At 59.8% G+C, this 164,705-nt stretch carries 158 protein-coding genes and 12 pseudogenes; 79 read left to right on the forward strand and 91 right to left on the reverse strand.

Annotated features, from left to right (window positions below):
* Nucleotides 1-157: 157 nt before the first annotated feature.
* The 4 genes and pseudogenes from ACX82Z_RS21930 to ACX82Z_RS21945 all read left to right on the forward strand — a co-directional run.
* Nucleotides 158-1,771 carry a transposase gene (locus ACX82Z_RS21930; protein ID WP_459911986.1) on the forward strand — a complete coding sequence of 538 codons (1,614 nt, stop codon included), beginning with the start codon at nt 158-160 and terminating at the stop codon, nt 1,769-1,771.
* A 12-nt stretch (nt 1,772-1,783) separates the two neighbouring features.
* Nucleotides 1,784-2,665 (forward strand): TniB family NTP-binding protein, encoded by an 882-nt coding sequence (locus tag ACX82Z_RS21935; protein ID WP_459911988.1) that lies wholly within the window; start codon nt 1,784-1,786, stop codon nt 2,663-2,665.
* Nucleotides 2,662-3,528: a TniQ family protein gene (locus ACX82Z_RS21940; protein WP_459911989.1), complete on the forward strand. Its 867-nt coding sequence runs from the start codon at nt 2,662-2,664 to the stop codon at nt 3,526-3,528. Before ACX82Z_RS21935 ends, ACX82Z_RS21940 begins: the two co-directional genes overlap by 4 nt.
* 85 nt (nt 3,529-3,613) lie before the next feature.
* Nucleotides 3,614-3,793: pseudogene (locus ACX82Z_RS21945) on the forward strand (transposase); the annotation flags it as partial.
* A gap of 613 nt (nt 3,794-4,406) precedes the next feature.
* Here ACX82Z_RS21945 and ACX82Z_RS21950 read toward each other — a convergent pair.
* From ACX82Z_RS21950 to ACX82Z_RS21965, 4 genes are all read right to left on the reverse strand, one after another.
* Complete coding sequence (locus ACX82Z_RS21950) at nt 4,407-5,522, reverse strand: RHE_PE00001 family protein (protein WP_459911991.1); 1,116 nt, start codon at nt 5,520-5,522, stop codon at nt 4,407-4,409.
* 318 nt (nt 5,523-5,840) lie between these two features.
* On the reverse strand, nt 5,841-7,004 hold the full coding sequence (locus ACX82Z_RS21955) for a TniQ family protein (RefSeq protein WP_459911992.1): 1,164 nt from the start codon (nt 7,002-7,004) through the stop codon (nt 5,841-5,843).
* Between the two features lie 2 nt (nt 7,005-7,006).
* On the reverse strand, nt 7,007-7,909 hold the full coding sequence (locus ACX82Z_RS21960) for a TniB family NTP-binding protein (protein WP_459911994.1): 903 nt from the start codon (nt 7,907-7,909) through the stop codon (nt 7,007-7,009).
* Nucleotides 7,909-8,964: a Mu transposase C-terminal domain-containing protein gene (locus tag ACX82Z_RS21965; protein WP_459911995.1), complete on the reverse strand. Its 1,056-nt coding sequence runs from the start codon at nt 8,962-8,964 to the stop codon at nt 7,909-7,911. The genes ACX82Z_RS21960 and ACX82Z_RS21965 overlap by 1 nt, the downstream gene beginning before the upstream one ends.
* An 815-nt stretch (nt 8,965-9,779) precedes the next feature.
* Between ACX82Z_RS21965 and ACX82Z_RS21970 the strand changes: the two genes are divergently transcribed.
* Nucleotides 9,780-10,724 carry a recombinase family protein gene (locus ACX82Z_RS21970; protein WP_040457499.1) on the forward strand — a complete coding sequence of 315 codons (945 nt, stop codon included), beginning with the start codon at nt 9,780-9,782 and terminating at the stop codon, nt 10,722-10,724.
* Nucleotides 10,725-10,764: 40 nt separating this feature from the next.
* Here ACX82Z_RS21970 and repC (ACX82Z_RS21975) read toward each other — a convergent pair whose 3' ends face one another.
* From repC (ACX82Z_RS21975) to ACX82Z_RS22000, 6 genes are all read right to left on the reverse strand, one after another.
* Entirely contained in the window at nt 10,765-12,075 is a 1,311-nt protein-coding gene (repC, locus tag ACX82Z_RS21975; RefSeq protein ID WP_459911998.1) for a plasmid replication protein RepC, read from the reverse strand.
* Between the two features lie 179 nt (nt 12,076-12,254).
* Nucleotides 12,255-13,271, reverse strand: a complete 1,017-nt coding sequence (gene repB, locus ACX82Z_RS21980) for a plasmid partitioning protein RepB (RefSeq protein ID WP_198292932.1) — start codon at nt 13,269-13,271, stop codon at nt 12,255-12,257.
* A complete protein-coding gene (repA, locus tag ACX82Z_RS21985) occupies nt 13,268-14,431 on the reverse strand; it encodes a plasmid partitioning protein RepA (RefSeq protein WP_157632963.1) in 1,164 nt (387 codons plus the stop codon). The genes repB and repA overlap by 4 nt, the downstream gene beginning before the upstream one ends.
* Nucleotides 14,432-14,973: 542 nt before the next feature.
* Nucleotides 14,974-15,567, reverse strand: coding sequence for a hypothetical protein (locus ACX82Z_RS21990; protein ID WP_040457498.1), 594 nt, complete (start codon nt 15,565-15,567; stop codon nt 14,974-14,976).
* Nucleotides 15,567-17,099, reverse strand: a complete 1,533-nt coding sequence (gene repC, locus ACX82Z_RS21995) for a plasmid replication protein RepC (RefSeq protein ID WP_459912000.1) — start codon at nt 17,097-17,099, stop codon at nt 15,567-15,569. The genes ACX82Z_RS21990 and repC (ACX82Z_RS21995) overlap by 1 nt, the downstream gene beginning before the upstream one ends.
* Nucleotides 17,100-17,474: 375 nt before the next feature.
* Nucleotides 17,475-17,762: a MarR family transcriptional regulator gene (locus ACX82Z_RS22000; protein WP_245262446.1), complete on the reverse strand. Its 288-nt coding sequence runs from the start codon at nt 17,760-17,762 to the stop codon at nt 17,475-17,477.
* Between the two features lie 155 nt (nt 17,763-17,917).
* Here ACX82Z_RS22000 and ACX82Z_RS22005 point away from each other — a divergent pair, with 155 nt between their 5' ends.
* The 13 genes from ACX82Z_RS22005 to virB11 are packed head-to-tail and all read left to right on the forward strand — an operon-like array spanning nt 17,918 to nt 28,023.
* Nucleotides 17,918-18,436 carry a hypothetical protein gene (locus ACX82Z_RS22005; protein ID WP_459912002.1) on the forward strand — a complete coding sequence of 173 codons (519 nt, stop codon included), beginning with the start codon at nt 17,918-17,920 and terminating at the stop codon, nt 18,434-18,436.
* Nucleotides 18,437-18,439: 3 nt separating this feature from the next.
* A complete protein-coding gene (locus ACX82Z_RS22010; RefSeq protein WP_429098163.1) occupies nt 18,440-19,114 on the forward strand; it encodes a lytic transglycosylase domain-containing protein in 675 nt (224 codons plus the stop codon).
* A 7-nt stretch (nt 19,115-19,121) separates the two neighbouring features.
* On the forward strand, nt 19,122-19,421 hold the full coding sequence (locus ACX82Z_RS22015) for a TrbC/VirB2 family protein (RefSeq protein WP_429098165.1): 300 nt from the start codon (nt 19,122-19,124) through the stop codon (nt 19,419-19,421).
* Between the two features lie 3 nt (nt 19,422-19,424).
* A complete protein-coding gene (locus tag ACX82Z_RS22020; protein ID WP_094538721.1) occupies nt 19,425-19,763 on the forward strand; it encodes a VirB3 family type IV secretion system protein in 339 nt (112 codons plus the stop codon).
* Nucleotides 19,756-22,137, forward strand: a complete 2,382-nt coding sequence (locus tag ACX82Z_RS22025; RefSeq protein WP_459912005.1) for a VirB4 family type IV secretion/conjugal transfer ATPase — start codon at nt 19,756-19,758, stop codon at nt 22,135-22,137. The genes ACX82Z_RS22020 and ACX82Z_RS22025 overlap by 8 nt, the downstream gene beginning before the upstream one ends.
* Complete coding sequence (gene virB5, locus ACX82Z_RS22030) at nt 22,137-22,835, forward strand: P-type DNA transfer protein VirB5 (protein ID WP_442843453.1); 699 nt, start codon at nt 22,137-22,139, stop codon at nt 22,833-22,835. Before ACX82Z_RS22025 ends, virB5 begins: the two co-directional genes overlap by 1 nt.
* Entirely contained in the window at nt 22,832-23,068 is a 237-nt protein-coding gene (locus tag ACX82Z_RS22035) for an EexN family lipoprotein (protein WP_442843454.1), read from the forward strand. The genes virB5 and ACX82Z_RS22035 overlap by 4 nt, the downstream gene beginning before the upstream one ends.
* Before the next feature lie 4 nt (nt 23,069-23,072).
* The gene (locus ACX82Z_RS22040; RefSeq protein WP_459912008.1) at nt 23,073-23,969 is read left to right on the forward strand and encodes a TrbL/VirB6 family protein; all 897 of its coding nucleotides are present in this window, start codon (nt 23,073-23,075) and stop codon (nt 23,967-23,969) included.
* Nucleotides 23,970-24,020: 51 nt separating this feature from the next.
* Nucleotides 24,021-24,287 carry a type IV secretion system protein VirB7 gene (locus tag ACX82Z_RS22045; protein ID WP_442843456.1) on the forward strand — a complete coding sequence of 89 codons (267 nt, stop codon included), beginning with the start codon at nt 24,021-24,023 and terminating at the stop codon, nt 24,285-24,287.
* Nucleotides 24,288-24,292: 5 nt separating this feature from the next.
* Nucleotides 24,293-24,964, forward strand: a complete 672-nt coding sequence (locus tag ACX82Z_RS22050) for a VirB8 family type IV secretion system protein (protein WP_459912010.1) — start codon at nt 24,293-24,295, stop codon at nt 24,962-24,964.
* A 20-nt stretch (nt 24,965-24,984) separates the two neighbouring features.
* Entirely contained in the window at nt 24,985-25,818 is an 834-nt protein-coding gene (gene virB9 / locus ACX82Z_RS22055; protein WP_374818693.1) for a P-type conjugative transfer protein VirB9, read from the forward strand.
* Between the two features lie 10 nt (nt 25,819-25,828).
* Nucleotides 25,829-27,001 (forward strand): type IV secretion system protein VirB10, encoded by a 1,173-nt coding sequence (gene virB10, locus ACX82Z_RS22060; protein ID WP_442843459.1) that lies wholly within the window; start codon nt 25,829-25,831, stop codon nt 26,999-27,001.
* A gap of 8 nt (nt 27,002-27,009) precedes the next feature.
* Entirely contained in the window at nt 27,010-28,023 is a 1,014-nt protein-coding gene (gene virB11 / locus ACX82Z_RS22065) for a P-type DNA transfer ATPase VirB11 (protein ID WP_442843460.1), read from the forward strand.
* 315 nt (nt 28,024-28,338) lie between these two features.
* Here the strand turns inward: virB11 and ACX82Z_RS22070 are convergent, their stop codons facing one another.
* Both ACX82Z_RS22070 and ACX82Z_RS22075 read right to left on the reverse strand, forming a co-directional pair.
* Entirely contained in the window at nt 28,339-28,830 is a 492-nt protein-coding gene (locus tag ACX82Z_RS22070; protein ID WP_442843461.1) for a type II toxin-antitoxin system YhaV family toxin, read from the reverse strand.
* 2 nt (nt 28,831-28,832) lie between these two features.
* Complete coding sequence (locus ACX82Z_RS22075; protein ID WP_374818536.1) at nt 28,833-29,165, reverse strand: type II toxin-antitoxin system PrlF family antitoxin; 333 nt, start codon at nt 29,163-29,165, stop codon at nt 28,833-28,835.
* Nucleotides 29,166-29,731: 566 nt separating this feature from the next.
* On the opposite strand from ACX82Z_RS22075, the gene ACX82Z_RS22080 reads away from it, so the two are divergent.
* Nucleotides 29,732-30,478 (forward strand): helix-turn-helix transcriptional regulator, encoded by a 747-nt coding sequence (locus tag ACX82Z_RS22080; RefSeq protein ID WP_442843462.1) that lies wholly within the window; start codon nt 29,732-29,734, stop codon nt 30,476-30,478.
* A 615-nt stretch (nt 30,479-31,093) separates the two neighbouring features.
* Here ACX82Z_RS22080 and ACX82Z_RS22085 read toward each other — a convergent pair.
* Genes ACX82Z_RS22085 through traA form a run of 3 tightly spaced genes read right to left on the reverse strand, consistent with a single transcriptional unit; the run spans nt 31,094 to nt 37,775 of the window.
* Entirely contained in the window at nt 31,094-32,854 is a 1,761-nt protein-coding gene (locus ACX82Z_RS22085) for a zeta toxin family protein (RefSeq protein ID WP_459912013.1), read from the reverse strand.
* 3 nt (nt 32,855-32,857) lie between these two features.
* On the reverse strand, nt 32,858-33,127 hold the full coding sequence (locus ACX82Z_RS22090) for a hypothetical protein (RefSeq protein WP_442843464.1): 270 nt from the start codon (nt 33,125-33,127) through the stop codon (nt 32,858-32,860).
* Between the two features lie 16 nt (nt 33,128-33,143).
* Nucleotides 33,144-37,775: a Ti-type conjugative transfer relaxase TraA gene (gene traA / locus ACX82Z_RS22095; RefSeq protein ID WP_442843465.1), complete on the reverse strand. Its 4,632-nt coding sequence runs from the start codon at nt 37,773-37,775 to the stop codon at nt 33,144-33,146.
* Between the two features lie 220 nt (nt 37,776-37,995).
* Between traA and ACX82Z_RS22100 the strand changes: the two genes are divergently transcribed.
* The 3 genes from ACX82Z_RS22100 to traG are packed head-to-tail and all read left to right on the forward strand — an operon-like array spanning nt 37,996 to nt 40,473.
* On the forward strand, nt 37,996-38,220 hold the full coding sequence (locus ACX82Z_RS22100; protein WP_442843466.1) for a TraC family protein: 225 nt from the start codon (nt 37,996-37,998) through the stop codon (nt 38,218-38,220).
* A gap of 49 nt (nt 38,221-38,269) precedes the next feature.
* Nucleotides 38,270-38,533, forward strand: coding sequence for a conjugal transfer protein TraD (locus ACX82Z_RS22105; protein ID WP_442843513.1), 264 nt, complete (start codon nt 38,270-38,272; stop codon nt 38,531-38,533).
* 23 nt (nt 38,534-38,556) lie between these two features.
* A complete protein-coding gene (gene traG / locus ACX82Z_RS22110; RefSeq protein WP_442843467.1) occupies nt 38,557-40,473 on the forward strand; it encodes a Ti-type conjugative transfer system protein TraG in 1,917 nt (638 codons plus the stop codon).
* Here the strand turns inward: traG and ACX82Z_RS22115 are convergent.
* Together ACX82Z_RS22115 and ACX82Z_RS22120 are read right to left on the reverse strand one after the other, a co-directional pair.
* Entirely contained in the window at nt 40,460-40,729 is a 270-nt protein-coding gene (locus ACX82Z_RS22115) for a hypothetical protein (protein WP_018431379.1), read from the reverse strand. The two genes, traG and ACX82Z_RS22115, sit on opposite strands and share 14 nt — an antisense overlap.
* A gap of 54 nt (nt 40,730-40,783) precedes the next feature.
* Nucleotides 40,784-41,185: a hypothetical protein gene (locus tag ACX82Z_RS22120; RefSeq protein ID WP_018431378.1), complete on the reverse strand. Its 402-nt coding sequence runs from the start codon at nt 41,183-41,185 to the stop codon at nt 40,784-40,786.
* A gap of 185 nt (nt 41,186-41,370) precedes the next feature.
* On the opposite strand from ACX82Z_RS22120, the gene ACX82Z_RS22125 reads away from it, so the two are divergent.
* On the forward strand, nt 41,371-42,570 hold the full coding sequence (locus ACX82Z_RS22125; RefSeq protein WP_459912017.1) for a DUF1173 domain-containing protein: 1,200 nt from the start codon (nt 41,371-41,373) through the stop codon (nt 42,568-42,570).
* Nucleotides 42,571-43,032: 462 nt separating this feature from the next.
* A complete protein-coding gene (locus ACX82Z_RS22130; protein WP_018431457.1) occupies nt 43,033-43,317 on the forward strand; it encodes a WGR domain-containing protein in 285 nt (94 codons plus the stop codon).
* Nucleotides 43,318-43,363: 46 nt separating this feature from the next.
* Here the strand turns inward: ACX82Z_RS22130 and ACX82Z_RS22135 are convergent, their stop codons facing one another.
* From ACX82Z_RS22135 to ACX82Z_RS22210, 16 genes are all read right to left on the reverse strand, one after another.
* Complete coding sequence (locus tag ACX82Z_RS22135) at nt 43,364-43,528, reverse strand: hypothetical protein (RefSeq protein ID WP_198292933.1); 165 nt, start codon at nt 43,526-43,528, stop codon at nt 43,364-43,366.
* 301 nt (nt 43,529-43,829) lie between these two features.
* Entirely contained in the window at nt 43,830-44,138 is a 309-nt protein-coding gene (locus ACX82Z_RS22140; protein ID WP_018431455.1) for a DUF736 domain-containing protein, read from the reverse strand.
* Between the two features lie 678 nt (nt 44,139-44,816).
* Nucleotides 44,817-45,221, reverse strand: a complete 405-nt coding sequence (locus ACX82Z_RS22145; protein WP_018431454.1) for a type II toxin-antitoxin system VapC family toxin — start codon at nt 45,219-45,221, stop codon at nt 44,817-44,819.
* Nucleotides 45,221-45,466 carry a type II toxin-antitoxin system VapB family antitoxin gene (locus tag ACX82Z_RS22150; RefSeq protein ID WP_026227915.1) on the reverse strand — a complete coding sequence of 82 codons (246 nt, stop codon included), beginning with the start codon at nt 45,464-45,466 and terminating at the stop codon, nt 45,221-45,223. Before ACX82Z_RS22150 ends, ACX82Z_RS22145 begins: the two co-directional genes overlap by 1 nt.
* A 646-nt stretch (nt 45,467-46,112) precedes the next feature.
* Complete coding sequence (locus ACX82Z_RS22155) at nt 46,113-47,054, reverse strand: hypothetical protein (protein WP_459912020.1); 942 nt, start codon at nt 47,052-47,054, stop codon at nt 46,113-46,115.
* A complete protein-coding gene (locus ACX82Z_RS22160) occupies nt 47,054-47,980 on the reverse strand; it encodes an ArdC family protein (protein WP_011578770.1) in 927 nt (308 codons plus the stop codon). Before ACX82Z_RS22160 ends, ACX82Z_RS22155 begins: the two co-directional genes overlap by 1 nt.
* A 334-nt stretch (nt 47,981-48,314) precedes the next feature.
* Nucleotides 48,315-48,902, reverse strand: a complete 588-nt coding sequence (locus tag ACX82Z_RS22165) for a hypothetical protein (protein ID WP_026227914.1) — start codon at nt 48,900-48,902, stop codon at nt 48,315-48,317.
* A 482-nt stretch (nt 48,903-49,384) separates the two neighbouring features.
* On the reverse strand, nt 49,385-49,708 hold the full coding sequence (locus ACX82Z_RS22170) for a hypothetical protein (protein ID WP_011578768.1): 324 nt from the start codon (nt 49,706-49,708) through the stop codon (nt 49,385-49,387).
* Complete coding sequence (locus tag ACX82Z_RS22175; protein WP_011578767.1) at nt 49,708-50,592, reverse strand: DUF7007 domain-containing protein; 885 nt, start codon at nt 50,590-50,592, stop codon at nt 49,708-49,710. Before ACX82Z_RS22175 ends, ACX82Z_RS22170 begins: the two co-directional genes overlap by 1 nt.
* Nucleotides 50,589-51,065, reverse strand: coding sequence for a hypothetical protein (locus ACX82Z_RS22180; RefSeq protein ID WP_011578766.1), 477 nt, complete (start codon nt 51,063-51,065; stop codon nt 50,589-50,591). Before ACX82Z_RS22180 ends, ACX82Z_RS22175 begins: the two co-directional genes overlap by 4 nt.
* A gap of 89 nt (nt 51,066-51,154) precedes the next feature.
* A complete protein-coding gene (locus ACX82Z_RS22185) occupies nt 51,155-52,894 on the reverse strand; it encodes a ParB N-terminal domain-containing protein (protein ID WP_011578765.1) in 1,740 nt (579 codons plus the stop codon).
* Between the two features lie 356 nt (nt 52,895-53,250).
* A complete protein-coding gene (locus ACX82Z_RS22190; protein ID WP_459912023.1) occupies nt 53,251-58,344 on the reverse strand; it encodes a lactate dehydrogenase in 5,094 nt (1,697 codons plus the stop codon).
* A gap of 84 nt (nt 58,345-58,428) precedes the next feature.
* A complete protein-coding gene (locus ACX82Z_RS22195) occupies nt 58,429-58,827 on the reverse strand; it encodes a DUF3085 domain-containing protein (RefSeq protein ID WP_011578761.1) in 399 nt (132 codons plus the stop codon).
* Nucleotides 58,828-58,837: 10 nt separating this feature from the next.
* Nucleotides 58,838-59,443: a DUF1419 domain-containing protein gene (locus ACX82Z_RS22200; RefSeq protein WP_011578760.1), complete on the reverse strand. Its 606-nt coding sequence runs from the start codon at nt 59,441-59,443 to the stop codon at nt 58,838-58,840.
* Between the two features lie 462 nt (nt 59,444-59,905).
* Nucleotides 59,906-60,805, reverse strand: coding sequence for a DUF3991 and toprim domain-containing protein (locus ACX82Z_RS22205; protein WP_041544184.1), 900 nt, complete (start codon nt 60,803-60,805; stop codon nt 59,906-59,908).
* Between the two features lie 178 nt (nt 60,806-60,983).
* On the reverse strand, nt 60,984-61,172 hold the full coding sequence (locus ACX82Z_RS22210) for a hypothetical protein (RefSeq protein ID WP_011578758.1): 189 nt from the start codon (nt 61,170-61,172) through the stop codon (nt 60,984-60,986).
* 191 nt (nt 61,173-61,363) lie between these two features.
* On the opposite strand from ACX82Z_RS22210, the gene ACX82Z_RS22215 reads away from it, so the two are divergent.
* Nucleotides 61,364-61,624, forward strand: coding sequence for a Ros/MucR family transcriptional regulator (locus ACX82Z_RS22215; protein ID WP_041544183.1), 261 nt, complete (start codon nt 61,364-61,366; stop codon nt 61,622-61,624).
* 436 nt (nt 61,625-62,060) lie between these two features.
* A complete protein-coding gene (locus ACX82Z_RS22220; RefSeq protein WP_459912027.1) occupies nt 62,061-62,435 on the forward strand; it encodes a MarR family transcriptional regulator in 375 nt (124 codons plus the stop codon).
* A gap of 218 nt (nt 62,436-62,653) precedes the next feature.
* Here the strand turns inward: ACX82Z_RS22220 and ACX82Z_RS22225 are convergent, their stop codons facing one another.
* The 6 genes from ACX82Z_RS22225 to ACX82Z_RS22250 form a co-directional block, all read right to left on the reverse strand.
* Entirely contained in the window at nt 62,654-63,226 is a 573-nt protein-coding gene (locus ACX82Z_RS22225; RefSeq protein WP_018431443.1) for a dihydrofolate reductase family protein, read from the reverse strand.
* Nucleotides 63,226-63,741, reverse strand: a complete 516-nt coding sequence (locus tag ACX82Z_RS22230) for an SRPBCC family protein (RefSeq protein WP_018431442.1) — start codon at nt 63,739-63,741, stop codon at nt 63,226-63,228. Before ACX82Z_RS22230 ends, ACX82Z_RS22225 begins: the two co-directional genes overlap by 1 nt.
* Nucleotides 63,741-64,055: an ArsR/SmtB family transcription factor gene (locus ACX82Z_RS22235; protein ID WP_459912030.1), complete on the reverse strand. Its 315-nt coding sequence runs from the start codon at nt 64,053-64,055 to the stop codon at nt 63,741-63,743. Before ACX82Z_RS22235 ends, ACX82Z_RS22230 begins: the two co-directional genes overlap by 1 nt.
* Nucleotides 64,056-64,364: 309 nt before the next feature.
* Nucleotides 64,365-67,625 (reverse strand): error-prone DNA polymerase, encoded by a 3,261-nt coding sequence (locus ACX82Z_RS22240; protein ID WP_459912031.1) that lies wholly within the window; start codon nt 67,623-67,625, stop codon nt 64,365-64,367.
* Nucleotides 67,622-69,145, reverse strand: coding sequence for a Y-family DNA polymerase (locus ACX82Z_RS22245; protein WP_429096712.1), 1,524 nt, complete (start codon nt 69,143-69,145; stop codon nt 67,622-67,624). The genes ACX82Z_RS22240 and ACX82Z_RS22245 overlap by 4 nt, the downstream gene beginning before the upstream one ends.
* On the reverse strand, nt 69,060-69,821 hold the full coding sequence (locus ACX82Z_RS22250) for an ImuA family protein (protein WP_459912033.1): 762 nt from the start codon (nt 69,819-69,821) through the stop codon (nt 69,060-69,062). Before ACX82Z_RS22250 ends, ACX82Z_RS22245 begins: the two co-directional genes overlap by 86 nt.
* Before the next feature lie 220 nt (nt 69,822-70,041).
* On the opposite strand from ACX82Z_RS22250, the gene istA (ACX82Z_RS22255) reads away from it, so the two are divergent.
* From istA (ACX82Z_RS22255) to ACX82Z_RS22265, 3 genes and pseudogenes are all read left to right on the forward strand, one after another.
* Complete coding sequence (gene istA, locus ACX82Z_RS22255; protein ID WP_459912187.1) at nt 70,042-71,571, forward strand: IS21 family transposase; 1,530 nt, start codon at nt 70,042-70,044, stop codon at nt 71,569-71,571.
* Nucleotides 71,561-72,355 carry an IS21-like element helper ATPase IstB gene (gene istB, locus ACX82Z_RS22260; protein ID WP_442843476.1) on the forward strand — a complete coding sequence of 265 codons (795 nt, stop codon included), beginning with the start codon at nt 71,561-71,563 and terminating at the stop codon, nt 72,353-72,355. The genes istA (ACX82Z_RS22255) and istB (ACX82Z_RS22260) overlap by 11 nt, the downstream gene beginning before the upstream one ends.
* Before the next feature lie 72 nt (nt 72,356-72,427).
* Nucleotides 72,428-72,919, forward strand: a pseudogene (locus ACX82Z_RS22265) (transposase); the annotation flags it as partial.
* Between the two features lie 150 nt (nt 72,920-73,069).
* On the opposite strand, the gene ACX82Z_RS22270 reads toward ACX82Z_RS22265, so the two are convergent.
* A complete protein-coding gene (locus ACX82Z_RS22270; RefSeq protein WP_459912035.1) occupies nt 73,070-73,297 on the reverse strand; it encodes a hypothetical protein in 228 nt (75 codons plus the stop codon).
* Between the two features lie 468 nt (nt 73,298-73,765).
* Between ACX82Z_RS22270 and ACX82Z_RS22275 the strand changes: the two genes are divergently transcribed.
* The 6 genes and pseudogenes from ACX82Z_RS22275 (at nt 73,766) to ACX82Z_RS22300 (ending at nt 78,596) form a co-directional block, all read left to right on the forward strand.
* Nucleotides 73,766-74,539, forward strand: coding sequence for a DUF6088 family protein (locus ACX82Z_RS22275; RefSeq protein ID WP_459912036.1), 774 nt, complete (start codon nt 73,766-73,768; stop codon nt 74,537-74,539).
* Nucleotides 74,536-75,597, forward strand: coding sequence for a nucleotidyl transferase AbiEii/AbiGii toxin family protein (locus ACX82Z_RS22280; RefSeq protein ID WP_459912038.1), 1,062 nt, complete (start codon nt 74,536-74,538; stop codon nt 75,595-75,597). Before ACX82Z_RS22275 ends, ACX82Z_RS22280 begins: the two co-directional genes overlap by 4 nt.
* Nucleotides 75,590-76,594: an ABC-three component system protein gene (locus tag ACX82Z_RS22285; protein WP_459912040.1), complete on the forward strand. Its 1,005-nt coding sequence runs from the start codon at nt 75,590-75,592 to the stop codon at nt 76,592-76,594. Before ACX82Z_RS22280 ends, ACX82Z_RS22285 begins: the two co-directional genes overlap by 8 nt.
* A pseudogene (locus tag ACX82Z_RS22290) lies at nt 76,582-77,225 on the forward strand (ABC-three component system middle component 2). The gene ACX82Z_RS22285 and the pseudogene ACX82Z_RS22290 overlap by 13 nt, the downstream one beginning before the upstream one ends.
* A gap of 14 nt (nt 77,226-77,239) precedes the next feature.
* The gene (locus tag ACX82Z_RS22295; RefSeq protein ID WP_459912042.1) at nt 77,240-77,593 is read left to right on the forward strand and encodes a hypothetical protein; all 354 of its coding nucleotides are present in this window, start codon (nt 77,240-77,242) and stop codon (nt 77,591-77,593) included.
* A 127-nt stretch (nt 77,594-77,720) separates the two neighbouring features.
* Nucleotides 77,721-78,596, forward strand: a complete 876-nt coding sequence (locus ACX82Z_RS22300) for a hypothetical protein (RefSeq protein ID WP_459912044.1) — start codon at nt 77,721-77,723, stop codon at nt 78,594-78,596.
* Between the two features lie 153 nt (nt 78,597-78,749).
* Here the strand turns inward: ACX82Z_RS22300 and ACX82Z_RS22305 are convergent, their stop codons facing one another.
* Nucleotides 78,750-79,157: a putative quinol monooxygenase gene (locus tag ACX82Z_RS22305; RefSeq protein ID WP_459912046.1), complete on the reverse strand. Its 408-nt coding sequence runs from the start codon at nt 79,155-79,157 to the stop codon at nt 78,750-78,752.
* Nucleotides 79,158-79,277: 120 nt separating this feature from the next.
* On the opposite strand from ACX82Z_RS22305, the gene ACX82Z_RS22310 reads away from it, so the two are divergent.
* Nucleotides 79,278-80,297 (forward strand): GlxA family transcriptional regulator, encoded by a 1,020-nt coding sequence (locus ACX82Z_RS22310; protein WP_459912048.1) that lies wholly within the window; start codon nt 79,278-79,280, stop codon nt 80,295-80,297.
* A gap of 283 nt (nt 80,298-80,580) precedes the next feature.
* Here ACX82Z_RS22310 and ACX82Z_RS22315 read toward each other — a convergent pair whose 3' ends face one another.
* Entirely contained in the window at nt 80,581-81,366 is a 786-nt protein-coding gene (locus ACX82Z_RS22315) for a mechanosensitive ion channel family protein (protein ID WP_459912050.1), read from the reverse strand.
* A gap of 100 nt (nt 81,367-81,466) precedes the next feature.
* Between ACX82Z_RS22315 and ACX82Z_RS22320 the strand changes: the two genes are divergently transcribed.
* Nucleotides 81,467-81,829 (forward strand): site-specific integrase, encoded by a 363-nt coding sequence (locus ACX82Z_RS22320; protein WP_459912189.1) that lies wholly within the window; start codon nt 81,467-81,469, stop codon nt 81,827-81,829.
* Here the strand turns inward: ACX82Z_RS22320 and ACX82Z_RS22325 are convergent.
* A pseudogene (locus tag ACX82Z_RS22325) lies at nt 81,812-82,108 on the reverse strand (Tn3 family transposase); the annotation flags it as partial. The gene ACX82Z_RS22320 and the pseudogene ACX82Z_RS22325 sit on opposite strands and share 18 nt — an antisense overlap.
* Between ACX82Z_RS22325 and ACX82Z_RS22330 the strand changes: the two are divergent.
* Nucleotides 82,108-82,347, forward strand: a pseudogene (locus ACX82Z_RS22330) (glutamate dehydrogenase); the annotation flags it as partial. The pseudogenes ACX82Z_RS22325 and ACX82Z_RS22330 overlap by 1 nt on opposite strands.
* A gap of 242 nt (nt 82,348-82,589) precedes the next feature.
* Here the strand turns inward: ACX82Z_RS22330 and ACX82Z_RS22335 are convergent.
* Both ACX82Z_RS22335 and ACX82Z_RS22340 read right to left on the reverse strand, forming a co-directional pair.
* Nucleotides 82,590-83,462, reverse strand: coding sequence for a YsnF/AvaK domain-containing protein (locus tag ACX82Z_RS22335; RefSeq protein ID WP_459912052.1), 873 nt, complete (start codon nt 83,460-83,462; stop codon nt 82,590-82,592).
* Nucleotides 83,455-83,862 (reverse strand): DUF2382 domain-containing protein, encoded by a 408-nt coding sequence (locus tag ACX82Z_RS22340; RefSeq protein WP_459912054.1) that lies wholly within the window; start codon nt 83,860-83,862, stop codon nt 83,455-83,457. Before ACX82Z_RS22340 ends, ACX82Z_RS22335 begins: the two co-directional genes overlap by 8 nt.
* Nucleotides 83,863-84,005: 143 nt before the next feature.
* On the opposite strand from ACX82Z_RS22340, the gene ACX82Z_RS22345 reads away from it, so the two are divergent.
* A complete protein-coding gene (locus ACX82Z_RS22345; protein WP_459912056.1) occupies nt 84,006-84,344 on the forward strand; it encodes a hypothetical protein in 339 nt (112 codons plus the stop codon).
* 60 nt (nt 84,345-84,404) lie between these two features.
* On the opposite strand, the gene ACX82Z_RS22350 is transcribed toward ACX82Z_RS22345, so the two are convergent.
* On the reverse strand, nt 84,405-85,463 hold the full coding sequence (locus tag ACX82Z_RS22350) for a L,D-transpeptidase family protein (protein WP_459912057.1): 1,059 nt from the start codon (nt 85,461-85,463) through the stop codon (nt 84,405-84,407).
* 272 nt (nt 85,464-85,735) lie between these two features.
* On the opposite strand from ACX82Z_RS22350, the gene ACX82Z_RS22355 reads away from it, so the two are divergent.
* A complete protein-coding gene (locus tag ACX82Z_RS22355) occupies nt 85,736-86,644 on the forward strand; it encodes a PhnA-like protein (RefSeq protein ID WP_459912059.1) in 909 nt (302 codons plus the stop codon).
* 600 nt (nt 86,645-87,244) lie between these two features.
* Here ACX82Z_RS22355 and ACX82Z_RS22360 read toward each other — a convergent pair.
* On the reverse strand, nt 87,245-87,733 hold the full coding sequence (locus ACX82Z_RS22360) for an Hsp20 family protein (protein ID WP_459912060.1): 489 nt from the start codon (nt 87,731-87,733) through the stop codon (nt 87,245-87,247).
* A 281-nt stretch (nt 87,734-88,014) separates the two neighbouring features.
* Between ACX82Z_RS22360 and ACX82Z_RS22365 the strand changes: the two genes are divergently transcribed.
* The 4 genes from ACX82Z_RS22365 (at nt 88,015) to nadE (ending at nt 90,422) form a co-directional block, all read left to right on the forward strand.
* A complete protein-coding gene (locus ACX82Z_RS22365) occupies nt 88,015-88,197 on the forward strand; it encodes a DUF3606 domain-containing protein (RefSeq protein WP_459912062.1) in 183 nt (60 codons plus the stop codon).
* A 169-nt stretch (nt 88,198-88,366) separates the two neighbouring features.
* A complete protein-coding gene (locus tag ACX82Z_RS22370) occupies nt 88,367-88,948 on the forward strand; it encodes an inorganic diphosphatase (protein ID WP_459912064.1) in 582 nt (193 codons plus the stop codon).
* Nucleotides 88,945-89,568, forward strand: a complete 624-nt coding sequence (locus ACX82Z_RS22375; RefSeq protein ID WP_459912066.1) for a cysteine hydrolase family protein — start codon at nt 88,945-88,947, stop codon at nt 89,566-89,568. Before ACX82Z_RS22370 ends, ACX82Z_RS22375 begins: the two co-directional genes overlap by 4 nt.
* Complete coding sequence (gene nadE / locus ACX82Z_RS22380) at nt 89,565-90,422, forward strand: ammonia-dependent NAD(+) synthetase (RefSeq protein ID WP_459912068.1); 858 nt, start codon at nt 89,565-89,567, stop codon at nt 90,420-90,422. Before ACX82Z_RS22375 ends, nadE begins: the two co-directional genes overlap by 4 nt.
* Nucleotides 90,423-90,432: 10 nt before the next feature.
* Here the strand turns inward: nadE and ACX82Z_RS22385 are convergent, their stop codons facing one another.
* Nucleotides 90,433-90,672, reverse strand: coding sequence for a hypothetical protein (locus tag ACX82Z_RS22385; protein ID WP_459912070.1), 240 nt, complete (start codon nt 90,670-90,672; stop codon nt 90,433-90,435).
* Between the two features lie 75 nt (nt 90,673-90,747).
* Here ACX82Z_RS22385 and ACX82Z_RS22390 point away from each other — a divergent pair, with 75 nt between their 5' ends.
* Nucleotides 90,748-92,340, forward strand: coding sequence for a PAS domain S-box protein (locus tag ACX82Z_RS22390; RefSeq protein WP_459912072.1), 1,593 nt, complete (start codon nt 90,748-90,750; stop codon nt 92,338-92,340).
* Between the two features lie 68 nt (nt 92,341-92,408).
* Here the strand turns inward: ACX82Z_RS22390 and ACX82Z_RS22395 are convergent, their stop codons facing one another.
* Genes ACX82Z_RS22395 through ACX82Z_RS22410 form a run of 4 tightly spaced genes read right to left on the reverse strand, consistent with a single transcriptional unit; the run spans nt 92,409 to nt 98,306 of the window.
* The gene (locus tag ACX82Z_RS22395; RefSeq protein ID WP_459912073.1) at nt 92,409-93,467 is read right to left on the reverse strand and encodes a sensor histidine kinase; all 1,059 of its coding nucleotides are present in this window, start codon (nt 93,465-93,467) and stop codon (nt 92,409-92,411) included.
* 8 nt (nt 93,468-93,475) lie between these two features.
* Nucleotides 93,476-94,039, reverse strand: coding sequence for a chemotaxis protein CheB (locus tag ACX82Z_RS22400; RefSeq protein WP_459912075.1), 564 nt, complete (start codon nt 94,037-94,039; stop codon nt 93,476-93,478).
* A complete protein-coding gene (locus tag ACX82Z_RS22405) occupies nt 94,039-94,875 on the reverse strand; it encodes a CheR family methyltransferase (RefSeq protein ID WP_459912076.1) in 837 nt (278 codons plus the stop codon). Before ACX82Z_RS22405 ends, ACX82Z_RS22400 begins: the two co-directional genes overlap by 1 nt.
* Entirely contained in the window at nt 94,875-98,306 is a 3,432-nt protein-coding gene (locus ACX82Z_RS22410) for a response regulator (protein ID WP_459912078.1), read from the reverse strand. Before ACX82Z_RS22410 ends, ACX82Z_RS22405 begins: the two co-directional genes overlap by 1 nt.
* A 236-nt stretch (nt 98,307-98,542) precedes the next feature.
* Here ACX82Z_RS22410 and ACX82Z_RS22415 point away from each other — a divergent pair, with 236 nt between their 5' ends.
* From ACX82Z_RS22415 to ACX82Z_RS22455, 9 genes are all read left to right on the forward strand, one after another.
* Nucleotides 98,543-99,046: a (2Fe-2S)-binding protein gene (locus ACX82Z_RS22415; RefSeq protein ID WP_459912080.1), complete on the forward strand. Its 504-nt coding sequence runs from the start codon at nt 98,543-98,545 to the stop codon at nt 99,044-99,046.
* A gap of 127 nt (nt 99,047-99,173) precedes the next feature.
* Nucleotides 99,174-100,525, forward strand: a protein-coding gene (locus ACX82Z_RS22420; RefSeq protein WP_459912082.1) for an IS3 family transposase whose coding sequence is annotated in 2 segments (ribosomal slippage) — nt 99,174-99,510 and nt 99,510-100,525 — 1,353 coding nt in all. Because the reading frame shifts where the segments join, the coding sequence is not laid out codon by codon here.
* Between the two features lie 163 nt (nt 100,526-100,688).
* Nucleotides 100,689-100,868: a DUF3606 domain-containing protein gene (locus ACX82Z_RS22425; RefSeq protein ID WP_459912084.1), complete on the forward strand. Its 180-nt coding sequence runs from the start codon at nt 100,689-100,691 to the stop codon at nt 100,866-100,868.
* Between the two features lie 213 nt (nt 100,869-101,081).
* A complete protein-coding gene (locus tag ACX82Z_RS22430) occupies nt 101,082-101,600 on the forward strand; it encodes a nutrient deprivation-induced protein (RefSeq protein WP_459912086.1) in 519 nt (172 codons plus the stop codon).
* Nucleotides 101,593-102,009 (forward strand): phage holin family protein, encoded by a 417-nt coding sequence (locus tag ACX82Z_RS22435; protein ID WP_459912087.1) that lies wholly within the window; start codon nt 101,593-101,595, stop codon nt 102,007-102,009. The genes ACX82Z_RS22430 and ACX82Z_RS22435 overlap by 8 nt, the downstream gene beginning before the upstream one ends.
* Nucleotides 102,009-103,004 carry a DUF3618 domain-containing protein gene (locus ACX82Z_RS22440; protein ID WP_459912089.1) on the forward strand — a complete coding sequence of 332 codons (996 nt, stop codon included), beginning with the start codon at nt 102,009-102,011 and terminating at the stop codon, nt 103,002-103,004. The genes ACX82Z_RS22435 and ACX82Z_RS22440 overlap by 1 nt, the downstream gene beginning before the upstream one ends.
* 286 nt (nt 103,005-103,290) lie before the next feature.
* Nucleotides 103,291-104,418, forward strand: coding sequence for an extracellular catalytic domain type 1 short-chain-length polyhydroxyalkanoate depolymerase (locus ACX82Z_RS22445; RefSeq protein WP_459912091.1), 1,128 nt, complete (start codon nt 103,291-103,293; stop codon nt 104,416-104,418).
* Nucleotides 104,419-104,526: 108 nt separating this feature from the next.
* A complete protein-coding gene (locus ACX82Z_RS22450) occupies nt 104,527-104,832 on the forward strand; it encodes a hypothetical protein (RefSeq protein ID WP_459912092.1) in 306 nt (101 codons plus the stop codon).
* Between the two features lie 4 nt (nt 104,833-104,836).
* On the forward strand, nt 104,837-105,043 hold the full coding sequence (locus ACX82Z_RS22455; protein WP_459912094.1) for a KTSC domain-containing protein: 207 nt from the start codon (nt 104,837-104,839) through the stop codon (nt 105,041-105,043).
* A 16-nt stretch (nt 105,044-105,059) separates the two neighbouring features.
* Here the strand turns inward: ACX82Z_RS22455 and ACX82Z_RS22460 are convergent, their stop codons facing one another.
* The 4 genes from ACX82Z_RS22460 to istA (ACX82Z_RS22475) all read right to left on the reverse strand — a co-directional run bounded on the left by ACX82Z_RS22460 (nt 105,060) and on the right by istA (ACX82Z_RS22475) (nt 108,822).
* A complete protein-coding gene (locus ACX82Z_RS22460) occupies nt 105,060-105,734 on the reverse strand; it encodes a DUF6766 family protein (RefSeq protein WP_459912095.1) in 675 nt (224 codons plus the stop codon).
* A gap of 71 nt (nt 105,735-105,805) precedes the next feature.
* Nucleotides 105,806-106,153, reverse strand: a complete 348-nt coding sequence (locus tag ACX82Z_RS22465) for a hypothetical protein (RefSeq protein WP_459912097.1) — start codon at nt 106,151-106,153, stop codon at nt 105,806-105,808.
* A gap of 321 nt (nt 106,154-106,474) precedes the next feature.
* The gene (istB, locus tag ACX82Z_RS22470; RefSeq protein ID WP_459912190.1) at nt 106,475-107,299 is read right to left on the reverse strand and encodes an IS21-like element helper ATPase IstB; all 825 of its coding nucleotides are present in this window, start codon (nt 107,297-107,299) and stop codon (nt 106,475-106,477) included.
* A 23-nt stretch (nt 107,300-107,322) separates the two neighbouring features.
* Nucleotides 107,323-108,822: an IS21 family transposase gene (istA, locus tag ACX82Z_RS22475; RefSeq protein ID WP_459912099.1), complete on the reverse strand. Its 1,500-nt coding sequence runs from the start codon at nt 108,820-108,822 to the stop codon at nt 107,323-107,325.
* Nucleotides 108,823-109,323: 501 nt separating this feature from the next.
* Between istA (ACX82Z_RS22475) and rnk the strand changes: the two genes are divergently transcribed.
* Both rnk and ACX82Z_RS22485 read left to right on the forward strand, forming a co-directional pair.
* On the forward strand, nt 109,324-109,755 hold the full coding sequence (rnk, locus tag ACX82Z_RS22480) for a nucleoside diphosphate kinase regulator (protein ID WP_459912101.1): 432 nt from the start codon (nt 109,324-109,326) through the stop codon (nt 109,753-109,755).
* A gap of 138 nt (nt 109,756-109,893) precedes the next feature.
* Nucleotides 109,894-110,442: a nucleoside-diphosphate kinase gene (locus tag ACX82Z_RS22485; protein ID WP_459912103.1), complete on the forward strand. Its 549-nt coding sequence runs from the start codon at nt 109,894-109,896 to the stop codon at nt 110,440-110,442.
* 103 nt (nt 110,443-110,545) lie between these two features.
* On the opposite strand, the pseudogene ACX82Z_RS22490 reads toward ACX82Z_RS22485, so the two are convergent.
* Both ACX82Z_RS22490 and ACX82Z_RS22495 read right to left on the reverse strand, forming a co-directional pair.
* Nucleotides 110,546-111,608: pseudogene (locus ACX82Z_RS22490) on the reverse strand (ATP-dependent DNA ligase).
* Entirely contained in the window at nt 111,559-112,167 is a 609-nt protein-coding gene (locus ACX82Z_RS22495) for a cupin (RefSeq protein WP_459912105.1), read from the reverse strand. Before ACX82Z_RS22495 ends, ACX82Z_RS22490 begins: the two are co-directional and overlap by 50 nt.
* 132 nt (nt 112,168-112,299) lie before the next feature.
* Between ACX82Z_RS22495 and ACX82Z_RS22500 the strand changes: the two genes are divergently transcribed.
* Nucleotides 112,300-113,571 (forward strand): DUF763 domain-containing protein, encoded by a 1,272-nt coding sequence (locus tag ACX82Z_RS22500; protein WP_459912107.1) that lies wholly within the window; start codon nt 112,300-112,302, stop codon nt 113,569-113,571.
* A gap of 13 nt (nt 113,572-113,584) precedes the next feature.
* Here the strand turns inward: ACX82Z_RS22500 and ACX82Z_RS22505 are convergent, their stop codons facing one another.
* Nucleotides 113,585-113,887, reverse strand: a complete 303-nt coding sequence (locus tag ACX82Z_RS22505) for a DUF1905 domain-containing protein (protein ID WP_459912191.1) — start codon at nt 113,885-113,887, stop codon at nt 113,585-113,587.
* A 117-nt stretch (nt 113,888-114,004) separates the two neighbouring features.
* Between ACX82Z_RS22505 and ACX82Z_RS22510 the strand changes: the two genes are divergently transcribed.
* Nucleotides 114,005-114,454, forward strand: a complete 450-nt coding sequence (locus ACX82Z_RS22510) for an MgtC/SapB family protein (RefSeq protein ID WP_459912109.1) — start codon at nt 114,005-114,007, stop codon at nt 114,452-114,454.
* Between the two features lie 147 nt (nt 114,455-114,601).
* On the opposite strand, the gene ACX82Z_RS22515 is transcribed toward ACX82Z_RS22510, so the two are convergent.
* The 4 genes from ACX82Z_RS22515 to ACX82Z_RS22530 all read right to left on the reverse strand — a co-directional run bounded on the left by ACX82Z_RS22515 (nt 114,602) and on the right by ACX82Z_RS22530 (nt 119,237).
* Nucleotides 114,602-114,787, reverse strand: a complete 186-nt coding sequence (locus ACX82Z_RS22515) for a hypothetical protein (protein WP_459912112.1) — start codon at nt 114,785-114,787, stop codon at nt 114,602-114,604.
* 81 nt (nt 114,788-114,868) lie between these two features.
* Nucleotides 114,869-116,149, reverse strand: coding sequence for an App1 family protein (locus tag ACX82Z_RS22520; protein ID WP_459912114.1), 1,281 nt, complete (start codon nt 116,147-116,149; stop codon nt 114,869-114,871).
* Nucleotides 116,150-116,473: 324 nt separating this feature from the next.
* Nucleotides 116,474-117,517: a YihY/virulence factor BrkB family protein gene (locus ACX82Z_RS22525; protein ID WP_459912116.1), complete on the reverse strand. Its 1,044-nt coding sequence runs from the start codon at nt 117,515-117,517 to the stop codon at nt 116,474-116,476.
* 256 nt (nt 117,518-117,773) lie between these two features.
* The gene (locus ACX82Z_RS22530; protein WP_459912117.1) at nt 117,774-119,237 is read right to left on the reverse strand and encodes a sensor histidine kinase; all 1,464 of its coding nucleotides are present in this window, start codon (nt 119,235-119,237) and stop codon (nt 117,774-117,776) included.
* 189 nt (nt 119,238-119,426) lie between these two features.
* Here ACX82Z_RS22530 and ACX82Z_RS22535 point away from each other — a divergent pair, with 189 nt between their 5' ends.
* The 4 genes and pseudogenes from ACX82Z_RS22535 to ACX82Z_RS22550 all read left to right on the forward strand — a co-directional run.
* Complete coding sequence (locus ACX82Z_RS22535) at nt 119,427-121,040, forward strand: transposase (RefSeq protein WP_459912119.1); 1,614 nt, start codon at nt 119,427-119,429, stop codon at nt 121,038-121,040.
* Complete coding sequence (locus ACX82Z_RS22540) at nt 121,037-121,621, forward strand: TniB family NTP-binding protein (RefSeq protein WP_459912121.1); 585 nt, start codon at nt 121,037-121,039, stop codon at nt 121,619-121,621. Before ACX82Z_RS22535 ends, ACX82Z_RS22540 begins: the two co-directional genes overlap by 4 nt.
* Nucleotides 121,615-121,839, forward strand: coding sequence for a hypothetical protein (locus ACX82Z_RS22545; protein ID WP_459912122.1), 225 nt, complete (start codon nt 121,615-121,617; stop codon nt 121,837-121,839). Before ACX82Z_RS22540 ends, ACX82Z_RS22545 begins: the two co-directional genes overlap by 7 nt.
* A gap of 101 nt (nt 121,840-121,940) precedes the next feature.
* A pseudogene (locus tag ACX82Z_RS22550) lies at nt 121,941-122,579 on the forward strand (M23 family metallopeptidase); the annotation flags it as partial.
* A gap of 211 nt (nt 122,580-122,790) precedes the next feature.
* Here ACX82Z_RS22550 and arsB read toward each other — a convergent pair.
* The 9 genes from arsB to ACX82Z_RS22595 form a co-directional block, all read right to left on the reverse strand.
* The gene (gene arsB, locus ACX82Z_RS22555; protein WP_459912123.1) at nt 122,791-123,891 is read right to left on the reverse strand and encodes an ACR3 family arsenite efflux transporter; all 1,101 of its coding nucleotides are present in this window, start codon (nt 123,889-123,891) and stop codon (nt 122,791-122,793) included.
* 31 nt (nt 123,892-123,922) lie between these two features.
* On the reverse strand, nt 123,923-124,348 hold the full coding sequence (gene arsC, locus ACX82Z_RS22560) for an arsenate reductase (glutaredoxin) (RefSeq protein ID WP_459912125.1): 426 nt from the start codon (nt 124,346-124,348) through the stop codon (nt 123,923-123,925).
* A gap of 8 nt (nt 124,349-124,356) precedes the next feature.
* Nucleotides 124,357-124,881, reverse strand: a complete 525-nt coding sequence (locus ACX82Z_RS22565) for an arsenate reductase ArsC (protein WP_459912127.1) — start codon at nt 124,879-124,881, stop codon at nt 124,357-124,359.
* Nucleotides 124,874-125,230, reverse strand: a complete 357-nt coding sequence (locus ACX82Z_RS22570) for an ArsR/SmtB family transcription factor (protein WP_459912129.1) — start codon at nt 125,228-125,230, stop codon at nt 124,874-124,876. Before ACX82Z_RS22570 ends, ACX82Z_RS22565 begins: the two co-directional genes overlap by 8 nt.
* A gap of 117 nt (nt 125,231-125,347) precedes the next feature.
* Nucleotides 125,348-126,295 carry a bile acid:sodium symporter family protein gene (locus tag ACX82Z_RS22575; RefSeq protein WP_459912130.1) on the reverse strand — a complete coding sequence of 316 codons (948 nt, stop codon included), beginning with the start codon at nt 126,293-126,295 and terminating at the stop codon, nt 125,348-125,350.
* An 8-nt stretch (nt 126,296-126,303) separates the two neighbouring features.
* Nucleotides 126,304-126,669: an ArsR/SmtB family transcription factor gene (locus tag ACX82Z_RS22580; RefSeq protein ID WP_459912132.1), complete on the reverse strand. Its 366-nt coding sequence runs from the start codon at nt 126,667-126,669 to the stop codon at nt 126,304-126,306.
* Between the two features lie 86 nt (nt 126,670-126,755).
* The gene (locus ACX82Z_RS22585; RefSeq protein WP_459912134.1) at nt 126,756-127,160 is read right to left on the reverse strand and encodes a MerR family transcriptional regulator; all 405 of its coding nucleotides are present in this window, start codon (nt 127,158-127,160) and stop codon (nt 126,756-126,758) included.
* A 72-nt stretch (nt 127,161-127,232) separates the two neighbouring features.
* Complete coding sequence (locus tag ACX82Z_RS22590) at nt 127,233-127,718, reverse strand: DsbA family protein (RefSeq protein WP_459912136.1); 486 nt, start codon at nt 127,716-127,718, stop codon at nt 127,233-127,235.
* On the reverse strand, nt 127,696-128,382 hold the full coding sequence (locus tag ACX82Z_RS22595) for a disulfide bond formation protein B (protein WP_459912138.1): 687 nt from the start codon (nt 128,380-128,382) through the stop codon (nt 127,696-127,698). The genes ACX82Z_RS22590 and ACX82Z_RS22595 overlap by 23 nt, the downstream gene beginning before the upstream one ends.
* A gap of 165 nt (nt 128,383-128,547) precedes the next feature.
* Here ACX82Z_RS22595 and ACX82Z_RS22600 point away from each other — a divergent pair, with 165 nt between their 5' ends.
* The 6 genes from ACX82Z_RS22600 to lspA all read left to right on the forward strand — a co-directional run bounded on the left by ACX82Z_RS22600 (nt 128,548) and on the right by lspA (nt 133,716).
* Nucleotides 128,548-130,680 carry a heavy metal translocating P-type ATPase gene (locus tag ACX82Z_RS22600; protein WP_459912140.1) on the forward strand — a complete coding sequence of 711 codons (2,133 nt, stop codon included), beginning with the start codon at nt 128,548-128,550 and terminating at the stop codon, nt 130,678-130,680.
* 66 nt (nt 130,681-130,746) lie between these two features.
* Nucleotides 130,747-131,355 carry a cation transporter gene (locus tag ACX82Z_RS22605; RefSeq protein WP_459912142.1) on the forward strand — a complete coding sequence of 203 codons (609 nt, stop codon included), beginning with the start codon at nt 130,747-130,749 and terminating at the stop codon, nt 131,353-131,355.
* A 1-nt stretch (nt 131,356) separates the two neighbouring features.
* On the forward strand, nt 131,357-131,866 hold the full coding sequence (locus ACX82Z_RS22610) for a copper chaperone PCu(A)C (RefSeq protein ID WP_459912143.1): 510 nt from the start codon (nt 131,357-131,359) through the stop codon (nt 131,864-131,866).
* A complete protein-coding gene (locus tag ACX82Z_RS22615; RefSeq protein WP_459912145.1) occupies nt 131,863-132,483 on the forward strand; it encodes an SCO family protein in 621 nt (206 codons plus the stop codon). The genes ACX82Z_RS22610 and ACX82Z_RS22615 overlap by 4 nt, the downstream gene beginning before the upstream one ends.
* Nucleotides 132,483-133,226 (forward strand): cytochrome c biogenesis CcdA family protein, encoded by a 744-nt coding sequence (locus ACX82Z_RS22620; protein WP_459912147.1) that lies wholly within the window; start codon nt 132,483-132,485, stop codon nt 133,224-133,226. The genes ACX82Z_RS22615 and ACX82Z_RS22620 overlap by 1 nt, the downstream gene beginning before the upstream one ends.
* A 25-nt stretch (nt 133,227-133,251) precedes the next feature.
* Nucleotides 133,252-133,716 carry a signal peptidase II gene (lspA, locus tag ACX82Z_RS22625; RefSeq protein ID WP_459912149.1) on the forward strand — a complete coding sequence of 155 codons (465 nt, stop codon included), beginning with the start codon at nt 133,252-133,254 and terminating at the stop codon, nt 133,714-133,716.
* A gap of 205 nt (nt 133,717-133,921) precedes the next feature.
* On the opposite strand, the gene ACX82Z_RS22630 is transcribed toward lspA, so the two are convergent.
* From ACX82Z_RS22630 to ACX82Z_RS22655, 6 genes and pseudogenes are all read right to left on the reverse strand, one after another.
* Nucleotides 133,922-135,730, reverse strand: a complete 1,809-nt coding sequence (locus ACX82Z_RS22630; RefSeq protein WP_459912151.1) for a DUF2326 domain-containing protein — start codon at nt 135,728-135,730, stop codon at nt 133,922-133,924.
* Between the two features lies 1 nt (nt 135,731).
* Nucleotides 135,732-135,971, reverse strand: coding sequence for an ABC-three component system middle component 8 (locus ACX82Z_RS22635; protein WP_459912153.1), 240 nt, complete (start codon nt 135,969-135,971; stop codon nt 135,732-135,734).
* Nucleotides 135,958-136,929 carry an ABC-three component system protein gene (locus ACX82Z_RS22640; protein ID WP_459912154.1) on the reverse strand — a complete coding sequence of 324 codons (972 nt, stop codon included), beginning with the start codon at nt 136,927-136,929 and terminating at the stop codon, nt 135,958-135,960. The genes ACX82Z_RS22635 and ACX82Z_RS22640 overlap by 14 nt, the downstream gene beginning before the upstream one ends.
* A gap of 24 nt (nt 136,930-136,953) precedes the next feature.
* The gene (locus tag ACX82Z_RS22645) at nt 136,954-137,259 is read right to left on the reverse strand and encodes a helix-turn-helix domain-containing protein (RefSeq protein ID WP_459912156.1); all 306 of its coding nucleotides are present in this window, start codon (nt 137,257-137,259) and stop codon (nt 136,954-136,956) included.
* An 11-nt stretch (nt 137,260-137,270) separates the two neighbouring features.
* Complete coding sequence (locus tag ACX82Z_RS22650) at nt 137,271-137,507, reverse strand: type II toxin-antitoxin system RelE/ParE family toxin (RefSeq protein ID WP_459912157.1); 237 nt, start codon at nt 137,505-137,507, stop codon at nt 137,271-137,273.
* A 191-nt stretch (nt 137,508-137,698) separates the two neighbouring features.
* Nucleotides 137,699-138,265: pseudogene (locus ACX82Z_RS22655) on the reverse strand (RHE_PE00001 family protein); the annotation flags it as partial.
* Nucleotides 138,266-138,479: 214 nt separating this feature from the next.
* Here ACX82Z_RS22655 and ACX82Z_RS22660 point away from each other — a divergent pair.
* From ACX82Z_RS22660 to ACX82Z_RS22680, 5 genes and pseudogenes are all read left to right on the forward strand, one after another.
* Nucleotides 138,480-140,093 (forward strand): transposase, encoded by a 1,614-nt coding sequence (locus tag ACX82Z_RS22660; RefSeq protein WP_459911986.1) that lies wholly within the window; start codon nt 138,480-138,482, stop codon nt 140,091-140,093.
* 12 nt (nt 140,094-140,105) lie between these two features.
* Nucleotides 140,106-140,987 carry a TniB family NTP-binding protein gene (locus ACX82Z_RS22665; protein WP_459911988.1) on the forward strand — a complete coding sequence of 294 codons (882 nt, stop codon included), beginning with the start codon at nt 140,106-140,108 and terminating at the stop codon, nt 140,985-140,987.
* Entirely contained in the window at nt 140,984-141,850 is an 867-nt protein-coding gene (locus ACX82Z_RS22670; protein WP_459911989.1) for a TniQ family protein, read from the forward strand. Before ACX82Z_RS22665 ends, ACX82Z_RS22670 begins: the two co-directional genes overlap by 4 nt.
* Nucleotides 141,851-142,006: 156 nt before the next feature.
* A pseudogene (locus tag ACX82Z_RS22675) lies at nt 142,007-142,480 on the forward strand (IS6 family transposase); the annotation flags it as partial.
* A 75-nt stretch (nt 142,481-142,555) separates the two neighbouring features.
* Nucleotides 142,556-142,656 (forward strand): annotated as a pseudogene (locus ACX82Z_RS22680) (IS6 family transposase); the annotation flags it as partial.
* Between the two features lie 23 nt (nt 142,657-142,679).
* On the opposite strand, the gene ACX82Z_RS22685 reads toward ACX82Z_RS22680, so the two are convergent.
* A complete protein-coding gene (locus ACX82Z_RS22685) occupies nt 142,680-143,453 on the reverse strand; it encodes an SDR family NAD(P)-dependent oxidoreductase (RefSeq protein WP_459912159.1) in 774 nt (257 codons plus the stop codon).
* A gap of 141 nt (nt 143,454-143,594) precedes the next feature.
* The gene (locus tag ACX82Z_RS22690) at nt 143,595-144,833 is read right to left on the reverse strand and encodes a thiolase family protein (RefSeq protein ID WP_459912160.1); all 1,239 of its coding nucleotides are present in this window, start codon (nt 144,831-144,833) and stop codon (nt 143,595-143,597) included.
* A 337-nt stretch (nt 144,834-145,170) separates the two neighbouring features.
* Here ACX82Z_RS22690 and ACX82Z_RS22695 point away from each other — a divergent pair, with 337 nt between their 5' ends.
* Together ACX82Z_RS22695 and ACX82Z_RS22700 are read left to right on the forward strand one after the other, a co-directional pair.
* Nucleotides 145,171-145,965: an enoyl-CoA hydratase/isomerase family protein gene (locus tag ACX82Z_RS22695; protein WP_459912162.1), complete on the forward strand. Its 795-nt coding sequence runs from the start codon at nt 145,171-145,173 to the stop codon at nt 145,963-145,965.
* A 13-nt stretch (nt 145,966-145,978) separates the two neighbouring features.
* Nucleotides 145,979-147,193, forward strand: a complete 1,215-nt coding sequence (locus ACX82Z_RS22700; protein WP_459912164.1) for a phenylacetate--CoA ligase family protein — start codon at nt 145,979-145,981, stop codon at nt 147,191-147,193.
* A 394-nt stretch (nt 147,194-147,587) separates the two neighbouring features.
* Here ACX82Z_RS22700 and ACX82Z_RS22705 read toward each other — a convergent pair.
* The 7 genes and pseudogenes from ACX82Z_RS22705 to ACX82Z_RS22735 form a co-directional block, all read right to left on the reverse strand.
* Nucleotides 147,588-147,691, reverse strand: a pseudogene (locus tag ACX82Z_RS22705) (IS5/IS1182 family transposase); the annotation flags it as partial.
* An 81-nt stretch (nt 147,692-147,772) separates the two neighbouring features.
* Nucleotides 147,773-148,564, reverse strand: coding sequence for an ABC transporter ATP-binding protein (locus ACX82Z_RS22710; protein ID WP_459912166.1), 792 nt, complete (start codon nt 148,562-148,564; stop codon nt 147,773-147,775).
* Nucleotides 148,565-148,620: 56 nt separating this feature from the next.
* Nucleotides 148,621-149,841 carry an ABC transporter substrate-binding protein gene (locus ACX82Z_RS22715; protein ID WP_459912168.1) on the reverse strand — a complete coding sequence of 407 codons (1,221 nt, stop codon included), beginning with the start codon at nt 149,839-149,841 and terminating at the stop codon, nt 148,621-148,623.
* Between the two features lie 54 nt (nt 149,842-149,895).
* A complete protein-coding gene (locus ACX82Z_RS22720) occupies nt 149,896-150,948 on the reverse strand; it encodes a branched-chain amino acid ABC transporter permease (protein ID WP_459912169.1) in 1,053 nt (350 codons plus the stop codon).
* 4 nt (nt 150,949-150,952) lie between these two features.
* Entirely contained in the window at nt 150,953-151,837 is an 885-nt protein-coding gene (locus ACX82Z_RS22725) for a branched-chain amino acid ABC transporter permease (RefSeq protein WP_459912170.1), read from the reverse strand.
* Complete coding sequence (locus ACX82Z_RS22730) at nt 151,834-153,798, reverse strand: AMP-dependent synthetase/ligase (RefSeq protein ID WP_459912172.1); 1,965 nt, start codon at nt 153,796-153,798, stop codon at nt 151,834-151,836. The genes ACX82Z_RS22725 and ACX82Z_RS22730 overlap by 4 nt, the downstream gene beginning before the upstream one ends.
* Complete coding sequence (locus tag ACX82Z_RS22735; protein ID WP_459912174.1) at nt 153,798-154,586, reverse strand: ABC transporter ATP-binding protein; 789 nt, start codon at nt 154,584-154,586, stop codon at nt 153,798-153,800. Before ACX82Z_RS22735 ends, ACX82Z_RS22730 begins: the two co-directional genes overlap by 1 nt.
* A gap of 151 nt (nt 154,587-154,737) precedes the next feature.
* On the opposite strand from ACX82Z_RS22735, the gene ACX82Z_RS22740 reads away from it, so the two are divergent.
* Nucleotides 154,738-155,688 carry an NAD(P)H-dependent flavin oxidoreductase gene (locus tag ACX82Z_RS22740; protein WP_459912176.1) on the forward strand — a complete coding sequence of 317 codons (951 nt, stop codon included), beginning with the start codon at nt 154,738-154,740 and terminating at the stop codon, nt 155,686-155,688.
* A 104-nt stretch (nt 155,689-155,792) separates the two neighbouring features.
* Here the strand turns inward: ACX82Z_RS22740 and ACX82Z_RS22745 are convergent, their stop codons facing one another.
* A complete protein-coding gene (locus ACX82Z_RS22745; RefSeq protein WP_459912178.1) occupies nt 155,793-156,944 on the reverse strand; it encodes a CaiB/BaiF CoA transferase family protein in 1,152 nt (383 codons plus the stop codon).
* Nucleotides 156,945-157,493: 549 nt separating this feature from the next.
* Between ACX82Z_RS22745 and ACX82Z_RS22750 the strand changes: the two genes are divergently transcribed.
* Nucleotides 157,494-158,849, forward strand: coding sequence for an IS1380-like element IS1247 family transposase (locus ACX82Z_RS22750; protein ID WP_006473457.1), 1,356 nt, complete (start codon nt 157,494-157,496; stop codon nt 158,847-158,849).
* A 407-nt stretch (nt 158,850-159,256) separates the two neighbouring features.
* Nucleotides 159,257-160,234 (forward strand): MBL fold metallo-hydrolase, encoded by a 978-nt coding sequence (locus tag ACX82Z_RS22755; RefSeq protein ID WP_459912179.1) that lies wholly within the window; start codon nt 159,257-159,259, stop codon nt 160,232-160,234.
* Nucleotides 160,235-160,261: 27 nt separating this feature from the next.
* Here the strand turns inward: ACX82Z_RS22755 and ACX82Z_RS22760 are convergent, their stop codons facing one another.
* A complete protein-coding gene (locus tag ACX82Z_RS22760) occupies nt 160,262-161,698 on the reverse strand; it encodes a TetR/AcrR family transcriptional regulator (RefSeq protein ID WP_459912181.1) in 1,437 nt (478 codons plus the stop codon).
* A 160-nt stretch (nt 161,699-161,858) separates the two neighbouring features.
* Between ACX82Z_RS22760 and ACX82Z_RS22765 the strand changes: the two genes are divergently transcribed.
* Entirely contained in the window at nt 161,859-162,992 is a 1,134-nt protein-coding gene (locus ACX82Z_RS22765) for an acyl-CoA dehydrogenase family protein (protein WP_459912182.1), read from the forward strand.
* A 251-nt stretch (nt 162,993-163,243) separates the two neighbouring features.
* On the opposite strand, the gene ACX82Z_RS22770 is transcribed toward ACX82Z_RS22765, so the two are convergent.
* Both ACX82Z_RS22770 and ACX82Z_RS22775 read right to left on the reverse strand, forming a co-directional pair.
* Complete coding sequence (locus ACX82Z_RS22770) at nt 163,244-163,894, reverse strand: TetR/AcrR family transcriptional regulator (RefSeq protein WP_459912184.1); 651 nt, start codon at nt 163,892-163,894, stop codon at nt 163,244-163,246.
* 255 nt (nt 163,895-164,149) lie between these two features.
* A pseudogene (locus ACX82Z_RS22775) lies at nt 164,150-164,705 on the reverse strand (IS6 family transposase); the annotation flags it as partial.

Raw genomic sequence — 164,705 nt, forward strand, 5'->3', positions numbered from 1 at the left:
TCACTTAGCACTTAATTATGAGAATCCGATGCCAATGATTTCAACTGCATGCGCCGGCACTTAATTTGATAATTAGCACTTAATTTGAGAATACTGCTTGGAATTTGTCACTTAATGTGAGAATGGAGCTCGTGATGTGTTTCCTCGCGAGCCTGCCATGAGCGCCCAATTCCCCGATGAGATTGACGATGCACTGTGGGATGAGGCGTGCCGTCGGGCGGACGCGATCCGTGAATTCCTGAAGTGCGATCCTGACGGCACTACGGCAGCAGGCGTTTCCGGACTCGCTGCCGAGATGAATGTCAGCCAGGCGACAGCCTATCGCCTGATCAAGCTGTTCCGCGCCGGTGGGACTGTCCTGTCGCTTGTGGGCCGCAAACGTGGGCGGCCGGAGGGTCATCGTGCTCTGGATGAGCAGCGAGAGGAAATCGTCCGTGCGACGATCAAATCATCGTACCTCAAGCAGACACGGCCGACGGTTTCGCAGTTGGTCCGGGACGTGCAGACGAACTGTGCTTCTGTTGGGCTGAAGCCGCCGCATCGCCGGACGATCGTCACTCGCCTTGTGGACATAGACCTTCAGAACCGTGCCAAGCGACGCGGCGAACAGAAGATCGTCAAGGCGACAACGGCGGTTCCCGGATCGTTCAGTGCCGCCCGCCCCCTCGAAGTTGTCCAGATTGATCATACGAAAGCCGATGTCTTTGTCGTTGACGAGGAAACACGGCAGCCGATCGGCAGGCCGTGGCTGACGTTGGCAATGGATGTGTGCACCCGTATGGTGACTGGGTTCTACCTCACCATGGAGGCGCCTTCACGGCTGTCGACCAGCCTGTGTCTGTTGCATTCCGTCTTCGACAAGTCGACCTGGCTGCGAGAACGCGAGATCACGGATCCGTGGCCCGTGGCTGGCCTGCCCCACACTGTTCATGTCGACAACGGCGCCGACTTCCGCAGCCGGGCATTCAAAAGAGGTTGCGAGGATGCCGGCGTGGTGATCGAGTGGCGGCCGCCGGGCGAACCCCGCTTCGGCGGCCACATCGAGCGCTTGATCGGCACACAGATGGGGAGGCTGCACCTGCTGCCGGGGACAACATTCAGCAACGAACAGGAACTGGGAGAGTACGACTCGAAGCGGCACGCGGCACTGACGCTGCGTGAGCTCGAGCGGTACATCGCACTCGACATCGTCGGCTCCTATCATCAATCAATCCATGGTACCCTGGGTCGCCCGCCGATTGCTGTCTGGCGGGAGCACGAGGGCGAGATTCCGCTTCGGCTACCACAGGATCGGCTGCGCTTCTGGCTCACCTTCCTGCCTGAGCAAGAGCGCACTCTACGGCCGACTGGCATTCATTTGTTCGGTCTGCGTTATTGGTCGGCAGCGCTCAGCGCCGACGTCGGACGTTCAGACCGGCGACTACTCGTCAAATATGATCCACGCGATATGGCGCGCATCTTCATTCGGCGGCCATCGGGAAACTTCGTGGAAGCTCGCTATGCCGATGTGACGCTGCCTTCTATCACCCTACACGAGGCGGGGACCGCCCGACGCGCGCTTCTAGCGAAAGGCCGCCGCGAAGTCGACACCCGCGCTATCGTCCGCACCGCTATCGCACAGCGAGAGCTGGTTGAGACGGCAACTAGGAAAACGGCAGCCGCTCGACGCGGGAAAGCGTCTTCGAAATCGAAGGTGAATGATCGGGAATGGGGCTCGCTCCGCGGTGTCGATTCCAGCAAACCTGTACCCTTTGTTGAGGATACAGATTGAGCTGGAATGAATATGAACGATAAAATCTCACACCTGACTGCCAGCGCCGCCGCGCTGCTTGCCGAAACGGACGAGCGGCGCATTCGCGCGATACGATCGCGTCGCTGGGTGCTTTATCCAAGAGCCAAGCAGGCGCTCGACCGGCTGAGCGCGCTCCTCGACCACCCGCGAGGCACGCGCATGCCTTCGGTCGCGATCTACGGCGACAGCGGTATGGGCAAGACTATGATCATGAAGCGGTTCCGGGACCAGAACCCTCCAAGCTTCAATCCGCTGACGGGGACGTTGACGACGCCGGTCCTAGCCATGGAAATGACCAGCCGCCCGGGCGAACGACGGTTCTACGCTGAACTCCTCACCCTTCTCGGCGCGCCACAGCGCCCGCGTGCTGACATTGCCCAGATGGAGCAGGCCGCATTGCGGATCATGGAGGCCATCGGTGTGCAGGTGCTGGTTATTGACGAGGTGCACAACATCCTCGCCGGAACCTATCGCGAGCAGCGCATCGTTCTGAACACTCTTCGTTTCCTCAGCAATCGTCTGCAGATCTCGCTCGTTTGCTTCGGCGTCAACGAAGCACGCGAAGCCATCAGCGGGGACGTCCAACTTGCGCGGCGGTTCGAGCAGTTCACGTTGAGCCGGTGGGCTGCGAACGAACAGTTTGAAACCTTGGTAGTATCGATCCTGCGCAATACGCCGTTGCGTCGACCCTCGGTACTTACACCGAAATCACTGCGACGGATCCTGCAGATCACCGAGGGTATCACCGCCAACATCTTCCACATGATCAACAGCCTCGCCGTCGACGCCATCGAAAGCGGTCGCGAACTAACCACCGACGAAGCGGTCGAGTGCTGGGAGCCGGAGTTCGATGCCGAGGCGGCATTCGCGTGATTGAGAACACGCCGCTACGGCAATTGCCGGTGCGCTTGCCGCCCCACTGCAACGAACTTCTGTCCTCCTGGATCGGCCGGCATGCAGCTTTCTACGCAGTTCCACCGCTCGTGATGCTTCGGCATTGCCTGCCGGAAGCGTCATCATTGCGGGCGGTAGATCTCCAGCTGAGCAGCGATCAGGAAATCCGACTGGCCGACATGTTTGTCACGGAGTCGGCCTCCTTACGTCAAAAGACCTTCGCAAATATCGCGAAATCATCGCGTCGACTGATCGCTTCACAGCCGGCGCAGGTCTGCACAAACTGCCACCCGGGACATGCGGAACCGGCACCAATCCTGCGAAGCCAGCTGCTGGGATGGCGCATCACGTGCCCTCTGTGTGGAAGCCACCTCCGGCATACCGGCGGGGGCGAACTCCCCTCCCCTTTCCAGCAGTATCGTGTTGCCGCTCTTCGTGGCGAAAAGCTGCTCGACGATGAAGCCGAGCGCGGTATCAGAACGTGGGCATCGCCAGCTGGAATTGTACGTCTGCTACTGATGCGGCGAGCAGTACTTCCGTTTCCGGGCGAAGAAGAAATGTGGCGGTTCAGGGTACTGGGAAAAATCATCCCGGAACTCGACGAACTCCTTCCCGAAATATGCACTAGCTTTCCAACGCCACAAAACCCGATTCTGCCGTTGCATCTCCGCCCTGCCCTCCTGGCAGGCGTCGCGATGGTGCATTCCGGTGGAGCAGAAATGCTTTACATGTTGCGCCGATCCACGTTCGGATTGCACCGGCATCGCTTCGACCGAGAAGCAATGCCCTTTTTCGTCAACGCAGCCCGTAAAAGACACTCGACACAGATGCAGTTAATCTGAGAATCTGAACGCAGACATTCTCACAATTAACTGCCTATCTTCGACGAAACCGCCGCATTCTTGCGTTTAACTGCCAAGCGACAGGATTGCCGAGAGCCTTTATTACAACTGGTCGAAGGAATTCCTGGAAGCCGGCAAGAAGCGGCTTGCCGGCGATACGGCCCGTGCCGCCACCAGTGACGAAGTAAAGGTGCTGCGCAAAGAGGCACGCGATCTCAAGGAAGTCGTCGCCGAGCAGGCGCTGGAACTGCGGCTGTTTAAAAAAAGCATGATCGCGGATGTCCGTTCGGGGATCGTCCGCGACGTTTTCAGCGGGTCGCTCAACAAGGTCTGGCGCGACCTGTTCGTCCGGCTTGCTCCGAACGAGCAATTCGTTCCGCAATTCCGGCTTCCCGATCGGGGGGATGGCAAGGTGGAGGCTGTGCTGGAGACGTTTCATAGGTCAGGGCAGTCCTCCGGTCCTCCCGGCGCCATGCTCAGCCAGGGCAATTTGAACACCGCGGCCCTGACCCTATTCCTTGCGCTTAACCTGTCGGTACCGTCGCAGCTGCCATGGTTGGTGCTTGACGACCCCGTGCAGTCGATGGATGACGTTCACATCGCCCAGTTTGCCGCTCTGTTGCGAACGTTTTCAAAGGGTCTCAGCAAGCAAGTCGTGATCGCGGTGCACGAGCGTGCGCTGTTCGAGTATCTGACGCTTGAGCTAAGCCCAGCCTTTGCTGGCGACAGTTTGATCACCGTGGAGATCAGTCGCAATTTCGCCGGCGACGCCGTTGCGGATCCATACTTCTATGCGTTTGAGGACGATAACGCTGTCGCTGCCTGAGATAACTCGGCCTATCTGCGCAGGTCTCCGTTCACTTCTGCAATTCAAGGAATCACAGAACTCCCCAGGCACGATATCGTCCCCTTCCGGTCAGTTCCCGTATGCCGAGTTCCGATATCAGGTTGAGCGCACCTCGCGGCGTCACCTTGACGACTTTTGCCACCATCGCAGCGGAGACCATCGGCCGCGACAGGACAAGATCGATAGCCGATGGCAGTCTGCTGGATGCACGACGGCCTATCAATCTTCTTTCCATCAGGGCTTGCGCCTGCTGTAAACGCACAAGTTCTCGCATGCCAGCGTCTGCCGCTGCTGCCATCGCATCCAGAAACGCAATTAGGCGGACAGTCCGGTCCTTTGCCTGGCGTCGTTCTCTGGAAATCGCCTTCAACCCGACATTGAATGCTGGCAGATGGGAGCCGACCTTGTCTCGTGAGCGCAAATACGCACCGATCAGGAGGCCACCAAGCCAATGCTGTCGTTGCGCTGGTTCGAGCGTTTCCCACGCATCAAACAGCAATGCCGCTGCGATTGTCGGCGGCATATCCTGAACCGACATCTCGACTGACCGCCATTGCAACAGGCGATCGGCCTCGTCCCAGTCCGGATCACGGATCATCAGATCGCCCACCACGAGGCCACGGCTTGCAGATGCGGAACGACCGTCTCCTTTCGTCATGTTGCTGATCAGTCGCTCTGACCGTTCCAACACAGCATCAATCAGCGCGAACTCATCGGCGAGGAGGTCCGGCTCATCAACCTCATTGCCCTCCCCTCCTCTCTCCTCGACAACAAGGTTGACCGTCTCGCCTTCCTCCTGAACCTGAGTTCCACTCAGGGCAGCGAGCCCGCGGTCGCTCAACGCCCAATCGGGTTTGGCAGTTGCGGTACGCCGGCGCGCACGAAGAATCCTGTGGGAGATTGTCAGTTCGTGGCTAGGAGCCCGGATATCCATATGAGCATCGTGAAGAACGAGATCTTCCACATGGACAAGCTCCCCCGCGACCCACATGCTGGCAGCAGAATCGAAGAAATGCGAGCGCTCGATGAAGCCTTCGCCCACCGGACTCCGTCGCACTGCTTCATCCAAACGGGCAAGCTGATCTTCCGCACGCACTATGGCTGGAAGCAGGGTCTCCAGAGGGATTTTGCCGATCTTATAAGCCATTGTAATATCGTATGTTAATTCTCGATACGGTAACTATCTGATATCTTGCTTCTGTCATAGCGACTATTTTTCACGCGCGCGTACCATCTATTGCGCTCAGGCCTTTCAGATTGAACAGAAGGCTGCTTGGCAGCGCTCAGATCGATGAGAAAGGCCGTTTTTCAAGGGATTAGAGAGCTCAGCAGACACAATTCAGGCGACAAGAGACGTTTACAACCGTTCGGTTAGGCGTATCTTCTGTATTTGGAAAACTACCCTCCCGTATTCTCTCAGGTGTCATTTGTCACAGTCGACTGCACTGGCGGGACAAAGCTGACTTCAGTAGTGGCCATCGGCGAGATCAGGCGTCCGGGCGACGAGAAGCGGCGCCAACACCGGAATTCCCAAGCTCTTGAGGGTTTCGTCAGTCTGAGCCACGAACCGTGCACTGCGCGGCTGATGATTGAGCATTCGGCGCAGATCGATTGCAACGTCGTCGTTTTCACGGGCCAGCATGGTGATGTTCTCGATCTCGGTCGGCATTAGCTGGAAATCCCGCAGGAGAACGGCAGACGAGACGGCCCGTGACGCTTCCCCCTCCAATGGGCGCGTAGATGCCTTCAAAGGCTGGAAGCCCGCCCTGATCAGCGGCCGAATGGCCAAGGCGGCGACTTTCAGCACATTCGTCCGCTCCAACCGACCCTGCTTCTCGTAAATGCCCCAGCGCCCCAGGGCATAGCGATAGGGCAGACCCGCAGCCGCCCACGCCGCCTCAACTATCGGACGTGCAGGATCCTTCATGCGTCGCGGACGGCAGATCTCATCGATTACGCCACGTAGAACACGAAGCCAAAGGCCTCCGTGAACAATGCGGCCGCCGGGCAACTGTACCCTGCCCTTCGTAACGGCCTGCAGGGTCAACCCGTCGAGCCCAGCGAGCTCTGCGGCGGCCTCCCGGGCAACTGGATAATCGGATTGCGCGGATAGACTGGCTGCGTGCAGCAGGACGCCGTGCTTCGGGCAGCTCGCCATCCAGCTGGCCCGCCAATATAATCGTCCAAAGCCCTGCCGATCGCTCCGCAGGCAATCAATACACCCGATCATCTTGCCGTCGGCGAGATCATCGGAAATCCAGGGGAGCCACCAAGCCGCGCGCACCGGCCTCACCCGCAACGTCGGGTCCTCAAAGACACCAAACTGACAGCAATAGGCTGGAAAGATGTTGCCTCGGGGCGCCAGACCGTCCACCAGATAGGGCACATAGGCCGCCATCGTCATGGCCCGGATCCGACCAGCAGCAACCCCCGTGCGTTCCGCCAGCTTCTGGATCAAAGCAGCCGATGGCCAGAAATCCACCAATTCGATGTCCGGCCTGTTGATCCCCAAAGCTGCTTCAGCAAATTCGCCGACGCCCATGTCATAAGTATCGGCGAGCCGCCATAGCCACGAAGACAAGGCTTCTTGCGGCAATGGCTGAGGATGAATCGGCAGCCTTGTCGCCATCGTCAGACCAGAAGCTGCTCAGTGAGACGCCGCCTTTCGGCCGGGCCATGGTATTTCATCTGGCGGAGTGACCGCTGATTGATCGCCTCCTCCCCGCCTTCGACCGCAGCAACCGCAGCCGAACGCAACAGAGCAGCTATTTCGCCTATGGTTCCGCCTGTGCGAGCCAAAATCCAGCGCTGCAGCTCGGCCGAGCTGAGAAATGACGGCTTACGAAGCGGGAACGTCGCCACAAAGCTCTGGATCAGCCGGTTGAGTTCGTCTCCCTCCTCCCACGGCGGCAGGATGATCGGATGAAACCGGTTCTCAAGCTGCGGATCGGTGCGGATGGCGAGATAGGCGTCCCTCGTCCCTGCCCCGACAATCGGAATTCTCAGTTCGTTGCCGAGAAACCGCAACAAGTTGAGGAATTCGCGCTGTGCCGGTGCGGTACCGGCCAGAAGATTGTGCAGTTCGTCGATGATCAGGATTCGTACGCCAACCCTCCTGAGGATCGACAACGCCAGCGCTTCAAGATCATGCTTGCGGGCCGTCCTTCGTACCGGCGCTCCCAAAACCTCCAGAAGATGCTGGTAGAAACGTGCAACGCCGGGATCCGTAAGCATCTGCACCACGACAACAGGGACGTTTTCCTCATCACGGTCGGGCAAGGCAGGTGGCGTATGATCGCGTCGGAATTTCTCGATGATCATCGATTTGCCGTTGTTTGTCGGCCCGAGCACGAGAAAACATTGCGGCCGCACACGGCATGGCTCGTTCTCAATCGCGGCGCCGAGCAGATCGAGCGACGCCTGTGCCTGTGGGTAGCCGATCCACCACTGGCCACGGATGAAGGCTATTCGTTGCGCGTTGTCCGTGGCAGCGATCTCTCGCAGATCGAGGGGCAGGTGGCTGAGATCACTCATCACCATCTTTCCATCGGAAATGGCGGCGAAACGGGAGGCTGATCAGTGGCATGCTCATTTTCGATCGTCGGCATGACAGCCACGCGATCCGCCGGCGTTTCAGGGGCCGGGGTCTGTCGCGCCAACTGGCGCCGGGCCGCTCTGGATTTCTTTGCTGCGGACTTGACCAGCCCACGCTGCTGTTCGACCGTCCTGAAGATGATCTCTTCGTCGACCAGCGCCCTACCGCCTGCTCTGATGGTTCGAACAGCCTGCCGATGCTCAAAAAGCGAGATTCCTGGCCGTTCCAGACGCCGGCAAGGCACCGCCACATAGCTGCGGCCGTCCGGCTCGAGCACAAATATCTGCGACAGATCACGAGGATCACGACGGATCAGGAAGGACCGGCAACGATCTCTATTCGCTATCCACGGACGCAAAACATCTGAATAGTAGGTGATGTGGTCGAGCGTAAAGCCATCGCGCTGAATCGTCCGGCGCATGACAGGCAGGAAATCGACCAGATATTCGCGGCTATTGGCGACTGGCCGCGGGTCTCCATGCTCGGCAATTCCGCGCTTCCACCGAGCGAGCGGCGGCTCCATGATCCCTTCGTGGACCGCGTGATGGTAGCGTCCGCTGATCGCCAGAGCCAGCCAATGCTCCAGCTCGGACAACGTAAGAACCGCAGTTGCATCGCTGTCATAGGTTCCCCGTTCGGTCGGATTTGAGAACGTTGTGCCGGGCAGATCATGGATAAGGCCCATCAATGTGCCGATCAGACGCTCGATCACCCCGCCGAAATGAGGTTGGCCCTTCGGGCGATATTCGAGGCCGATCCCATGCTGCTGACAGCCACGAGCGAGAGCTTCGCCATGAAATTCCGCAGCATTATCAAGATGCAGGAGACGCGGGACACCTGCGATCGGCCACTCTGTATCGAGACCGAGCTCGTCGAGATAGGCCTTCTTCTCAACTCCAGAGTGGGCGAGGCATAAACCGACACTCGTTGCGGACGGCGCCTCAAACGACACGAGAAAGCCGGTGATGCAACGGCTATAGACGTCGATCGCCACGGTCAGCCACGGCCGACCGACCGGGAGGCGGCTGATTTCGTCCACCAGAATGATATCGACCGGCGTATGGTCGATCTGGACGATGTCGAGTGGCGCTTTCGATATCGGCCCATGGCCAGCAGCCGATGTCAGCCGTCTTGCTGAGCTGCTGCGCGGGCCTTCACGACGACGCGCTACCTCTTCAGCCCGGATTGTCTCAAGGCGACGGCGGATCGTTTTCGCCGAAGGAGCCGGCAATCCGGCTTTCTTGCATCGGAGTTGGACCTCCTCGACGAGACGGACAATCCGACGCTTCTGCCGCGTCAGGTAGGTATCGTAGATTGCGGCGGTGACAATGTCGTCCACCCGCGCCGGCATTCTGGATCGGCCTCGGCCGCCGGATGGTTTTCCGGGAGCCAGCGAACTCATCAATCCACCTGATGCCCGAAACCGGGCGACAAGTGTGTAGACCGATCGGGTGCTCATCCCCAGAAGAGCGGCCGCACCCCGCGCGTCAACGGCCGAGACCAGTTCCTGAGCGGCCAAAGGCGCTATTACCGGATAGCGGCGCTGCGCCTCTTGCCGCGCTTCTTCAGAGAGCCCAAGCGTGCCGCGTTCGGCAATCTGATCAGCGTGCTCATCCACCTCTCGACGTCCCTTCCTACTGAAAACCGAATCGGCGACATTGAAGGGAAGTATGGGCAGTTTATGCGACATAGTGAAGCCAACTATGGGGAATCAGGAGCCGATTGCAGTGACCATGACCTTCGCTAAGATATTGATCTTCCATGCTCCGCATTGAAACCAACTTTGACAACTGACAGGAGGCGCTCCAAATGGCTTTTGAGACGCAAAAACAAGCTTCTCGTCGACCACAGGGCCGCCTGATCGGCTATGCGCGCGTGTCTACGGATGAACAAGCGACGGAAGCGCAGGAAATCGAACTGCGCGCCGCCGGCTGCGATGTGATCGTTCAGGAGCATGGCTCGGGGGTATCGCGGGTCCGGCCGGCTCTCAGCAAGCTGCTGCGCGACGTGAGCGCTGGCGACACCCTCCTTGTCGTCCGGATCGACCGGCTGGCGCGCTCCGTCAGCCATTTGCTCGAGGTAATCGAGGGCCTGACGGAAAGAGGGGTGCATTTTCGCTCCCTGCGAGATCCGATCGACACCACGACGCCGCAGGGCATGTTTTCTCTCCAAGTGCTCGGCGCCGTGGCGCAGCTGGAGCGCTCCTTGATTTCCGAACGCACGAGGGCCGGCATAAGGGCGGCGAAGGCGAGGGGAAAGCTCTCCGGCAATCCCGGAATCCGCGAACGCCGGCCGGAGACGCTCGCCATGATGACAGCCGCCCAGAAGGCAGCTTACGGCGCACGCATCCAGGCAACTGCCAACCAGTGGCTTCCGACTGTGAAGCGCATGCGACCGGACCATACTTGGGATGACATTGCACGTGTACTGAAGCAAAGAGGGCACGACTGGACCCCCGAGCGGCTTCGTCGTGCCGTGAGATGGCTGGTTACCGAGCACATGGCAGATCCCGCCCTGCTTCGGAAATCGCCGCCTCGCCTCCCGGAGGACCGGCTGATGACGCTGGTCACAGGTATCCACGCCTCGAACCCGGCTTTGACGCTCCGGGACATTGGTGCGCAGCTCGAGAAACTTCACGAGCGCACACCACGCGGCGGAGCAAAGTGGTCTCCATCGTCGGTGAAAAACCTGCTCGACCGCGCCCGGCGCTCTGGACTGCTGACGAGCGAGCTCCTTGACCTGCCTGGTCGGTGACGGCCATTGCCCTGATCGTGAGAAACACCAAACGAGCGCGTCATGGCAGCGGCTTTAACTTCTGCAGACTTTTCACGAGCGATTCCGAGACCTCAAGTCGCGGTGCTACGCCGGCGTTGGCCTCGGCTTCTGACTGCCGCCGCTTGCTCTCATCCAGCTTGGCCCGGAGCAGCGCCATGATCATCGGCCAGGTGGAAAACTTCCCTTCCCTCGCCTTGTCTGTCAGGCTGCGCAGGTATCCGCCCGCGCTGTTGATCTGATCCGACCGCTGGTAAATCGCAGCCAATGCGATCGCGGCCTGAACCTCACCCATGACGCCTTGGGCATCCTGCCAGGCGCTCCGACTGATACCGAGCATCGTTCGCCCGAGTTCCGCGGCGGCAAGCAAGTCGCGCCAGTGGCGGATCTCGCCGGATTGAACGATTTCCAGCAGGTTAGGGCAGGCATCCAGCACAATACTCAACGGCAAATCACGCTTCGGCAAGCTCCGCACGTTGTCGGTTTCCGCAGCGTTGCCGCTCGCTTCATTCTTTTCTCGAAAGCCCTGTTCAGATTCAAATTTGGATTCGGGATTTGAATTCTGTATGTGGCGCTCAGAATGAGACTCATTGGCGTTCGAATTTTGTGTTTTTGTGAAGGATTCCAATACGTCACTGATCTCGGCGTGAAGTTCCGCGAGTTGCCCGCAGATGTCCTCGAAAAGTTGCCTTGGTGCGGTGCGCGGAAGCGTTGCGATGATCGTTTGATAGGCTTGAAGCACCCTGCCCCAATTACCTGGCACGCCCTCTTCGATCCCGGTGTCAATCATCTTGACGATATCGCGCCGCAGCAGCGTCAGACGCTCCCTGGCAACGCGAAACGCCTTTTTTTCCTTCTGCACAGTCTCAGCGAGATCACGAAACTCCTCGGCACGGGCGATGATCGGCGACAGGTCGAAGCCATAAGCCTGCTCCACTTCCCCTGCCCTGCTCCTGCGGGCGAAGCGCTTGCCGTTCGGACTGTCGCGCCGAATGATCAATCCGCATTCCACCAGCACAGCCAGATGGCGGCGAAGCGTTGCCGGCGAGATGCCATTGGCCCTGGCCATGAGCTGCTCGTTCGAGGGCCAGACGATGAGTTCCCCCTCGGCCGAGAGCTCCGTTTCCCGGTGGAATGAAAGCAGCGCGTTGAGGATCGCCAGAGAGCGATCGGTCGCTCCGAGCAGCTCGCGCGCTTCACGGATATGCTGGAAGACCAGCCACTTATTGGCGGCTGCCTCCTTGGGCATTGCCTTTGCGGTTGCCTGGCTGGCGATCTGGCCAAGCGTCAGCGCTCGCCGCCCAAAGGGCGTCGTTGAAATATGTGTCTGCATTGTCCTTTACCTATTGCTAGGCAAAAGAAATCTGCTCGCCGAAACGGCGCTATCCCAAAAGGGACTCTTGACTGCGATTCTCGGAAATGCGATTCTCTGTTTGCTTATGACTGAGAAGGGCTTCCGGACGCGGTTTCGGGGGCCTTTTTCTTTTGCGGCCTATACGTTTTACGTTCTGCTTAGTCGGTCTTCTCCTTTTCGCTTTCGAATTGTTGGTAAAGGTCGAGCAGGCGGGCTGCCACGAACTCCCCGAATTCCATTGAGCCCTCGATACCGACCACAACGGCAACCGATTTAGGCGTCCGTTCAACGGTCGCAATCTTTTGGCCGCTCGCCGCAGTCACAACCGATCTCTTGGAGGGGCCAGCTGTCTTCTTCGGGGCGAGAGCGTTGAAAACCCGTACAAAGCGCTGATCCGTGTCCGCCTCCAGAAACTTCGGATCGTTCACCGCAGCATCTATACGGCTTTGATTTTTCTGAGCGGCAAGCCGCTCGGCGAGAGCGTTCCACCGCGGCCGCCCTGCCTTCGGCGCCGGACCGATTGCGGTGATCACACTCCTGGGAATCGACTTGGTGAGCGAGAGAAGTCGCGATAGTTGCGTTTTCTCCATGCTCAAAGCCGACATAATCACGCTTCTGTCAAAACCTTGCTCCTCGAGCGTCAGCGCGAAGAGCCCACGCTCGATGTAGCTGAGATCCTTTCGGGCAGAGTTTTCCTGCCCCTGGATAACGACGAGTTCTTCGTTTGTGAGATTTTGAACCACGGCGCGGACCGGCCGACCGAGCTTTGCGAGAATCTTCGCTCGCCGGTGGCCATACGCGATCTGGTATGTGTCGGGGTTGTCTGGATGAGGCCGAACCAGGATGGGGCTTTTCTGCCCCGACTCCTTTATCGCCTGATAGAGCACCATAAAGTCCGCGCCCTCATCGTCTAGGCGATCTGGGGCGAACGAACCAGCGAGCTTATCAGCCGGTATTTCAACGACAGCGGCACCGGAAGCGACTAACGCTTTCGCGCGCTCTGCCGCAGATGCTATTTGGCCAAGCGACCTTCCCATCGCACCAACCGCGCCCGACTGGACATGCGGAACGGGATGCGGCGGCTGTGGCGTGAGTGGAGTTGGCTCCGAGTTGCCATGTGGCAACTCCTCCGATCGGCGTGTCAGCATCGCCTTGAGGGTGTCCTTCCGGCTCACGTCGCCCTCCCCCATGCCTGTTGCATCAACCGGTCGATTTCGTCATTCACGGAATCGAGAGACTCCATCGCCCGATCATAGGTTTGCTTGGCAAAGTTCTCTTTTCCAACTTCATAGAGGGTCTGCTTCGAAAGGCCCGCGTCGGAAATAGCGGTGGATTTGACCATCGTGCTATTCAACACTCGCTCTCGAAAAAGTGACCTCATGAATGCCACCATCTGAGTCTGCGGCGCATCCGCCGGCTCGAAGCGCGTCACTATGTAGCGTATGAAGTCGTACTCGAGATCACCGCCCGAACCCTGCACCACACGGAGTATGTCGGCTGCCATCAAGAGAAACTGGCACATCGACATTACATCCAGCATTTGCGGATGGACCGTGATGAGAAGTCCGGTCGCGGCGCAGAGGGCGCCAAGTGTGAGAAAACCCAACTGCGGAGGGCAATCAAGGATCATGACGTCGTAGTCATCAGCGACAGTGCCCAAAGCCGTAGCCACCCGTCCGAAAAAGGGCTCGGCATCGCGCTCCGCAAGAGCGCGCGGCGTGTCGTGCTCGTACTCCATGAGCTCGAGATTTCCGGGGATTATATCAAGCCCTGGAATGTAGGTCTTGCGAATGACTTCCCTGAGAGGGCGGCGTTCGTCATCATATCGCACGGCTGCGTACATCGTCTCGTTCGGCTGAATATCGTATTCGGGTTGATAGCCATGCAGCGCCGTGAACGAGGCTTGCGGATCAAGGTCGACCGCGAGTACCCGGTACCCTTGTAATGCGAGATATTGAGCAAGGTGCGCGGCCGTTGTCGTCTTCCCGGATCCGCCCTTAAAATTTACCACTGCCATTACCTGGCAGTGCTCTTCACCCTTTCGGTGCGGTACATACCGCTTTCCCTTTGAGCCCTCCTCAAGGACCGCTCGCAGTTCATTGATCTGGTCAAGGGTATACGACCGGCGACCGCCTGCGCCGATCGACGGCTGCGGGCCCTTTCCGCCAATCGAAAGTTGACGCAAATATGCATCAGCGATGCCAATGAGCTTCGCGGTCTCTACGGACGAAAAAGAGCGAAGCGTCTTCTTCGATACTGGTGGAAAGAGAGCCTCACGCATCGCCAGCAACTCGGCTGACAATGCGGCGCCATCGCCGGCAATGACGTCCGTCATCAGCGGCTTTGTTCCCTGAGCGAGGGTTTTTGTGCTACGAGCTTTTTCCATAACTACGGGGTCTGTTCCAACTACGCCGATTTTTCGTAGGTAGAATTGCCCCGAGTCGGGTAAATATGCAAGGAGTTTAAGGTTAATGGAAATTTACGTCTATGACATCGCCTGCCGTTGCCACATGGCAATTCGGATTGCGACCTGTCCTACGACCTGCTCACGCTAATCAGTGCGGAGCTAGAGGTTGGCACGGTCATTCGCTCGGTGCCGGACAATTCTTTCAACCGTCTTCCCGCTCGCGGCCTTCTCCGTCGCCTCAATTTCAAGCAGCCCGGCGGCGACTCCTTTGCTCTTGTCTGCCACCAGATGGACTGCAGCCCAGGCTAAGCTCCGACAAGCGTTCCATCGAGAAGCCCGGCGCACGATAGCTTAACCCGAGAGAAAACGCACCGGTCGGCTTCAACCTCCTTGACCAACGTGAAGGATGCAAATCACGCAGTTGCCACATGGCAACTCTGCCACTCACCATCCGCTCCGTCGGCTCGCGGTCATCGTTGCGGAGCCAAGGGATTGTAGGTGCCATAGGCGCGACGCCAGTCGGCAGGTTTCATGAATTCGCTTGACCAAATACCCACACCTGCGGCCTTCGCCCTCGCTTCCAACTCCGGGTAGCCCGCAGGTGGCTGCTCGCCTTGTGGCACCGCCACGACGTACATCCCCTCCTCCAGGCCCAAAGCTGCTATATCCAATCCATTGACGTAGCACTGGGCATGGTACCCTCCTCCTCGAATAACACGGGTTGGCCGGCACTCGACATCCTTGGCCAATGTCCGGGATGCGAGCCACGCGGTTCCCACTGCGCCACATGGCCAGTCCACATTTCCAAGGCGCGCTTTCTGCCGGAGCTCGCAGGAATCGACCGCTTCCAGGCGGATTCGGGTTGCCATGCGATACCGCCCACCGTCCTGAATTAAGTCGAATGTGACGCCGTCGTAGATTTGCACTTTGCCTGTAAGCGTCTCCGGCAGCCCATGCGCAACACCCACACCGGCGGCTAACAAGCGCAAAGCAAAGCCAATGGCATAGATCGCCGGGGGAGAGCGGCGGGCTCGGCTCTCCACGTATCTCGTCGGCGCCTTCATCAGCGCCTCCGCCACTTCTTGCAGAATCCGATAAATGCCTTCTCGATGCTCGGTTGGGCGAGATCGATATTTCCCTTGCGGCACCAGGACCGGAAGGCATCCGCCACGCTCTCGACATCAGGCGTCGGTTTAGGCGCATGCTCACGCACCAAGTCCGCCCAGCCGGACCAGTTGATGCGTTCCAAAGGAAAGCCGCGATAGGGAGCTACAGGACCCGAGGAATGATTTGGAACGCCGCCGCCCCTGGCGCCGGCAAGCGCAAACAAAGACCTGCTAATTCGTAACTGCCCGCTTCTGCCTCGCTGAATGAGTCTCCGGAGGTACGCGCCGGGGTTGGCGACCTGACCATCGTCTGCACGCTGCACAGTGACAGCAAGCGCGGCGATCGCCGCGTCCGGTCCGAGATAGTTTTCCGCCTCGGTCCATACCTGCGTATTGATTGTGGCCGCGGCACACAGTCGGCGGCCCGACGATCGCAGCGCTGTCCAACTGTCGAAGATCTCGGGGACATGCTTTTGAAGGGAAGGGCAGGCGGTTTGCACCAGTCCGAGCGATACATTTCCGATGTCGTCAGCCGGACTCAACGCCGGCCTGCCATCTCTTCCGGCGGCCGGTGGCGCTTCTTCCATTCTTCTTCCGGAAGTCCGTTGGGTGGGGCGGGGTGGGACGCTGGCAATGATTTTGTCCGTTTCGGCAGGGGGCGATGCTCTACTATCTTCTACAAAGGGAAGATCCGCTGTAGCTTGTACCTGACGAAAACTCGCCACCGCGGTGTCGAAATTTGAGCGTTGGGACGCTCTTTCGTAGGCCTCTTCAACGTCCTCTCGGAGAATGGTCAATGCTTCGACTAACCCGCGAAATTGCCCCACGTCACTCGGATCACATTCCCGCAGCCTATCCAGCTGCGCGTGGAAGTGTTGCCAGTTGCCCACGAGCCTATCGCGTTGGGCCGCCACCAGGACAGCCTCAATCTCTCTGCGGATCTGTGTACGCTGATACGAGAGCGTTCGGCGCTCGCGTCCTTCCTGCTCATAGGCAAGGGCTATTTCGAGGAGTTCGTCATAACGCATGATGATCGGCGATAGGTCGATCCCAAATGCCTCTACGATCTTGCCTTGGTCGTCCCGAACACCACGACGCTGGTAGGTGGGGTGCGATGCATGGGCGATAAGTCCTGCCGCGGCGAGCCCGCGCAAATGATGCCGGGCAGTAGAGATGGATAACCCGAGTTGCCGCGCGAGGGCCTCGTTGGAAGGCCAAACGATCGGGCTGGAGTCCTTGCTGGTCCAGTCCGCCGCAGGCGAATAGCCGAACAGTTTGTCTATCATCGCAATCTTCGCCGCCTTCAGTCCCAACGCGGCGGCTGCGCGCTTGGCCAACTGCAGTGCCTCGATCCGCTTCACGGCAAGTGTCCGATCGCCAGCATAGTCCCGAGCTGCCCGGTGCGCTGCCAGGCCGGCAGGCGTGATCCGACGAACACCGGGCACTGGTTTCAATCCTTCGGCCGATGCAAATTCTTCAGTAGTGCTCATTTCGGTACCTCCCGAAACGGCAAGCAGGATCGTTCGCCGAAGTGGCGTTTTGCCTTGACACAAATTTGGGCTTTTGCGATTATTCGTCCCGTCACAGGTTGCGGTTCTCGCCAAAGAGCCCCAGCAAAGAATTTCGATCTTCAGTGAACCGGCCTTGGAAGCGTCAACTTCCGGGGCCGTTCCTTTTTTGCCGTATAGCTTCTCCATCACACGGTTTGTCTACGCGAAACGAATCAGTCTGCCCGTGAGAGCAGGTGAGTCGCTGCGCGAAGTATGCTTGCGCGCTTTAGCGCAAGCAATACTGTGCGTTTTCATCATGTAATGGAAGTCTTTTTAAGACGACTTTTCAAACGACTGAGGATCACGTAGCGCGGTTTAGGAGCCGTAAACGCCCTGAAGCCTCTCGAAGATTTCCGGCGCGATCTCGTACTGCCGGGCCTTGCCACGCCCGATTGACGTGCGCCCCCAGGACTCTTTCAAAAGCCCTCGCACGACCAGCGGATCAATGGCTTCCTGCGCTGCTTTCCTTGTCATTCCAGTGACTTCCGTCACGTTCGTTATGGTCAGCGCCGTATCTGCCTTTTGCAGCGTGTACAGGAGATTCATCATGCCGAGCTGGCGCAGACGCGAATTCGGCGTCTCGTCGGGCAGGGGCTTTGACATGATCTCGTGCGTAGCCAAGGTCGCAAAAACCGTGTTGTGCCAGCGTTGGTTTAATGGGCTTGGCATCTTCTTATCTATTCGTTAACGTGCAGTATGACAAGGTGGTGAAGCCTCACGGACGGCGGGCCAATGGAGAGAAAAACGGGAGTTTGGGCATGAAAAATGCGGTCATTCGGGCACTTTCTGCCGTTTTACTCTGCGTTCCATTGTACACGTTTTCGTCCTCCATTGCGCGAGCAGATGATTGGGGCTGCCAGGTTCTCCTATGCCTTTCGAACCCCGGTGGCGCAACGCAGTACACCGAGTGCCGCCCGCCGATCGAACGGCTTTGGTCGCATCTCGCGAAGGGGCGATCGTTCCCGATTTGCAGCGGCGTTGGCTTCACAGCGACGAAGCCGCGTTATGAGCCGTACTATTGTGACGCCGGGTTCCGGCTGGTCACACGTTCGGGAGATCGCAGAAATGACGTCGGCTGCGTCTCCACCGAACCCAAGGTCGTCGACAGCGCCATGTGCAGCGATCGCGACAATGGCGGCGCCTCGGGACGCTGGCATTTCGAAGACGGCAAGCGGGTCTGCAAGGCACTGGTCACCCAACGTCCTCATGTGCGCGAGCAGCCGAGGTATGTCGACTTTACTATCGATGGCGCCGGCCGCCAGCGCGTGTGGTTCTAGCCCATGCCGGTTGCCTTCCTCGCTCTCGCTCAAAACTGCGCTCCGCAGGTCGCCTCGGAAACAATTGCGGCTGTCGTGAGCGTCGAAAGCGGGTTCCAGCCCTTTGCAATCCGTATCAACACAGATCATCCGCTCGCCGAGCAACCCAAGACCCGAGCCGAGGCAATCGAGACGGCGACGATCCTGATCGCCGAGGGTCACGATATCGACCTCGGACTTGCCGGGATCAATTCCGGTAATCTCGGTCGGCTTGGCCTTTCCGTCAGCGACACATTCGACTTCTGCCTCAACATCAAGGCCAGCGCGTCGCTACTTGACGGTTACTACCAAATAGCTCTCCAAGGTGGCGCGACGACGGCACAAGCCGAAGCCGTCATGCTGCGGAGCTATTTCGGCAATGGTGACGCCTCGGTCGGCGAAATGGTCGGCTACGACAGCCGGGTTCTGGCCGAGCGCGCGCGGCTGTCCGACCGTCTCGACAGCATCGAGATTATCGAGGCGCAAGCGGAGGCGTTGCCGGCGCGCGAAAGGGCAGGGGAGTCGTCTGCCGCCACGGTCGACAGCGGTCCGGCCGGGAAGAGCCAGCAGCAATCCCAGGCTTCAGTGCCGCGATGGGATGTCTACAGTTCGGGGCGGCAATCCTCCGTCCTCGTCTTTTCCAACGAGCAAAAGGAGTAATGCGCCTATGAACCTATCGGCTCGCATAAGGCCGTACGCGGCGACCGCAGCGATAGCGGCGGTATTTTCCCTGACCTTGGTCGAGCCTAGCTTCGCCCAGGCGGGCGGGATCGAAAGTGTGCTGCAGAATATCGTCAACATGCTTACCGGCAATGTCGCGAGACTGCTGGCTATCATCGCCGTGATCATTGTCGGCATCGCATGGATGTTCGGCTACCTCGATCTACGCAAGGCGGCCTTTGTCGTGCTTGGCATCGGAATCATCTTCGGTGCGACCGAGATCGTCAACATGATCTCAGGAGGCTAGTGCGTGACCGAGCGGATTGCCCTTGAGGAAGACACGCTGTTTCTCGCCTGCACCAGGCCGGCGATGATCGGCGGCGTGACGATGGAGGCGATGGGGATCAATATGATCTTCACGACGATCCTCTTCATCGTCGCGGGATCGGTGGCCTACGCGCTCGTCGGCCTGGTGTTCCACGTCATCTTCAAGGCGATCGTCAAGCACGACCACAATATGTTCCGCGTGCTGCTCGGCTGGGTGGAGACGCGGGGCAGAACTCGCAACAGCGGGTTCTGGGGCGGATCGAGTCTCACCCCGATGAAGCTCGTTCGGCGCTATGACGAAAGGGACCTCGGCCTTGCCTAGTACCGCTACCGTCAGAAGCCGTGAGCTCGAACCCGAGACCTTCATCCCCTACGTCCGCCACATCGACGAACGGATGCTCGCACTCGACTCCCGTGCCCTCATGGTGGTTATCGCGCTCGAAGGCGTGTCTTTCGAGACGGCTGACACGCTCGACCTTAACGCCCTGCACCGGGACCTCAACACGCTCTACCGCAACATCGCGGATGAGCGGCTGGCGCTGTGGACGCATGTCGTTCGGCGACGCGACAATGAGTATCCTGACGGCGAATTCTCAAACGCCTTCTCGCGCGCGCTGAACGACAAGTACCGAAACCGCATGATCGGCGAGGACTTGTTCCGCAACGATCTCTATCTCAGCCTGGTATGGCACCCAGGCAAGGACGCAGCCGAGCGGGTGGCAGCGTTCCTGTCGAAATTGCGCAAGGCGCGGCGCGGCGGGGTCGAGCTTGATGAGGATGCCCTCAAACACCTCGATGACGTGATCGTCGACGTTACAGCCGGCCTGAAGCGTTTCGGCCCGCGCGTCCTCACCCTTCAGGAACGCGAGGGTCTGATCTTCTCTGAGCCGAGCGAAGTGCTGCATCAGCTGGTGGGTGGGCGCCGTGAAGCTGTCCCTCTGACCGCAGGCCGCGTTTCATCCGCGATTTATTCCGATCGGGTCATTGTCGGTCGCGAGACGGTCGAGATCCGTCACGAAGGATCGAGCCGTTATGCCGGCATGTTCGGTTTCAAGGAATATCCGGCCCGCACGCGACCTGGCATGTTCGACGGCTTGCTCACCGTTCCCTATGAACTGATCCTGACCCAAAGCTTCTCCTTCCTGTCGAAGTCGGACGCGAAGACGGTGATGGGTCGCAAGCAAAACCAGATGGTCAGCGCCGGCGACAAAGCCGGATCACAGCTCGAGGAGCTCGACGATGCGCTGGACGATCTGGAATCGAACCGCTTCGTGCTGGGCGACCATCATTTGACGCTTACAGTCTTCGCCGACTCGGTAAGGGAATTGACGGACAATCTGGCCAAGAGTCGGACGCATCTGACCAATGGCGGCGCCGTCGTCGCCCGCGAGGACCTCGGGCTTGAAGCGGCCTGGTGGGCGCAGCTTCCCGGCAATTTCCGCTACCGTGTCCGGTCCGGCGCGATCACCTCGAAAAATTTCGCAGCCTTTTCACCTTTCCATTCCTATCCGGTCGGTCAGCGCGACGGCAATGAATGGGGTCCGGCGGTGGCCATGCTGAAGACGGCCTCGGGGTCGCCGCTCTACTTCAATCTGCACTACGGCGATCTCGGCAACACCTTCATCGGCGGGCCATCCGGCTCGGGCAAAACCGTACTCCTCAATTTCCTCCTGTCGCAGGGCGAGAAGTTCGACGCCAATATTGTGTTCTTCGACAAGGACCGCGGCGCCGATCTCTTCGTGCGTGCGGCCGGCGGAACCTATCTGCCGCTCAAGAATGGCCGGCCGACTGGTTGCGCCCCGCTTAAGGGCATGGAACTGACGCCGGAAAACAAGGTGTTCCTGGCGCAATGGGTGACCAAACTCGTTGGGTCGAAAACGCGCGAACTCTCCGTCGCGGAGACACGTGATATCGCAAATGCCATTGATGGGCTCGCCGATCTGCCGGCGGAACGGCGCACGATCGGCGCGCTGCGCACGTTTCTCAATAACACCGATCCAGAAGGCATCGCGTCGCGGTTGCGACGCTGGGAGAGGGGAGGGCCGTTGGGCTGGGTGTTCGACAACGTCGTCGAGGACATTGGCCTCGGCGACTTCGGAGTGGGTGGCAAGTTCGTAGGCTACGACATGACCGATTTTCTCGACAACGAGGAGATCCGTGCGCCGCTGATGGCCTATCTGTTCCACCGGGTCGAGCAGTTGATCGATGGGCGCCGCATCATCATCGTCATCGATGAGTTCTGGAAGGCGCTTGCCGACGAGGGCTTTCGCGACCTGGCCCAGAACAAGCTCAAGACCATTCGCAAACAGAACGGGCTCATGCTGTTTGCCACGCAAAGCCCGCGCGATGCGATCAATTCGCCTATCGCGCACACCATCATCGAGCAGTGCCCAACGCAGGTATTCATGCCGAACTCTCGCGGCAGTCGCGTCGACTATGTCGACGGATTCAAACTTACCGAACGGGAATACGAGCTGATCGCGCGCGAGCTTTCAAACGAGAGCCGGCGGTTCATTGTCAAGCAGGGCCACAACAGCGTCGTCGCCGAGCTCAATCTCAGCGGCTTCGAGGACGAACTCGCGGTGCTCTCCGGCCGCACTGCCAATGTCGAGCTTGCAGACACAATCCGAGCGCAGGCCGGCGATGACCCGGAAGCCTGGCTTCCTCTCTTCCAGCAGCAAAGGAGTGCAGGCTGATGTGTATGCGCAGTTCGATGATGGCCGCCGTCGCCATCCTTGCCCTGTCGACCGGAGGCGCCGGCGCACAAGGGATCCCCGTGATCGATCAGACCGCGATCCTGAAGCACATCGAGAGCATCACGCAGCTCAAGTCACAGCTCGATGCGCTCAATCAACAGATCACGCAAGCCGAGCAATTGTTCGGATCGCTGAACAAGCTGACAAATATGGCCGATGTTGCTTCGCTTCTGAACCGGCCTGAAATACGCAAGGCCTTACCGCAAGACTTTGCGGCGATCGAAAGCCTGCTCAGCGGCAACGGCTCGGGTGCGTTCGGCGAAGCCGCCTCGAAATTCCTCGGTGATAATTCGACCTACCAGACCTCCGCGAACGATTTCTATGCCCAGGAGCTGGCGCGCGTCCAAAACCGCAATGCCGGTCAGATGAGCCTTGGGCAGCAGATTTACGATGCCGCCACCAAGCGCATCGATGGGATCGATCAGTTGCGCCAGCAGATATCCTCGGCGAGCGATGCCAAGGATATCGCCGATCTTCAGGCGCGCATTCAGGCCGAAAGTGCCTTCCTGCAGACCGATCTCCTGCGCATGCAGGGTCTCCAGATGGTCCAGCAGGCGCAGGCCCAGGTCGAGGATCAGCGCAAGGCAGAAGACTGGCGCAAGCGCATCGACACGATGAACACGGCGCTGTCGCAATGAAGCGTGTCGCGGCTCTCGTCATGATGGCATTGCTGGCAGCGTGTTCGGAACCCCCGCCGGCCACGGTCATCACCGTCAGCGAGTTTCTCGCCGATGAGAGCCTGCGCGCTGATCAAATCGGAGAATGCCATGAGAACCCCGGTGAGCTCGGGCAGACGCCCAATTGCCGCAATGCCGAAGAGGCTGAGGGCAAAGCCCGACTCCAGCGCATGAACAGGGCGCTGGGGGGATAGCGACATGTACACCGTCTTCGACTTCCTCGATCGCCAGTTCACGACGCCGCTCCAGAACTTCATCAGTTCCGGTACGAGCGGGATCAGCGCGTGGGTGACGGGGCCGTTGACGGCGGCGCTGACCCTCTACGTGGTCCTTTACGGTTTCCTGATCCTGCGCGGATCGGTGCAGGAACCGATCATGGAATTTGCCTTCCGGGCGATAAAGCTCGCCATCATTCTGATGCTGGTCAGAAATGCCGGCGAATACCAGACCTATGTGACCAATGTTTTTTTCGAGATTCTGCCCAGGGAAGTTTCGGAAGCCCTGAACACCGGCGGCGCACCAAGCGCCACAACCTTCGACAGCCTGCTCGACAAGGGTCAGAAGTCCGCCAACGATATCTGGGCGCAGGCGTCCTGGCCGGTGGACCCGCTAACCGGCTTTGCCGGTCTCGTGGTGATCGTGGTGACGTTCATTGTTGCCTCGATCGGCTATGTCGTGTCGCTCTACGCGCGGGTTGCACTTGCAATCATTCTCGCGATCGGGCCGATCTTCATCGCACTGGCCATGTTCCAGTCGACCCGCCGCTTCACCGAGGCATGGATCGGACAGCTCGCCAACTTTGTCATCTTGCAGGTTCTCGTGGTCGCGGTCGGCTCGCTGCTGGTCACCAGCTTCGCAACCATGTTCACCACCGTCGAGGCCTACAGTGACGTCCTGATGCGGCCGATCGCCGTCGGGGCCATCGGCCTTGCTTCCCTCTATGTCTTTTATCAGCTGCCGGGCATCGCGTCGGCGCTCGCGAGCGGAGGGGCCTCACTCACCTATGGCTTTGCTGCGGGTCGAGATGCCCATCAAAGCACTATCACGAGAACGATCGGTTGGGGTTGGCGCAGGCTGACCGGCAGAGGAGCCTGACGCCATCACCATGAGGGGTATTCCAGCGTGCATATAGTTCGAGTTGTAACAATGATGGGGCTGCTGGCCGCCCTCTCCGGCTGCGCGACGCTAAGTTACCCGCTGCCCAAATGCGACGGTTATGCGAAGCGGCCGCTTAATCGTTCGATGTGGGACTGGCGAGCCGGAAAAGCACAGGACGATCCGCGCCAGCAATCTTCGCTCGCCAGCGGCAACGGAACCGCCTTGGCCTTCGCCGAGCATGAACCAACCGTCGAGACTGTAGCCTTCGCCGACTTCGACGAAGCCGGCTCTCACGCCGCTTGCCGGGCAGGGTAGGGGGCATGGTGACGACAGACAGTCTCAAGGAATATTTCGAAAAGGCGCGCCGCTTCGATCAGGACCGGATGGTCTCGGCCGAGCGCTCTAAGCGGCTCGCCTGGTTCATCGCCATCGTCGCCAGCGTGCTGGCCTGCGTCTCGGTTGCCGCCGTGGTCGCCCTGACGCCGCTCAAAACGGTGGAACCCTTCGTCATCCGCGTCGACAATTCCACCGGCATCGTCGACGTGGTGTCGGCCATGGCGTCGGCGGCCGGCAGCTATGACGAGGAAGTGACCAAATATTTCTCTGCCCGGTACGTCCGGGCACGCGAAGGCTATGTCTGGTCAGAAGCAGAGGAGAATTTCCGGACCGCCTCGCTGATGTCGAATGCGGCTGAGCAGCAGCGCTTCGCCGCCGCATATCGCGGCGGCAATCCGGAATCGCCGCAGAACGTCTATGGGCGCTCCGCAACCTCCCGCATCGGGATCAAGTCGATCTCGCTCATCAACAGCAATGTCGTTTCCGTCCGCTACATCAGGACAATCACACGCGGCGAAGACGTCCGCACAACCCATTGGGTGGCAACGATCACCTATTCCTATGCCAATGCCCCAATATCCTCCAGCGACCGGTTGGTGAACCCGCTTGGGTTCGTGGTGAGCGAGTACCGGGCCGATCCGGAGGCCTTGAATTGAGAAATCAATCGTTCCTTGCCATGGCCGTCATCGCGGCACTGGCTGCATTTCCTGTTCAGGCCCTGGAGATCCCGGCCAGCGCGCAGCAGGACAACCGCGTGCGCTTCGTCAGCTACCAGCCCTACAATATCACCCGGATTGTCGGCACGATCCGTTCTTCGGTCCAGGTGGAGTTCGCGCCAGACGAGGAAATCGCTCATGTGGCACTCGGCAATACCGTTGCCTGGGAAGTCGCGCCGGCCGGCCACATCTTGTTCCTCAAACCACGTGAGAACCAGCCGGCCACCAACATCTCGGTTGTGACGACGCGGCGGGACGGCTCCAAGCGCAGCTATCAGATGGAATTGGTGGTGCGCGACGGTTCGGTCGATGCCGGGCAGAACACATATTTCTATGTGAAGTACCGCTATCCGGCCGATGAAGCCGAGCGACGCCGCCTCGAGGATGAGGCGAAGAAGCGTGCGGCCGAGGCTGGTTATGCCGATCAGGTCCTCGGCATCCATGAACAATACGGCCCCCGCAACTGGCGTTATTCGGCGCAAGGCTCCGCCGCAATCGAACCGCAGGCGGTCTACGATAATGGCAAGGTGACGACCTTTGCCTTCAGCGGCAATCAGGAGATGCCCGCGATCTACATCGAGAATTCGGATGGAACGGAAAGCCTGGTGCCGAAGACGGTTCAGGGCGATCTCGTTCTCGTCCACGCTATCAGCCGAAAGTTCATCCTGCGGCGTGGATCGGACACGCTCTGCATCTTCAACGAGGCCTATTCGCCGGTCGGCGTCGACCCGGGAACCAATACGACCTCGCCTTCGGTCGAACGTGTGGTCAAGGTTCCGGCAGCGGGACAATAAGGGAGCCGCCATGACAGATACGCCAGAAACAACGATTCCCGGCGAACGCGGTCAGACCTTGGCGGCGCGCAAGGTTGACAGCAATCCCTTGCTCAAGCGAGGCGCCGTCGTACTGGCGGTCGTCGCCTTCTTGGGTTTCGCCATGTGGTCAATGCGCCAGGGGCCGAAGGAGGACGTCGAGCAGCCGGGATCGGGGGTGATCCGTCAGACGACGGAGTTCGAACCGGCCCGGGTCGAACCCGAGCCCGTGGCCCTGCCAGTTCCGGAGATCAAACTACCGACGCCGGCCGTCGAGACGGCGGAGACGCCCCCGGTCGATGAGCTACTCGATGCGGCAAGACGGGCGCCGGTGATGGCGTTTGGCGGCGGTCAATCCGGAAACAATGCCAGGCCTACGAACAACGCCGGCGCGACGACAGATTCGAACTTCGTCCCAGTCGACGGCCTCCTGGGGGGAGGGGGGCAGGGAGAGAACGAGGATCAGCGCTTCAACCGGATGCTGAAGCCAACTGTCCTGGAAGGGTCGAAGGCCGGACATCTCGGCAACCGCAACTTCATCGTCGCGATGGGGACCTCGATTCCCTGTGCGCTTGAAACCGCGCTGTCATCGGATCGGCCGGGATTCACCAGCTGCGTGATTACCCGCGACGTTCTCTCGGACAACGGCCGGGTCGTGCTGATGGAGAAAGGCACTCAGGTCGTCGGCGAGTATCGCGGCGGTCTGCGCCGCGGCCAAAGCCGGCTGTTCGTGCTCTGGAACCGAGCCAAGACGCCCACGGGCGTCATCATCACATTGGCCTCGCCGGCAACCGATGCGATCGGCCGCGCCGGATTCGATGGCTATGTCGACACCCACTGGTGGGAGCGCTTCGGCAGCGCGCTGCTTCTGTCTGTGGTTGGCGATATTGCTACTTATGCCGGTCAGGAACTACAGCGCAGCGACGTGCAAGCGCAGGGCACGACAAGCGCCGGCAAGGATGCCGCCGCGATCGCCGTCGAACAGTCGATCAATATTCCGCCGACCCTGACGAAGCACCAAGGGTCGCTCGTTTCGATCTTTGTGGCGCGAGATCTCGATTTCTCAAGCATCTATGGCCTGCGGGTTACCGAACCCCGCAATACGATTTACGACCGTGCCGTGATGGGCGACTTCTACCCAAAATCCGATCTGATCACGAAATAGGGCAGGGGATGGCGGAAAACTCCGATGCCGGCGTCGTCCGCCAACTGCTTCTGCCGCTCGATCGTTTCCTGAAAGACGAGAGCCTCTACGAGGTCGTCATCAATCGACCCGGCGAAGTGCTGACGGAAGGAACGGCTGGCTGGCAAAGCCACGATCTGCCGGACCTGTCGTTTGACAAGCTGATGCGGCTGGCGCGGGCGGTGGCAAGTTACTCCAATCAGGGCATCGACGAGACGCGACCGCTTCTCTCCGCCACCCTTCCGGACGACGAACGCATCCAGATCGTAATCCCGCCAGCGACGACACGAGACACCGTCTCCATCACCATCCGCAAACCCTCATCCGTTGCGCTGTCCACAGCCGACCTGGAGGAGGGCGGCTTGTTCGAGAATGTCGTTGCGAGCGCCGATCAGACCTCTCGTGAAGATCCGTTGTTGGCGAGCTACCGCAGCGGACAGTATCGCGTCTTTCTCGAAGGTGCGGTTCTTGCGCGCAAGAACATCATCATCTCCGGCGCCACGGGATCCGGCAAGACCACGATCTCGAAGGCGCTGATCCAGCACATTCCAGACGACGAACGGCTCATCAGCATTGAAGATACACCGGAGTTGACGATCCCGCAGCCGAACCATGTCCGGCTGTTCTACTCCAAGGGCGGGCAGGGGCTGGCAAAGCTCGGCGCGAAGGATTTGCTTGAATCGTGCCTGCGCATGCGTCCAGATCGGGTCCTGCTGCAGGAGCTACGTGACGGCACTGCATTCTACTACATCCGAAACATCAATTCCGGGCACCCCGGCTCGATCACCACCGTTCACGCGGATTCACCAAGCCTGGCGTTCGAGCAACTGACGCTCCTGGTCAAGGAATCCGACGGGGGGCAAGACCTCGACCGGGACGATATCCGCAATCTGCTCAAGATTTCCATAGACGTGATCGTCCAGTGCAAGAGGGTCGGTGGCCGTTTCCGTGTGACCGAGATCTATTTCGCAGACCATGAGCGATCGGCAACCATCAGGCCGTGATCAGCTCGCACATTCCGATCGGAGAGGACGAACTGGCCCCGGCATTCGCTGGATCGGGTTGCAAATGACCCAATTCGCTTCGGTGCGGGCAATAAACTTGCGAGAACGACTAGCAGCAGATGATGACCGGTGCTCATCACGATCAGTCGCGCTCGACTTTGTGGGCAGCCATCTAGCGAGGAGATCACAATCCTCATGGCGATCCGGTAGCCGATCCCGGTGACGGCACTGACTGCCATCGCCTCGGCGGCCATCCTTGGTTCGGTGATAGCGTGACGATATGGTCCGAAGCACCAACGCGCTCCTGCCTCATCGTCAGAGGTCAGGGGGCGAGTTTTTTTCCAGCCGCTCAACGGCCGGCTTCTCTGACGCCTCCTTTTTGAGCGAGGCCCAATCGTCTGGCGGGTTCCCATCGCTCAGCATTGCTTTGAAGACCTTATAGGCGTCGGTTTTCGCGCCGTAGGTCCGCAAGGTCTTTTCGTCATTCACCCAAGCGAAGATGATGACTTTCGCGGCCGAGTCATAGCGGAAGAACAGGCGGAATCGACCATTGCCGAACTTCGCCCGAAACCAGTGCTTATGTGCATCGCCGAGCGTTAGGCCCTGTCGATAGACAGTTGCCGTGGGGTCGGCAGGGATCGTCTGGAACACGAGCTTGTTCAACGCTGCCAGGAGCTTCGTGTTCGCATTTTTCTGGTACTCGTCAGGCTTTTTCGCCTTCAACGACTCGACAGCCTCGGTCAGCTTCTCCAACTGATCGAGAAAGAGGGTATGCGCGAGGATGCTCCAGCCATTGATCGTGAGCATGGCTAGAGCGCGACATCCCCGTCGATCTCGGCATCAAGGTCAACGTCCATGGTCCCGACAAGGGAGATCATGCGATCACGCAGGCTTGGGGGCAGCGGGACAATGGACCTGCCGGGGTGCTTGGCCATGTCGTGCGCCAGAAATTCAAGGAAGCGATCGACAACCGGATCACTGGTCTCTTCGGTCGCCTTCTCGACATAGACCCGGTGCTGGTCGTCGACAAAAAAGGCGATGCGCCCGCCATAGTCTACACCCAAAGCCTTGCGGACAGCCTTTGGGACGGTCGTCTGGCCCTTGGCGGTGATGGTGCTTTCCTCTTTCAACAGCGCGCCCATGATTGGCTCCAAACTTAAACTTCAGCAAAGGTAAGGAATTTTCCTTACTTCGTCAAGCTCGGCGATCGCGGTTCGCGGTTCGGCGGTTACCGCCTGCACTCATTTCGCAGTCGCCATGCAGCGTCCCGCAATCAGGTCGTGGCCAGATGATCTACGAAATTGGCGATACCGCCAAGCGTGTCATTAAGCGGGTCCGCACGGCGAGACAGCTGAGTGTGTTGAGACTGAATCGCATAAGTTTCATTATGGAACTAAATAATTGATATTTCTATATATTTTGCTTTACTAGCGCGCGGCGCCTCGCATTACCGGGAAGTGGCAACGTGGTAATCTAGGCCAAACCCAGCTTCTCACGATCTGCGCATAGAGACCCGCCAACGTTCACCGGCATGTTTTCAGATGAAGAAGGGTCGCCGAATAGCTGTTCTGTCGCGTTTGCGACGGTTCGCCATTAAAGGTAGCGCTATGGCAAACGGCGATCGATAGGTGCAGGCGCCCGCCATCATCTGCACCGGATCGAACATGAAGCTGAAATGATGACAGAGGCATCATGTCAGGAGGTCATAATGAGCGGTGATGTGCACGAGAAGAGCATGACAATGCTCAGCGAAATCCATGCTGCCGAGACATCGCAGTCGCTGTTCTCTGCGCTTGACAGGGCCTGCGGCGTGCTCGGTTTCGATGCATTCATGCTGTCATGTCATCGGCAATCGAAGGCAGAGCTGGTGATGAACCCCATTTTCACCACCTATACCGAGCAATTCATGAACGACTATGAGCGGCTGAACTGGCTCGATGACGACGTGCTTATCGCGCGCACCATCGGGAGCAGCCGCCCCTTTGTTTGGGATGGATCTTCGGAACGCTATAGTGACGTTCGCAGTCAAAGCTTCCTGGAATTTCTTCACGAGAACCGCCTGGCGACCGGCATTATGGTGCCGCTCGCGCACGGTCCGGGATATGCGAGCCTGATGTCCCTCGATGCCTATCGACCGATGCAACTCCCACCCGACCTTGTCAGATCTGCTCAATGCGTCGCCCAAGCGGCGCAGGCCAAAGCAGAGATGCTGGGACTTTGCGCAAACGTCTCGGCCGACGAGGCAATTGGGCTGCGAGCGCTCAGTGGACGTCAACTGGAAATCCTCAAATGGATCTCTGACGGAAAGTCGAACACCGACATTGCGACGATCATGAACCTGAGAACTCGAGCGGTCCATTATCACGTGAGTCGCATCCTTCTCAAATTACGCGTCGCTACCCGTCTCCAAGCCGCTCAAGTCTTCTTTGCCTGGAGCGATCATCAGACACTGTAAAGCCCGCCCCGAAAGGCGTTCAGCGGCTTCGCTTCACTGCAGCAGGGGTCGCACTATCGGATTTTTCTCCGTTAAACGAGTGTCAAGGTGGACACTTGAGCCGAGCCGACAGGAAGATCATGCTCGGCGATCCGCAGGGATTATATAGAAGTGTCTTGATATGCGTACCTCGAATGAAGCATGTCTAAGGTTTACTGATCAGGAAAATCTCGCTGAAACAATCAATGCTGCGCTTGCGTCGCACTGCAAGGATCAGAGGTGGGAGGGCGATGACCTTGTTCTGGAGCTCGAATCCTCTCGAGCTGTCATACGACCCGTGCCAGGAATGCTGTGGCTGCGCGTTGACGCTGTGGATCTACTGACCTGCATAGGAACGAAAATGTTGCTCGAGTCCGCCTTGAGGACGCACCGAGACGATGCGCCGAGGTGTGTTCTGTGGATGCAGGCGGACGAAGAGCCATTTGCGGCCGTCCGGGCCATCGTCAAATCCGGTCAGATAACCTCCTGCTAGACTAGAGCTCGAGCCCGCCGCCGTACCGAGGGGCGGGAGCGCCCCCAGAGGACAATCCTGTTTCATGATCCCGGTGGATCCTTCTGCCGGCGGGACCCAACTGCCTATCGCTTGAGCGCGATTGCAGCGTTGCGACCGCGTTCCAATTGCTGTCGCTGCAGCTGGGTCTGTCCATGCACCGCCTGCACCTGAGACTGCACGCGTGCAAGCGTGGCGACACGGTCATGGGGGACAGCGAGGTTTCTCGACAGTCGATTGAGATCCCCTGATTTCAAGGCGCTTCGATCCGCGGGCGTCAACCGCCGATTAATTGACGATTCGATGCCGTCCAGTTCCCGTCGCAACTGCGGGGCGGCGTGCAGCCTCGCAGCCTGCTCGTGCGCCGGCGCCCGCAGGATCGCCGTCAAACCTTCGGATGGCGCTCGGATTTCCTGCCGCTGACGATGCTGTTCCTCACGATGTCCGGTTTCGATCTGATGCCGCTCGAAATCGACCGTGCGGCCATAGTCTTCCATAGCGGCGGCGAGCTGCGGCAGATGTGCTTTCGCAGTCTGGCGCTCGGGGCTCTCGGCACGCAGGAACCGACCGCCCTCGCCCGCCATGGGTCCAAGCTTTCCCGACCGGATATCCTGCCCCGCGACCGAGCCAGCCATGGCCCCATCAACGCCTTCGACCGTTGCGGATGTGGCAGCGGCACTTCCATAGACCAGTTGCGACAACCGTTCGATTTCAGAACGCTTTTGCTCCAACCGTGTGGATTGCCGCAGCTTGGTGCCGATCTCTGCGTCGCTCAGATCGGGCACGTCCCTTCCGGGAATCAAAACCTCTCCTGGTCGAACCTGCCACTCCGGTTTCTCTTCCTCACGATCCCGTGCGTGAGGACGTGCCAGGGGTTCTTCGCCGCCTGGAATGATGGGGCTTCGATCGATGGCGATCCGCTGCTTGACCTCCCTCGCCGTCTTCATGGCATCGTCCTCATCCGCACGGCGCCGCTCCGACAGGAACCATGCTAGATCATCGCGTGAGTGGGCCTTGACTTCATCAAGCAGGGTTGCCGGCGCGCTGCGAGCCTCCATCCGAGCGACGACCTTGGCCCAGACAAGCGCGAAGCCGTCGATTTCCTCGCGGGATAATGGACGGCTTCGCGTTTCCTCAAGCACCTGTCGCGCCCTGGCTGCCGCCAGCCACTGTCCGTTGGATAGAACATTGTCATAGACCGCCTCGCCATCGGTCCGTTGAATCAGGAGACGATCTGCGAGCTTGCGGCGCTCGATGCGCTCCAGGCTTTCTGCGAGGCCGGTGACGGCGGCATCATGGACGGCGCGCGGCGGGATCCGCGCTGCAGCGCCGGCGTGATGCAATTCCTCAAAGCGGTAGTGGCAACCTTGCCAACTGACCCGCGGACTGATGGCCAGCACGCGCGCCTCGATGCGATAGCCGGCCGATCGTCCGGTCGTCATGACCTTCTCGACATTGTCGGGGGTCCTCATCGTGGTTTCGAACACGACGTGGACACCGCGTTCGGTGGCAGCCGTCAGCAACTTCTCGCTCCAGATGCCGGCATCGGCCTGCGTGAAGCGTGACGCCGTCATCGGATCGGCATTCTGGTGTGCGACAAATCCCGGATGGTAGGACCGCAGATCGTCTCCGACGACGCGGATGGCGGGACCGGATTGCTCCAGCTCCGTGAGGCTCGTTGTCAGCAGAGCTGTTTTGCCCGAACCGGGCTGGCCACCGAGCACGATCAGCGTCGGCCGATCCGCCTTGCCGATATCGCCGGGGAGATAGTCGGGCAGGATCTCCGTGCGAAAGATGTGTTCGTTCTGGGCCTCCGACAGCCGGCCGAGTTTAGCTTCGACCGCCATGGATCAAAGCTCCCGCCAGAAGGAGGCCGCGTCTTTGACCCGCGGCCCCCATTCCGCGATCACGGCTTCGATGTGCTCACGATCGCCGACGCGGATGCGATTCTGCACCGCAAGCAACTGACGCCGCTTCGCGCGTAGCGCCTCGGCGCCGGCCGGATCATTCGCCTCGATGGCGGCAACGCGTTCCGATACCAGCCCGCGCGCCTGGTTCATGATCTCGATGGCGAGCTCGGCCCGCACGATCGCGTCGAACGTTGTTGTCAGTTCGGTCATTGTCTTATCCCTTCCGCTATCTCGTGATGCCCTTGGTCTGGTTGAGCGCCCGCATCTGGCGCTCGGCGATGATGTCCTGGGCCTTGTCAGCGCGAACAGCATTCTGCAGCACCTTGAGGCCGGGCTTCATGGCCTCGAAGACCTTGCGCTGCGCCGCCGGCACCCGATCGATGACGTTGGCCTGTCCACGGCCGACTGCGTTCGGCCCGAACCTCTTGTCGAGCGCTTTGCTGACGGATGCGAACTCCGCTCTGACCGTTGCGTCCAGAGAACGCACCAGACGGGTAATATCCTTGGGTGACTTTTCGGCAGCGTCGGTCAGGCGGGCCAGCTCGGATACCGCCCGTGGCGACAGTCCGGGCACCGGTACGCTCATCCGCTCCCGATCCGCGGCAATGGTCGCCTTCTCGGCGTCGAACGCGCCCTGCCAGACCTTGCCCGTCGCAACGACGCTGGCGGTGACACTCCCCACGGCTTCGACCGCCGCCTTGCGTTCCCTCCCGGTGGCCATGAGCCGATCCACAACACGGTCGGAACCGCGCAATGCGCCATAGGCGGCAGGGTCGTTCCCGACGGCACGAGCGATGCGCTCGGGCTCGACGCCCTTGACGACCAGATCCTCAATCGTGGCGAGTGCCGCGACGGGATCGCGCCAGACGCGCTGCACGGCCTCGGCAAGTGCGGCGCGCTGCTGTCTGTAACGGGGAACCTCCAGCGCACGCTGCTTGGCTTCTTCATCGACAGTTGATGCGAACTCGGTGACCGGCGCGAGCATCGGCAAGGCAGGCGGTTTGGACATCTCTGGAGCCTGTGCCGGATCGTAGGCCGCTGGCGCCACGATCCGCGACGGATCGCGCCTCTCGGCCAGATGCTGCAGTTCGTTGAAGCGGCGCACGGCCGCAAACAACGTCGTCAGCTCTTGCCGTTTTGCCTCGGACACTCCCTCAGGCATGCGCGCGACCATCTGCTTTTCGGCATATTGGTCGGCCTTTTCGGTAAAGGCGCTCCAGCCGAAGCGGGCGGTCAGCGCTTCGCCGACGGCCTTCATCTCCTGCACCAGCGAACGCTCTTCGGCTGCATAGGCGAAGGCGGTCTTGTAGGCGCCCTCGCCGCCCTTCTCGCGCACCGCTTCGATTTCATCGAGCCGCGCCACCGCATGCGGGGAAAGTGCCGGAACCGAAAGTGCCATGGCGGCGCGACGCGCATGCTCATGGTTCTCATACGTGGCCCGGTCACGCTTGAAGTTGTCGGCGTGACTGCGGGCCAGAGGCTCGAGATCCGAAACAGCGGCGACGGCCTCAGCCCGTTCTTTCCGCGCGATCTGGCCATCGACCAGGCTGTCGCTGCCACGCATGGCGCCGAGCATCGAGGGACTGCGCGCAAGATCTTCACCAAGCCGCCGCGGCTCGCCATCGAAGTCCGAAGCTCGCGCATTCAGCCGATCGAGGGCGGCAGCAGGATCGCGATAGATGCGCGCGAGCACGGGCAGCAGGATCGCCTCTCGCTCTTTCCACCGTGCCGAGGCCAGATGCTCGATCCGCGCGTCTTCTTCGAGCGACCGGACAAAACGCGCCTGTAGCGCGAGCAGATATCGCGCCTCTTCGACTGATGCCGGTGCGACCGTTTGCGTCCGAACCGCCCGATCGTCATAGGAGACGCTGCGCTCCTTCTCGATCGCAAAGCCGAGCGCGACGCTGGCGCGCTCCCAAAGCCGCGCCACGCGATCACGCTGTGCGCCGATCCACGACAGATGCCGCTCCACCCCCTGCTCCATTCCGGCAGCAAGCTCGATGGCATGATCCATGTTGCGGCGGCGGGCGAAGTCGACAATCTGTGCCTGGTAGCCCGCTTCGGATTCGTAATCGAGCGTAGTCGACTTGGCGCCGGAGCGGGACAGCCGCTCGACCAACTGCCTGAACAGTTCCGGGCGATGGCTTTCCTGAGCGATACGCGCCTGCCGGACTTCCGCAGTCTCGGCCCGCTCTGCGGTCCAGACATTGCGTTCGACCTCCCGGTCCTCGAAGGTCTTTTTGCCGGTTTCGGGATCCACGATGGGTATCTTCACCGTCACCTGCTCGACACCGTCCTTGCGCAAGGTGACGGTGTCACCGAGCTCGACGCTGCCTTTCTCAATAGCCTTCGGAAGGCTGACACCCCAGACGCGATGGACCACGCCGTCGTCGGTTTTGACGTCGGCATATGGGCTCTCTTTTGCATCTTCGTCGTTTGGACGGAATTTCGCTTCGCCGGTTTCGACCAGTTGACCGGTGACGCCGGCGGCGTGATCGACGCGCTGCGCCCTGCCCCATTTCTCGCGCGGCGCAAAATCCTCGTGCGCCATATAGAGATCGGCCCGATCGCGATGTCGCGACATCGCAACATAGGCGAGATGCTGATCCATCATGCCGGTGGCCAGAACCAACGTCCTGTCCACGGTCGCGCCTTGAGATTTGTGCACGGTGGCCGCATAGCCGTGGTCGACATTGCGATAGGTGTCCTGGCCGAAGGTTACCTCCCGCCCCGCATCAAGCTTTACCGTGAGCAGCGTCTCGCCGCGCTCGTTCGTGGTGCGTACCACGGTGCCGAGCATACCGTTCTTCACATGCTGTACGGAAAGATGCTCGGCGCGCTTTTCAAAGAAGCGGGCGTTTTCGAGGAAGATCAGACGGTCACCAACGGCGAACTGTCGTACACCGCGTTCGGTCTGGTAGGCGCGGTCCTCGCCAAGCGCTTCCTGGCGACGCATCACGGAGCGGATCGCATTGTTGAGCTTTCCGACATCATCATTGGTTTGCGCCAGAACCAGCAGTTCCGAACCGCTGAGGACTCGGCTTTCCGATTCCGCCTTGTTCCGGTAGTCCTCCCTCGCCTGCCCCCAATCCTCGACGATCCGCTCGATCGCCGCATCGCGGGTTTCAAGCTGGACGATGCGATCATGCTGCGCATACGCATCGAGCGCCTCCTCGACCTTTCCGCGCGCGAACAGGCGGGACGCGTCGCGCGCCCACTGTTCACGCTGGCGGCGCACCCCGGTCAGTTCGGCAAAGCCGATGCGCTCCACAATCGCCCGAAACGCGGCGCCTGCCTGGATCGGCTGAAGCTGCATCGGATCACCGACCAGCACCGCCTTTGCGCCCGCATCCTCGACAATCTTCAAGACTCGCGCCAACTGTTCGGATGACACCATGCCGGCCTCGTCGACGACGAAGACGTCACCCCTTTGCAGCGTATCGCGCCCGTCCGCCCAGCCCAGTTCCCATGACGCGAGCGTGCGCGATTTGATCCCGGAACTTTCTTCAAGACCCTCGGCGGCCTTACCGGCAAGGGCCGCTCCGACGACGCGACGGCCGTCCGCCTCCCAGGCAATGCGCGCCGCATCGAGCAGGGTCGATTTGCCCGCACCGGCCAATCCGATCACGGTGGCGATGGCGCCATCGGCAGTGACATGCCGGACCGCATCGACCTGTTCCGCGTCGAGCCTGAACGGTCTTTCCGGATCGCGGCTCTCCACCACGCGAATGGCGTCATCGACCCTTTCGGACGTCACCTTGAAAGCGGATCGGCGCGACAGCTCCCGCGCCGACTGCGCCATATCGTATTCGGTGCGCAGCATGGCGCGTGTGGTGAACACGGCGACGTCGGCAACCTTTCCTGTGTCCGGATCAATCTGCTGCGGCTTCAGCGTCACCAGATCCGACGACGCCATCAGTTGCGCACGGATATTGGCGAAGACGCTGGGATCATCGACATAACGATGCAGCGCCTTGGCGATTTCCCGCTCATCGAAGGTCGAGCGTTCACGGCTCAGATGCTTCAGCAAAAGGCCGGGTTCGTCGGCGAGCCGGTCGGCCATTTCCTGCCGCTTCGCCAGGGCGGCCGGTGCGAAATACATCTCCCTGCCCTTCCGGGCGAGCGCCGCCTTTGCCGGGCCGAGATGGCTTTGGGCGATGCCGTCGAGGCCCTGTTCGGCATAGGCGCGACCGTCCAGGCGGATATCGTGACCGGCAAGCGCCAGATGCTTGGTGGCCGTCTCCGCCCAGCCGATTTTCCATGCCTTCATCGTGTCCTTGTCACCGGCCCACAGCCGATAGACGATCTTGCCGTTCGGCCGATCAGGGGTGACGACACGCAGCGGCTTCCCGTCATCGCCTAGAACCGCGACCTTCTTGTTGCCGAAGCCGTCGTCGGTCAAAGGCCGCAAGGTGGTCATCAGGTGGATGTGCGGATTGCCGTCCTTATCGTGATAGACCCAATCCGCAACCATCCCCTTTGAGGTGAGGTGGTCGCGCACGAATTCGCGCACCAGGGCAATGCTCTCCGCCTTCGACAGCTCCTCCGGCAGCGCGAAGATCATCTCGCGCGCAAGCTGCGCGTCCACCCGCTTCTCAAAGGTATCGACGGCATTCCACAACACCTCGCTGGCGCCGGCGATCGTCCTCCCGTCGATCATGGTGCGGAGCCACGCCGGCGTCTGGTCCGGCAGCGCCAGCTCTTCATGCACGAGCTCGGCCTTGCCACCCTCATAGCGGAAGCTCATCCCCGTCTGCTCTTCCGCCATCCTCGTACGGTGGCGATAGGCGGCAGCCGAGACGACGCTGCGTCCCGCACCCCGACTGATCACCTGTGCCCGTACGAACATGATCGCCATGCGATCAGACCCTCTCCCAAGCATGTCGCGTCAGCGACGTATATTGCGCCCTCGAACAGATCGGGCCGCAGGACCGATGCCGCTTCTCGGGATGCGCCCTTGCGGGCGCAGACCAAAATTGAGCCTCACGGCGCGACGCAAACTAGCATCTTTTACTATGCGTTTCTACACGGTATAATCGCCGTGCAAAGGAAGGCTTCCGGAAAGGATAAAGTAGAAAATGCGCGCTAAATCATCGATTTCAGAGATTGACGCCCAGATAGAGAAACTACGCGAAAAACGCCGTGGAATTCTCGCCAAAGCCAATGAACGCTTCGCGCGCGCGGCGGCCAAGGCAGGGCTGGCCGAGATGGATATTCCCGACAATGAGCTCGACGCCGTCTTCGAGGAGATCGCCGCGCGATTTCGCAAGGGGGCCAAGGGGCCTTCAGGCGCATCTGCTTAAGCGCCTCGATCGGCGGATTGTGGCCCTGGAACGAAGGCGGCGGCAGACGATGACAGAGGATCGCAAGAAAGACGCGCGCGAAAAAATCACGCTCGGCGGATTGGTGGTGAAGGCCGGGCTGCGACAGGCCGATCGGGCGTTCCTGCTCGGTGTCCTGCTGGAAGCCGCGACCGTGCGCGTCGGATCGCCGGAGCATCATCGGCTGAAGGCAAAAGGCGGCATGGCCTTCCAACGTGATCGGATGAAGGGCGCCGAAGCGGCGGATACGGGATCGCCCGTCTCCGACGATTCCGAACAGGCCAACGGCGACTAAGCGCCAGCAAGAGGAAGCCGGTCATGGCGGGAAAGACGAAACTGAAGCCGGCGCTGTTATGGGCAATCGTGCCTGCCGTCGTGACAGCGGTGACCCTGGCGATCACATCGTACAGATGGCAGGCAATGGCGGGCGGGTTCTCGCCTGCCAATGCCTATTGGTTCTTACGCTCAGCACCCGTTCCCAATCTGCTCTTCGGTCCGATCGCGGGATTGATTACTGTCTTCGCGCTGACGATGCACCGCCGCCGGCCGGTGGCGATGGTCAGCCTGATCTGCTTTCTCGGGGTCGCCGGCTTTTACGCTTTGCGCGAATATGCGCGGCTGTCCCCATCCGTCGAGAGCGGCGCGGTGACCTGGGACGAGGTGCTGTCCTATCTCGACTTCTTCGCCGTCATTGCTGCGGCCGTCGGTTTCGTCATCGTCGCGATATCGGCGCGGATATCGGTCGTCGTGTCCGATCCGGTGAAGCGCGCCAAGCGCGGAACCTTCGGTGATGCCGATTGGCTCACCATGTCGGCCGCCGCAAAGCTGTTTCCGCCAGATGGCGAGATCGTCGTCGGCGAACGCTACCGCGTCGACAAGGAGACCATCCGCGACGTGCCGTTCGATCCGGCCGACCGCGAGACATGGGGGAGCGGCGGCACTGCGCCGCTGCTCACCTATAAGCAGGATTTCGATTCCACCCATATGCTGTTCTTCGCCGGCTCAGGCGGATTCAAGACCACCAGCAATGTGGTGCCGACGGCGTTGCGCTATACCGGCCCCCTGATCTGCCTCGATCCCTCGACCGAGGTCGCACCGATGGTTGTCGAGCACCGCACCCAAAAGCTCGGGCGCGAATGCATGGTTCTCGATCCGACAAATCCGGTGACGGGTTTCAACGTGCTCGACTGGATCGAAACGTCAAAACACAAGGAGGAGGATATCGTCGCGGTAGCCCACATGCTGCTGTCGGAAAGCGCGCGCTTCGAATCCTCGACCGGTAGCTATTTCCAGAACCAGGCGCACAACCTTCTGACGGGGTTGCTGGCCCATGTGGTGCTCTCTCCGGAATATGCCGGCCGACGGAACCTGCGCAGTTTGCGCCAGATCGTCTCCGAGCCGGAACCCTCGGTGCTCGCCATGCTGCGCGATATTCAGGAGACATCGGCGTCTGCGTTCATCCGCGAAACGCTCGGCGTCTTCACCAACATGACCGAGCAGACATTCTCCGGCGTGTACTCCACGGCGTCGAAGGATACGCAGTGGCTGTCGCTCGACGATTACGCCGCACTGGTCTGCGGGCGAACGTTCAAATCGAGCGATATCGTCTCAGGCAAAAAGGACGTGTTCCTGAACATCCCGGCGGCGATCCTGCGGTCTTATCCCGGCATCGGCAGGGTGATCATCGGCTCACTGATCAATGCCATGACGCAAGCCGACGGCGCGTTCGAACGCCGCGCCCTCTTCATGTTGGATGAGGTGGACTTGCTCGGCTATATGCGCGTTCTCGAAGAGGCGCGTGATCGCGGCCGCAAATATGGCATCACCCTGATGCTCATGTACCAATCGGTTGGTCAGCTCGAACGGCATTTCGGGAAAGATGGCGCGACGTCATGGATTGATGGCTGCGCCTTCGCCTCCTATGCCGCGATCAAAGCACTCGACACGGCGCGCAACGTCTCCGCCCAATGCGGTGAGATGACCGTTGAGGTTCAGGGGAAATCTCGCAATGTCGGGTGGAGCAATTCGAACGGCGGAATGCGGAAGTCGGAAAGCCTGAACCTGCAACGCCGACCGCTGATCATGCCCCACGAAATCACGCAACAGATGCGCAAGGACGAGCAGATCATCATCGTGCAGGGCCATGATCCGATCCGCTGCGGGCGGGCGATCTACTTCCGGAGAAAGGACATGGATGCGCAGGCTGGTCCAAACAGGTTCGTCAAGGCGAGTTGACCGACTCTTCGCTGCCCTGATCAAGCGCGTCGTATTCCGCGTTGCTCGGCCAGTCGGTGCTTCGCATGACAGACAACGCCGCCTCAATGGCTTTCTGCGCTTCGACCAAATCCGAGCGACGCATGGAGGGGTCGGAATAGATGCCGTATCCGTTGACAATCCGGCCGTTGAACCCGTGCTGAAGTCGATCAATTGCGACGCTGACGTGGTCCTGAATCTGGTCCGTGGCGTTTGCCGCTTTGGTGATACTCGACATGCGGCCATCTCCTTGAATGGTGTTTCTTTGAAGTCTGCCGGTTCTGTCTTCGCGCTATCGGCGCTTGCAGGCCGTTGGCGATGGCCGATACCGGTCGAACGGATCTTCTGCGCCGGGCGGCGCGAACCAGCCGATGAACAGATTGTAGGCGAGCGCGAATACGAACATGCCCACAGCCGCAGACAAGAAGAACCACCACGGCATCGGCGCGGCATCGGGATTGACGAAGACCCCGAGCGATACAGGAAGCATGACGATGCCGGCGAGAACGAGAAAGCCAGTGAAGGCCCGAAACGCGCAGGCGACGAAATAGAGCAGATACCAGGCGGTGTAGAAACCAGCGCGCCCAATGGCCTCGAGCACATTGAAGGGCAATGCGATGAGAACGGACATCGGGGCAGCAGCGCCGGAGGCACCGTTGAGGGGGTTGTGATCGCCGTCTGCGGGATTTCGCATGCGTTGTCCTTTCGCGGTGAGCGTCATTGTACCTGAAACTGGGAGAATGAGAATCGGCAGAGTTCGATTGATGCAAGAAGAACCCCGACGAACAGCAAGTCGGTGAAAACCGCAGGAGCAACCTAACGCAGCCTTACGCGTGAAGAGGAGACTATGCCCATGATGACCGCAGGAACCGAAAAACCATGAGCCGGCATATCCGCATGGGTGGGATTGATGTCGATGTCGCAGATACTGTGTTCGACGACCGGTTGGCGGATGCCTATTCGAATCGGGAACACCCCCTTTGCCTCTGTCAGGCGGGCGGCGTGCCGATGTATATCGCGCGGTTTGAAGACCGCCATATCCTGAAACGGATGCCGGGCACCGGAGCGCAGCACGCGCCCGACTGCGAATCCTACGAGCCGCCATCCGACCTTTCGGGCCTCAGCGCAGTCGAGGGCGAGGCAATCATCGAGAATGTGCAAGACGGCACGACGGCGCTGAAACTCGGGTTTAGCCTGTCGAAGCTCGGCGGCCGGACCGCGCCTGCAATCGGTGACAGCGCTGATCCGGGCGACGTCAGGACCGACGGTGCCCGTTTGTCGTTGAAGGCGATGCTGCATTTTCTATGGGACCGGGCACAGTTCAATCGCTGGCGTCCGGCGATGGCAGGCAGGCGCAATTGGGCGGTGGTCCGCAAATTCCTGATCGAGGCGGCGTCAAGTTCGAGCGCGAAGGGAAAGCCGCTTTCGGCGGTGCTTTACATGCCGGAGATGTTTGACGCGGCGCGCGTGGATGGAATCGTCCAGCGTCGCCAGGAGTTTCTGAGCAGAGCGGTCCAGTCGCAGGGCAATCGCCGTTCGCTCGCGATCCTGATCGGAGAGGTGAAGGAGATACAGCCAGCCCGGTCTGGCTCACGATTGATCATCAAACACGCCCCGCGCTATCCGTTCATGCTGGCCGAGGACGTCGACCGTCGCATGAATAAGGTCTTTGCTCGCGAACTGGCGCTTTGGGATGCGAGCCCGGACTCGCATCTCATCGCCGCGGCCACATTCGGCGTCGGGGTTTCCGGTATTGCCGTGATCGAGGCGATCGCGCTGATGTTGGTCAGCGAACGGTGGATCCCATTCGAAAGCCAATACGAAGGCATGCTGCTCGAGGCGCTCGCGGAGCGCGGTGTCATATTCGCGAAGGGGCTGCGTTACAATTTGCCGCCGACACAACCGATGGCGAGCGTCGTGCTGAGCCGTGACGGGGGCGAACCCATCGCAATGTACATCGTTCCCGATGACGCGGATGGCGAGTATCGCGGGACCCTCGAACTGCTTGTCTCCGAGAGCGAAATGCCTTCGTGGATTTGGGAGATTGCCGACGGGCCTATGCCTGATATTCCCCTATGAAAGGAGGGGGCGGTTCATCGTCCAGGGGATCTCAAAGCCGCGTGCGCTTGCCGAGCGCAGCCGGCCCTGCTCCGCTCCCGCTGTCCCGGCGGCAATCAGGTTCTCACGGCAGCGCCGCACCGCGAGAGGATCGCCGCCCCCATGGGGCGAAACCGCGAAGCGGGTTCGATGAGCGCAGCGAGCAAAGCCGTGCCCGTAGGGCCTCGCCCAGCATCTTTCTGCGAGCAGCCTTGCGTCCGTCAACCGGAAAGGCACCTCTCCCACTTTCTTGATACACCCCGATATGGGCGTACCGCGCGCATCGCCACGAGGCGAGCCGTCGATCGAGGAAGAGCTTACTGAGCCATGGCGTAGATCACGACAGAACGCTTGGGCTGATCCATCACCAGAATGAATCGGCAACCAGCAACCGATTCATAGAAGTCGTTGGACCTTGAAATGGTAAAGCGCGATTCTGTCCCTATGATCGCGCAACCCTACCAGCTCTACGTCGAGCGGATGGATCCCGCCAAGAACATGGCCCGGTTTTACGCCATGTCGATCGAGGTGACGCTGTTCGGAGACGTCTGCCTGACCCGTAGATGGGGGCGCATCGGCGCGCGCGGGCAGGTCATGCAACATCATTTCAACAAAGAGGAAGAGGCAGTGCAGCTCTTCCTGGAATTGCTGCGTAGCAAACGCACGCGTGGTTACGGCCCGCAAACGGGCGGCCGGCCGCATGATCGCCGGGCTCGGCGAACCTCATAGGCCGGTCGATCCGGCCTATGAGATTAGGTATCAGGGCGAAAGCCTCCTAGAAAGGAGGCTCGGCGCTCATCAGCGCCTCCTGCTCGGTCCAGATGGCTTCGCGCTCGGCAAGCGCGAGCTCCAAAGCGGCTTCGGTTTCGCGGCGCTCGTCGCGGTAGACAGCGTTCCGCAGCTCGGCGCGCAGTTCCTCGATGTGTTGATCGATCGACATGTTCATCTCCTTGAAGTTGGTGAAAGACGACACCGCCGGTCATGGTGGGCCGGAGGGGTCAAGGAGCGCGGCACGCGACCGGCGGAGCCGGCGAGTGGGGGAGCCGAAATGCGTCAGCATTTTGGGGGTACCACGAAGTCCTTGGGGCCTTCGGAACGCCGTGACACCCTCGGACGATCTGTGCAGACCTCCCCCCAACCGGATGGCAGCAAAAAAGTCGGGCCAGGCTCGATGCCTGGTTCCGGCTTCTCCATAGCTGAGAGGAACCCCGCCTGTGCGGCGGGGTCCTCTGTCGGGGCGATCAGTCCCGGTTGGGGCGGGACCAGATCAGCTGCAGGCCTTCCTCGCCTTCCACCTCGATCAGGGTGGCGTAGATCGGAGCGGGGAAGCTCGGGTCGTCCAGCTTGACCGAGAGGTAGTCGCGACCTTCAGCGGAGACCTTCTGCCAGGCGGCGCCGAGTTCGACATTGCCGGAGAAGATGCGGAAGTGCGGTCCCTTGTCGGAGGGGTTGTCGATGCGGACCAGCTTGGCCTTGACGTTGAGGTTGAGGGTCTTGATCGAGCCGCTGAAGCCGTTGCCCGTGGAAGCGAAGGTGCCGATGGTAGCCATGTGTCTCATTCCTTTGTTGCTCGGGCCGCGCCCATCGCGACCTCGATGACGGTCGGTGGACCGGAGGCGATCGACTGGCACCTGAAAGGCTGGAACGAAGTGGAAGGCGGCCGGGAGCGACTTTCTTGGTCCGCGAGGAATGGCGGCGCAGCCGTCAGGGGAAGAAAGTCGCGAAGGCCGTTGCCGGGACAAGATCGAGAGACCGCTCGCGGGATCCTCCTTCGGTCAGACCAGTCACATCGAGAACGCAGATGGGCGTGGCCTTGTGGAAACCGGAATGAAGATCGGCATTTCCGTCGACGGCGTCATACCCAAGAGCCCGCGACTTTTCGGTCGAGAGCCCATCGCGGCCGCAGTCAGGCCACGCAGCGCCTCAGATCCAAAGGCGGGACCGCAGCCACATTGTCTCGCACCGGCTTCGACACGGTGACGCACTGGGAGATCACCGAGAGAAGCGCCCGACACGACGCGTCAGGCTGACCCACGGATTGAAACGACGCTGCGTCTATGGTGCGCGATAGGGAGAAGCGACCGGCAATCTGCCTATCCGGCTCTCGTTTCAAGCTGAATGGCTAACCGCTAGGGGCGACCGTACAGGCGGGGTCCCGATCGCGGACCGACAAACTACAGCCGGCTAAGGCGCGCCGCCTCCTGGCCTCGGGACCGAGGTGGCATTCGTTACGGAACGGTGGCAACGTCGGTTTGGCGAAACTCGTCGGCCGTGGCCAAAATGGGCACCGCGAAATATTTCGCACAGGCGTAATGCAGGCAATCGCCGAGATTGAGGCCATGGCGGCCGGAGCGATACCGGTGAGCCGCCGACAGTGCCAGCCTGGTGGTCTCGGCTGCAGGCGGCAGATCCCGGACCTCGATCCCACGCTCGTCGAGGAACTCGGCAACGATCGGCTCCACCTCCGATACCGAAAGACCAAACTTGTCGGGACGCGCAAGACCGAGCACCGCCTCAAGCACGGCGACCGGCGAGGTGAAGGCATTCTTCCCGGAAGCGATGGCATCGGAGACGCGGCCCGCTTCCGGTTCATCGGACAGCACGGCGATGATCGCGCACGCGTCGACGAACATCACTCCGATTCCCACATCTTGTCGAAAGCTTCGCGCGGGAGCGGCTTCTTCGCCGCCTTGCGCAGCGACACGCCATGCTTTTCACGAAGCCGTGCAGCCGTCTGAAGCGGGCTCTCGGCATCACGCCGGCGCTCGATCGCCTCCTTCATCGCGATGACGATCGCATCGGTGATGCTGACGCCGGCCATATGGGCGAACCTGCGCGTCAGCGCATCAGCCTCCGGGTTATTGACATTGATTGGCATGGGGCCTCCATGTAGATAGTTCTTGCCAGTAATGTAGATATTCTCGTCTACATTGACAAGATCGCCGATCTGGAAGGGAACAGCCGCGACGCCATCCTCGGCGTTGAAGGTAATCGGTCCGCTCTTTCGCTCCGTCGGCGTCGTCGCCAGACCGACGGCCCGGCTCCGCCTGATTTGCGGATCGTCGCACCAGCCCCAGATGACCTTTCTTCGGCCCCGGCGTCCGGACCGGGAGTCGGTCCCGCTCCGCGATCGACCGAGTGTAACCCACCCGTCGAACCGAAAGAGATTGCCGCTGTGGAGGGCGGCATCCTGATAGCTGACCGCCCAGCGGCAGCCGCGTGCGACAGCAATTGCCGGGAAGGCGAAGGATCGCCAGAGGCGCAGCGCCACGCGGCAGAGATCCGGTTTTGCTGCGCACAGGCGCGAAAGCTCGACTGCATCGTGCCGCGTCAAGCCGGCGACACGCTCACGTATGAGCGTGTCGGTCGCGACGACGGCAAGCAGCCGGCCCTCGTGGCGCAGGCCGTAGGACCAGCCGCGCGTCGGGCGGTGGATCTCGCCCATCCTGTGACCCTATAGAACGAGATGGGCGTTAAGCTCCTCGCGTGTGATGGGCCCGAACGTTACGGGGGCAAAGCCGGCCTCATACACCGCACATGCCCTCGCACTCATTCGGCCAGAGATCGAGCTGCCCGCGGTCAGCGGCGGTCGATAGATCGACGTCCTCGAGCGGCACGCAGGATCGATGCAGGTATACCTCGCCGCGAATGCCCCTGAGTCCTGTCCGCAGCGCCCGGTCGACCTCGACGGCGTCCTGCCATGCAACGGCATCCTGTTCGCGCATCGATCGCCATACGGCGTTGCTGTGAAACGGGCAGCCGATGCACGCGCTTTTCGGAGGATCGGGATAGTCGTGCCGACGCAGCCAGGCGAGGCAATCCCGCCTGCTCAAGCGCTTTTCGATCAGCGGGAAGCGCTTGACCTGCCACGCCTCGAAACTCGGCTTTGCCCGAACAATCTCGTCCGTCGAGATGCCTATCCAGCATTCGACGACCGGAAACGAGGGAGAGCGCTTGCGCGTCAGGCCCGCCAGCTCACGCACCTTCCGACGGATTGGAACAATCTTATAGTCCGTAGTGCACTGGCGACGGATCATGCCGATCGAGACGGTCTCCGTCGTCGTCTGGCGCGTGGCGACTTCGATGAGCTCGCCCTCGTCGTCCTCGTCAAAAACCGGGACCACCACGCCTGCCGGCGTGACGGTCCTGGCGAAGGCGGGGATCGAGGCCCAGCGGTTGCCCTGCCCGGCCGCGATCAGCTGCTCGCGAATATTGCCGTCCGAGACAATATGGACCGGGAACGGCAAGACGTTCGGCGACATCAGCCATGCGAGATGATCGTAGACGGCCTGAGGCTCCCAGCCGGTATCAGCGAAAATAGCGCAGTCGGGCATGGGGCCGATCTCGCCATGGGCCGCCATCAGAGCGAGTGTGGTGGATTGCACGCCAGCGCCAAGCGATAGCGCGCGCAAGCGGAGCGGGGAAGGCTCAGCGCCCTCCCCCATGATGTTCGGAGAATGCAGCATCACGCCGCCTCCGCGACCTGCGTCGCACCCGGCTGGAGATCGTGCAGATAGTTGACGGCGCGCTGGGCATGCGCCGCCGCGGCGAAAATGAAGCGCTTCTCGTTCTTGAGAATTTCAAGCCAGCTGGCCAAATAGCTCGCGTGATCCGGCCTCGGCTCCAGTTCAGGGACGATGCCGAGGTCGGCCGCCAGGAAGCAGCCGCCCAAATCCGCGACCAATTCTTCGTGCGCCCTGAAGGAGCGATCCTTGTGATAGCGGGAGAGATTGCGATCAAGCCGCTTTTCCGAGCCGACCCAATGGGTCATCTCGTGCCCGAGCGTGGCGTAATAACTCGGAGCATCGCGAAAGCTCTCGAAGGGCGGCATCTGCACGATGTCGAGCGCCGGATTGAAAAACGCCTTGTCGCCGCTGTGACGGATGACAGCGCCGGTATTGGTGAAGAAGGCATCGGCATGCTCGATGCGCTCGACCGGATCGGCCACCGGCGCGGGATTGCCGTAGTACTGCGCCGGCAGATCGTCGATCTGATCGGCGCAGAACACGGTATAGGCCTTGAGGAAGGGAATGCCGCGTTCGACTTCCTCGCCTTTCGCGTCGGTTTCTGTGCGGGTGAAGCGGCTGGCGTAGACGACCATCGATCCGGTCTCGCCCTTGCGGACATGACCGCCCAGTTCAACGCTCTGCTTGAACGTCATCCATGTGGGCGAGACGAACCCCCGCGCCACCGCCTCCGACCAGAGAAGCAGCGTGTTGATGCCCTGATACGGCAGTCCGTTGTGGCGCAGCGGCCGCGTGATGCGACCCGTCGTATTCCCAGCATTCCATGGCTGAACCCACGGACGCACGCCCTTTTCCAGCTCTGCGACGATGCGGTCGGTGATCTTCGCGTAGATATCGACGCGGGGCTTGCTCTCTTTCCTGCTCATTTTCCAAAACCTCCATTCAAGGCCGCGCCAGTCGCGGCCGTCACGAGGTCCGCAGGCGCAGGACCGCAGGTTCGCGAACCCGCTCGAGAGCAATCGGAAAAAGGATAGATGTCGGTTGCGGGCCGCAACGTCAGTGAAGGACGGCGCAGCCGTTTCGCGGGCCGAGGACCGAAGCAGGACCAACATTCGTGACGGCCGCGACTGGCGCGGCCTGCAGGATCGTTTTCATTTGTCGGGTTTCCTTGGCGACGCACATGCGAAAAGGCCGGTGTCCGCAAGGACACCAGCCTCGATGGGAAGATGAGGGCGGAGCCGAAGCTCCGCCCGGGATTGGCTAGCCGAGCGCCGCCATCTGGAGGTCGGCCGCCTGCCGGCTGACGGTCTGGCCGGGATTTTCGACCTGACGCTCGTAGGGCTTCCAGGTCTCGCCGACGATATGCTCGTAAGCGGCGACGGCACCCTCGGCGGCCATGCGCAGGGCGTGGGACTGAAGCCCCATGTCGGCCGCGAATTCGCGCTTGCGCTGGGCGTTGCTGTCGAAACCGACCGGTCCGTCCAGATCCTCGTCGCGGATGTCGTTGGCGAGCTTGGCCGTGGCGTCTTTCGCCTCGGTGACGGCCTTGGAGTAGAACTGACCTGCCCCGTAGGCGGAGCCGACATAGGAGCCGACGATCCGCTGCAGGTGAATCTGCATCGCCTTGTCGGAAAGCCCCTCGGAGAGGGTATCGGCGCCTTCGATCAGGCTGCGCTGGTGGAAGTCGCGGATGCCGTCGCTGTCGAGGACCGGAAGGCCGAAACTTTCGGAGATGAGCGCGGCCTGGTTGCCGTCAGGGCAGCAAAGCCGGACCATTTCGAGGGTCGTGCCCTTGCGGAGCGGGACGATGCGGGCCTTGGACTTGGGGGAGCGGGTTGAACTGGACATTGAGCTTACCTTTCTAGCGATGCCCTTCAGGTGATCCGGCCCTCGGCCGGTCTTTCCTGCGGGTGCGGTCGAAAGGAACCAGCGGAAGCTGGACGCTTCAGGGTCCGGACCCTGCCAGGCGAGCGAGGCCGGCTTGCGGACAAGCCGGGGCCAGTTCTTCACTGGTCCCTGCGCGGGACGCGGGCCGGCCTTGCCGAGATCGGCGGGGTTCCGGCCGCTCCGCGGCGCGATAGCGGCCTTGAAGGGGCCAGCCGCTGGTTCAGACCGCAACAAACCCGCCGGGAAGAGCGGCGAGGGATGGTCTGTGACACCGGCATGCAGACCGGTAAGCGCCCGGTCGACCCGCACCGCCATGGTGTTTCATGGCCAGCCGCGCTGCCGAAGGTCATCCACGATTTGCCGGGAGCGATCTGGTCACCATGGTTGTAACCAGCATCATCGCCACGAATGAATGTCGTACCGCGGCGAGAACGACATCCGCGTCACGCACACAGTTCTTCCGGGTCGAGCTGCGCCCGCAATGCCGTGATAGTGCTTTCCTGGCGTGCCAGTTTACGGGTCAAGGCATCGATTTCCGGCTGACGTTCCGCCGTGATCGCAGCCAGATTGGCACGATACCGTTCGAGGAATGCGCCAGGGTCTGGTGACTTCCCGCGCCGATACGTGGTCTGGCGCGGATGCAGTTGCGGGATCAGCGCTGCCATGCGCCGCGTGATCTGCCGGTCGATCATGTCCAGCTGACGCTGGATTTGCCGGCGAGCTTCCTCCATGCGAAAGAGCCGCGCTCGGCGACCTCGCGCGACCATTACGCTGGTCTCCCCTGCCAGCCGACAAAGCTCGAAGGCCCGCCATAGACGGCGTGTCGCTCCGGATCGATGACGAAGCCGAAGCGGCCGACACGATATTCAACCGAAGGAACGAGGAACCGGCGTTCCTCGCTACCCGGCCCGCGTTTACCGCCGGGGGTGGCGATTACTTCGGTGAAGCCGGGTTGGTGGTCGCAGATGATCGCCCAGATGACGATCCAGTCGTCGCGGTGCTGCGCGAAGAATGCACGTTCGTCCTTCGTCCAGGATTCACCCGCACCAAGCACATTGCCGGTGATCGCCTCCCACGCATCCGGGAAGCTGTCCTTCATCGTCTTTTCCGCAGCCCGGCGCTCGAAAGCGGTGAACAAATGCGGAAAGCTGAAGGCGACGATCGCCCAGGCCTCATCCTCCTCATAGGCCCCGCCGGCGACGCGGATCGACGGATGAACCTTGCGGTTGCGGTCGGGCGAAAGAAGGAAGCCGCCATGGCCAGCCGTCGAGTGGAAGACAATGCCGTCAGCATACACGGTCGCCCCCTGTGACGGACCCCATGGTGTACTCGCCGTGGATCGCTCCTCGCGTCGGCCGAGGGCGATCTTCTCGCGCTGGTGTTCGGCGTTTTCCAGAACCTTTGTCCGGAAGGCGTTCTCATCGGCAAGGTCGCCGCCATGACCGTAGAAGTCGCTCCGCGTCCAGTCGGCCATGGGCCGCCGGATACGCCACCCGGTTACAAGGAAATGGCGCCCGTCTCGGGCGGGGGCCATGGCGAAGGCGTGCTCGTCGACGAGTGCAACGGGCAGGCCATCTGCACTTTTGCCAAAAGAAACCCACGGAAAACCGGGGGCTTCGATGACATCGGTTTCGAAAGCAGGTGCGCTCATGCCGCTGCCCTCCCCTCGACACTGTCCGCCGCTTCCGTATCGGCCGTGATTTCCTGCAGCACGGCATTTGGATAACCGTGGCGGGTCAGCCATTCCGCGGCGGCGGTGCGATCGGCGGCAAGATGGACAAGCTCGGCATCGTCGCCGGCCCGATCGAGGACGAGAACCGAGCCGATCGCGGGCCGTTCCTTGACCGCGAACTTGAGGTCGCTGTTCACCGAAAACGTCCGGTGGACGCGCAGGACAATCGTCCCCTGGCTGCCATAGTCCCCCTCGTGGAGGGTGATGGAGGCAGGGATCGTAATGTTGCCGACACGTACTCCGGCCTGTTTGCGGATCAGGCGACCGCCCGAGTTGCGGGTCTCCCAGGCGGCAAGCTTCTTGCGGTGGCGTTCCGGCGGGCGCGGGGAGCGGTCGGAATATGTCAGGGTCGAGCCCAGGGGCACGAGGTCGTAGATCAACTGAGCGGACATGGTTTCTCCGTGGTGTTGAGTGGAAAACAGAACCGCCGCCGGTGATGCACCGGCGGCGGGATGGTCGTTCGGAAGAGAGGGTGTGACGCTTACTCGGCGGCCACCTTGTAGGCCTCGCGCTGCTCGTCGGTGAGGTCCTGGTCGGCCGCAGCCTGATCTTCATCGACATAGTCATGCGCCGGCTCGACGACCGCATCGCCGTCGAGCTCGTCCTCGCCTTCCGGCGTGCCGTCATCTTCAGGCTGCTCGACGCGCTCGTTTTTCTTCAGCCACGACGCGAGCTTGGTCTGGTCGGGACCGAACAGCGCCGACGGATGGACGAAGCGACCTTCCTTGAAGTGCTCGACCAGGGCCGCGCGGGTGTCCTTGATCTTCTGCCGGGGAAGAACCGACGTGTCGGCGCACGACGCCTCCAGCGCCGGTCGCGACAGGCAGGAGAGGAACTCCTCCGTGCCCATGTTCGGCAGGAAGCCGTCGGCGCCGATCACATCGCCAGCAACGCGGGAAACGATGCCACTGTCCGAACGGTTTTCCCTGCACGACAAGACGTCGATCAGCAGCGAGCGCACGGCAACCCGAAGCGTTTCCATGTCGAAGTCGAGCTTGCCCTCCTCGTCGAACAGGCGCGCGGCATGTTCGCCAAGGCCGGCCGCCCCGTAGTAGGAGATGTCGCGCGTGCCGGACGCCACCGTCACGTTCTGTCCCGCGAACGCCAGGACCAACAACGCCATCAACGTGTCGTCCTCGATCGGAGCCCGCGACAGCGCTTCATGCAGAGCATCGGTGCGCAGATCACCGATCATTTCGATGCCCTTGCGGGTGACATCGGGGCGGGTCTTCACGACGATCGCAGTATCGTCACCCTCGCCCGCCGGCTGTTCGCCCTTCTTCGGCTTCTTCGCCTCCGCCATGCGGAAGTGCACCGTCTGAACCTTCCCCTCGCGGTCTAGGTACAGGGCCGTATGGTCGGACTTGCCCGGCTTGCCATAGACGCGCTCCGCCTTCTTCGGCAGTTCCGGCTGGCCCCAGTTGTTGGTCTCGGTGATGACCCCCTTCTTGGGCAGGTTCTGCGTCATCCACTCCTGCTGCGCGCCCAGGAATGCCTCGACGTCGGTCGTGTAGCGGCTGTCCTGATCGGCCGGTGCAAACAGGTCCTCGACCCAGGCAATGCCGTAGGCCTGGGCGAGATCCTCGCCGAAGCTCGCATCGCGGGCATACATGCGGGTCTTCTGTAGGCCTTGCGCGACACTCCACCAGGAGACCTGCGGGTCGGCCTTCGAGGGCTTATGCTTCTTCCAGACCTCCTTCTGGTCGTCGAGCGAGGCCGACGCGATGGTGCGCAGCTGGCTCTCATTGGGCATGTCGCCTTTGGCCATCTGGTCGAGCATCGCCGGTAGGACATTGGCGAGCAGACGCAGCTTGCGGATCTGGCGAACCGGCAAGGCCAAGGCGACAGCGATCGCTTCCTCGGTCCAGCCGAGCGCGACCAGGCGCTCGATCGCCCGCCACTGATCGACGGGATTGAGCTGCTCATGCGCCAGCGTTTCTGCGAGCGAGCGCATTGCGCCGCCATCCTCGGCACGCTCGATCACCAGCACGGCGATCTCTTCAAGGCCTGCGGCGATGGCCTGCTTGACGCGGCGATGGCCGGCATCGATGACGAAGCCGTTGCCACCATCGGATTCCGGTGCAACGACAGGCGGCTGCACGATACCGACGGCGCGGATCGTCGCCAGCAGCAATGCGTCAGCCTGCGGACTGGACTTGGAACGACGCGCCTTGTCGGGGTTTCCCTTCAGCGCGCGCGGATCGACAAACTTCAGTTCCATGGAAATGCTCCTCACGGGGTTGCCGGACACAGCCAATCGCTGCGTCCTTCTTCGTCTTCTTCCCGAAGACACCCCCTGGCCCGCGGAGCGGACGGACCGGTGCAACTGCGGCCGAGCATCCCTGCCCGGCAGGACAAGCGGGGCTAACAGCCTTGCGAAGGCCGACGCGGCCGGGATCGCGAGCCGGCGCGGTTGAGCGCAAGCGTCAGCGGTCCGACCGATCTGCGAGCGGATTCCTCATCCTCCTTTTTCTTTTTCCCTCCTCCTCCTCTCAAAGAACATCCCCGCTGCGACATGCGAGAGCCGGATATCTGCCACTCGGCCATTTCACGGAGGGACTGAGGGGGGTGAATCGACTATGCGGCATCCTGCAAAGGTTCAGCAGATGTTTCCACATCCGCCGACAGGGCCGCCTCTATCTTGCCAAGCTGCCGCCGCTTGTCGGCCAGTTCGCCGGCGAAGGCAAACTCGGCACCATTGTCCCTCGACTGGTACGATGCGAGCCTGCGGCGGGCATCAGCGAGACGCTGGCGATACCGCTCGCGTTCGCCCTCGAAATCGTCGAGCGAGTGTTCGAGTCGCGAAATCGCTCCGAGCGGCGTGACCGTCATGGCAAGTTCGATTTCGGAATCGGCGCCCGTGCGCGTCAGCATGGTGGTATAACGGTAGCCTTCCTTGCCGAAGCGCTGGCCGTCATATTCGAGATCGAACCCCCCGACAGAGCCGATGATGCTCTCGCCCTCCTGCTGAAGCTGCACCAAGGTCAGAATCTCCTTCATGAGCGCGCGGCCTGCCTCCTTGCGCTCAGTGTAGACCTTACCGGCCACGGTCATGGTGAATGCCTCGCCGGTGGTCGGAACGAGCATCCCGATATCCTGGCCGATCTCCCCAATCCGCCGCGTGCAGAACTCGATATCGCGCTCGGCGTCGCGAAGTTGCCAGCGAACGGCGTGCTGATCATCGATATGCGCCGCGCGCAGACGCTCCAGCCGGGCGATATCGGCTTCAAGCCCAGCCTTCTGCATCAAGCGCTGATCGCCGGACGCGATGGCCTTGGCTATGGCGAACTGGTTGGCCTGGCCCTCACCGAGATCTTCGAGACGCCGCACGGAGGTATCACCGGAGAGCGCCGCGGCGATGAAGCGGGCCTTGCGCTCGTTGTTCTGCCACATGGTGGCGTCGAGCGAACCTTCGGTAGCGTAAGCGAAGATATCGACCTCGTCGTGCTGGTTGCCCTGACGGACGATGCGACCCTCGCGTTGCTCGATCTGCGACGGGAGCCAGGGCACGTCGAGATGGTGGAGCGCCTTGAGCCTCAGTTGCGCATTGACGCCGGTGCCCATCGTCTCGGAACTGCCGATCAGGAAGCGGACCTTGCCGGCGCGCACGTCGCCGAACAGACGCTGCTTGGCCTCCGACTTTTTATAGTCCTGCATGAAAGCAATCTCGCCGGCTGGCACGCCCATGCGGATGAGTTCGTCACGGATCCAGCGATAGGCGGAAAAGCCCCTGCTCTTCTCAACACTGATCGTTCCGAGATCGCTGAAGATCATCTGGGCGGCGCCCGGGAGTTCGAAAGGCTTACCGTCATGTCGAACATAGGGGTGCCCGGCTGTCGCCCTCCAGATAGCGAAGGCATTCGAGATGAGTGCGTTGAGCTTGTTGTCCGCCTCATTGTCATTGTCGGCGTCGACCAGGCGCAGGTCGATTGCAGCATGGCGACCATCGGTGATCACCGAGAGCAGGATGTCATCGCCGGGCTCAGGCGGCCGGTCGCGCTTCTCGATTTCCGCGATGCGCGCAGCCAGGACCATCTGGTAGTGTTTGAAGGCCTGCGTCGGCTTCGATGTGATGATCTGGCGCTTGCCGGTGGAGATCGCCGGCACCTTGACGAATTGGCGCAGGTCTTCCGGCATCACGACGTCGGCGAAGGAGCGGAACATCGCGATCAGTTCGGGGACGTTGACGAAGCTGGCAAACCTGGAAACAGGCTTGTATTTGCCGGAAGGCTGAAGCTCCAGCTCGGTCGTCGTGTCGCCGAAGGTCGACGCCCAGGCGTCGAATTCGTGCAAACCGCGTTCCATCAGCGCCGCGTGGTCCATCAGCCGCTGGACGGTGAACATCTCGCCGAGCGTGTTTGTGATCGGGGTTCCGGAGGCGAGCACGAGCGCCCGTCCCGGGTTCTTCGTCTCGATGAAGCGGGATTTGACGTATAGATCCCAGGCGCGCTGCGAGCCGTTGGGGTCGACGCCCTTGAGCGTCGACATGTTGGTGGCGAAGGAGAGCTTGCGGAACTCCTGTGCCTCGTCGACGATGATCTGGTCGACGCCAATTTCAGCAATGGTGAGAAGATCGTCCTTGCGACTGGAGAGTGCTTCGAGCCGCTCCTGCAGGCCCTCCTTCAGCCGCTCGAGCCGCTTGCGCGAGACGCGGTCATCGCCTTCGACCTTGGTGAGAAGCGTCTCGTAGAGCTCCAGCTCGTCATGTATCATCTGTTGTTCGAAGGCAGACGGGACGCCGATGAACTTGAAGGCGGAATGCGTGATGATAATCGCGTCCCAGGTCGCGGTTGCCGCCCGCGACAGGAACCGCACGCGCTTATCCTTGGTGAAGTTGGTCTCGTCGGCGACGAGGATGCGGGCGGTCGGATAGAGCGCCAGGAACTCACGGGCCACCTGCGCCAGGCAATGGCCGGGGACGGTGAGCATCGCTTTGGCGATCAGGCCTAGACGGCGTTGCTCCATGATGGCGGCTGCCATGGTCATCGTCTTACCGGCGCCGACGGCGTGGGCAAGATAGGTTGAACCGGCCGAAATGATGCGCCAGGTTCCACGCATCTGATGTCCATAAAGAACAAAGGCGCCCGAGGCGCCTGGAAGTTTCAGATGGGAGCCGCCGAACGCTCGTGGCGCGATATTGTTGAAGCGGTCATTGTAAATGCGGGCCAACCGGTCGGTTCGATCCGGGTCAGACCAGATCCACCGCTGGAAGGCCTCCTTGATCTTGTGAAGCTTCTCCTTGGCCGCCTCGGTATCGACGACGTTGAGGACGCGACGCTCGCTGTCGCCGTCCTTGATCGTATCGAAGATCTGTGGCACGCGGCTGTTGAGCGCATCTGTCAGCAGTTCGCCCGCATGCCTGCGTTCGGTCCCCCATTCCGATGTACCGACGGCGAGATAGCCAAGCTGGCGCGCATCGACAGTCCAGGAAGCAAGTTCCGGCATGTGGTGGATCCTGATGTCGACATTCATCGTCTCCTTGACGAATGCCGCGATATCGAGAGCGGGAATCCACGGCGCGCCGAGACGCGCGGTGATGTCGGAGGGGCGAAGGTCGACCGGCTGCACGCCCTGCAGGGCCGTGACATTGCGCTCATAGGCCGGATCGAGGGCAGCAGCAGCTTCCGCGGCCTTCAGCTTGTCGCGGACATGACCCGAGAGATAGGCGTCAGCCATCTGCCAGGAACCGTCGGCGGGGTCCTGAAAGATCGCGCTGCCAAGTTCGGCGACGACGTCCTGGGGGTCGCGGTGGAGCAGCTCGGCGATATGGTCGAGATCGACACGGCCGCGTTCATTGAGAACCACGGCAAGGGCGTCGGCCGCGCTGGAGATCACCGGCGGCGCCGGCGGTGAGATCACGCGCTCGGTGAAGATCGGGCCGGGCCGGGCGGTGTCGTTTTCAAGGTCGTAGTCCTCGATCGAAGCGACCAGCCAGCAGTCGGGATCGTCGAGGAAAGGCTGAAGGTTTGGACGCCGATGACTTTCGCGGGTCTCGCCGGTCTCCGTGTCCTCGCTGATCGAGACCGTGGTGTGATTGATCGGACCGAAGTCGCGAACGAAGCTCGACCAGGCGATGCGCAGCCTGACCTGACGGTCTTTCCAGGGCTGGTCCACTTCCTGGGCTTTCAGCACCTCGCGCACCGCGTCACGGACCGGGATCAGCTTGCGGATGATACGGACATGCTTTTCAGGGATGCCGTCGGCACTACGGCCCTTGCGCACCTTCACAGCGACCGGCTCGCCGTCAATGATTTGCATCAGGCCGCGGGCGTTGTCGAAGAAGAAGCTCCCTTCGCGCACATGCCGGCCATTGGGCAGATCGACAACGGTCTGATCGTCAGCCACATCCAAATTAGGGTCGATGTCGCTGGGTTCGCCGTCATAGCGATCTTCCGGAAGGAGACTGACGGCAGCGGACAACGCCGCGTCGAGGTCCTCGCCGTCGCGGGGCCGGCATGTGTAGGTCTCGCCGAAGGGACCAGAGGTCAGTGCGTGCGTTCCGAGCACGAAGTCCGGGTGGCGCGCGAACCAGCGATTGACGCGGATCGCGCCTTCATCGTCTGTGACCGGCCGGACGTTTTCGGTGTCGAGCCAGGACTGCTCGCCTTCAGGCTCCCCAGCTTTCCTCTTCCGGAAAAAGAGGATGTCGACGACGACATTTGTTCCGGCGTCCGCGCGGAAGCTTCCTTCGGGCAGCCGGATCGCAGCGATGAGGTCCGCCGACTTCGCGATATGCTCACGCGCGCAGACATCGGCCTTGTCCATCGTGCCGGAACTGGTGACGAACGCCGCGAAGGCGCCTGGCTTCAACAGGTCGATCGACCGCGCGATGAAGTAGTCATGCAGGCGCAAGGACAGCGAGCGATAGGCCCGGTCGGAACGCACGGTCCGGTCGGAGAAGGGCGGGTTGCCTATGGCAAGGTCGAAGCTCGCCGGCAGCTCCGTGCGGGCGAAGTCGCCTGTAATGATACGCGCCTGTGGTTGTAGCAACCGGGCGATGCGTGCCGTCACCGGGTCGAGCTCGATGCCGGTGACATGGGAGACGTCGCGCAGGCCTTCCGGCATGAGGGCGGGAAACAGCCCCGTGCCAATCCCTGGCTCCAGCACGCGCCCGCCGCGCCATCCCATGCGTTCAAGGCCCGACCAGATCGCCCGGACGATGAACTCCGGCGTAAAATGGGCGTATTGGGTGCAGCGGGCGAGCGAAGTATAGTCGCCCTCGCCGACGGCATCCTCCAGATCGGTGCCGATTTCGTCCCAGCCCTTGCGGAAATCGACCTCGCCAGGCCGTCGGAAGACACCATTGGCAAGATCGGACGCACCGAAACCGGTGAAGCGGATCAGCTGCTCCTGCTCTTCGGCGGTGGCCGGCCGCTCATCGGCCTCGATTTCGACCGCGAGCCGGATCGCAGCGACGTTATCGCGGGCACGCTCCTTCCAGCCCCGAGCCAGACCCCGGTCGTCGGCGAGATAGAAGTTCGAGCCACGTTCCCGGTCGGGCTTGGAGGGTGCTGCGGCCGCCGCGATCGGCATCGCCGGCGCCGGGGACGATGGATCAGGATCGTCGTCGGGTTCAAATCTGTCGGCAAAGGCCGTCACGCCGAGGCCGAGACCGGACGAAAGGGCCGTGTTTCCGAAAAGATCGATGGTGAAGGGGTCGTCATTCGACATGATAAATCTCCTTGGATTGCGGGCGAGCGCGTTTCACGCGGACGACAGCGTCGGCCACGTGGAAAGGCTCGCGGTTTGAAAGAGTCAGCGAACGATCAGGGAGAGCGTGACCTGGTGCTCGGTGAGCTGCACATTGAGATGCGTGCAGCGCAGATTCCGATCGAACATCGGGAGCAACTGCCCGGCGTCGATGAATTCGATGCCGTCATCGCCCCCAAAATGGCGATGCTTGTAGTCAAACCAGTCGGGATTGCCGACCGGATGGCACTCCTCGGAATAGACGACGAGCGGGCGCCCGCCATCAGGGAGTTTTCCGTTCGACATGATGTAGACGCCCTGGTCTCCAACGAGCCAGAGCCCTGGAATCTCGCCCTCGCCGGGCTTCATGCCATAATAGGGATTGCGAAATCCGCCATTGATGGCGGAATCCGCCGTGCCGCGATCGATGACCTTGCGAACGGCAACAATGGGAAATGTGAACATCGCCGCCCCCTCACGCTGCAACGGCAAAAGGAAGGTGGCGGAGATGAACCGGCAGCTTGGTTGCGATTTCCGCCTCGGTGAGTTCGTCGAGCAGCTTGACGTCGCGGCTTCGGTCGGGACCGAAGAACAGGACCGTCCGCCGGCCGCGCTGCGCGTGCGGGAAACGCCAATCGGCGTAACCGCGGTATTCGTCGTGGCTTGAACTCCAGATATGCTCGACCCGCTCTTCGCGGGTCATTGCACGGACTGGACGGCTTTCCCGCTCGACAATGGCGGCGCGCATGTGTGCGGGCGAACCCTTGTCGGCAAGGTCGCAATAGGCGTGGAAGAACCGCATCCGGTCGTCGATCTTCAGGGTGAAGAAGACGCTGGTGATGCAGCCCGTCAGGAATTCGCGCATGGCGAACATCTCGCCGTTCATGAAGAGCGGCGGCAGGATGTTGAACATGTAATCATGCTCGATCTCGGTAAGCTCGAACCACTCCCCGCGATAGAGGCCGGCATCGGCATCCTCGAAACGATTGGGGCGCTGCGTGTGGCGATCGAACATGCGGAACATCTGCCGGCGGTCGGCAATACCCTGGTAGACTTTGCGGATAGGAGAAGAGGGGTTCATTGGCGGGCTCCTTCAGCCTCGTCGGACTGGAGCGCGACGCATCCTCGGGGATCACCATCATCTTCAGCCCTTCCTGACCCCTCCCCAGCGGCCGCCTCTCCGTCCGGCCGGGTCAAGTGCCGGCGGAGCCGGGCGAAGCTTCACACTTGACGCGGCTGGCGGGTATGCGGCAGCCGGGTTTCATTCGTTTTATTTCCTTCTTCTTCCTCCCCAATTCGGCCGCATGCCCGGGCTGATCCGCCGATGAGCCGCGCACTCGTCTTCGCCCCAATCCTCGTCGCTACCGGCGAGATCATCTTGGAGATCTACACGCCAGAGCTAAGTCGGCCGATGTGGAAGCTGCGAAGCTGGAGGCCGCGTCAAGACTTGGCGCGCCATTGCGGATCGAGATGACGACGGCGAAGGTCGGGCCAGCGATCCTCGATCGCGCATCATGAGCGCTGGAGGTGCCGGTCTGCCCGATCAGGCGATTGCCCCCTCCTTCAGCATCGCATTCCAGTCCTCCGCACGCGGCTTCAGACGTTCGAAGTCGCAGGAGAGTTCACCGGCAAGCTCACGCAACCGCGCCACGAACGCTTCGCCCTGCGTGTTCGCATCGGTCGCGGCGACGAAGCGGACATCGGGCCGTTCCCCCAACATGCGAATGGCGCCGTCGGTGGCCGGCGACCAGCCGCCGCCAGTGCTGACATAAAGCGTATCGCGCCGGGCCTTCTCGATCGCGCCAAGGCTCATGGCATCGATGGCGGCTTCGGTTACGCAGATGCGAGCGGCGCCCTTGAACCCGAAGCGGAACAAGACCTTGCTGCCGCCGGTTGCAAAGCCGCGCCATTCGGGACCACGTTCCTCCCAACCGGTGACCACGCCATCGGCACCCTGATGAGCGGCCCACATGCTCCCACGCGGCCCTTCCCGCAGAAGGTCCTGGGCGATGGCTGCCCGGAGGACCTGTTCGGGAATGTGCCGGTCGTCGCGCAGATATCGCCAGGTTGCCGACCCGCGCCAGGGCTTGCGCCGGGCACCCCAACGATCCGGTATGGATTGGTCAGGTTCCGCCTCGCGCGACTGTCGTTTCCATTCTGGCTCGCGGGGCTCGAAGGCGACCAGGGACGCGACTTGCACAAACGCTTCCAGAAAATCGCCGCCGTCCAGATGCTGAACGAGCGAATAGACATCACCCTTGGCGTCGGAGAGCGGATCAAACCAGCCCTTGCCATCGTGGATAACGATGATGATGTCATCGCCACGGCGATACTTCACCGCCTTGCGCGTGCTTTCCTTCAAGTCGATCGCGAACCCTCCGGTCTCCAGCACGGCCGCACAACCCACCCTGCCTCGCAGCTCTTCGATATCCGCTTTTTCCATTCTTTTCTCCCAGCGGCCTTTCGGCCGACCTTTCATTCAGTTTATCTTCTCCGCACACTTCGCGGAACACCTTAGCGACCGGCGCGAAGAGCAAAGGGGGCAAGGGCGCGGCTCCTGCCGCGGCGCAGCTTCCCTTGCGGCCTGCCGCTCGCAAGCGGCACGCCGGGCAAGAGACGGTTCAATGAACCGGCTGGCCACCCGTGTAGGGGTCGTAAAAGTAGAGGGCGTTGACCTCGTCGTCATCGAGGTCGTCGGCAGGAAGAACGCCGTATGCGTCTTCATCGACCTTGAAGAGGATGACCGGCGTCATCAGGGTGCGCGCGAGGTTCCAGGCGTGGTTCTGAGCGAGGCTGAGTTCTTGCGACATGGTGTGACTCCCGTAGCTGCGGGGACCATTCCCCGCTCGACAGGCGCCCGTCGGTTCCGGCCTGGACCGCGATCACCGCGTTGGCGAAGCCATAAGCGGCGGCACGCTTGCGTAGTCCGACCCCTCGCGGGTTGATCGACAAGGTCCGGGCTGGAACAAGGGAAATAAGCCGATAAGAGTGGGGGTGGTCTTTGCGCCTGAGCCGCATTTCCAGCACGAACCGTCGCGGATTCATGCCGCAGACAGCGCCGGCTGATGCATGCCGCTATCATCAAGGTCTTTGCGAGGACCGGTTCTTCCTGTACCGACGATGTCGCCACCATCAAAAGCCGACAGCCAATTTGATCGGCCTGACCACGGAGATCGTTGCCGCTTACGTCAGCAACAGTTCCGTACCCAGGGCTGAGCTTCTGCGGCTCATTGCCGAAGGCCGTCCTGCTGCCGGCGACTGAGGCGCGGTCGCGCGAACGCGACTGCCCCAGGCAAAAAGCGGACGAAAGCGCCCGCAGCAAACACGGTCGAGCCTGCCGCGCCGCCTCGACCTCGCCTCTGGCCACCCAGCATCGACCTTTCTCCGGTCCGGACGCCTTCCTTCGTCTAAAACGCGAAGAGACCGCGACAAATCCGTTCGTTTTCGGTATGGATTCAGTTGAGGCAGCGACGCACTGCCTCAAGGGCGTCGAAACCCTTACCAGCGGTATGGAATCAACCGGGATGATTCCAACCTCCTTGACCTTATGGTCGGGGAGCCTGTGGCGTATACAACAGGCTCACCGAGCTAAAGGCCATGGGGCCGTCTGGTACGGTTTCGAACTCCCCGATCACCAAGGGGTCAATGAGCATCGCAGAGCGGGGGCGCACCGCGAGCGATGGCTTCGAAACCGGATAATGACAACGGGTAGTTCCGAGGCAAGGGCGAAGCTTGGCTTCCAGCTTATTCACGATGTGATGCTGCATCAGGTCGTTGGATTCCCGCTGGCCGGCGAGACGCCAGGCGCACGACTACGGCAATACGCGATGGTAACGGTTATCCTAGACCTGCACTGCAAGGGCGAGCCGATAACGATTTCCAATATTGTCGCTGTCACCGGGATGACGCGCGGTGCTGCCGATGAGGTTCTTGGCGCCCTTGGAAGAAGGGGACTCATCGAAGGATCCTGGACAAAAAACTCAATGGGCCGAGGTCAAGCAAGGGAGTACCGGATCGCTGGAAGGCTTAATGTCGATATTGCCGGCCTACTCGATAACCTTCGCCCCTCATGAGCGTCGGGATCAATCTGACAATCGGCAGGGGTCATTCGCTGCCGGTTTGCATCTGGCAATCATTCCCCTGAAACAACCATCTAGCCTCGGGCAATTCAGAGGATGCCGAGCAAGGCCCAACGTCGCGCCTACCAGTTCGGGACGCGGCGCAAAGCGCGGCACGCTATCTACTAGGACAACTGGGATCAGGCCGGCCATGTAGGGGGCGGGCTCACGCGTTACCTTCTCGGCTCGTAGCGCAGCGCTACAGCGCCTGAGCTGAGCTCTTGCCGGTCGACGAGCTTCAACTCGATATATTTGGAGAGCCCGGCGAACAAGGTGGGCCCATGACCGGCAAGCCTGGGCTGTACCACGAATTCATACTCGTCGATCAGGCCCAGCTCCGCCAGCGCCATCGGCAGCTTTACGCCGCCCGTGAACAGCGCCCTGCCCGGCTGCTGCTTGAGCTTCCGGACCGCCTCGCCGAGGTTACCGCTAACCCGTTCCGCGTTCCAATCGACCCGCTCGAGTGTGTTTGAAACGACGTATTTCTTCATTGCGTCGATGGTGCGCGCGAAAGGCTCGGTCCAGTCAGGCGGCGTGATGGTCCGCGTCTCATGCCTCCACGCCTCTTCCATCATCTGGTAGGTGACGCGGCCAAAGAGCAGAGCATCGGCCCGGCCGATACTCTCGGTGGCGTGCTGATGTGTTGCACGCAGTTGTTCTTGCTGCAGCGCCTCGTCCGTGGGTATGGCCCTGTGGTCGACGCAGCCATCGAGCGTGACGTTGATGGAATAGAGAAGAGGTCGCATTACGGTCGTTGCTCCTTTGCTACTCGTGCTTTTATGGCTAAGTCAAACCGTTGCAGCTGGCTGGTCAGTCCGGCGATTGCGCCGCGTGTCATCTCGGGGTCCGGGTGGCGATCGGCCGTCAGCACCATCCGGACTCGCCCGGCCTCGGGGTGAAGCTCGACCATCATGTCGTAGGGATAGGCCTGGACGCCCGGGACGAAGTCGATGTCGAAGCGGATTCGCAGGCGCCGGTGAGGCACGATCTCGACGAACCGACCGCTCACCCGCGCCGTTGACGATCTGTTCCGGTTCGCAAAATAGGCGACCTGCTCGGCGCCCACCGCCGTCATCACGTGTTCGAAGGCACCACCGACTCGCAGATCGAGAGTCAATAACTCGAAGCGCATGCCCTCGGGCGCGAACCACGCCTCGAGCCCTTCCCTGGTGGCCCATAGCGCCCAGACCTCGTCCACCGATGCGTCGTAAACCCGCTCCAGCCTGATCGTAGCTGCGCCCGGCTCGCTGGCCTCTATCATCACTTTCCCCCCTCGCGTTGCAGCGCGCCACGCCGTCGCGCCAAGGCGGCGTCAAACCGATCGAGCCGGCCCTCCCAAAGCTCGCGATAGCTCCGAACCCATTCGTCGATCGCCTGGAACGGCTCGGGCCGGAGCGAATAAAGGCGCCTCGCCCCGTCAGGCCTCATCGTGACGAAGCCGGCTTCGTCGAGGATCCGCAGGTGCCGCGAAACGCCGGACTGATCGATGTCGACGGCCTGAACCAGGTCGCCCACGGCCCGCTCGCCGCCAGCCAAAGCCTCGACGATACGAAACCGCGTAGGGTCAGCCAACATCTGAAATATGCTTTGTTGCATCATCATGCATATGTATTGCTGCGCATATTCGGAGTCAAGCCGCTTCGACCAATGGCGTGCCGCGTGCGACGCAGGCAACGACGCTCCGCTGCCGACATTGGGTGTCAGCAACGGCCCAGTCTCGTTTACCTGAATTTCCGCCTGGCCATTCGCGGGGTCGGGAATTCAACTTTTTCGACGTGGCTGCGCGTTGCCCGAAAACGTCAACCTTGCTCGCAACATTTGCGTTCCCCATCAGAGCGGGCTTTATGCTGAAGCATATTTTTCTTTTACGAAATCGTGCTTTGCCTACCGAAAATCCCGCGTCTTCACCTGGATTTGGTCGGTATGCCCGTAGCCGTGCGCGAGATCCCACGCTTTCTGCAGACCTCTCGAATCCGGGGCTGGCGATCCATGGTGGAACTCGTCGCCCCTCCCGTGCGGAAAAGGGAACCTCGTGTCGCGCGAGCCGACACTGGCGAGTTCCGCGGAGAGATCAACGAGTTGGTGGGCGACGATATGGACCACCTCGCCTTCGCGCTGCACCCTGCCCTTGATCCCGATCATGCCGGCACCAAGGACGGTCCGGCGAAACTGCTTGAAGACCTTCTCCCAGATGACGATGTTGGCGACAGTGGTTTCGTCCTCGATGGTCATGAACATGACACCCTTCGCCGAACCCGGCCGCTGCCGGACGAGGACCAGGCCGGCGACATCGACCCAACGCCGGTCACGCGAAGCGACAGCGTCGGCGCTGGTCAGGAATCGCCGGGCCGCGAGGTCCTTCCGCAGAAAGGAAACGGGATGCTGGCGCAGCGTCAGCCCGACATGACCGTAATCCTCGACGACTTCGCTGCCGGCAGTCATCGGCCGCAACGAGACGGTTGGCTCCGTCTGCTCGGCGACCGGCAAGGCTTCCCGGACTGCCGCCGCGGCGAATAGCGGTAACGGTTCGTCGCGTAGCGCCTTGATCGACCAAAGTGCCTCCCGCCGGGCAAGGCCGATGGAGGGCCGGAACGCATCGGCCTCGGCAAGCTCACTGAGGGCCGCGGCGCGAATGGCGGCGCGCCGCCAAAGATCATCGACCGAGCGGAATGGCTGCTCGGCACGGCAGGAGACGAGGCGCGCGGCTTCCGCATTTCCCAGTCCCTTGACCAGACGCAAGCCGAGGCGAACGGCGAACCGGCCATCATCGGCGTCCCGGGGTTCGAGCGTGCAATCCCAACGGCTTGAATTGACACAGACGGGGCGGATTTCGACGCCATGCTCAACCGCGTCGCGCACGATTTGCGCCGGCGCATAGAAGCCCATGGGCTGGGCGTTCAAAAGTGCCGCACAGAACACGTCCGGGTGCCAGCATTTGAGCCAGGAGCTCGCATAGGCGATGAGAGCGAAACTGGCTGCATGGCTTTCGGGAAAGCCATAGGAGCCAAAGCCCTCCAACTGCTTGAAAGTCCGCTCGGCAAATTCCCGATCATAGCCGTTATCGACCATGCCCTGGACGAGCTTTTCACCGAATTTCGAGACGCCGCCCGTGTGCTTAAAAGTTGCCATGGCGCGGCGGAGCTGGTCGGCCTCGCCGGCGGTAAACCCGGCGCATTCGATCGCCACCCGCATCGCCTGCTCCTGAAACAACGGCACGCCGAGCGTCTTGCCGAGCACGGCCTCAAGCTCGGGCTTGGGATAGATGACATCCTCCTTGCCCTCTCGTCGCCTGAGATAGGGGTGGACCATGTCACCCTGGATCGGTCCCGGCCGCACGATCGCGACCTCGATGACCAGATCGTAGAAGGTCCGCGGTTTGATGCGCGGCAGCATCGCCATCTGGGCGCGGCTCTCGATCTGGAAGGTGCCGAGCGTATCGGCCTTGCGGATCATGGCGTAGGTGCGCGGATCCTCGGCCGGAATCGTCGCGAGGTCGAGCCGGATGTCCTTGTGTTCGGCGAGAAGATCGAAGCCGCGGCGCATGCACGACAGCATGCCGAGCGCCAGCACGTCGACCTTCATCATCTTCAAGGCATCAACGTCGTCTTTGTCCCATTCCACGACCTGGCGATCGGCCATGGCCGCAGGCTCGATCGGTACGAGCTCATTGAGCCGATCGCGGGTCAAAACGAATCCGCCCGGATGCTGGGATAGGTGACGGGGTGTTCCGACGAGTTGATGCGCAAGCTCCAGCGCCAGCCTCAGACGGCGATCGCCCATGTTGAGGTTCAGCCCTTCGGCATGCTTCTGCTCGACGCCTTCGGACCAGCCCCAGACCTGCGAGGACAATGTCTTGGTCAGGTCCTCCGGCAGGCCGAGCGCTTTACCGACGTCGCGAACGGCCCCTTTGGAGCGATACCGGATGACCGTCGAACAAAGCGCGGCGCGGTCGCGTCCATAGGTCTCGTAGACCCACTGGATGACTTCCTCGCGCCTTTCGTGTTCAAAGTCGACGTCGATGTCGGGCGGTTCTCGGCGTTCTTCCGAAACAAAGCGTTCGAACAGCAGGTCATTGCGATCCGGATCGATCGAGGTGATGCCGAGCACGTAGCAGACCGCTGAGTTGGCGGCCGAGCCGCGTCCCTGGCACAGGATTTCCTTTGAGCGCGCAAAACGCACGATCGAGTTCACCGTGAGGAAGTAGGGTGCATATTCGAGCTTCTCGATCAGGCGTAATTCGTGCTCGAGGTTGCGCCGGACCTTGGAAGGCAGTCCTTCCGGATAGCGGTCGACGGCCCCTTCCCAGGTCAACTTTTCGAGCGCCTGCTGAGGGGTAAGGTCGGGATAGAGCTTCTCTTCGGGATACTGATAGGCAAGCTCGTCGAGCTTGAACGGGCAGCGCTCCATGATCTCGATCGTGCGGGCGAGCGCTTCCGGGTAGCGGCCGAACAGCCGGTGCATTTCTTCGGGCGGTTTCAGGTAGCGATCGGCGAAACGCTCGCGCCGATGTCCGAGCTCGTCGATGGTGACGTTGTGGCGGATCGCGGTGACGACATCCTGCAGGACCTGGCGGCCCGGCTCGTGAAAGAGCGCGTCATTGGTCACGACCGTGGGGACACGCACGGCGGTCGCCATGTCGGACAGCTCCCAAAGGCGAAGCTGATCGTTGGGGCGCCGGCGTAGTGTCAGCGCTATATAGGCGCGATTGCCAAAGGACTCCCGCAGCCGGCGCAGCTGCATGGCGCAGGTCTCATCGGCAACGTCCGGCACCAGCACTGCAATCAGTCCTTCGCCGTAGGCAACGACATCGGACCATTCCAAATGGCATTTCGCCTTGCCCGCCCTGCCCTTTCCAAGGGACAGCAGCCGACAGAGGCGCGCATAGGCTGAGCGGTCCGTCGGATAGACGAGCACCGACATGCCGTCAGCAAGATCAAGTCGGCATCCGACGACGAGACGGAGTCCGGTGGCCTTGGCAGCCTCATGCGCGCGCACGACGCCGGCGAGGCTGTTTCGATCAACGACGGCAAGTGCCTCGACGCCCATCGTGGCGGCCGTCGCGAACAGTTCCTCGCAACTGCTCGCACCGCGCAGGAACGAAAAATGGCTCGTCACCTGAAGCTCGGCGTAGCGCGGCCCGCTCATCCGAAGATCCCGTGCAGGAACCAGCGCTGGCTGCCGCTCTCCGGACGCTCGCCATCGCCGGACCGGAACAGCCAGTAGCGCTCGCCGGTGTCATCCTCGACCCGGAAATAATCCCGCACCGTCGCGGTTTCCGCGTCGCGCTTCCACCATTCTCCCCGAATGCGTTCCGGTCCGTCGGCGCGGCGAACCCGCCGGCGAACGCCGCGCCATGTAAACCACACCGGCGGATTGTCGGGCAGAAGCGCCATGGTCTCGATCGGTTCCGGCCGGGACAGCAGGCGCGGCGGCCGCGGCCAGTCACCGTCCCAGGTCGCGCCCGTTTCAGGGGCGAGTGGCGGGACACAGGCGACGGAGCGCTCGGGGACATCGCTTTGGACGGGCGTGAAACGGCAAAGGCGATTTTCTCCGACACGGTTCGCAAGGACATCGATCAGGTCCGAAATATCCGCCTGCGGTTCCTCGACCAGCGAGGATATGGTCTGCCGATCCCGCAATGGCTCGACGAGGATCGCTGCCAGTTCCATCGTCTCAATTCCGAATCCCGGATCGATGGTGTCGATCTTCTCGCAAAGCAGCCGCGTCAGACGTTTTGCGTCTCGAACCGGCTGCGCTGTGCCGACACGGATGGCTTGCCTCGTGTTGTCGACGAGATGGAACAGCAGATCGAGCCGGCGCGCGCCAAGGCCTTTGGTTTCCAGGATCTGACACAAAGCCTCGACAAGCCTGGCGGTATAGCGGGCAATCGTCTCTGCCGCCCCGATCGGCTCAGCGAAGACGCGCCGGACCTCGACGATTTCGGCTTCGCGGAACGGCTCGATCGGCTCGCCGACATTGCCAAGCGCCTGATCAAGGCGGCGGCCGATTTCAGGACCGAAGCGCAGCGCCAGCGGCGCGCGCGGTTGATCCAGGAGATCGCCGATACGATCGAAGCCGAGCGTGCGCAGGCCTGTGACAATATCGGGTTGCAGCCGCAGCGCCGCGATCGGCAGACGCCGCAGAAGAGGCGCAGTTTCGCCCCGAGGAATGACCAGGGTGGAGCGTGCGGCAAAGCGCGCGCCGGCATGCGCCGCGCCCCATGTGTCGGCGATCGCGGCGCGCGCCTCGACACCGGATGCAGCAAAGCGCTGGACGATCGTGCTCAGCATGACGTCCTCGCCGCCATGGAGATGATCGGCGCCCGTGGTGTCGATCACCAGACCATCCGGCGGATCGGCCATGACGACGGGCGAGATGCGTTGCAGGGCCCAGAGCGCCAGCTTCTCCAGTCCTTCCGCATCCGCGCGTGGATCGGCATCGATGACGACCAGCCCCGGCGCGAGTGCCTGTGCCTTCGCCACCGGCATGCCGGTGCGAAGCCCAAGTGCTTCGGCGTTCGCGTCAAGGGCGGTGACGACGCGCCGATTGCCAACCCGGCTTATAAGGACGAGCGCTGCCTCACGCGGAGGCGATGCGTCGCCCGATTTCCTTCGAAGACGGTCCACCGGCCATCGCGGAAGGAAGAGCGATACGACCCTTGCCATCGCAAGCTTCCACTTCAATGTCTGCGCTGTCGCCGGCGCGACAGCGGATGAGTTCAAGGAGCCAGCGCGCCCGGCCCATGCCCGGGACGGGGAGCTGGGCAGAGGGGAGAACCGACACCCGCCAGCGCGTGACGCTTGCGGTCGGCTGCCCGAAATCGCCGGCCTCGGTCTGGCGGCGCCAGCGCCGCACAGCGATGCCGATTGTGCCGGAGGCTTCAGCGGCGAGCTGGAGCCGCCGCGAAGCCGTCATCGAAAGTCGGGCAGTCTCGGCGACGACAGCACCGAGACCGCCATGGCGAAGCCCTTCCTCAAAGCAGGCGAGCAACGCCTTTTCATCGCCTGCCTCGACATGGATCAGCCGGTCTGGGTGAAGTCCGGCCTGCGCGATCGCCGGCATAAAGAGATCACGCCGCGTCACCACCCAGAGAACCTTGCCCTTGGTGCGCGCCGCGATGCCGGCCGTGAATAGCGCAGCGGCAGCGCCATCCACCGCGCCGTTACCGCCCCCCCCCACCTCATGCAGGCACCCCAGCGCCAACCCGCCTCCCGGAAGCCTCCGATCGAGTTCCGCTACGCCGAACGGCAGCACCTTGCGGGCACGGCCTGTCCCGCCTTCGAGGCGCGCGATGCGCTCTCGAAGTTCGGTGATGACGGGACTGGCGACGGAATCCGACATATCGAAAAAGGCTGCTCCTTGAGGCTTTGCAAAGGGTCTCTCCGCTGGTATGTTCTTTATTTGTTCTCTATTGCCTAATGAGTCAATCGGACTCGCAAAAGAGTCTTTGTTGATTTCCGCCGAGAACTGACCCGGGATTGAGGGATTTTTCCATCGAGAAGTGACCCATGTTTGAACCCACCCCTGCTTGATGAGCGCAGGGGACATTGGAGTGATAGACATGGCGTTACTGAGCGTTATCCGGCGCTGGCATCTGCGGGATGGACTTTCGATCCGGGAGATTGCGCGGCGCACGGGGTTATCGCGGAACACGATCCGCAAATACCTGCGATCGGGCGAGGTCGAGCCGCGCTTTCGGGTGCCGGAGCGGCCGAGCAAGCTTGATGCCTATGCCGAGCGGCTGTCGGCCTGGCTGAGGACAGAAGCGAACAGGCCGCGCAAGCAGAAGCGCACGATCAAGCAGTTGCACGCCGACCTGATGAGCCTCGGCTATGAGGGCTCTTACGGCCGTGTCGCCGCCTTTGCGCGTGACTGGAAAGAAGAGCGTCAGCGTCAGATGCAAACGAGCGGGCGCGGCACCTTCGTGCCGTTGGCGTTCGAACCCGGTGAGGCGTTCCAGTTCGACTGGTCGGAAGACTGGGCGGTTCTCGGCGGCGAGCGCACCAAGCTGCAGGTGGCCCACTTCAAGCTCAGCTACAGCCGTGCCTTCATCGTGCGGGCCTATCCGCTGCAAACGCACGAGATGCTGTTCGATGCTCACAACCACGCCTTCCGGGTTCTGGGCGGCGTTCCCCGGCGCGGGATCTATGACAACATGCGCACGGCGGTCGACAGGATCGGCCGCGGCAAGGAACGACAGGTCAATGCCCGCTTCTCGGCCATGGCCAGCCACTATCTGTTCGAGGCCGAGTTCTGCAATCCGGCTTCGGGCTGGGAGAAGGGACAGGTCGAGAAGAACGTCCAGGACGCCCGCCACCGGCTATGGCAGCCGATGCCGCGCTTTCAATCGCTGGAGGCGCTGAACGACTGGCTGGAGCGGCGATGCCGGGAGCTGTGGCAACAGATCCCCCATGGCCTCAGACCCGGAACGGTCGAGGACATCCGGGCCGAGGAGGCTCAGTTCCTGATGCCGATGCCTCGGCTCTTCGACGGCTTCGTCGAATACACCAAGCGGGCCTCTCCGACCTGCCTGGTCCATCTGGAGCGCAACCGCTACAGCGTGCCGGCATCCTTCGCCAACCGCCCTGTCAGCCTCCGGGTCTATCCGGAACGGATCGTGGTTGCCGCCGAAGGGCAGCTCATCTGCGAGCACCGCCGCATCATCGAGCGGTCGCACGACCGTCTTGGCCAGACCGTCTACGATTGGCGGCACTATCTGGCGGTCATCCAGCGCAAGCCGGGAGCCTTGCGCAACGGCGCGCCCTTCACCGAACTGCCCGAAGCCTTCAAGCAGGTGCAGCAGCACCTGCTCAGGAAGCCCGGCGGCGACCGGGAGATGGTCGAGATCCTGTCGCTTGTCCTGCAACATGACGAGCAGGTCGTGCTGACGGCAGTGGAGATGGCCCTGCAGGCTGGCGTGCCGACCAAGGTCCATATCCTCAATCTCCTGCACAGGTTGGTCGATGGCAGGCCGCTCTCGACACCAGTCGTGGATGCACCGCAGGCGCTGAGCCTGGCCAAGGAGCCGCAGGCCAATGTCGAGCGCTACGATGCGCTGCGCCAGGCCAGGGAGGTGCGCCATGCGTCATGATCCCGCCAGCGGCGCCATCGTCATCATGCTCAGAAGCCTGAAGATGCACGGCATGGCGCAGGCCGTCGCCGAGCTCACCGAACAGGCCGCTCCCGCCTTCGAGGCCGCCATCCCGATCCTGTCGCAACTGCTCAAGGCCGAGATGGCAGAACGGGAGGTCAGATCCACCGCCTATCAGCTCAAGGCAGCCCGCTTCCCCGTCTATCGCGACCTGGCCGGCTTCGACTTCGCCAGCAGCGAGATCAACGAGGCCCTCGTGCGCCAGCTCCATCGCTGTGCGTTCATGGCGGATGCCAACAACGTCGTGCTTGTCGGAGGTCCAGGCACCGGAAAGACCCACATCGCCACCGCTCTCGGCGTGCAGGCGGTCGAGCATCATCGCAAGCGTGTCCGCTTCTTCTCCACCGTCGAACTCGTCAACGTGCTCGAACAGGAGAAGGCCCAAGGCAGAGCAGGTCAGATCGCCAATCGGCTCGCTCATTCCGATCTCGTCATCCTCGACGAACTCGGATACCTGCCCTTCAGTGCATCAGGCGGAGCGCTGCTGTTCCATCTGCTGAGCACCCTCTACGAGCGCACCAGCGTCGTCATCACCACCAATCTCAGCTTCAGCGAGTGGGCTACCGTCTTTGGTGACGCCAAGATGACAACCGCGCTGCTCGATCGGCTGACCCATCACTGCCACATCCTGGAGACCGGAAACGACAGCTTCCGCTTCAAAAACAGTTCCGCCCAGGCCCCAGCCAAAAAGAAGGAGAAAGCCGCGCCCTTGACCAAAACCTGAGACCCAAACCATACATGAAGGCGGGTCACTTCTCGGCGAAAATCCCGGGTCAGCTCTCAGCGGAAATCAACATTCTCCCGCTACATCATTGCCTGGAAGCTGTGCGCGACCATGAAGGCCGAGGACGTCACCGACACGCTGAACCTGGCTCTTGTCGCATCAGGCTGCGATCGGGCAACGGTGCATCAACGGCCACGTCTGCTTTCCGACAATGGCCCGTGCTACATCGCCGGCGAGTTGGCCGACTGGCTTCAGGATCGAGACATCGATCACACCCGCGGCGCGCCGTGCCATCCTCAGACCCAAGGCAAGATCGAGCGCTGGCACCAGACGCTGAAGAACCGCATCCTGCTGGAGAACTACTTCCTGCCGGGTGATCTCGAAGCCCAGATCGCCGCCTTCGTCGACAACTACAATCATCGGCGCTACCACGAGAGCCTCGACAATCTCACCCCAGCCGACGTCTACCTCGGGCGCGGCCAGACCATCCTGTTGCAACGAGAAAGGATCAAGCGAAGGACCATCGAACTGCGGCGCTTGCAGCATCGCAAAGCCGCCGCTTAAAATGACAACCCAGATGAGCCAGAGCCTCCACTAAATCAGGCCGCCCAAAGTCTCAATTTGTCTGATGACGGACATTCACGCCCACCAAGCGGCCACGGTCGGTGTAGAAATTCTTCAGGTGAACCTGTGAAACGAAATGATCGAGTGGCATCAACCGCCGCCTGTGTTGCGCGCGATCTGAATCGCCGCGTCCCGCGAACCCCAGTTGCCCTGGAAATAGGAATCAAGTGTTTCGCCATCAGCGAATAGCGGCTCACCGCCAAGGGCGTTCCAATCTCCCTGCACCATATCGCCGACCCTGACGGTTCCTTCATCTCCAAGGAGTTCGACAACGGCATATCCGTCGTCGTGATGCACGACGACCATGCCGCCGTTCATGGATACAAAGATTACTTGACCATTGCTGCGCAGGTCCGCCCTCTAGGAAGGAATCTCGTCGCCGATCGCCATCGCCGTGACGATATAGAACAAACATCGAACAGCAACAACCTTGGAAGCGGTTAACCGCGGCGCGAATGCACATCTCGCGTTCATCCGCTGCGTAGGCAACACGACGTGCGTTCGAGCTAAAAGCGATCTGACAAGCACGACGCATCCCGACATGCGGCAGTTCTGTCGGGAGGAACGACAAGGGCCGCTCTCGCGTAGAGGTCCGCCCTGCTTGTCTCATATCGCGATAGGGATTTCCAGCCTTTCCAGCGATACCGGGTGCGAAAGGGCGGCGCGCCCCGTCGGATTGTCCGAAACATGTATACGAATTCCGGTCACCATCGTTGTCAAACGTCCGAAAAAGAGGTACAAATTTCGGACATGAGCAGCAGTACCTCACCCGACCTGAAGACAACCATGCTTGAGCGCATCCGTACGGGCGCGCCGCGCAAGGTGTGGACGCCCAGCGATTTCGTTGATCTCGCCTCGCGGGATGCGATCGACAAGGCATTGCAGCGGCTAACGAAGGCCGAAACTCTCAGGCGGATTGATCGCGGGCTGTACGATCAGCCTGGCTTCAACAAACTCACCCAGAAACCTAACCCGCCTGATCCGCGCTCAGTCATCGACGCTGTTGGGCGGCGTGACCAAACCCGGATGCTCGTCGACGGCATGACCGCAGCAAACGATCTGGGTCTGACCGACGCAGTTCCGGCGAAAATCGTGGTTCATACTGACGCGCGGCGACGCGCGATCAAGCTCGGCAACGTGACGATCATCTTCCGTCCGACAGCGGCCAGCAAATTGTTTTGGGCCGGACGGCCAGCAATGCGCGTCGTCCAGGCGCTTCACTGGCTGCGCGACCTCCTGGTTCGTGAAGGGGAGAGCGACCAGGTGAGGCGCAAGCTCGCCAAGCTTTTTGAGGACCCGATGATGGGACCTCCTCTAAGAGCGGATCTCGTTGCCGGTATGACAGCGCTTCCGACATGGATGTGGGTGTTCCTCAAGCCACTCATTGATGACAACGCAGGCGCTCATCATCGGCATGCGGATCGTGTTCATCATCGGCAAACACAGACTGATGGCTATGATGATCAGCCTCGCACTTCCCTCTCGCCCAAGCGGAAGCCCCTCTCTACCCAGAAGACACAAACCGCCAAGCGCGGCGCAACCGCAGCGGCGAAGACATGAATCCGGCATTCGACGAAGTTCTCGCGGCAGGGTCGGACGCAATGCTGAGCGCCTTCGATACGACGGCGCAACGCCTCGGCACATCGGCCCAGAACATCGAGAAGGATTTCTGGGTCTGTTGGACGCTGGATGCTTTGTTTAATGAACTGAAAGAAGACGGTCCCCGCCTTCTTTTCAAGGGTGGCACTTCCCTGTCCAAAGGGTTTGGTCTGATCGAGCGTTTCTCTGAAGACATTGATGTCACAGTGTTTCGTGACGATATCGGCGAGCCGGCGACCATCGAGGAGCTAGAAGGGCTCAGCGGCAAAAAACGCAAGGCACGTCTAGATTCGATCAAGGGCGCTTGCAGAGCCTACATCAACGGCCCCCTTCGCGATGAATTGATGTCGATTCTGCAGACCAGATTAAAGGCCGCCGGGATGACGGCTGGCACCGCGCGCGTGGAAGCCGATGATGCCGATCCCGACGGTCAGACCCTGCTGCTCTGGTATCCTTCTGCGACGCCGCAATCGGAGTATGTCCGTGCCGCGATCAAGATCGAGTCCGGCGCGAAATCCGCGCTCGACCCGAACAGTGACGTCTCAATCAAGCCCTATGTCGATGAGGATCTGCCAGGGCTCGACCTGACCGTGCCGGCCGTTCGCACGGTCGATCCCGAACGCACCTTCTGGGACAAGGTCGTCATCCTCCACGGGTTGCGGCGTTGGTTCGACAAGCGTGGCGGACTGCGCGGGGGCGGACAACGCGTGTCGCGTCACTATTATGATCTGCACCGGCTCGCCGCGGCGCCGGTCGGCGCGGCCGCGATCGCCGAGACTGCGCTCGGCGCGGACTGCGTCGCGCACGCGCGAATGTTCTTCGATCGTCCGGATTTCGACCTAGTAAGCGCCGCGCCCGGTTCGTTCGCGCTTGCCCCGCATCAGGCTATGATCGAGCAACTGCGTGTCGACTATAGGGCCATGCAGGGCATGATCTTTGGCAATCCTCCGCATTTTGGGGCTGTGCTCGAAAGCATCAGCTCGCTGGAGACGCGTCTGAACGGAGGCCGGCATGACTAGCCTCGCTGTTCGGTTGATGGAGATCGACGACACGCAGCTAGAAGAATTCATCGAGGTGTGGGTGGAGCGTCGTTCCCAGCAATACGATCGGATCGAACGAACTGGCGCCGCAAACGACAAGGGCCGCGACGTGATCGGCTTCTTGACCCGCGCTCGGCACGAAGGGCCTTGGCATCTCTTTCAGTCCAAACGCAAGACTCGAGGTGGCAAACTTGGAAAGTCCGAGGGGCTCGCCGAACTAGGCAAGGTGTTTTTCCATCATTGTCAGGGGGCATACAAAACCCTGCCCGAAAAATATGTGTTCGTCGCACCGCGCGGCATCGTCGGCTCGTTGATGGATCTGATCAACAACCCTTCGACTCTGGGAACCGCGTTGATCGATGGCTGGGACGAGCACTGCTCCAAGAGCATTACGCGGCGCGAGACGGTAGCGCTAACTCCGGAAATCAGAGCAGCGATCGAGGGCTTCGATTTTTCGCGCGTCGAGCACCTGACCGCCCCGATGCTGGTGAAGGACCAGGCCGCGGGACCAGCCTTGTCCAAGGTGCTTGGTTTGGTGCCGGACGAAGCCCCTGTTGGCGAAGCGCCGCAGGCCATTCAGCCGGAGGAGGCGCACTATGTCGACCAGCTCCGGCACGTCTATGGAGAAGCCAGCGGCGGCGCCTTCATATCGGCCGACGATGTCCTCGCGCATGCGGATCTCGGCGAGCACTTCCGCGATCAACGCACACGCTTTTTCGAAGCCGCCTCGTTCAAGCGGTTTCACCGGGACAATACGACTCCAGGCGCGATTGGGACGTTCGAGGACGACGTGTATCACGGCGTCATCGAGGTGCACCGCGATCGGCACGAGACGCTTCTCCGGCGTGTCGACGCGGTCATGAAGCACGCATCGATCCTGCCGGCAAGTTTGATCGGCCGCACGGTTCGCGTCCCCGTAAAGCAGGGGATTTGCCATCACCTCGCGAATGAAGGGAGGCTGAAATGGGCGCCGTGAGCGGGAGCGATTTCGGCGGATTATTCAACTCTCGTCTCGAGGCGGGCATCAGGGCCGTCGTAGTGCTGGAATATTTGCGGCCGGAGACGCTGGACCTCGCCGAGATGGTCCTGTTCGATCATGTCGTGGTACACACCGCTGATCTTGGCGGCCCCCCCCTAGCCTGCATCCCGAGGTCCCCGGCCGGAAAGGTGAGCTTCTCGTCCGGCGGAGATTGATCGAGGCGAGCTTGCAGCTCATGCAACGATGCCATCTCGTTGACCAGGAGAGCGCCGAGGAAGGCATCGTTTATCGCGCCTCCGAGGAGGCCGCGGCCTATGTCGAACTGCTCGAAACGGACTACTCCGTGCAGATGAAGGCCTGTGCTCGTTGGCTCGCCGAGCAGGTGAAGAAGTGCGCCAATGAAAGATCCAGGTCGCGAGCCGGATCGGTGTTGGTGATCATCTCCGCACACACATCCCATTCCTGTTCGGAGTTGCGGGCAATCATGCGCCACAGCGTGACGAGTTCACGAGAGAAGCGCTGCAGCCAGAAATGGGTGGTCTCGGTGGTTCCGAGTGAGGCGTTGAGAAATCCCATAAGCTGCGCGGACAGGTTCTGTTCCTCACGCTCGCTGGCGTGGCGCCCATAGACCAACGTTATCGCTTGCGACAGAAGCCGCGCATATGGCGGCTCGGCCGGCGCAAATCTCAGGCGCGCATCGATGTCATGCGCCTTTCCCGACAAATGGGCGATTCCTGCGCGCAGTTCATCTTCCAGCGTCTTGATGGTCGGAAAGGCCTCAAGCGTCTTGCTCGCCTTGAAAAGTTCGCGCAGCAGGCCGAGCGGCAGGCCTACGCGGCCGAGAAGCGCCAGCAGGCGGCAGAGACACCGCCGGCCGAGAAATCGCCCGTGGCGGTCCTGAAAGCCCTTGGCGCGGCACAGCGGACCAGCACCGGCAGGAGTGGAAAGACCTGTCAGCCGGCAATAAGGCCACCGGGATCGAATTTTCGCGGATAGCGGCAAGGCAATCCGCGAAGCGACCGAGCGACATAAGGCCGAATGCCGGCCGATCTGGGCGAAGTTCTTCCGCGAGACTAGGCAGGCGGAAAGCGCCTACCTGGCTCGCGAGCAGAGCCTTACCGGCATGATCCGAAACGCACTGGACGCGACGACGCATCAGCGCGTCAGCGGCCAGCTCGGCAACCGTGGCACCCTCGCCGCCACGTTCGGCAACGTGCTGTCGTCGCAGGCCCGCGCCGCGGCATTTGCCGAGGTTCAGGACATGAGCCGCCAGCAGATGGCCGCGCGGCTGAAATCCATTTTGGATTCCGAGATTGCCGGGATCAAAAAACAGCGGTCGCGCGACTTGGACGGGCAACGGGTTGTCTTCGACCAGGCGCGCGCGGCGCTCATCACCCGGCAGGATGTGGAGCGCGGCAAAGTCCGCGAAGCGTGGAAACTGATTTATGCCGACCGGGACCGCGCTCGATCGCCGTATCAGCAGCGATCGCAGCAGCCCGCGCCGATCGAGCGCAAGGAGCGCCCGCACCGTGGCATGAATGCGGAAGCCTACCGCGACAGATACCAGCGGCCAGAGCCGCGCCAGCGCGCGCAGGCCGTGGACAAGAAGCCGTGGCAGGACGCCCCGGCAAAACCGGAGCAGAAGCCCATGACGACCGTAAAAGTTACGTTCGGGAATTTTGCCGAGCAGCAGCCCGCACAGATCGCGCAGACCATACCCGCCTTCGTTCCGCAGGCGCAGCCCGCGCCCTCACCTTCTGGTGATGTTCCTAAGCCTGCCCCCACGCGATTGCAGGAGGTTCCAAAACAGGAGCCAGCCGCGCCGGCGTTCAAACGGTTGGCAGATGCCAAGCGAGACTTTGTGCCGGCGACGGCGAAGCCGGCAGCCATCGAGAAGCGCAAGGATTGGGGTCAGAACCGCGATACGATCCAGCAACCGCAACAATTCAAGCGACTCCCCAAGCGCGACCGGGACCGCGATCCAGAACCGGAGCGGTAACCCCATCCGCAAAGCGCGTTTGGGCGCAAAAGTCCATTATAAAGCTTGGAGGCAACTCACTATTAGCGCGACATCGCTTACGTGGAAGAAGAAACTCTCCACGACGATGGCGGCAGAGCGGTCGCAGCGACGCCACATACCGCTCTGTCTAGCTTACTTGACCGCGAGAACATCCCAGCGCTCGATGACCGGCGGCGCGGCCAGAAGCTCATCGGCGTTCTGCATGAGTGCTGCCGCGATCGGACCGTTGAGATGTGCGGTTCTGTCGCCATCATTCTGAAAGGCGTCAAAGATCGCGAAACTGCTTGGTCCGAACTTTACAGCGTACCAGACCGGAGTACCCGTTTCGGCTTGTGCCAACGGCAGCGCGTCCTTCAGAAACTTTTCCAAAGCCGCTTCTTTGCCAGGCTTGGCGTCGAGCCGCACGAATAAGCCCATATGTGTCATCTTCATCGTCTCCATCTTTGGGTGTGGTTGGGTTGACTTCGAGCTGCCTGTCGTATCCGCCATTGCGCTTGTCGCGCCGGTGGCGACAACGAGAGCCGCCGTGAGCAGGAACACTTTAATGGTCCTCATTTTCTTCCCTATTTGATCGCGCCATCGTCGGCCGCGTCTCTAGACTATCATTGCAGCGGAGCGTTAGCGCTTGGCAGAATTGACAAACATGATACCATTCTCGCCATGAGCACAGCTACGACAATTTTAGCGCTTGATGGGGTGTTCGATACTGGGCTTGCGGCGTTTCAGGACACCTTAGCGACGGGGCGCGACCTGGCGCCGCCCGCCTTGCGTGAAACTTTGAACTCGTCGGTTTCCAGCATTCGTCGCGCAACACGTACAGCGCACGGCCTCGCAATCCCTACGGTTCGGGCCGACGCCCTCCCAACTCCTGGCTTTGTCTTCGTGCCGGCATTGGGAGCGAAGACGGAGGAAGGCATTGCCGACGCCCTTGCTCATCCCGATGTAAAGCGAGCTGTCGAACTATTGCGAACCTGGCAGGCAAATGGTGCGACTATCGCTGCTGCTTGTACGGGGACATTCGTCCTGGCCGAGACGGGATTGTTAGACAAACAAGAGGCCACGACCAGTTGGTGGCTCGCACCTTTCTTTAGAGCCCGGTATCCCAGCGTTGCACTCGATGACAGCCGTGCGCTCGTGGGTAACGACAGGGTCGTTACCGCAGGCGCGGTGCTCGCACATTTCGATTTGGCGCTCTGGTTCGTACGTCAGCGGAGCCCCGAACTGGCCGACACCGTCGCTCGCTACCTAATGCTCGATCCTCGCTCGCCTCAAGCCACCTATGCCATCCCGGATCATTTGCACCACGCCGACCACCTGGTGATGCTCTTCGAGAAGTGGGCGCGTGAAAACCTCGATACGGGCTTTTCCTTGGAGCAGGCCGCGGCCTTTGTCGGGACAAGTGAACGAACTCTGTCCCGCAGAATCAATATGGTGCTGGGCCGCTCTCCATTGTCTTATTTCCAGAGCCTGCGCGTTGAACGAGCGGCTTATCTCCTGAGGACGACCAAATTGGGAATAGATGAGATCGCAGCCCGCACCGGCTATGAGAATGCAGCCACTCTCCGCACTCTGCTACGTCGTAAGACTGGCCGCACCGCCTCAGAAATTCGCCGGACGAACCATTTAGGAGTGCAGGATTATAGATCATCAGCAAGTTGCAGGCCTAAAACGCCTGGTTAGCCTTCGAAATCCTCTCTCTCACTTTCGGAGTCCCGACGACCCAGCAAACCTGATGAGGGGTTCGATGACATCATTGAGATCATCTCCAAGGATGCACATTTTGCGATAACGACGATCATTAAGCTGATAGCTGCTCCGCCATTTCGAGTAGGGTCATAAGCGCATAAACTCCAATGGGACTGCGATTTGAAACAGAATTGCTAATTCTGTTTCAAATTAGTCGATCAAAAGCCCCACTCTAGCTGGGCTAGGGCGGGGCTAAGGAATCGTAAGGCTTAGCCTATCAGCGGATGGGTCTAGGGCCCGGCTTAGGTTCGTTTACCGGAGACGAAACCGATTTAGTCCCCGAAGTTGCCGCTTGCTCGATCTTATCCTTGTTGGCCTGAGCTTGGCGATACCAGTTCTGAACGACTTCGGAAGCAGTGTCCCGACCGCCCAGCCCGAAGGCTAGGCCCAATGCCAGCGCGGTCGCCCCGACGACTGCCATGAACAGCGTATTGACAAGCTCCTGAGCGACCCCGATCTGGTTCACGGCAATCACGATGGCAAAGAACCACACAGCCGTGCGAGCAACCGTCGCAAGAAGGTCCGGATTGTCAAAGCCAGCCTGCGAAGTCGCTCCCCGAACGATCCCGGCAAAGGTGTTTGCGACCAGTCCGCCGATCACCAGTACGACGATGCCAACAGCTAGGTTGGGGATCCACAGCAGGAGCTGACGCAGGACGTCTGACACAGCGGGTAGCCCCAATGCATCAAAAGCGACGACCAGAGCGATCAGCCGGACGAACCATTTTGTGGTTAGTGCTATGAAACCGGCGGGGTCTGTGGAGACCCCCATATTTCGAACGAATGCGCCGAAGCCAGAACGGTCGGCAAGTTCATTGAATTTCACGCTCCTCAACACGGTTGCGATGATCTTCGCCAAAATGGCGGCAACGATCCAGCCGAGGATCAAAATGACGATGAAACCGATGATCTTCGGCACAGCTGCTGCGAAAACCGCGAGCGCAGCGGCAATTGAGGCAAGGGTTGCGTCACCCCAAGTCTGGATTCCCGATAGTGTATTCACGTAAGTTCCCTCTCAAATTTCTGTGAACGCCTAAACGTTCAATGTCTGGGAATGTTCCGCCTGCTGCGCGGGGACAACCTCGCAGGGCCATCGCCTCTACCTGACCGCCGCCGAGCGGTCCGCCTTCCTCACAGCCGCCGCCAAAGCCCCGCGCGAGGTGCGCTCGTTTTGCGAGGTGCTGCACTTTACGGGGTGCAGGATTTCCGAGGCTCTGGCCTTAACCGCGAAACGCATCGACCTCGATGGACAGGCACTCGTTTTCGAGACGCTCAAAAAGCGGCGTAGCGGCGTCTATAGGGCTGTTCCCGTGCCCCCTCGCCTGCTCGACACGCTCGACCTCGTGCATGGCGTTAGGGAGGCCCGCAAGGGCCGGGGCGACCCTGCTCTATGGGGTCAGAACAAGAGCAGTGCGAAATCGTACGCTAAGATCGAACAGAGTGAGAACTCATGCGGCTCGCCGTAGCCCAGCCGGGAGTCTCAGCGACCGGAAACCTTCCGGCAGATGCGGATCGCTATCCCAGGTGTAGATGCCTGTCAGATTGATGTGCTCCCAGCTCAGCGGCGAGATGTGCTTGAGCAGATGATCCGGAATCTCGCGACGCATTTTGCGCAAGTGGGTAACGGCCCGTTCGATATAGACCGTGTTCCAATGGACGATGGCGCTGACGACGAGGTTGAGGCCGGAGGCGCGGAACGCCTGGCTTTCGAACGACCGATCACGGATTTCGCCACGCTCGTGGAAATGCGGGCGGGGTCACCGTCTCCTACTTCGAATGGGTCCAGAACCGTCAGGGGTATTACTGGACCGTCGATGACATCCACGAAAAGCTCCGCGCCATGATGGAACAGGAGGGCCGCGCCGTGTGGGAGGTGGCAAAAGATAAGCAGGTCACGATGCGGACGGCCGCATACGTGCATGCGCTCGGCCGCCTTGCCGAGGCGATCGAAGCCCACGGGACGCAGAGCTTTTTCACCAGCTGAGTTTGCCAACCCGGCACCTGCAAATGCGGGCGCCGGGTGCTGTGTCCCGAATCGGAGTTTTACTTGCTCGACTAGGCCGGCGCTCTCAGCCTGCACCACTGCGGTAAATTCTCTCTCACGAATAAATTAAGAGCGCATTCACGCCTGGTACTCGTTGGCGAGTTTTACTAAGGAAACAGCGTACGTCGGATACGCCGAGAGAAAGTGGCGCCGACTGGCGTCGGCGCCACTTTGAACAAACCTTAGATCTTGCGGCCGGTAGTTCTGGACGAAATCCGGTTGCCTTCGCGCTCATCCTCCACCTCAACCTCGGTGTGACGAACGGTGTCCGATACAGTCTCGGTGCGCTCCTCACTCTGGCGGCGCAGCGCGATCTCTTCCTTGACGCGCGCCTCTTTGGAGATCACCGCCTCTTCGACGTGTTCCTCAGCCTCGATGGTGCGATCGGTGAAGGCCTGCTCGTTTCCGCTCAAAGCGCGGTCGACGGGTCGGCGCTCGATCTCCACGCGATCCTCGCGCAGGTTAACCTGTTCGGAAACCGGTTCCTCGACCACATACGAACGGACGCGTACGCGCCCAAGGTTCACGTCGCGCTTGCCGACCCGGAGCTGCTCCTCGACGACGGGAATGACCTCCTCGTCACCAATGGACCCGGATCGGCGCGCCGTGGCCGCATCGGAAGTGTCGGCATACCCGGCCTCGCGAACACCGGAATAGCTGGAATCGGTCGCATCCACGGTAGAAGCGCCGGTCCAGCCTTCGGACCGCCAGGAGGCCGAGCGCTCATCGACGTCTATCGAGCCCTCGTCGTCGAGGATAGCGAGCGCCTGATCGTAGTATTCGGATGGGATCGCGCTCACCGTGACGAGATAGCCGCCGCGCCGCAGCCCTTCGGCGTAGGTTGCGCGGTCCTCGTCGGGGAAGAAGAAGTCTGAGATACTTTCCCAGAACCCTTTGTCGTCATCATGGGCGCGACTGGCATATTCATCGCCGCCGATCAGCCGGACGGAGGCGTCCGTCAGCCCCAGGCTGCGCAGCTTGTCGACGGCTTCTTCGGCATCGTCGCGCTCATCGAAAAAGGCGGTAAGGTTTCTGTTGCTATAGGCCTCAGGCATTGTCGTAATCCTCTCGGGTTGGTTTGGCCGCATCTCCCGCCTCCCGGGAAATCACGGCTCTCTGCTTCTTTACGGAGACGGGGATTTCTACAGTTTCGGTCGTCGCCCGACGTCTGATGTGAAGTTCCTCCTTGAGGACCAGCCGCTTTTCCACGACCAGAACCTCTTCCAGCACGGGGACGATCGTGACATCGCCCTCTGTGCGGATTTCTGGAGGCCGGTCGACCTCACGGCCAATCGGAACGCGCTCCACATCTATTTCGGTTGAGGTGAGGTCGGCGCCGACCAATTCATCGACCTGTTCGGTGCGCGTCTCCACACGGACACGAGCGACCCGGCTCTTGCGTTTGGAGACGCTGATTTCCTCCTCGACCAGGGGGATCGTTTCAGTTTCTGTCACGTGGGATCGTCCCTTGGGTGATTGCTTCCCAGAACGTTCGATTGTGTGTTTCGTTCCGGCGGGAGTCGATCAATCGACCGCAGGGACCCAATACCCTTCCTTAACCATGACGCATCAATCTTCAGCGGGTCGGAGGACGCCCGATGCGCAAGGTAATCATCGAAGACGGATTGACGGTTCGGTTTCCGACGAGGGATGAATCATTCGCTGACGGCGTTGAGCTCGGGATGCTTGCCACCTTGATGTCTTTTCACCTAGCCTCGTTCTCGCGCACGATCGCAACGACCAATGTGGACCAGGCCCGTTCGTTGGCGCAGAAACTCGGCTACCCGTCGGTTATCGCGGAGGCAGAACATGGCGGATCGACCAAGCTAACCATCAGCCGCACCCGCAAAGTTCAGCTGCGCCTGGTGTCGTTAAGTGGCGAGGCAATGGGTGTGCCTGACCAGCCCACCGTCGCGTTGAGGCCAGTTCGTGCATAGAGGCGCAGATTTCGTGATACCGCGATAAGCTCGGCCGGACCCCAACTTCCTGAACGGCACTTATTCCAGGAAGGTGACCGGCACGCCCTTCTTCAGCATTTTACCCAGTTCACGGGCATCCCAGTTGGTTAGGCGCACGCAGCCATGCGAGCCTGTCTTATCGATCCGATTGGGTTCGGGCGTGCCGTGGATTCCGTACGTCGGCTCGGAAAGATCAATCCAGGCCGATCCGACCGGATTGTTTGGCCCAGGCTGCAGCGTCAAGACCTTGTCATTGTTGCCCTGCTGGAAGTTGAGGTTCGGATTGTAGGTATAGGTGGGATCCTCGACCACAACCTTGACGATGTGGGTTCCAGACGGCGAAGGGTTGGAGTCGCTGCCGATAGTGGCGGGATAGGCCGCAATCAGGGCTCCACCTGCGGCATAGGCCCGAACCTGACCCGCAGCCTTATCGACCTCAACCTTGGCGACTTGTCCTTCCAGGTCCGAGCCGAGATTGGCAACGAAGATTTTTTCGCCTGGGGCGAAGCCCGCGCCCGGGTTCAACTGGCGCAGGAAATCGACGTCCATGTGGAAGCGCTCGGCCAGCCCCTCCTCGACCGTTTGGTAGCCCAGGTGGTCGAGCTTAGCCAGTTCACTGTAATCTTCTGGCAGGTTTCCAACCACTGCAGCGCCGTCATCGCCCGTGATGACATAGGAACCAATCACCTGGTTGGGGGACTCCAGCGCTGAGGCCACACCCTCGTTGACTTTGCCGTCGACCGGAAGGCCGCGCAGCAATTGGAAGCCTTTGATGGCCTTGCGAAGGTTGCCGCCATCCAAGCCGTCGATGACGCCGGGCGAGGCGCCGGCCCGGTCCAGCAGAATCTGCAGGCGCACGATTGAAGCAAACGGCGTCACGACCTTCTGCCCCTCCTCGCCGCTTCCTGATGGGGTGGCAGGTGTGCCGCCAGTAACGATGGTATCGACTTCGATCAAAGGAGCGCTGTTGATCGCTTCCGGAGTCAAGGGGGCAGTCGCCGCGATCACACTTTCCACGGTTTCTGCGGCCGCAGACAGGGAGTAGACCGCGCTCCCGACGATGAGGGAGATAACCAAGAAACGTGCTGTTGAGCGCATGACGATCGTCCAGAGTTGTTGGACCCCTGCAATGCGGAACCGAGGCGCGAAGTTGCCGTCGGCGCATGCTCATCAACGCGACATGGTTAGCATTTTCATAAAATCGTAGGTTTATGCACGGGGGCGGCTGCAATTGGCTCCACATAAGATCGTCTCAGGCTTATCCCGCGCGGAACTTTCACGCGTTCGTGAACGTTGCTGCTCAAATCCAACTCATTTGGTCGGATTGCGTGCCGCTACACACCCAAACAAGCCCTTCAAGGATTACAACCATGAGCACCACCCACCCCCTCAGCCCTCCATATGCGGCGCCGGGAACCTATCCCGTCGACACCGTGGATCAGACGATCCTTCTAAACAAAGTGAGCTGGGGCGCGATCTTCGCCGGCGTCGTCGTCGCCCTCGTCGTGCAGGTACTTTTGACCATGCTCGGCGTTGGTATCGGCATTGCGACGCTCGATCCCGGCACTTCAGACAATCCCGCCGCGTCCACGTTCTCAATCGTCGCGGGCATCTGGTATGTCGTTTCAGGCATCATCGCTGCCTTTGCCGGCGGCTACATCGCGGCTCGCATGTCCGGGAAGATCGTGCCGACGACCGGTGCGCTCCATGGGCTCACGACCTGGGCGTTCACCACGCTGCTGGTCCTTTATTTCCTGACGAGCACGGTCGGTGCTCTGGTCGGGGGCGCGTTCAGCGGCATTGCCAGTGCAGTCGGTGGTGCCGGTCAAGTGGTTGCTCAGACTGCCGCGCCAATCATCGCCAACTCCAATCCACTCGATGCACTGGATTCACAGATCAGAGCGACCGGCACCGATCCGGAGGCACTGAATGCCGCTGCGGTGAACGCGATGCGCAATCTGGTAACGGGCAATGCTGCCGATGCGGAGGCGGCACGTACGCAAGCCGCCCAGGCGTTGGCCACGGCCCGCGGCATCCCGCTCGAACAAGCGACACAGCAGGTGGCGGAAATGGAAAGGCAGTACAACGCCGCCGTCGAATCGGCGAAGCAACAAGCGATCGAAGCGGCCGATGCGACCGCGTCTGTTGTTTCGACCGGTGCAATCCTGGCGTTCGTCGCGCTGATCCTGGGTGCGATCGCCGGCTGGCTTGGCGGGCGGTCCGGTGTCGTTCACCCGGTCTACGCAGACCGCATTGTGCCAAGCAGGCGAGTAGCCTGACACGCGAACCAGCCGCGTTTCAACTTGCACAGGGAAGCGAGGAGGCCACGCCTCCTCGCTTTCTTTTAGGCTGCTACGGGTTCCGGAAAAACGAACGCTCCACCCCCGCCCTGTCTAGGCGGAATGCCTGAATGCGCTGGGCAAGGAGGCGGATCGTCGTCGTCATCGCGTGAACGGCGGCGCAGAATCCGGCCCCAGTCGCGCGCGATGGGCCGACGACGACGCTCCGCAAGTCGCGACAGCGTCAATTGGGTCCTTGAGGACGGGACCACTCCTTCAGGGTCCAACGCCTGCAACGCGCTCAGGATATCGTCTATTGCGACGTGAGAACCACCCTCCAATTGCCGCAGCGCCGGAACCCCTCGAACCGCACGGGCATCTGATGCCCAGGATGCGAGCAGAGCGCGCTTTTCGGCCGGGCTCATATGTGAATCTGCGACCACGTCGTCAGGCCGCTGGAACAGCCCTCGCGCCTCGCGACCAGCCAGTTCAAGACCTGCATCCAGGAAACGCGTATTCTCGATCATCTCCGTTTCTCCGCAATCGGTGCCTCCCGGCAATCCGGGAGGCAAGGTCGCAGTTTCTATTAGCTTCAGGCGCTCAGGCAGCTTTGCGCTGTGGCTCGGTGTCCTGGCTGATCCGCTTCTTGCTGTCGTTGCCGCCCAGCCGGGCGGCCTCAGATGCGGTTCCGATGGCAATCCGGCGCGGCTTCAGCTCTTCCGGAATCTCGCGCACCAGATCGACTGCGAGCAGGCCGTTTTCCAGCGTGGCGTTGGCGACCTTGACGTGGTCGGCAAGCTTGAAGACTTGGCTGAAGTTGCCGACGGCAAGCCCGCGGTGAAGGATCTGGCGGTCATCGGAGTCAGGCTTCTTCTGCCCGGTGACGATCAGCTCCGGTCCGTGCTGCGTGAGCTCCACTTCGTCCGGGCTGAAACCGGCGACTGCCATGGTTATGCGGTAGTCGTTCTCGCCGTTTCGCTCGATGTTGTAGGGCGGCCAGTCCGAACGGCCGCTGTTATCGAGCATGTCGAAGAGACGATCGAAGCCGACCGTCGTACGGTAAAGGGGGGAATAGTCGAAGTTTCTCATGGCCATATCCTCCGAAAAGCAACATGGGTGCTGAGCGTCGCAGCGCCTCTGCGACGCCGATTTTGTCGGGCCTCATGGCCCCGACGGCAGACGATTTGGGAGTACCAAAAATCCGGTTCAAGAGGGCGCGTCGAAAAATTTTCGGAGCAATTTTCTTGCTGCGTCCGCACGCCACAAGAGCGGATTGAAATCCGGCGGTCTTGCACTCGTTGCCCAGGCGGTTGAACCGCAAGAGTCTTGGCGCGTTGTGTGTGACCGAAACAGCAAACAGGGAGACTGACATGCCTAACAGTGGAACAACGCGCGGCCGCAGCCAGGATCGTACCAAGGTTGCCGGCGGGCAGGATCACGAAGTCAAGTATGAGGCCGGGAAGACAGGCGCCAGCAAGGATGCCGTGAAATCGGCGGTGAAATCCGTGGGCAACAGCCGTAAGAAGGTCGAGGACAAGCTGGGCAAGAAGTAACGGCCTATGGCCACAATCGTCGTAACCCAATTGCCACGTTCAATATGAACGGCGTCAACGGTCGGCTGTGGCTAATGGTTGGCTGAGAGCGCTTGCGACATAGTCTGTCTGTCGGCCAGTTGACAGATGCTGGCGTGGATCAGACAGGCATGGGAAAGACGGAGCGACCATGCCCCGCTTGGATCGAGATAGGGCCAAAGGAACACGGGTCGCTGATGCGGGTTATCTGCCGATGACCCCCGCAATCGACAAAATTCCGCTAGAGGCATCAGAGGGCTACAACGTCATCGTCGAGACGCCGAAGGGGAACCGCACAAAATTCGCATACGATCCCGAGACCGGTTTGTTCCTGGCAAAGAAGTTGCTGGCCATGGGTTTCGCGTTTCCATTTCCATTCGGCTTCTTTCCTTCGACTGAGGCGGAGGACGGCGATCCGCTTGACGTATTGCTGATAACGGACGCCGATCTTGCCACGGGTTCGCTTGTGCGGTGCAGGCTGCTTGGCGGTATCGCGATGGAAGAGACGACAGACGGCAATTCCTTCCGAAATGACCGCCTGTTGGCAGTGCCACTTCTTCTGCACCAAGATCGTCCGCCCTTTGAATTGTCGGATATGCCCGCGGCCGAGCTCGAGGAGATTGAGGACTTCCTCGTCGCCTATCAAGCCGCCGACGGCAAGAAAGCACGAATCGTCGGCCGCTTGGACAAAGCTGCCGCCGAGGCCGTTGTCGCGAAGGCAGCCCGACCTTGAGGAAACTGGACGACGGCCTGCGTTTCGGACCACTGCGCAAGAACTGGGTCCATCTCTCAATCGACATGCAGGGCATGTTCGCCGAACCGACCGAGTGGCATACGCCCTGGATGGAGCGCGTGATTCCTAATGTCGTTGCCCTGACGGAACTTGACCCTGCACGGACAGTATTCACTCGATTTATCCCTCCCATATCTTCCGATGATGTTGGAGGCTCCTGGCGGCGATACTACTCAAAATGGGTGTCGATGACCCGCGAACGTCTTGATCCAGCATTGCTCGAGCTTGTGCCCGAACTGGCGAGCTTCGTTCCGCCGGCTTCGCTCGAGGACAAGCCCGTGATGTCCGCATGGCACGGTTCGTTGCATTCCCGACTGCGTTCGGCCGGCGTCGAAGCTCTTGTCGTGTCTGGCGCCGAAACGGAGGTGTGCGTGCTGGCGACCATCATGGGCGCGATCGACCTCGGCTATCGCGTTGTGATCGTCGCCGATGCGATCTGTTCAGGCGCGGATTCCACCCATGATGCAATGCTGGGGATCTATGAAAGTCGCTTCGGCACTCAGGTCGAGATGGTGACGACGGCCACTCTGGTGGCGGCGCGAATGGAGAGAATGTTGTGAAGGAAGGACCGCTGCCGGTGACAGAGCAAGCTGCGATCATCAACGCTTTGGGTGTTGCACCGGATTTTGACGCCGCCCAGGAAGCACGCCGACGCATTGACTTTCTGGCTACTTATCTGCGCACGTCGGGGCTGAGCGCTTATATTCTCGGTATCAGCGGCGGGGTTGATTCGCTTGCGGCAGCTCTATTGGCCCAACGCGCGGTCGAGGAATTGCGGAGCACCGGATACGAGGCCAGGTTCCTGGCGGTCCGTCTTCCCTACGGCACCCAGGCGGACGAAGCGGATGCGCAGAGAGCTCTGGACGCGATCAGGGCGGATGAAGTCCGGCGAATCGACATCAAGTCGGCAACCGATGCCATGCTGACGTCCATCAAACTGGCCGGCGTCGACCTGGGCGATGCCGGACGGGAAGATTTCTTGCTGGGCAACATCAAGGCGCGACAGCGCATGATTGCGCAGTTCGCGCTTGCGGGTGCTAACAGAGGCCTGGTCATCGGCACCGACCATGCCGCCGAGGCGCTGATGGGCTTTTTCACCAAATATGGCGACGGCGCCGCTGACATTCTTCCTTTATCGGGCCTGAACAAACGCAGGGTCCGGGCATTGGCCGCGCAGCTTGGGGCTCCAGCTGATCTCGTCGCCAAAGTTCCCACGGCAGACCTGGAAAACCTCGTTCCGTTGCGTCCAGACGAAGATGCCTATGGGGTCACCTACGACCAAATCGATGATTTCTTAGAGGGTCGAATCATCGACGAACCTGCCCGCGTGCGAATCCTTCACATCCACGCCAGCAGCGCTCATAAGCGGGCTCTGCCGATCGCACCCCGCGAGGTCGCTGAAGTTAGCAGTTGAGCTTTCCGGCTCATTCGTGATCGAGAGAGTTGAGAAACGCCTGTCTGTCGAGCGTCCCCGACTGATGGGTTGCTACCAGTCGCTGCGCGATGTTTTCTGCCTCCGCCGATTTTGGGTCGAGGTCGAGGCGTGCACAAGCTAGATCGAATATCTCCTGCAGAAGCGCAATCTGCTCGGGGTCGAGAATTCCCAGACGTCCTACAGCTCGAATGACGGGCATCGATCCCTCTTCACGGCGTCGGAATGACATGTCCCCTTCCCTATCGTCGGGCACGGTGACCGCGTTAGTTTCCAGACCTTTCAAAAGACGGCTTCAATTGCGTTCTTGATCGGAACCGGCAGAAAACTCAAGAGTTTGAGTGAATCCAGCGCTCACAGGTTTGTAATGGTGTCAGACGAAGCAGCACGACTGGAGGCGGTCCGCCGATACGCAATCGCTGATTCCGCAGTTGAATCGGCTTTCGACAAGATCGTGGCGCTTGCTGCGGAATTGCTCTCCGCCCCCGTGGCGCTTTTCAGTGTCATCGACGACAGCCGCATCTGGTTCAAGTCGAGGCACGGCCTCGATCTCGAATATATGGATCGAGAGCCGGGGTTTTGCGCCACTGCGCTGTCCCAGGGAAGCGCGTGGCTGGTGGCGAACGCCGCCGAGATCAGTGAGGCTCGCGGCAATAGATTGGCCCGGGAATTCGGGCTGAACGCCTATGCCGGTGTGCCGCTTGCAGTGCAGGATGGATCGCGCCTGGGCACGCTTTGTGTGATGGACCGCGACCCACGCGACTTCCCGACCCGCGATGTCGGGGTCCTGCAAAGCCTCGCCTCCTTGATCGTGGACCGACTTGAGTTGCGGCTCTCTTCCAAAGAAGCAGCCCAGATCGCGTCAGAGGCGGCACGGGAACGCGAAGCAGCGCTTCATCGCGCCAACGGACTAGTGAGCGACGGCAGGCTCCTGGCAGCCATTGTCCAGTCTTCCCAGGATGCAATCGTCAGCAAGGATCTGAACGGCATTGTCACGTCCTGGAACCCCGCAGCGGAAGAGATCTTCGGCTACCCCGCCGTCGAGATGATCGGCCAATCGATCACCCGGATCATCCCGCCGGATCGACTGGACGAGGAGACCTATGTTCTGGACAACATCAGGCGAGGGCAGCGGATCGAACATTACGAAACGTTGCGACGTCGGAATGACGGCAGCCTGATCCCCATCTCGCTGACAATCTCTCCAATCAAGGGGGAAGGCGACACCATCCTTGGTGCTTCAAAAATCGCCCGTAACATCTCGGATCGTGTCGAGAGCCAGAATCGGATCCACGCGCTGCTCCGCGAGGTCAACCATCGAGTTAAGAACCAATTCGCCGTCATTCTGTCCATGATCCGGCAATCAGCCAACCAGACGCGAAACGCCCAGGAATTCGAAGCGCGAATCCGCGACCGGATTATGGCGCTCGCCCGTTCCCATGATCTACTGGTCAGTCACGACTGGCATGGCGCTCCGATCCAAGACGTTCTGACGGCACAGAGCGAAGGTTTTGAGCCTCAAACGAGGATGACAGCATCAGGCCCTGCTGTTCTGCTTACCCCGATGGCCGTCCAGTACCTTGGGATGGCCTTCCACGAGCTCGGCACGAAGGCGCTAGGTCGGGGAGTTCAGGTACAAGGCGGCGCGCAAATCGCGGTGAGCTGGGATCTTGTGGATAGGAAGGGCGGCGTTCAATGGCTGGAGTTGCGGTGGAGTGAGACGGGTGGGCAAACGGTGACGGAAACCACCCCTGACGGCTTTGCCACGACACTCCTGGAGAAAATTACACCGGCGGCGCTTGGGGGGACGGGCGAGCTCCAGCGAACACGTGACGGCTTTTCCTGGGACTTGCGAGCACCCCTTCATCTGCTCGTGCACGAACCCCTCAAGATCGAATAGGGCATCCACTTTTTCGGTACGCGCTAGACGTTATGGCTGGATCTGGCCCCGCCTCCACTCGACGACCGCTAGGAGGCGAGCTTAGTCAGTGGAAGGCTGAGTCTCAGCGAGAGGCCGTCGTCGGTCCACTCGCGAGATATAGTGCCGTCGAGACCCGTTAACGTGGCTCTTTCGAGCGTCGAGCCGAACCCCTCGCGCGTAGTATTTTCGGTTTGGGGCTTGACCCCTCTCTCCTCCCAAAGCAGCTGGAGTTCTTGGTCGGCGACCGAAATCCCGATCGCCAATCTGCCTGCAGATGCTGACAGAGCACCGTATTTTGCCGCATTGGTCACCAGTTCGTGGAGCAGCAGTGCGAACGAAGTGAGCGCCTTGCCCGACAGCGGCGCGTCCGCGCCCGTGATGACGATGCGTGAGCTATCCGAGGTCCTGTGCGGTTTGAGAATTGCTTCCATTAAAGCTGTCACCGTTGTGGAAGGCGACGCAGCGTCAATGCTGTCGCTCAAGTCGGGCAGGGTCAGTTCATGCGCACGTGCAAGCGCCAGCAATCGAGCCTTCAGGTCTGCTTCAAGCTCATCGACTCTCGTGGCGGCACGAGCGCTCAAAGATATCAAACCCGCCGTCAGGCTGAAGAGGTTCTTGATTCTGTGGTTGATCTCGCGCAGCAGCAGGTCCTTGTCTCGTGCCGCCTGCTTGAGCGCCTCGGCCTGCGCGGCCAGTTCGTCGCGTTGCGCGGTGATCTGCTGCCGCTGGCGGTGGAGTTCGAAGAACACCTCGGCCTTGCTGCGCAGAATGTCGGGCTCTATCGGCTTCTGGATGAAATCCACCGCGCCAGTCTCGTAACCCTGGAAACGGCGCTGGCTGTCCGCGGTACCCGCTGTCACGAAAATGATCGGGATGCGTCGCGTCCGCTCATTGCCGCGCATGAGTTCGGCAAGTTCAAACCCGTTGAGGCCGGGCATCTGCACGTCGACAAGGGCCAGTCCCACGTCATTCTCGAGGAGAAGCTCGAGCGCCTCGTCGCCGGAGCGGGCCTTGAGCAGAACAAGGCCGTCGCGACGCAGCAAGGCTTCGAGCGAGAGAAGGTTCTCCTCGAGATCGTCGACCAAAAGGAATTTGACTGAGGTCATGGTCGATCTCAAACTTCTTGCAGGTAGGTCGCGATCTGCTCCAGCGAGCTGACGCGGGATTCCGGGCAGAGTCGAATGGCAGCCTCCGGCATCGCTGAGGCAAAGGCGCCCTCGGGATCTTGAACAAGGGCAGTGCCACCAGCGTCGATCACGGCTCTCAGACCCTTGGCGCCATCATGATTGGCGCCGGTGAGGATGATCGCGATCAAGCCTGCTCCGTAGGAGTCCGCGGCGGTTTCAAATAGGACATCGATTGAGGGTCGTGAGAACAGTTCGGGCTCGTCGCTGGATAGCGCCAGACATTTGTTCGACTCGATGAGCAGATGGTAGTCCGGCGGGGCAAAATAGATCGTGCCGGGCACGATCGGTTCTTTGTCCTCGGCCTCCGCAACAGGAATCCGGCACTTCGCACGGAAAAGATCGGCCAGGATGCTACTCCTGTCCGGCGGAATGTGAACCACGACCATGACCGGTAGCGTGAAAGTCGCGGGCAGCTGGGGCAGGATGGCCGATAGAGCCTCCAGCGCCCCCGCCGACGCGCCGATCACAACGGCCTCCGCCTGAACTTCCATCAACCAGCCCGCCTTTGATAGATTTTCTCTTCTCGGACGAACTCTTCGAAGGCGCCGGAGTGACGTGACAATCGCATGCTTTCCTTGGCGCCGAGGCCCAGAAAACCCTTTCGCGCAAGCGAGTCCTTGAAGAGCCCGAGCGCACGATCCTGCAGATCCCGATCGAAATAAATCAGTACATTGCGACAGGAGATCAGGTGCATTTCACCGAACACAGCGTCGGTGACCAGGCTATGGTCGGAGAACACCACGTTCCGGCGCAGAGACTTGTTAAACGAGGCGCGGCCGTAGGCAGCCTGGTAGTAGTCGGACAGGGAGGATCTCCCGCCCGACTTTCGGTGGTTCTCGGTGAAGAGTTGCAGGCGATCGACAGCGTAAACGCCGGCCTCGGCAGCGTGGAGGGCTTCCTGGTTGATATCGGTCGCGTAAAAAATGGTGCGATCAGCGAGGCCTTCCTCGCGAAAGAGGATCGCCAGGGAATAGAGCTCCTCGCCCTCGCTGCATCCGGCGACCCAGACCTTCAGCGACGGATAGGTTCTCAGGTGGGGAATGACCTTTTCGCGAATGGCCCGGAAATAGCCGGGATCGCGAAACATCTCACTGACCTGGACGGTCAGATATCGCATCAGCCGAGGCAGCATGGTGGGCTCATGCAGAACCCGTTCCTGCAACGCCGAGAAGTTGCTAAATCCGAGCTGGTCCCGCGCTTGCCGTAGCCGGCGCTTGATCGAGGCCATCGAGTAGTTGCGAAAATCGTAGTGATAACGCGTGTAGAGCGCTTCCAGCAGCAGCCGGATCTCAATGTCCTCGACCTTCTCTTGTGCTGCAAGCTCCATCACTTCGGCATCCAGACGCGCACGAGTGACAGGAGCTTTTCGACGTCGAGCGGCTTCGCCATATAGTCGTTGGCGCCCGCGTCGATACAGCACTGCTGATCGTCCGGCATGGCCTTCGCCGTCAGCGTGATGACCGGCAGCTTCTTCCAATCCGAATTCTTGCGGATTTCGCGCGTCGCCGTCAGGCCGTCCATCACCGGCATCATCACGTCCATGAGGACGAGGTCTATCGGCGCTCCTTGCTCGCCACCTGTCTTAAGCGCTTCCAGTGCTTCTTTCCCATTGCGGGCGATCTGAACGGTCGCGCCACGTGGCTCCAGGATGTTGGTGACCGCATAGACGTTGCGGACATCGTCCTCGACAACCAGGATACGGCGCCCTTCGAGAAGCGCATCCCTGTTGCGCGCCTTGCGGATCATCTTCTGCTGTTCGTCCGGAAGCTCGGATATCACCTGGTGAAGGAACAAGCTCACCTCGTCGAGGAGACGCTCCGGCGACTTCGCGCCCTTGATGATGATCGACTTCGAGTACCGGCGTAGACGCTGTTCGTCGTCTGCTGAGAGCTCGCGTCCGGTATAGACGATCACGGGCGGGAAGGAATGAGCGCTGTCCTGGCTGAGCGTTTCCAGAAGCGTATAGCCCGATGCATCCGGCAGCGACAGGTCCAGCACCATGCAGTCGAACGTCTGTTGCTTCAGGAGCTTGAGACACTCAGCCGCGGTGCCCGCCGTCATGGTTTCGACATCGCCAGAGGTCAGCAATCTTGAAACGGCATCGCGTTGCACTGGATCGTCCTCGACAATGAGGACCCGGTGCACGCGCTGCGACAGCCGGGCCTCGAGCTTCTGAAGGACCTCGACCAATTGCTCCCGCTTGACCGGCTTCAGCTCATAGCCGACTGCGCCCAGCGAAAGTGCCGTCTCGGCATGATCTCCGGCCGAGACGACATGGATAGGGATGTGACGTGTGCGCACGTCCTGCTTCAGCCTGTCGAGAACCGCTAGGCCGGACTGGTCTGGCAGGCCGACATCGAGGACGATCGCGCTAGGCATATGTTCTTTCGCCAGGCTGAGCGCATCTTCGGCCGTGCCAGCGACCAGGGATCGGAAGCCCATTTCGCGTGAGAGATCACGCAGGATCGCGGCGAATGTTTCGTCGTCCTCGATGACGAGAAGAACACGCCTATCGCCCGGGAGTGCGTCGCGATCATCCTCGAGCTGGCGCGCCACAGTCAGCGGAGTTGAGCGGGTGGCCTCCAAGACCGAGGCCGCTGGTACGATGGACTTTACCGATGGCGCTTCCCGCGGTGCGACTTTCGCGGGATCGTAAGCCTCGGGAACGGCCAGTGTGAATGTGCTGCCCTTCCCCGGCTGGCTCTTGAGATCGATGGTGCCCCCCAACAGGCGTGCGAGCTCGCGCGAGATCGACAGGCCGAGGCCAGTGCCGCCATATTTCCGACTGATCGTCCCGTCGGCCTGATGGAATGCCTCGAATATGCGTCGCTGCTGATCCAGGCCGATGCCGATGCCCGTGTCCGAAACCGCAAACGTGACAGTTCCATCGGCCGTCTTTTCGATCGACAACCCGACCTGCCCCGTTTCTGTAAATTTGAGGGCATTGGACAGCAGGTTCTTGAGGATCTGTTCAAGCCGCTGCGAATCGGTCTCGATCGTCGATGGGACGTCGTCTGCGATATTGACGGTGAACTCCAGCTGTTTCTCCGCCGCCACGGGTTCGAAGACCTGTTTCAGGCTGGTGGCCATTCGCTCGACAGCGACTGTCTCCGGGCGGATTTCCACGTGCCCGGCTTCGATCTTGGACAGGTCGAGAATGTCGTTGATCAGATTTAGGAGGTCATTGCCGGAGGACTGGATCGTCTGGGCATATTTCACCTGCTCGGCCGTCAGGTTGTCCTCCGGATTGTCCGCGAGCAGCTTTGCCAGGATGAGTGACGAGTTAAGTGGCGTACGCAGCTCGTGCGACATGTTGGCGAGAAAGTCCGACTTGTAGCGGCTCGCCTGTTCGAGTTCGCCCGCCTTGAGCTCAACCGCCGCGTTGACGCGCTCCAGATCGTCGCGCTGCGTCTCCAGCTGCTGCGCCTGTTCTTCCAGCTGGGAGTTGGTCTGTTCCAGTTCGGCCTGTTGCTGCTCGAGCCGTCCCTGCGATTCCTTCAGCGCCCTGCCCTGTTCCTCCAACTCTTCGTTCGAGACGCGCAGCTCCTCGCTCTGGGTCTGCAGTTCTTCGGCCTGCCGCTGGGTCTCCTCAAGCAGGTTTTGCAGCTCCTCTCGGTATTTTGCCGACCGGACGGCGATAGCGATCGCGCTGGCGGCTTCCTCCAAGAGCGCGACGACCCGTTCGTCGACGGGACGCAGAAAGCCGAGCTCGAGAACGGCGTTGACCGCGTCGTCAACGCTGGCTGGCAGGATAGCGAGGTGTTTCGGCTTGTCCCGCCCAAGTGCCGAACCGAAGGCCAAATAGCCTTCCGGAACCTCTCCGACCAGCATCGAGCGGCGTTCCGCAGCTGCCTGGCCTAGCAGTCCTTCTCGCAGCTTGAACTCCTCAGGCACGTTCGCATCTTCGGGAACGCCGTAAGTGGCCGTCCGCCGATAGACCTCGCTGCTGCCGACGAATAGCGCTCCAGCCACTGCCCCAGCGTATCGCGCCAGGAATTCCAGGACGCTGTTGCCAAGCCGATCCATGGGCTGGTCGCCCATCATCGCTGATGCCAACCCGACCTGGCCGGATTGCAACCATTCTTCGCGACGACGCGCGAGCGTCGCGCGACGCATCAAGACGGCGATCGTCGCGGTCAGGAGGAGACCAAGCGCGCCGGAAAGCAGGCTGGTGACGAGCGCGGTCCTCTGGGCGCTCTCCATTTGAGCCAGACGTTGGACGCGAATCTGCGTTTCTGCCTCGGCCATAGCAGCGATCTGGCCGCGGATTGCATCCATTTCTGCCTTGCCGCGATCGGAGTTGACCACCGCAAGCGCCGCGTCCAGTCCTTCGCTGCGACGAAGCTCGATCGTCTCCCTGAGCTCGGCCAACTTTGCCTCAACATGTTGTCGAAGCGCTGCAACGCGGGGCCTCTGCGCGGCGGTTCCGCCGGAAAGCTCCTCGATTTCGTCGAGCTTCAGGGGGATCGCTCGCAAGGCCGCGTTGTAGGGTTCGAGGTATCGCTGGTCGTTTGTGAGCAGGAAACCGCGTTGACCCGTTTCTGCGTCCTGCACACTGGAAAGCATCTGATCCAGAGCAACGATGGTTTGATGGGTCTGCACAATCCGCTGATTGCCTTCCCGCAGCGCTTGCAGATTGAAAAACGCGACGGCGCCGCTGACCAGAAAGAAGACGATCGCCGCGGCAAGGCCGAGCGCGACGGCGGGATCGAGACCCAGACTTCTCCTGGACGTGGCGGGGTCAGTCGTCGACTGCATGACATTCTCTCAAATACTGGTGCCCCGCCGGCTTCAGGGTAGCGGCTGTGGCGTGTGGAAGTCCCCTATCAACCAGTGGAGACTGTGGCGATCGCGGGTCGTGAGCTAAGCGGTAGATCGTATAGCGGCAGGGTTTTCGCCCGTCGAGCCCCTTAGGTAAACAACGCCACGACGATTCCGATGGAACTGTTCCTCGACCTGCCTGTTGAAGTTGTTCAGCCAACGCGACGGATGTCATGCGCCAGCCAACCAAACATCCTGTTGACGTTACGATAAACGGCCACCGCCATTCTCTTCAACTCTTACCGGAAACCACTCTTCTCGACCTTCTTCGCGAGCGGCTTCATCTGACCGGGGCGAAGAAGGGCTGCGATCATGGGCAATGCGGCGCCTGCACGGTTTTGGTTGACGGCCGTCGTATCAATTCCTGTCTCAAGCTTGCCGTGACATTGCATGGCGCCGCAATCACCACGATCGAAGGGCTTGCCACCGAATCCACCCTGCATCCGTTGCAGGCAGCTTTCATTGAACGCGACGCCTTTCAATGCGGATACTGCACGCCGGGGCAGATCTGCTCCGCCCAGGGTTTGATCAACGAAGGCCATGCCAGGACGCGGGAGGATATTCGCGAGTTGATGAGCGGCAATCTCTGCCGCTGCGGTGCCTACACCAACATCGCCGATGCCATCGAGGACGTGCTGCGCGCGGACCGTGGAGCGGTCAGGGAGGCGGCAGAATGATCCCGTTCGACTACGTTCGCGCGGGCTCGGTCGACGAGGCTGTCCGGCGTCAGCGCCAATGAGACAGAATTGGGCTAATTGAGAGAGGAGGTTTTCTGGTTCATCGTATCCTTACAAAGGAACGACGATGAGACAGAAAACGGAAGTGACGAAGCCTTCTGCTGAGAAGGTGATCAAGGACATTTGGCGTATCACGCGCAAGCAATATGGCGCCGAGGAGAAGATCCGCATTGTGCTGGATGGTCTGCGTGGCGAGGAGTCGATCGCAGCGTTGTGCCTGCGCGAGGGAATCGCCGAGAGCCTCTATTACAATTGGTCGAAGGAGTTTCTCGAAGCCGGCAAGAAGCGGCTCGCAGGTGACACGGCGCGTGCCGCCACCAGCGACGAGGTGAAGGTGCTTCGCAAGGAAGCCCGTGATCTGAAGGAGGTCGTCGCCGAACAGGCGCTGGAACTGCGGCTGCTCAAAAAAAGCATGATCGCGGGTGGGGGCGACGACGAATGAGATACGCCGCCTCAGAGAAGCTCGAGATCATACAGATCGTAAAGCGATCCCATTTGCCGGCGCGTCGCACGCTGGAACGGCTCGGTATCCCGCGTGCCACCTTCCACCGCTGGTATGATCGATTCCTGACTGGCGGCGTCGAATCGCTCGAGGATCGCAGCCCAAGGCCTGGCCGGGTGTGGAACCGCATTCCCGAGCCCGTGCGGGATCGGATCGTCGAACTTGCCCTGGACAAGCCGGAGTTGTCGCCGCGCGAGCTGGCGGTGACGTTCACCGACACGGAAAGCTATTTTGTCTCGGAAGCTTCCGTCTATCGCCTGCTCAAGGCGCATGACCTGATCACCAGCCCGGCCTTCATCGTGATCAAGGCTGCCAACGAGTTCAAGGACAAGACGACGGCGCCCAACCAACTCTGGCAGACCGACTTCACCTATCTGAAGGTCATCGGCTGGGGCTGGTTTTACCTCTCCACCATCCTGGACGACTTCTCCCGCTACATCATTGCCTGGAAGCTGTGCGCGACCATGAAGGCCGAGGACGTCACCGACACGCTGAACCTGGCTCTTGTCGCATCAGGCTGCGATCGGGCAACGGTGCATCAACGGCCACGTCTGCTTTCCGACAATGGCCCGTGCTACATCGCCGGCGAGTTGGCCGACTGGCTTCAGGATCGAGACATCGATCACACCCGCGGCGCGCCGTGCCATCCTCAGACCCAAGGCAAGATCGAGCGCTGGCACCAGACGCTGAAGAACCGCATCCTGCTGGAGAACTACTTCCTGCCGGGTGATCTCGAAGCCCAGATCGCCGCCTTCGTCGACAACTACAATCATCGGCGCTACCACGAGAGCCTCGACAATCTCACCCCAGCCGACGTCTACCTCGGGCGCGGCCAGACCATCCTGTTGCAACGAGAAAGGATCAAGCGAAGGACCATCGAAATGCGGCGCTTGCAGCATCGCAAAGCCGCCGCTTAAAATGACAACCCAGATGAGCCAGAGCCTCCACTAAATCAGGCCGCCCAAAGTCTCAATTTATCTGATGACGAACACTCAGATAGGGGACCGCTCGACCAAGAGCGGTCCCCCGTAGTTTGCGCCGATGTAGCCGGCAGGCCTCATGATCAGCAGGAGACGTGTGATGGCTGCCAGGAAACCCTCTGACGACAGCCGCATCAAGAAGGGCGCGGAACTCGAGGTGATGCATCTGGCTCAGACCACCGACCTCTCGCCAAACCAGGCGCGGGACCTGTTGAAAAAGCATGGCAACGACTTTGCAAAGATCAAGGAAATCGCCGAGACCTATAAGGCTGAAAGCTAAAATTGGTCGGTTGAGCTTGCTGCCACCGACAAGGAGTTGATCGTACGAACAGTGCCGCCTTGAGTTGGCCGGGCCACGACCGATGCTGTCAGGGGCCACGATCCAGAAATGTTTTAAACTTATCGGGCATTTGGCAGGAACAAAGCCGACCTCTCCACATTTATAGAAATCTGGCGAGATCAGCGCCGTTTTCACCGCGAGGGGGAGAACCCAATGACATCAGACCGATCATCTCAGGGAGAGCCCTCCCCATCTGAAGCAGCCAGCGCAGGCTTAGGCGAGTTGAAGTCCAAGGTCGCCGGCGATCTCGCGTCCGCCAAGGACACGATCAAAGAGGAGGCAACCCACGCAGTCGAAAAGGTAAAGGACATCGCCGCTGAAAAGACGAACGTGATCGCGCGTCAAGTCGGTGGCATCGGAAGCGCTTTGGAGAAAGTCGCAATCGAACTCGAGAACTCGGACCAGCCGCAAGTCGGGCAATATGCCAAACAGATCGGCGCGACCGTCAAGAATTTTGCTCAACAGATGGAAGGCAAAGACCTTGGCGGCATCGCTTCCATGGCGGAGGATTTTGGACGAAAACAGCCGGTGGCGTTCCTCGGCGTAGCGGCGTTGGCGGGATTTGCCGCAAGCCGCTTTCTGACCGCTTCGGCCAATCGTCAATCCACTGCGTCCCCGCAGGGGCGCCCGCAAAGTGCCGAGGCTTCGGTGGAGGGTAGGTCCAATGGCTAATCCCGCGGACAACAAGCCGCTTTCGGAACTGGTCGGCGGTCTCGTCTCCGACGTTACCGGACTTCTCCGCAAGGAAATCGATCTCGCCAAGACGGAAGCCTCGGAGAAGGTTTCAAAGGCGTTGACCGGTATAGAGGTCGGTATCGTTGGTCTCGTCCTGGCGATCGGTGCTGTCGGCGTTCTGCTGAGCGCCCTCGTCGGCGGTCTTGCGACCGTGTTCGTTAATCAAGGCTTTACTGCCACGGGCGCCAACGCGCTCTCCGCGCTGATCGTCGGAGTGGTCATTGCCGTCATCGCCTGGCTGCTTATTTCCAGGTGCCTCGCCACCCTGCGCGGCAGCAATCTCAAGCTCGATCGTACCGCAACATCGCTCAAGCGCGATGTCGATGCTGTGAAGGAAAAATTCTGATGGCCACTACAGCGGAAAAGTCGTCTGCCGAGATCCAGCGCGAAATCGACGCTGATCGGCAACGGATTGGCGAGCGCATCGGTGCGATCCAGGAGCGGATGTCGCCGGGCCAGTTGATCGATGAGGTCCTCGCCTACACGAAGAATAGCGGAGGCGGGGAATATATCAGCAATCTCGGTCAGGCACTCAAGGCCAATCCTTTGCCGGTGGCTCTGATGGGCGTGAGCATGGCCTGGCTGATGGCCGCGCAGGGCTCTTCGACCGGCAAGGCAAGATCACCGTCCTCGAAGCCCGATGATTATCCGCTTTTCCCAGTCGAGGGACAGGTGCGCCGCCTTGGTCCACCCGAGAACGAAGGAAGCCATAGGTACAGCCGTTTTGAAGACGGAAGCGGGCGGCGGTTCAAGGCCCTGACCGACGATGCTGGCCGCCGGGCCGGGCATTTCGTCGATGAAGCCGGCAAGACCTACCGCGGCTTCTCCAATGCGGCCGGCAAGCAGATCGACCAGATCGTCGACGAGACAGGAGCGATGTTGGATACTGCATCGGGCTGGGCCTCCGATACCTGGTCGCTCGTAAAGGACACAGCAAGCCGAGTGGCTGGATACGCTTCGGACGCATCAAGCTCTCTATCCGAGAGATCGGCAAGCGCTGGATCCAACATGAACGAGCAGGTCGGCAAGCTCAATCAAGCCATCCTCACCCAGTTTCGCGACCAACCCCTCGTCGGCGGCGCGTTAGCATTCGCACTGGGAGCTGCGATCGGAGCCACCCTGCCGCATACCGAGAAAGAGGATGAGACCTTGGGGGAAGCCGCAGATGCTGCGAAAGACGCAGTTGCCAAACAGGCGTCTGCCGTTGTCGATCAGGGGAAGGAGATTGCCTCCGAAGTGTATGATAAAGCCGTGTCTGTCGCTTCGGATGTGCACGATGCCGCAAGGGAGCGCATCGGCGACGAGGTGGAGAGCTTTAAAAAGGGCGTAACCGACAATTAGGCGCCGACATACTGTGACCAACACGACCCCGTAACCGATAACCCCATTTGTGTATGATTTGCACGCGGAGTGCTTTCCTTTCGAAAGGCGCGTAGCTCCACTTCATCCTTATTGGTCGCCCCAGCGAGGAAGCGGGCCTGTAGCGTCTGCTTTCTCGCTTTGTCATCAAAGACTCGCAACTCGCTGACACAACTGATTGCCATTGTGCAGCGCAGCAACGATTTTGCTGCGAGTGCGTTGTTCGCACTGCCGTCCAGTTCGGGCGTCGTGGATCAGGGATGCCCTCATGCGCAAGATTTCGGACACCATTGGCCGTCTCGCAAGAATGCGGTCGCAGCGAAAGCTCTTTGTTCCAGACGCCGACAATTTATCGCGTCTGGGCGATCTGGATGCATTTGGATCAAATCCCGGTAACTTGGCCGCGCGCTGCTTTGCACCGGTGGACTTACCGCGGGGCGCTCCGCTGGTCGTTGTGTTGCATGGCTGTACCCAGAATGCCGCGGTTTATGACCGTGGCTCTGGATGGTCTCGGTTGGCCGACCAAGCGGGGTTCGCGGTGCTCTATCCGGAGCAACAGAGGGCAAATAACCCCAACGTGTGCTTCAACTGGTTTAAGCCTGATGACACGCGGCGAGGATCTGGCGAAGTTCTCTCCATTCGCCAGACGATTGAGACTATGGTCGCTTCCCACGGTATCGACCGGCAACGCATATTCATCACGGGTCTCTCCGCGGGGGGCGCCATGGCAACCGCCATGCTCGCAACCTACCCAGAAGTGTTTGCTGGCGGGGGCATCATAGCGGGGATTGCCTACGGCAGCGCGCTGACCGTCCCCGAGGCATTCGACAGGATGCGCGGGCATGGCGGGCCGTCACCAAAGCGTTTGCAACAGCTTCTCGCTGGCGCCTCGTCGCATGAAGGATCATGGCCACGAGTTTCGATCTGGCAGGGATCAGCCGATCAGACCGTCTCGGCTTCGAACGCCGATGCAATCGTTGCGCAATGGCGCGTTGTTCATGGCCTCGAGAAGGCGCCAACCGTTTCGGAATGGGACGGCGTCCGTACTCGCCTCGCTTGGTGCGACAAAGTCGGGCAGGTGAAGATCGAAATGAACACCATAGCCGGCATGGGCCATGGAGCGCCGATCGGGAGCGATGGACTGGGTCATGCCCAGCCCTTCATGCTGGATGTTGGTATCTCATCGACCTTGGAGATTGCGCGATTTTGGGGGATTGCAGAAGGCGCTGATCGGCAAAGCGCTGCTGTGTCGGGCCATCCGAAGCTTGAAGGTCCGCCGTCATCGATGGCCGCCACCATGGGGAGGAGACCTGGAGTGGGAGATCACCAGGCCAAACGGCCTAAGGTCCAGCAAGTCATCGAAGACGCACTTCGAGCCGCGGGTTTGATGCGCTAGCCAATCCTATCTGGCTTGCGGCCCGGCATTGCCACCCTTCGCCGCACCCAACATCCCGGGAACGCGGATACCAGTGGGACCGTTGAGAGTTTTTCGCGGTTCTTAGCCATGCATCTTGTTCAAATCCTTCTTCCTTGCGCCGACAACGAAGGTCAGCCCTTTCCGAGGGAAGATTTCGAACGGGTAAAGATGGAATTGGCAAGCCACTTTGACGGCGTCACTGCCTATCTCCAGGCGCCGGCGGAGGGGCTTTGGAGCGACGGCCCATCGACCGACCGAGATGACATCGTCATCTTCGAAGTCATGGCCGACGAGATAGATTTGGAGGATTGGCAAAGGCGGCGGGCGGACCTAGAGCGACAGTTCCGCCAGGACAAGGTCATTATCCGCTACATGCAAGTGGCATTGGTATAATCGGGTGCCGTCCATCTCCATCTCCCGGAGTAGCTACGACCCTCAGACAAAGATCCTGTCGGTCTGGTTCGTAACGAGCGGCAAACGTTACGACTACGAAGCGGTCCCGCCCGAGGTCTATCAGGCGTTCCGGCAAGCCTTCGCGAAAGGGCACTTCTTCAACGATCATATCCGCAATCGCTATCGCTACCGCCTGATCGCGTCAGAGTAGCCGGCGAGATCAAACTTCAGGCACCTGTGTCCGCGTTCGCCGTACCGGCGGGTTTCGATTCCGGCGATCCCTTGTGACGCAGGAAGATCGACAGCACCACCAGGACCGCGGTTGACATAAATTCGGACTGCCCGTTCTGGAAGGATTCGAACCAAAGCTTGGAATCCATAAGATAGCTCGCCAATGACTGGACCTTGCCTCCGTGGCGGACCGCTTCCTCGTTGGCAGCCGCCAGACTGGCCCACCGATGCAAGCCGAACGAAATGACAAACAGCCCCGCAAGCACAATTCCCAGCGAATAGGAGTAGAGCCAGGCAATCGCCGCGCCGTACTTTCGGGCAATCGGCGAAACCTCGTCATCAGGTCGGTCGGGATTGTCGGGATCGCGCGATTCCGCCGAGCCGCGCTGGAACAGCACGGCGGTGAGAACGACGTATGCCGACATCTGCAGGAACTCGCTTTCCCAGTTTTCAAAAAGCGCCGATAGGAAGTCCCCGCTTTTCATGTAGGCAAGCAGACCTACCGCTTCAGAGCCGTGTTGTTGAAGCTCCTCGTTGTGGACTTCATATCCTGACCAGACCATTCCCACCGCGCTGAAGGCGAACAGCCCGACCAGCGCAATTGTCAGTCCATTGTCACGGATAATCGATGCAAGCGGCTTGGCCGAAGACTGTCGGGGGGTTTTTGACATCCTGGAATTCCTCAAGAGAAATTGCAGAGTTCAATGTCATTGCCGACATGCAAGTTCCTAAACTCGGACGGTCAGAGGAATGAGGAACCGGATCCGCGGCGGCCGGAACCGCTTTCCTTGCAAACAGTTCTGGCTGAAAGCCACGATCCTGGACCTTTGATATCATGAACTCGACTACTGAACGTGATCTGGTAGCCGGTCTTGCGCGCGAGCATGGCATTTCCGCGGACGCGGTGAAGGTCGTCCTGGAGGCCCTGCGTCGTGGCGGCGGGACGATGGCGCAATTCAGCCATGCCGAGTTCGGCGGCATGTCGCAATGGTCGTCGGGAATGACCATGGTCGGCGACATGTTCAACGACAGCCTCAAAGCCAAACTCAGCGCCGTTGCCGGCAGCCTCGCCGATTGCCTTCGCGATCATCCTGCTGAGCGGAAGCAAGAGGAGACGTCAGTCAGCTACCGATCCACTGGGAAACCCTCTTCGGCATCATGGTGGCCCGACGAATTTGGTACCCCTTCTTCCGTCGGATCCCAGAACGACATGCGCTATGCAGTTTTTCCCGATGTCAACGGCGGAGCAATTCCAGGCCACTGGGGCGGAGTAAAACCAGGCCAGTCTGGGATCGACGGTGGCCGCTCGCGAAGCGCGCCTTTCAATTGCGCCGTAGCGAGCGAGCGGCCGTCAGGATACGGCGTGGTGGTTAGAGTCAGACGGGTTCCGGGCCGACCTGTAGGGCTTCGGCTAATCGCCCGTTTCAGCGGTGGCCTGGTTTTGCTCCGCCGCGTCGGCCGCGGTGGCGGCCCGACGCCGCCCGGCAGATTGCTTGAGGCGATAGCTGTCGCCATTCATGGTGAGGATATGGACGTGATGGGTCAGCCGGTCGAGCAGCGCGCCGGTGAGCCGCTCGGACCCCAGCACTGACGTCCAGTCCTCGAAGGGCAGGTTTGAAGTGACGATGGTCGAGCCGCGCTCGTAGCGCTGGGAGAACACCTCGAACAGGAGCTCCGCTCCGGTCGGCGACAGCGGCACATAGCCGAGTTCGTCGACGACGAGCAGCTTGACCGCCTGCAATTCGCGCTGCAGCTTCAGAAGCCGCTTCTCGTCGCGGGCTTCCATGAGCTGGTGCACCAGGGCCGCCGCGGTGGTGAAGATGACGGGGAACCCTTTCTGGCAGGCGGCAAGTCCGAGGGCGAGGGCGACATGGGTCTTGCCGGTGCCGGAGTTGCCGAGCGCGATGACGTTCTCCCGGCGCAGGATGAACTCGCAGCGGGCGAGTTCCAGCACCAGCATCTTGTTGAGGCCGGGAATGGCGGCGAAGTCGAACGTGTCGAGGCTCTTCACGGCCGGGAACCTAGCCTGCCTGATGCGCCGCTCGACCACACGGCGTTCCCGGTCGATCAGTTCCAGTTCCACCAGGCGCAGCAGATAGCGGGGATGATCGACGCCGTCGCGGGCGCATTCGCGGGCGACCTTGTCATACTCCCGCAGGACGGTCGGCAGCTTCAGCTGCTTGAGGTGATGGCCGAGCAGCACCTGCGGCGTTCCGCTCGTCGTTCCCGCTGGCATCGCATCGGCGCTCGCTTTGACGGTCATGCTGCTCTCCCTGGAATGAGCACCGCATAGTCGGCCGCCGACGTCGTCTTCACGCTGGTCTTTGGCAGATGGGGATAGGCGGTCAGATCGAGCCGCGCGGGACGACGCTCGATCCGGGCCAGCGCGATCTGCTTGACCGCGTCGAAGCTGATCGCCCCGAGCCGGATCGCTTCGGTAACGGCGTAGGTCACGACCTCTTTCGGGATTGCCTCCATCAGCCGCAGCACCTGGATGAACTCGCGTTTGCCGCGATTGCCCATTCGAGCTTCGAGGAGATGGCGCAGATGCTGGAATGTCTCGGGCAGGCCCCAATCCTTCAACGGCGCCGCCTGATCGAGCGCGTTCGGCTTGGTCTCGATCAGAGCCAGGTAATGCAGCGGATCGAAGACGAAGGTGCCCGATCCATACGACCGCTGATGCCGCGCGATCTCCTCGCCGCCGCACAGGATGACCACCTGGTCGACGAAGCCTTTCACCATCACCTCCAGGAAGCCATAGGCCGTCGGCACCGAGTAGTCGTTGCCACGGTAGCGCACCAGCGCTGTCGAAGAGACCCGGGCGGCCCGCTTCTCGCAGGGCTCCAGCGGCACGACCGGCAGATTCCTGAAGGCCTCAAGATCGGCGGCAAGCCGTTCCCCGATGGTCCGAGCATGGCGGCCGGCACGTTCGTTCTGTCGCGACCGGCATCGCACAGCCAGCATGTCGTTGAGATCATCGAAGCTGGCTGCCACCGGGATCGGCGTCAGGAAGTTCGAGCGGGCATACTTCACAAGCCCCTCGACCTTGCCTTTGTCATTGCCCTTGCCGGGCCGCCCGAACCTGTCGCTGAAGAGATAATGGCTCACCAGTTCCGTGAACGCCCGCGTCCGCTCGCGCTTGCTGTCGCCGCAGATCTTCGCCACCGCGATCTTCAGATTGTCGTAGAGAACCGACAGCGGCACGCCGCCGAAGAAGGCGAAGGCCGACACATGGCCATCCAGGAACGCTTCCGTCGTCTCGGCTGGATAGGCCTTCACGAACGGCGCATCCGACTGCGGCAGGTCCATGCAGAAGAAGTGGATCTTGCAGCGAACCCCGCCGATCACGCCGACTGCCTCGCCAAAATCCACCTGCGCATGGCCTGGCGGATGCGACAAGGGCACGAACGTCTCCCGGCCCCGTGCCCGAGCGATCCGGACATAGTCCTTCACCACCGTATAGCCGCCGGTGAACCCATGCTCGTCGCGCAGCCGCTCGAAGATCCGCTTCGCCGTATGCCGCTGCTTCACAGGCCCAGTCCGGTCCACATCCAGGATCGCATCGATCACCGGTAGCAGAGCACCCAGCTTCGGCTTCGTCACAGGCTTCGTGCGCGTGTAGCCCGGCGGCAGCGAGAACCGGCACATCTTCAATACCGTCTCGCGGCTCAGCCCAAATATGCGGGCGGCCTCACGACGGCTGTTCCCCTCAACGAAAACGAAGTGCCGGACGGCGGCATAGACTTCCACGGCAGACATTCCCGGCCGACCCCCAAAGGGGCCAGCCTAGCCACTGGACGGCTTTTACTCCGCCCGCACCGCCAACACGCCGGCGCTCCAATGGCCTAGTTTGTCACCGCCCTATCCAGACATGCTCCGCCACCACGGTGAAGGTATGATTGGGGCCACTCCCTTGCCGGTGATCAAGGGTAGAAATTCAGAACTGTCCGCCTCCGTCGCATAGCTGGTCGATTGCTTTTCGGTCTACCGATTGCCGTTAAACCAGGCCGTTTTGCTCGCCTAACATTGACTTTGCCCCCAGCAACGACCAAGTTCATTGTATGCGCACCGCCTGCTGCCATTTTCAGCTGCTGAACAGGGCGTGCCCCATCGCGGGCACCTGACCCCCGGCCTGGCGCGTCGCGATCCGGCCGAGGGGCGGATCGTTATCCCGGTCACAATGCCGGCCAATCGCGACAATCAATATTTCAACTGTGATGCGGCCTGCTCGTTGATGCGAGCGGCGTCTAAGAGGTCAACATGTCAGGTTCCAACACAAGGCGGCGCAAGCCTCCGATCACAATCCGGCAATCAGACCATGGTGCGCTGACGCGTCTGGCAGAATCGATTGCCGACAGGAACCCGGCCGTGTCGGAAGAACTGCTGACCGAACTCGACCGTGCCAAGATTGTCGATGACGCACGGCTGCGAGACGATGTCGTGCGCATGGGCTCCCGGCTGCGTTACACCACCGATACCGGCGAGGATCGCTCTGTCACCCTCGTCTTTCCCGGCGAGGCAGATATCGCTGAAGGGCGCATCTCGGTGCTCACACCAATCGGGGCTGCCCTCATAGGACTCTCGCAAGGGCAATCGATCGACTGGACCGCACGTGACGGTCGCGTTCACCGACTGACGGTCGAGCGTGTCGACCCTCCGGTGGAACAGACGGATATCCGGCAGGCATCATGACGAACCCCTCGCGGCTTGCCCTTTTCGGAGGCTGTCTCATCGCAGGATCGTGACCCCTGTGCCGCTTCGCGGCCAGGGGCTTCTCCACCTTCGTTTCGAAACCGATCCGCTCCGCAAGCGGAGCGCTGGAGATCTGCGATGCCGCACGAAACCTGCATTCTCACCACCAAGGACTTCACGATCCTGGAAGTCATGTTCGACCGCAGTCCTGACCCGTCTGCGGCGATGCCAGTGCTTCTGCGTCGTAAGCTGGATACCGCCAGAGTTGTGTTCCGTGACGACGTTGCGTCGGACGTGGCAACGCTTAGCAGCCGCATCTCCTTTTCAGTTGACGGTCGCGGCCCGGACAGCCGCGTTCTCTCACATGACCGGATGAATTCGCCCACTGGGCTGTTTCTGCCAATTACGACCCTGCGCGGTTTGGCTTTGCTTGGATTGGCCGAGGAACAGGCAATCACCATTGCGGACAATGACGGCGTCGAGACATGCATTCGGCTAGAACGGGTGCTTTATCAACCCGAAGCTGCAAGACGGGAGACGGCGGCTATGGCGCATGCTGCCACGCCAGAGATGCGGCGTTCATCCCTACGGGTCATCTCGGGTGCTCTCGCGACGGACCAGCGGAAAGCCTTTGCTTGTCTGGCGGTCGCTGATGACAGCGACGCTCCGGGGCCTACGGCGGCCTAGCAAGTCACTCAGACGAGCGCGGCCACTCACGCTGGCCTCAACAGACCCGTCGCGCCCGGCTAGGTGCTTTGCAAACCGCGGAATCGAATACCGTTCCGCACCGTCAGGCGATTTGGTCGAACGTGCATTGCCGCGGGTTCTTGTCCGGCCGCCACCGCTGGAGTTTGGTGCCGTGCCGGAACCGATCGCCGGTGACATGGTCGAAACGCACCTCGACCACGAGCTCAGGCCGCAGCGGCTCCCACTTTCCGCTGCGTTCCGTGCTCCACCGGCTTGGCCCGCCGGGCGCCTTCCCGGTGAAGCCCGGTTCTCCTCGAAATGTCTCCAGGCGCCGGGTAAGATCGGGTCGCTCCTTATTGCTGATGGTAGATGTAAGGCCGACATGGTCGAGCTTACCCTCATCGTTGTAGAGACCAAGCAACAGAGATCCCACCTCCGGCCGGCTCGCCAGATACCGAAATCCGCCGACGACGCAGTCGGCGGTGCGGATCCGCTTTCACCTTCACCATGGCGCGCTCGCCGCTCAAATATGGCTCGTTAAGCCGCTTCGCGACGATGCCATCCGTTTTTCCGTGACCTGCGCCCTCCAGCCAAATCTCGGCCTCCCGTCGATCGAAGGTGATGGGTGAGAGCTCGATATCGGGCGTTTCAGCGGATTGAACAAATTCCTCCAATGCCGCTCGTCGAACGGTCAGCGGCTTTCCGGCCAGGATTTCGCCGCAGCCATCGGCCAGCATGTCAAACAGAATGAGGTTTGCTGGCGTTTCGGCTGCCAGCTTTTGGATCCGACTCTCCGCCGGATGCAGTCGCATCTGCAAGGCGTCGAAGGAATATTGCCCATCGCGCTCGATCACGATCTCGCCGTCGACGACAAATTGCGGTGCGGGTAAAGCACGCAGGCGTTCCATCAGTTCGGGAAAGTAGCGTCCAAGCGGCTTGCCGGATTTGGCGCGGATGTCGACGATGCCACCTGCCTTGAAGGCGAGGCAACGGAAGCCGTCCCATTTGGGCTCATACTGCCAAGGTCCGCCGTGGTCCGGAATCGTCTCCCCCAGCTTCGCCTCCATGGGCGCGGTGTCGACAGGCAGCGGGAAGCTGGGAACAGCCATGCGAGCTTTACACAACGAACGATTGCCAGGCGGCCGCCAACGGACCGCCGGACCCATAGACCGGATCCTTCTTCGGTTTGGGTACTGCGGGAAGGGACTTCACCGCACGTGAGTGCTCTTCGGCATCGGTGCATTCATCATAAGCGCCTTCAGGCGGATAGGCACCGACGACCAGGAAGTCATCGCTCGCCCCGAGTGACTGATGACCCGTGCCGGCCGGCAGGATCGCGACGTCCCCGGCCTTAAGCGAAAGCCTGCGGCCGCGCCGGCCGCCGAACCGCACCTCGCCCGACCCGCGTGCGATGCCAAGGACCTCGTGGATGCTCGAATGATAGTGGACATAGTCGTAGATGCCGTTTCGCCAAGATTTGCCCCAACCGTTCGTCTTGTACAGTTCCTCGAACACGGCGGCGGGATCGAAGACTTCGGTAAACTTGACCGCGCCGCGATAGACGATAAGCGGCCAGTGCGGATGATTGGGAATCACGCCGTCTTCTTTGAACCAAAACGTGTTGGCTTTTCGAAGACGAACGAGTTCCCCCAGCTCGCTCGGCGCGGGCCGTTGCCAGCCTGTGACCCGCTCCACGATCTTCTTTCCGCTTTCAAGGATCGACATCGATTTTCTTCCCTACCTGCCATCGATAGCAACGCGGGCTCGAATTCCCTGTTCCGCCGAGGACGCGTTCAGACCTTTCTCGGATGCGGCGTCGTCACTATCTCTTGTCATGTATCCTGATCGAAGACATGAATGGCACAACGCACCGGCAGCGCCGATCTCCCCCTTCACAACGGCCGCGTTCCTCCCTGGCTGGGGCAGCGTATGGCCGCTCTCGGCGCGGTCATTTGCCAGGCGGTCGTGCATCACTATGGTCGTGACGAGTTCTTGCGGCGACTGGCACATCCCTTCTGGTTCCAATCGTTCGGCGCCGTGATGGGCATGGACTGGCACTCCTCCGGCATCACCACCAGCGTCATCGGCGCACTGAAGCGCGGGCTGGCGCCGCTGTCCAGCGAACTGGGCATCCACGTCTGTGGCGGTCGCGGCAAGCACTCGCGCAGAACCCCGGACGAACTAAAGTTGCTTGCCGAGCGGATTGGTTTCGACGGCGACGCATTAACCCGCGCCAGCCGGCTCGTCGCCAAGGTCGACAGCGCCGCGGTCCAGGACGGATTCGACCTCTATCTGCACGGCTTCTTCGTCACCGATGACGGGCGCTGGACCGTCGTCCAGCAAGGGATGAACGGCGATCAGGGTCAGGCGCGGCGCTATCATTGGCATTCCGGCGATGTGACCGACTTCGTCGACGCGCCGCACAGCGCCATCGATGGCCCAAGCCAAGGCGAAATCGTCAATCTAGTTGATAAGCGCGCATCCCGTTCTCGCGCCTCACAACTCGATCTGCTGGCCGACCTCGGACCGGACCGCCTCGCCGATCAGTACGCCGCGATCGTCGGCCGGCAAGAGACGCAGCCAACGCTGCCGCACCTGATTATGCCCGCACATCACGACGTACGATCGAGCGACGTTTTCGTGCGCCGCCTGCACGGCACGCTGGCGGCAGTTGCGGAACGCGGTCCCCTCGAATTTCCCGACTTGCTCCTCTGCCCCGGCGTGGGTGCGCGGACGGTGCAGTCCCTCGCAATGGTCGCCGAAGTGGTGCATGGAACGCCATATCGCTTCCAGGATCCCGCCCGGTTTTCACTCGCACATGGCGGCAAGGACCGACATCCCTACCCTGTCCCGATCAAGGTCTATGACGAAACGATCCGGGTTCTTAAATACGCGGTGCAAAAGGCCAAGCTCGGCCGGGAGGAGGAATTGGCAGCCATACGCCGGCTCGACGTGCAAGCGCGTCACCTCGAAAAGACCGCGGCTGGTCCGTCTTTCGAGGAGTTTGTCGCCAACGAACGTGCCGCCTCGCCAGCCTATGGTGGCCGATCGGTGTTCGGTTGGGAAACGCGTGATGGAACGGAGGGAGCTCCGGCCGCTGAACGACAGCCCGCAGAGCAGCGTCGATGAACCTAGGTCAGCTCTAATCTCCCTTGCGGGCCGCGATACCCATCGAGACCGCGACGCCGTCGCCCGCCGCAATGCCTATTTTGCGCCGCACCGCATCCTTCAACGGCAGCAGGTAGGTGCCATCTCTTGGGAATAGGGACGTCCCGAATACCGCGCCCGCGATCTCGGCCTCGACGGGAATGACGCCCCATCTGTAGGTCAAAAGGTTCGATACCCGTTTGATCTCAGCACCTTGGTCCAGCGGGAGCGGCGCGAAAAAGTATGGCGACGGTCCTCGCCAAGGAATGACTGTTGTTTCGAATTTCAAGGAGAGCATCATGTCGGGAGAACATGTCATCTCGGCTCGAAGCGCAGGAAGCCCTCACAATACCAGGTTTCGCTTGGAGCGATCGAGCACGAGTACGTTGGTCAAATTCAATAGAAGGACGGATCAATGGAAGGGTGGGAAGCGCTGGATATCTTCATGAGATTGTGTGCGGCCGGTGTGATTGGCGCGGCGATCGGCTGGGAGCGTCGAGCGCACCACAAGGCGATCGGCATTGCTGGCATGGTGCTGATCGCCGTCGGATCCGTCACCTATATGCTTCTTGCAACGCATCTCGCCGAGACCGATGCAAGCGCTGTTAGCCGCACCCTGCAGGGGTTCCTGTCCGGCATCGGGTTTCTCGGAGGAGCGGTCATTTTCAAGAGCGGTTTCGACGTGAAAGGGATCAAAGCCGCAGCGGCGATCTGGATCACGGGAGCGCTCGGCCTTGCGATCGCGACGTCTTATTGGGGCTTGGGCGTGGTGGTTGGGGTCGTCACTGTGGTGGTGCTCTTCATTGCTGACAGCTTTCCCGATGAGGTCCGTGAGGCGAAACAGGAACAGGAAGATCCCCAATAGCAAACGGGTCCGCCGCGCCGGTCGCTCTCGCGTGCAGATCGCAGCCTCGACCCATCGATCAGTCAGCAACCCAGTAATGCTCGCATGACCACGCTAGCCTGTGACGTCGGCAAAGGGATGATGAGGCACCGATATCGCGGTATAGCCTCACGCGACATTTCGCGATGCACCATTATTTTGTGCATTGCAAAATCTTGAGACGAGATTACCATCGTTCTCGTTGGCCATCTCCTCCTCCCAGATGTGATGCCGACATTGGGAGTGGTGCACCTCCTCCCGCACCGCTTTCGAAATCTGGCCCGGTGCCACTCCTCCCGGCAGCGGGCTTTTCATTTGACCCTCCGTTTGCCGTCCACGACAACAGGAACATCTGGCGCGCGCAATGGGCGAGGTTGACCCGGCCTCACTCGCCGATCACCTCTTCTTTGGGAGCGATTTGCCCGTCTCCTCAATCACCACGTTTGGTGTTTTGCCGCCTTCCTTCAAAATCTCTTTCAAGCCATCATGGATAATCTCGGGCGGCGCAGCTTTGACCGTTGGTCGGTTCGTACTCTCGCCTCGAGGGCGGTCCCGCTCAAAATCGCTCGCAGCTATCTCGGTGGCAATCTCACCGGGTGCCGTGGAAGCAATGAGGCCAAGTCCGGCCGCGTGCTCGGCCATCGCCAGACTGTCCGCCGCCAGAACCATGCTGCTGCCGGCCTTCAGAACCTCGGCCGCCAGCTTCTCTATTTCACCCACGCGTTCTGGATTGCGAGAAACGTTGCGTATGTAGACCGCAAGCACGCGGTTGGGATGCTCGGCGACGATCTTTTGGTAAATCTCTGGGTCATGTTGCCCACTATCTCCGATCAGGATGAAGGGCAGATCGCTGTAAAGATCGAGCATGTTGCGGATCAGGTCCCGCTTGTGATCCTCAGCCCTGCGCGGCAGCGGACTTGTCCAGGAGATGCCCCATTCCCGGAGAAACAAGATCGGGCCTACAGGGATGTTCTGACGGCGGAAAAACTCCTCAATCACCTCGTAGATGCCCCAGGGCGCGCGCGAGACGTAAAGCATGGGATTGCTCTCGTGACCGGAGCGACCCGAATACAGCGCTCGGTATAAGGCTCCCACTCCCGGAAACGCTTCCCGGCTTTCTGCGTCCGCGACGAACAGGCGCCAGAGCATGATCAGCTTGTTGGCAACCCCTGTCTTCATGATCGTGTCGTCGATGTCGCTGATCACGACGTAGCGGCATTGTTCGGAGGGAATGAATACCTCAGCCTGCGCCCGAACCGCTCGCGGGGTTTCGACGCTTATGTCCACAGTGTGCCAAAGCACATCGCCCGGCGGCGTAGATTCGGGACGCATGTGGATGCGAAAGTAGCCGTCGGGATCGGTTTTGACCTGCTCCTTGGCGCCATAGAACTCTGCCGTGACAACTACGTCCGGAAGGGAGTGGCGGGTAATGCGTCGCCTGACCTCGCGCAATTGGTCTAGGATGCTATTGGTGTTGGCCCGCTGTTTGGGCTTCGGCGATTGTCGGAAAACGCGTCCGATACAGAATATTTCGCTTCGCGATCCGTAGCCGCGGTTGGCAGTAATCGCAATGCCGCCCGTAGAACTCGCCTCGCGAACCGGTTTGGCGAAGACCGCCAGGACACGGGCTACAACCTTTCGCCATCTCGAGGTGGGACTATGCGAGCCCGGGTTCATCTCCCACCTTCATTCGGAGATGTTCGCAGGTCAAGGCGCGCGTTGTGGTCGACCCCCAGGAACGCGCGACCCCGCAATCGTCAGGTGGGCCGTCAGCTTCAAGAGCATCGCCCGAACTCAATACTCGGCTGCGTGCAACGCCACAGCACTAAGATCACGGTCGACAGCGCAAGTCATGCCATGCGTGAAAAGGCGGGACGCAGCACCATCGCCTCCATAACCTGCAAGTTGGCGGCTCCAGCGCCCGCGGCACCGAGTCACGGTCGCAGAGCTTACGGCGCGGCCCTCAGGCATGCATTCTCCAGCGATGGGCTCCGCCGGAAATCAATGTCTTCTGGAAAAGGCGGTCAGACCAGCCGACAACACAGCGATCCCCAGGAGGCCAATGATGATCGCCCGGGACGGCACAGACGACAGTCTGTTCGTCGTCCCAGCGTTGCGGTCAGCGTTGGGAGCAGAGAACGCCATGGCGCCTTGCGTTTTGATGGCGGCATCCGAACTTGCAACCAAGGCTCTCAGGTCAGGGCGGCTCCCGTGACGAATCGAGTACGCCCTTGTTAATTCAGCGCCGAAAAGAAAAATGATTGAGGAGTAAAATACCCAAAGCAGGATTATGAACAGGCCACCTGCAGCCCCATAAGACGAAGCCACATTATTTGAACCAAGATATAGGCCTATCAACGTCTTACCCACTGTAAAAAGTATGGCAGTAATGAGTGCTCCAATAAGAACATCCCTCCAAAGCAGGTTCCGATCTGGCAAAACCTTATAGATAGCGGCAAAAAGCAGCGTCACCAGAGCGAGCGAAACCAAGACGTTAATTGCCTGCAGAATTACCGCGCCGAAAGGCAAGCGTGCCGTGATGAAATCACTGAGAATGGAAATCGCCGCGGTGGCTGCCAACGAGACAAGCAATAAAAACCCTAATGCCGCGACAAGACCAAGACTCGCTGCTCTCGCTCGCACAAGCGTAGAGAGCGAGACGGGGGCCGGCTCAACCTTCCAGATCTTGTTCAAGGTCGACTGCATCTCTCCGAACACCCCTGATGCTGTAATCAGGAGTGTGATGACGCCAACAACGGCTGCTACTACGCCAGACGACGTATCTCGGGCGCTCCGCAAAGCGGTTTCTATTAATTCGGCACTTTGCGCCCCCATCAATCCTGAGAGCTGAGCGGACAATGCTACCTGCGAAGCGTCGTGCCCAAATGCCAAGCCGGCGATCGCGACAACGATCAGCAACACCGGCGATAATGCTGTGACAGCGAAAAATGCCATGGCTGCGCTATGACTTATTGCGTCATCGGAGAAGAAGCCACCGACCGCTTCCTTGATGATGTCAAATATCTGTCGGGCCTGAATGATCATTTTGTGAACCTTATCCCCTGCTCGGTGACCCGTGTCACCACCCAGCCCAACTCGAAGGGAGTGCCGAGAGCATAGCACATGAATTTGCTAGGCCCTTCGTTTGATCGAGACGGAATTGACGGAGTTCGCGGATTTCAACGAGGAATTTGGGAGGAGGCTGTTCCTCAAGCATTTGCAGGATCTTAGCCATCAGCGCGTCGCGAGCCGGTTTCGATTTTTTCTCGGTCGAGTTCGGCTGCGGCTGCACCTAATATACCTAATGCATTAGCGTCCCGGGCCGCTGTTCCTTGGTGGCTGCATGTTCCACGAAGCGGTCGACATCGAACTCGATCTCAAACCGCGTCCCGCCATCCCGTACAAAGCGGGGCTGCGCATCGAGCTGGCGTGCGAGTGCGGTTACTAGCTTGGTGCCTGTCCCGTTCGACTTGCCACTGTCATGACCGATCCCGTTATCGGCGATGCTCAGCCGTGCGCGGCTGTCGGAAAGCCGCTCCAGGACGATGTCGATCTGTCCTTCACGGCCATCGGGAAACGCATGCTTTGCAGCATTGGACATCACCTCGCTGACGATGAGAGCGATGGGAAGGGCCTTTTCGCGATCCAACAGCGCGGGCGCGATGGACGAGTAGACCTCGACCTGACGCGCAAAGCCTTGCCTCACGCCGTCGATCAGCCCCGGCAGGAAGGCGGACGCCAGGACCGAATTGTACTGGTCGGCGCGATACATGTGCTCGTGTACGGCGGCCATGGCTGAAAGCCGGCGAGAGATTTCCGCCTTCACGTCCGCAGGTAGACCGTGCATGTTTATGAGCGACATCGCCTGCTGGAGGTTGTTCTTCACGCGGTGATGGATCTCGCGAAAGAGCAGCTGGTTCTGCTGGAGCGCCGCCGATAACTCGCGCTGCGCTCGCAAGCTCCAGAAAGCAAAGGTGCCAAGTCCGATCAGCCCCGGGATGCCAAAGACCGCAAGCGTCAGGCTGGTCCGCCAGAACGTTGCCAAGGCCTCATTGGTGGAGATCGATGTGACGGCGACCAACGGAAGATTTGGGATGCGCCGGTAGGCGACGATGCGCTTTATCCGATCCGTTGGGGACGAAGCCGCATAGGTGCCTTCCGGGCTGGCGGGGAGATACCGGGTGAACAGAACATACTGGCTCAAATCCTGTGGCTCAGAGGGGATCGGCGAGCGCGTGACGAGTTGCCCGTCGTCCCGGATCAAGCCGGCGGTTGAATCCGGCCCGAGTTCGAGCGGCCCTCTCAACCGATCGAGATAGGTTGCAGGGATGATGATGACGGCGGCGCCCATGAACACGCCATTGCGTTCGATGCGCTTTGCGATAGCGAAGACCGGATCTCCGCCTGTCCGGGAGATCATCAGGGGAGAGACGCGAAAAGCCTGGCCTTCCTTCAACCCAACGAAATAATCCCTGTCGGCGACGTTGAATGCGCTCGATAGCTCGCTGTTGCTCAGTCGTGGCACGCCATTGGCATCGATCAGCCAGGCCCGGACGTCCGGCGGAAGGCTTTCGACGGCGCGATTGAGATCGCCGATGACCTCCTCGGACGGATGAGCAAGCGCATCCCCAGCGTCACTATCGATCCGTCGCAGGGCTTGATAGGTGCCCTCGACCAGTAGAGCGACGTTGGAGCTGACGACCTGCGAGTAGGATCGAACCCGCGTTTCCGCGCGGGCGATGCTATCCTGGTAGCTCTGGACCAAGAGAAGCGTCAGGACGGCCAAGAACGCGACAAGGCAAGTGTCGATTTATGTTTGAAATTGGGACTCACGCATTGAGCGTTTTCAACGGTTTGCGTGAGACTGAAGTGTAACGCCTTATGCTTCAAATGAGACTCTGGAGAGCTTTTGTTACACTCAAATTGAGATTTATCGACCGGTCGATCGACCGTAATGTCGCGTATGATCTCACCCTCGGATAACCCCGACCACGACGACAGCCCGGAAGAGTTCCTTCGATATTTGCTCCGCCGCACAGGCGGGCAAGTAACCGCTGAGGTTGTCGCGGCTGCGCGTGACAGGTTCGGTATCCCGCGATCGACGCTATTTCGGCTGGCTGCGCGGTTCAGAAAGACGCAACGCGCATCAAGTTTGCGACCCAGGAAACGTGGTACGCACGAAGGCACGGTCCGGCTCGACCCCAAAACCGAGCGCGTCATTGCCGAGCAAGTGGATGGCTTCTGGCTCAAGAAGGAGAAACCAAGCCTTGCTGCGCTGTTGCGGCGTATCCGGGAAGTCTGCCTCACCGAAGGCCTATCCCCACCTCACCGCAGCACCGTCCAGCGAAGGGTATCGGAACTTATCCCGATGTCAGCGGCCCGCAAACGCGGGGAGCGCGAGATCGAGGCCGCATCCACGCCAAGCCCTGGTCAGTTCGCTGTCACCAAACCCAACGCCCTTTGGCAGATCGATCACACCATAGTTGACGTCATTGTTGTCGACGAACGGTTTCGTAGACCCATCGGTCGACCAGTTCTGACGATTGCCATCGACGTTTGCACGAGAATGGTGGCAGGTTTCCATCTATCCCTTGAGGCGCCATCGAGTACTTCAGTCGGCCTCTGCCTCCTGCATGCCGTCTACGACAAGACTGGCTGGCTGGATGAGCGCGAGATCGACATTCCCTGGCCTGTCGCCGGATTGCTCGAGGTTCTTCACTGCGACAATGGCGCGGATTTCAGGTCACGGGCGCTCGCCGATGCTTGCAAAGAGTACGGCATGAAGCTCCAGTTCAGACCGCCGGCAACACCGCGCTTTGGGGGCCATATCGAACGGCTGATCGGGACAATGATGGGAGCAGTCCATCTGTTTCCCGGTACAACGTTCAGAAATGTAAAGATCCGAGGCGGTTACGATTCCGGGGGCCGCGCCAACCTTACATTGCGAGAGTTGGAGAAATGGATCGCCCTGGAAATCACAGGTAAATACCATCAGCGTATCCACTCATCACTGTTGCGCCCTCCCCTAGCCGTCTGGCAGGAACGGCAAGGTGAAGTCGACTTCAACCTGCCATCTGATCGAATGGCATTCTGGACCAGCTTTCTTCCTGGCGATCGGCGCCGTTTGCTGAAGGACGGCATTCATCTGGAGAAGATCCGGTACTGGTCCGACGCCCTGTCGCGCGATGTCGGCCGCGGCGCCGAACTCGAGATCAAATATGACCCGCGCGACCTATCCCGAATATTCGTTCGTCGATCAGATGGCCGGTTTATCGAAGCAAGGTACCGCAATCTCGCATTCCCGCCCGTGTCCTGGTGGGAGTGGAAACACGCCAAGAAGACACTTCGAGACCAGGGACGGCTTGAGTTGCAGGAAGAGGTTATCTTTGCAGCCATTGCGCAGCAAAGGCAGATCGAGGACATCGCCGCATCCTCAAGCGCAAGAGCGCGCCGCAATATTAAGCGCAGACCTATTGAATCGGGGCACGAGGAACACAGTCCCGTTTCGGCAATCGATATGGCAAAACCAATCCATTCAGACGACGACACGGAATTCTGGGATCAATGATTGAACTCCCACATCTGGCGCCCGGCGCTGCCGCACTGGCAAATGGGCAGAACCATGCAAGGATACGAGCCATTCGATCCGATCGTTGGGTTGGCTTTGATCGCGCTCGCCGGGTGTTACGCCATCTTGATGCGTTGTGCGACCATCCGCCAACAACACGTCCACCCAGTCTCGCAATCTATGGTCATAGCGGCATGGGCAAGACCATGCTCGTCGAGAAGTTCAAGCGCGATCATCCACCGACGATCACCCCCAGCACCGGCGTGGAGAGCATGCCGGTACTGGCAATTACCTTGACATCTCGTCCGACAGAGCGCCGGATCTACGGGCAGTTGCTCATGGCTATGGGAGCCAGCATCAACGAACGTGTGACCCTTATGGAGCTTGAGATCCGAACCGTTCTCTTGCTGAAAAGCAACAATGTGCGTGTTCTGGTGTTTGACGAGGTTCATAACCTCCTCGCCGGCACCCCGAGAAAACAGCGCGTGATGCGATTGCCGGCGATAACCAACTGGCCCGGCGTCTTGATCAGTTTGTTCTACCGAGATGGAAGGCAGATGAGGAGTTCCAGGAATTGGTGACGGCGATCCTGCGCAGCCTGCCGCTCAGGCTTCCATCGGCTTTATCGAGCCAAAGCCTACAGCACCTTTCTCGCCTCGGTGACGGCATCACAGCTCGCGTATTCGGGATACTCAACGAGCTCGCAATCGAGGCGATCCAGAATGGAATCGAGCGTATAACCGACGACAGCATGGAAACGTGGAGGCCAGCCCTGGAGAAGGAAGCGGCGTTCGCTTAGGCGCCCGAACATTACACTTCAATTGAGACTCGCTCGTCCTGAGTCTCAATTGAAGTGTAACTTTTTTGCGGGAAACCCCCGAGTCCCAGATTGAAGTGTAAATCGACACCAGTGTCGGCGGAACAGCCTACAGATTCTATCGTTTCCAGATGGAAAATGGTACGGTCGGATATTTCGACGACAAGGGGCGCAGTGCTCGGCGTTTCCTCCTGCGCAATCCTATCCCTACCGGTCTTTTCACCTCCGGCTTTGGCAATAGGCGGCACCCTATACTTGGATATGTGCGTCCCCACACCGGTGTCGATTGGGCTGCACCGAGGGGCACACCAATTATCGCACCGGGGGATGGAACTGTTGATCGTGCTGGATGGAATGGCGGTTACGGCCGACAAACGGTGATTCGACACGGTAATGGCTACCGAACAACCTTCAATCACCAGAGCGAAATAGCGGACGGAGTGGTTCCAGGTGCACGCATTCGCCAGGGGCAGATAATCGGTTACGTAGGATCCACGGGCCAATCAACCGGCAATCACCTCCACTACGAACTGATAATAAACGGGAAGAAGGTAGATCCGATGAGAGCCCGTCTTCCATCAGAGCGGACCCTTGCTGGTGCCGAATTAACGACATTCTTGACAGAAAGAAGGCGAATTGACAGCCTATTGCGGGGCGATAGATTGGATGCCCATCCTAGCACTACTTCGGCAGAATTGATTTTGAGGTCATTTGGAATCTGATACGGCGGCAAGGGCATCTGGAAGATCGCTTGCAATATTGGGTCTGACGCATTCTCGCTGCGCTCAGAGCTAAGTTGCGCCTATGAGACGCGCCTGAAGCAGAGGGGGTCTGAGTAGCAACAGGATGCGCGGCGGCTGCACATCATGTCCTAATCCGTTGCCTTGCCGATCAATGGCGAACCGGGAATCGAGAGCCGGAAGCTGATCGGTATCATGAAGTGTTCGTAAAGTCATATAGAATACTCGATCGGGCCGTCGGTGCCGATTCTGGAAACCATCTGCGACCGAGCCGCAGGGCAACGTGCACCAGGAAGATCAGCACAGGCACTTCAACCAGCGGGCCGATGACGGCTGCAAAGGCGACTGGCGAGGCCAGGCCGAATGCTGCGATGGCTACCGCAATGGCCAACTCGAAATTGTTCCCGGCAGCAGTAAACGCGATTGCGGTCGTGCGGGGATAATCAGCATCGATCAATTTTCCCATGGCAAAACTGATGACGAATTGGACCACGAAATAGATGGCCAGCGGGAACGCGATCATCACTGCGTCGAACGGCAAGCGCACAACGTCGCCGCCTTTCAGGCTGAACATCGCAACGATTGTGAACAGCAAGGCTGCGAGCGTGATCGGGCTGATGCGTGGAAGGAACTCGCGCTCGTACCAGTCCTCACCCTTGCGGGCGATGAAAATGCGGCGCGTCAGAAACCCGGCAAGAAACGGAATGCCGAGATAGATCAGCACGGCCTCAGTAATCGTCCAGAAACCAACATCGACAATGCTGCCTTCGAGACCGAACAGCGGTGGCAGGACTGTCAGAAACAGCCATGCGTAGGTCGAAAAGAAGATGATTTGAAAGATCGAGTTGAAGGCGACGAGGCCAGCCACATATTGGTTGTCACCGCGCGCGAGCTGGTTCCAGACAAGCACCATGGCGATGCAGCGGGCCAGCCCGATCAGGATCAGACCGGTCATGTATTCCGGATAATCCCGTAGGAAGATGACGGCCAGGACGAACATCAGGGTTGGGCCGATCAACCAATTCTGGATGAGCGAGAGCACCAAGACCCGCTTGGCGGCGAACACCAGGTGCAGCTCTTCGTACTTCACCTTGGCAAGCGGCGGATACATCATGAGGATGAGGCCGATCGCGATCGGAATGTTGGTCGATCCCACCGACATGGCGTTGAGCGCCTGGGGCAGATCGGTGAATACCGTGCCGAGGACGACGCCGAGGGCCATTGCCGCGAAAATCCAGACCGTCAGATAGCGATCGAGAAACGACAGGCGGGATGCTGGCTCAAGGGAAGCCATGGGAACTCTCCAATACAAATAGGGTATGAGGTCAGGCAGACGCGACCCGGCGGCCGTGCTGATCCACGATGCGCTCGCCATCCTCTTTGATGAACTCTCCGCGCTGTGGCGGTAGGAGATCGAGAACCGCTTCGGATGGCCGACATAGGCGCACCCCCGCAGGCGATACGACAATGGACCGGTTGATCAGGATCGGGTGCTCCATCATCGCGTCGATCAATGCTTCATCGCTCAGCGAGGAATCGCCCAAACCCAATTCGGCAAAGGGCGTCCCCTTTTCCCGTAGAAGATTACGGGGCGCGATCTCCATGCGACCAATGAGATCCACGAGCCGCGCCCGCGTCGGCGGGCATTTGAGGTATTCGATGACATGCGGTTCGACGCCCGAATTACGGATCAGGCCAAGCGTGTTGCGTGAGGTGCCGCACTCCGGGTTGTGGTAGATGATAATGTCCATGCTACCCCTCACGCCGCGCTATTCCGGGGTTTGCTCACCCCTTCGGCTTGCCCAATTTCGTTCAGCCGCACCTTGAGGGACGACTTATCGAGAGCCGCAACAGGTAGGGCAGTAAAAGCCGAAATCCGGTTCATGAGGTAGCGTAGGGCGGTCACGAAGGCTGTCCGTTGTGCGACCGGATCAGAAATCGCTGCAGGGTCCTCAATGCCCCAGTGCGCTGTCATTGGATGCCCCGGCCAGACCGGGCAGGCTTCGCCGGTAGCGTTGTCGCAAACCGTAAAGACGAAATTCATGACCGGCGCCGAGGGGCTGGAAAACTCGTCCCAGTTCTTTGAGCGAAGCCCATTGACCGGAAAATCGAAGTGCTGAAGCGTCTCGATCGCCAGCGGGTGAACCTGTCCTTTGGGCTGGCTACCGGCTGAAAAGGCTCTGAAACGGCCATTCCCCATGTGGTTCAAGATCGCTTCGGCGAGGATCGAGCGAGCGGAGTTGCCCGTGCAGAGAAACAGGACGTTATAAACGGGTTCAGACATGAGCATGACTCTCGATGGAGGCGCAGCACGACAGGGCCGCAACGGCTGGCTGGCACACTTCTGGATGACCTTGGCAGCAATCCCGCATCAGAAATTCGACGAGGCCGGAGAGCGCCGGATAGGTGGCGTTGTAGATGATCGAGCGTCCCTCGCGGCGAGACACTAGGAGGCCGGCGTTTTCGAGGTGGCTTAGATGAAACGAAATGCGAGAGGATGATGCCCCCATCGCTTCACCGATCACACCAGCAGGAAGCCCTTCCGGTCCAGCCGTCACCAGCAGCCGAACGATCCTCAGGCGCGTTTCCTGGGAAAGGGCAGCAAATGCCGCAATAGCTTGTTTTTCATCCATGTCACATCTCAATCACTCAAGAACCATTGAGATGGATATGCGACAGGATGGTGTTTTTGCCAACCCTTGCAGCGCTTTTCTTAAAGCCTGGTCCGTCACAAGCCTTCGGCGAAAGATTCAGTGTGGAGCGGTCGCCGCAGTTGGGCTCTTTGCCGCCAATATCTTCGCGGCGATCGGTGACGTAATCATCTGGATCACGGCGAAGAAGGCTGCAGGCACGGCGATTTCCGAGGGCAATCCGGACGCCGCTACGAACGCCGCCGCAATGGAGAACTCCTTTTTGCTTACCGTGAACAGGTAGGCGATCAGTTCTTGCCGGTCGGCCACAAAGACTTGCGCGACGGACCCGACAGCATAGCCGATCAGGTTCAGCGTCAGCGCGGCCAGCGCGATCACGAAGGCGAACCAGCCATAGCCGAGGATCATTTCGGCGTTCGGGCCGACGACCGCCAGAAGCAGGAGCAGGTAAAGCACCGAGCCCAGAGAGGGATAGAGACCATCGTGTCGGCCGACAGCTTTGGGATATCGCGTGCGCAGGTAAACCCCGATCACAGTCGGCAGCACGACGATCAGCACCAATTCCATGATGACCGCCCCGATGGGCACTTGCAGCTCGATGCCGGTGAGAAGCAGGAACAAGATCGGCACGATGAATGGCGAAAGCACCGTGTTGACGGCATTGAGGACGGCCGCGAGAGCTACATTGCCGCGCGCGAGCAGGACCAGCAGTGGCGCGGAAACGTCAGTCGGCAGGGTTCCCACAAGGGTTTGACCGGCGGCCAACGGCCCCGAACCGAAAAACAGGCGTCCCGTAAGCCAGCCGGCAATCGACATGGGGCCATAGACGAGTCCGAGCGCCCATAGCTGCCGACGCGGCTTTTTGAAAACCAGCTTCACGGCATGAGCGTCAAAGGTCAGGCTGATGACCAGCATCAGCAGGGCCAAAAACGGGCTTATGCCCCTTTCAAGGATGATCCCGATCGAAGGCACCAGCAGGCCGAGCGCGGCCGTTGCGACGGCCAGCAGCAAGAGGTTGTTTTCAACGAAAGCGAGGATTTTTTGCACCGCCAGTCCTAGTCGCAGCGGATCGGCCCGGTTGGACGGCCCTCGCATTTCGCGAATAAGGCAATCGCTTGATCGCAATATTTGCAGTGGCCCTCGCAGCAGTCGTGCATGAGAAAGGCAACAAGATCGGAAAGCGCGGGCCAATGGGCACTATAGATAATCGACTTCCCATCCCGTCGCCCCCGCACGAGGCCGGCATGTTCCAGTTCCTTGAGATGGAAGGAAACGCGCGACGGCGGCGCATCATCGAGCGCGCCGGCGATAGCACCAGCGGCCATGCCGTCAGCGCCGGCGACGACCAACATGCGGATCATCCGCAAGCGATCCCCGTGAGAGAGCGCGGCAAAGCCTGCGAGCGCGTCTTTTTCTTCCATATCATTTCAACATTTCATGTTTTGTCGAAATGACAATTATACTTGGTCGGGGTGCACGTCAATGTTCTGCACTTCCACCCCGCCAATCATTTCGGCGACAAGGTTTCAATAATCCTGCAATCGGCGACCACGCCGCACCCGCACTGGTCGATCATCCGGTCGAGTTCGGCCTTGAGCGCCATCAGATCAGCGATCTTCTTTTCGACCTCTGCACGGTGTTCACTGGCGATGGCGTCAACAGCCGCACAGGATTGTCCGCGATTGTCGGAGAGCGCGAGAAGCGCTCTGATCTGGTCGAGCGAGAAGCCAAGGTCACGCGCGCGCCGGATAAAGCTCAGCCGATTTAGATGATCCGGCTCATAGGCCCGGTAGTTGCCTTCGGTGCGTGATGGCTCGGGCAGCAGACCGTTCTTCTCGTAAAACCGGATTGTTTCGACCTTGGTACCGGTTTGCCTTGCAAGATGACCGATCGTCAGAATGGAAGAGTTCATTACATTAACCCTGTAGCTAATACAGGGTTAATGTAGGCCCGATCTGGACGTTTGTCGATCTTGATGGACGACCTATTGCGCCGACCTGGCGCTTTCTACCTCTTCACGCACCAGATCGTAGAGTTGCTGCGGTCCGAAGGATTTCAGCAGCCTACCATTCACAAAAAAGGTTGGTGTCTGACGGACGTTATTGCTCTGAACGTCAGCCAAGTCCTGCTCAAGAACGGCATCAATCACGGCCGAGGACACCTCCCACGACGCCTGTTCGACATCAAGTCCCGCCGTCGCTGCGATCTCCCAGGCTTTCGCAAGGTCGGGAGCACCATGCTCGGCCCATTCCGGCTGTCGCGCCAGCAGGGCCTCCAGCACGGGTTCGTAGCGGTTCTGAAGACGGGCTGTTTCCAAAATCCTGACGGCTTCGTCCGATCCCTCATGGAAGGGCGCGTATCGGATGAGAAGGCGCGTCTCGTCAGGGAAATTCGCCATGATCTGCTTAACGGCTGGATAGAAAGCTCGACACGCCTCGCAGGACGGATCAAAGAATTCCACGATCGTCACCGGCGCATCCGCTGGGCCGATTACCGGTGAATGCGCCCTGACGAGCGCGTCCCCTTGCGCCGCTGCAATGGGCTGTGCCGAGGGGCGGCCGTACCGGTCGTAGAGAAAGGCTCCGCCGGCAAAGACAATCAGTGCGACGACGCCGGTGAGAAAAACGATAGACCGTTTGGTCATGCTGGACGCCTCCGGCGCGCGAAAAAAGAAGAAGGGCGATGCTCAAGAAGGCAGCGAGCGACAGGTAGGGGAGCGGCAAAACGCCAAGGATCGTCATATTGGCGCTTGAACACGATGGGCCGTCTTGTGCACAAGGCTCAATGGCTGCGGGAATGAGGCCCGCATAAAGCAAGGCGTGGAGCGCCGCGATAGCGGCACCGAGGGCGGCCAGTGGAAGCCCATACCAGGAAACGCTGGCATCGCCCCGAAAGCTAGCAACAGCCAAAATGACCGCCAGCGGAAACATGAAAGCGCGCTGATGCCAGCACAGATTGCAAGGCGTCTGCCCCATAATCTCACCAATGAAGAGAGCGCCCAGCGAGGCGGCAAGCGCAATGAGCCATGCCGAGAAGACGAACGCCCAAGTATTTGCATCCGTGCCCGCGCCAGTGGTCATAGCACTCCCTTTCGCATCGTTTCGCTTTGCTCCATCAGCTTGCATTTCAATCATTTCTGCACCCTATACCTACTACAGGGTCAAGGCTCTTTAATGAAGCTGTGGGGCGCATTCGCACACGGATCGCCGCGGGGACTCTAACGAACGAAGTCGGCTCTTGACCCTGTAGGGGCTACAGGGTCTATCTGCGGTGTCACATTTAATTGTCGAGGTGACACCATGGCGGCAGCGAGCCCTTACAGACTGCATATAGAAGGCATGGACTGCGCCTCGTGCGCGTTGAAAATCGAAACGGCGATGCAACGCCTGCCAGGCGTTAGCGACGTCAATGTCAGTTACGCCAACGAGACTCTCGCTCTGCAACTCGATGAGGACAGCACGGCACTTGGCGTTATTGAGCAAAAGATTCGCGCGCTCGGCTACACACCAGTGATCGAGCAGGCTGAGACGAAGGCGGGTCCGCCTCGGAAGCGCATCACAGAGGCATGGTGGAAAGGCAGCAAGGGTCGGCTTGTACTCCTGACCGGCGCGTTGTTCATACTTGCCTTTGCCCTTGCGCGTGTCCTGCCGGATTGGGAGCGATGGCTCTATTCGGGCGCGGCACTGATCAGCGTTATCCCGTTCGCGAGGCGGGCGGCCGCCGGCGCGATGTCCGGCTCGCCCTTCACCATCGAGACACTGATGACAGTCGCGGCACTCGGCGCGGTCGCCATTGGCGAGGCCGAAGAAGCTGCTGTCGTGATCTTTCTGTTCGCAGTGGGCGAACTGCTTGAAACCGTAGCGGCAGGCCGTGCGCGGGCAGGCATTGAAGCGCTGATCGATCTCGTGCCCCGGGTCGCGTTCCGCGAGCGTGATGGTGTCGTTGAGCAGGTCGCTGCGGAAGAGTTGGCCATTGGTGATATCGTCGTTGTTCGGCCTGGGGACCGTGTGCCGTCTGACGGCACAGTGATTGACGGTGCATCTGAGGTTGATGAGGCCCCCGTCACAGGCGAGTCCGTGCCGGTGCTGAAAGAAGCCGGCGCGACTGTCTATGCCGGCAGCATCAATGCCAATGGCGAGCTGCGGGTGTCGATTAGCCATGTCGCGGCTGACAACACCATTGCCCGCATCATCCAGATGGTAGAGGAAGCCCAGGAAACAAAGGCCCCAACGGCGCGGATGATCGACCGTTTCAGCCGCTGGTATACGCCGGGCGCGATGGTCGTTGCGGCTCTGATCGTTGTCGTGCCGCCGCTCGCCTTCGGCGGCGACTGGATGACATGGGTGTATCGAGGTCTCGCCACGCTGCTCATTGCTTGCCCCTGCGCACTCGTGATTTCCACGCCGGCGGCCATCGCGTCAGGTCTTGCAGCCGGCGCGCGTCAGGGATTGCTGATCAAGGGCGGCGCGGCGCTGGAAACGCTTGGTAAGGTTGTAACCGTTGCCTTTGACAAAACAGGAACCTTGACGCGTGGTCGTCCCCAGGTGACGGACATTGTGCCCATCAGAGGTGATGAGAACTCCGTCCTGGCCATCGCGGCGGCGGTCGAGCGCAACACCAGCCATCCTCTTGGGGTTGCAATCGTGGCGGCGGCGGAGTCGCGTGAGCTCGAACTGCCGGTCACCTTCGGAGGCGGCGTTGCCACACCGGGCAAGGCGGTCACAGCGCGATTGAAGGACGGCTTCGCTTCGGTCGGGTCTCCCCGTCACGCCGCCGAACAGGCAGCCCTTGAAGAGAGCATCGCCGAGACGATCACCACGCTGGAAAGCCAGGGCAAGACGGTTGTTGTGCTTTTAAAGGGCAAGACCGTCGAGGGGTTGATCGCCTTGCGCGACGAACCGCGTGCCGACGCTATCGAAGGTGTAAAGCGGCTGACAGATCGCGGTGTCCGCCCTTTGATGCTGACCGGCGACAACAAGCGCACAGCCGACGCCATTGCGGCTCATCTTGGCCTTGAGGCGAGTGCTGAGCTCCTGCCGGACGCCAAGCTCGCCGAGATCAACCGCCTCAAGGCTGATGGGCCAATAGCCATGGTGGGAGATGGTATCAATGACGCGCCGGCGCTTGCTGCCGCTTCCGTTGGCGTTGCCATGGGTGCAGGCACTGATGTCGCGCTTGAAACTGCCGATGCCGCGCTGCTCAGAAACCGGGTAACGGGTATCGCCGATCTCATCGGGTTGTCACAGGCGACGCTCGGCAATATCTGGCAGAATATCGCAATAGCGCTTGGTCTGAAGGCCGTCTTCCTCGTGACGACTCTATTCGGCGTCACCACGCTTTGGATGGCCATCCTTGCCGATACGGGCGCTACGGTCCTCGTTACGGCCAATGCAATGCGCCTGCTGACCTGGCGCGGCAACCGTGACAAATAAGCTTAAACAGTGAACGCGTGCAGGTTGCGGCTTCCGCTTGCTGCCGAGAAAGCCGATGTGTGTCTTATGAGTAATCACTCCCAGAACAATGCCAATTCATCTGAGAAGAGCGAACAATGGGCGCTCGCATGGGTGCTTGCGATCAATACTGCCCAAGCAGCCATTGTGGGAGGATTAGGTTGGTGGGCTCAGTCGACAGGATTGATGGGCTCTGCACTCGATAATCTTGGCGATGCAGGTGTCTACGCCATCAGCCTTTTCGTCGTAGGTCGCGGTTTGGTTGCGAAGGTTCGCGTTGCGCGGCTGTCGGGCATCCTTCTGATAGTATTCGCCGGTCTGCTTCTGTTTGAGGTCGGCCGGCGCTTCTTCACTGGCTCCGATCCGATAGGGCCGGTCATGATCGCCGTGGCAATTGCGAGCGCTCTTACGAATATGGTCTGTATGTGGATTTTGAAATCACATCGGGAAAACGGCGTGCATCTGCAAGCCTCATGGATTTTCACAACAAACGACATGCTCGTGAACTCAGCCATCGCGCTTTCGGGTCTGGCTGTAATCCTTTTCAATTCGCCCTACCCGGATCTGATCATCGGCCTGGGCGTGGTTGTTGTCGTTGTCAGAAGCGGATTGGAAATCCTTGAAAAGGCCGGCGAAGCTGGAAACAAAGGAAAATAACATGGCCAACATGCGAGCTTTATCCGCCGCCTTCCTTGCCCTTGCAGTGTCAATCTCTCCTGCTGTGGGACACGACTTCCAGGCCCAGGCTGGTTCGATCACCATCAATCATCCGTGGTCACGCCCGACTCCGCCAGTCGCGCCGGTAGCCGGCGGCTATCTGACGCTGACGAACGAGGGCGATGTGGCCGATCGCCTTGTTTCGATCTCATCCCCCCTGTCAGAACGAGCGGAAATCCACGAGTCGACCGTGAGCGATGGGGTTGCCAGCATGAGACCAGTACAAAATGGCATAGAAATTGGGGCTGGCGAGACGATCGAGCTTCAACCGGGCGGTATGCACATCATGTTCTTGAAGCCATCGCACCCTTTGAAAGAAGGGGAGCGGTTTGCCGCGACTCTTGTGTTCGAGCAGGCCGGAGCCATCGCGGTCGACTTCGCTGTGCAGAGCATGGGCGCTCGTCCGGCATCTGCGAACGAGCATGACGGGCACGGAGAGGCTCTCCAATGAGCGGCGTCAAACTTTTCCGCCTTGTTGCATGGGTTGCCGTCGCCGCTGTCGGCGGGCTTTTCATCGGCTTGTCCGTATCCAAGCCTTGGCAGCAGCAAACCGCGGCGGTCGCGTCTTCGACAGGCATCGCAGCTATCGGCGGCCCGTTCCAGCTCACATCGCATCAAGGCGAGACGATCGACAATGCCGCGCTGGCTGGAAAGCCTTATCTCGCCTTCTTCGGCTTCACCCATTGTCCCGATGTGTGTCCGACGACGCTCTACGAACTAAGCGATCTCATGAACGAGCTCGGACCGGTGGCCGACCAGTTCAACGTACTTTTCTTCACCGTCGATCACGAACGGGACACTCAAGAACTGCTGGTTCAGTATATGACAGCCTTTGATCATCGCATCCTCGCACTGCGGGGAAATCGACAGGAAACGGACGCCGTGGTGAAGGCCTTTGCGGCCTATGCACGAAAAGTGCCCCTGGAAGGGGGTGAATACACGATGGATCACTCCGCAGGCGTCTACATGATGGATGCCGAAAGCCAATTCGTCGGCACGCTCGACATGCACGAGCCGCGTGAGATTCGATTGCAGAAGCTACGCCGCCTGGCGGGCGAGATTGACTGATGGAGTTCTCCAGTATCGGAATAGCGACGGCTTTCGCCGCTGGTGTCGTATCCTTCCTGTCGCCCTGCGTTCTGCCGCTGGTGCCGGGCTATATTTCCTACGTTGCAGGCCGCACGATTAGCCCGGACGGAATTGCGGCCGATAAAGAATTCAAGGCAGCGGGCCGAACTCTCGGCCTCAGCCTCTGCTTCGTGCTCGGCTTCACGACTGTGTTCGTTCTCCTTGGGGCCAGCGCAACCGTGTTGAGCCGGCTCCTGCGCATGTATCTTTTCGAAGCGAACCTGATTGGGGGCATGATCGTCGTCGTCTTCGGCCTGTTCACAACCGGCCTCGTACCAATGCCATGGCTCGATCGTGAAGCGCGATTCCATGCAAACCCGGGCAGCGGAAGCGCCGGCGCTGCTTATCTCCTGGGCCTTGCTTTCGCATTCGGCTGGACTCCCTGCATCGGACCGGTGCTAGGCGCGATTCTGGCCCTGTCCGCCGCCAACGCCACGGTCGCAAGCGGAACGACGCTGCTCGCCGTCTACTCGCTCGGCCTTGGACTCCCTTTCATCTTGGCTGCTTTGTTCATGCGCGGGTTCATGGCGCGGATGATGTCGATGCGCCGCACTGGCCGGGTGCTCAAAATCGTCGCTGGTGGGGTGATGGTAGTGATGGGCATCGCCATGATCACCGGCCATCTCTCCAGCTTTGCGATATGGCTGCTCCAGACTTTCCCGGCCCTCGGCCGCATCGGCTAAACCGAAATTTGAAAGAAATCTCGACATGCTCAGGCTCGGCCTTCCCATCGCCTTTGGCGGATTGTTCTTCGATCAGGCGACGAAGTGGTGGGTCCTGAACCATGCTATGAACCCGCCTCAGGTCATCCCCGTTACCGGCTTTTTCAATCTCGTGCTTGGCTTCAATAGCGGGGTGAGCTTCGGATTGTTCGGCCAAGCTCCGGCTTGGATCCTGATGGCGTTCACGCTTGCCATAGTCGGCGGGCTCCTGGTCTGGATCAAGCGAACCGACAGCGGCCTTACGGCCTCCGCCCTTGGGCTCATCGTGGGTGGCGCGCTTGGCAATCTGCTCGATCGGCTGCGACAGGGTGCCGTGACGGATTTTCTGGATTTTTACATTGGCAGCTATCATTGGCCCACCTTCAACCTTGCCGATGTGGCGATTGTTTGCGGGGTAGGGCTCTTGCTCGTGGAGAGCGTTCTGGCACGAGGCGAAACAAGAACTACGTGAACAGAAGTCCTCGCCAATTATCCAAGAGCCATGGTTCGGGGGAAATAGACGTTTTGGTGATCGGCGGGGGTCAAGCGGGACTCGCAGCCGGTTAATATCTTGCCAGAACAGCTCTTTCGTTCCTAATCGTTGATCGCCATGCTCACATCGGAGACAGTTGGCGTCGTCGCTACAATCCCTGACGCTGTTCACCCCGGCTGCTCGCTCAAAACTCCTCCATCTTGAATAATCTTCCAGACGGGCCATCGTCATGAAGGCGAAGTATGACCTCCTCGTCGGCAAAAACTGGGGCCTTGTTCTGACCGCTTTTCGGGAGGTCGGCGGCGATCAATGTCATTATGTACTGCGTCTTTCCAGACGCGATCTGTTCACGGACAACATCCAGGAGAGCATGCTTCTTGCGATCGTCCAAAGCCTCGAAGACGCCGTCATGATAGACGAAATGGAAAAACAGGGCATTCTCGTAGACTTTTAACAGTGCCAGATCGAAGAGCGCGCAGACGAGTTTCTTGTAACTGGTGCCATCACCTTGCCCAGACGCCTGCCCGACCTGCCCCGCCAAGCCTAGACCGATCTTGTAGTCGAAGTTTCCGTTGGAGTTTACTTCGAAATAGAAAATACCCTCGTGGTTCAAGACACGTTGGCAATAAGCGTTAAACGTCTTTGAGAAGCGTTCGAAGATCGGCGTGGGACGAGCAACCATTGTCTTGATTTCGTCGACAATGCGACCTCGCTCCCGCTCGCTCTCCCGAACCAACTTTGCGGTTTCAGCAACCTGTTCGAGCTTTCGGCGTTGCTCAGTCAAATAAACAAGCTGCGCGCGTTGGGACGAAAATTCACGCTGTAACGCCTTGAACTTCTCAAATGTGTCGGTACTGCGCAGCAACCTCAGCCGTTGGGCTCGGATATTGTCCAGTTCCGCTTTTCGGGCATCAACCTCTGCGATGATTTCGAGCAACGTCTTGCGGCGCGCTCGTAGTGCGGTGTTCCGCTCGTGCGTGACCTTTTTGTTGAAGGCCACCAAATCCTCGTACTGTTTCTTGAGTTGGCCGGGAAAATGGATTTTTGCCTCGCCAAAGATCGATTCGACCTCCTTAAGATCGAACTTGTCCTTATGATCGAGAGCCGCTTCAATCTGCCTGATATCGTATTTGGCATTGTAAAGGCGTTCATTGAGTTCGGCAATCTCAGGCTCGACCTGCTCCACCAATTCACGCATGAGGCGGCGCTCCTCGTCGTCAAACTGGAAGGCATCAAGCTGCTCCTCGAGGATTGCTATCTGTTGCTCGAGAACACCGATCTGTGCGGTCAGCCGTGGCAGCTCATCCTCTGAGAACTGTACTTCCGCCTGCTGTTCGCCCTGCTTGTGCTTGAGTCTCGATACCTCCTCATCGAGCTCGTACTTTCGCTCGACAGGTCTGGAGTTGAATCCGAAAAGGTGCGCGACAAAAGGTTTCCAGTAGACATCTCGGCCCGCCTGGAATTTTCCGAGCTGGAGTTCGTCGCTCCAATCTCCCTGTGCTCGAAGGAAGTACGTGATCGCCTTGCGGTAGTCATACGGTTTCAGAACGCGCAGATCGAGCCAGGCGTCTAGCAGTTTGATCGCCTCCTCGATCGGAAGATCGACGTGATCCCATGAATCTTCTGCTGCCTCTGAGAAGTCCTGATCATGCTCCGGATGCCTCCGGATCGAAATCTTCGTCGAGGCGCTCACCGAGCGTCGGATTGTGGCGAAGTCACCCGCATTCAGGGCTATTTCGAGATAGAAAACGAAACTCTCGAAACGATCCTTGTGCTTCGACAGAAAGTGGTCTGGCGACAAGCCCTTCAACATCATGAAATCGATGAGATGGAGGAGGGTCGTCTTGCCGAGGTTATGGGAATCCCGCTTACGGTCGCGCGGCCGATGAACCTCTCCGATCACGATGTTCAGGCGGTCAGCATCGCGGCCGCTATTAAACTCGATCGGCTCAAAGACTTCTGGCTGGTTGGCATAGAGACGGCTGATCTGCATTTCATTCTACCCTGTATTCCAGGGTGTCGTTTTTGAGGTGATATTCAACACGCCCCATCAGGAACAGAAAATTGAGCGCTGGCAAGAACGCCAAGTCGCCGTCTTGGCCTGTCCGCTTTATAATGATCGTCCGCAACTTCTCGAACTCGACGACGCCTCGACGCTGGAGCTCTTTCAGCATTACTGCTGAAATGCGCAGAACCGAGACATCAAGATTGAGATACTTCTTAGGCGTCAGCATGATGGACGCCTTCCGGATCTGTGGGCTGCTCTTTGAGGCCGATGTCGCAGCCGCAGTACATATGATGCAGGATAACGCTTATCAGCCGGCGCCGACCGCGAAGTGCCGACCGGTTGCGTTGAACCTCCTCGTATAGGAACGTGAATATGGAATCGAAAGACGCAAACTCGTCGCGCTTCGTGAAGATTTTCTGCTTCAGTTCGTCAGCAGCATCGTAATACAGTTCCGCGAATACCGCATTGCGGGGGTTTTTCAAGAACTGATCTACGCGGCTGAAGTGCGGCATAGAGCCGTCAACGATGATGGACTGGAAATAGCTCGGACTTAATCCGTTGAGTTTGTTCTTGTCCTGAAGCTTCAACTTCTCAAAATTTTCGGCCCCGTTAAGGGCATCAAGGGCACGATCGTCCGTGTAGTCATGGATCGCGCGGATTACTTCTATCAACTCGTCAGGCTCGAACCGGAATGGGGCAGGGTCGAGGTGATTGGGCAGGCCTTCGCGGATATCGGCAAAATCGTCCAGGGCAAGCGACAACCGCTCTACGCCAATAATTGCGGCGCTTCCCAAGCCGAGCGCCCTCAACTCTTTGATGAGTTTTTCGTCGGTTCCAGCGGTGTATTTGCGGTTCGTGAAAAGAATATAGTGATCGCAAAGCCCTTCGGCGATCAATCGCTTGATCTTCGGATGCTCCGCCTTCAGGAGCGTCGCGAAGTCGCGATCCGAGCACGACCGGTCACCCGCGTTGACGTGCTTCGCCTGCAGTACGAAGTGGCCAGACAGCGGGTCGGTGCTGCTCGGGAAGCAGATTGCCGTTCCTTGGAATTTCCCATCACGGCCGCCATCCTTGCCCTGAGCAAATGGCGTGACGCCCTCTCCGAGCCAACGGATGCAAATCCTCACAACAAGGCGTTCGAACTCGTCGTCGTGCAGCTCATAGAGCCTGTAGTCTTTTTTCATGCCCCCTCCCCCGTTGGAGCAATGCTAGATCAGTTCGATGCGGACTTTTCGTCCCATGACCTCCGCCGCACGCTGGAGCGTTGCGAGAGTGACATTACCGTCGTTGGGATCGAGCAATCTGCCAATTTGGCTGCGGCTCGTGCCCATCCTTTCCGCCAAGCGTTTGCGAGAGAGATGCTGCTGTTTCATCGCCTCTTCTATCTGCCAAGCCAATACCTCCTTGATAGCCGTGGCCTGAAATTCCTCGAGCTTACCGATCTCACCAAGGAAATCATCCAACGTTGTCAGTTCCGACACAGTACGCTTTTCAATCTTCTTTCCAGATGCCATCTCGATATTCCTCAATCCACAAACTCGCGCATGCGACGCTGCGCGAGCGCCAATTCTTCGTCCGGCGTTTTCTGGCTTTTCTTAATGAAGCCCGACAGCACGATGATCGCATCGGCACGAGCGCAGAAAAGTGTCCGAGCAATCCGCCGACTTGGAAACGTTGTACGGACTTCCCAAAGTCCATCCTTGAGCGAACGGCACAATGGCATGCCAATTGGCCGTCGGTACTGAACACGCATCAGATCCATTCCGATCGCCTGCCTATGCCGTATCGAGGCCGCCCTGCAGCCACTCACGCACGACTTCCGTACCGCTGGCTTCGGTAAAAAACCACAGGGATTTGCTGAGGTGTTGCGTCCGTCATACCGCCTCATATATGGTTGATGTACCATATAATGTACATATCTGCAAGGTGCTCCGCTGACGATAGCGAGCCCTACTAGATGATACCAAAAGCGCGATAGCGCCCTCGCCCGGTTGCCTCCCGCACGCCAAGCTCAGCGATCAGATTGAGCGCGCCACGGGGCGTGACCTCTGCCGCCTTCGCGATCGTGGCAGTTGAGACGATTGGGCGCGAAAGGACCAGATCGATCACCGCGGGCAGGCTGCTCGACGAGCGTCGCCCCCGCACTTTTCGCTCCATCTGCTCACGCGCCTGGCTGAGCCGGGCAATCTCCTTCATGCCGGTCTCTCCCGCCGCCGACATCGCATCGAGGAACCCGAGCAATCGAGTCGTTCTATCATGCCCGCGCCGGCACTCGCGTGGAATAGCCTTTAGCCCGACATGAAACCCTGGGAGGTGCGACAAAACCTTGCCGCGTGCCCGCAGATGGGCGGCATCGAGTTGCCCGCCGAGCGGATGCTGTTTTTGCAGGGGCTCGATCGTCTCCCACGCATCGAAAAGGAGCGCTGCGGACAATGTGGGAGGCAGCCCTTCCATCTCCTCCAAGACAGCCCGCCATTAGGCCATCCGCTCGCGTTCGTCCCAGTCTGGGTCCCGAATGATGAGGTTGCCGACGGCCATGGACGGACGTTCTAGCTGCTTCGGCGTTGAGCCCTCCTGTCACTTAGCACTTAATTATGAGAATCCGATGCCAATGATTTCAACTGCATGCGCCGGCACTTAATTTGATAATTAGCACTTAATTTGAGAATACTGCTTGGAATTTGTCACTTAATGTGAGAATGGAGCTCGTGATGTGTTTCCTCGCGAGCCTGCCATGAGCGCCCAATTCCCCGATGAGATTGACGATGCACTGTGGGATGAGGCGTGCCGTCGGGCGGACGCGATCCGTGAATTCCTGAAGTGCGATCCTGACGGCACTACGGCAGCAGGCGTTTCCGGACTCGCTGCCGAGATGAATGTCAGCCAGGCGACAGCCTATCGCCTGATCAAGCTGTTCCGCGCCGGTGGGACTGTCCTGTCGCTTGTGGGCCGCAAACGTGGGCGGCCGGAGGGTCATCGTGCTCTGGATGAGCAGCGAGAGGAAATCGTCCGTGCGACGATCAAATCATCGTACCTCAAGCAGACACGGCCGACGGTTTCGCAGTTGGTCCGGGACGTGCAGACGAACTGTGCTTCTGTTGGGCTGAAGCCGCCGCATCGCCGGACGATCGTCACTCGCCTTGTGGACATAGACCTTCAGAACCGTGCCAAGCGACGCGGCGAACAGAAGATCGTCAAGGCGACAACGGCGGTTCCCGGATCGTTCAGTGCCGCCCGCCCCCTCGAAGTTGTCCAGATTGATCATACGAAAGCCGATGTCTTTGTCGTTGACGAGGAAACACGGCAGCCGATCGGCAGGCCGTGGCTGACGTTGGCAATGGATGTGTGCACCCGTATGGTGACTGGGTTCTACCTCACCATGGAGGCGCCTTCACGGCTGTCGACCAGCCTGTGTCTGTTGCATTCCGTCTTCGACAAGTCGACCTGGCTGCGAGAACGCGAGATCACGGATCCGTGGCCCGTGGCTGGCCTGCCCCACACTGTTCATGTCGACAACGGCGCCGACTTCCGCAGCCGGGCATTCAAAAGAGGTTGCGAGGATGCCGGCGTGGTGATCGAGTGGCGGCCGCCGGGCGAACCCCGCTTCGGCGGCCACATCGAGCGCTTGATCGGCACACAGATGGGGAGGCTGCACCTGCTGCCGGGGACAACATTCAGCAACGAACAGGAACTGGGAGAGTACGACTCGAAGCGGCACGCGGCACTGACGCTGCGTGAGCTCGAGCGGTACATCGCACTCGACATCGTCGGCTCCTATCATCAATCAATCCATGGTACCCTGGGTCGCCCGCCGATTGCTGTCTGGCGGGAGCACGAGGGCGAGATTCCGCTTCGGCTACCACAGGATCGGCTGCGCTTCTGGCTCACCTTCCTGCCTGAGCAAGAGCGCACTCTACGGCCGACTGGCATTCATTTGTTCGGTCTGCGTTATTGGTCGGCAGCGCTCAGCGCCGACGTCGGACGTTCAGACCGGCGACTACTCGTCAAATATGATCCACGCGATATGGCGCGCATCTTCATTCGGCGGCCATCGGGAAACTTCGTGGAAGCTCGCTATGCCGATGTGACGCTGCCTTCTATCACCCTACACGAGGCGGGGACCGCCCGACGCGCGCTTCTAGCGAAAGGCCGCCGCGAAGTCGACACCCGCGCTATCGTCCGCACCGCTATCGCACAGCGAGAGCTGGTTGAGACGGCAACTAGGAAAACGGCAGCCGCTCGACGCGGGAAAGCGTCTTCGAAATCGAAGGTGAATGATCGGGAATGGGGCTCGCTCCGCGGTGTCGATTCCAGCAAACCTGTACCCTTTGTTGAGGATACAGATTGAGCTGGAATGAATATGAACGATAAAATCTCACACCTGACTGCCAGCGCCGCCGCGCTGCTTGCCGAAACGGACGAGCGGCGCATTCGCGCGATACGATCGCGTCGCTGGGTGCTTTATCCAAGAGCCAAGCAGGCGCTCGACCGGCTGAGCGCGCTCCTCGACCACCCGCGAGGCACGCGCATGCCTTCGGTCGCGATCTACGGCGACAGCGGTATGGGCAAGACTATGATCATGAAGCGGTTCCGGGACCAGAACCCTCCAAGCTTCAATCCGCTGACGGGGACGTTGACGACGCCGGTCCTAGCCATGGAAATGACCAGCCGCCCGGGCGAACGACGGTTCTACGCTGAACTCCTCACCCTTCTCGGCGCGCCACAGCGCCCGCGTGCTGACATTGCCCAGATGGAGCAGGCCGCATTGCGGATCATGGAGGCCATCGGTGTGCAGGTGCTGGTTATTGACGAGGTGCACAACATCCTCGCCGGAACCTATCGCGAGCAGCGCATCGTTCTGAACACTCTTCGTTTCCTCAGCAATCGTCTGCAGATCTCGCTCGTTTGCTTCGGCGTCAACGAAGCACGCGAAGCCATCAGCGGGGACGTCCAACTTGCGCGGCGGTTCGAGCAGTTCACGTTGAGCCGGTGGGCTGCGAACGAACAGTTTGAAACCTTGGTAGTATCGATCCTGCGCAATACGCCGTTGCGTCGACCCTCGGTACTTACACCGAAATCACTGCGACGGATCCTGCAGATCACCGAGGGTATCACCGCCAACATCTTCCACATGATCAACAGCCTCGCCGTCGACGCCATCGAAAGCGGTCGCGAACTAACCACCGACGAAGCGGTCGAGTGCTGGGAGCCGGAGTTCGATGCCGAGGCGGCATTCGCGTGATTGAGAACACGCCGCTACGGCAATTGCCGGTGCGCTTGCCGCCCCACTGCAACGAACTTCTGTCCTCCTGGATCGGCCGGCATGCAGCTTTCTACGCAGTTCCACCGCTCGTGATGCTTCGGCATTGCCTGCCGGAAGCGTCATCATTGCGGGCGGTAGATCTCCAGCTGAGCAGCGATCAGGAAATCCGACTGGCCGACATGTTTGTCACGGAGTCGGCCTCCTTACGTCAAAAGACCTTCGCAAATATCGCGAAATCATCGCGTCGACTGATCGCTTCACAGCCGGCGCAGGTCTGCACAAACTGCCACCCGGGACATGCGGAACCGGCACCAATCCTGCGAAGCCAGCTGCTGGGATGGCGCATCACGTGCCCTCTGTGTGGAAGCCACCTCCGGCATACCGGCGGGGGCGAACTCCCCTCCCCTTTCCAGCAGTATCGTGTTGCCGCTCTTCGTGGCGAAAAGCTGCTCGACGATGAAGCCGAGCGCGGTATCAGAACGTGGGCATCGCCAGCTGGAATTGTACGTCTGCTACTGATGCGGCGAGCAGTACTTCCGTTTCCGGGCGAAGAAGAAATGTGGCGGTTCAGGGTACTGGGAAAAATCATCCCGGAACTCGACGAACTCCTTCCCGAAATATGCACTAGCTTTCCAACGCCACAAAACCCGATTCTGCCGTTGCATCTCCGCCCTGCCCTCCTGGCAGGCGTCGCGATGGTGCATTCCGGTGGAGCAGAAATGCTTTACATGTTGCGCCGATCCACGTTCGGATTGCACCGGCATCGCTTCGACCGAGAAGCAATGCCCTTTTTCGTCAACGCAGCCCGTAAAAGACACTCGACACAGATGCAGTTAATCTGAGAATCTGAACGCAGACATTCTCACAATTAACTGCCTATCTTCGACGAAACCGCCGCATTCTTGCGTTTAACTGCCAAGCGACACTAACACTTTGAATGAGCATCGGAGGCACTGTAACATTAACCGTTAGTCGCTCCGGCTATGCGAGGATTGGGTATGATCAGACCTGTTCGTGACCCGCTTTATCGCCGCCACCGATTTCCCGGCGAAGTTATAGCCCACGCCGTTTGGCTCTATTTTCGCTTTCCACTGAGCCTACGCAGGGTGGAGGACATGTTGGCCGCACGCGCTATTATCGTTTCGCACCAGACGATCCGCTTGTGGGCAGAGAAATTTGGCAGGCATTTTGCCAAAGATATCCGTAAGCGCTGTGCCGGCAGGCTCGGTGACAAGTGGCACCTCGACAAAGTCGTTGTCACCATTCGAGACAAGAAGCATTGGCTCTGGCAGTCCGTCGATCAGGACGGCTTTGTTCTCGATGCTCTCGTCCAGAGCCGTCGAAATTCCAAGGCAGCAAAGCGATTGATGCTCAAGCTACTGAAAAGACAGGACCAGCTACCGCGTATCATGATCACCGACAAGCTTCGGTCTTATGATGCAGTACGGCGGGTGATCATGCCTGGTATCGAGGGTTCTGTCGCATAATTTTCACTTGTGGCGATCTATGTCATTATCAGTACGTGTAAGTGAATGGGGTCGTAGCGGATGACAGTGGATTTCAAGGGAGCCCATTTCCCCAAAAATGTCATTCTTCATGCTGTGTTGTTTATATCCGCTACCCGGTTTCCTATCGCGATATTCAGAAATTTACTGACCTCCACGAGCAGGGTTACCGCGGTGCCATTCTCGCGCCAGCATCAATCGAAATCGTCGTTGCGTTGAGATAGGGGTTCTCAACGATCTGCTTGACGAGCATTGCGAATTCCTGCGGCTGCCCCATCCGCTCGGGATACAGGATCATGCGCTCAATGATCGATTTCGAGACGTTGTCAGGTATGGATGCAACCATCGACGTCTCAAACAGGCCCGGTGCAATTGCAACCACGCGGATTGCATGCTCGGCCAGATCACGCGCAACTGGAAGCGTCAGGCCGATCACGCCGGCTTTCGAGGCGCTGTAGGCAGCCTGCCCTACCTGCCCCTGCGAGGCCGCGCCGGAGGCCGTATTGATGATAACGCCACGATCACCGTCTTTGTCAGGCTCATTCCTGCTCATAGCCAGCGCAGCGTAGCGCATGACGTTGAATGTGCCGGTCAGGTTGATATCAATGACTTTCTGCCAGACCTCAAAGGGGAAGGCTGCCCCCTTGGAGATCGTCTTGGCCGCGTCGGCGACACCGGCGCAATTCACAGCAACATGCACCGCCCCGAACGCCCCGATGGTCGCGTCGATGGCCGCACGCACGCTGTCATTGTCGGCGACATCGGTAACATGGATTTGCGCGCGCCGGCCGGAAGCCGAAGCTGGCATTTCGTTAAGACGCGTCTTGTCTCTGTCGAGCGCCATCACATTGGCGCCGGCTTCCAGCAGCGCCATGCAGGTGGCCAGCCCCAGACCGGACGCAGCGCCGGTGACAACCGCGGTCTTGCCTTCAAGATTCATTTCCATCCTCCAAAAATGCTATGTTCGAATTCCCGCGCTCCTGAGGCGCGACGTGATCTCTCAAATTCCTTCGATACGCATTTGCGCCTCGATTTTGCGTCTTGCTATCTGGAAACCGGCAACGGCCTTCGGCAGAACGCCTTACCGACCTAAAATGGTCACGCAGGCCACAGCCTCCTCAATGCCGTGCAAGCCACCGCCATTTTCCGCCAGTGCAAGGCGAGCGTCAGGAACCTGCCGCGGACCGGCTTCACCACGCAGCTGACCAACCAACTCATGGATCTGCGCCAGCCCGGTTGCGCCGACCGGATGCCCCCGCGATTCCAGCCCGCCGGACGGATTGACCGGCAGTCTACCCCCCAGCGTAGTTTCTCCACGCTCGGATACCGGCCCGCCATCACCAAAGTCACAGAAGCCGAGATTCTCAATCTGGATGATCTCGCCCATCGCGGTCGCATCGTGGACCTCGGCAACGCTGATATCCTGCGGGCCGACGCCGGCCCTCTCATAAGCGCGCTTTGCTGCCAGGGCCGTGCAGTGCTGCTCAACCTGGTCTGGCTTCCTGTCGCTGCCAGTCTGGACGACGCAAGCTAGCAGCTTGACCGCACGCGCCGGGTCGATACCAAATCGACGCATTCCTTCCCTCGTGGCAAGGATTGTTGCTGCCGCCCCGTCGGAGATTGGTGAGCACATCGGCAATGTCAGCGGATAGGTGATCGGCGGTGCATTGAGCACGTCTTCAACTGAATAGGGATCACGGATCTGCGCATAGGGATTGTGCACCGAGTGGGAATGGTTCTTGGCAGCCACCGCTGCGATCTGCCGCATCGTCGTTCCGAACGTCTTCATGTGGAACCGTGCAAAAGCAGCATAAATATCCATGAACACGCTGTAGGGCTTGTCGGAGGTCGACCCCTCCGGCACATCCACTCCTTCACCCAGCGCCAGCAGACGCTCACGGTTTTCTGCGTCGCCAGCCACTTCCCAGCCACTGTCGAATGCCGCGAACATCAGCGCCCGGTCGGTCGAGAACATCTTTTCTGCGCCGAGCGCCATGGCGATGTCGCCTTCACCGGCCCGCAAATGGTTCATCGCAAGGTTGAGCGCAGTTGAGCCGCTGGCACAGGCATTCTCGACATTGACGACAGGGATGCCGCCCACACCCATGGAACGCATGACGATCTGTCCGCGGATCATGTGCTGGTTTTCCATGTGGCCTTGTGTGGCATTGGCAAAATAGACCGCATCAAGAGCGGAGGCCTCAAGGCCGGCATCGGCCATGGCTGCGCCAGCGGCAGTAGCAGACATCTCCTTGATACTCTTGTCCAGCATGCGCCCGAACTGCGTCATTCCGACGCCGACTACAAAGATATCTTCCACGCCATCTCCTCCCCAGAAACAACAGATCTTGCAATCTCCAACTCAGAGATCCGTGATATGACTGACTAATTAATCATTAGACCAATAAGACAAAACAATTAATGATGCAATAGCATCCTCGGCGGCCTTTCTCTCGGCGACCGCCCTGATCGGCAGCAAATATTTTGCCGAAGCCTCAACCCCGGAAAAGACTCAATAAGCCATGCAATATGCCTCTTTCACTCGCATATAATGAAGCTGGATGCCGTGAGTGGGCTTGCACAATAGTCTCTATCATCTAGAATGAAATATAATCAAAAGTTTTTGTCTGATTAGTCAAATTGCGGAGGATACCTGGATGAACACCCAGCCGGAACAAAGTGCGCTTGTTGATACCCGCAACGGAGCAGTGTGGATCACCCTGAACCGTCCTGACGCGCTGAATGCGATCACCCCGGATATGGTTGACGCTATGAATGCGGCTCTGGATCGGGCTGAAGCCAACGACATCAAGGCTGTGGTGCTCACCGGTCGTGGCAGAGCGTTCTGCGCAGGCGCCGATCTAAAATTCGTTCGCGCCACTACGGGCGGCGATGAAAACGCCCTGACAGCATTCCTTAATACGGTCCTGCGGCTGATGGAGCGGATCGAAAAATTCCCCCGACCGGTCATTGCCGCGGTGAACGGCATAACCGTCGCTGGCGGCCTCGAACTGGTTCTATGCTGCGATCTCGTGATAGCGGCGCGCTCTGCGCGCATCGGCGACGGGCATATTAATTTCGGGCTTCTGCCCGGGGGTGGCGGCTCCGTTCGCCTGCCACGCAAGATCGGACCAACCCGCGCGAAATATCTTCTTTTTACCGGAGATTCCGTATCTGCAGATGATCTTGCAGCCGCTGGTCTCGTCAATGAGGTGGTCGATGACGGCGACCTTCTGAAAGCTACCGAGCTGCTGACCGCAAAACTTTCCAGCAAAAGCCCGCTAGCACTTCGCCGGGTTAAGTCACTCGTCGATGACGGTCTGGAACAGCCGACTACCACAGCCTTACACTTGGAATTGCTCGCTTGCGAAGTGCATGCTCACAGCCACGACATGAAGGAAGGGCTCGCTGCATTCGAAGAGAAGCGCAAGCCGAATTTCATCGGGCGCTGAGGGGAAAGATACCATGACGCATGACCGCTTCAAGCAATTGAGAAATATCCACATCCACGCCTACGATCGCGCTCCCGCTATCCGCGCGATCCTGGACGAGGCGGGCGTTGCGCCATCTGCGCTTGTGGACAACGAAGTTCTTGCGCGGATTCCCGTGTTCAAAAAGGAGAACATGATCGTCCGGCAGCGCGAACATCCACCCTTCGGCGGGTTCCTTGCCGCTGATCCCAGGGAAATCGATCGCATCTTCGTCTCGCCGGGGCCGATAAATGAGCCTCAGTTCAAAGGCGTCGCTGATCCGTTTGGGTTCGGCATGGCATTCGCGGCTGCAGGCGTCGGAGAAGGAGATCGTGTTCTCAACACCTGGTCCTATCATCTTGTGCCCGCCGGCCTGGTGCTGGATGACGGCTTGCGCAATGTCGGGGCAAGCGTGATCCCTGCCGGCACCGGCGGAAGCGAGATGCAGGCAAAGATCGTCCTTGATCTCGACGTGACTTGCATTTGCGCGTCCACCGCCTTCTTTCTCAAATTAGCTGAAACCATCGAGGAAATGGGCCATCCACTGCCAGAAGGATGGAAGGTAAAATCAGCACTTCTCGGCGGCGAGTTTGGCGACTGGATGGGAAAGCGCAGAATAATCGAGGCGCGCTACGGAATTCGTACCTTCTCGGTCTATGCCACTGCCGATTTTGGCATCATTGGTTTCGAGAGGGAAGGCGAAGAAGGCTATGAAATTCATCACGACCGCATCGTTCAGATCTGCGACCCGGTAACTGGCGAACCCTTGCCGGCCGGAGAACCCGGTGAAATCGTGGTCACAACGCTGACCCCTGGCTGGCCGCTGATCCGGTTCGGCACAGGTGACGTGGCTATCGCCCGCGCACTTCACCCGGATGGAACCGTCCACCGTATCTCCATGCTGCAGGGGCGCGTCGGCCAGGCGGTCAAGGCGCGCGAGATTTTCATCTATCCGCGTCAGCTGGAAGACCTTGTGATAGCTGTTCCCGGCATTGCGCGTGCACAGGCCGTGGTCACGCGATCATTGCACCGCGAGGAGGTTACACTGAACCTTGTGCTCAATGAGAACAGCAACCCTGATGAGGTCAGTCTGAAGGCTGCCGAGCGGTTCGGCGAGTTGTCCCGTCTCAGGGCAGATCATATCAATATCGTCGAAGCCATCACCAATGATGCACCCCTCGTCGTTGATCACAAGGACATTGCTTGTTGATTTCCGCCCGGGAATGAGCCGGGTTTGCAGTGAAATGTCCCGAAATTACTTACCCTTTTTGTCCGGGGCATTTGCGGGGGGGGCTGGAAACAGCCTGCCACGCTGACAGGTAGAGCATGTCTGCCTAAAGCAGGAACCGCTTTCAGTAGACATGCTTTAGGCTCGAGACTCAATCAAGCTCACCAGATGCATGTTGCGGCGAAGTTGATTGCGAGCTTGTCGTGTCTGGTGGCAACGCATCTCCAATCCCTGAGACGGCAGAATATGCGCTCGCGTCGGATTGTTGGGGATCACCGGTTCGGTGCCGCGCGCGATGAGGAAGGCGCGCAGAGCAGTGCTGTCATATGAGTGTCGGCGGCGAACAGGCGACTGGGCGGCTGGGGTGCCGCGGCGTTATCTTGAGCGCGAGGGGGCGGGCGCGATTATCAAAAACAGCATGGTTTTTGTCGATCTGCCTCCTCGCGAGCGGCCGATTGCTAAAGCGTGTCGCGATCTTTCAAATTCACTCGCCACGCCTTAACTCTTTGTATTTACACAATTCCTGACGGAAAACTGCTATACACTTTTCCTGGAATTGCTCTATCCAAGCCAGCGTTTGCGTCGCCGATAATGCTTGATGTCACGATAACTCTTGCGCCCGCCATCAAGATTCAGGCCGAGATAGAACTCACGGACATCCTCATTAGCGCGCAGCTCATCACCAGTTCCTTCAAGCACGATGTGGCCGTTTTCCATGACATAGCCATAATCAGCAAGTTCGAGCGCGACACGGACATTCTGCTCGACCAAAAGCAGCGTCATCCCGGAAGCCTTAAGACTGGCCAGAAGTGCGTAGACCTCATCAACCATGAGGGGCGCAAGTCCAAGAGATGGCTCATCAATCATCATCAGTTTGGGGCGGGCCATCATGGCACGTCCGATGACGACCAGTTGCTGCTCGCCGCCGGAAAGATAACCAGCGGTCCGATCCTTCAGGGCCTTGAGTCTGCCAATCTGAGAATAGACCTCGTCGAGCTTATCGCGCACTGCTTTCAGCGAAGGTTCACGATGGCCACCAATTAGCAGGTTCTGTTCTACTGTAAGGTGCTTGAGCACCCGGCGGCCTTCCATTACGTGGATGATGCCCGACCTGACAATGTCTTCCGGCTCGACATTATCGATGCGCTTATCCTCGAACAGGATACTCCCCGAGGTGACCTTGCCGTCTTCAGTCTTGATCACGTTTGAGATTGATTTTAGCGTCGTTGACTTGCCAGCACCGTTTCCTCCCAGAAGAGTTACGCACTGACCGGCGCTGACTCGCATCGACACACCCTTGACCGCCAGAATGACGTCAGAATAAATCACCTCGATGTTGCTAAGCTCAAGCATGTCGCCTCCCTGATCGCGAGGCAGTCGAGCTTACGCCCGACCGCCTCGGTCCTGTTTCACCACTTTTCGACGGTTGGAACCGGCACATTGCTGGCAGCTATGGTATATTTGCCATCCTTTACCGTACTGATATTGACCGTGATGCCGGTGGTCGGAAAAGGAGCCTCGCTGGTGTAGGTCAAGTCCGGCAGGATACCAAAGGTCTGGTCGCTGGTGATCGTGGTGGAGAGCAACGCCTCGCGCAGATCGGTACCGGTCACTTTGTCGGCTCCAACTTTCTCGATTGCTGCTTCGAGACCGCGGACCCCAACGATGGCTTGATTAAGCCCCATGATGGTTGGGATCGTCCACCCTCCCTGCATCCCGTACTCGGCTTTCAGCTTGTCGTAGAACTGCTTGGGTGCTGTGTCCTCATCGGTCGGAGCTGCCATGCCATAGACCTCGAAGTCGCCTTCAAGCTCAAGCAGATCACCAATGGCACTAGCCGAGGCCGTGATGCCATTATGTGAACTCATGACGATTGGCACGTCGGTTCGACCGAGGGCCTGCAAGGCACGCTTTACCGCGACCACAGCTGCAGTGTTGGTCTTGATACTGATAAGCTGAGCGCCGGCGCGCAGCACGCGATTGATCTGGGTGGTAAGATCGGTCGGCTGCACTTCGGTATAGATCGTTTCAATGACTTCAATCTGATCCTTGTGATTGTCAGCGTATTTCTCGATACCCCGGCTGATATCGACATAGGCTGGCGAGGCTTCTGAAGAGATAACAGCAATTTTCAGCGGCCCCTCAATGCTATTTTCCTGCTTGTACCACTCGAAGAAGGCTATTGCTTCATGCGGGTAGGTCGCGCGCGGATTGAACACCCAAGGATCCGGGTTCCAGCTGAAACCATAGCCTGCAGTCGACATGATCATTGGTATGCCATCACTCGGAAGGCGACCAGCGAGCGCCGTAGCGTCAGGGCCCCCGAGACCAAGGGCAAAGATCGGGCTGATCTCTGCCTTGATTCCGGGCCAGAGGCTGGCAACCTGCGCCGCATCGTAGCGATGATCATAGTCCTTGATTGTCAGCGTGACACCAAGCTCCTTGCCGACCTCGGCATTCCACCAGGCAACGACCGCATGACGGGCACCCGCCATATCCTTCATGACGTCCGCATAAGGGCCAGTAAAATCAGCGAGTGAGGCGATATTATAGGTCGTATCGGCCTGAGCCGGCGCGGCTATCGCGACTGCTGCAACACTTGCAAAAACCCATTTCTTAAAAAAATTCATCTGTAGTCTCCTCCTGGTAATTATTTGTTAAGTTTCCAGACAATTTGCGATTCATTAGTAAGGAAAAGGCCAGAGCCGGTAAGACCGTTTGATGATCGACCATCTGTGCATCAGCCCGCGGGGTTCGAAAATCAGAAAGGCTGCGAGGGTCCCGCCGAGGAACACATTGAGTGCAGCAAAGACGACATCTCCTCCGAGCCAAGGTGCCATCTCGATGACTGATGGCCCTATCGAGATAAAGGTCTCGCGGATTGCAGTGATGACAACAACGCCGATCAGCGCACCGGTTATCGAGCCGATGCCCCCGACGATGATCATCGCGATTAGCCATATCGAGTGGAACAGGGTGAACTGGTCGACAGCGACGAAGCGGAGATAGTAGGCCCAGAGGCCACCGCCAACGCCGGCATAAAATGCACCGACAAGAAATGCCATCGCCTTGGTGCGCACGACGGGGATACCCATCATGCCCGATGCAACATCATCATCGCGCACAGCGATAAAAGCCCTGCCATGGCGACTGCGCACAATACCGTAAGCACCTGCGACCATGCCAATGGTGATAATCAGGCACAGGTAATAAATCGACCTGTCTGAGTCGAAGACGAAGCCAAAGAATTCTGCTGGATTCAGTGACATGCCGTTCGAGCCACCAAGCCAGGATTGCGGGAGATTGAGCACCAGAAAATGAAAGATGGACTGTGCCGCGATTGTCGTCAGAACGAGATAGAAGCCCTTGATACGTACCGCTGACAATCCAAAGACGAAACCAAAGATAGCAGCAGCACAGCCGCCAAGCGGGATGGCAATCCAGAATGGCAGGGCATAGGTCGAGGCAGCAATCGCCGTGGCATAAGCACCCGCTCCCATGAACGCTGCCTGACCGAGATTGATCTGCCCGGCATATCCTGTGCAGATCTGAAGACCGACCGCGACAACCACAGTTATGAGCATTGCTGTGGCGACCGCGACAATGCGGGGGCTGAACAGGCTGGGCAAGACCAGCAAGAGCAGAAGAAGAAGTGCCAGCGCAATTCCTTGTTTGGCAGTCCTTATGAACGCCTGATCACGAGCAAAACTGGTTGCAAAAACACCTGCGGGATCCATCTTGTCAGACCCTCTCCACCGTTTTCCAGCCGAACATGCCTGTTGGCCTGATGAACAGGACCAGAAGCATGACGATCATGGGGAATACTGTACCGACGGAACCGCCGACTATTGGATCCAGATAGGCCGTAACGAGACCCTGAATGGTACCAATGATGATACCTGCGAGCAGCACACCGGCGATCGATTCGAAGCCTGCCAGCAATGCCACCGGCAGCGCCGCGATACCGATCTCGGAAGCAAGAAATGATAGTGATTTGCCGCTCAGGAAAATGATTGCACCAAGCGTTGAAAGGACGGAGCCGAGTATCCATGCGAAGGCAACTGATCGCTTGACCGAGATCCCCATCGAGATGGCAACCTGATGGTCTTCGGCAACGGCTGTCAGCGCCAGACCGGGTCGCGTCTTGTTGAAAAACCAGGAGAGCCCCAGCCCCACGACTATGGTGATTGCGCCGCCGATCAGAAGTGCCTGCGAAATCAGGATATCGCCGATGAAGATTGGCTTTAGCGGAAAAATAATCGGGAACGGCCGCACTTGCGGTCCAAAGAGCACAAGTATCAGGCCACGCAGCAGGATCAGCAGACCGATCGTTACCATGACCATGGCGAAGACCGATTCACCGACCAGCTTGGAAAAAAATATACGCTCGATGACGAGGCCGAACAGGGCAGCGACTACAAAGGCGAGCGGCAGGCCAATCCATAACGGCATCTGAAGTGAGACGATCATCCACCAGACGATGAAACCGCCGAAGATAACCAGCTCACCTTGCGCGAAATTGAACACTTTCGAGGCACGATAAATTACCACGAAACCCATCGCGATCAGTGCATAAAGCAGACCAACGAGTGCCCCGTTGATCATGTAGTTGAGTGCTTCAATCATGCGATGGCCTTTCTTGCAGTCTGGGCCGTTGCCACCTTGAAATCATTGTCGACATCGTGGATGTGAACGAGTGCGGAAAGAGTGCCGCGCCTGCCATCCTGATATGTGATCGGAATTTCGAGCGCGCTCGCCTCACCCCCATTATAGATATCCTCCACCAGTACCTTGTAGCGATCAGTCAAAAATTCGCGGCGCAACTTGCGTGTTCGCGTCAATTCGCCCTCATCGGGGTCAAGTTCCTTAGGAAAATTGGCGAAGCGTCGAACCTGCGCATGTTCAGGAAGAAACGAGTTCACGCGCTGGATATCCTCGCGGATGAGCACTCCGACCTCTGGCTTCTGCGATAGATCGGTAAAAGTTGAATACGAAATGTTGCGATCCTCGGCCCAGCGCGACACCACCTCCATATCAATATTGATCAGGGCAGAAATGAAACTCTTCGTCTCGTCGCCGAGGGTCAGGATATCCTTGATGAAGGGGCTGAAGCGCAGCCGGGTCTCAATGTATTGCGGCGGAAAGCTCTCACCGGACTTCAGTTTTTTCAGATCACTGATACGCTCAAGGAACACAAGCTCCCCGGATTTTGATGTGGAGACCGCGTCGCCAGTCAGATACCAGCCATCAGAAACTTGCTCGGTCGTCTTGTCAGGCTTGCCATAATAACCCTGAAAGGATGAACCTCCGCGGATCAGCAATTCGCCTTCATCGGAGATCTTCCATTCCAGCATTGGCCCCGCTTCAGGATGTGGCTTCATCCAGTGACCTACGGTCTCAAGATCATAGCGCTCCCCTTGGTGCATCGCGAGAAGACCGATCTCTGTCGAACCATAGATATTGCGCAGCGGCACGCCAATGGCATGAAAGAGACGAAAAACGTCCGGCGCCATGGTCGCGCCACCGCAAACAGCAACCTTGATGCGCGTCAGCCCCAATTTGTCACGCAGGGGTTTCAGCACCAATGCTTCAGCAAAGGGATAGGCAAGCCGGGCAGAGAGCGGAATGTGACGACCCTCCAGACGCGCGACATTTACCTTGTGGCCAATCTTGACACCCCAATCATAGATACGGCGGCGGAATTTGCCGGCATCAAGCATGCGCGCCTGAATGGTCGCCGCGAGGCTTTCCCACTGCCGTGGTGCAAACACCATCATCTCGACCGCGATCTCACGCAAATTCGTCAGAACATCTTCAGGCGATTCCGGAAAATTAATGACCATGGGAACCGCGATCCCAAGCGTCAGGCCGATGATTTGCTCGGTGGCCCAAGCCGGCGCGATATAGGTCAGATAGTCCGAACCTGGCCTGATGCGCACCGCATCCATGACCCTGTGCGCATTATCGATCAGGTAGCGGTGGGTAAGAATGACACCTTTCGGCCGGCCTGTCGTTCCAGACGTATAAGATAGCACTGCAACATCATCCGGCTTTCCCTCGGCGACGATGGCGTCGAACAGGCCGGGCTGGGCGACATGACGCGCGTGGCCTATCTCAGTGATAGCATCGAATGTTGACAAGTGCTCCTGATGATAAGACCACATTCCGGTCTTGTCCCAGTAAACGATGTCACGCAGCGTCGGCACGGCACCTTGCACTGCAAGACCCTTGTCAACCTGCTCCTGATCCTGCGCTACGAGGCAAACGGCCTGGCTGTCATTGAGAAGATAGTCGATTTCGTCGACCGTCAAGTCCGGATAAAGCGAGATGACCTTGCAGCCGAGCGACTGCGCCGCAAGTTCGCTCCAGAAATTCTCGGGCTCGTTCTCACCGATGATGGCGACCGTCTCTCCGCGCTTCACCCCCATGCTGTCGAGGCCAAGCGCGAAAGCGCGCACCCGTTCCAGCACATCTGCGAAGCTATATTCCCGCCAGATACCGCGCTTCTTGTGCCGTTCGGCGAGCACCCCGGAATGCGTTTCACTACGCTCAACCAGCATCTGGGGCAGAGTCTGCATAGCAAACATTAGCGGTTTTCTCCGAGATAAGCCTTCAGGACTGCCGGGTCGCGCTGCACTTCTGCTGGCGTTCCCTCAGATATTTTGCGTCCGAAATCCAGAACAACAACCCGGTCGGCCAAATCCATGACGACACCCATGTCATGCTCGACCAGAACAACAGGAATTCCGCGCCCTTCACGCACGTCAAGAATGAAGCGCGCCAAATCTTCCTTCTCCTCGGTGTTCATGCCGGCCATCGGCTCATCCATGAGGAGTATCTTCGGCTCCTGGGCAAGCGCCCTGCCGAGATCGACGCGTTTGCGCAGGCCATAGCCGAGCGTGCCGACAGGTCGGTGGCGGATCGGCTCCATCTCAAGAAACTCAATGATCTCTTCCACCACCTCGCGATGCTCGAACTCTTCGCGACGGGCACGGCCATAATGCAGGAAAGTCTCGGCGACCGTCGAGCGCATATGCATATGGCGACCGATCATGATGTTCTCGATCACGGTCATGCCGGAAAAAATGTGGGTACCTTGGAAAGTGCGCGCAAGACCGGAACAGGCAATCTGATGCACGCTCCTGCCTGATGTTGACGCACCGTTGAAAGTAATCGCGCCCTGCTGTGGCTGGTAGAAGCCACTGAGACAGTTCATCAGGGAGGTTTTGCCAGCACCATTGGGGCCGATCACAGCAACAAGCTGATCAGGAGCAACCTCGAAAGACACTCCATCGAGCGCCTTGACCCCACCAAACTGCATGAGCACGTTATGCGCAGCCAGGACAGGCGTAGCGGCTGCACGTTGAATTGCCATTGTCACCAAATTTCCTCCCGGATCACTGCTTTGTACGCAGACCCCCTCCCGGCCCCGCTCAATCATCTACTGACTGACTGGATATTTAATTTACTCAAAAGTAGAACTATGTCAATCTACGGTGCACATTACGACATTGCGGAGGACATTTATGGCAACCAGATTTGGAAACCCTGACCTTGCGGCTTCACTGCGATCCCGCCTGTCTATTCCGGTCATTGCTGGCCCGATGTTTTTGATTTCCGGGCCTGATCTCGTGATCGCCTGCAGCCGGGCCGGCGTCATCGGGTCTTTTCCGACGCTCAATGCCAGGACCCCCGGGATACTCGACCAGTGGCTGGGGCAAATGACCACAGAGACCGCCGGTCACGCACCGTTTGCCGCCAATCTGATCGTGCATGCGTCGAACGCACGCATTGAGGAAGATCTGGCGCTTGTTGTCAGCCACAAAGTACCTGTTGTGATCTCGAGTGTCGGAAACCCGTCCGCTGTCGTGGCGAAGGTCCACGCCTATGGCGGAAAGGTTCTGGCTGACGTGGCCTCGCTTAAACATGCGCGCCGCTCCGCAGAAGCCGGCGTCGATGGCCTTATCCTTCTGTGTGCCGGAGCTGGCGGCAACACCGGCTGGCTGAACCCGTTTGCTTTTGTCGGCGCGGTCCGCGAATTCTTCGACGGCCCGATCGTGCTCGCAGGTGCCATTTCGCGTGGCCGCTACATCCACTCAGCGGAACATATTGGTGCCGATTTCGCCTATATCGGGACTAGTTTCATCGCCACGCGCGAGAGTCTGGCTAATGAGCTGTATCAGGACATGCTGATCAATAGCAGCGCTGATGATGTTATCTTGACCGACAAGGTGACCGGCATCCCGGCCAATATGCTGCGCCAAAGCCTTGCGAATATCGCCGATCACAGCGGAGAGCAGCCCGATGGCTTCAATTTGCTCAAAGAGATGAGCGCGCTGAAGGCATGGCGTGATATCTGGAGTGCCGGGCACGGCGTTGGCGATGTTCAGAGCGTTGAGAGCGTCGATCAACTGGTCGACAGGCTGAAGCAGGACTATGAAGCTTCACGCGCAAGGGACAGGCCTGAGGCAGCATAAAAACTTGCTCGAGGAGATTGGTAAGTTTCTACACAATCTCCTCGACACGATAACAATTGCAACCTCCCGAAAAACGACGATAGCAACTGCGTCAATCAGAAATATCAGGCGCGGGCCGACGTAGCCTTCTTCTCTCCCAGAAGCTCAGATGAATGCTCCCCCAGCTCCGGCGCGGCGCGACGGACTCCAGAGCCATAAGCACTGAACTTGATCGGTTGATTGACGTGCCATTCCTCACCTGCGCCATGGCTTGTCCCAGGGGTTGCCCCGGGGGCTGTCAATGCAGAGAATAGGCCGCGCGCACGAAAATGTGGGTCCTGAATCACGCCAGCCAGATCGTTGAACGGCGACCAGGGAATACTATTGTTATCGAAAATATCCTGCCAGTCGCTGCGAGGACGTGTCGCAATCGCGGCTGCAATGCGCGCCCGAAGCTCATCGCAGCGGGCCTGGCGCTGCTCTGCCTTCAACTCGCAGGCATCGTTCATATCCAGAACTGCACATAGCCTGCTCCAGAAATGATCTTCATGTGCAATGCTGAGCGTTAGCGAAGCACCGTCGCTCGCGACAAACGCGCCATAAGCAGGCTCGGCAAAAGCCCAGAAGGTAGAAGCGCCGTTCATTGCCGGTCCAAGGTAAAGCGTCAAGATCGAGACAAGTGTATCTGTCATTGATATGTCGATTGCCGTTCCATGGCCGGTCCGCTCACGCGCAAACAACGCACCCGATACTGAAAACGCGGCAAAGACGGCACTAACAAGATCGCCATAGGGAACAGCAGGCAAGGCCACCGGATCGACGCCAATCTGATTGAACAGATGACCCGCAATTGCCTGATAGGACAGGTCATGCGCCGGGCGGTCACGATAAGGACCGTCCTGACCGAATCCGGAAATTGAAGCAAATATAATCAGCGGATTAACTTCTCGAAGCGCCTCATAGCCGATACCCAGCCGATCCATCGTTCCGGGACGGAACCCCTCAAATACAACATCGGCCTCGCGGGTCAGATCAAGAAACTGCGTCCGGCCCTGCTCGGTCTTGAGATCTAGGCAGACACTGCGCTTGTTGCGGCTTATCGACCTGAAGAAGGGCGGAAACATCCTTGCCGGATCGCCACCTGATGGCCGCTCAACCAGAATGACATCGGCCCCGAGATCCGCCATCAACAATGTGGCATAGGGACCGGGAAGTTGCTCTGCCAGCGACAAGACGGTAACGCCTTCGAAGATGCCGGGCCTCTCCTTTTTACTCATTTCGCTTCCTCCTGCTGATAGGCTAGGGAATGCACTTTCAGGCCTTCATGATTGCCCAGTGCAGTCCATGAATTCCATGCACCCTAGCCAGCACTGTCTCCATCGTCAATCAAGTGAATATAGAGTCAGGAGATGCGCTGCATTTGAAAGGTCGAATGTTGCTTGACCAAAAATAGTGGCTGCCATGATTGGCTGGCTATGAACTTTCAGGACGCTATCCCAGCTATTATGGGTGCGCCTTGCCGCACAGGGGGGACGTGTCTGAAAGCATGTTTCCCGAAAGGGGGAGCCGATTTCGGGATAAAGACATGCGTGAAAACAAAGAGTTTAAACGTGGCAGGAGTATCTGAAAGATCGCAACACGCTTTAGGTGGCTGTTTTGGCCCGTGGTTTGCCCGGTTTGCCGCCAGTCCTGCTCTCGTTACCGTGGAGATCCGGATAGCACGGCACCTCAACCCACATTTCCCAAGTAAGGCGCTGATTTCGCTGTCCTGACCATTATATTTCCTATATAAAACATGGTGTTGAAGGCTGCGAGGGGCGCGTTTCATGGATCACCCAGAGGGTGCGGGCTTGCAACGGGCAGATCGGGTGGATTTCGACCCTCGCGTGCGGCTGGAATTTCGCGGCACGCAGCTCAGTTCCGACGGCGGCCTTCTGGTGATGCGCGAGCTTGATGACGCGCTCGGGTTGTCCGATTTGGCGTCAGCGGCGCTGCGCGATACTCGCTCTGGCAAGAACACGGTCCATCGGCTCGACGGCCTGTTCCGGCAATCAGTCTTTGGGCGGCTGGCCGGATACGAGGATGTCAACGACGCCAACCGTCTCGCCTGCGATCCGGTCATGCGCCAAGTTGTCGGCGGCAGAGCGGTCGATGCACAAGCGGCCTCGGCATCGCAGATGGGACGGTTCGAGACCGAGACGCTGGCTCTGGCCGGGAACCGTGCCGCGCTGGCCGACCTGAACGGGCAATGGATCGACCGGTTCCATGACCGTAACGGGCTGAAGTACATCGTTCTGGACATGGACAGCTCGGTCAGCCCGACCCATGGCGACCAGGAAGGGTCCGCCTGGAATGGCCATTTCGACTGTAGCTGCTATCACCCCAACTTTCTGTTCAACCAGTTCGGGATGCTGGAACGCTGCGCCCTGCGCCATGGCAACGTCCACAGCGCCGATGGCTGGCGTGATGTTCTCGACCCCGTCATTGCGCGCTACGCGGAGCGCGACCTTGGTGGCAGGTTCTTCCGGGCCGATGCTGCCTACGCGATCCCGGCGATCTATGAGCGATTGGAAGAAGCGCGGTTCTTCTACGCCATCCGGCTGCCCGCAAACGCGGTCCTCAAGGACAAGATCGCGCATCGGCTAACGCGCCCTGTCGGGCGGCCGTCACTGACCAAGGTCAAGCGGTTCTTCGAGGAATTCGAGTATCAGGCGGCGTCCTGGGACAAGGAACGCCGGGTGATCGCCAAGATCGAATGGCATCCGGGCGAACTGTTCCCGCGTGTCGGCTTCATCGTCACCAACCTGCCGATGGAGCCGGACTGGGTGGTGCGGTTCTACAACCAGCGCGGCACCGCCGAGCAGCACATCAAAGAGGGCAAATACGCCTTTCGCTGGACGCGGCTGTCGTGCCGGAAGTTCCGCGACAATGAGGTGCGGCTGCAACTGCACGCCCTGGCGTACAACCTGGCCACCTTCTTGCGCTGCATCGAGCTGCCCGAGGCCATGGCCGACTGGTCGTTGACCAGCCTGCAACTGAAGCTGATCAAGATCGGGGCACGTGTGGTCCGTCACGCCCGCACCATCACCTTCCAGCTGGCCGAGGTCGCTGTCACCGGCACGATGGTACGCGCCATCCTCGCCGCTATCCGCCGATTGCGAGCGCCACCGCTATGCGCATGATCGCGATCCACGCTCAAACTGAACGAAAGCGGCTGGACAGATCTGTCCGCTGCGCTGAAAAACGCCGCCCCTGGGCAAGGAAACAGCGGCTTCGCGGTCTGATCCGTCCAGATCCAGCAGTCTGCGCGACCGCAGGTGCCGCTTGCGGCAGAAAATCCTTGTCTAGCGCTCGGATACAGGCGATCTTCACCTCAAACGACACGCCACTTGGGGAATGCAGGTTAAAGCATGTCTCCCGAAAGTGGGAACAAGGTTTTCACTAGGATGCTAATCCGCATGAAAGCCAGCTGCCGGACTGTAAATAAGGATTCCAGCTCTTGTCTGAGACCAGCACAACAACGACAGGCGCGGCACCGGCCGCCGGCACGCTTCGCTTTCCATATTCCGAGCCGCCGGGGCCGGGCGAGGTGCGTGAGATTGCGCCGGGCATCTTGTGGGCGCGTATTCCGCTGCCGTTCCAGCTCGACCATGTCAATGTCTATCTGATCGAGGATGATGGCGGCTGGGCAATCCTTGATACCGGCATTGCCCATGACGATACCCGCGCTGCCTGGGAGGCGCTGTTTGCCGGCCCGCTGGCAGGGTGGAATATCACCAAGATCATCGTCACCCATTACCATCCAGACCATATCGGCCTTGCCGGCTGGCTGTGCGAGCGCTTCGATGCACCCTTGCTGACGAGCCAGACAAGCTATCTCGGCTGTCTCAACATCTCGCTTGATCCGGGGGCTTTCGAGGCGCAGCACCATTATGATTTCTACCGTCGCCACGGCATGATGCGTGAAACGGCGGCGCTGGTTGCCACGCAGGGTCATTCCTATCTGAATATGGTGGCCTCCCTGCCGCTGACATTCCGCCGGCTGGTTGCCGGTGACCGGCTGGTGCTGGCAGGCCGCGTTTTCGAGGTGCTGTCGGGTGACGGGCATGCGCCCGAGCAGATCATGCTTTATTCACCGCAGGATAAATTGCTACTGGCCGCCGATCAGGTGATTGCCCGGATTTCACCCAATGTCAGCGTCTGGGCTGTCGAGCCGGATGGCGATCCGCTGGGTCTGTATCTGCGTTCCCTGGCCAGGCTTGAGCAGGATTTGCCAGCAGATACATTCGTGCTGCCGGGGCATCAGCTGCCATTTTATGGCCTGCATGATCGCTGTCGTGAACTGGCCGACCATCATCATAATCGCTGTGACCTGCTGGTCGAAGCCTGCCGGCAGAACGATCGGAGCGTTGCCGAACTGGTGCCGTTCCTGTTCCGGCGCGAGCTTGATCCGCATCAGCTCAGTTTTGCGTTCAGCGAAACGCATGCCCATGTCAACCGCCTGATCGCCGATGGTGCGCTGGTCTGGCGCGAAGAAGGCGGGATGCTCAAGGCCGGCATTGCTTGAAATCCCGCCCTTCCGGCGATGCATTGGTCACGGCCGCAGCTTCAGGGGCAAGGTGAAACTGGTTGTCGTATAAAGGGCGTCAGGCTCGCCTGCCTTGCGCCGATATCCGGCTGAAACCGTCACATTCAGGTTTTTAATCAATGGGGCCGCGCCGACAAAAATGCCATAGCGGAAGGCTGGCGGGTTGGAAGAATTGTCATAGAAAGTGAATTCACTGCCCAGCCGCAATCGCTTCATTTGATAGCCAAGTCCGGCATGAAAATAGAGCTGTGTTTCGATGCTTGAGTAAGAGCCGAACGAATGGAAATAGGGCGCATCCGGTTTCTTGGCTTCGAAATTATACTGGAAAGTCAAGCCTGTGGCTTTGCCGTCAGTCGGGCTGCCGCCAGGATATTCCTTGTTTTTTCGATGTTGCAGGCCCGCAGAAAAAGAAAAATACGAGGCCGGCCCGTTCCACTGATGGCCGAGCAGCAATGAGGAATAATAGGACGAGGTCCAGTTCAGCGGGGTTCTGGTCCGGCCAAGACCGGCACTGCTGGTGATGGTCCAGCCTGATTTGCCGATATCGCCATTGAGGGCGGTGACGAAGCCGGCACCGGCACTCGATTCAAGATTGGCCATATTGGCCAGCGCTCCTTCGGCACCCCAGAACAGAACCGTATCGAAACGCGGGGCCGTCAATGTCTCCTGCGCCACGGCGTCACTGGTGGAAATGGTCTCAATGGGCTCAGCCGGAGCAGGCGATGTCGCCAGCGCGCCCGTCAGGACATTGAGCATGATATCGACAACATGCTCGATTGACATTGGTCCGCTGCTGGAAAACCAAGTCGGGATGCCATTAATAGCGCTCATAATCGTATAAACAGCAATCTTGGGATTATCGGCATGAACCGATCCGTCGGCAATGCCTTCTTCGATATAGCTGATGAGCTTGTTATCAATAGCGTTCCTGCGCGAGACGATACTCTCCCTGTCGGAAGGCCGCAGCGCATCAATATCAGATGTCACACCACCGACGCCCATTTCACCATACATCCAGACAGCATAGCAGCGGATCATGACGCGGAGCTTTTCAAGGCCAGTCTTGCCAACCTGGTCAGCAAAAATGGCGGCCTCATCGCCGAGATCAAGCCCCATGATGTGAGTTTCGTGAAGGATCTCCTGCTTGTCCTTGATATAATTGTAAAGAGTGCCCTTGGCGACCTGGAGAGTCTCGGCAATATCATCGAGTGATGTGTTATGAAATCCGCGCTGCCCGATGATCCGCGCCGCCTCGCGCAGCACGGCGCTGCGCTTCAGGCGATATATCTCATCGCCAGTCTGAAAAGCATTTTTCCAACGCCGCACTAAGCGCTCCTTCATGGCCAAGACATCAGCGAATTTGCTGTTGCAGCATAAGTTCGTCGTTCTGTGCCGGTCAATATCCTGATTTTTGCTCTGCTGACCATCCGCATAGCCTGCCACTTGACCGACATTGACACAAGTGAACCGGCGGCATTCTGGAACGGCCTTACGGATTAAACTGACTGAAAAGTCATATTGTAATTTTCTAAGTCATAGTATTTACTGTTAAGTAAATTATAAATATCCTGTGCCGGACATCACACAAATGGAGGAAATTACAATGAGCGGAATAATTGATTATGGACTGGTAGAAGCAGCCCAGCGCTTTGTCGAAGAGCGGATTACTCCAAATTCTGTTGAATGGAACCGGAAGGGGCAGGTACCCGACGATGTGATTGCCGACATGGGCAAGTTAGGGCTGTTCGGAATGCTGCTGCCGACGGAATATGGCGGGGCTGGATGCAACCTATCGACCTTCATCGCCGTGATAGAGCAGATCGCGGCCGGCGATGGTGGACTGTCGACGCTTGTGCATGTGCATAATATCGGCGCGGGTTTGATGGTTTCACGGATCGGATCGGCAGATCAGAAAGACAAGTGGTTATCTGACATGGCAACCGGCAAAACCCTCAGTGCGGTTTGCCTGACCGAGCCTTCGACTGGCTCGGACCTATCGGCGGTGCAGACCCGTGCCACCCGTATCGAGGGGGGATGGGTTCTCAGCGGTTCCAAGCAATTCATCTCGAATGGCGCGCGTGCCGGGCTGATTATTGTGCTTGCGGTCACTGATCCGGGAGCGGGCTCTCGAGGAAAAAGCTTTTTCCTCGTGCCAAAGGGCACCAAAGGCCTGTCGATCGGCTCGCAGGAACGCAAAATGGGCCAGGTGACGTCGGACACAGTTCAGGTTCACTTTGATGAATGCTTTGTGCCCGACGGCGCTGAACTGGGTGACATTGGTGCGGCCCTGCCATTGATAATGGAATTATTATCCGATGGTCGTATTTCGATTGCGGCACAGGCAATTGGCATGGCCCGCGCCGCTTACAATCTAGCACTAAACTATGCACAGGAACGTCACGCCTTTGGCCGCGCCATTTTCGACCATCAGGCGGTAGCTTTTCGATTGGCGGATATGTTCACCCAGATCGAGCTGGCCCATGTCTACACCTTCAATGCGGCTCGGCTTTATGATGAGGGCAAGGAATGTGTTCGCGAGGCATCGGTAGCAAAGCTCTTTTCCAGCGAGATGGCAGAACGCGTCTGCTCGGACGCCATCCAGATTCATGGTGGTAACGGTTATCTCAATGATTACCGTGTCGAGCAGATTGCCCGCGATGTCCGCGTTTGTCAGATTTACGAAGGCACTAGTGATATCCAGAGGCTGATCATCGCACGTCGCATCCGTGAAGGTTGAGACATCGGGGACAAATGGGCTCAAAGAAATTGGGCTCCTGCACGAACCGTTCGCTTAGGGCCCATAGGTTCCTGACCATTATCTGACTTTCCACCGCCCAGAGCACCGTGCGTCCAATCGGACGCACAAAGGACAGGAAAGTCAGATTTTTTGGAGAAGGTCATGAGTGTTTCAGACCGTTTGATCCCCGGATATGATCAATGGAAGCATATAGGATCAAACGAGTCGGCAACCTGAAAACACGTTGTGCTTCAGGTGCCCTGTTGCTCTGATGCTGGCGCCTTGATTGCACTGTCGAAGAGATCGGCAAACTGGCGGGCGATTTCTTCTCCGCTCAGCTGGCCGTCAGGACGAAACCAGTGCGACAGCCAGTTGATCGCGCCCATGAACAAAAATATAGTCATGCGCGAATCGATACCGCGAATGCTTCCATCTTCCTTGCCCTCGGCAAAGAACTGACTGAACTCGGCCTGAAATTTGTCCCGGCGCCGACCGATAATGGCACGATTTTCCGGTTCAAGCGCACTGAACTCTGTCAGCACCGCGCACGACCCCATCTCGCCGGTCACCAACTCGATATATTTCTGATAGAAAAGGGTCACCTTTGTGCGCCCATCAGTGCCGTGTGTGCGTGCGTGTTCGAGCGCAACATCGCCCAGATTCTGGGCAAGGAGATGGCATTCAAACAGGAGTTCCTGCTTGTTCTTGACGTAATAGTATAAAGCCGACTTCGTCACGCCGAGCATCTTGGCCACATCGTCGAGGGATGTGTCACGATAGCCGCGCTCGGAGAAAGTTCGCGCGGCTTCCCGAAACAGGGCGGTTCGCTTGAACTGAAAAATCTGATCACGGCTGGGAGCCGCGTTCTTCCAGGCCGATGTGCGGCGGCCACGTTTTACCAATAGCTCTCTCCTTGTGCCGTCCGCCTGCCTTGGACCTTATGCACCTGATACCAGCGGATCTCCGGCCAGACTAATTCAACAGATTAAATCATATGTCAAATTCACTGTCCGGGTCGTCAAACAAAGAACACGATCTTTTTCACGAGGTTAGAGCGTGTCCCGGGATCGATGGATCGATTGTGATGTGAGAGCGCTGGCCTGCTGGCTTTGTTGCAAACTTTTCATCTGGATGAACAAGCTGATCAGATACGATATTCAGGCGGCGAGGATTTCAAACTGCTCGACGAGTGATGGCGCTGGATTGCAGGTGTACCTCGCCTGTCGTTTGCGCATCATGTGAACCATTTCGATCCCGGACAGGATTGTCGCGGGCTGACAATTGATTTGAATCCCGGCATGGAACGTACCCGGCGCTTGATACGGCGATGGTCCTGCTCGATGCGGTTGTTTAGATATTGGCTTTGCCGGATGCAGATTGACTTCAGCAATCGTCGTGATCGATTTTGCAAGCGGCTTTCGCCATCTCAGGCAATGATCGCCTCGTGATTGGTCTGGCTGCCGTCGATGACGATGGGCTCCGGTCGCCCATGGCGCGCGTATGCCTTCCGGTTAAAGCGTTTGGCAGCCAATAGATTGTGATGTTCGCTGAAGAAGAACCCGACCGTACCGCCCAGGCTGTCTATGGCGCGGTAGAGATACACCCACCGACCGCGAACCTTCACACAGGTCCCATCGACATGCCATTTACGGGTGACGGGTCGCTTGCGATGGTTGAACCGTTCGAGCACCAGGATTACTGATTGGTCGAAGT

This window comes from Aliihoeflea sp. PC F10.4 (assembly GCF_054612275.1).

Coding starts and splice junctions, on each gene's coding strand:
- ACX82Z_RS21930 (WP_459911986.1), top strand. CDS start 158: ATGAGCGCCCAATTCCCCGATGAGATTGACGATGCACTGTGGGATGAG.
- ACX82Z_RS21935 (WP_459911988.1), top strand. CDS start 1,784: ATGAACGATAAAATCTCACACCTGACTGCCAGCGCCGCCGCGCTGCTT.
- ACX82Z_RS21950 (WP_459911991.1), bottom strand. CDS start 5,522: ATGGCTTATAAGATCGGCAAAATCCCTCTGGAGACCCTGCTTCCAGCC.
- ACX82Z_RS21955 (WP_459911992.1), bottom strand. CDS start 7,004: ATGGCGACAAGGCTGCCGATTCATCCTCAGCCATTGCCGCAAGAAGCC.
- ACX82Z_RS21960 (WP_459911994.1), bottom strand. CDS start 7,909: ATGAGTGATCTCAGCCACCTGCCCCTCGATCTGCGAGAGATCGCTGCC.
- ACX82Z_RS21970 (WP_040457499.1), top strand. CDS start 9,780: ATGGCTTTTGAGACGCAAAAACAAGCTTCTCGTCGACCACAGGGCCGC.
- repC (WP_459911998.1), bottom strand. CDS start 12,075: ATGCAGACACATATTTCAACGACGCCCTTTGGGCGGCGAGCGCTGACG.
- repA (WP_157632963.1), bottom strand. CDS start 14,431: ATGACGGACGTCATTGCCGGCGATGGCGCCGCATTGTCAGCCGAGTTG.
- ACX82Z_RS21990 (WP_040457498.1), bottom strand. CDS start 15,567: ATGAAGGCGCCGACGAGATACGTGGAGAGCCGAGCCCGCCGCTCTCCC.
- repC (WP_459912000.1), bottom strand. CDS start 17,099: ATGAGCACTACTGAAGAATTTGCATCGGCCGAAGGATTGAAACCAGTG.
- ACX82Z_RS22000 (WP_245262446.1), bottom strand. CDS start 17,762: ATGTCAAAGCCCCTGCCCGACGAGACGCCGAATTCGCGTCTGCGCCAG.
- ACX82Z_RS22005 (WP_459912002.1), top strand. CDS start 17,918: ATGAAAAATGCGGTCATTCGGGCACTTTCTGCCGTTTTACTCTGCGTT.
- ACX82Z_RS22010 (WP_429098163.1), top strand. CDS start 18,440: ATGCCGGTTGCCTTCCTCGCTCTCGCTCAAAACTGCGCTCCGCAGGTC.
- ACX82Z_RS22015 (WP_429098165.1), top strand. CDS start 19,122: ATGAACCTATCGGCTCGCATAAGGCCGTACGCGGCGACCGCAGCGATA.
- virB5 (WP_442843453.1), top strand. CDS start 22,137: ATGTGTATGCGCAGTTCGATGATGGCCGCCGTCGCCATCCTTGCCCTG.
- ACX82Z_RS22035 (WP_442843454.1), top strand. CDS start 22,832: ATGAAGCGTGTCGCGGCTCTCGTCATGATGGCATTGCTGGCAGCGTGT.
- ACX82Z_RS22040 (WP_459912008.1), top strand. CDS start 23,073: ATGTACACCGTCTTCGACTTCCTCGATCGCCAGTTCACGACGCCGCTC.
- ACX82Z_RS22045 (WP_442843456.1), top strand. CDS start 24,021: ATGATGGGGCTGCTGGCCGCCCTCTCCGGCTGCGCGACGCTAAGTTAC.
- ACX82Z_RS22050 (WP_459912010.1), top strand. CDS start 24,293: ATGGTGACGACAGACAGTCTCAAGGAATATTTCGAAAAGGCGCGCCGC.
- virB9 (WP_374818693.1), top strand. CDS start 24,985: ATGGCCGTCATCGCGGCACTGGCTGCATTTCCTGTTCAGGCCCTGGAG.
- virB10 (WP_442843459.1), top strand. CDS start 25,829: ATGACAGATACGCCAGAAACAACGATTCCCGGCGAACGCGGTCAGACC.
- virB11 (WP_442843460.1), top strand. CDS start 27,010: ATGGCGGAAAACTCCGATGCCGGCGTCGTCCGCCAACTGCTTCTGCCG.
- ACX82Z_RS22070 (WP_442843461.1), bottom strand. CDS start 28,830: ATGCTCACGATCAATGGCTGGAGCATCCTCGCGCATACCCTCTTTCTC.
- ACX82Z_RS22075 (WP_374818536.1), bottom strand. CDS start 29,165: ATGGGCGCGCTGTTGAAAGAGGAAAGCACCATCACCGCCAAGGGCCAG.
- ACX82Z_RS22080 (WP_442843462.1), top strand. CDS start 29,732: ATGAGCGGTGATGTGCACGAGAAGAGCATGACAATGCTCAGCGAAATC.
- ACX82Z_RS22085 (WP_459912013.1), bottom strand. CDS start 32,854: ATGGCGGTCGAAGCTAAACTCGGCCGGCTGTCGGAGGCCCAGAACGAA.
- ACX82Z_RS22090 (WP_442843464.1), bottom strand. CDS start 33,127: ATGACCGAACTGACAACAACGTTCGACGCGATCGTGCGGGCCGAGCTC.
- traA (WP_442843465.1), bottom strand. CDS start 37,775: ATGGCGATCATGTTCGTACGGGCACAGGTGATCAGTCGGGGTGCGGGA.
- ACX82Z_RS22100 (WP_442843466.1), top strand. CDS start 37,996: ATGCGCGCTAAATCATCGATTTCAGAGATTGACGCCCAGATAGAGAAA.
- ACX82Z_RS22105 (WP_442843513.1), top strand. CDS start 38,270: ATGACAGAGGATCGCAAGAAAGACGCGCGCGAAAAAATCACGCTCGGC.
- traG (WP_442843467.1), top strand. CDS start 38,557: ATGGCGGGAAAGACGAAACTGAAGCCGGCGCTGTTATGGGCAATCGTG.
- ACX82Z_RS22115 (WP_018431379.1), bottom strand. CDS start 40,729: ATGTCGAGTATCACCAAAGCGGCAAACGCCACGGACCAGATTCAGGAC.
- ACX82Z_RS22120 (WP_018431378.1), bottom strand. CDS start 41,185: ATGCGAAATCCCGCAGACGGCGATCACAACCCCCTCAACGGTGCCTCC.
- ACX82Z_RS22125 (WP_459912017.1), top strand. CDS start 41,371: ATGAGCCGGCATATCCGCATGGGTGGGATTGATGTCGATGTCGCAGAT.
- ACX82Z_RS22130 (WP_018431457.1), top strand. CDS start 43,033: ATGATCGCGCAACCCTACCAGCTCTACGTCGAGCGGATGGATCCCGCC.
- ACX82Z_RS22135 (WP_198292933.1), bottom strand. CDS start 43,528: ATGTCGATCGATCAACACATCGAGGAACTGCGCGCCGAGCTGCGGAAC.
- ACX82Z_RS22140 (WP_018431455.1), bottom strand. CDS start 44,138: ATGGCTACCATCGGCACCTTCGCTTCCACGGGCAACGGCTTCAGCGGC.
- ACX82Z_RS22145 (WP_018431454.1), bottom strand. CDS start 45,221: ATGTTCGTCGACGCGTGCGCGATCATCGCCGTGCTGTCCGATGAACCG.
- ACX82Z_RS22150 (WP_026227915.1), bottom strand. CDS start 45,466: ATGCCAATCAATGTCAATAACCCGGAGGCTGATGCGCTGACGCGCAGG.
- ACX82Z_RS22155 (WP_459912020.1), bottom strand. CDS start 47,054: ATGCTGCATTCTCCGAACATCATGGGGGAGGGCGCTGAGCCTTCCCCG.
- ACX82Z_RS22160 (WP_011578770.1), bottom strand. CDS start 47,980: ATGAGCAGGAAAGAGAGCAAGCCCCGCGTCGATATCTACGCGAAGATC.
- ACX82Z_RS22165 (WP_026227914.1), bottom strand. CDS start 48,902: ATGTCCAGTTCAACCCGCTCCCCCAAGTCCAAGGCCCGCATCGTCCCG.
- ACX82Z_RS22170 (WP_011578768.1), bottom strand. CDS start 49,708: ATGGTCGCGCGAGGTCGCCGAGCGCGGCTCTTTCGCATGGAGGAAGCT.
- ACX82Z_RS22175 (WP_011578767.1), bottom strand. CDS start 50,592: ATGAGCGCACCTGCTTTCGAAACCGATGTCATCGAAGCCCCCGGTTTT.
- ACX82Z_RS22180 (WP_011578766.1), bottom strand. CDS start 51,065: ATGTCCGCTCAGTTGATCTACGACCTCGTGCCCCTGGGCTCGACCCTG.
- ACX82Z_RS22185 (WP_011578765.1), bottom strand. CDS start 52,894: ATGGAACTGAAGTTTGTCGATCCGCGCGCGCTGAAGGGAAACCCCGAC.
- ACX82Z_RS22190 (WP_459912023.1), bottom strand. CDS start 58,344: ATGTCGAATGACGACCCCTTCACCATCGATCTTTTCGGAAACACGGCC.
- ACX82Z_RS22195 (WP_011578761.1), bottom strand. CDS start 58,827: ATGTTCACATTTCCCATTGTTGCCGTTCGCAAGGTCATCGATCGCGGC.
- ACX82Z_RS22200 (WP_011578760.1), bottom strand. CDS start 59,443: ATGAACCCCTCTTCTCCTATCCGCAAAGTCTACCAGGGTATTGCCGAC.
- ACX82Z_RS22205 (WP_041544184.1), bottom strand. CDS start 60,805: ATGGAAAAAGCGGATATCGAAGAGCTGCGAGGCAGGGTGGGTTGTGCG.
- ACX82Z_RS22210 (WP_011578758.1), bottom strand. CDS start 61,172: ATGTCGCAAGAACTCAGCCTCGCTCAGAACCACGCCTGGAACCTCGCG.
- ACX82Z_RS22220 (WP_459912027.1), top strand. CDS start 62,061: ATGACAACGGGTAGTTCCGAGGCAAGGGCGAAGCTTGGCTTCCAGCTT.
- ACX82Z_RS22225 (WP_018431443.1), bottom strand. CDS start 63,226: ATGCGACCTCTTCTCTATTCCATCAACGTCACGCTCGATGGCTGCGTC.
- ACX82Z_RS22230 (WP_018431442.1), bottom strand. CDS start 63,741: ATGATAGAGGCCAGCGAGCCGGGCGCAGCTACGATCAGGCTGGAGCGG.
- ACX82Z_RS22235 (WP_459912030.1), bottom strand. CDS start 64,055: ATGTTGGCTGACCCTACGCGGTTTCGTATCGTCGAGGCTTTGGCTGGC.
- ACX82Z_RS22240 (WP_459912031.1), bottom strand. CDS start 67,625: ATGAGCGGGCCGCGCTACGCCGAGCTTCAGGTGACGAGCCATTTTTCG.
- ACX82Z_RS22245 (WP_429096712.1), bottom strand. CDS start 69,145: ATGGCAAGGGTCGTATCGCTCTTCCTTCCGCGATGGCCGGTGGACCGT.
- ACX82Z_RS22250 (WP_459912033.1), bottom strand. CDS start 69,821: ATGTCGGATTCCGTCGCCAGTCCCGTCATCACCGAACTTCGAGAGCGC.
- istA (WP_459912187.1), top strand. CDS start 70,042: ATGGCGTTACTGAGCGTTATCCGGCGCTGGCATCTGCGGGATGGACTT.
- istB (WP_442843476.1), top strand. CDS start 71,561: ATGCGTCATGATCCCGCCAGCGGCGCCATCGTCATCATGCTCAGAAGC.
- ACX82Z_RS22270 (WP_459912035.1), bottom strand. CDS start 73,297: ATGAACGGCGGCATGGTCGTCGTGCATCACGACGACGGATATGCCGTT.
- ACX82Z_RS22275 (WP_459912036.1), top strand. CDS start 73,766: ATGCTTGAGCGCATCCGTACGGGCGCGCCGCGCAAGGTGTGGACGCCC.
- ACX82Z_RS22280 (WP_459912038.1), top strand. CDS start 74,536: ATGAATCCGGCATTCGACGAAGTTCTCGCGGCAGGGTCGGACGCAATG.
- ACX82Z_RS22285 (WP_459912040.1), top strand. CDS start 75,590: ATGACTAGCCTCGCTGTTCGGTTGATGGAGATCGACGACACGCAGCTA.
- ACX82Z_RS22300 (WP_459912044.1), top strand. CDS start 77,721: ATGATCCGAAACGCACTGGACGCGACGACGCATCAGCGCGTCAGCGGC.
- ACX82Z_RS22310 (WP_459912048.1), top strand. CDS start 79,278: ATGAGCACAGCTACGACAATTTTAGCGCTTGATGGGGTGTTCGATACT.
- ACX82Z_RS22335 (WP_459912052.1), bottom strand. CDS start 83,462: ATGCCTGAGGCCTATAGCAACAGAAACCTTACCGCCTTTTTCGATGAG.
- ACX82Z_RS22345 (WP_459912056.1), top strand. CDS start 84,006: ATGCGCAAGGTAATCATCGAAGACGGATTGACGGTTCGGTTTCCGACG.
- ACX82Z_RS22350 (WP_459912057.1), bottom strand. CDS start 85,463: ATGCGCTCAACAGCACGTTTCTTGGTTATCTCCCTCATCGTCGGGAGC.
- ACX82Z_RS22355 (WP_459912059.1), top strand. CDS start 85,736: ATGAGCACCACCCACCCCCTCAGCCCTCCATATGCGGCGCCGGGAACC.
- ACX82Z_RS22360 (WP_459912060.1), bottom strand. CDS start 87,733: ATGAGAAACTTCGACTATTCCCCCCTTTACCGTACGACGGTCGGCTTC.
- ACX82Z_RS22365 (WP_459912062.1), top strand. CDS start 88,015: ATGCCTAACAGTGGAACAACGCGCGGCCGCAGCCAGGATCGTACCAAG.
- ACX82Z_RS22370 (WP_459912064.1), top strand. CDS start 88,367: ATGCCCCGCTTGGATCGAGATAGGGCCAAAGGAACACGGGTCGCTGAT.
- ACX82Z_RS22385 (WP_459912070.1), bottom strand. CDS start 90,672: ATGTCATTCCGACGCCGTGAAGAGGGATCGATGCCCGTCATTCGAGCT.
- ACX82Z_RS22395 (WP_459912073.1), bottom strand. CDS start 93,467: ATGACCTCAGTCAAATTCCTTTTGGTCGACGATCTCGAGGAGAACCTT.
- ACX82Z_RS22400 (WP_459912075.1), bottom strand. CDS start 94,039: ATGGAAGTTCAGGCGGAGGCCGTTGTGATCGGCGCGTCGGCGGGGGCG.
- ACX82Z_RS22405 (WP_459912076.1), bottom strand. CDS start 94,875: ATGGAGCTTGCAGCACAAGAGAAGGTCGAGGACATTGAGATCCGGCTG.
- ACX82Z_RS22410 (WP_459912078.1), bottom strand. CDS start 98,306: ATGCAGTCGACGACTGACCCCGCCACGTCCAGGAGAAGTCTGGGTCTC.
- ACX82Z_RS22415 (WP_459912080.1), top strand. CDS start 98,543: ATGCGCCAGCCAACCAAACATCCTGTTGACGTTACGATAAACGGCCAC.
- ACX82Z_RS22425 (WP_459912084.1), top strand. CDS start 100,689: ATGGCTGCCAGGAAACCCTCTGACGACAGCCGCATCAAGAAGGGCGCG.
- ACX82Z_RS22430 (WP_459912086.1), top strand. CDS start 101,082: ATGACATCAGACCGATCATCTCAGGGAGAGCCCTCCCCATCTGAAGCA.
- ACX82Z_RS22435 (WP_459912087.1), top strand. CDS start 101,593: ATGGCTAATCCCGCGGACAACAAGCCGCTTTCGGAACTGGTCGGCGGT.
- ACX82Z_RS22440 (WP_459912089.1), top strand. CDS start 102,009: ATGGCCACTACAGCGGAAAAGTCGTCTGCCGAGATCCAGCGCGAAATC.
- ACX82Z_RS22445 (WP_459912091.1), top strand. CDS start 103,291: ATGCGCAAGATTTCGGACACCATTGGCCGTCTCGCAAGAATGCGGTCG.
- ACX82Z_RS22450 (WP_459912092.1), top strand. CDS start 104,527: ATGCATCTTGTTCAAATCCTTCTTCCTTGCGCCGACAACGAAGGTCAG.
- ACX82Z_RS22460 (WP_459912095.1), bottom strand. CDS start 105,734: ATGTCAAAAACCCCCCGACAGTCTTCGGCCAAGCCGCTTGCATCGATT.
- ACX82Z_RS22465 (WP_459912097.1), bottom strand. CDS start 106,153: ATGATCGCGAAGGCAATCGGCGAGGCTGCCGGCAACGGCGCTGAGTTT.
- istB (WP_459912190.1), bottom strand. CDS start 107,299: ATGCCAGCGGGAACGACGAGCGGAACGCCGCAGGTGCTGCTCGGCCAT.
- istA (WP_459912099.1), bottom strand. CDS start 108,822: ATGTCTGCCGTGGAAGTCTATGCCGCCGTCCGGCACTTCGTTTTCGTT.
- rnk (WP_459912101.1), top strand. CDS start 109,324: ATGTCAGGTTCCAACACAAGGCGGCGCAAGCCTCCGATCACAATCCGG.
- ACX82Z_RS22485 (WP_459912103.1), top strand. CDS start 109,894: ATGCCGCACGAAACCTGCATTCTCACCACCAAGGACTTCACGATCCTG.
- ACX82Z_RS22495 (WP_459912105.1), bottom strand. CDS start 112,167: ATGTCGATCCTTGAAAGCGGAAAGAAGATCGTGGAGCGGGTCACAGGC.
- ACX82Z_RS22500 (WP_459912107.1), top strand. CDS start 112,300: ATGGCACAACGCACCGGCAGCGCCGATCTCCCCCTTCACAACGGCCGC.
- ACX82Z_RS22505 (WP_459912191.1), bottom strand. CDS start 113,887: ATGCTCTCCTTGAAATTCGAAACAACAGTCATTCCTTGGCGAGGACCG.
- ACX82Z_RS22510 (WP_459912109.1), top strand. CDS start 114,005: ATGGAAGGGTGGGAAGCGCTGGATATCTTCATGAGATTGTGTGCGGCC.
- ACX82Z_RS22515 (WP_459912112.1), bottom strand. CDS start 114,787: ATGAAAAGCCCGCTGCCGGGAGGAGTGGCACCGGGCCAGATTTCGAAA.
- ACX82Z_RS22520 (WP_459912114.1), bottom strand. CDS start 116,149: ATGAACCCGGGCTCGCATAGTCCCACCTCGAGATGGCGAAAGGTTGTA.
- ACX82Z_RS22525 (WP_459912116.1), bottom strand. CDS start 117,517: ATGATCATTCAGGCCCGACAGATATTTGACATCATCAAGGAAGCGGTC.
- ACX82Z_RS22535 (WP_459912119.1), top strand. CDS start 119,427: ATGTCGCGTATGATCTCACCCTCGGATAACCCCGACCACGACGACAGC.
- ACX82Z_RS22540 (WP_459912121.1), top strand. CDS start 121,037: ATGATTGAACTCCCACATCTGGCGCCCGGCGCTGCCGCACTGGCAAAT.
- arsB (WP_459912123.1), bottom strand. CDS start 123,891: ATGGCTTCCCTTGAGCCAGCATCCCGCCTGTCGTTTCTCGATCGCTAT.
- arsC (WP_459912125.1), bottom strand. CDS start 124,348: ATGGACATTATCATCTACCACAACCCGGAGTGCGGCACCTCACGCAAC.
- ACX82Z_RS22565 (WP_459912127.1), bottom strand. CDS start 124,881: ATGTCTGAACCCGTTTATAACGTCCTGTTTCTCTGCACGGGCAACTCC.
- ACX82Z_RS22570 (WP_459912129.1), bottom strand. CDS start 125,230: ATGGATGAAAAACAAGCTATTGCGGCATTTGCTGCCCTTTCCCAGGAA.
- ACX82Z_RS22580 (WP_459912132.1), bottom strand. CDS start 126,669: ATGGAAGAAAAAGACGCGCTCGCAGGCTTTGCCGCGCTCTCTCACGGG.
- ACX82Z_RS22585 (WP_459912134.1), bottom strand. CDS start 127,160: ATGAACTCTTCCATTCTGACGATCGGTCATCTTGCAAGGCAAACCGGT.
- ACX82Z_RS22595 (WP_459912138.1), bottom strand. CDS start 128,382: ATGATTGAAATGCAAGCTGATGGAGCAAAGCGAAACGATGCGAAAGGG.
- ACX82Z_RS22600 (WP_459912140.1), top strand. CDS start 128,548: ATGGCGGCAGCGAGCCCTTACAGACTGCATATAGAAGGCATGGACTGC.
- ACX82Z_RS22605 (WP_459912142.1), top strand. CDS start 130,747: ATGAGTAATCACTCCCAGAACAATGCCAATTCATCTGAGAAGAGCGAA.
- ACX82Z_RS22610 (WP_459912143.1), top strand. CDS start 131,357: ATGGCCAACATGCGAGCTTTATCCGCCGCCTTCCTTGCCCTTGCAGTG.
- ACX82Z_RS22615 (WP_459912145.1), top strand. CDS start 131,863: ATGAGCGGCGTCAAACTTTTCCGCCTTGTTGCATGGGTTGCCGTCGCC.
- ACX82Z_RS22620 (WP_459912147.1), top strand. CDS start 132,483: ATGGAGTTCTCCAGTATCGGAATAGCGACGGCTTTCGCCGCTGGTGTC.
- lspA (WP_459912149.1), top strand. CDS start 133,252: ATGCTCAGGCTCGGCCTTCCCATCGCCTTTGGCGGATTGTTCTTCGAT.
- ACX82Z_RS22630 (WP_459912151.1), bottom strand. CDS start 135,730: ATGCAGATCAGCCGTCTCTATGCCAACCAGCCAGAAGTCTTTGAGCCG.
- ACX82Z_RS22635 (WP_459912153.1), bottom strand. CDS start 135,971: ATGCTGACGCCTAAGAAGTATCTCAATCTTGATGTCTCGGTTCTGCGC.
- ACX82Z_RS22640 (WP_459912154.1), bottom strand. CDS start 136,929: ATGAAAAAAGACTACAGGCTCTATGAGCTGCACGACGACGAGTTCGAA.
- ACX82Z_RS22645 (WP_459912156.1), bottom strand. CDS start 137,259: ATGGCATCTGGAAAGAAGATTGAAAAGCGTACTGTGTCGGAACTGACA.
- ACX82Z_RS22650 (WP_459912157.1), bottom strand. CDS start 137,507: ATGGATCTGATGCGTGTTCAGTACCGACGGCCAATTGGCATGCCATTG.
- ACX82Z_RS22660 (WP_459911986.1), top strand. CDS start 138,480: ATGAGCGCCCAATTCCCCGATGAGATTGACGATGCACTGTGGGATGAG.
- ACX82Z_RS22665 (WP_459911988.1), top strand. CDS start 140,106: ATGAACGATAAAATCTCACACCTGACTGCCAGCGCCGCCGCGCTGCTT.
- ACX82Z_RS22685 (WP_459912159.1), bottom strand. CDS start 143,453: ATGAATCTTGAAGGCAAGACCGCGGTTGTCACCGGCGCTGCGTCCGGT.
- ACX82Z_RS22695 (WP_459912162.1), top strand. CDS start 145,171: ATGAACACCCAGCCGGAACAAAGTGCGCTTGTTGATACCCGCAACGGA.
- ACX82Z_RS22700 (WP_459912164.1), top strand. CDS start 145,979: ATGACGCATGACCGCTTCAAGCAATTGAGAAATATCCACATCCACGCC.
- ACX82Z_RS22710 (WP_459912166.1), bottom strand. CDS start 148,564: ATGCTTGAGCTTAGCAACATCGAGGTGATTTATTCTGACGTCATTCTG.
- ACX82Z_RS22715 (WP_459912168.1), bottom strand. CDS start 149,841: ATGAATTTTTTTAAGAAATGGGTTTTTGCAAGTGTTGCAGCAGTCGCG.
- ACX82Z_RS22720 (WP_459912169.1), bottom strand. CDS start 150,948: ATGGATCCCGCAGGTGTTTTTGCAACCAGTTTTGCTCGTGATCAGGCG.
- ACX82Z_RS22725 (WP_459912170.1), bottom strand. CDS start 151,837: ATGATTGAAGCACTCAACTACATGATCAACGGGGCACTCGTTGGTCTG.
- ACX82Z_RS22730 (WP_459912172.1), bottom strand. CDS start 153,798: ATGTTTGCTATGCAGACTCTGCCCCAGATGCTGGTTGAGCGTAGTGAA.
- ACX82Z_RS22735 (WP_459912174.1), bottom strand. CDS start 154,586: ATGGCAATTCAACGTGCAGCCGCTACGCCTGTCCTGGCTGCGCATAAC.
- ACX82Z_RS22740 (WP_459912176.1), top strand. CDS start 154,738: ATGGCAACCAGATTTGGAAACCCTGACCTTGCGGCTTCACTGCGATCC.
- ACX82Z_RS22745 (WP_459912178.1), bottom strand. CDS start 156,944: ATGAGTAAAAAGGAGAGGCCCGGCATCTTCGAAGGCGTTACCGTCTTG.
- ACX82Z_RS22750 (WP_006473457.1), top strand. CDS start 157,494: ATGGATCACCCAGAGGGTGCGGGCTTGCAACGGGCAGATCGGGTGGAT.
- ACX82Z_RS22765 (WP_459912182.1), top strand. CDS start 161,859: ATGAGCGGAATAATTGATTATGGACTGGTAGAAGCAGCCCAGCGCTTT.